The 226,496-nt window shown below is 68.8% G+C and carries 208 protein-coding genes and 1 tRNA gene (2 of these 209 running past the window's edge); 108 read left to right on the top strand and 101 right to left on the bottom strand.

What is annotated here, in order from left to right:
• A protein-coding gene (locus OL599_RS07295) for a dicarboxylate/amino acid:cation symporter (protein ID WP_264713011.1) crosses the window boundary here: on the bottom strand, positions 1-844 show its 5' portion. It extends 425 nt beyond the left edge of the window; 844 of the gene's 1,269 nt are visible here — the first part of the coding sequence; its start codon is at positions 842-844; the stop codon falls past the left edge of the window.
• 282 nt (positions 845-1,126) lie between these two features.
• Here OL599_RS07295 and OL599_RS07290 point away from each other — a divergent pair, with 282 nt between their 5' ends.
• Positions 1,127-2,728, top strand: a complete 1,602-nt coding sequence (locus tag OL599_RS07290) for a thiamine pyrophosphate-binding protein (RefSeq protein ID WP_264713010.1) — start codon at positions 1,127-1,129, stop codon at positions 2,726-2,728.
• 6 nt (positions 2,729-2,734) lie between these two features.
• On the opposite strand, the gene OL599_RS07285 is transcribed toward OL599_RS07290, so the two are convergent.
• The 6 genes from OL599_RS07285 to OL599_RS07260 all read right to left on the bottom strand — a co-directional run bounded on the left by OL599_RS07285 (position 2,735) and on the right by OL599_RS07260 (position 9,792).
• The gene (locus OL599_RS07285; RefSeq protein WP_264713009.1) at positions 2,735-3,907 is read right to left on the bottom strand and encodes a CaiB/BaiF CoA transferase family protein; all 1,173 of its coding nucleotides are present in this window, start codon (positions 3,905-3,907) and stop codon (positions 2,735-2,737) included.
• A 107-nt stretch (positions 3,908-4,014) separates the two neighbouring features.
• Complete coding sequence (locus OL599_RS07280; RefSeq protein ID WP_264713008.1) at positions 4,015-4,473, bottom strand: aminomethyltransferase family protein; 459 nt, start codon at positions 4,471-4,473, stop codon at positions 4,015-4,017.
• On the bottom strand, positions 4,466-7,414 hold the full coding sequence (locus tag OL599_RS07275; RefSeq protein ID WP_264713007.1) for a sarcosine oxidase subunit alpha family protein: 2,949 nt from the start codon (positions 7,412-7,414) through the stop codon (positions 4,466-4,468). The genes OL599_RS07280 and OL599_RS07275 overlap by 8 nt, the downstream gene beginning before the upstream one ends.
• Complete coding sequence (locus OL599_RS07270; protein ID WP_264713006.1) at positions 7,411-7,674, bottom strand: sarcosine oxidase subunit delta; 264 nt, start codon at positions 7,672-7,674, stop codon at positions 7,411-7,413. Before OL599_RS07270 ends, OL599_RS07275 begins: the two co-directional genes overlap by 4 nt.
• A 10-nt stretch (positions 7,675-7,684) precedes the next feature.
• Complete coding sequence (locus OL599_RS07265; RefSeq protein ID WP_264713005.1) at positions 7,685-8,932, bottom strand: sarcosine oxidase subunit beta family protein; 1,248 nt, start codon at positions 8,930-8,932, stop codon at positions 7,685-7,687.
• An 80-nt stretch (positions 8,933-9,012) separates the two neighbouring features.
• The gene (locus OL599_RS07260; protein WP_264713004.1) at positions 9,013-9,792 is read right to left on the bottom strand and encodes an SDR family NAD(P)-dependent oxidoreductase; all 780 of its coding nucleotides are present in this window, start codon (positions 9,790-9,792) and stop codon (positions 9,013-9,015) included.
• Positions 9,793-9,895: 103 nt separating this feature from the next.
• On the opposite strand from OL599_RS07260, the gene OL599_RS07255 reads away from it, so the two are divergent.
• A complete protein-coding gene (locus OL599_RS07255; protein ID WP_264713003.1) occupies positions 9,896-11,521 on the top strand; it encodes a benzoate-CoA ligase family protein in 1,626 nt (541 codons plus the stop codon).
• Here the strand turns inward: OL599_RS07255 and OL599_RS07250 are convergent.
• Positions 11,505-13,841: a bifunctional salicylyl-CoA 5-hydroxylase/oxidoreductase gene (locus OL599_RS07250; protein WP_264713002.1), complete on the bottom strand. Its 2,337-nt coding sequence runs from the start codon at positions 13,839-13,841 to the stop codon at positions 11,505-11,507. The two genes, OL599_RS07255 and OL599_RS07250, sit on opposite strands and share 17 nt — an antisense overlap.
• 62 nt (positions 13,842-13,903) lie before the next feature.
• Between OL599_RS07250 and OL599_RS07245 the strand changes: the two genes are divergently transcribed.
• The 5 genes from OL599_RS07245 (at position 13,904) to OL599_RS07225 (ending at position 17,371) form a co-directional block, all read left to right on the top strand.
• The gene (locus OL599_RS07245; protein ID WP_347403192.1) at positions 13,904-14,704 is read left to right on the top strand and encodes an SDR family NAD(P)-dependent oxidoreductase; all 801 of its coding nucleotides are present in this window, start codon (positions 13,904-13,906) and stop codon (positions 14,702-14,704) included.
• Positions 14,704-15,249, top strand: coding sequence for a MarR family winged helix-turn-helix transcriptional regulator (locus tag OL599_RS07240; protein ID WP_264713000.1), 546 nt, complete (start codon positions 14,704-14,706; stop codon positions 15,247-15,249). The genes OL599_RS07245 and OL599_RS07240 overlap by 1 nt, the downstream gene beginning before the upstream one ends.
• Positions 15,246-15,641, top strand: a complete 396-nt coding sequence (locus OL599_RS07235; RefSeq protein ID WP_264712999.1) for a RidA family protein — start codon at positions 15,246-15,248, stop codon at positions 15,639-15,641. Before OL599_RS07240 ends, OL599_RS07235 begins: the two co-directional genes overlap by 4 nt.
• Before the next feature lie 158 nt (positions 15,642-15,799).
• On the top strand, positions 15,800-16,432 hold the full coding sequence (locus tag OL599_RS07230) for a LysE family translocator (RefSeq protein ID WP_264712998.1): 633 nt from the start codon (positions 15,800-15,802) through the stop codon (positions 16,430-16,432).
• Between the two features lie 45 nt (positions 16,433-16,477).
• Entirely contained in the window at positions 16,478-17,371 is an 894-nt protein-coding gene (locus OL599_RS07225; RefSeq protein ID WP_264712997.1) for a dihydrodipicolinate synthase family protein, read from the top strand.
• Positions 17,372-17,427: 56 nt separating this feature from the next.
• Here the strand turns inward: OL599_RS07225 and OL599_RS07220 are convergent, their stop codons facing one another.
• From OL599_RS07220 to OL599_RS07180, 9 genes are read right to left on the bottom strand one after another with little or no spacing between them, the layout of a single operon-like run.
• The gene (locus OL599_RS07220) at positions 17,428-18,150 is read right to left on the bottom strand and encodes an SDR family NAD(P)-dependent oxidoreductase (RefSeq protein WP_264712996.1); all 723 of its coding nucleotides are present in this window, start codon (positions 18,148-18,150) and stop codon (positions 17,428-17,430) included.
• Positions 18,150-18,923 carry a cyclase family protein gene (locus tag OL599_RS07215; RefSeq protein ID WP_264712995.1) on the bottom strand — a complete coding sequence of 258 codons (774 nt, stop codon included), beginning with the start codon at positions 18,921-18,923 and terminating at the stop codon, positions 18,150-18,152. The genes OL599_RS07220 and OL599_RS07215 overlap by 1 nt, the downstream gene beginning before the upstream one ends.
• A gap of 21 nt (positions 18,924-18,944) precedes the next feature.
• A complete protein-coding gene (locus OL599_RS07210; protein WP_264712994.1) occupies positions 18,945-20,171 on the bottom strand; it encodes an SDR family NAD(P)-dependent oxidoreductase in 1,227 nt (408 codons plus the stop codon).
• Positions 20,168-21,334 carry a thiolase family protein gene (locus OL599_RS07205; RefSeq protein ID WP_264712993.1) on the bottom strand — a complete coding sequence of 389 codons (1,167 nt, stop codon included), beginning with the start codon at positions 21,332-21,334 and terminating at the stop codon, positions 20,168-20,170. The genes OL599_RS07210 and OL599_RS07205 overlap by 4 nt, the downstream gene beginning before the upstream one ends.
• On the bottom strand, positions 21,331-22,947 hold the full coding sequence (locus OL599_RS07200) for an AMP-binding protein (protein ID WP_264712992.1): 1,617 nt from the start codon (positions 22,945-22,947) through the stop codon (positions 21,331-21,333). Before OL599_RS07200 ends, OL599_RS07205 begins: the two co-directional genes overlap by 4 nt.
• 7 nt (positions 22,948-22,954) lie before the next feature.
• A complete protein-coding gene (locus tag OL599_RS07195; protein WP_264712991.1) occupies positions 22,955-23,437 on the bottom strand; it encodes an aromatic-ring-hydroxylating dioxygenase subunit beta in 483 nt (160 codons plus the stop codon).
• A complete protein-coding gene (locus OL599_RS07190; protein ID WP_264712990.1) occupies positions 23,434-24,747 on the bottom strand; it encodes an aromatic ring-hydroxylating dioxygenase subunit alpha in 1,314 nt (437 codons plus the stop codon). The genes OL599_RS07195 and OL599_RS07190 overlap by 4 nt, the downstream gene beginning before the upstream one ends.
• Positions 24,748-24,758: 11 nt before the next feature.
• A complete protein-coding gene (locus OL599_RS07185) occupies positions 24,759-26,276 on the bottom strand; it encodes an indolepyruvate oxidoreductase subunit beta family protein (protein WP_264712989.1) in 1,518 nt (505 codons plus the stop codon).
• 1 nt (position 26,277) lies between these two features.
• Positions 26,278-28,428: an indolepyruvate ferredoxin oxidoreductase subunit alpha gene (locus tag OL599_RS07180; RefSeq protein WP_264712987.1), complete on the bottom strand. Its 2,151-nt coding sequence runs from the start codon at positions 28,426-28,428 to the stop codon at positions 26,278-26,280.
• A gap of 195 nt (positions 28,429-28,623) precedes the next feature.
• Between OL599_RS07180 and OL599_RS07175 the strand changes: the two genes are divergently transcribed.
• The 8 genes from OL599_RS07175 to OL599_RS07140 all read left to right on the top strand — a co-directional run bounded on the left by OL599_RS07175 (position 28,624) and on the right by OL599_RS07140 (position 37,683).
• On the top strand, positions 28,624-30,141 hold the full coding sequence (locus OL599_RS07175; protein ID WP_264712986.1) for an ABC transporter substrate-binding protein: 1,518 nt from the start codon (positions 28,624-28,626) through the stop codon (positions 30,139-30,141).
• Between the two features lie 10 nt (positions 30,142-30,151).
• A complete protein-coding gene (locus OL599_RS07170) occupies positions 30,152-31,162 on the top strand; it encodes an ABC transporter permease (protein ID WP_264712985.1) in 1,011 nt (336 codons plus the stop codon).
• Between the two features lie 2 nt (positions 31,163-31,164).
• Positions 31,165-32,010 (top strand): ABC transporter permease, encoded by an 846-nt coding sequence (locus tag OL599_RS07165; protein WP_264712984.1) that lies wholly within the window; start codon positions 31,165-31,167, stop codon positions 32,008-32,010.
• Positions 32,007-33,803, top strand: coding sequence for a dipeptide ABC transporter ATP-binding protein (locus OL599_RS07160; protein WP_264712983.1), 1,797 nt, complete (start codon positions 32,007-32,009; stop codon positions 33,801-33,803). The genes OL599_RS07165 and OL599_RS07160 overlap by 4 nt, the downstream gene beginning before the upstream one ends.
• Positions 33,804-34,146: 343 nt before the next feature.
• Complete coding sequence (locus OL599_RS07155; protein WP_264712982.1) at positions 34,147-34,752, top strand: hypothetical protein; 606 nt, start codon at positions 34,147-34,149, stop codon at positions 34,750-34,752.
• 77 nt (positions 34,753-34,829) lie between these two features.
• A protein-coding gene (locus OL599_RS07150) for an IS5 family transposase (RefSeq protein WP_264712981.1) occupies positions 34,830-35,653 on the top strand; the annotation gives its coding sequence in 2 pieces (ribosomal slippage) (positions 34,830-35,181 and positions 35,181-35,653; 825 coding nt in all).
• A gap of 303 nt (positions 35,654-35,956) precedes the next feature.
• Positions 35,957-36,763, top strand: a complete 807-nt coding sequence (locus OL599_RS07145) for a TIGR02391 family protein (protein WP_264712980.1) — start codon at positions 35,957-35,959, stop codon at positions 36,761-36,763.
• Complete coding sequence (locus OL599_RS07140; RefSeq protein ID WP_264712979.1) at positions 36,763-37,683, top strand: abortive infection family protein; 921 nt, start codon at positions 36,763-36,765, stop codon at positions 37,681-37,683. Before OL599_RS07145 ends, OL599_RS07140 begins: the two co-directional genes overlap by 1 nt.
• A 283-nt stretch (positions 37,684-37,966) precedes the next feature.
• Here OL599_RS07140 and OL599_RS07135 read toward each other — a convergent pair whose 3' ends face one another.
• Together OL599_RS07135 and OL599_RS07130 are read right to left on the bottom strand one after the other, a co-directional pair.
• Positions 37,967-38,935, bottom strand: a complete 969-nt coding sequence (locus OL599_RS07135) for a D-2-hydroxyacid dehydrogenase (protein WP_264712978.1) — start codon at positions 38,933-38,935, stop codon at positions 37,967-37,969.
• A gap of 14 nt (positions 38,936-38,949) precedes the next feature.
• A complete protein-coding gene (locus OL599_RS07130; protein ID WP_264712977.1) occupies positions 38,950-40,041 on the bottom strand; it encodes an LLM class flavin-dependent oxidoreductase in 1,092 nt (363 codons plus the stop codon).
• A 164-nt stretch (positions 40,042-40,205) separates the two neighbouring features.
• On the opposite strand from OL599_RS07130, the gene OL599_RS07125 reads away from it, so the two are divergent.
• Positions 40,206-41,699, top strand: coding sequence for a CoA-acylating methylmalonate-semialdehyde dehydrogenase (locus OL599_RS07125; protein ID WP_264712976.1), 1,494 nt, complete (start codon positions 40,206-40,208; stop codon positions 41,697-41,699).
• Between the two features lie 30 nt (positions 41,700-41,729).
• On the opposite strand, the gene OL599_RS07120 is transcribed toward OL599_RS07125, so the two are convergent.
• The 8 genes from OL599_RS07120 to OL599_RS07085 form a co-directional block, all read right to left on the bottom strand.
• Complete coding sequence (locus OL599_RS07120; RefSeq protein ID WP_264712975.1) at positions 41,730-42,818, bottom strand: ABC transporter ATP-binding protein; 1,089 nt, start codon at positions 42,816-42,818, stop codon at positions 41,730-41,732.
• A gap of 1 nt (position 42,819) precedes the next feature.
• A complete protein-coding gene (locus OL599_RS07115; RefSeq protein WP_264712974.1) occupies positions 42,820-43,605 on the bottom strand; it encodes an ABC transporter permease in 786 nt (261 codons plus the stop codon).
• Positions 43,602-44,447, bottom strand: a complete 846-nt coding sequence (locus tag OL599_RS07110; RefSeq protein ID WP_264712973.1) for an ABC transporter permease — start codon at positions 44,445-44,447, stop codon at positions 43,602-43,604. The genes OL599_RS07115 and OL599_RS07110 overlap by 4 nt, the downstream gene beginning before the upstream one ends.
• Before the next feature lie 25 nt (positions 44,448-44,472).
• Positions 44,473-45,576 carry an ABC transporter substrate-binding protein gene (locus tag OL599_RS07105; protein WP_264712972.1) on the bottom strand — a complete coding sequence of 368 codons (1,104 nt, stop codon included), beginning with the start codon at positions 45,574-45,576 and terminating at the stop codon, positions 44,473-44,475.
• Between the two features lie 193 nt (positions 45,577-45,769).
• Positions 45,770-46,537, bottom strand: a complete 768-nt coding sequence (locus OL599_RS07100; protein WP_264712971.1) for an ABC transporter ATP-binding protein — start codon at positions 46,535-46,537, stop codon at positions 45,770-45,772.
• On the bottom strand, positions 46,534-47,223 hold the full coding sequence (locus tag OL599_RS07095) for an ABC transporter permease (RefSeq protein WP_264712970.1): 690 nt from the start codon (positions 47,221-47,223) through the stop codon (positions 46,534-46,536). Before OL599_RS07095 ends, OL599_RS07100 begins: the two co-directional genes overlap by 4 nt.
• Positions 47,224-47,226: 3 nt before the next feature.
• Positions 47,227-47,940 (bottom strand): ABC transporter permease, encoded by a 714-nt coding sequence (locus OL599_RS07090; RefSeq protein WP_264712969.1) that lies wholly within the window; start codon positions 47,938-47,940, stop codon positions 47,227-47,229.
• A gap of 23 nt (positions 47,941-47,963) precedes the next feature.
• Positions 47,964-48,809 (bottom strand): transporter substrate-binding domain-containing protein, encoded by an 846-nt coding sequence (locus OL599_RS07085; protein ID WP_456306686.1) that lies wholly within the window; start codon positions 48,807-48,809, stop codon positions 47,964-47,966.
• Between the two features lie 361 nt (positions 48,810-49,170).
• On the opposite strand from OL599_RS07085, the gene OL599_RS07080 reads away from it, so the two are divergent.
• On the top strand, positions 49,171-49,641 hold the full coding sequence (locus tag OL599_RS07080; RefSeq protein WP_264712967.1) for an aminoacyl-tRNA deacylase: 471 nt from the start codon (positions 49,171-49,173) through the stop codon (positions 49,639-49,641).
• Here the strand turns inward: OL599_RS07080 and OL599_RS07075 are convergent.
• Entirely contained in the window at positions 49,638-50,426 is a 789-nt protein-coding gene (locus OL599_RS07075) for an MOSC domain-containing protein (RefSeq protein WP_264712966.1), read from the bottom strand. The genes OL599_RS07080 and OL599_RS07075 overlap by 4 nt on opposite strands.
• 188 nt (positions 50,427-50,614) lie before the next feature.
• On the opposite strand from OL599_RS07075, the gene OL599_RS07070 reads away from it, so the two are divergent.
• From OL599_RS07070 to OL599_RS07035, 8 genes are all read left to right on the top strand, one after another.
• Positions 50,615-51,748 carry a mandelate racemase/muconate lactonizing enzyme family protein gene (locus OL599_RS07070; RefSeq protein WP_264712965.1) on the top strand — a complete coding sequence of 378 codons (1,134 nt, stop codon included), beginning with the start codon at positions 50,615-50,617 and terminating at the stop codon, positions 51,746-51,748.
• On the top strand, positions 51,735-52,790 hold the full coding sequence (locus OL599_RS07065) for an ABC transporter ATP-binding protein (protein ID WP_264712964.1): 1,056 nt from the start codon (positions 51,735-51,737) through the stop codon (positions 52,788-52,790). The genes OL599_RS07070 and OL599_RS07065 overlap by 14 nt, the downstream gene beginning before the upstream one ends.
• Before the next feature lie 125 nt (positions 52,791-52,915).
• Complete coding sequence (locus OL599_RS07060; RefSeq protein WP_347403191.1) at positions 52,916-53,794, top strand: ABC transporter ATP-binding protein; 879 nt, start codon at positions 52,916-52,918, stop codon at positions 53,792-53,794.
• Positions 53,778-54,761: an NAD-dependent epimerase/dehydratase family protein gene (locus tag OL599_RS07055; RefSeq protein WP_264712963.1), complete on the top strand. Its 984-nt coding sequence runs from the start codon at positions 53,778-53,780 to the stop codon at positions 54,759-54,761. The genes OL599_RS07060 and OL599_RS07055 overlap by 17 nt, the downstream gene beginning before the upstream one ends.
• Positions 54,758-55,216: a RidA family protein gene (locus OL599_RS07050; RefSeq protein ID WP_264712962.1), complete on the top strand. Its 459-nt coding sequence runs from the start codon at positions 54,758-54,760 to the stop codon at positions 55,214-55,216. The genes OL599_RS07055 and OL599_RS07050 overlap by 4 nt, the downstream gene beginning before the upstream one ends.
• A 96-nt stretch (positions 55,217-55,312) precedes the next feature.
• Positions 55,313-56,911 carry an ABC transporter substrate-binding protein gene (locus tag OL599_RS07045; RefSeq protein ID WP_264712961.1) on the top strand — a complete coding sequence of 533 codons (1,599 nt, stop codon included), beginning with the start codon at positions 55,313-55,315 and terminating at the stop codon, positions 56,909-56,911.
• A 65-nt stretch (positions 56,912-56,976) separates the two neighbouring features.
• A complete protein-coding gene (locus OL599_RS07040; protein ID WP_264712960.1) occupies positions 56,977-57,921 on the top strand; it encodes an ABC transporter permease in 945 nt (314 codons plus the stop codon).
• Between the two features lie 49 nt (positions 57,922-57,970).
• Positions 57,971-58,789: an ABC transporter permease gene (locus OL599_RS07035; RefSeq protein WP_264712959.1), complete on the top strand. Its 819-nt coding sequence runs from the start codon at positions 57,971-57,973 to the stop codon at positions 58,787-58,789.
• Positions 58,790-58,804: 15 nt separating this feature from the next.
• Here OL599_RS07035 and OL599_RS07030 read toward each other — a convergent pair whose 3' ends face one another.
• Entirely contained in the window at positions 58,805-59,500 is a 696-nt protein-coding gene (locus OL599_RS07030; protein ID WP_264712958.1) for a FadR/GntR family transcriptional regulator, read from the bottom strand.
• A gap of 382 nt (positions 59,501-59,882) precedes the next feature.
• Here OL599_RS07030 and OL599_RS07025 point away from each other — a divergent pair, with 382 nt between their 5' ends.
• The 4 genes from OL599_RS07025 (at position 59,883) to OL599_RS07010 (ending at position 63,877) form a co-directional block, all read left to right on the top strand.
• Positions 59,883-60,758: an alpha/beta hydrolase gene (locus tag OL599_RS07025; RefSeq protein WP_264712957.1), complete on the top strand. Its 876-nt coding sequence runs from the start codon at positions 59,883-59,885 to the stop codon at positions 60,756-60,758.
• The gene (locus OL599_RS07020) at positions 60,758-61,456 is read left to right on the top strand and encodes a hypothetical protein (protein WP_264712956.1); all 699 of its coding nucleotides are present in this window, start codon (positions 60,758-60,760) and stop codon (positions 61,454-61,456) included. The genes OL599_RS07025 and OL599_RS07020 overlap by 1 nt, the downstream gene beginning before the upstream one ends.
• 65 nt (positions 61,457-61,521) lie before the next feature.
• Positions 61,522-62,586, top strand: coding sequence for a phosphotransferase (locus OL599_RS07015; RefSeq protein ID WP_264712955.1), 1,065 nt, complete (start codon positions 61,522-61,524; stop codon positions 62,584-62,586).
• A 10-nt stretch (positions 62,587-62,596) separates the two neighbouring features.
• On the top strand, positions 62,597-63,877 hold the full coding sequence (locus OL599_RS07010) for an aspartate aminotransferase family protein (protein ID WP_264712954.1): 1,281 nt from the start codon (positions 62,597-62,599) through the stop codon (positions 63,875-63,877).
• Here the strand turns inward: OL599_RS07010 and OL599_RS07005 are convergent.
• The 8 genes from OL599_RS07005 to OL599_RS06970 form a co-directional block, all read right to left on the bottom strand.
• The gene (locus tag OL599_RS07005; RefSeq protein WP_264712952.1) at positions 63,874-64,635 is read right to left on the bottom strand and encodes an SDR family NAD(P)-dependent oxidoreductase; all 762 of its coding nucleotides are present in this window, start codon (positions 64,633-64,635) and stop codon (positions 63,874-63,876) included. The genes OL599_RS07010 and OL599_RS07005 overlap by 4 nt on opposite strands.
• On the bottom strand, positions 64,635-65,480 hold the full coding sequence (locus OL599_RS07000) for a shikimate dehydrogenase (protein WP_264712951.1): 846 nt from the start codon (positions 65,478-65,480) through the stop codon (positions 64,635-64,637). Before OL599_RS07000 ends, OL599_RS07005 begins: the two co-directional genes overlap by 1 nt.
• Before the next feature lie 10 nt (positions 65,481-65,490).
• On the bottom strand, positions 65,491-66,636 hold the full coding sequence (locus tag OL599_RS06995; protein WP_264712950.1) for an ABC transporter substrate-binding protein: 1,146 nt from the start codon (positions 66,634-66,636) through the stop codon (positions 65,491-65,493).
• A gap of 66 nt (positions 66,637-66,702) precedes the next feature.
• Positions 66,703-67,425 carry an ABC transporter ATP-binding protein gene (locus OL599_RS06990; RefSeq protein ID WP_264712949.1) on the bottom strand — a complete coding sequence of 241 codons (723 nt, stop codon included), beginning with the start codon at positions 67,423-67,425 and terminating at the stop codon, positions 66,703-66,705.
• Entirely contained in the window at positions 67,418-68,161 is a 744-nt protein-coding gene (locus OL599_RS06985; protein ID WP_264712948.1) for an ABC transporter ATP-binding protein, read from the bottom strand. Before OL599_RS06985 ends, OL599_RS06990 begins: the two co-directional genes overlap by 8 nt.
• Positions 68,158-69,078: a branched-chain amino acid ABC transporter permease gene (locus tag OL599_RS06980; RefSeq protein ID WP_264712947.1), complete on the bottom strand. Its 921-nt coding sequence runs from the start codon at positions 69,076-69,078 to the stop codon at positions 68,158-68,160. Before OL599_RS06980 ends, OL599_RS06985 begins: the two co-directional genes overlap by 4 nt.
• Positions 69,075-69,953, bottom strand: coding sequence for a branched-chain amino acid ABC transporter permease (locus OL599_RS06975; RefSeq protein WP_264712946.1), 879 nt, complete (start codon positions 69,951-69,953; stop codon positions 69,075-69,077). Before OL599_RS06975 ends, OL599_RS06980 begins: the two co-directional genes overlap by 4 nt.
• A 98-nt stretch (positions 69,954-70,051) precedes the next feature.
• Positions 70,052-71,953 carry a bifunctional sugar phosphate isomerase/epimerase/4-hydroxyphenylpyruvate dioxygenase family protein gene (locus OL599_RS06970; RefSeq protein ID WP_264712945.1) on the bottom strand — a complete coding sequence of 634 codons (1,902 nt, stop codon included), beginning with the start codon at positions 71,951-71,953 and terminating at the stop codon, positions 70,052-70,054.
• Between the two features lie 153 nt (positions 71,954-72,106).
• Here OL599_RS06970 and OL599_RS06965 point away from each other — a divergent pair, with 153 nt between their 5' ends.
• Positions 72,107-72,895 (top strand): GntR family transcriptional regulator, encoded by a 789-nt coding sequence (locus OL599_RS06965; protein ID WP_264712944.1) that lies wholly within the window; start codon positions 72,107-72,109, stop codon positions 72,893-72,895.
• 6 nt (positions 72,896-72,901) lie between these two features.
• Here OL599_RS06965 and OL599_RS06960 read toward each other — a convergent pair whose 3' ends face one another.
• The 5 genes from OL599_RS06960 to OL599_RS06940 form a co-directional block, all read right to left on the bottom strand.
• Positions 72,902-73,618, bottom strand: coding sequence for an imm11 family protein (locus OL599_RS06960; protein WP_264712943.1), 717 nt, complete (start codon positions 73,616-73,618; stop codon positions 72,902-72,904).
• Between the two features lie 208 nt (positions 73,619-73,826).
• On the bottom strand, positions 73,827-74,471 hold the full coding sequence (locus OL599_RS06955; protein WP_264712942.1) for an imm11 family protein: 645 nt from the start codon (positions 74,469-74,471) through the stop codon (positions 73,827-73,829).
• Positions 74,472-74,682: 211 nt separating this feature from the next.
• On the bottom strand, positions 74,683-75,390 hold the full coding sequence (locus tag OL599_RS06950) for an imm11 family protein (RefSeq protein ID WP_264712941.1): 708 nt from the start codon (positions 75,388-75,390) through the stop codon (positions 74,683-74,685).
• A 27-nt stretch (positions 75,391-75,417) separates the two neighbouring features.
• The gene (locus OL599_RS06945; protein ID WP_264712940.1) at positions 75,418-76,548 is read right to left on the bottom strand and encodes an AHH domain-containing protein; all 1,131 of its coding nucleotides are present in this window, start codon (positions 76,546-76,548) and stop codon (positions 75,418-75,420) included.
• Between the two features lie 127 nt (positions 76,549-76,675).
• The gene (locus tag OL599_RS06940; protein ID WP_264712939.1) at positions 76,676-77,899 is read right to left on the bottom strand and encodes an NAD(P)/FAD-dependent oxidoreductase; all 1,224 of its coding nucleotides are present in this window, start codon (positions 77,897-77,899) and stop codon (positions 76,676-76,678) included.
• A gap of 92 nt (positions 77,900-77,991) precedes the next feature.
• On the opposite strand from OL599_RS06940, the gene OL599_RS06935 reads away from it, so the two are divergent.
• Positions 77,992-78,318, top strand: a complete 327-nt coding sequence (locus OL599_RS06935) for a non-heme iron oxygenase ferredoxin subunit (RefSeq protein WP_264712938.1) — start codon at positions 77,992-77,994, stop codon at positions 78,316-78,318.
• 5 nt (positions 78,319-78,323) lie between these two features.
• Here OL599_RS06935 and OL599_RS06930 read toward each other — a convergent pair whose 3' ends face one another.
• The 3 genes from OL599_RS06930 to OL599_RS06920 all read right to left on the bottom strand — a co-directional run bounded on the left by OL599_RS06930 (position 78,324) and on the right by OL599_RS06920 (position 80,814).
• Positions 78,324-79,175, bottom strand: a complete 852-nt coding sequence (locus OL599_RS06930) for an FTR1 family iron permease (protein WP_264712937.1) — start codon at positions 79,173-79,175, stop codon at positions 78,324-78,326.
• A 36-nt stretch (positions 79,176-79,211) separates the two neighbouring features.
• Positions 79,212-79,544, bottom strand: coding sequence for a cupredoxin domain-containing protein (locus tag OL599_RS06925; RefSeq protein ID WP_264712936.1), 333 nt, complete (start codon positions 79,542-79,544; stop codon positions 79,212-79,214).
• A gap of 163 nt (positions 79,545-79,707) precedes the next feature.
• Entirely contained in the window at positions 79,708-80,814 is a 1,107-nt protein-coding gene (locus OL599_RS06920; protein WP_264712934.1) for an amidohydrolase family protein, read from the bottom strand.
• 186 nt (positions 80,815-81,000) lie between these two features.
• On the opposite strand from OL599_RS06920, the gene OL599_RS06915 reads away from it, so the two are divergent.
• The 3 genes from OL599_RS06915 (at position 81,001) to OL599_RS06905 (ending at position 85,314) form a co-directional block, all read left to right on the top strand.
• Entirely contained in the window at positions 81,001-82,626 is a 1,626-nt protein-coding gene (locus OL599_RS06915; protein ID WP_264712933.1) for a serine hydrolase domain-containing protein, read from the top strand.
• Positions 82,623-83,120, top strand: coding sequence for a DinB family protein (locus tag OL599_RS06910; protein ID WP_264712931.1), 498 nt, complete (start codon positions 82,623-82,625; stop codon positions 83,118-83,120). Before OL599_RS06915 ends, OL599_RS06910 begins: the two co-directional genes overlap by 4 nt.
• 430 nt (positions 83,121-83,550) lie before the next feature.
• On the top strand, positions 83,551-85,314 hold the full coding sequence (locus tag OL599_RS06905; RefSeq protein ID WP_264712930.1) for an NACHT domain-containing protein: 1,764 nt from the start codon (positions 83,551-83,553) through the stop codon (positions 85,312-85,314).
• Between the two features lie 241 nt (positions 85,315-85,555).
• On the opposite strand, the gene OL599_RS06900 is transcribed toward OL599_RS06905, so the two are convergent.
• The 3 genes from OL599_RS06900 to cueR all read right to left on the bottom strand — a co-directional run bounded on the left by OL599_RS06900 (position 85,556) and on the right by cueR (position 87,822).
• Positions 85,556-86,437, bottom strand: coding sequence for an alpha/beta fold hydrolase (locus tag OL599_RS06900; RefSeq protein ID WP_264712929.1), 882 nt, complete (start codon positions 86,435-86,437; stop codon positions 85,556-85,558).
• Between the two features lie 16 nt (positions 86,438-86,453).
• Positions 86,454-87,341 (bottom strand): amidohydrolase family protein, encoded by an 888-nt coding sequence (locus OL599_RS06895; RefSeq protein ID WP_264712928.1) that lies wholly within the window; start codon positions 87,339-87,341, stop codon positions 86,454-86,456.
• Positions 87,342-87,417: 76 nt separating this feature from the next.
• Positions 87,418-87,822, bottom strand: a complete 405-nt coding sequence (gene cueR / locus OL599_RS06890; RefSeq protein WP_456306685.1) for a Cu(I)-responsive transcriptional regulator — start codon at positions 87,820-87,822, stop codon at positions 87,418-87,420.
• A gap of 83 nt (positions 87,823-87,905) precedes the next feature.
• Between cueR and OL599_RS06885 the strand changes: the two genes are divergently transcribed.
• The 7 genes from OL599_RS06885 (at position 87,906) to OL599_RS06855 (ending at position 92,887) form a co-directional block, all read left to right on the top strand.
• Positions 87,906-88,109 (top strand): heavy-metal-associated domain-containing protein, encoded by a 204-nt coding sequence (locus OL599_RS06885; protein WP_264712927.1) that lies wholly within the window; start codon positions 87,906-87,908, stop codon positions 88,107-88,109.
• A gap of 23 nt (positions 88,110-88,132) precedes the next feature.
• Entirely contained in the window at positions 88,133-88,522 is a 390-nt protein-coding gene (gene copM / locus OL599_RS06880; RefSeq protein WP_264712926.1) for a CopM family metallochaperone, read from the top strand.
• Positions 88,523-88,600: 78 nt separating this feature from the next.
• Complete coding sequence (locus tag OL599_RS06875) at positions 88,601-89,398, top strand: enoyl-CoA hydratase (RefSeq protein ID WP_264712925.1); 798 nt, start codon at positions 88,601-88,603, stop codon at positions 89,396-89,398.
• 11 nt (positions 89,399-89,409) lie between these two features.
• Positions 89,410-90,306 (top strand): VOC family protein, encoded by an 897-nt coding sequence (locus OL599_RS06870; RefSeq protein ID WP_264712924.1) that lies wholly within the window; start codon positions 89,410-89,412, stop codon positions 90,304-90,306.
• A gap of 53 nt (positions 90,307-90,359) precedes the next feature.
• A complete protein-coding gene (locus tag OL599_RS06865) occupies positions 90,360-91,190 on the top strand; it encodes a VOC family protein (RefSeq protein WP_264712923.1) in 831 nt (276 codons plus the stop codon).
• Positions 91,191-91,283: 93 nt separating this feature from the next.
• Positions 91,284-92,144: a TauD/TfdA dioxygenase family protein gene (locus tag OL599_RS06860; RefSeq protein WP_264712922.1), complete on the top strand. Its 861-nt coding sequence runs from the start codon at positions 91,284-91,286 to the stop codon at positions 92,142-92,144.
• Positions 92,141-92,887 carry an SDR family oxidoreductase gene (locus tag OL599_RS06855; protein ID WP_264712921.1) on the top strand — a complete coding sequence of 249 codons (747 nt, stop codon included), beginning with the start codon at positions 92,141-92,143 and terminating at the stop codon, positions 92,885-92,887. Before OL599_RS06860 ends, OL599_RS06855 begins: the two co-directional genes overlap by 4 nt.
• Here OL599_RS06855 and OL599_RS06850 read toward each other — a convergent pair whose 3' ends face one another.
• Entirely contained in the window at positions 92,888-94,531 is a 1,644-nt protein-coding gene (locus OL599_RS06850; RefSeq protein ID WP_264712920.1) for a 3-(methylthio)propionyl-CoA ligase, read from the bottom strand.
• An 89-nt stretch (positions 94,532-94,620) separates the two neighbouring features.
• Complete coding sequence (locus tag OL599_RS06845; RefSeq protein WP_264712919.1) at positions 94,621-95,841, bottom strand: polyhydroxyalkanoate depolymerase; 1,221 nt, start codon at positions 95,839-95,841, stop codon at positions 94,621-94,623.
• Positions 95,842-96,356: 515 nt separating this feature from the next.
• Here OL599_RS06845 and bktB point away from each other — a divergent pair.
• Positions 96,357-97,535 (top strand): beta-ketothiolase BktB, encoded by a 1,179-nt coding sequence (gene bktB, locus OL599_RS06840; protein ID WP_264712918.1) that lies wholly within the window; start codon positions 96,357-96,359, stop codon positions 97,533-97,535.
• A 246-nt stretch (positions 97,536-97,781) separates the two neighbouring features.
• Here the strand turns inward: bktB and OL599_RS06835 are convergent, their stop codons facing one another.
• The 4 genes from OL599_RS06835 to OL599_RS06820 all read right to left on the bottom strand — a co-directional run bounded on the left by OL599_RS06835 (position 97,782) and on the right by OL599_RS06820 (position 102,078).
• A complete protein-coding gene (locus OL599_RS06835) occupies positions 97,782-99,098 on the bottom strand; it encodes an alpha/beta hydrolase family protein (protein ID WP_264712917.1) in 1,317 nt (438 codons plus the stop codon).
• Between the two features lie 149 nt (positions 99,099-99,247).
• On the bottom strand, positions 99,248-100,360 hold the full coding sequence (locus OL599_RS06830; protein WP_264712916.1) for an RMD1 family protein: 1,113 nt from the start codon (positions 100,358-100,360) through the stop codon (positions 99,248-99,250).
• Positions 100,357-101,589, bottom strand: a complete 1,233-nt coding sequence (locus OL599_RS06825; RefSeq protein WP_264713119.1) for a BaiN/RdsA family NAD(P)/FAD-dependent oxidoreductase — start codon at positions 101,587-101,589, stop codon at positions 100,357-100,359. The genes OL599_RS06830 and OL599_RS06825 overlap by 4 nt, the downstream gene beginning before the upstream one ends.
• Positions 101,590-101,634: 45 nt before the next feature.
• Complete coding sequence (locus OL599_RS06820; RefSeq protein ID WP_264712915.1) at positions 101,635-102,078, bottom strand: hypothetical protein; 444 nt, start codon at positions 102,076-102,078, stop codon at positions 101,635-101,637.
• A gap of 99 nt (positions 102,079-102,177) precedes the next feature.
• Here OL599_RS06820 and OL599_RS06815 point away from each other — a divergent pair, with 99 nt between their 5' ends.
• The 4 genes from OL599_RS06815 (at position 102,178) to OL599_RS06800 (ending at position 105,837) form a co-directional block, all read left to right on the top strand.
• Complete coding sequence (locus tag OL599_RS06815) at positions 102,178-102,939, top strand: DUF599 domain-containing protein (protein ID WP_264712914.1); 762 nt, start codon at positions 102,178-102,180, stop codon at positions 102,937-102,939.
• Positions 102,936-104,474, top strand: a complete 1,539-nt coding sequence (gene glpD, locus OL599_RS06810) for a glycerol-3-phosphate dehydrogenase (protein WP_264712913.1) — start codon at positions 102,936-102,938, stop codon at positions 104,472-104,474. The genes OL599_RS06815 and glpD overlap by 4 nt, the downstream gene beginning before the upstream one ends.
• Before the next feature lie 53 nt (positions 104,475-104,527).
• Complete coding sequence (locus OL599_RS06805) at positions 104,528-105,040, top strand: cupin domain-containing protein (protein ID WP_264712912.1); 513 nt, start codon at positions 104,528-104,530, stop codon at positions 105,038-105,040.
• A gap of 80 nt (positions 105,041-105,120) precedes the next feature.
• Positions 105,121-105,837: a nitroreductase gene (locus tag OL599_RS06800; protein WP_264712911.1), complete on the top strand. Its 717-nt coding sequence runs from the start codon at positions 105,121-105,123 to the stop codon at positions 105,835-105,837.
• A 166-nt stretch (positions 105,838-106,003) separates the two neighbouring features.
• Here OL599_RS06800 and OL599_RS06795 read toward each other — a convergent pair whose 3' ends face one another.
• Positions 106,004-107,782 (bottom strand): monovalent cation:proton antiporter-2 (CPA2) family protein, encoded by a 1,779-nt coding sequence (locus OL599_RS06795; RefSeq protein WP_264712910.1) that lies wholly within the window; start codon positions 107,780-107,782, stop codon positions 106,004-106,006.
• Between the two features lie 130 nt (positions 107,783-107,912).
• Between OL599_RS06795 and msrB the strand changes: the two genes are divergently transcribed.
• Positions 107,913-108,314, top strand: a complete 402-nt coding sequence (gene msrB, locus OL599_RS06790) for a peptide-methionine (R)-S-oxide reductase MsrB (protein ID WP_264712909.1) — start codon at positions 107,913-107,915, stop codon at positions 108,312-108,314.
• Between the two features lie 36 nt (positions 108,315-108,350).
• Here the strand turns inward: msrB and OL599_RS06785 are convergent, their stop codons facing one another.
• The 3 genes from OL599_RS06785 to OL599_RS06775 are packed head-to-tail and all read right to left on the bottom strand — an operon-like array spanning position 108,351 to position 110,553.
• Positions 108,351-109,163 (bottom strand): amidohydrolase family protein, encoded by an 813-nt coding sequence (locus tag OL599_RS06785; RefSeq protein ID WP_264712908.1) that lies wholly within the window; start codon positions 109,161-109,163, stop codon positions 108,351-108,353.
• Positions 109,160-110,122, bottom strand: coding sequence for an aldo/keto reductase (locus tag OL599_RS06780; RefSeq protein ID WP_264712907.1), 963 nt, complete (start codon positions 110,120-110,122; stop codon positions 109,160-109,162). The genes OL599_RS06785 and OL599_RS06780 overlap by 4 nt, the downstream gene beginning before the upstream one ends.
• The gene (locus OL599_RS06775; RefSeq protein ID WP_264712906.1) at positions 110,119-110,553 is read right to left on the bottom strand and encodes an RbsD/FucU family protein; all 435 of its coding nucleotides are present in this window, start codon (positions 110,551-110,553) and stop codon (positions 110,119-110,121) included. The genes OL599_RS06780 and OL599_RS06775 overlap by 4 nt, the downstream gene beginning before the upstream one ends.
• Before the next feature lie 108 nt (positions 110,554-110,661).
• Between OL599_RS06775 and OL599_RS06770 the strand changes: the two genes are divergently transcribed.
• The 4 genes from OL599_RS06770 (at position 110,662) to OL599_RS06755 (ending at position 114,704) form a co-directional block, all read left to right on the top strand.
• The gene (locus tag OL599_RS06770; protein ID WP_264712905.1) at positions 110,662-111,549 is read left to right on the top strand and encodes a dihydrodipicolinate synthase family protein; all 888 of its coding nucleotides are present in this window, start codon (positions 110,662-110,664) and stop codon (positions 111,547-111,549) included.
• Complete coding sequence (locus OL599_RS06765; RefSeq protein WP_264712904.1) at positions 111,546-112,193, top strand: LysE family translocator; 648 nt, start codon at positions 111,546-111,548, stop codon at positions 112,191-112,193. The genes OL599_RS06770 and OL599_RS06765 overlap by 4 nt, the downstream gene beginning before the upstream one ends.
• A gap of 227 nt (positions 112,194-112,420) precedes the next feature.
• Positions 112,421-113,047, top strand: a complete 627-nt coding sequence (locus OL599_RS06760; protein WP_264712903.1) for a hypothetical protein — start codon at positions 112,421-112,423, stop codon at positions 113,045-113,047.
• 100 nt (positions 113,048-113,147) lie between these two features.
• The gene (locus OL599_RS06755) at positions 113,148-114,704 is read left to right on the top strand and encodes an MDR family MFS transporter (protein WP_264712902.1); all 1,557 of its coding nucleotides are present in this window, start codon (positions 113,148-113,150) and stop codon (positions 114,702-114,704) included.
• 235 nt (positions 114,705-114,939) lie between these two features.
• Here the strand turns inward: OL599_RS06755 and OL599_RS06750 are convergent, their stop codons facing one another.
• Genes OL599_RS06750 through dctP form a run of 3 tightly spaced genes read right to left on the bottom strand, consistent with a single transcriptional unit; the run spans position 114,940 to position 117,856 of the window.
• Positions 114,940-116,283 carry a TRAP transporter large permease gene (locus tag OL599_RS06750; protein WP_264712901.1) on the bottom strand — a complete coding sequence of 448 codons (1,344 nt, stop codon included), beginning with the start codon at positions 116,281-116,283 and terminating at the stop codon, positions 114,940-114,942.
• Positions 116,280-116,840, bottom strand: coding sequence for a TRAP transporter small permease (locus tag OL599_RS06745; protein ID WP_264712900.1), 561 nt, complete (start codon positions 116,838-116,840; stop codon positions 116,280-116,282). Before OL599_RS06745 ends, OL599_RS06750 begins: the two co-directional genes overlap by 4 nt.
• On the bottom strand, positions 116,837-117,856 hold the full coding sequence (dctP, locus tag OL599_RS06740) for a TRAP transporter substrate-binding protein DctP (protein WP_264712899.1): 1,020 nt from the start codon (positions 117,854-117,856) through the stop codon (positions 116,837-116,839). Before dctP ends, OL599_RS06745 begins: the two co-directional genes overlap by 4 nt.
• A gap of 318 nt (positions 117,857-118,174) precedes the next feature.
• On the opposite strand from dctP, the gene OL599_RS06735 reads away from it, so the two are divergent.
• From OL599_RS06735 to OL599_RS26020, 6 genes are read left to right on the top strand one after another with little or no spacing between them, the layout of a single operon-like run.
• A complete protein-coding gene (locus OL599_RS06735; protein ID WP_264712898.1) occupies positions 118,175-119,281 on the top strand; it encodes a methionine ABC transporter ATP-binding protein in 1,107 nt (368 codons plus the stop codon).
• Between the two features lies 1 nt (position 119,282).
• Complete coding sequence (locus OL599_RS06730) at positions 119,283-119,942, top strand: methionine ABC transporter permease (protein WP_264712897.1); 660 nt, start codon at positions 119,283-119,285, stop codon at positions 119,940-119,942.
• Between the two features lie 14 nt (positions 119,943-119,956).
• Positions 119,957-120,763 (top strand): MetQ/NlpA family ABC transporter substrate-binding protein, encoded by an 807-nt coding sequence (locus OL599_RS06725; protein ID WP_264712896.1) that lies wholly within the window; start codon positions 119,957-119,959, stop codon positions 120,761-120,763.
• 60 nt (positions 120,764-120,823) lie between these two features.
• On the top strand, positions 120,824-122,254 hold the full coding sequence (locus tag OL599_RS06720) for an amidohydrolase family protein (protein WP_264712894.1): 1,431 nt from the start codon (positions 120,824-120,826) through the stop codon (positions 122,252-122,254).
• Positions 122,251-122,538, top strand: coding sequence for a hypothetical protein (locus OL599_RS06715; protein WP_264712892.1), 288 nt, complete (start codon positions 122,251-122,253; stop codon positions 122,536-122,538). The genes OL599_RS06720 and OL599_RS06715 overlap by 4 nt, the downstream gene beginning before the upstream one ends.
• Positions 122,539-122,584: 46 nt before the next feature.
• Positions 122,585-123,556, top strand: coding sequence for a CobW family GTP-binding protein (locus tag OL599_RS26020; RefSeq protein WP_264712891.1), 972 nt, complete (start codon positions 122,585-122,587; stop codon positions 123,554-123,556).
• Here OL599_RS26020 and OL599_RS26140 read toward each other — a convergent pair.
• The 4 genes from OL599_RS26140 to OL599_RS06695 form a co-directional block, all read right to left on the bottom strand.
• Positions 123,495-123,755 (bottom strand): PEP-CTERM sorting domain-containing protein, encoded by a 261-nt coding sequence (locus OL599_RS26140; RefSeq protein WP_408886917.1) that lies wholly within the window; start codon positions 123,753-123,755, stop codon positions 123,495-123,497. The two genes, OL599_RS26020 and OL599_RS26140, sit on opposite strands and share 62 nt — an antisense overlap.
• Positions 123,756-124,061: 306 nt before the next feature.
• Positions 124,062-124,919 (bottom strand): protein-L-isoaspartate O-methyltransferase family protein, encoded by an 858-nt coding sequence (locus OL599_RS06705; RefSeq protein ID WP_264712890.1) that lies wholly within the window; start codon positions 124,917-124,919, stop codon positions 124,062-124,064.
• A 77-nt stretch (positions 124,920-124,996) separates the two neighbouring features.
• Positions 124,997-127,420, bottom strand: coding sequence for a spermidine synthase family protein (locus OL599_RS06700; protein WP_264712889.1), 2,424 nt, complete (start codon positions 127,418-127,420; stop codon positions 124,997-124,999).
• Complete coding sequence (locus tag OL599_RS06695; RefSeq protein WP_264712888.1) at positions 127,411-128,262, bottom strand: alpha/beta fold hydrolase; 852 nt, start codon at positions 128,260-128,262, stop codon at positions 127,411-127,413. Before OL599_RS06695 ends, OL599_RS06700 begins: the two co-directional genes overlap by 10 nt.
• Before the next feature lie 64 nt (positions 128,263-128,326).
• On the opposite strand from OL599_RS06695, the gene OL599_RS06690 reads away from it, so the two are divergent.
• The 7 genes from OL599_RS06690 (at position 128,327) to OL599_RS06660 (ending at position 138,917) form a co-directional block, all read left to right on the top strand.
• Positions 128,327-128,494, top strand: coding sequence for a hypothetical protein (locus tag OL599_RS06690; protein ID WP_264712887.1), 168 nt, complete (start codon positions 128,327-128,329; stop codon positions 128,492-128,494).
• Positions 128,495-128,646: 152 nt separating this feature from the next.
• The gene (locus OL599_RS06685) at positions 128,647-129,135 is read left to right on the top strand and encodes a response regulator transcription factor (RefSeq protein WP_264712886.1); all 489 of its coding nucleotides are present in this window, start codon (positions 128,647-128,649) and stop codon (positions 129,133-129,135) included.
• An 83-nt stretch (positions 129,136-129,218) separates the two neighbouring features.
• Positions 129,219-130,340 (top strand): NAD(P)/FAD-dependent oxidoreductase, encoded by a 1,122-nt coding sequence (locus OL599_RS06680; protein WP_264712885.1) that lies wholly within the window; start codon positions 129,219-129,221, stop codon positions 130,338-130,340.
• A gap of 30 nt (positions 130,341-130,370) precedes the next feature.
• Positions 130,371-133,682 carry a transglutaminase family protein gene (locus tag OL599_RS06675; RefSeq protein ID WP_264712884.1) on the top strand — a complete coding sequence of 1,104 codons (3,312 nt, stop codon included), beginning with the start codon at positions 130,371-130,373 and terminating at the stop codon, positions 133,680-133,682.
• Between the two features lie 13 nt (positions 133,683-133,695).
• Positions 133,696-136,200, top strand: coding sequence for a circularly permuted type 2 ATP-grasp protein (locus tag OL599_RS06670; RefSeq protein WP_264712883.1), 2,505 nt, complete (start codon positions 133,696-133,698; stop codon positions 136,198-136,200).
• Positions 136,197-137,069 (top strand): transglutaminase family protein, encoded by an 873-nt coding sequence (locus tag OL599_RS06665; RefSeq protein ID WP_264712882.1) that lies wholly within the window; start codon positions 136,197-136,199, stop codon positions 137,067-137,069. Before OL599_RS06670 ends, OL599_RS06665 begins: the two co-directional genes overlap by 4 nt.
• A 42-nt stretch (positions 137,070-137,111) precedes the next feature.
• Positions 137,112-138,917, top strand: coding sequence for a cation:proton antiporter domain-containing protein (locus tag OL599_RS06660; protein WP_264712881.1), 1,806 nt, complete (start codon positions 137,112-137,114; stop codon positions 138,915-138,917).
• Between the two features lie 19 nt (positions 138,918-138,936).
• Here OL599_RS06660 and OL599_RS06655 read toward each other — a convergent pair whose 3' ends face one another.
• From OL599_RS06655 to OL599_RS06600, 12 genes are all read right to left on the bottom strand, one after another.
• Positions 138,937-140,052 carry a malate/lactate/ureidoglycolate dehydrogenase gene (locus OL599_RS06655; protein WP_264712880.1) on the bottom strand — a complete coding sequence of 372 codons (1,116 nt, stop codon included), beginning with the start codon at positions 140,050-140,052 and terminating at the stop codon, positions 138,937-138,939.
• Positions 140,053-140,057: 5 nt separating this feature from the next.
• A complete protein-coding gene (locus tag OL599_RS06650) occupies positions 140,058-141,155 on the bottom strand; it encodes an ABC transporter ATP-binding protein (RefSeq protein ID WP_264712879.1) in 1,098 nt (365 codons plus the stop codon).
• 7 nt (positions 141,156-141,162) lie between these two features.
• Positions 141,163-142,056: a carbohydrate ABC transporter permease gene (locus OL599_RS06645; protein WP_264712878.1), complete on the bottom strand. Its 894-nt coding sequence runs from the start codon at positions 142,054-142,056 to the stop codon at positions 141,163-141,165.
• Positions 142,053-143,003: a carbohydrate ABC transporter permease gene (locus OL599_RS06640; RefSeq protein WP_264712877.1), complete on the bottom strand. Its 951-nt coding sequence runs from the start codon at positions 143,001-143,003 to the stop codon at positions 142,053-142,055. The genes OL599_RS06645 and OL599_RS06640 overlap by 4 nt, the downstream gene beginning before the upstream one ends.
• Positions 143,004-143,184: 181 nt before the next feature.
• Positions 143,185-144,525: an ABC transporter substrate-binding protein gene (locus OL599_RS06635; protein WP_264712876.1), complete on the bottom strand. Its 1,341-nt coding sequence runs from the start codon at positions 144,523-144,525 to the stop codon at positions 143,185-143,187.
• 280 nt (positions 144,526-144,805) lie between these two features.
• Complete coding sequence (locus OL599_RS06630; protein ID WP_264712875.1) at positions 144,806-146,161, bottom strand: class-II fumarase/aspartase family protein; 1,356 nt, start codon at positions 146,159-146,161, stop codon at positions 144,806-144,808.
• Positions 146,161-146,682 carry a protocatechuate 3,4-dioxygenase subunit alpha gene (gene pcaG / locus OL599_RS06625; protein WP_264712874.1) on the bottom strand — a complete coding sequence of 174 codons (522 nt, stop codon included), beginning with the start codon at positions 146,680-146,682 and terminating at the stop codon, positions 146,161-146,163. Before pcaG ends, OL599_RS06630 begins: the two co-directional genes overlap by 1 nt.
• A 3-nt stretch (positions 146,683-146,685) precedes the next feature.
• Entirely contained in the window at positions 146,686-147,387 is a 702-nt protein-coding gene (gene pcaH / locus OL599_RS06620; protein WP_264712873.1) for a protocatechuate 3,4-dioxygenase subunit beta, read from the bottom strand.
• Positions 147,384-148,526: a bifunctional 3-oxoadipate enol-lactonase/4-carboxymuconolactone decarboxylase PcaDC gene (pcaDC, locus tag OL599_RS06615; protein WP_264712872.1), complete on the bottom strand. Its 1,143-nt coding sequence runs from the start codon at positions 148,524-148,526 to the stop codon at positions 147,384-147,386. Before pcaDC ends, pcaH begins: the two co-directional genes overlap by 4 nt.
• Before the next feature lie 93 nt (positions 148,527-148,619).
• A complete protein-coding gene (locus tag OL599_RS06610) occupies positions 148,620-149,237 on the bottom strand; it encodes a 2-dehydro-3-deoxy-6-phosphogalactonate aldolase (RefSeq protein ID WP_264712871.1) in 618 nt (205 codons plus the stop codon).
• Complete coding sequence (locus OL599_RS06605) at positions 149,228-150,106, bottom strand: 2-dehydro-3-deoxygalactonokinase (RefSeq protein WP_264712870.1); 879 nt, start codon at positions 150,104-150,106, stop codon at positions 149,228-149,230. Before OL599_RS06605 ends, OL599_RS06610 begins: the two co-directional genes overlap by 10 nt.
• 63 nt (positions 150,107-150,169) lie before the next feature.
• Positions 150,170-150,787 carry a hypothetical protein gene (locus OL599_RS06600; RefSeq protein ID WP_264712869.1) on the bottom strand — a complete coding sequence of 206 codons (618 nt, stop codon included), beginning with the start codon at positions 150,785-150,787 and terminating at the stop codon, positions 150,170-150,172.
• A gap of 191 nt (positions 150,788-150,978) precedes the next feature.
• Here OL599_RS06600 and OL599_RS06595 point away from each other — a divergent pair, with 191 nt between their 5' ends.
• Positions 150,979-151,305 carry a hypothetical protein gene (locus OL599_RS06595; protein ID WP_264712868.1) on the top strand — a complete coding sequence of 109 codons (327 nt, stop codon included), beginning with the start codon at positions 150,979-150,981 and terminating at the stop codon, positions 151,303-151,305.
• Between the two features lie 48 nt (positions 151,306-151,353).
• On the opposite strand, the gene putA is transcribed toward OL599_RS06595, so the two are convergent.
• Positions 151,354-154,434, bottom strand: coding sequence for a bifunctional proline dehydrogenase/L-glutamate gamma-semialdehyde dehydrogenase PutA (putA, locus tag OL599_RS06590; protein ID WP_264712867.1), 3,081 nt, complete (start codon positions 154,432-154,434; stop codon positions 151,354-151,356).
• A 45-nt stretch (positions 154,435-154,479) separates the two neighbouring features.
• Between putA and OL599_RS06585 the strand changes: the two genes are divergently transcribed.
• Genes OL599_RS06585 through OL599_RS06570 form a run of 4 tightly spaced genes read left to right on the top strand, consistent with a single transcriptional unit; the run spans position 154,480 to position 158,254 of the window.
• Complete coding sequence (locus tag OL599_RS06585) at positions 154,480-155,286, top strand: ABC transporter permease (protein ID WP_264712866.1); 807 nt, start codon at positions 154,480-154,482, stop codon at positions 155,284-155,286.
• Entirely contained in the window at positions 155,283-156,344 is a 1,062-nt protein-coding gene (locus OL599_RS06580) for an ABC transporter ATP-binding protein (protein WP_264712865.1), read from the top strand. Before OL599_RS06585 ends, OL599_RS06580 begins: the two co-directional genes overlap by 4 nt.
• Before the next feature lie 12 nt (positions 156,345-156,356).
• Complete coding sequence (locus OL599_RS06575) at positions 156,357-157,388, top strand: extracellular solute-binding protein (protein WP_264712864.1); 1,032 nt, start codon at positions 156,357-156,359, stop codon at positions 157,386-157,388.
• Between the two features lie 5 nt (positions 157,389-157,393).
• Positions 157,394-158,254 carry an alpha/beta fold hydrolase gene (locus OL599_RS06570; protein ID WP_264712863.1) on the top strand — a complete coding sequence of 287 codons (861 nt, stop codon included), beginning with the start codon at positions 157,394-157,396 and terminating at the stop codon, positions 158,252-158,254.
• Between the two features lie 3 nt (positions 158,255-158,257).
• Here the strand turns inward: OL599_RS06570 and OL599_RS06565 are convergent, their stop codons facing one another.
• Positions 158,258-159,424, bottom strand: a complete 1,167-nt coding sequence (locus OL599_RS06565) for a benzoate/H(+) symporter BenE family transporter (protein WP_264712862.1) — start codon at positions 159,422-159,424, stop codon at positions 158,258-158,260.
• A 227-nt stretch (positions 159,425-159,651) separates the two neighbouring features.
• Between OL599_RS06565 and OL599_RS06560 the strand changes: the two genes are divergently transcribed.
• The 7 genes from OL599_RS06560 (at position 159,652) to OL599_RS06530 (ending at position 163,786) form a co-directional block, all read left to right on the top strand.
• Complete coding sequence (locus tag OL599_RS06560; protein WP_264712861.1) at positions 159,652-160,665, top strand: ABC transporter substrate-binding protein; 1,014 nt, start codon at positions 159,652-159,654, stop codon at positions 160,663-160,665.
• Positions 160,662-161,702 carry an extracellular solute-binding protein gene (locus OL599_RS06555; protein ID WP_264712860.1) on the top strand — a complete coding sequence of 347 codons (1,041 nt, stop codon included), beginning with the start codon at positions 160,662-160,664 and terminating at the stop codon, positions 161,700-161,702. Before OL599_RS06560 ends, OL599_RS06555 begins: the two co-directional genes overlap by 4 nt.
• A 4-nt stretch (positions 161,703-161,706) precedes the next feature.
• Positions 161,707-162,534 (top strand): ABC transporter permease, encoded by an 828-nt coding sequence (locus OL599_RS06550; protein ID WP_264712859.1) that lies wholly within the window; start codon positions 161,707-161,709, stop codon positions 162,532-162,534.
• A gap of 180 nt (positions 162,535-162,714) precedes the next feature.
• Entirely contained in the window at positions 162,715-162,918 is a 204-nt protein-coding gene (locus tag OL599_RS06545; protein WP_264712858.1) for a cold-shock protein, read from the top strand.
• A 51-nt stretch (positions 162,919-162,969) separates the two neighbouring features.
• Positions 162,970-163,164, top strand: a complete 195-nt coding sequence (locus OL599_RS06540; RefSeq protein WP_264712857.1) for a hypothetical protein — start codon at positions 162,970-162,972, stop codon at positions 163,162-163,164.
• Positions 163,165-163,344: 180 nt separating this feature from the next.
• The gene (locus tag OL599_RS06535) at positions 163,345-163,554 is read left to right on the top strand and encodes a hypothetical protein (RefSeq protein WP_264712856.1); all 210 of its coding nucleotides are present in this window, start codon (positions 163,345-163,347) and stop codon (positions 163,552-163,554) included.
• Complete coding sequence (locus OL599_RS06530) at positions 163,541-163,786, top strand: hypothetical protein (protein WP_264712855.1); 246 nt, start codon at positions 163,541-163,543, stop codon at positions 163,784-163,786. The genes OL599_RS06535 and OL599_RS06530 overlap by 14 nt, the downstream gene beginning before the upstream one ends.
• A 140-nt stretch (positions 163,787-163,926) precedes the next feature.
• Here OL599_RS06530 and OL599_RS06525 read toward each other — a convergent pair whose 3' ends face one another.
• The 3 genes from OL599_RS06525 to hydA form a co-directional block, all read right to left on the bottom strand.
• Complete coding sequence (locus OL599_RS06525) at positions 163,927-165,114, bottom strand: M24 family metallopeptidase (protein ID WP_264712854.1); 1,188 nt, start codon at positions 165,112-165,114, stop codon at positions 163,927-163,929.
• A 161-nt stretch (positions 165,115-165,275) separates the two neighbouring features.
• Complete coding sequence (locus OL599_RS06520; protein ID WP_264712853.1) at positions 165,276-168,092, bottom strand: patatin-like phospholipase family protein; 2,817 nt, start codon at positions 168,090-168,092, stop codon at positions 165,276-165,278.
• Between the two features lie 96 nt (positions 168,093-168,188).
• Positions 168,189-169,634, bottom strand: coding sequence for a dihydropyrimidinase (hydA, locus tag OL599_RS06515; RefSeq protein WP_264712852.1), 1,446 nt, complete (start codon positions 169,632-169,634; stop codon positions 168,189-168,191).
• A gap of 91 nt (positions 169,635-169,725) precedes the next feature.
• Here hydA and OL599_RS06510 point away from each other — a divergent pair, with 91 nt between their 5' ends.
• Positions 169,726-172,602 (top strand): FAD-dependent oxidoreductase, encoded by a 2,877-nt coding sequence (locus OL599_RS06510; protein WP_264712851.1) that lies wholly within the window; start codon positions 169,726-169,728, stop codon positions 172,600-172,602.
• Between the two features lie 21 nt (positions 172,603-172,623).
• Entirely contained in the window at positions 172,624-174,198 is a 1,575-nt protein-coding gene (locus OL599_RS06505; protein ID WP_264712850.1) for a gamma-glutamyltransferase, read from the top strand.
• A 13-nt stretch (positions 174,199-174,211) separates the two neighbouring features.
• On the opposite strand, the gene OL599_RS06500 is transcribed toward OL599_RS06505, so the two are convergent.
• Positions 174,212-174,421, bottom strand: coding sequence for a hypothetical protein (locus tag OL599_RS06500; RefSeq protein WP_264712849.1), 210 nt, complete (start codon positions 174,419-174,421; stop codon positions 174,212-174,214).
• A gap of 198 nt (positions 174,422-174,619) precedes the next feature.
• Between OL599_RS06500 and rpsD the strand changes: the two genes are divergently transcribed.
• The 6 genes from rpsD (at position 174,620) to OL599_RS06470 (ending at position 180,637) form a co-directional block, all read left to right on the top strand.
• The gene (gene rpsD / locus OL599_RS06495) at positions 174,620-175,237 is read left to right on the top strand and encodes a 30S ribosomal protein S4 (RefSeq protein WP_264712848.1); all 618 of its coding nucleotides are present in this window, start codon (positions 174,620-174,622) and stop codon (positions 175,235-175,237) included.
• Positions 175,238-175,336: 99 nt separating this feature from the next.
• Complete coding sequence (locus tag OL599_RS06490) at positions 175,337-176,338, top strand: asparaginase (RefSeq protein WP_264712847.1); 1,002 nt, start codon at positions 175,337-175,339, stop codon at positions 176,336-176,338.
• Positions 176,339-176,473: 135 nt separating this feature from the next.
• Positions 176,474-178,030, top strand: coding sequence for an ABC transporter substrate-binding protein (locus OL599_RS06485; protein WP_264712846.1), 1,557 nt, complete (start codon positions 176,474-176,476; stop codon positions 178,028-178,030).
• 50 nt (positions 178,031-178,080) lie between these two features.
• Positions 178,081-179,622, top strand: a complete 1,542-nt coding sequence (locus tag OL599_RS06480) for a peptide chain release factor 3 (RefSeq protein WP_264712845.1) — start codon at positions 178,081-178,083, stop codon at positions 179,620-179,622.
• Between the two features lie 81 nt (positions 179,623-179,703).
• Positions 179,704-180,177, top strand: a complete 474-nt coding sequence (locus tag OL599_RS06475) for a host attachment protein (RefSeq protein ID WP_264712844.1) — start codon at positions 179,704-179,706, stop codon at positions 180,175-180,177.
• Between the two features lie 70 nt (positions 180,178-180,247).
• Positions 180,248-180,637 (top strand): cupin domain-containing protein, encoded by a 390-nt coding sequence (locus OL599_RS06470; protein WP_264712843.1) that lies wholly within the window; start codon positions 180,248-180,250, stop codon positions 180,635-180,637.
• Between the two features lie 9 nt (positions 180,638-180,646).
• On the opposite strand, the gene OL599_RS06465 is transcribed toward OL599_RS06470, so the two are convergent.
• Positions 180,647-181,720, bottom strand: coding sequence for a DmpA family aminopeptidase (locus OL599_RS06465; RefSeq protein WP_264712842.1), 1,074 nt, complete (start codon positions 181,718-181,720; stop codon positions 180,647-180,649).
• Between the two features lie 44 nt (positions 181,721-181,764).
• Positions 181,765-183,168 (bottom strand): trypsin-like peptidase domain-containing protein, encoded by a 1,404-nt coding sequence (locus tag OL599_RS06460; protein ID WP_264712841.1) that lies wholly within the window; start codon positions 183,166-183,168, stop codon positions 181,765-181,767.
• A gap of 133 nt (positions 183,169-183,301) precedes the next feature.
• Here OL599_RS06460 and OL599_RS06455 point away from each other — a divergent pair, with 133 nt between their 5' ends.
• Both OL599_RS06455 and OL599_RS06450 read left to right on the top strand, forming a co-directional pair.
• Complete coding sequence (locus tag OL599_RS06455; RefSeq protein ID WP_264712840.1) at positions 183,302-184,357, top strand: acetamidase/formamidase family protein; 1,056 nt, start codon at positions 183,302-183,304, stop codon at positions 184,355-184,357.
• 213 nt (positions 184,358-184,570) lie between these two features.
• Positions 184,571-186,169, top strand: a complete 1,599-nt coding sequence (locus OL599_RS06450; RefSeq protein WP_264712839.1) for an ABC transporter substrate-binding protein — start codon at positions 184,571-184,573, stop codon at positions 186,167-186,169.
• Positions 186,170-186,196: 27 nt separating this feature from the next.
• On the opposite strand, the gene OL599_RS06445 is transcribed toward OL599_RS06450, so the two are convergent.
• The 6 genes from OL599_RS06445 to OL599_RS06420 form a co-directional block, all read right to left on the bottom strand.
• A complete protein-coding gene (locus tag OL599_RS06445; RefSeq protein ID WP_264712838.1) occupies positions 186,197-187,180 on the bottom strand; it encodes an ABC transporter ATP-binding protein in 984 nt (327 codons plus the stop codon).
• Positions 187,177-188,202, bottom strand: coding sequence for an ABC transporter ATP-binding protein (locus OL599_RS06440; RefSeq protein WP_264712837.1), 1,026 nt, complete (start codon positions 188,200-188,202; stop codon positions 187,177-187,179). Before OL599_RS06440 ends, OL599_RS06445 begins: the two co-directional genes overlap by 4 nt.
• Positions 188,202-189,095 (bottom strand): ABC transporter permease, encoded by an 894-nt coding sequence (locus OL599_RS06435; protein ID WP_264712836.1) that lies wholly within the window; start codon positions 189,093-189,095, stop codon positions 188,202-188,204. Before OL599_RS06435 ends, OL599_RS06440 begins: the two co-directional genes overlap by 1 nt.
• Positions 189,096-189,120: 25 nt before the next feature.
• Positions 189,121-190,068 (bottom strand): ABC transporter permease, encoded by a 948-nt coding sequence (locus OL599_RS06430; RefSeq protein WP_264712835.1) that lies wholly within the window; start codon positions 190,066-190,068, stop codon positions 189,121-189,123.
• Positions 190,069-190,127: 59 nt separating this feature from the next.
• Complete coding sequence (locus OL599_RS06425; RefSeq protein WP_264712834.1) at positions 190,128-191,732, bottom strand: ABC transporter substrate-binding protein; 1,605 nt, start codon at positions 191,730-191,732, stop codon at positions 190,128-190,130.
• 388 nt (positions 191,733-192,120) lie between these two features.
• Positions 192,121-192,420 carry a hypothetical protein gene (locus OL599_RS06420; RefSeq protein WP_264712833.1) on the bottom strand — a complete coding sequence of 100 codons (300 nt, stop codon included), beginning with the start codon at positions 192,418-192,420 and terminating at the stop codon, positions 192,121-192,123.
• Between the two features lie 421 nt (positions 192,421-192,841).
• Here OL599_RS06420 and OL599_RS06415 point away from each other — a divergent pair, with 421 nt between their 5' ends.
• The 3 genes from OL599_RS06415 to OL599_RS06405 all read left to right on the top strand — a co-directional run bounded on the left by OL599_RS06415 (position 192,842) and on the right by OL599_RS06405 (position 194,347).
• Entirely contained in the window at positions 192,842-193,192 is a 351-nt protein-coding gene (locus OL599_RS06415; protein ID WP_264712832.1) for a hypothetical protein, read from the top strand.
• Positions 193,193-193,232: 40 nt separating this feature from the next.
• Complete coding sequence (locus tag OL599_RS06410) at positions 193,233-193,454, top strand: hypothetical protein (protein ID WP_264712831.1); 222 nt, start codon at positions 193,233-193,235, stop codon at positions 193,452-193,454.
• A gap of 122 nt (positions 193,455-193,576) precedes the next feature.
• Positions 193,577-194,347 carry an enoyl-CoA hydratase/isomerase family protein gene (locus tag OL599_RS06405; RefSeq protein ID WP_264712830.1) on the top strand — a complete coding sequence of 257 codons (771 nt, stop codon included), beginning with the start codon at positions 193,577-193,579 and terminating at the stop codon, positions 194,345-194,347.
• Positions 194,348-194,352: 5 nt separating this feature from the next.
• On the opposite strand, the gene OL599_RS06400 is transcribed toward OL599_RS06405, so the two are convergent.
• From OL599_RS06400 to OL599_RS06385, 4 genes are all read right to left on the bottom strand, one after another.
• Positions 194,353-194,790 carry a DUF6691 family protein gene (locus OL599_RS06400; protein WP_264712829.1) on the bottom strand — a complete coding sequence of 146 codons (438 nt, stop codon included), beginning with the start codon at positions 194,788-194,790 and terminating at the stop codon, positions 194,353-194,355.
• Between the two features lie 4 nt (positions 194,791-194,794).
• The gene (locus tag OL599_RS06395) at positions 194,795-195,208 is read right to left on the bottom strand and encodes a YeeE/YedE family protein (RefSeq protein WP_264712828.1); all 414 of its coding nucleotides are present in this window, start codon (positions 195,206-195,208) and stop codon (positions 194,795-194,797) included.
• Positions 195,209-195,217: 9 nt separating this feature from the next.
• Positions 195,218-195,553 (bottom strand): ArsR/SmtB family transcription factor, encoded by a 336-nt coding sequence (locus OL599_RS06390; protein WP_264712827.1) that lies wholly within the window; start codon positions 195,551-195,553, stop codon positions 195,218-195,220.
• A 238-nt stretch (positions 195,554-195,791) separates the two neighbouring features.
• A tRNA-Gln gene (locus tag OL599_RS06385) sits at positions 195,792-195,865 on the bottom strand.
• Between the two features lie 263 nt (positions 195,866-196,128).
• On the opposite strand from OL599_RS06385, the gene OL599_RS06380 reads away from it, so the two are divergent.
• The 8 genes from OL599_RS06380 (at position 196,129) to OL599_RS06345 (ending at position 205,940) form a co-directional block, all read left to right on the top strand.
• Entirely contained in the window at positions 196,129-197,166 is a 1,038-nt protein-coding gene (locus OL599_RS06380; protein WP_264713118.1) for a Ppx/GppA phosphatase family protein, read from the top strand.
• A gap of 10 nt (positions 197,167-197,176) precedes the next feature.
• Positions 197,177-197,857, top strand: a complete 681-nt coding sequence (locus tag OL599_RS06375) for an RlmE family RNA methyltransferase (RefSeq protein ID WP_264712826.1) — start codon at positions 197,177-197,179, stop codon at positions 197,855-197,857.
• 130 nt (positions 197,858-197,987) lie between these two features.
• On the top strand, positions 197,988-199,535 hold the full coding sequence (guaB, locus tag OL599_RS06370; RefSeq protein WP_264712825.1) for an IMP dehydrogenase: 1,548 nt from the start codon (positions 197,988-197,990) through the stop codon (positions 199,533-199,535).
• A gap of 77 nt (positions 199,536-199,612) precedes the next feature.
• Positions 199,613-200,908, top strand: coding sequence for an RsmB/NOP family class I SAM-dependent RNA methyltransferase (locus OL599_RS06365; protein ID WP_264712824.1), 1,296 nt, complete (start codon positions 199,613-199,615; stop codon positions 200,906-200,908).
• Positions 200,905-201,465, top strand: a complete 561-nt coding sequence (locus tag OL599_RS06360; RefSeq protein ID WP_264712823.1) for a GNAT family N-acetyltransferase — start codon at positions 200,905-200,907, stop codon at positions 201,463-201,465. The genes OL599_RS06365 and OL599_RS06360 overlap by 4 nt, the downstream gene beginning before the upstream one ends.
• 106 nt (positions 201,466-201,571) lie before the next feature.
• Entirely contained in the window at positions 201,572-203,155 is a 1,584-nt protein-coding gene (guaA, locus tag OL599_RS06355) for a glutamine-hydrolyzing GMP synthase (protein WP_264712822.1), read from the top strand.
• A 5-nt stretch (positions 203,156-203,160) separates the two neighbouring features.
• Positions 203,161-204,351, top strand: coding sequence for a pyridoxal-phosphate-dependent aminotransferase family protein (locus tag OL599_RS06350; protein WP_264712821.1), 1,191 nt, complete (start codon positions 203,161-203,163; stop codon positions 204,349-204,351).
• 305 nt (positions 204,352-204,656) lie between these two features.
• Positions 204,657-205,940: an ArgE/DapE family deacylase gene (locus OL599_RS06345; protein ID WP_264712820.1), complete on the top strand. Its 1,284-nt coding sequence runs from the start codon at positions 204,657-204,659 to the stop codon at positions 205,938-205,940.
• 47 nt (positions 205,941-205,987) lie between these two features.
• Here the strand turns inward: OL599_RS06345 and OL599_RS06340 are convergent, their stop codons facing one another.
• Entirely contained in the window at positions 205,988-207,001 is a 1,014-nt protein-coding gene (locus OL599_RS06340; RefSeq protein ID WP_264712819.1) for a GGDEF domain-containing protein, read from the bottom strand.
• Between the two features lie 591 nt (positions 207,002-207,592).
• On the opposite strand from OL599_RS06340, the gene OL599_RS06335 reads away from it, so the two are divergent.
• From OL599_RS06335 to OL599_RS06320, 4 genes are all read left to right on the top strand, one after another.
• The gene (locus OL599_RS06335; protein WP_264712818.1) at positions 207,593-209,494 is read left to right on the top strand and encodes a ribonucleoside-diphosphate reductase subunit alpha; all 1,902 of its coding nucleotides are present in this window, start codon (positions 207,593-207,595) and stop codon (positions 209,492-209,494) included.
• Positions 209,495-209,700: 206 nt separating this feature from the next.
• Entirely contained in the window at positions 209,701-210,753 is a 1,053-nt protein-coding gene (locus tag OL599_RS06330) for a ribonucleotide-diphosphate reductase subunit beta (protein ID WP_264712817.1), read from the top strand.
• A 110-nt stretch (positions 210,754-210,863) separates the two neighbouring features.
• Entirely contained in the window at positions 210,864-211,499 is a 636-nt protein-coding gene (locus OL599_RS06325; RefSeq protein WP_264712816.1) for an SCO family protein, read from the top strand.
• 62 nt (positions 211,500-211,561) lie between these two features.
• Positions 211,562-211,834: a hypothetical protein gene (locus tag OL599_RS06320; RefSeq protein WP_264712815.1), complete on the top strand. Its 273-nt coding sequence runs from the start codon at positions 211,562-211,564 to the stop codon at positions 211,832-211,834.
• A 32-nt stretch (positions 211,835-211,866) separates the two neighbouring features.
• Here the strand turns inward: OL599_RS06320 and OL599_RS06315 are convergent, their stop codons facing one another.
• Both OL599_RS06315 and OL599_RS06310 read right to left on the bottom strand, forming a co-directional pair.
• Positions 211,867-212,589 carry a tRNA1(Val) (adenine(37)-N6)-methyltransferase gene (locus tag OL599_RS06315; protein WP_264712814.1) on the bottom strand — a complete coding sequence of 241 codons (723 nt, stop codon included), beginning with the start codon at positions 212,587-212,589 and terminating at the stop codon, positions 211,867-211,869.
• On the bottom strand, positions 212,589-212,795 hold the full coding sequence (locus OL599_RS06310; protein ID WP_264712813.1) for a putative signal transducing protein: 207 nt from the start codon (positions 212,793-212,795) through the stop codon (positions 212,589-212,591). Before OL599_RS06310 ends, OL599_RS06315 begins: the two co-directional genes overlap by 1 nt.
• Positions 212,796-213,085: 290 nt before the next feature.
• Between OL599_RS06310 and OL599_RS06305 the strand changes: the two genes are divergently transcribed.
• Entirely contained in the window at positions 213,086-214,081 is a 996-nt protein-coding gene (locus OL599_RS06305; RefSeq protein ID WP_264713117.1) for a polyprenyl synthetase family protein, read from the top strand.
• 49 nt (positions 214,082-214,130) lie between these two features.
• Here the strand turns inward: OL599_RS06305 and OL599_RS06300 are convergent, their stop codons facing one another.
• Entirely contained in the window at positions 214,131-215,531 is a 1,401-nt protein-coding gene (locus tag OL599_RS06300) for an aspartate aminotransferase family protein (protein WP_264712812.1), read from the bottom strand.
• 172 nt (positions 215,532-215,703) lie between these two features.
• On the opposite strand from OL599_RS06300, the gene OL599_RS06295 reads away from it, so the two are divergent.
• From OL599_RS06295 to OL599_RS06270, 6 genes are all read left to right on the top strand, one after another.
• Positions 215,704-218,016, top strand: a complete 2,313-nt coding sequence (locus OL599_RS06295; RefSeq protein WP_264712811.1) for a molybdopterin-dependent oxidoreductase — start codon at positions 215,704-215,706, stop codon at positions 218,014-218,016.
• 114 nt (positions 218,017-218,130) lie between these two features.
• On the top strand, positions 218,131-218,454 hold the full coding sequence (locus tag OL599_RS06290; protein WP_264712810.1) for a trypco2 family protein: 324 nt from the start codon (positions 218,131-218,133) through the stop codon (positions 218,452-218,454).
• Between the two features lie 23 nt (positions 218,455-218,477).
• Complete coding sequence (locus OL599_RS06285; RefSeq protein WP_264712809.1) at positions 218,478-220,025, top strand: hypothetical protein; 1,548 nt, start codon at positions 218,478-218,480, stop codon at positions 220,023-220,025.
• Positions 220,022-221,080 carry a MoxR family ATPase gene (locus tag OL599_RS06280; RefSeq protein WP_264712808.1) on the top strand — a complete coding sequence of 353 codons (1,059 nt, stop codon included), beginning with the start codon at positions 220,022-220,024 and terminating at the stop codon, positions 221,078-221,080. The genes OL599_RS06285 and OL599_RS06280 overlap by 4 nt, the downstream gene beginning before the upstream one ends.
• Complete coding sequence (locus OL599_RS06275; protein WP_264712807.1) at positions 221,080-224,553, top strand: hypothetical protein; 3,474 nt, start codon at positions 221,080-221,082, stop codon at positions 224,551-224,553. The genes OL599_RS06280 and OL599_RS06275 overlap by 1 nt, the downstream gene beginning before the upstream one ends.
• The gene (locus OL599_RS06270; RefSeq protein WP_264712806.1) at positions 224,550-224,912 is read left to right on the top strand and encodes a hypothetical protein; all 363 of its coding nucleotides are present in this window, start codon (positions 224,550-224,552) and stop codon (positions 224,910-224,912) included. Before OL599_RS06275 ends, OL599_RS06270 begins: the two co-directional genes overlap by 4 nt.
• A gap of 4 nt (positions 224,913-224,916) precedes the next feature.
• Here the strand turns inward: OL599_RS06270 and OL599_RS06265 are convergent, their stop codons facing one another.
• Positions 224,917-226,116 (bottom strand): hypothetical protein, encoded by a 1,200-nt coding sequence (locus tag OL599_RS06265; protein ID WP_264712805.1) that lies wholly within the window; start codon positions 226,114-226,116, stop codon positions 224,917-224,919.
• Between the two features lie 94 nt (positions 226,117-226,210).
• Positions 226,211-226,496, bottom strand: the 3' portion of a protein-coding gene (locus OL599_RS06260; protein WP_264712804.1) for an HNH endonuclease. 275 nt of this gene lie beyond the right edge of the window; only the last 286 of its 561 coding nucleotides appear in the window; its start codon lies beyond the right edge, outside the window — the gene reads right to left on this strand; the stop codon is at positions 226,211-226,213.

The following is a 226,496-nucleotide window of genomic DNA, read 5'->3' as shown; positions in this document are numbered from 1 at the left end:
GCTGCATCATCTTCGGATAGGCCGCCTCGCTGCTGGCCGTGCTGAAGGCCAGCAGGAACGGCTCGCGCACGAGCTCCACCAGGCGGAAGACATGCGCGCCGAAGAACGCGAAGCCGACCATGATCAGCAACAGCCACAGCAGGGCGAGGCCGAGATAGAATTCGGCCACGAACTTGCCGTAGGTGACGAGGATGCCGAGCCCCTGCGTGGTGATGATCGACGCCATCGAGGCGAACACCGCGATCGGCGCGAGGGCCATCACGTAGCCGGTGATCCTGAGGATGATGTGCGACAGCTCCTCGACGCCATGCACAACCAGCCGCGCCCGCTCGCCCAGCGCCGCGCAGGCGACGCCGAAGAACAGCGAGAACACCACGATCTGCAGGATCTCGTTGTTGGCCATGGATTCGAAGATCGAACGCGGCACCAGATGGGTCACGAAGTCCTTGAGCGACAGCGACGACACCTTCAGGCTGGTCGCAGCACCCACATCGGGCAGCGGCAGGTTCAGGTTGTCGCCGGGCCGCAGCAGGTTCACGAGGACGAGGCCCAGCAGCAGCGAGACCAGCGAGGCGCTGATGAACCATATCATCGCCTTGCCGCCGATCCGGCCGACCGCCTTTGGATCGCCCATATGCGCCACGCCGACCACCAGCGTGGAGAACACCAGCGGCGCGATGATCATCTTGATCAGGCGCAGGAAGATGTCGGTGAACAGGCCGATATAGCCGGCAATGCCGGAGGCCGTAGCCGGATCGGGCCAGAATGAATGACACGCGGCGCCGACGGCGATACCGAGCAGCATGCCGATCAGGATGACGGTGGTGAGCCGCTGGGAACGCATGTGCCATTTCCCCCGCTTGCGGCCAGCGGGCCGCGCCGGTGGCCGCGGCTGCATGTCTCGCATCGGCAATAGACCAAGATGGGGGCAGGCGGCCGGTTCTCACGTGCAGTTGATCCAGGATTGCGTGAAACAGGCTTCCGGGCTCGCCGGCGCGGCTGCGGGCGTTCAACGTGGCGGTGGCGGTGCTGCTGATCGCCTCGATGCTGCCGGTCGCGCTTGAATAACGATCGCCATCGCGCCCGGGGACTTCCGGCGCCGGGCATGCCCGCATAGTTTTCCCGCATGCAAACAGCCGCCGAATCCCTCGTTGCCTTCCTCGCCGCCCATGGCGTGGATCGCTGCTTCTGCGTGCCGGGCGAAAGCTACATCGCCGTGCTGGACGCGCTGCACGACCACCCCGCCATCGACCTCGTTACCTGCCGGCATGAAGGCGGCGCCGGGTTCATGGCGTTGGCCGACGCGCGCCTGACCGGGCGGCCCGGTGTCGCGTTGGTCAGCCGTGGCCCCGGCGCCTGCAACGCCGCCATCGCCATGCACACCGCCCAGCAGGATGCGGTGCCGCTGCTGCTGGTGGTGGGCCAGGTGGAGGCGCGCGACCTGCGCGCCCGCGCGTTCCAGGAGATCGACTATGCCCGCATGTTCGCCGGTATCGCGAAGTTCGTGGGCGAGGCGGTGCGTCCCGAGCAGGTGCCGGAACTGCTGTCGCGCGCCTGGGCGGCGATGCTGACGGGTGTGCCCGGCCCGGCCGTGCTGTCAGTGCCCGAGGACGTGCTGCGCGCCGCCTGCACCGCCTCGGTGCCCGCCGCCGACACGGCCCCCTCCGCGGCCGGTGCGGATCGTCTGGCCGAATTGCTGCGCGCGGCGGAGCGGCCCATCGTCATCGCCGGCGGCGACCTGGACCGCCCCGGTGGGCGCGCGGCACTGCTGGCCTTCGCCGAGGCATGGCGCGTGCCGGTGGCGGTCAGCTTCCGCCGCCAGGATCTGTTCCCCAATGCGCACGCGCTGTATGCGGGCGACATGGGCCTGTCCAACCCGCCGGCCCAGCGCGCCGCCTTCGCGCGGGCGGACCTGGTCCTGGCGCTGGGCACGCGCCTCGGCGACATCACCACGCAGGGCTACAGCTTTCCCGAGCCTGAGCAGACTCTCGTGCATGTCTGCGCCGATCCGGACTGGCTGGGCTGGCGCTTTCCCACCTCCCTTGCAGTGGCGGCGCATGCCATCCCCACGCTGCAGGCGCTGGCCGGCCGCAACGCCGCGGCCCCGCCGTCGCGCGCGGCCTGGATCGACGCGTTGCGCGCCTTGCAGTCGAACGAGGCCGTCTGGGCGCCGCGCGTCGCCGAGGATGGCGTCGTGTTCGCCAACATCGTCGCGGCCCTCGGCCGGCGCCTGCCGGACGATGCCATCGTCACGCTGGATGCCGGCACGTTCGGCGCGCCGTTCTACCGCAAGGTCGCCTGGCGGCCGACGCAGCGCCTGCTGGCGCCGGTGTCCGGGGCCATGGGCTACGGCATGCCCGCGGCGGTGGCCGCGGCGCTGCGCCACCCCGAGCGGCCGGTGATCTGCGCGGTGGGCGATGGCGGATTCCTGATGACCGGATCGGAGCTGGCCGTGGCCGCCGCCCGCGGCGCCGCGCTGAAGGTGCTGCTGTCGGAGAACGGCAGCTACGCCTCCATCCGCATCCACCAGGAACGCGCCTATCCCGGCCGGCACAGCGGCACCGACCTGGCCAATCCCGATCTGGCGGCGATCGGCGCCGCCTATGGCTACCCGGTCATGCAGGTGCGGACGGAGGACGAGGTGCCGGCGCTGCTGGACGCATTGACGGCACCTGGCCCGCTGTTCGCGGTGGTCCGCACCTCGCTGTCGGCGGTGCTGCCGGCCTGAACGGGGTTACACCACCTTCCGCTCATGCAAGGCCGCGATCGCCGCGTCGTCGTAGCCGAGCTCGCGCAGCACCTCCTCGGTGTGCTCGCCGGCCTCGGGCGTGGGGCTGTGGATTTCCCACTTGGTGCGGCTGAGCTCGATCGGCTGGCCGATCACCTCGACCTCGCCCAGCGCCTTGTGCGGCACGCGGCGCGTCATGTTGAGGTGCCGCACCTGCGGGTCGGCGAACACCTCGTCCATGCTGTTGATCGGACCGGAGGGAACGCCGGCCTTGTTCAGCTCCGCGATCCACTCCGCCGACGTCTTCCCGCGCGTGATCGCCTCGATCTCCGCGTTCAGGGCCTTGCGGTTCTGCGAACGGCCCTTGTCGGAGGCGTAGTCCGGATTGGTGGCGAGGTGGTCGGCACTCAGCGCCGCGCAGAGCCGCCGATACATCTCGGTTCCCGCGGCGGCGATGTTGATGTGCCCGTCGGCGGTGGCGAACACGCCGGTGGGAATGCTGGTGGGGTGGTCGTTGCCCGCCTGCCCGGGCACCTCCTTGCCGATCGTCCAGCGCGCGGCCTGGAAGTCCAGCATGGAGATCTGCGCGCCCAGCAGCGAGCTTTGCACCCACTGCCCCTCGCCGGATTCCTCGCGTTCCAGCAGCGCCACCAGGATGCCCATGGCCGCGAAGATGCCGGCGGTGAGGTCGGCCACCGGAATGCCCACGCGCACCGGGCCCTGGCCGGGCAGGCCGGTGATGGACATCAGCCCGCCCAAGCCTTGCGCGATCTGGTCGAAGCCCGGGCGGTCGCGATACGGCCCGTCCTGGCCGAATCCGGAGATGCTGGCATAGACGAGGCGCGGGTTCAGCGCGCGCAGGCTTTCATAGTCGATCTTGAGCCGGAACTTCACGTCCGGCCGGTAGTTCTCCACCACCACGTCGGCCTGGCGCACCAGGCGCCGCATGATCTCCAGCCCTTCCGGCTGCTTCAGATCGAGCGTCAGGCTGCGCTTGTTGCGATGCAGGTTCTGGAAGTCCGGGCCGTGCCGCGCCCCGCCCAGCCCGGCATCGCCCGCCGGCGATTCGATCTTGATGACATCCGCACCCCAGTCGGCGAGCTGGCGCACGGCGGTGGGGCCGGCGCGCACGCGGGTGAGGTCGATGACCTTGAAGCGGGACAACGGGCGCTTGCTCATCATATGGCTTCTTTCAACCGCGCCAGGCACTGGCCGCCGGGGCTCTCGACATCGAACGCCATGTTGTCTTGCACCGATACGGCTTCGACGCAAACCGGCACCGCCGCTCAGCGCAACGATGTCGCGGCCTGCCTGAACCAGTCGAGCAGCCAGGACGCCAGCGGGCGCTCGACATGCATCCGCACGGCGGCGCCGTGCCGGTAGAGCACGACCCTGATGCCCGCGAACAGCGTCTGCGCGCAGGCGCCTTGCGGCAGCGACAACGGATCGAGCGGGCAGCCCATGGCGAGAAGGTCCATGCTGCGCGATCCGATGATCTCGATCAGCACCAGCCCGTCGGTGACGTCCGAGACGAAGGTGTCATCCGGCGCCGGCGCGGGCGTGTCGGCCACCACCAGGCGGCGGCCGGGGGCGAGCCACAGCGCATAGGGATCGGTGCCGGCGCGCGTGTTCGGTTCCATGTCCGTGCCGGTGACGAGCCATTGTCCCGCAGGCGCGCGCGTCGTCACGACGAGGCCCGGCGCCTCGATCCGCGCCGCGACGGGATGGCGCGCGAGATCAGCCATGCAGCTTCTCCCCGGCGGGATCGTGGAAGCACGGCGCCGTCACCACGGCGCGGGAGGCTTGCCCGAGATGGAACAGCTCCACCTCCGCGCCCGCATCAGCCAGCGCGCGGCCGCGCTCGATCATGCCCAGCGCGATCGACCGGCCCAGCGCCGGGCTGTGCGCCGATGTGGTGATCCAGCCGATGCTGCGGCGCGCGCCGCCTTCCTGCACGACGGCATGCGTGCCGACGGCCGGCACGAAGCCGGGATCGGCGGGCAGCAATCCCACGAACTGCCGCCGGTCCGGGCGCGTGGCATCCGGCGTCAGCAGCGAGCGCTTGCCGACGAAATCGACCTTCTTGGCGCGCAACGGTCCGGACATGCCGAGATCGTCCGGCAGCGTCATCCCGTCGCTGTCCGTGCCGATCAGGATGTATCCTTTCTCCGCCCGCAGCACCGACAGCGATTCGATGCCGTACGGCGTGATGCCGTCATCCCGCCCGAGCGTCAGTAGATGCTGCCACAGCGCGGCGCCGTACCCGGCGGGGACGGAGATCTCGTAGCTGCGTTCGCCGGTGAAGCTGACGCGGGCGATGCGGCCGGGCAGGTCCTCAATGGTGCCATGGGCCAACGACATATGCGCCAGCGCCGCGTCCGACAGGTCGATACCGGTGTGCAGGCGCCGCAGGATGTCGCGCGACCGGGGACCGCTGACCGCGAGGGTGGCCCAGGCGGCGGTGACGTCGTGGAAGGCCACGCGCAACGACGGGTACTCGGTCTGGTGCCACAGCTCCAGCATGGCCAGCACCGCGCCGGTGTGGCTGGACGAGGGCGACAGCAAATAGCGGTCGGGGGCGATGCGCGCCACCACGCCGTCGTCCAGCACCGTGCCGGTCTCGCGCAGCAGCAGGCAGTAGCGGATGCGGCCCGGCTTCAGGGTCGCGACCTCGTTGTAATAGATCAGGTTCAGGAACGCGGCGGCATCGGGCCCGTGTACCTCGATCTTGCCCAGGCTCGACCCGTCGAACAGGCCGGCCTGCGTGCGCACCGCCGCGGCCTCGCGCTGGATCGCCTGCGCCACCGTCTCGCCTGCGCGCGGATAGCAGGCCGGGCGCAGCCAGACGCCGTATTCGCGCATCTCCGCGCCATCCGCCAGGTGCTCCGCATGCGCCGGCAGGTGGCGGATCGGCGTGTGCAGCGCGCTGTGGCGCAACCCCGCCATCGCGCCCAGCGAGACCGGAACGAAAGGCGGGCGGAAGGTGGTGGTGCCGACCTGCGGGATCTCGCGTCCGGTGAACGCGGCCAGCGCGGCGAGCCCGTTGACGTTGCTGGTCTTGCCCTGGTCGGTGGCCATGCCCAGCGTGGTGTAGCGTTTCAGATGCTCGACCGAGGCATAGTTCTCGGCGGCGGCGAGGGCGACATCCTTCACCGTGACGTCGTTCTGGAAGTCGATCCATTGCCGCGTGCCCCGCAGCGGCAGATGCCACAACGCCTGGATCGGCGCCGGCGCCGGCGTGTCCGGCGCGCGCGGCGGGGCGAGATCGACGTGGCGGTCCAACGCGCGCGCGGCCGCGAGGCCGGCACGGTGCCCCCCGGCCAGGCAGGCGGCGAGGCTGGCCGCACCCGCCAGGGCGCCCGCGAGATGCTGTCCCGGCCGCGGTGTCGCCGGCAGGAACGCAGCCTCGGCTTCGTCCCAGCGCAGCTTGCCGCCGGACTGGCTGAACAGATGCACCGCGGGCGACCAGCCGCCGGACACGGCCACCAGGTCGGCGGGCAGGCGCTCGCGCGTGGACAGGCTGGCAAGCGGCGCCACCTCCGCCCAGCGTATGCCGCGGCGCCCGCCCACGCCGGCGACGACGCTGCCGGCGCGGATGCGCGCACCTGCCTCCGCTGCGCGGCGGGCGGCGGGGCCGGGATCGGTGCGGGCATCGGCGACCGTCACCGCAGCACCGGCCGCGCACAGGGCCAGCACGGTGTCGTAGGCGGTGTCGTTGTTGGTCGCCACCAGCACGCGCTCGCCGGCCAGCACGGCGTATTCGCGCAGGTATTGCAGTACCGCGGCGGCCGACATCACGCCGGGCCGGTCGTTGTCGGGGAACACCAGCGGCCGCTCGATCGCGCCGGTCGCCAGCACCACCTGGCGGGCGCGCACATGCCACAGCCGGTCTTCCGCCCAGCCCGCTGCCGCGGCGGTCCGGCGTTCCAGCAGGCCCAGCGCGTTGTGGTCGTACCAGCCGAACACCGTGGTGCGCGGCAGCAAGGTCGCCTCCGCCAGCCCGGCGATGCTGTCCGCCACCCACTCCGTCGCGGGCCGGTCGTCGATGGTGCCGCCCTGCCACAGCAGCGAGCCGCCCCAGGCGGCGCGATCGTCGACCAGCATCACCCGCAGCCCGCTTGCGGCGGCGGCGCGGGCGGCGGCGATCCCGGCGGGGCCGCCGCCGACCACCAGCACGTCGCAATGGGCATGGCGGGTCTCGTAGCGCAGCGGATCGGCGCTGTCGTGCAGCCGCCCCAGGCCGGCCATGCGGCGGATGCCCGGCTCGTAACGGTGCCAGTCCGGCGCCATGAAGGTCTTGTAGTAGAAGCCGGCCGGCAGGAAGCGATGCGCGAGGTCGATCAGGCCGTACACGTCGCGCTCCACGCTGGGCCAACCGTTGACGCCCCGCGCCGCCATGCCCGGCAACAGCTCCACCATCGTCGCGCGCGCATTCGGATCGTGCCGCGCAATGCCTGCCCGATCCTGCCAGGATAGATCCAGGATGGCGTTCGGCTCCTCGGCCCAGGCGCCGAAGATGCCGCGCGGGCGGTGATACTTGAAGCTGCGGCCGACCACGCGCACGCCATTGGCCAGCAGGGCGGAGGCCAGCGTGTCGCCGGCCAAGCCCTGCATGGGCCGGCCTTCCCAGGTGAAGGCGACCGGCGCGGCGCGGGCGATGCGGCTGCCGTCGGGCAGGCGCCTCATGCCGCCGCTCCCGGCTTGTGCGTGCGCAGCACCGCGTGGGTCACGGTGTCGCGCTCCATCAGGAACCATTGGCCGCAGCCGCCGGCATGGCACCACAATTCCCGATGTGGCCCTTTCTCGTTGCTGCGGACATAGAGATACGCGCCCCACGCCGCGTCGCTGACCTCGGCGGCAGGAACGGGGCGGGTGGCCGGTTCGCCTCCGAACTGGAATTCCGGTTCGCTGCGCGGGCCGCACCAGGGGCAGGGGATCAGGAGCATGCGTGTCCCCTCAATGCGCGATCGCCGCACCGGCGGCTTCGTCGATGAGCCGTCCGGTGGTGAAGCGGGACAGGTCGAACGGGGCGGAGATGTCGTGGTGTCGGCCGGTCGCCAGCAGATGCGCCATCAGCCAGCCACCGGCGGGAATGGCCTTGAAGCCGCCGGTGCCCCAGCCGCAGTTCAGGTACATGCCGTCCACCGGCGCGGGCCCGATGATCGGGCTGTAGTCCCAGCACACATCGACGATGCCCGCCCATTGCCGCAGCAGCTTCAGCCGGCGGAAGGCGGGGAACATCTCCAGCAGCCCCGCCACCACCGTCTGCTCCACCGGCAGGTTGCCGCGCTGGGCATAGGACGGATACAGGTCGAGCCCGCCACCGAACACCAGCTCGCCCTTGTCGGACTGGCTGACATACATGCCGGTGGCGGGCGACATCACCACCGTGTTCAGCATCGGCTTCAGCGGCTCGCTGACCATCGCCTGCAGCGCGTAGCTCTGGATCGGCAGCCTGAAGCCGGCGAGCCCCGCCAGCACGCCGGAATGGCCCGCGACCGACAGCCCGACCGCGCCGGCGGCGATGGCGCCACGGCTGGTCTCGATGCCCTGCACGCGGCCGCCTTCGATGCGAAAGCCGGTGACCTCGCAATTCTGGATGATGTCGACGCCCAGCGAGTCGGCACCGCGGGCATAGCCCCAGGCCACCGCGTCGTGCCGCGCGATGCCGCCGCGCCGCTGCACGAAGCCGCCATGGATGGGATAGCGCGCGCCAGGGCCGAAATTCAGCAGCGGCACTTCCGCGCGCACCTGTTTCGCGTCGAGCAGCTCCACGGCGATGCCGTTGACCAGCATCGCGTTCACGCTGCGCGCCATCAGCTCCATGTCATGCTCGGAATGCGCGAGGTTCAGCACGCCGCGCTGGCTCAGCATGATGTTGAAGTTCAGCTCCTTCGACAGGCCCTCGTACAGCCGCAGCGCGAAGTCGTAGATGCGGGCGCTCTCGGGGAAGAAGTAGTTGGAGCGCACGATGGTGGTGTTGCGCCCGGTGTTGCCGCCGCCCAGCCAGCCCCGCTCCAGCACCGCGACGCGGCGCATACCATGCACGCGGGCGAGGTAGTAGGCCGCCGCCAGCCCGTGCCCGCCGCCGCCGACGATCACGGCGTCGTAGGACCGCTTCGGCTCCGGGGACCGCCAGGCCGGGGGCCAGCCGGTCTGCCCGGACAGGCCCTGCTTCAGCAGTTGCAGGAAGGAATAGCGCATCGGCGCATCATGCCGCGCCGGCGCGCCCTTGGCCTAGTGCAAGAATGGCACATCCGGGCATCCCTGTGCGGCCGCCGGCATCAGTCCGCGAATTCCATCTGCAGCGCCGCCCGAGCCCGCAGCGCCGCATCGCGGATGCTGTGCTCGCCGCTGGGGAAGTCGGCCGCGTCCGGCGTGCACAACCAGGCGATGATCTGCGCCGGCGCCGCCGCTGGGATCAGGCTTTCCGGGTCGAGTCGGCTGACCGGATTGATGCCCGACGCACGGATCGCCACCTGCATCGCCGTGCGCACCGTGCCCGGCGCGAACCCGTAAACCCGCAGCCCCTCTGCGCCATATTCCAGCATCAACGCCCGCGTCAGCATCGCCACGCCGGCCTTCGAGGAGCAGTAGGCGCTCCATCCCTCCAGCGGCCGGTGCGCCGCGCCGGAGCTGACGTTCACGATGGTGCCGCCGCGCGCCAGCAGATGCGGCAGGGCGGCATGGCAGGCATTGAACACGCCGGTCAGGTTGATCTGCACGGCCTGCGCCCATTGCGCGGGGTCCGTCTCGTGCAGCCGGCCGATCGGCTGGATGACGCCGGCATTGTTGATGAGGTGATCCAGCCGGCCGAAATGGTCCACGGCGGCCTGCACCGTGGCCGCCACCGCCGCGTGGTCGGCGACGTCGCATACCAGCGGCACCGCTTGCGCCCCGCCTGCCCGCAGGCGCGCCGCCAGTGCCTCGATCGGCTTGCGCCGGCGCGCCACCAAGCCGATCGCCGCGCCCCGTGCTGCCAGCGCCTCGGCCACCGCCGCGCCGATGCCGGCGCTCGCGCCCATCACCAAAGCGGTCGTTCCAGCCAGATCCTGTGTGCTCATCCGTCGTTTCCACATTGCTTCGGCTGCGACACTAGCCGTTGACCCGCCGCGCGCATATATTTTAGGTTTGAAAGATCAAGGCCGTCGTTTCCAGGGGGAACTGATGAGCGTCGCATCCGTCATGGACAGTTTCGCGCGGGACAACCTGCCGCCGCGCGAGCTGTGGCCCGCCCTCGTATTCACCCGGCCGGAGCTGCAATATCCGCCACGACTCAACTGCGTGACCGAGCTGCTGGACCGCTGGGTGGCGGAAGGGCATGGCGATGCGCCCTGCCTGGTGTCGCCAACCGAACGACTGACCTATGCGCAGTTGCAGGCACGCGTGAACCGCATCTGCAACGTGCTCGTGGACCGGCTGGGCATGCAGCCGGGCCACCGGGTGCTGCTGCGCTCGGCCAACAATCCGATGATGGTGGCGTGCTACCTCGCGGTGCAGAAGGCCGGCGGCGTGGTGGTGGCGACGATGCCGATGCTGCGCGCGAAGGAAATTGCCTATCCCATCGAGAAGGCCCGCATCCATCTGGCCCTCTGCGACCGCCGCCTGTCCGCGGACATGGAGGCGGCGCGGCCGTTGGCGCCGTCGCTGCGGCAGATCGTGTATTTCAATTCCGACGCGCCGGACGGTCTGGAGGCGATGATCGCCGCTGCGCCGGCGACATTCGCGGCCTTCGACACCGCCTGCGACGACGTGTGCCTGATCGGCTTCACCTCCGGCACCACCGGCGAGCCGAAGGGCACCATGCATTTCCATCGCGACATCCTCGCGGTGTGCGACGCCTATGGCGGCAACGTGCTGCGGCCGCGCGCGAGCGACCGTTTCATCGGCTCGCCGCCGCTCGCTTTCACCTTCGGGCTCGGCGGCCTGGTGCTGTTCCCGCTGCGCGCCGGCGCTTCCACGGTGCTGCTGGAGCGGGCGGGGCCGGACGACCTGCTGCAGGCGATTCCCCGCTTCCGGCCGACCATCTGCTTCACCGCGCCTACGGCCTATCGCGCCATGCTCGGCAAGCTCGCGGACACCGACATCTCCAGCCTGCGCGCCTGCGTGTCCGCCGGCGAGACATTGCCGCGCGCGACCTTCGAGGCCTGGCTGGCGGCGACCGGCATCCGGCTGATGGACGGCATCGGTTCCACGGAAATGCTGCACATCTTCATCGCCGCGCGCCCCGAGGAGATCCGCCCCGGCGCCACCGGCAGGCCGGTGCCGGGCTACGAGGCCAAGGTGATCGACGATGCCGGCCACGAAGTGCCGGACGGCACCATCGGACGGCTCGCGGTGCGCGGCCCCACGGGCTGCCGCTACATCGCCGACAAGCGCCAGACCGTCTATGTGCAGGACGGCTGGAACGTCACCGGCGACACCTATCTGCGCGATGCCGACGGGTATTTCTGGTACCAGGCCCGCAACGACGACATGATCGTCTCCTCCGGCTACAACATCGCCGGCCCCGAGGTGGAGAGCGCGCTGCTGCTGCATCCGGCGGTCGCGGAATGCGCGGTGATCGGCGTGCCCGACGCGGATCGCGGCGCCATCGTGAAGGCCTATGTCGTGCTGGCGCCGGGCCATGAAGGTGACGCGGCGATGACCGAGACGCTGCAGAATTTCGTCAAGGCCACTGTCGCGCCCTACAAATATCCGCGCGCCATCGAATACCGCACGGAACTGCCGAAAACCGCGACCGGCAAGCTGCAGCGCTTCCGGCTGCGGACGGAGGCTACTCCGCAGCCCTGAGCAGCGCCGGGTCGTGCGTCTTCGGCCTGGCCTTCAGCTTCAGCTCCGTCAGCTCCGCCTGCGCCTGTTCGGCGGTGCGGAACAGCTGCGACTGGCCGGGCTCGTACTGCACCGGGCAAGCCAGCGCCGAGACGCCGTACTGGGCCGCGGCGTGCAGCGTGAAATACGGATTGACCAGATGCGGCCGGGCCAGTGCCACAAGGTCGGCGCGGCCGGCGGCGAGGATGGTGTTCACCTGGTCGGCGGTGGTGATGTTGCCCACGCACATCGTCGCCAGCGGGCCGTCGTTGCGGATCTGGTCGCTGAACGGCGTCTGGAACATGCGGCCATAGACCGGCCGCGCCTCCGGCGTCGTCTGCCCGGTCGAGACGTCGATCAGGTCGCAGCCATGGCGGGAGAACGCGCGCGCGATCTCCACCGCGTCGTCGCCGGTGATGCCGCCGTCTTCCCAGTCGGTGGCGGAGATGCGCACCGACATCGGCTTGTGGTTGGGCCAGACGGCGCGCATGGCGTCGAACACTTCCAGCGGGAAGCGCAGGCGATTCTCCAGCGCGCCGCCGTACTCGTCGGTGCGGTGGTTGGTCAGCGGCGAGATGAAGCTCGCCAGCAGGTAGCCATGGGCGCAATGCAGCTCGACCATGTCGAAGCCGGCCCGCAGCGCACGGCGCGTCGCCGCCACGAAATCGTCGCGCACCTGGTCCATGTCGGCCCGCGTCATTTCGCGCGGCACCTGGCTGTCTGGGTAGTAGGGCACGGGCGAGGGGGCGACGATCGGCCAGGCCCCCGCCGCCAGCGGCCGGTCGATCCCTTCCCACATCAGCTTCGTCGCACCTTTGCGCCCGGCATGCCCGAGTTGCATCGCGAACTTAGTCTCGCCGTGCGCGTGCACGAAATCGACGATGCGCTTCCAGGCGGCTTCGTGCGCGTCGGTGTACATCCCCGCGCAGCCCGGCGTGATGCGCGCCTCGCTCGCCACGCAGGTCATCTCCGTGAACATCAGGCCGGCGCCGCCGATGCCACGCGCGCCGTAATGCACGACGTGCCAGTCGCCCGGCATGCCGTCGGTCGCGGAATACATGCACATCGGCGACACGACGACACGGTTCGCCACCACCATGTCGCGCAACGCGAACGGCTGGAACATCGGCGGCAGCGGCGTCTCGACATCCACCTTGAAGCCGGACGCGGCCACGCCGCGCGCGAACATCCGGTCGGTATCGGCCACGAATTCCGGGGCGCGCAGCTTCAGGTTGTCATAGGTGATGGATTTGGAGCGGGTCATGAGCCCGAACGCGAACTGCGTGGGGTCCATGCCCCAGAAGCGCCGCACATGCTCGAACCACACCAGCGACACGTCGGCGGCGTGCTGGATGCGCTCCACATCCTCGCGGCGCCCGGTCTCGAACGCGTGCAGCGCGGCATTCACGCTGCCATTGGCCTTGAATGCCTCGAACAGCGCGATCGCATCCTCCATCGCCAGCTTGGTGCCGGAGCCGATGGAGAAATGCGCGGTGGCCTTGGCGTCGCCCAGCAGCACCACGTTGTCCATCACGCAGCGCGCATTGCGGATCATCGGGAAGCGTCGCCACAGCGAGCGGTTGATCTGCAGCTTATGCCCGTCGAGGTCCTCGGCGAAGACGCGCTGCAGAAACGCCGCGGATTGCTGCTCGTCCATCGCGCCGAGGCCGGCGCGCTCGAAGGTGCCGGCGTCGGTTTCCATCACCCAGGTCGAGTGGCCGGGCTCGTACTGGTAGGCATGGGCGATGAACACGCCGTGTTCGGTCTCACGGAACGAAAAAGTGAAGGCGTCGAGCGGCTTCGTCGAACCCATCCAGGCGAACCGGTTCGGCCGCAGGTCCATCTCGGGCCGGAAATGCGCCTTGAAGGTCTCGCGCACGAAAGAGTTGATGCCGTCCGCGGCGATGATCAGGTCGGCATCGGCGACCTCGTCGATGCTTTTGATCTCGGTCTGGAAATGCAGCTTCACGCCCAGCGCGCTGGCCCGGTCCTGCAGCAGCATCAGCAGCGTGCGCCGCGCGCAGCCGCAGAAGCCGTTGCCGCCGATGCGGTGCAGCGTATCCTTGAAGCGGATCTCGATGTCATCCCAATAGGCGAAATTGCGCGTGATCGCCTGGTAGCTTTCGTAATCGTATTTCTCGAACGTCTCCAGCGTGGCGTCCGAGAACACGACGCCGAAGCCGAACGTGTCGTCGGACCGGTTGCGCTCGTAGACCGTCACATCGGACTGCGACCACGTCTTCTTCATCAGGATGGCGAAATAAAGCCCAGCCGGGCCGCCGCCGAGAATCGCAATCCGCATTGCCGCTGCTCCCAAGGGACCATCGCCTGAAAACATTTTAGGCTTGAAAGATCGGCGGTGCAATGTTGGGATGCGCCCGGACGACGCAAGCGGGAGGGAAGATGGATCCGGCCGGGCGCCATGCGCTGGTTACCGGAGGGGGACGCGGAATCGGGGCCGCCATTGCGCGCGCATTGACCGCGGCTGGCGCCGTCGTGACTGTGCTCGGCCGCAACCCCGCGCCACTGGCGGCAATGTTGGCCGAAGGCGACGCGGCGGGCTTCGCGCAGGCCGACGTCACCGATGCCGCGGCCCTCGCCGCCGCCGTGGCGCGGGCCGAGGCGGCGCGTGGGCCGTTGTCCATCCTGGTGAACAATGCCGGTGCGGTGGAAACGGCCCCGTTCGGAAAGCTGCAGCGCGACGCCTGGGACCGCATGATCGCGGTGAACCTGACCGCGGTGTACCAGGCCACGCAGGCGGTGCTGCCGGGCCTGCTCGCGGGCGGCTGGGGCAGGATCGTCAATGTCGCCTCGACCGCGGGGCTGACGGGATATCCCTATGTCGCCGCCTATGTCGCTGCCAAGCACGGGGTGGTCGGGCTGACCCGCGCGCTGGCGCTTGAGACGGCGAAATCCGGCGTGACCGTGAACGCGGTCTGCCCGGGCTATACCGAGACGGACCTGCTGGCCGACAGCATGGCGAAGGTCGTGGCCAAGACCGGCAAGACCGAGCAGGAAGTGCGCGCCACCTTTGCGCGCAGCAATCCCCAGGGGCGCCTGGTGGCGCCCGAGGAAGTGGCGGCCGCGGTGCTGTTCCTGTGCGGCCCGGCATCGGGCGCGATGACCGGCCAGGCGATCGCGGTCGCCGGTGGCGAGGTGATGTGATGGAACTGGACCACGAAGAGGAGCCCTCGGCGAACCTGGTGCTGGACGCCGAGACCCGGGCCCAGGAACGCCCCAGCGACCACCAGGACGAATTGCGCCTGTGGCTGCGGCTGCTGACCTGTACCACGATGATCGAAGGCGAGATCCGCACCCGCCTGCGCGAACGCTTCGACGTGACCTTGCCGCGCTTCGACCTGCTGGCCCAGCTGGAGAAGGCGCCGGACGGCATGACCCTGGGCGAACTGTCGCGCCGCATGATGGTGTCCAACGGCAACATCACCGGGCTCGTCGAGCGGCTGGCGGAACTGGGGCTGGTGGAGCGCGTGCCGCACCCCGCCGACCGCCGCGCCGCTTTCGTGCGGCTGACGCCGGCGGGGCACAGCGCCTTCGCGGAAATGGCCAGCCAGCACGCCGACTGGATCGCCGCGTTGTTCGACGGCTTGTCGGACGCCGATATTCGCCTTCTGATGCGCCTGCTGAGCCGGATGAAGCAATCGGTCCGGGATGGCATCGACGTACGCAAGAGCCAGGATAAGGGTGAATGATGCTGACCGTACTGCAACCGCCGTCCTGGCCGCGCCCGAAAGGCTATGCCAACGCCATGATGGGCACCGGCACTTTCGTCCTGGTCAGCGGCCAGATCGGCTGGGACGCCGAGGGTATCTTCGCCGAGGGCCTGGTCGGGCAGACCGCGCAGGCGCTGCGCAACGTCCTGACGATCCTCGCGGAAGCCAAGGCGGGGCCGGAGCATATCGCGCGCGTGGTCTGGTATGTGACGGACATGGAAGCCTACCGCGCCAGCGGCAAGGCGATCGGCGCCGCATGGCGCGAGATCATGGGCCGGAACTTCCCGGCCATGGCGGTGATCGGCGTGTCGGCGCTGGTGGAAGCGCAGGCCTGCGTGGAGATCGAGGCGGTGGCGATCCTGCCGGCGTAATGGATGGGATCGGGCGCCCGGTGCCCGAGGATCACGTCATTCTTGACCCGGGCGGGAAATTCGCTGGCGGTCCGAATTGGTCTGTCCTGATGATGTAAAATCGGTCATTCCCATTAGACCGCATTGACCCTATCTCGTCCGCAGCAAAGGAGCACCCTGTGGCTTCACCTGAGTTGCTGCTGACCTTCCTGGCGACCGCAGCCATCTTCGCGTTCATCCCAGGGCCTGCCATGCTCTACGCTGCGGCGCAGACCATGGCGGGCGGGCGCTGGTCTGGCCTGATGGCCTCGCTGGGTATTCACCTCGGCGGCTATGTCCACGTCATTGCGGCTGCGGCCGGGCTGTCCGCCATCTTCCACGCCGTCCCCGTGCTCTACATGGCAGTGAAGCTCTTCGGCGCAGGATACCTCGTCTGGCTCGGCGTTTCTTTCCTTCGCGCCAGGAGTTCGGGCGACGATACCGCGACCGGCAGCAGACCCAGGTCCGGGTGGCGGGCGTTCGTCGAGAGCGTTACGGTCGAAGTTCTTAACCCCAAGGCCGCCATCTTCTATCTCGCGTTCCTGCCCCAGTTTGCTGATTCATCGGCGCGCCTCCCATTATCGGTCCAACTCGTCGTGCTTGGGGCCATCGTCAACATGATGTTCTCGATGGCGGATCTGGTCGCGGTCATGTTGGCAGATATGGTGACCTCAAGAGTGCGGCGATCGAGCCGGACGCAACGCCTCGTGCAGCGCACGGGCGGGGCGGTCCTCATTGGGCTGGGCACGCACCTCGCCCTGCAAAAGAGCTGATCGGGCAAAGCCGGTGGTTTCCATTCCCCCACGAGAAGTACGACCATGACGTTCATGACAGGTGTTTCCGCCTTTCCCATCACGCCAGCCAGTGCGGACGGAAAGGTCGATACTGCTGCCCTGCGTACTCTCCTGGGGCGTCTGCTCGCAGCGAAGGTGGATTCCATCGGTCTGCTCGGCAGCACTGGCTCTTACCCTTATCTCACGCGGGAAGAGCGTCGTCGCGCGATCGAGGTCGCCGTTGATGCGACGGGGGGAACAACACCGCTCCTGGTAGGTGTCGGCGCCCTTCGAACGGACGATGCCGTGCGGCTCGCCCAGGATGCGAAAGCCGCTGGCGCGACGGCCGGATTGCTGGCCCCCGTATCCTACACGCCACTGAACGATGACGAGGTGTTTGAGCACTTCGCCGCCGTGGCGCGCGCGAGCCAGCTGCCCCTGTGCATCTACGACAATCCGGGCACGACCCACTTTACATTCGGCCCGGCACTCGTGGGTCGCATCAGTCATCTTGCCGGCGTCGTGGCCGTGAAAAGCCCGGCCCCGGATGCGGGCGCTGTGGCCACTCATCTTGCCGAGCTGCGCTGCGCCGTCCCGGCCGGCTTCTCCGTTGGCTTCAGCGTGGACCTGAACGCCGTCGAGGCGCTGCTGGCTGGGGGCGACGCCTGGTACAGCGTTGCAGCCGGGCTCTTTCCGCAAATCTGCATGCAGATTGTTCAAGCCGTCCGCGACAAGGATGCCACGGAGGCCAGGCGGCTGAACGCGCGGCTTCAGCCGCTGTGGGAACTTTTCAGGGAGTTTTCCAGCTTGCGCGTCGTCTATGCAGCGGCTGACCTGCTCGACATCTGCCGCGCTGTGCCGCCCAGGCCCATTCTGCCCCTGGCAGAACCGGCTCGAAAGAAGGTCGCCACCACGATCAGAAACCTGGGCCTGAGTTGATGGCAGCGGGCTTCAAAGCCCGGCCTGATCCGGCCCGTGACTTGGGCGCCTATCGACTAGATCGTTATGCTGCCCACGCTGGCGCCGCCGCAGACGAACAGCGTTTGGCCGGTGATGAAGCCGCTTTCCGGTGCGGCGAAGAACAGAACCGCACGGGCCACGTCGGCCGGGCGGCCGAGGCGCCGCACCGGGATGCTCGCCGCCAGTTTCGCCTCGCGCTCGCTGCCGGCGGGGATCACGTCGTGGAACATCTGCGTCTGTGCGATCGGGCCGGGTGCGACCACGTTGACGGTGATGCCCGACGGCGCCAGCTCCAGCGCCCAGGTGCGCGCCAGCCCGATCATGCCGGCCTTGGTGGCGGAATAGGCGGTCCGCGTCTCCAGCCCCAGCGCGGCGCGCGACGACAGCAGCACGATGCGGCCGAACCCGGCCTCCTGCATCGACGGCAATGCCGCCTGCACCAGCAGCAGCGGCGCCGCCAGATGCAACTGCACGAGGTCGTGCAGATCCTTCTGCTGCACTGCCGGAAGCAAAGCGGGGCGGATCACGCCGGCATTGTGGATCATGTGGCTGATCTCGAAGCGGCCGGCCAGCTCCTCGGCCACCTCGCGCGTCGCTTCCGCATCCATCAGGTCCACGCGCACCGCGTGCAGACGCTCATGGGTGAAGTCCGGCGCGTTGCGCGCGAGCGACACCACCTGATAGCCGCTGTCGATCAGCTGCCGGCAGATCTCCGCACCGATGCCCGAGGATCCGCCGGTGACCAGTGCGGTGTGCATCAGCTGGCCACGAGCGCCAGCACCCGCAGCGGACTGCCCGAGCCACCCTTGATCTTCAGCGGCGGGCTCACGATCAGCGCGCCGGTGGGCGGCAGCCGGTCCAGGTTGGCGAGGCATTGCAGCCCGTAGCGGCCCTTACCGTGCATGTAGAAATGCGCGGGATAGGGCGGCGTGAAATGATGCGCCTGGCCGGCATCGGTGCCGATGGTCTCCACGCCGAAGCCCAGCACGTCGCGCTGCTCGACCAGGAAGCGCACCGCTTCGGGGTCCGGGCCGGGCGTATGCGCGCCGTCCGCCTGCAGGTTGGCATAGGCAGCGCCGGATTTCTTCGACCAGTCGGTGCGCAGGAACACCCAGTTGCCCGCGGGAATGCGGCCGTGCTTCGCCTCCCATGCCTCGATCACCGCCACGGTCAGCACGAAATCCGCGTTCGCCGCCGCCTCGCGCGCGCAGTCGATCACGCAGGCCGGGGCGATGAAGTTCTGCGCGGGAATGGTGTCGGTGGTGTTGTTCGCCAGGTCCTTGCCGGACACCCAATGGATCGGCGCGTCGAAATGCGTGCCGGTGTGCTCGCCGCAGGAGAAGTTGTTCCAGTACCAGGCCGGGCCGCGGCTGTCGTAGCGGGAGATCTCTTCCAGCCGGAACGGCGCGCACTGGCCGAACTCGGGCGGCAGGGCGATCGTCGGGAACTCCGGCGACAGCGTCTGCGTCAGGTCGATCACCTTGATCCGGCCGGCCAGCAGCTCGGCGGCAAAGGCGGCGAGTTGGGTCATCGGGTCGTTCTCCCTGTTCGTTCAGCCGGCCGCGAGCTCGCGCGCCAGCGTGGTGGGGTTGTCCTTCCAGCGGGCCAGCAGGTCCTGGGCGATGTCGCCCACCGCCAGATCCTCGATGCCGTCGCGCAGCGCGCGCAGCACCGAAGCGGCCAGTGCCGCCGGCGCCACTTTCGGCGGCGGCACGGCCTGGTGCCATTCGTCGTCCAGCGGCCCGACCAGCGCGTTGACGACCCGCAACGGCCGCAGCTCGGCGCGCAGGCTGTGCGCCAGCGACAGCGCCGCCGCCTGCGTTGCCGCGAAGGCGCCGAAGGTGGGCGTCGGCGCCAGCGCGTAGGCGGACAGGATGTTCACCCAGGCGCAGGCGGGATGGGTGCCATCCGCGCCGCGTGAGCGCAGCACCGGGCCGAACGCCTGCGCCAGCCGCATCGGGCCGAAATACGTGGCTTCCATCTCCTCGCGCGCCGTCACCGTGTCGCGCCGGTCGAGGATGCCGCCCGGCCGGACATGCAAGGCAGTGTTCACCAGGATCTCCACCCGCCCGCCGAGCGATGCCGCCAGCCGGTGCACGCTGTCGGTGTCGGTGATGTCGAGCGGCACCACCTCGCCGGCCAGCTTATCCTGGCCGGGAAACGGCTTCCAGGCGTCGGCAACGCCCACGAACACGCCTGCCGCGCCCACATCGATGAAGGCGCGCGCCATGGCTTGGCCGAAGGCATTGCGCCCGTCGGTGACCAGCACGCGGCGGCCCTTGGGGTCGCAGGTCATTTCCCGCATCTGCCTGTCGTCCTGCATGTCCGGCGTGTCCTGGCCGGGCAGCGCCAGCATGACGCCCTGGCCGGACTTGTCGAGCCGCAACGTCATCCGCACCCGCCCGTCCGGCACGACATCGCCGTGCAGATGGGCGACGACGCTGGGGCCGCAATCCAGCGCCACGATGCCGGTGCGCCAGGGCGTGCGCTGGCGGAAATACGGATCGGCGGTGATCCGCACTGTGGTTTCGGCGATCAGTGCGCCGCCGGCGGGCACCTCCCGCCAGGGCAGGTTCGCACCCAGGCAGGCATGGCAGGCTTCGCGCGGCGGATACTGCACCGCGCCGCAATCGGCGCAGACCTGCAGCGCGAACCGGCCCTCCGCGGCCGCGGCGGTCAGCCCGAGCGCGGTGCGGCTGCGGGAGGATGGCGGCAGCAACGGCTGCCTTGTCGGCAGCAGCGGGTTCTTGCGCTGCGGCGGCGGCAGCTTCGCGGTCATGCGGCCGCCAGGATCGCGGCGCCCGAGCACAGGCCGCGATCGTAGTTGATCATGCCGAACCCCGCCGCCAAGGCCGTTTTCGCGCCCGCCACCTGCGCGCCGAGCGCCTGCCCGGTGATCTGCCGCATCGCCTCCACCAGGCCGAGATAGCCGCCAGCCGCACCCGCCTGGCCCACCGAGAGCTGCCCGCCGGAGGTGTTGTGCGGGAACGTGCCGCCGCAGGTCAGGTCGTGATGGCGCACGAACGCGGGCGCCTCGCCCTTGGCGCAGAAGCCGAGATCCTCGAACTGCAGCATGATGATCACGGGATAGTCGTCATAGGTCTGCACCACGTCGATGCCGTCGGGCGTGAGGCCGGCCATGGCGTAAAGCTCGCCGCAATCCATCGCCCAGCCGCCGCGCAACTGGATGGGGTCTTCGGGGAAGGCGTTGTGCCGCTCGATGGTCGCGAGCACGCGCACGCCGGGAAGGCCCATGGCGCGGGCGGTGTCCTCGCGCATCACCAGGAATGCCTCGGCCCCGGCGCACGGCATGACGCAATCGAACAGCGCCACCGGGTCGGCGATCGGGCGCGCGGCCAAATATTGCTCCATGGTCAGCGGCCGCTTCATCAGCGCATGCGGGAACGACAGCGCGTTCTGCCGCTGTGCCACGCAGATGCGGCCGAAATCCTCCCGCGTGGCGCCGTAGCGGCGCATATAGGCGTCTGTCAGCAAAGCGAAGCTCGCATTCGGGCCACCGGCGCCGTAGGGGTAGCTGGCGTCCGCGGCGAAGCGGCTGAAGCCCGCGAGCATGCGGCGGAACGAGTCCGGCGCATTGGTGTCGCCGGCCACGCAGGCGACGATGTCCGCGTCACCCATCTGCACCGCCCGCGCCGCCCGCCGCAGCCCGACCACGCCGGCCGCGCCGCCCATGGGGATGTGATCGAGCCAGCGCGGCGACAGGCCGAAATGCTGGGTCAGCCCCACCGCCGTGTCGTTGCCCAGCGAAAAGCTGGAAACGCAGAGCCCGTCGATGTCGCGCGGGCGCAGGCCCGCCACGCGGACGGCCTCGTGCAGCGCCCGGCCGATCCACCAATGCGCGCCATGGATGGAATAGCGTTCATACGGCACGGTGACCGGCACCGCCGCCACCACGCCGTCATAGGCGGCGCGGAGGCTCACGCCGTGCGCTTCTTCATTGCGCGCGTGTCCACGCTGGCGGGATCGGCGACGAGGCGCTGCGCCAGCTCCTTCAGGTTGCCGCGCTGCACCTTGTTGGTGGAGGTCAGCGGTAGCGCGTCGACGAAGGCGACGTAGCCGGGCGCCTTGTAGTAGGCGAGGCGGGAGAGGCACCACGACACGATCTCCCGCGCCGCGTGGTCGCTGTCCGCGGGCTTCGCGTGCGCCACGATGCAGGCCAGCACTTCGTCGCCCCGCACCGGGTCGGGCACCGCGGCCACGGCGGCGGCGCGCACCAGAGCGTGCTGCTGCAGCACGCCTTCCACCTCGATGGCTGAGATGTTCTCGCCGCTGCGGCGGATGACGTTCTTCTTGCGGTCGATGAAATACATGTCGCCGCCGGCGTCGCGGCGCACGATGTCGCCGGTGTGGAACCAGCCATCGGCCCATGCGGCGGCGGTCGCTTCCGGGTCCTTCAGGTATTCCGTGAAGAAACCGAACCGCTTGTCCGGCCCGGCATGGCGCACCAGCAGCTCGCCCGGTTCGTCGCTGGCAGCATCGCTGCCGTCGTCGCGCAGGATGCGGGCTTCCATGAAGTCTTCCGTCCGGCCGAAGCAGCTTTCGCCGATGCGGCGCGGTTCGTGGTTCGCGGTGACGACGGCGCCGGCGCCGGTTTCGGTCATGGCCCAGGCGTCGATCAGCGGGATGCCGAAGCGCGCCTCGGCGGCGGCGTGCAGGCGGCGATCGGGGCCCGGACAGAAAGCGAAGCGCACGCCATGCGCGCGTTCCTGCGGCGACGGCGGCAGGGACATCAGCATGGCCGGCATCACGCCCAGGCAGTGCACGATGGTGGCGCGCGCGCGGGCCACGCTGTCCCACCATGTGGTGGGATGGAACCGGTCCAGCGGGATCAGGCAGCCGCCGGACATCACCATCGCCATGGTCGAGCAGGCCATGGCGTTCATGTGGAAGAACGGCAGCGGCGTCAGCATCCGGTCGCTGCCCGGCTGCAGCGTGCACAACCCGCCCAGGCGGCCATACCAGCGCCCGCATTCCAGGAACCAGGTCTGCGACACCACGCAGCCTTTGGGCAGGCCGGTGGTGCCGGAAGTGTAGAGCAGTGCCGCCTCGGCCGCGGGATCGGTGGGCGGCGCCGCGCCAGGGAAGGGGGCAGCGGCGGGCGCATCGTCGGGCCCGATCACGGGAATGTCGCGCCCGATCGCCGCAGCGGCACGGCGCAGATCGGCCTGGCGCGACGCAATGGCGATGGCCAGCACCATGTCCGAATGGCCCACGAGATATTCCAGCTCGGCCGCGCGCAGATCGGGATTGATCGGCACCACGGGGACGCCCAGCCCGTTCAGCGCGAACCAGTGGAGGAAGAAGGCCGGCCGATTCTCCAGCAGCAGGCCGACGCGGTGCCCGCTGCCATAGCCCGCTTCACGATATGCGCCCGCCAGCGCGGCAACGCGCGCCGCCGCCCGGGCATAGGTGATTTCGCCGGCCTCGATCCCGTAGGCGGCGGCGGTTTCCGGCAGGATGTCGAGGAACGGCCGATCGGCCCAGCGCGCGGCGGCAGCCAGGAAGGCGGCATGGACAGTGACGGGTTCGGACACGCGGCGCCTACATGAACAGCTGGATATTGCCGAAAGCGCTGTCGCAGTTCACGAGATCCACGCGCTTCAGCTTCATCTTCAGCGTGCCGTCAACCTGCAGCAGGTGATGGCGGCTCCAGCCCGCGAACAGTGTCTGCTCGTCCTGCCGCGTCTCGAGGTAATGGAACGGCGTCCAGGTCAGATAGCGGTTGCCGTCGGGGTCCATCGCATCGACCACCGGCGTCTGCAGCACGTGATGGCAGCGGCTTTTCGGCTTCTGGCTGTAGGTCTTCGCCCCCTTCAGCCGTTCCACGCGAATGCGCAGCAGCAGCTTGTCGTCGTAGAACAGCGAGTTGTGCAGCACCGGGTCGGTCTGGCCGTATTCCAGCGGCATCCAGTAGCGGCCGTCGTCGGTGAACAGATCGAGCCATTCGTCGAAGCGCTGCTCGTCGATCAGCCGGGCCTCGTGGAGGACGAAGCCGATCAGGTCCTGTTCGCTCGGTGCGTTCACGGGGTGGCGCTCATGAAATGCCGCCAGGCGCGGAACTGGTTGCGCATCTGCCACTCCGTCGTGCCGTTTGCCACCGCCGTCGGCTGGTCCAGCTCGGCCGGATCGTAGAGCCGCTGCATGTTCACCCACGGATTGGCGTCGCTGTGCAGGCTGTCCTGCGCGCGCTCGTACATCTCCAGGTCGTCGTGGCCCACCGGCGATGTCGGCGCATTGATCAGGCGGCTGTACATCAGCGTGCGCTCCAGCAGCTTGTCCGGGGCGCCCACCAGGCGGAAGGTCCAGGATTCCACCATGGTCTTGTCCACGGCCACGGGCTTGAAGATGCGCAGCGCCTGGATCGGGCCCTTCATCGTCATGTTCGGGAAATACACGGTGTTGTGGCGGTTCGTGTCCAGGATCGCCTTCGCCCGCGCCGCGCCATAGGCCGCTTCCATCTGCTCGAAATAGCCGGGGATCGCGGAGTAGTCGGAATGGATGGAATGCGACACGCCGGTATGGCCATGCCCGTTCGGCCAGATGCGGATGCCCATGCCCTCGTAGAACTGATAGGGCGAGACGAAAGGCGCATAGATCTCCACCGCCGGATGCTTCGGCGTGCCCTCCGGCTGCTGCTTCCACACCGCCACCGCCGTGCCGGCCGAGCTCTCGTGTGCCACCATCGGGTGGCAGGTGTCGGTCAGGTTCTCGACCAGCATCTTCCAGTTGCAGCGATGGAAGTAGCGCAGCACGCCGCCGGCGACTTCCAGCTCCCCCACGGGCGAGCGGTCGATCATGTTGTCGAGGCTGGACAGGCTTTCGCCGAAATAATCCTCGAACGAGATTCCGGTCTCGGCGAGCCGGGAGAACACGAAGTCGCGATAGACCTGCGTGTTGCGGACCGGCGCCATGCCCTGGGCTGCCGCGCTGTCCTTGAAGTCGGTGTTCTCGTAGCCGTTCGGCAGCGGAATGGCCGCGATGCTCCCGTCGGTACGGAAGCTCCAGGCGTGATAGGGGCAGCGGAAGAACCGCCCGGTATTGCCGCATATCTCGTTGGCGACGCGCGTGCCCTTGTGCGGGCAGCGGTTGTGCAGCACGCGCACGCTGCCGTCGGAATGGCGCACCATCACCACTGGCTTGATGCCGATCGTGGTGGTGAAGAAATCACCGACATTCGGGATCTGGCTGGCATGGCCGACATAGACCCAGGTGTTGGCGAAGACGTGCTCCATCTCCAGCGCGAACACCTCGGGGTCGGTGTAGACGTCGCGATGCACCTCGGTCTCGCGGACCAGGGCGCGCACCGCGTCGAGGTTGCCGTTGTACCCCGGCATGGCCGTCCTCCCTATAATGTCGCGACGGTGGCGAGCGCACCGTCCAGCATCTTGCCGTCCTCGTCGGCCAGGGCCGCGTCGCGCAGGCGGCGGATCCAGTCGGCCGCATCGGCGCGCCCCGCCAGCATCGTGGTGGCGCCCATCACCTTGTCGAACTTGCTGTGCCCGCGGGCGTGCGTGTCGCTGTAGCCCTTCACCAGGCGCCGGCATTTCAGCAGCTCGACGGCCAGCCGGTAGTCCTGCGGGACCTGCGCGGCCACCAGGTCGAGCCAGGCGCGGATATGCGCCTCCTCGCGCTGATGGCGCAGCAGCGACCGACGCCAGCGACGCAGCCCGGCGATGACATAAAGCGGCAGGAAGCCGCTGACATGCGTGGTGCGCACGCGCCGCCCATGCTCAAACAGGCGCCGCAACAGGCCGGTGAGGAACGCCGAGCCCTCCACCGCACGCCCCAGCCGCGCCGGCAAAGTCGCGCAGATTTCCTGCACGCGCGGATGCATGAACTCGGTGGTGTCCACGATCTGGTCGGCACGGGCCACCACCTCGGTGCGCACGCGATCGAAGCGGCTGCCGCGGGTCTTGAGGTCGGCGACACGGATGACGTCGTCATAGGCCATGGCCACGGCGACCTGCTTCGCCGCTTCCACCGTCAGCGTGTGATCGGCGCCAACGTCCAGCGCCGTGAGCGGCGCCAGGCGGTCGAGATATTCATGCGCATAGGCAACGTCCTGGTAGTCCACCAGCCGCCGCAGGCCCACGCGCAGCATGTCGTGCGCGTCCGCGGGGAACTCCGTCTCGATCCGCCGCAGCGCCCGCGCCAGTTCCGCGCGGTCGCGCGGGTTGCCGCCGGTCGCTTGCGCGGGCGCCGGAGCGGGCGGCTCGGCGGGGCGATCCGGCACCTGCACCGCGCCGAAACCGGCGCCGAATGCCTTCAGGCTGGCCTCGACGCCGACGCCGCTGGCCTCGATCGTCGCCTCGAACGCCGCGCGCGCGAAGGGCAGGGCGCCGCTGCCGGCCAGCGCGCCGAACAGCGAAGACGAGATCACGCTGCCGCTCTGCTCGGCGAGACGCTGCATGTCGGCACAGACGAAACGCTGCGACACCGCCTGCGCGGTTTCCAGCACCTGCGTGGGATCGGCGGTGCCGTCGCCCGGCTTGGCCTTCTCCGTCACCGCATAGGAACGGTGCGAGGAGGCGATCAGCGTGGTGCGGTCCGGCGAGACCAGTCCGCGCTGGATGGCGCGCCCGGCCTCCATCAATTCGGCGGCGATCACTACGTCCACGTCGCCGGGCACGGGCATCAGCGACAGCACCGGCGCATGGTTGCGCTGCGGCCGGATCAGCTCGACGTAATAGATCGTGGCCCCGGTGCGCTGCGCCACGCCGGGCACCGAGGTGGACTGCGCCACCCAGCCCTGCGCCTCCGCCATCGCCACGATCCAGTCGGCCAGAACGCCGCCGCCCTGGCCGCCCATCGCCATGATGGCGATGCAGATCGGCCGGTCGTTGGCGAGCGAGACGAGATCCATGTCAGGCCAGCGCCAGCCGGCGGGAGTCGCGCCGGCGCTGCAGGAAGCCGATCACGGCGCCGCGCAGCCGTGCGGCGAAACGGTCCCAGCCCGTGGGATTGTGCACGATGTCCGCACGGTAGAAGGATGGGCACAGCACGGCCGCTTCCGCCACTTCGCCGCAATTGCCGCAGCCCACGCAGGTGTTGTCGATGGCGGCAACCGGGTCCTCCTTCAGCGGATCGTCGGATTGCTTCACCGACAGCGACGGGCAGCCGGACAGGCGGATGCAGGCGTGGTCGCCGGTGCACACATCCTCGTCCACGCCGAAGCGCGGCCGCACCATCCGCGCGCCGCGCTTGACCGCGGCGTTGAACAGCGGCCGCTCGCGCCGCTGCCGATTCAGCATGCACTCGGAAGAGGCGATGATGATCTTCGGCCCCTCGGCGTTCGTGGTCAGCGCTTCTTTCAGCGTGTCGCGCATCTTCGCCACCGAATAGGTGTTGTCGATGCGCCGCACCCAGGTGGCGCCGACGCCGCGCACCGCATCCTCGATCGGGTGCTTGGTGCTGCGCGATGCGTTGTCGGCGCGCGAGGACAGGATGTCCTGTCCGCCGGTGGCGGCCGAGTAGTGGTTGTCCACCACCACCACCACCCCGTCATGCTTGTTGAACACGGCGTTGCCCACGCCGCTCAACAGGCCGTTGTGCCAGAACCCGCCGTCGCCCATCACCGCGATCGGCCGCTTCTCCGCCTTCACCTGGAACGCGGCGGCCGACGACGGGCCGAGCCCGTAGCCCATGGTGGTGGAGCCGAGATTGAACGGCGGGTTGATCGAGAACAGATGGCAACCGATGTCGCAGGCGATGTGGTGCGACCCCAGTTCCTTCTCCACCAGCGACATGGCGGAGAAGATCGGCCGTTCCGGGCATCCTGTGCAGAAACTGGGCGGGCGCGGCGGCACCACGCCGGCCAGCGCCTGCACTTTCGCGTCGGCCAGGACCGGGCGCGGATCGGGCGGCGTGCGGACCTCGGCCAGCAGCGACGGCATCTGCGCGGCGACGAAGGCGCGGATGCCGTCCAGCAGCACCAGCGCGGTGTATTCGCCGGCCATCGGCAGCACGTCCTTGCCGGACAGCACCGTTGATACGCCGGCCTTGCGCAGGATGGCGTGCAGCGCCTGCTCGATGAATTCGGGCTGGCCTTCCTCCACCATCAGCACGGCCTGCTTGCCGCGGCAGAACGCCGCCAGGTCGTCGTCCACCAGCGGATAAGTGACGTTCAGCACATGCAGGGGAATGCGCGTGCTGCCCCACACATCGGCGAGGCCCAGCAGCTGCAGCGCGCGGATCACGCCGTTGTACATGCCGCCCTGCAGGATGATGCCGAGTTCCTCGACATCGCCCGGCATCGTCTCGTTCAGCCCGCGCTCCTTGATGAACTTCACCGCCGCGGGCCAGCGGCGCTTGACCTTGTCCTGCTCGTGCATGAACGACGCGGGCGGCAGCACGATGCGGTTCACGTCGCGCGCCGGGTTCTCCAGCGCCTGCTGCACCGTGAACGGCGGCGGGCGGTTGTCCTTGGCGATAAAGCTGCCATGCACATGGCAGGCGCGGATGCGCATCTCCAGCATCACCGGGGTGTTGCTGACCTCCGAGAGCTGGAACCCGTCTTCCACCGCGCGGACAATGCTCTCCAGGTTGGGGCGGGGGTCCAGCAGCCACATCTGCGACTTCATGGCGAAGGCGTGCGTGCGCTCCTGCATGATCGAGGAGCCTTCGCCGTAATCCTCGCCGATGATGATCAGAGCGCCGCCGGTCACCCCGCCGGAAGCGAGGTTGGACAGCGCGTCGCAGGCGACGTTGGTGCCGGCGGTGGACTTCCACGTCACCGCGCCACGGATCGGGTACATCACCGATGCCGCCAGCGTGGAGGCGGCCGCGGCCTCGCTGGCGCTGGTCTCGAAATGCACGCCGAGCTCGCCCAGGATGCCTTGCGCGTCCGACAGCACGTCCATCAGATGCGAGATCGGCGCGCCCTGGTATCCCGCGACATAGCCGACGCCGGATTGCAGCAGCGCCTTGGTGACGGCCAGGATCCCCTCGCCGCGAAACTCCTCGCCGGCGCCAAGGCGGAGGTCCTGAACCTCACGCGCGAAAGACCGCTCGGCCATGGCAGCAACCTCCTGTGCGGTTCGGCTGGAATATTTGAAGCCTGAAAGGTTTTCGTGTCAACGAACCGCCGCGCCCGCCCGCGCAGTGTCTGCCGAACTGGCGGCCGGTCGCAAGCGGGGCGCATTTTTCCGGTTCCCCGGTCAATTTTTTAACCATAAAGTATCTGCCGAGGATGGACGAAACCGGGGGTGGCTATGGTCGATCTGTCGCGCAGGACATTGCTGCAAACCGCCGCCGTTGGCGCCTTGGCCGGTGCGATGCCGGCGCAGGCGGCGGAAGCCGACGGCGTGACCATCGGCTGGCCCAGCGATGTCACTTCGTGGGACCCCAACCAGCGATTCACCCCGGATGCCCAGGCCATCTTCAAGATGGTGTTCGACCAGCCGCTGGACCAGGACCCGAAGCTGAAGCTGGTCGCGAACCTGGTCAGCAAATGGGAGATGGCCGCCGACGCGCGCAGCCTCAAGCTCGAATTCCGCGACGACGTGCTGTTCCACAACGGCGATCGCATGACCAGCGCCGATTTCCGCTGGACCTTCTTCGAGCGCATCAAGGCCGGGCACAAGGTCGACATCGCGCAATCCTTCCGCAAGGTGACGGATATCGAGACGCCGACGCCCACGACCGCGATCATGCGCTTCGACAGCCCGGCCCCGACCGTGCCGGTGTGGCTCGCCTTTCTCGGCAGCTTCATGGTGCCCAAGGCCTATATGGAGAAGGTCGGCGTCGAGGGCTTCAGCGCCAAACCGGTCGGCACAGGCCCCTACAAGCTGGCCGAATACCAGCTGAACGCGCGCATCGTGCTCGAGCGCAACGACGCCTATTGGGGCCCCAAGCCGAAGCTGCGGCGGGTGACCATCGAGATCATCAAGGACCCTTCGGCGCGCGTCGCCGCGGTGCAGTCCGGCCAGGTGGACATCACCGTCGGCGTGCCGGTGCGCGAGGTGGCGCGGCTGAAGGCCATGCCGAACCTCGCCGCCGAGCTGAACCCGATCACCCGCGTGATCCTGCTGCAGGTGCGCAACGACGAAGGCTTCGCCGACCAGAACATCCGTCTCGCCGCCCACCACGCCATCGACAAGAAGGCGCTGAGCCAGGCCTTCTACGCCGGTGCCGCGGTGCCGCTGTCGGTGCCCGCGACGCCCGGCAGCCCCGGCTATCTCGACGACTACAGCTTCGCCTATGACCCCGAGTTGGCGAAGCAGCTGCTCGCCAAGTCCGGCTTCGGCCCGGACAAGCCGGCGAAGATCCGCATGGCCAGCACCAACGGCCAGTTCCCCAGCGACTACGACATGGCCCGCGCCATCGTGCAGATGTGGAAGAAGGTGGGCATCGAGGCGACGCTGGAAGTGATCGAATACGCCAAGTATTTCGAGCTGAACCGCGGCAACAAGCTGCCCGAGGCCACGCTGTACTCGTTCGACAACGCCACCGGCGATCCGGAGATCTATACCGGCTATCTGCTGAACCCGAAGCTGCCGTTCTCGCCGTGGAAGGACATGGGCCTCGGCCAGAAGGTCATCGACCAGTTCAACGTGGCCGACGAGACCGCGCGCATCGCCGGCTGGCGCGCGCTGAACCGCGAGGCGGCCGAGATGGGCGCCACCCTGCCGCTGCTGCAGAGCGTGCAGACGCTGGTGCGCAAGAAGTCCCTGAACTACACGCCCTATGGCAACGGCTGGCTGCTGGGCCAGACGATGAGCTGGTCCTGACCGCGCGCCCATGATCCTGCTGGCCACACTCGGCCGGCGTCTGCTGGTGGCGGTGCCGATCCTGCTGGTCGTCTCCGTCCTGCTGTTCGTCGCGCTGCGCGTGCTGCCCGTCGATCCCGCGGCGATGTCGATGCCGCCCAACGCGACGCGCGACGAGATCGAGGGCGCGCGCCGGCAGATGGGCCTCGACCGTCCGCTGCCCGAGCAATACGCGATCTGGCTGGGCCACGCCGTGCACGGCGATTTCGGCCGCTCCATCCATCTGCGCCGCGATGTGCTGCCGCTGATCGGCCAGACGCTGCCGGGCACGATCGAGCTTGCCGTCTGCGCCATGGTCGTCGCCTCGGTCCTGGGCCTCGCCGGCGGGTTGCTGCTGTTCAGCCTGCGCGGCCGCGCCGCCGAGGCGGTGGCGGAGACCGGCACCACGCTGCTGATGTCGATCCCCGAGTTCCTGTGGGCGCTGCTGTTCATCTTCGTCTTCGGCGTGCTGCTGCAGGCCATGCCCTTTACCGGGCGGCTGGACCCCGGGCTGGAGCGGCCGGTGGTCACCGGCTTCCTGCTACTCGACGCGCTGCTGGTGGGCCGGGTCGACGTGTTCCGGAGTGCCGCGGTGCATCTGCTGCTGCCGGCGGTGGCGCTGGGCCTGGCCTTCGCGCCACCCATCATGCGCGTGCTGCGGTCCTCGCTGCTGGATGTGTACCATGAGGACTATATCCGTCAGGCCCGGCTGCGCGGCGTGTCGGAAACCCGCATCCTGCTGCGCCACGCCCTGAAGAACGCGATCCTGCCCACGCTGACGCTGATGGGCGTGCAGTTCGGCTTCCTGTTCGGCGGCTCGCTGCTGGTCGAGGTGATCTATTCCTACCCCGGCATGGGCAACCTGATGGTCGATGCCGTGCGCAATGCCGACCTGCCGATCATCCAGCTGGTCGGGCTCACCTATTGCGTCGTGGTGCTGCTGATCAATTCTTTGGTCGACGGCCTGTACCTCGTGCTGAACCCGCGGTTGAGGAAGCGCTGAGCATGCCGCGCTGGTTGCGCTCGGGCCGGGTGATCGTTGGCCTGCTGATCGTGCTCGCGGTGTTGAGTTGCGCGCTGTTCGCGCCGCTGCTGGCCCCGCACGATCCCGACGAGCAGGACCTGCTGGCCACCTTGCTGCCGGCGGCCTGGCAGGCCGGCGGCGATCCCGCCCATCTGCTGGGCACGGACGGGCTGGGGCGCGATGTGCTGTCGCGCCTGATGTTCGGCGCGCGGGTGGCGATGACGGTGGCGCTGGTGGCGTCGTTCGGCGCCATGGCCGTGGGCAGCGTGCTGGCCTATGTCGCCGGCTATCTCGGCGGCTGGGCGGATTGGCTGATCGGCCGCGCCGTCGACGTGTGGATGTCGTTTCCGCCGGTCATCCTGTCGCTGATCCTGATGACCGGGCTGGGCACCGGCGCCAGCAACGTGATCCTCGCCATCGTGCTGGTGGACTGGACGCGGTTCTGCCGCGTGCTGCGCAGCGAGGTGCTGGTGGTGGCGCGGCGCGACTACGTGGCGGCGGCGCGCCTGGTCGGGTTCTCGCACTGGCGGACGGTGACGCGGGAGATCGTGCCCGCGACCATCCCCTTGCTGGTGACGCTGCTGACGCTGGAGATGGGCATCGCCGTGGTGGTGGAGGCGATCCTGTCCTTCGTCGGCCTGGGCGTGAAGTCCAGCCAGATCGCCTGGGGCCAGATGATCGCCGACGGGCGCGAGGCGATCTATCAGGCGCCGTGGAACCTGCTGGCCCCGGTGGCCGCCATCTTCATCACCGTGGCCGGGTTCAACATGCTCGGCGACGGGCTGCGGCGCAGCCTCGATGTGCGCATGGTCGAGGGCCGGGAATGAGCCTGCTGGAAGCGCGCGACCTGTCGGTGTCGGTGTCGCTGGACGGGCAGGCGGTGCCGGTGCTGCGCAGGCTGAACCTGGCGCTGGAACCCGGCAAGGTGCTGGGGCTGGTGGGCGAGTCCGGCGCCGGCAAGTCGATGATCGGCCGCACCGTGGCGCAGCTGCTGCCGCCCGGCTTCTCCGTCACCTCCGGCAGCCTGATGTTCGACGGCCGCGACCTGGTGCGCATGGCGCCGGCGCGCAGGCGGGGGCTGTTGGGCCGCGACATCGCTTTCATTCCGCAGGAGCCGCTGACCGCGCTGAACCCGGTGCTGACCATCGGCGCGCAGATGGACGAGCATTTCGTGCATCTCGGCATGACCGGCCGGCAGGAGCGTCATGCCCGCGCGGTCACGGCCCTGGAAGCGGTGCACCTGCCGGAGGCTGGGGACCTGTTGCGCCGCTATCCGCACCAGTTGTCGGGCGGCATGTGCCAGCGCGTGCTGATCGCCATGGCCTTCGCCAGCCATCCCCGCCTGGTCGTGGCCGACGAGCCCACCACGGCACTGGACGTCACCATCCAGGCCCACATCATGGAACTGATGGCCGAACTGCAGCGTCGCGACGGCACCGCCGTGCTGTTCATCACCCACGACCTGCGCCTGGCCGCCCGGATCTGCGACGACATCTGCGTGCTGTACGCGGGCGCCGTGGTGGAGCAGGGGCCCGCGCGCAAGGTGTTCGGCCTGCCGTCGCATCCCTACACGCGCTGCCTGCAACTGGCCAATCCCAGCATGCGCGGGGCGCGGCGCGCGCTGTACGCGCTGCCGGAGCAGATGCCGGGACTGCGCGCGCTGACCGGGATCGCCGGCTGCCGCTTCGCGCCGCGCTGCCCGGTGGCGGCAGACGAATGCCGCAGCCTCGATCCGCCGCTGGCCGGCGACGGCCACAAGGCCGCGTGCCTGCGCAGCGAGCTGACCGCGAGCATCGATGTCGGCGACGCGCGGCGTCCGCCGGCGCCACACCGCGGCCAGAAGCCGCTGCTGGAAGTCGCCGGCCTGTCCAAGCGCTTCACCTCCGGCAGCCTGTTCCGCCGGTCCGCCACCCTGGCGGTGCGCGACGTGAGCTTCCGCATCGGTGCCGGCGAGTTCGTGGCCGTGGTCGGCGAGAGCGGCAGCGGCAAGAGCACGCTCGGCCGCCTGCTGATGGGGCTGGAGAGTCCGTCCGCCGGACGCATCATGCTGGCCGGCCAGGACGTCACCATCGGAACCGAGGCGGCGCGCCAGCATCGCATCCGCATGGCGCAGATGGTGTTCCAGGACCCGCAATCCGCACTGAACCCGCGCCGCCGCGTGGGCGCCATCGTGACCCAGGCGCTGGAGGCGGGGGGCCAGCGTGTCAGCCGCGATGCGCGCGAGCGGCGGGCGGGCGAATTGCTGGCGGAGATGGGCCTGTCGCCGGAAATGGCCACGCGCACGCCGTCGCAACTCTCCGGCGGCCAGCGCCAGCGCGTGAACATCGCCCGCGCGCTGTGCACCGTGCCGAAGCTGCTGGTGGCCGACGAGATCGTCTCGGGCCTCGACGTGTCCGTGCAGGCGCAGATGCTGACTTTGCTGCAACGCCTGCGGCAGGAGCTGGATTTCGCCATGCTGTTCATCTCGCACGACCTGTCGGTGGTGCGGCATCTGTGCGACCGCGTGCTGGTGATGTATCGCGGCGAGATCGTGGAGCAGGGCGCGACGGAAGCGGTGTTCGCCGCGCCGCAGCACGATTACACGCGGACCTTGCTGGCTGCGGTTCCGGCGGAACTCTGACGGAAGGGGACCCGAGGGCCCCACCTCGCGGCCGCGGGTGCGTTCAGGTCAGCGACCCTTTCCGGTGACCGCTTTGCGCCCATGGCGGTCATTCCCGCTTCCGTCTTCTCGTCTGGGACCGGCCGTTCGCGATTCCGCTGCTCTTATTCGGAAAGCTGTTCGAATCATCCAAGCTTCGGAACGAGCAGTGGCCAAGTAGTTTGAGCCAGGCCCCATATGGCAGTAGCCGAGGTCATTCAGCTCGAGCCGGGCGTAGAGCGGTATTCGACCATCGCAGTACGCTAGACCTGACCTCATCCGGGCGATACGCTGTTGAACAGAGGAATGAGGTGGTGAAAGAGCTATGTTCGGCCCTGACTTAGATAGGTATGAAAGCAAACTTAGAGCACAGCGGAGAAGCCTTAAAATTGGTCTATGGGCCTTTCTTTTCACTGGACGTAAACAGGATGACCGACAATTCTTCGATTTATATGCGGACTATATCGACAGAACCGCTGGGGAGGATTGGCACTGTATCGGATTTGCAAAGTCAATTCCGCCAACAGCGGTCGACGGTCGAGGCTGGCGGGATGATGACAGAAGCCATGCACTATCACAAGAGATACGACAACACATTCGCACCGACCTGATTACTCCGCACGCAACAGCAATAGTATTCTTCAATCCATTCAATATTGTACAAGAAGGTCGCGGAATTTACATACCGCTGGACGGGGCTAGATTATCGAACGAGAACATCATGAGACGAGACCTTGATATCATAACTGAAGCCGTTCGCCGAAGTCGAGGCACCGATATCGATGATGTACGGACGGAATTCGGAATCGACAATAGGCTTTCCTCACTTCAGCGGTCCCTCACCGCGCAGCAGTTTCGAGGTGTCGTAAAAGCCGTTATTGATCGCGCTATCGGCCCTGCTTTGGGCCGGCTTTTTTCCCTCGAAACCTGAGTGTCTGACTGGAAAAGGGTTGAGTGATTTCAGTTGGTTGTGATTCCGTTGGTTTGCGAGACACGACGGAGCCACGGATGCCCTGGACTGAAATCACCCGCCCGCAGTATCGGCGGGACGGTCTGCGCTACGCAAGCGACCTGAAGGACGCGGAATGGGTATTGATCGCGCCCTTCATGCCTGCTGAACACCGTCTTGGCCGGCCGCGTTCGGTTGATCTGCGAAGCGTCGTCAACGCGATGTTCTACATCGCCTCGACCGGCTGCCAATGGCGGCAACTGCCGAAGGAGTTTCCGCCTTATTCGACCGTTCAAGGCTACTTCTATCAGTGGGTGCGCGAGGGGAGGTGGAACGCTATCAATCATGCCCTGGTCATGGCATCGCGCGAGAAGGCCGGGCGCGAGCCGAGCCCGACGGCCGGGATGATCGAAGCCAGTCGGTGAAGACCACGGAGAGCGGCGGCCCTCATGGATACGACGCCGGCAAGAAGGTCAAAGGCCGCAAGCGCCATATCGTCGCCGACACTGCGGGGCTTCTGGTCGGACTGATCATGCATATCGCCAGCATCCAGGATCGTGATGGTGCGGTTGCCGTGTTGGCGTCCATTCGCCGGCTCTATCCCTGGCTGCAACATATCTTCGCTGACGCTGGCTATGCCGGCGACAAGCTGCGCAACGCCCTGGCCGCGCTGGGACGCTGGACGGTGCAGATCATCAAACGCTCCGACACCGCGCAGGGCTTTGAGGTTTTGCCTCGACGCTGGGTCGTGGAGCGAACCTTCGCCTGGCTCGGCAGATGCCGCAGGCTCGCAAAAGACTTCGAGACGACAATCGAAAGCTCAACGGCATGGACGCTCGTCGCCCACGTCCGACGGCTCACGCGCGCACTCGCAAGAGCTTGATACTCAATGCGCCATTCTGGGTCAGACACTGAGCGTCCTCTCTCACGTTTGCCAAGGCGTTCGTAAAAAGGGAAACAATCTTCTTTGGGTCCGTAACCGCAACAGACGATGTCCGGGTTAGCGACTTTTTGGCCATTGTTTTCCAGCTCTGGTCCAGGCTGCGATTACGGCACGGTGGGCCGCAGTCGTGCAAGGCTTATGGCGCGTGCTGATCCAGTTTGCCTTTGGCTATGCCGCGCCGCCTCCTACACCCACATCCACGGCGACATTCACCGCCAGGCGGCAGCATGATAAGAAGGCACTATGTTATTCGAGCAGTCTCATCTCGATTCCATCGCCCGCGCGTTGGCCGATGAAGGTCTAACCGGGAGTGAAATCGGCCATCTCTTGCGTATCTGTAAGATGGGCGACTTCGATCCCGTATCCCCCGGCATGAACATAACGAAGTGGAAGCGACTTCAGATAGCTTTCGTCGGCAAGCAAAACGCGACGCAGGAGCGGAGGGCCATCCTGCAATTCATCCGGGAGGCGATGGCACCGGCCAACCATCTTTCTAACCCCGGCCGTCACGAGGCGATGCGCTACCGGCTGAACCAAGCCCTCCTCCTGGCCGGTCTCCAATGCACGGAAGAGGGCAAGGTGGAGACGGCCGAGGCCGCGACGACCCTGAGCCAGGCCGAGAATCGGGCACGGTCCATGCGGGCCGGCCTGGAGCGCCGGAATGTCCACCCAGAGGTGCTTCGGTTTTGTGCAGCCGAGTGGTTGGTGGACGACTACTTCCATGCCGTCCAGGAAGCAGTGAAGAGCGTGATGGACAGGCTCCGCAAGAGCACGGGCCTCACGACGGACGGAGGGGAGCTTGTGAGCTTCGTCCTGGGAGGCGAGACCCCCATGCTTGCCATCAACCCAAGGCAGACCAAGAGCCAGAGGGATGAGCAAAAGGGATTCGTGAACCTCTTGACTGGCGCGGTAGGGATGTTCCGGAACCCAACTGCTCACGAGGCCCGCATCCATTGGCCCATGAGCCAGCAGGATGCCGAGGACATCATGTCGATGGTGTCGCTATTCCATCGTCGCCTTGATGGCGCGACCATGCCGCCGAGGGTGTGATGAAGCAGCGTCAGCGAAATTATATCACAGAGGCGACACGCCGGACCATCTTCGACTCTCTGCGAGTGGGGAAATGGTTTTGGGCTGGCAGGCTGGACGACGCCGAATTCCTATCTCGCATCTTCGACCTGGCGAGTCTCCCATCCAGCGACTCCCGGCACGCGGATATGAGTGGTGATGTTTGGCGGCACCGGCTCATCAATCCCGAGGATTGGCCAGACGATTGGGTGTTCTCGGACGATCGGCTCGACCTAATGCACGGTCCCGACGAGACGTTTCTCAAGTTCCTCTGTGAGATGGTTCACCCCGTTGTGCGTGACGAGGCGGACGTTGACGACATGGTAGCCAGCTTCAACCGGTATCTCGCATCGGACGGTTATCGTCTGGCCGTGGGGGAAACGATGTCCGGCCGCCGGATATTCATTGCGGAGCTTGCGCTAGCGGGTGCCGATGGCGCGCTTGCAGATGCCCGGCGGATTGCCGACGCGCTCTCTTCCAGCCACGTGGCCGCCCAGATAACCCGGATGCGGGCCAACATTGTGCCGGATGCCTCTTTGGCTATCGGTAGCAGCAAGGAGTTCGTGGAGTCCCTGTGCAAGGGCATCCTCGACGCACGCCGGGTGCCGCGCACCGGCAAGGAGGACTTCCCCGGTCTGGTGTCCCTGACGAGAGAGGCACTGTCTCTCAAGGTAAACCCTAAAAGCGACGCCACCCTGAGGTCCATGTTGGGTGCCCTGGGGACTATCACCAACTCGATCGCGGAGCTTCGGGGCCAGGTCGGAACGGGACATGGCGGTGCGCCCGAGACGTCTGCGCCACCGGCCGGGGTTGCCCGCCTGGCGGTGAATGTCGCCGTGGCACTTGGCGTGTTTCTCTGGGAGACACACGAGGCGTCCGCCGACAATCACGACAGCGCTTAAGCCAAGGCGGCCGCAATATTGGCAACCTGCTTACGTTGCAAATATTAAGAATTGGCCCCGAGGCCTCCGACCCGTTGGATCAGCGGCTTACGCGGTGCAGAAGTCCGGTGCGAATGCCCGATTTGGGCCGGGCTGGGCCTGTCTCAAAAAGCGAACGTCTGTAATTCCGGCTTCGACTCCCGAAAGCTGCTTATCTGCTTTCGGCCAACAACTGCCGCTCGGTCGCTTGGCTTTAATGTTCCGCTAAGGGTCGAAGCGTGATCATCCAACTGGACCGCTGGTATCACACGACTTGATTGCGCAACACGGCCTCGCCGCGCCAGAGCCGGTCGAGGTTATCCATGAGGATGTCGAGCACGTTGTCCTCATACCGCCGCGTCTCACCGGCCGTGTGCGGCGTGATCAGCGCGTTCTCCAGCGCCCAGAGCAGTGAGTCCTGCGGCAGCGGTTCCTCATGCGTGACATCGATCCCGGCGCCGGCGATGCGCCTGTCCGTCAGTGCCCGGATCAGCGCGGCCTCGTCCACGCACCGGCCGCGCGCGACATTCACCAGATACGAGGACGGCTTCATCGCGGCGAGCGCGGCGGTGCCGATCAGCCCCTCGGTCTCAGGCGTCAGCGGGCACGTCAGTGCCACGAAATCGGCCTGCGGCAGCAGGTCATGCAGCTTGCCCAGGCCGTGCACCTCGTCGGCGCCATTGCTGCCGGCAGCGGGATCGCGGCGCAGGCCGATCACGCGCATGTCGAACGCCTTGACAAGCTGCGCCAGACGCCCGCCGATGCGGCCGAGGCCGACGATCAGCAGTGTCTTGCCGCCAAGCTCGTCCTCGCGCCGGCAGAGGTCGCCGATCATGCCGCGCCAGAACCGCTTGGCCTGGTTGTCGCGCGCTTCCGGCAATAGCCGGCTGAGGGCCAGGATCAGCGCCATCGCGTGCTCCGACACCGCGCGCGCGTTCACGCCCGAAGCACTGGCGAGCCGGATGCCGCGGGCGGCCAGCAGATCGCGATCGAACTGGTCGGTGCCGGCGCCGATCGACTGGATGAAGCGCAGCCGCCTTGCGCGCTCCACCAGCTCGTTGCGCCACAGGCCGGACACCACCAGCACGTCGGCGTCGCCGATGCGCGCGTCCAGCTCGTCGCGGGTGCGCAGCTCGAAGCTGTCGATCCCGGCCTGCCGCAGCGCGAAACGGTCCTGCATCCGATAGGCGACATGGGCGAAGCAGATGTTCAGACGATCCTTGGACGGAAACATGATTTCTCCTGCCGTTACTGCACCCGCAATCCCGCGTCCCGCAGCAGCGGCAGCACGGATTCGATGAAGTATGGCAGCTCGTCCTTGAAATTCACAAAACTGACGGTCGTGCCGGCGAACCCGGCCGCGGCCATGCGCACCATCTCCTCGGCGATGTGGCGCGGCGTGCCGACCAGCGGATAGGTGCCGGCGCCACCGGCGAAGCGCTTGCGATGCAGGCGGTACGCCTCGGCATCGTGCGAGCCGGAGAATTTCTCCTTGGCGCCCATGTAGTGGTCGACGCTCGCGCCGTCCTGCATGGTCACGGCGTAATGTTCGTAATAATCCTCGGCCTCGGCCTGGGTTGGGCGGCAGACCACATGGGTGGTGGTGTAGACGCCGACCTCGCGGCCTTCCTTCGCCACCCGCGCGGCGATGTCGTCGATCTGGGCGCGGCCCTTGTCGATGTCGGTGAAGGTGGTGAACAGGAAGTCGGCGGCCTTCGCCGCGAAATCCCGGCCGGGGGGCGAGAACGCGGCATTCAGCGTCACCGGCCGCGGCCGCTGCACCGGCGCCGGCCGGCCGGAGACGTTCTTCAGCTTGTAGTACTTGCCGTCGAAGTCGAACGGGCCGGTATCGGCCAGGATGCGGCTCATGATCTCGAACCATTCCAGGCCCTGGGCGTAGCGGTCCTCGATCATGGTCAGGCCGAAGGCGTCGAACTCCTCGGGGTTCCAGCCGCAGACGATGTTGAGCCCGGCGCGGCCGTTGGAGGCATGGTCGATCGTGGCCAGCGCCTTGGCGGCATACACCGGATGCACCATGGGCACGTGCACGGTGGAGAACAGGGCGATCCGCTCGGTGACGCCGGCGAGGGCGGCGGCGAAGGTGAGCGTCTCGAAGCTCCACTCGCGTGAATTCATCTCGCCGCCGAACCCCTTCCAGCGGGCGATCGGCAGGAAGAACTCGATGCCGGCACGGTCGGCCATCTGCGCGACCTCGACGATGCCCTGCCATGTCGCCGGCCAGCGCTCCTTCACCCGGGTCAGCGTCAGCCCGCCATCGGCGTTGGCGGAGAACACGCCCAGCTTGAAACGGTTGGGGCCGTGCATGGGGTGCAAAGGCATTGTCGAGCGTCCTTCCCTTATACGGTCATTCCAACATCTGCGGGAAAATACTTCAAGCTTGAAACGTCTGCCCGGCGGCAACGGCGCACATCGCGCTTCCTCTGCGGCCTTCGCGGCTCCTATTCTCGGTCCAACGACAAGACCTGGCGGTGGGGAGAGGGACCATGCAGCAGATCGGGCACTATCTCGGCGGACGCATCGTCGCCGGCAACGGCGCGGCGGGCGACGTGTTCAATCCGGCCACCGGCGAGGTCTCGGGCCGGGTCGCCATGGGCGGCGTGGAGGAGGTGAACGCCGCTGCCGCCGCCGCCACCGCGGCTTGGCCCGCCTGGGCCGCCACGCCGCCGCTGCGGCGCGCGCGCGTGCTGTTCAAGTTCAGGGAGGCGCTGGAGCGCGACACCAGGCGCATCGCCGCCATCATCACGTCCGAGCACGGCAAGATCCTGTCGGACGCCGAGGGCGAGGTTCAGCGCGGCCTCGAGGTCGTGGAATTCGCCTGCGGCATCCCGCATCTGCTGAAGGGCGAGTACACCGAGGCCGTCGCCGGCGGCATCGATGCCTGGTCCATGCGCCAACCCTTGGGTGTGGTCGCCGGCATCACGCCGTTCAACTTCCCCGCCATGGTGCCGCTGTGGATGATCCCGGTGGCGCTCGCCGCCGGCAACTGCTTCGTGCTCAAGCCCTCGGAGAAGGACCCGTCCGCCAGCCTGGTGATGGCCGAGCTGCTGGCCGAGGCCGGGTTGCCGCCCGGGGTGTTCCAGGTGGTGCAGGGCGGGCGCGCGGCGGTGGAAGCGATCCTGGCGCATCCGGACATCCAGGCGATCAGTTTCGTCGGCTCCACCCCGGTCGCCGAGGCCGTCTATCGTGGCGGCACGCACAGCGGCAAGCGGGTGCAGGCGCTGGGCGGGGCCAAGAACCATCTGGTGGTGATGCCCGATGCCGATCTGGACCTGGCCGTCGATGCGCTGATGGGCTCGGCCTATGGCAGCGCCGGCGAGCGCTGCATGGCCGTCTCGGTGGCCGTCGCCGTGGGCGACGTGGGCGACCGGCTGGTCGAGCGCATCGCCCCGCGCGTGCGTGCCCTGAAAGTCGGCCCCGGCATCGACAAGGAAGCCGAGATGGGGCCGCTGGTGACCGCCGAGCACCGCAACAAGGTGATCGGCTATATCGACACCGGGGTGAAGGAAGGCGCCGAACTGGTCGTCGATGGCCGCGGCCTGTCGCTGCAGGGATACGAGAACGGCTTCTTCCTCGGCGGCAGCCTGTTCGACCACGTGACGTCGGACATGCGCATCTACCAGGAGGAGATCTTCGGCCCGGTGCTGTCGGTGGTGCGCACCCCGGATCTCGGGCACGCGGTGGACATGATCAACGCGCACCGCTTCGGCAACGGCACCGCGCTGTTCACCAGCGACGGTGGCGCCGCCCGCGGCTTCGCCAGTGCCATCAAGGTCGGCATGGTCGGCATCAACGTGCCCATCCCCGTGCCGGCCGCGTTCCACAGCTTCGGCGGCTGGAAACAGTCCTTGTTCGGCGACCACCACGTCCATGGCGCCGAAGGCGTGCGCTTCTACACCCGCTACAAGGCCATCACGCAACGCTGGCCCGCCAGCATCCGCGCCGGGGCGGAATTCGCCATGCCGCAGATCGGCCGGTGAAGGGGCCGTTGGCCGGCCGGCGTCGCCGCCTCAGCCGTTGCGGAGGCCCGCATCGGCATCCGGCATGACCCGCGGGGCCGCCTCGTCCCATTGGGCGACCACGCGGCTGCCCGGGATGAAGGCTTCGGCCTGCTCGCTTGCCAGGTCGGCCCAGAGGCTGAACTGATCGTCGGTGCCGGGCAGCGTCAGGCGTATGCGGGTCAGCGATCCGAGGAAGGTCCGCTCGCGTACCTCCACTCCCACGGCGCCGGGCGGCAGCTGGCCGTTCATCGGCTGCAGCCGCACGTTCTCCGGACGGATGAACATCTCCACCGCAGCACCATGCACATGCGCCGCGGCGGCGCTGGCCGGCAAAGCGAGGTTGGCGACACGCACGCTGTGTCCCTCGGCGACACCGCGTAGCACCGCGCCGGAGCCGATGAAGCGGGCCACGAACCCGCAGGAGGGCTCGCGGTAGATCGTGGACGGGCTGGCGACCTGCAGCAGCCGGCCTTCGTTCATCACCGCGACCCGGTCGGAGATCGACAGCGCCTCTTCCTGGTCGTGGGTGACCAGGACGGTGGTCACGCCGGTCTCGCGCTGGATGCGGCGGATCTCCTCGCGCAGCTGCACGCGCACCTTGGCGTCCAGGGCCGACAGCGGTTCGTCCAGCAGCAGCACCTGCGGCTGCACCGCCAGCGCCCGGGCCAGCGCCACGCGCTGCTGCTGACCGCCGGAGAGCTGGTGCGGATACTTGTCGGCATGCTCGGACAGGCCGACGAGATCGAGCAGCTGGCCGGCGCGGGCGATCTGCTCGGATTTCGGCCGGCCGGCGACGCGCGGCCCGAAACGCACGTTGTCGAGCGCGGTCATGTTGGGGAACAGGCTGTAGGCCTGGAACACCATGCCCATGCGGCGCGCGCTGGGCGACAGCGCTGTCACGTCTTTGCCGGCGACGAGCACGCGCCCGGATTCCGGCGGGATGAAGCCGGCGATGATGCGCAACAGCGTGGTCTTGCCGCAGCCGCTGGGGCCGAGCAGGCACACCAGCTCACCCTCGCCCATGGTGAGGCTGAGGTCCGCGAGCACCTGGCGCCCGGCGAAGGATTTGGACACCCGGTTCACCTCGACGGTCGCCATCTCAGTGTCCTCCGGGGATCGAGGTCTGGCCGCGGCCGGCGATCAGCACGCCGAGCATCGCGGCCCAGGTGATGAGGAAGCTGACCACAGCAAGGGCCGCCGCCGCCGTCGCTTCGTGCTGGCCCATCTGGTTCATGTAGACCGCGAAGGTGCGGAACAACAGCACATTGGCAAAGGTGAATTCCCCCATCACCACCGCCAGCGTCAGCAGGGTGCTGCCGACCAGCGCGGCGCGCAGGCTGGGCAGGATCACCATGCGGATGATCTGCCCCATGCCCGCGCCAAGCGACTGTCCGGCCTCGGTCAGCGTGGTCAGGTCGATCGCCCGCAGACCCACGTCCAGCGAGCGGTAGGCAAAAGGCAATGCGAGGAAGAAATAGGGGATCACCAGATAGAACGGCGTGCCGATCAGCCATTCCGGTCCGGTGAACAGCGCCGTCAGCCCCGCTACCAGGGCGATCGCCGGCACCACGAAGGGCAGGGTCGCGATGAACTCGAACAGCGGCCGCAGGCCGGGCGCATACAGGTTCATGAAGATCATCGCAGGCACCAGCAGCAGCAGCAGCGCCGCCACCGTGGCCAGAGCGAGCTCCATCGACAGCAGCAGCGCGTCCGGCAGGTCGGCCGAGGCCAACAGCAGCCGATAGGCTTCGAACCCGTAGGTGCTGCCGCCCTCCCAAAGGCTGAACGCCGCGGTCATCGCCAGCGGAACAACGAAGTACACCCCGGCCAGGATCAGGGTGGTCCAGCCGCCAGGCCCCATCCGGTTGGCGCCGGCCCCGCTCATGATCGCGCCGTCCACCGGCTGGCGCGGCGCGTCATCGCGGTGCTGATCGCCAGCACGGTCACCATCACCACGATCATGCCCACCGACAGCGCCGCCCCGATCTGCGGGTCTGCGGCGACATTGCCGGACAGCACGGCGCTGATCTCCGTGGTGACCAGGCCGATATTGCCGGAGGTGAGCGCGTAGGCGGTGGCGTAGGCGGAGAAGGCGTTGCCGAACAGCAGGATCCAGGCGGCGATCAGCGAGGGCGCCAGGACGGGCAGGCCGACATGGCGCCAGTACTGCCCGGGTGTCGCGCCGAGGATCTCCGCCGCCTCCCGCCAGGACGGGCGCAGCGCCGCGATCGCCGGCGTGATGATGATCACCATCAGCGGGATCTGGAAATACGAATAGGTCAGCGTCAGCCCGGTGATCGAGAACAGGCTGAAGCCCATGTCGTAGAGGTCGAGGCCGATCCGCTTGAGCAGCATCGTCAGCAGGCCCAGCGTGCCGAGCGTGGAGATGAATGCGAACGCCAGCGGCACGCCGGCGAAGTTCGCCGCCACCGCCGAGAAGCTGGTGACCAGGGAGCGCAGCCAAGCCGGAGCGCCAGGCTTGAGCACCGCGAACGCGACCAGCCCGCCGGCGACGACGCCGGCGGTGGCCGAGGCGAGCGACAGATACAGCGAATGCTCGAACGCGACCCGGTAGCGGTACTGGCCAAGGGTCTCGATATACGCGAGCGTGAAGCCGTCCTCGCCGGTGACCGCCTGGATCGCCAGCATCGCGGTGGGCGCCACCAGGAAGGTGGCGCACACCGCGAGAAACGCCCCGATGAACAGCCAGGCTACCGGCGCCTTCATGTGCCGGCCGGGCCTGCGCGCAGGGTCAGATTTTCACCACCCGCGGCCAGTTGTCGGTCAATGCCTTCTTGGCCTTGTCCGCCTGGTCCGGGGTGGCGAACTTGATGTTCTTGTACGCCTCGGCCGGGGGCAGCGTCTTCAGCACGGCGTCCGGCACCTTGCCGGCCGCGACCAGGCTGTTGAAGCGGATCGGGTGGGCGAAACCGCCGAGGAACGCCAGCTGGCCCTCATCGGAATACACATACTCCATCCACAGCTTCGCGGTGTTCGGGTGGGGGGCATAGGCGCTGATGGCCATGCAGTAGTAGTTGCCGAAAGGCGGCGCGTCGCGCGGCACCAGCACGTCGATGTCGACCTTGCCCTCGTTGGCCTTCTTGTAGCCGAGGCTGAGGTAATCCCAGTTGAGGGCGATCGGCGTCTGCCCGGCGACGAGGCTTGCCGGGGTGGCGGCGGCCGGGTTCAGGTTGCCGAGCTTGGCCAGTTCGCCGAAGAACTCGATGCCGGGGTTGATGTTGTCGAAGCTGCCGCCATTGGCCAGGGCGGCCGCATACACGGCGCCGATGGCCGCACCCGCGGCGAGCGGGTTGCCGTTCAGGGCAATCATGCCCTTGTATTCCGGCTTCTTCAGGTCCGCCCAGGTCTGCGGCACGTTCTTGACCACGGACTTGTTCACCGCGAACGATGTGACGCCATAGTAGTCGCCGTACCAGAAGCCGTCCTTGTGCTTCACGTCGTCCGGGATCTCGTTCCAGGTCGCGACCTTGTAAGGCGCGTACAGCTTCTCCTTGGTGCCGGAGATGGCGAAGGCCGGACCCACGTCGACCACGTCGGGCGCCCGCTGCTGGTTCTTGAGGCTGCGGATCGCCTGCAGCTCCTCGGCCGAGCTGCCATCGGGGTTGGCGGAGTCGAGCTTCACGCCATACAGCGCCTGGAAGCGGTCCATCGTCACGCCCCAGTTCGCCCAGTCGCGCGGCAGGGCGATGACGTTGATCTGGCCCTCTTTCTTGGCGGCCGCGGCCAGCGCGGCGGGGACGTTGGGGCCGGCGGCGAAGGCCCGGCCGGTTCCGAACAGGCTGGTGCTGGCGACTGCCAGACCCGACTTGAGGATGAAACGGCGATCAAACGTCATGGCTCTTGCTCTCACTTCATATTGCGAGGAAGCCGGCTGTAACGCCGATACACGGCAGTATCATAATGACATATCCATGAAGGCTCTGACGACATTTCTTCGCCGTGCCGGGGGGCGGACGGGACGGGCCGGGTCCGCAGACGGCGGAGAGGGGTGGCCGGCAGGGCAGGCGCCACCCGCCCGGTAGCGCGCGTCAGCGGTTGAGGTGGCGCGTGACGAAGGCGCGGCAGCGGTCGGTCCGGGGGTTGATGAAGACCTGGGCGGGCGGGCCTTCTTCTTCGATGCGGCCGGCATGCAGGAAGATCGTGCGGGTGGAGACGTCGGCGGCGAAGGCCATTTCATGGGTCACGATCAGCATGGTGCGCCCTTCCTCGGCCAGGCCGCGGATCACGCGCAGCACTTCGCCGACCAGCTCGGGGTCGAGTGCCGATGTCGGCTCGTCGAACAGCAGCGCGCGGGGGCGCATGGCCAGCGCGCGGGCGATGGCGGCGCGTTGCTGCTGTCCGCCGGAGAGGTGGGCGGGGTAGGCGTCGCGCTTCTCGGCCATGCCGACCTTTTCCAGGATCGCCTCGGCCTCGGCGATACACTCGCCGCGCGGGCGTTTCTGCACGTGAACCGGCGCTTCGATGACGTTCTGCAGCACCGTCATGTGCGCCCACAGGTTGAAGCTCTGGAACACGAAGCCCAGGGAGCTGCGGATGCGGTTGACCTGGTGGATGTCCGCCGGCTCCGGGTGGCCGCGGCGCGAGCGCATGCGGATGGTCTCGCCGCCGATGGCGACCTCGCCGGCGTCCGGCACTTCCAGCATCGGGATGCAGCGCAGCAGCGTACTCTTGCCGGAGCCGCTGGCGCCGATGATCGAGATCACCTCGCCTTCGCGGGCGTCGACGGAGACGCCTTTCAGGACCTCGTTCTGGCCGAAGCTCTTGCGCAGGTCGCGGACGGTGATGGCAGAGGTCATGATGTGGCCGGTCGCAGATGCGGGTTCAGCCAGGCTTCCGCCTGGGCGATCGCGCGGGTCAGCAGGAAGTTGATCACGAGGTAGATGCTTCCGGCGCACAGGAAGACCTCGAGCGCGCGGTAGGTCTCGGAGATGATGGCGTAGGAGATGCCGCTGACTTCCATCAGTGTCACGATGCTGGCCAGCGAGGTGGATTTCACCATGATCACCAGCTCATTGCCGTAGGCCGGCAGCGCCTGGCGGATCGCCAGCGGCAGGATGATCCGGCGGTACAGCAGGAAGCCCGACATGCCGGACACCCGGGCGGCCTCGGCCGCGCCCTGGGGCACGGCGAGCAGGCCGCCGCGGATGATCTCGGCGCCATAGGCCGCGGTGTTCAGCGACAGCGCCAGGATGGCGCACCAATAAGGCTGGCGCAGGAACGGCCATAGGAAGCTGTTGCGGACCTCCGCGAACTGGCCGATGCCGTAATAGATGAGGAAGATCTGCAGCAGCAGCGGCGTGCCGCGCAGCACGAACACATAGGCGCGCACGAGCCATTCGCACGGCAGGAAGGAGGCGCGCAGCACCGCCAGCAGGACCGCGAGCGCGGCGCCGATGGCCACCGACACGAACGTGAGCTCCAGGGTCAGCGGCACGCCGGCCAGCAGCTTCTGCATCGTGTCGATGAGGAAGGCGAAATCCATGCGTCAGGCACGCCGCTCGCTGCGCAGCGTCCAGCCCTCGGCGCCGCGAAAGGCGAAGCCGGAAACCGTGGTCAGCATCAGGTACAGCATGAAGCCCGTGATGTAGAAGTCGAAGGGCAGGCGGGTGGAGCCGGCGCCCACATGGATCTGGCGCATGATCTCGGCGAGGCCGGTCACCGAGATCAGGGCCGACTCCTTCAGCACCTGCTGCCAGACATTGCCGATGCCCGGCATGGCGTAGCGCAGTGCGCGGGGGGCGATGATGCGGCGCAGCATCAGCAGCCGCCCCATGCCCACGGCGCGTGCCGCCTCGATCTCGCCGCGCGGGATCGCCAGGTAGCCGCCGCGGATCACCTCGGTCTGATAGGCGCCGGAGACGATGCCCACGGCCAGCGTGCCGACCATGAAGCCGTTCAGGCCCCAGAAGCCCTGCTGCCCGAGCATGCGGGCAACCGCGGTCATCACCTGGCTGCCGCCGAAATAGAACAGGTAGACCACCAGCAGGTCGGGGATGCCGCGCACGACGGTGGTGTAGACGTCGCCGGCCCGGCCTGCCACGGCCGAACCCGACAGCTTGGCCCAGGCACCCAGGGTGCCGAAGCCGAGCCCGGTGGCGAACGCGCAGGCCGAGACGGAGAGGGTCAGAAAGGTCGCGTAGGCAAGCTGCCACCCCCAGCCGTTCGGCCCGAAGCCGATCAGCGTGAAATAGGTCGCCATGCCCACGCGCCTCGGGGGTCAGCCTAGGACGGCGGGCTGATGTCGACCTTGAACCACTTGAGTGAGAGCGTCTTGATGGTGCCGTCGGCCAGGGCTTCGTTCAGCCCCTTGTCCAGCAGCGCCTTCAGGTCGGCGTCGCTCTTGCGCAAGCCGATGCCCGTGCCCTTGCCGAGCAGGCCGCCGGTGAACAGCGGTCCGGACAGCTTCATCTGGTCCCCGCCCGGCTTGCTGAGGGTGGACGCGAAATAGGAGGTGGACGCCAGTGCCGCGTCGACGCGGCCGGCCTGCAGATCGAGGTCGTGCTCCTCGGTGGTCGGGTAGGTGCGGATCTCCGTCACGCCCTTGAAGTAGGTGTTCAGCAGATCGGCCTGGATGGTCGAGACCTGCACGCCGATGACCTTGCCCTTCAGCGCGGGGGCGAGGTCCTTGATCGCCTTGTCCATCGCCGCCTTGTCGTCCAGCGACACGCGCACGCCGCTGTCGGGCATGGCCGCGAGCGGGCTTTCTTTCATCACCGCGAAGGTGGTGGGCGAGTTGGAGTAGGGGCGCGTGAAGTCGATCACTTCCAGCCGCTTCGCGGTGATGCTCATGCCGGACATGATGGCGTCATACTTGCCGGCGTTCAGGCCGGGGATGATGCCGTTCCAGTCCTGGGCCACGAATTCGCAGGTCAGGTTGACGCGCTTGCACACATCCAGGGCGAGGTCGATCTCGAAGCCGATCAGCTTCCCGTCCGGCGCGTGCATGTTGTACGGCGCATAGGCGCCTTCGGTGGCGATCACCACCTTCTTCCAGTCCTTGGCCTGCGCCGCCGGCACGGCCAATGCGACCGCGACGGCCAACGCCGGCAGAAGACGCGATATCTTCACCATGAAGCCTCCCCATTATTATGCACGCACACGACCGCGCACGGACTGCGTGGGCCCGGCATGAAGCGGCGGAAGCTAAGGCTCCCGATGGCGTTTGCAAAGTGGGAAATCAGGCGGCGCCCCGGGGGCCGGAGGGGCGGACCGCCCCGTCGGACGGCTTGAAGCCGGGTGAGGCCTGGGCCTCGACGTGCTAGCCTGGGTGCCCCACGTCCCGCTCCTCGACGCGGCGGAGACGATGTCCGGCCACACGCCACCGCCTGGGACCGGAGCCCGGCCGGGGCCGGCGATGACCACACCCGCCAGGGATCGATCTAGCGACCCGTGCCGTGCCGACCCGGTCGTCACCGCAAGGAGGTTGACCATGACAATCGCGAACCGGCTTCGGCAGTACCTGGATAACCAGGGTGTTGCCTACGACGTCGTCGCGCATCCGCGCACGCTGACGACCAGCGGGTCGGCCCACTCGGCGCATGTCGCCGGGAGCAAGGTGGCCAAGCCCGTGGTCGTCCATCACGAACTTGGCTACGTGCTCGCCGTTGTTCCCAGCACCCATCGCGTGGAGCTGGGCACCTTGCAGTCGCTTCTGGACCGGCGGCTCGGCCTGGCGACAGAGGCGGAGGTCACCGGGCTGTTCAACGACTGCGAAATCGGCGCCATCCCGCCCGTGGGCGCGGCCTACGGCGTGCCGGTGGTGGTGGACGAGAGTCTGAGCGATGCGCCGGACGTGTATTTCGAGGCCGGCGACCACGCCACGCTGGTGCATGTGAGCGGCGCCGCCTTCAGGGCGTTGACGAAGGAGGCGCGCTGGGCCCGCTTCAGCCATCCTGCCTAGTTCAGCGCGATCTCGTCGCCTGGACGGACGGTTCCTTCCACCAGCACGGCGCCATAGACGCCGGCCTTTCCGTCATGCGCCTGGGCGACATTGCGCAATACCTCAGGGCGTGCCTGCGCTGTGTCCGGGTCGAGGGTGATCATCTTGCAGCGCGGATCGCGCTCCAGCAGCGCAACCACCGCCTTGGCGCCGATCCGCAGCGAGCGCCCGACGAACCCGTCCTCCGTGAACCCGGAGGCGGCGCCGAGATCAGCGTAGATGTTGGCGCGGAACCGGCGCTGGTCCAGCGCCATGCCGACTTCCTGCCCGAGGCCGCGCACCGTCTGCAGTGAAATGAAGGATACCGGCCGGCAATCCGTCATCGCCCGGTCGGACCGCAGCAGAGCGAGCCCGTGCGCGGCGCCGCTTGCCGTGCGCAGCCGATCGCGCAACGTGGGATCATCGATCGCCAGCACGTCGCCCGCCGGCGTTTCGACATCCACGGCGAGATCGCCGATGGCGGGATAGACGGGCGTGAGACCGGGCGCGAGGCTTTCGGCTTCCGCCAGGTTCGGGGGGCGCGCCGCCAGCGCCGGGTCGCGGAATCTCGGCCGGTACAGCAGCATCTCCGCGAGCTCGCGCCCGGTGAGGTAGGGAAATCCCGCGGGGGCGTCGGGGTTGCGGAACGCATAAAGGCGATCGCCGTAGACGCCCGAGAAGGCAATGTATGCCTCCTGCAGCTTTTCGCCGCGCATGCTCTTCACGGGATAACGCCACAGGCTTTCGACGTGCCCGATGACACTCATGCTGGCAACTCCATGGTTGGATCGGCATTGCCGCGCTGGGCAACCACGACGACGGCGCGCGGAGGGTAATGCCGGCGTCCGGCTGCCGGCAACGGCGGTCGAGGACTTGTCACGCTCCGAGCATTGGTTCACATTCTGGTCGGAATTGATCCAAGATTGGCGTCGGATGATACGCCACAGGAGGGGTGGTGAAGGTCACGGAAGTCGCATTCATTGCGCTGAACGCACCCCTGCCCGAGGGGGCGGCCTATGGGATGTCCAAGTCCCTCGCCACGGCGCGGCAAAGTACGCTGGTCAAGCTGGTGCTGGAGGACGGCACCGAGGGATACGGCGAGGCATGGGGAATACCGGCGGTCAACCTGGCCTACCTGCCGTTCCTGCAAGGATATGTCGTCGGTGCGACGGTTTTCGACATCGAGCACGTGTTCAGTCGCATCCTGGCGCGCCATTATCATTTCGGCGTGCAGGGGCCGTTCATGGCGTGCCTGTCGGGCATCGACATCGCGGCCAAGGATGCGACCGGCAAGCTCCTGGGGCTTCCCGTTCACCGGCTGATCGGCGGCAAGCGCTGGGATCGCGTCAGCGTCTACGCCTCCGGCGGATATATCACCGAGGACCCGGATCGCGACTTCGAGCCACAGATCGCCCGGATGGCGAAGGATGGCCACCGGGCCATCAAGATCAAGATCGGCCTTTCGCCCGCATCGGATGCGGCGCGCGTGGCGCTTGCCCGCAGGATCATGGGCGACGACGCCGACATCATGGTCGATATCAACTCCAACTATACGGTCGATCTTGCGCGGGAGAGCATTTCCCGCATCGCGCAGCATCGGATCGGCTGGGTGGAGGAGCCGCTCGCGCCGCAGGACATCTCGGGATATGAGCAGCTGCAGCGCTGGAGCCCGATCCCGATCGCGACCGGCGAGGCGCTGTATACGGCGCATGACTTCAAGCTGCTCGTGGATCGCCGCGGGGTCGATGTGATGCAGCCGGATTTGTCGCTGTGCGGCGGGTTCTGGCAGGGGCGGGCAATCGCATCGATGGCCGTGCTCAACCATGTGCGGATCTCGCCGCATGTGTGGGGCACTGGAATCGGTCTGGCGGCGGGCGTTCATTATGTCGCGGCCATGCCGAGCAACCCGCATGCCGACAACATTCCGAAGCCACCGCTCGTCGAATACGATGTCGGCGTCAATCCGCTGCGGGAATCCCTGCTGAGGGCGCCGCTCCGGCCGGTGGACGGCATGATTGCCGTGCCGGACGCGCCGGGCCTCGGAATCGAGATCGATTGGGATGCCGTCGGCCGCTATGCCGTTCGCTGACTCGCCCGGCGCGGCGCGGGGGGAGGATGACGTCCCTGCAGGGACGGTGCTGGATATCGCCGATCTCAAGACGTATTTCGACACCGATGCCGGCATCGTGCGCGCCGTCAACGGGGTGACGCTGCGTGTTGCCGACGGCCAGACCCTGGCCATTGTCGGCGAGTCGGGCTCCGGCAAATCCGTCACCGGCCTGACCGTGATGCGGCTGCTCGCCCGTACGCCCGGCCGTGTCGCGGGCGGCAGCATTCTCTTCCGCGGCCGCAATGGGCTGGTGATCGATCTGCTGGCCTTGTCCGAGGCCGAAATGGCCAAGCTGCGCGGCCGCGAGATCGCCATGATCTTCCAGGACCCGATGTCCAGCCTCAATCCGGTGTTTCCCGTAGGCGAGCAGATCGCCGAGCCCATTCGCATCCACAAGGGCGCCTCTCGCCACGAGGCGCGGGCCCAGGCCATCGAACTGCTGCGTCAGGTTGGCATCAACGATCCGGACACCCGTGTCGACGCCTATCCGCACCAGCTCTCCGGCGGGATGCGCCAGCGGGTGATGATCGCGATCGCGCTGGCCTGCGATCCCCGGCTGCTGATTGCCGACGAGCCGACCACGGCGCTGGACGTCACGATCCAGGCGCAGATCATCACGTTGCTGCGGCGTCTGCAGCGCGAACGGAACATGGCGATGATCTTCGTCACGCATGATCTGAAGCTGGTCGAGGAGATCGCCGACCAGGTGGCGGTGATGTATGCCAGCCAGATCGTCGAGCAGGGCACGACAGCGGACGTGCTCGAGCACCCGCGGCATCCGTACACGCGGGCGCTGCTTGATTGCACGCCGCATGGAGGGGCGCACGCGGGCGGAACGCGCCGCCGCCTGCAATCGATCCCCGGCGGCCTGCCGAGCCCGCTCGCACCGCCGGCAGGGTGCCGGTTTCACCCGCGCTGTGGCTTCGCGACCGCGGCCTGCATGGCGGCGGAGCCGGTGCTTGAGCCGGTGACGGCGCAGCACGTCACGCGCTGCCGCCGCTGGCGCGAGATCACGCTGTGAGCGCACACGCGAACGCGGCGGGTCCGCAGGCGAGTGCCGTGCCGCTGGTGCGCGCCCGCGGGTTGTCGAAGGCGTTCGGGGCAAGCGGCGGTCTGTTTGCGAAAGCCCCAAAGCCGGTTCGCGCCGTGGATGACGTCTCGCTCGATATCGAGCAGGGCGAAGTGCTGGGCGTGGTGGGCGAGTCCGGGTCGGGCAAATCCACGCTCGGCCGCCTGCTTCTGCGTCTGATCGAGCCGACCGCCGGCACGCTCGAATTCGCCGGCGAGAACCTGTCGGCGATGCCCGACGGGGCGTTGCGTCACTTCCGGCGCAACATGCAGATGATATTCCAGGACCCGTTCGCCAGCCTTAATCCACGGATGACCATCGGCGACGCGCTGGTCGAGCCGCTGCGCCTGCATCGCGGCCTGCACGGGACGGCGGCGCGGGACGCCGCCGCCGCTCTGCTCACGCAGGTCGGCCTGACGGCTGAGCATCTTCATCGCTATCCGCGCGCGTTTTCCGGCGGCCAGCGGCAACGCATCGCCATCGCGCGGGCGCTGGCGTCGCAACCGAAATTCATCGTGGCCGACGAGCCGGTCTCGGCGCTGGACGTGTCCGTGCAGGCGGACGTGATCAACCTGCTGCAGGATCTCCAGCAGTCGTTCGGCCTGTCGCTGCTGTTCATCAGCCATGATCTCTCGGTGGTGGAGGTCATCGCCGACCGGGTCCTGGTGCTGTATCTCGGCCGGGTGATGGAAATGGCGCCGACGGCGACGCTGTATGCGCATCCGGCCCATCCGTACACCGTTGCGCTGATGCAGGCCGCACCCGGGCGGCATCGCGGCGGCACCCGGCTGGAACTGGCCGGAGAGATTCCCAGCCCGAGCAATCCGCCATCGGGCTGCGTGTTCCGCACGCGCTGCCCGTTCGCCATCGGCGCCTGCGCGGAGACGAGACCCGCCCTGCGGGAGAAGGCACCTGGACATTTCAAGGCATGCATCCGCGATGACCTCGCTTTCTGACTCACCTCCCACGCGCCTTGCGGGCAAGCGGGTCTTCGTTGTCGGTGGCCGCGGCTTCGTCGGATCGCATGTGGTGCGCGCGCTGATCGCGGCCGGCGCACGGCCGCAACTGTTCGGCCCGCCGATGGCCGAGGACCGCCTGGCCGATGTCGCCGGCGCGTTCGACGAGTTCACCGGCACGGTGGAATCACGCGCTGCGCTGCGCGCGGCGCTGCACGGCGCGCGGGCGGACGCCGTCGTCTCCTGCGCGGCGCATGGTGTCGGCCGCGTCGGCTTGATGCGCTCCGGAGAGGCCGAGGCCGACGCCGCGATGGGCGTCAATGTGCTGGGTTTCGGAAAGCTGCTCGACGCCGCGCGCGAGGCCGGCATCGGCCGGGTCGTCTGGACCAGCTCGACCGTCGTCTACGGTCCCGCGGAAAGCTATGCGGCGCAGCCGGTGGACGAGGATGCGCCGGTGGCGCCGACGACGATGTACGGCCTGACGAAGACTCTGGCGGAGGAACTCGCGCGCTACCACGTTCGCCGGTACGGCATGTCCGTCGTCGGCCTGCGCCTGCCGCTTATTCTCGGCCCCGGTCTTTGGTATCAGGGTGCCGCGGCCGCGCTCGCGGGTCTGTTTCGGGCCGCCGGGGCGGATGCGCCGTACCGCCTGGAATTTCACGATCACCCGATCGACCTGATGTATGCCGGCGATGTCGGCGACGCCGTCGTTGCCGTTCTGCGGCATGCGGGGCCGCTGCAAGCGGTCTACAACCTCGAGGGCTTCAGCGCGGCGGCGAGCCAGATCGTGCGCGCGGCACGGGAATGCCGGCCCGGCCTGGCCGTCGAGATGGTCCCGACCGTGCCTGCGATCCTGTTCCCGCTCATTTCCGGCGCGCGCCTGCGTGCCGACGTGTCCTTCACGGCGAAGCACGATCTTTCCGCGCTCGTCCGCGCATTGCTGCAACAGGATGATGCATCACCATGATCAATCAACGTCTGGCCCGGCTTGGGCTCGTTCTTCCGCAAGCGGCCGCACCGTCCTTCAAATATACGCCGGTCACGTTGCATCGCGGGGTTGCCTATGTCGCGGGGCAGCTTCCGAAAGTCGATGGCGAGGTGCGGGTTTTCGGCAAGGTGGGCGCGGACGTCGATCTCGAAACCGCCAGGTCGCAGGCGCAGGTATGCGTGCTGCAAGGGCTTGCCTGCCTGCGTGACGCGATCGGCACGCTGGATCAGGTCGAGCAGGTCTTGCGGGTGAACGGCTATGTCGCATCGGCCTCCGGCTTCAACGATCAGCCGAAGGTGCTTGACGCCGCTTCGGAGCTGCTGCTGCAGATTTTCGAGGAGCGCGGGCGGCACGCGCGGTCGGCTGTGGGTGTGGCCGAACTTCCGCGCAATGCTGCCGTCGAGATCGAATTCACGTTTGCCTATCGCGAATAGGCCGTCTGTTCATGCGCGACCGCCGGGTCATCTGCTGCAAACGCGCGTTCAAGCCAAGTCGGTGCCTCGGCGGCCGACGGATGGGAGGATACGTTGATGCATGATCATGAACTGCCCGCCGGTCTGACCCGGCGCACGGCGCTGTCACTGTTCGGCCTTGCCGCACTGGGTGGCATCGGTGTTGCGCCGGCCCATGCCAGCGAGCTGTACGGTCCGGCGGCGGCTGACGCGCGCAAGGGCGGAACCCTGACCATGGGCCTGCTGCTGGAGCCGCCGGGGCTCGACCCGTTCCACCAGGCCGCGGATGCGCGCATCCGCGTGACCGTGCTGCTGTATCAGGGCCTGTTCTACGAAGGCTCGGACGGGCAAGCGGTCCCGCTGCTGGCCGAGTCCTACGACCTGTCGCCGGACAAGCTGGCCTACACGGTGAAGCTGCGCAAAGGCGTGAAGTTCCACACCGGCCAGACGATGACGGCGAAGGACGTCGCCTACAGCTACAACTACATCCGCGATCCGAAGAACGGCTCGCCCGGCGCCGGCGATTTCGCGGTGATCCAGTCGGTGGAAGCCACCGACGACGCGACCGTGACGATCAAGCTGAGCCAACCCAATGCCGCCCTGCCGATGACGCTCGGCAACAAGTACGGCGGCGTGGTGCCGGCGGGATATTTCGACGCGGCCGATGCCGGCACCAAGCTGAACCAGATCAGCGTCGGCACCGGGCCGTTCAAGCTCGCGGAGTTCAAGCCGAACAGCAACCTGGTGCTGGCGCGCAACCCGGACTACTGGGAACCGGGGCTGCCATATCTCGATCAGGTCAACTTCATCTTCCTGCCCAACAGCTCCGGCATGCTCGTGGGCCTGCGCAACCGGCGCATCGACCTCGCGGTAGTGGCGCGGCCGCAGGACGTGCAGCAGGTGGAAGGGCAGCGCGGCCTGTTCGTCGAACGGTGGCCTTCGCTGAACCAGAAGGCCCTCGATCTCGGCCTCGAATACGGGCCGCTGTCGGACGAGCGGGTTCGCCAGGCGATCTCGCTGGCCGTCGACAAGGCCGAAATCATGCGCGCCTCGGTCGGCGGCCTGGGCAAAGTCATCGGCACCATGGTTGCGGGCATGCAGGACCTTTGGGGCGTACCCATCGATCAATTGCCGAACCAGAAGCAGGACCTGGACAAGGCACGCAAGCTGCTGGCCGATGCCGGCCACCCGAACGGGCTGGACCTGAACCTGACCACGATCATCGGCTATGACTGGATGGACCCGGCGGCGCTGGCGCTGCGCGAGCAGCTCGGCAAGATCGGGATCAAGCTCAACATCCAGCGCATCGAGCTCGGCGTGTGGGTGAAGAACTTCCAGTCCAAACAGATGGGCCTGACCTTCAACGACTGGTCGACGCAGCCAGACCCGAACCTGCTGTTCTACCGGCATTTCCACATGGCGCCGGAAGGTGCGGATTTCCGCAACTGGAAGGACGAGCTCGCCAGCAAGCTGCTGGACGAGGGGCGGGCGGAAAGCGAGCTGGCGAAGCGCAAGGCGATCTATGCGCGGTTCCAGCAGGAGATGGCGCGATCGGTGCCCACGGTCATGTTGTTCAGCGCGGACCACATCACGGTCCGCGGCGAGCGGGTGAAGAACTACGTCCAGCATCCCACCGGCTGGTATTACGGCCTGGCGCGCACCTACCTGGCGTCGTAGCCGCGGGTTGGGGGCGGTGACCGCCCCCAACCTTCTTGCTTGCAATACCCGGAGCGCCAGAGCTGATGGTTGGCTATCTCGTGCGGCGATTTGCGGCATCCATATTCACGGCCCTGCTGGCGTCCGGCGTCATCTTCGTGCTGACGCGCAGCGTGCCGGGGGACGTCGTCGCCCAGATGCTGGGCCAGACGAGCGATCCCACGGCGGCGCAGGCATTGCGGGCGTTCTTCGGCCTCGACCAGCCGATGTACTCCCAGTATCTCGGATGGCTCGGGCGGATGTTGTCGGGCGATCTGGGCACGAGCTGGACGCGTGGGCAGCCGGTGGCGCAGATGCTCGGCGATGCGGTGCTGGTGACGCTGCAGCTCAGCCTGATGACGGTTGCCATCGCGACCGCGGTCGGCGTTCCGCTGGGCGTTCTGGCCGGGATCTACGAGGGGCGTTGGCCGAGCAGCCTCATCCAGGTCTTCAACCTGCTCGGCCTGGCCGCTCCGGTCTTCTGGGTCGGGCTCATGCTGCTGGTGGGCGTCTCCACCGTGTTCGATTGGTCACCGCCGTTGCTGTACACGTCGCCGAGACAGTCGATCGTGGACAATCTCAGCATCCTGGCCCTGCCCATCGTGAGCCTGGGCATTCTGCAGGCCGCCGCCTACAGCCAGTTCGTGCATCAGAGCGTGGTGTCCGCCTTCCACCAGGAATATGTGCGCACGGCGATCGCCAAAGGCGTACCGCTGCGCATGGTGTTCTTCAAGCATGTGCTGCGCAACGTGGCGATCCCGCTGGTCACGTTCATGGGCCTGATCCTGATTCAGATTCTGGGCGGGGCGGTGATCATCGAAAGTCTGTTCGCGCTGCCGGGGCTTGGGCGGCTGTTGCTGTCTTCCATCGAAACCCGCGACTACCCGGTGTTGCAGGCCGCGTTGATGATCGTCGTGGTTGTGGCGATGGTGGTGAATCTCATCGTCGATCTGCTGTATCGGGTGATCGACCCGCGTGTTCGGCTGACGTGAGGGCCCGATGACCAGCGCCGGTTCAACCGTGACCTCCCACGCCGCATCCATGGCCGCACTTCGCCGATTGCGGCGGCAGCCCGGGCTTGCCTTCGGCGTGCTGCTGCTGGCGTTCGTGGCGCTCGTGGCATTGATCCCGGCGCTCTTCGCGGGGCAATCGCCGCTCACGGTCAATGTGGAGCAGGCGCTTTCGCCGCCCTCGATGGCGCATCTGTTTGGAACCGATGATGTCGGGCGCGACGTGTTTGCGCGCGTCGTCCACGGCACGCGGGTCACGCTGTCGATCTGCGCCGGGGCGCTGCTGCTCTCGGCGCTCGTGGGGGCTTCGCTCGGACTGATCTCCGGGTTCGTCGCCGGCCGGGCGGACATGGCGTTGGGCCGGCTGGTGGATGTCGTGCTGAGCTTTCCGCCCGTTGTCCTGGGCATCATGGTCACCGGCATACTGGGGCCGAAGACGATCAACCTGGTGCTGGCGCTTGGTGTCGTCTACATGCCGGTGTTCTTCCGTATCGCGCGGGCCGGCGCCCTGGCCGAAGCCGGGCAGACCTATGTGGAGGCCGCGCGCAGCATCGGGCTGTCCGGCCCGACCATCCTGTTCCGCCATATCCTGCGCAATGTCCTGCCGCTGGTTCTCGTTCAGTACGTGATCCTGTTCCCGCTGGTGCTGCAGATCCAGGCGGCGCTTGGCTTCCTCGGGTTGGGCGTGCAGCCGCCGACGCCGGATTGGGGGGCGATCCTGCAGCAGGGGAAGGACTACATCATCCTGGCGCCCTGGGTGTCGGCGTTCCCGGGTCTGGCGATCCTGACGACGGCGCTGGGGCTGATGCTGATCGGACGGGCGCTGCAGCAGAAGCTGGACCGGCGCTAGATCCAGCCGCGTGAATCAACTGCCGCCGACTGACAACAGGGTGCGCAACAGGTAGGTGCGGATGAGTTCGCGCGCCGCGGTGCGGTCGCGCTGGCGAAGCGCGTCGATGATCGCGGCGTTGTCGCGCACCGCCGTCTCCCGCACCGCACTCACCGCAATGGGGCGGCCGCCGGGGCGTCCCCAGCCGGAACGCCGCCGGGAGAGGATGATGCTTTCGAACACGCCTTCGAGGAAACGGTTCTTCGCTGCACGGACGATGGCGAGATGCAGCGCGTATTTCGCTTCCTTGAACTCCGTCCAGGTCTCGGCGGCACGAAGCGTGTGGAGGTGGTGCGACAACCCTGCGAGATCCGACTCCGTTGCACGCTCGACGACGAGGTCCACGAGTGCGGGCTCGAACAGGAGGCGGGCTTCCAGCAACTCGTCCAGGCTGTAGTCCGGGCCCGAACGCGGCGCCGCCGCTTCAGCCACGAAGGTGCCGCGACCGACATGGCGAATGACGAGCCCTTCGTCCGCCAATTGGTTCATCGTCTTGCGAACCGTATTGCGCGCTGCCCGGAATTGCGTCGCCAATGCACGCTCGGTCGGCAGCCGGGCGCCTGCGGGCATCCGGCCGCCCGCGATCAACTCCTTGAGGCTGCGGTAGATGGCCTGGCCATCCGCGTCCGACTTGCTACGCGAACCCCCGGTTTCGATCGCCTGACCTGACATTCCCAACATTATCGCTCTGCCGCTGAGCTCAAGTGGAGAGACTTACAGAATCGACAAGACTTCGCAACAGAGTTGGCCGCCCTGGGTCAGGCCCGATCCGCCGCCGAGCCCGACGAGCCAGACCGCAGGAACCGGGGGGCGGCAGGTGAACGGGCGATTGCCGGCGCGATGGTTCTGGGCGCTGCCGGCTAGAAATTGCTTCGCGAATGATTGTCATTGGATGATATTGGTTGGCGCTATCTGGCCCCGCGAGGGACCGCGCCAGACTGACCAGACCGGGAATTGTGCTGCACGCTGCCGGATCGGATTCCCGCACACGGTTTCTTGAAGAGACGCGGGCGCCATGCAAGCTGGCCAGGATATCGAGTGTGAAGGGACGACAATGAGCGAACGGACGCCGATCTGGTCAGGCCTGACCGAGGAGGAGCACGAGTTTCAGTACAACCCGCAACGCGCCTTCCCGAATTTCGCGGAATACCGGGTGCTGCGGGAGCCGGCCAACCAAGCGGCCCGGACCAGTCTGCGGATGGCGGCAGACATCGCCTATGGCGATCATCCGCTGCGCAAGGTGGACATCTTTCCCGCTGAACGAACGGGCGATGCGCTGTCGCCCGTCCACATGTTCTTCCATGGCGGCTATTGGCGTGCGCAGGACAAGGAGGCTTTCTCCTTCATCGCCGGCGCGCTGGTCGCGCATGGAATCACCACCGTGATCGTGAACTACGAGCTATGCCCGCAGTCGACTCTCGACGCGGGGGCGGACTCGGCGATCTGCGCGGTGGAATGGACGCATCGGCATATCGGCGAATATGGCGGCGATCCGAACCGGGTGAGCCTTTCCGGCCATTCGGCCGGCGCGCATCTGGGTGCCGAGATCCTGGCGGTGGACTGGCGTGCACGGGGCATCGATCCGTCGTTCATTCGCGGCGCCGTGCTCATCAGCGGCATCTACGATCCGGAGCCGGCGATGCGCACGACGGTGAATCAGCAACTGCGTCTCACGCCGGAGATCGTTCGCCGGCGTGACGTGGAGCGCAGGACGCCGTTGGTGCAGTGCCCGGTCACGATCTATGTCGGCGGGCTGGAGCCGTGGCAGTGGATTGACCAGTCGTTCCGCTATTCGCATCACCTGCACCGGCATGGCTGGGACCCGGAGGTGCATGTGCTGCCGAACTACAACCACTTCGATATTCTGCAGACATATCTGCGACCGCAGGACCCCGTCCTGGCCGCCACGATCACGAAGGCCACGGCGTGATGCGTGCCGGCGAGACACCGGACCAGGAGCCCGCGACGCGGCGGTGGCGGATTTCCGTGTATGACGTCGTGCTCGATGGCAGCGCGCCTGCTCTGTCGGACGGCCCGCATCGCTTCTTCTATGTGCGGCAAGGGGGCCTGACCCTCCGCTCGGCGGACGCCGCGACGGTGGTGGGCGAGAATGACGGCGCGTTCTCGAGCGAGGCGGTGTCGTTGGAAGGTGCCGGCCTCGTCTGGATCTATGAAGTCATGCCGGACGATGTGCCGCTGATCGGCTCGTCCCTCGCATCGCTCGTGCTGTCGCATCGCACCGCGCTCGGTGCGGATGCGCCGCAGCTGATGCGGGCCGACCGTATCGAGTCGCAATCCGGAAGCGCCACGCCGCGCCACGGGCATCGCGGCCCCGGACTCCGCCGCCTGCTGTATGGGCGCCTGATGGCGGAGGTCGGCGACCATCTGCAACGCATCGACGAGGGACAGGCTTGGTTCGAGACCGGTCGCGACCCGGTCATCGGCACGAACATCCATTCCGGGCCGAGCGCGTTCGTGCGCGTCACGGTCCTGCCCCTTGAGCTGGAAGGGGGCAAGAGCTCCTTCATCCCGGCGGATGCGGCCGAGGCTGCCAAGCCGCGGTCGGTCAGTCAGAGGCTGTTCGGCGAACGCCGCATCCAGGGCGCGTCTCGACAGCAGGCCTCGTAACCCCCGTCGCTCGTCCGAGCGCAAGTACTAGCCAGCCGGCGGTCATGCGCGGCACACTGCCGCGCATGACCAGCTTCGCGCCCGTTGCCCACGACATCTTCTCCGTCATGACGGTGCCGGCCGAACAGGTGGCGCCCGCGACGGCCGAGGCGGTGGCGCTCGCCGGGTGGGGCCTTCGCGCCTCTGCCACCCTCCTGACCGGCGAGCGCGACCGCAATTTTCGTCTCGTCGCGGCGGACGGCGCCGAATATGTGCTGAAATTCGCCAACCCCGCCGAGGACCCGGCGGTGACCGACCTGCAGATCCAGGCATTGCTGCATATCGCGGCCAGCGATCCCGGCTTTCCCGTGCCGCGCATCGTGAAGCGGCCGGACGGCGCCGCCGAGGCGCTGCTGCCGCGCGACGACGGCAGCGTGCAGCGGGTGCGGCTGCTGAGCTGGCTGCCCGGCGTGCCACTGCGGCAGGCGCGGCGCAGCGCCGCCCAGCGTGCCGCTTGCGGCCGGGCGCTGGCACGGCTCGGCCTGGCGCTGCGCGGCTTCACGCATCCCGCCGGGCGGCACGCGTTGATCTGGGACGTGACCCATGTGCCCCGCCTGCGCGAGGTCATGGATACGCTGGACCATGCCGCGGCCCAGGACGCCGTCGCCTCGGTGCTGGACGATTTCGACGCGCGCGCCCGTCCGGTGCTGCCGACGCTGCGCCATCAGGTGCTGCACAACGACATGAACACCGGCAACACCCTGGTGGACGCAGCCGATCCCGATCGCCTCGTCGGGATGATCGATTTCGGCGACATGGTGGAGACCGCGCTCGCCATCGACGTGGCCGTCGGCGCTACCAGCCAGATCGGTGCGGACATGGGAGCCGCCGAGGCGATGGCCGTGTTCGTCGCGGGCTTCCACGCGGTGCGCCCATTGACGCCGGATGAGCTCGCGGTGCTGCCGGTGCTGATCGCGGCGCGGCTATGCATGAGCCTGGTGCTGCCGGCCTGGCACCGGCGCGTGCATCCCGGCAACCCGCATTACCCGCCGATGACCGCAACGGAGATCACGCGCCGGCTCGGCCTCATCGCCGCCGCACGATCGGCGGACACTGCACACGCCCTGCGCCGCGCCTGCGGCCTTTCATGAGGAACCCATCATGACCACTCTTGCAGAACCGGCCGAAGACCTGCTTGCGCGCCGTGCCCGGCTGCTCGGGCCGAGCTACCGGCTGTTCTACGACGCGCCCGTGCACCTCGTGCGCGGGGAGCGGGTGTGGCTGTGGGATGCGGACGGAAACCGCTACCTCGACATGTACAACAATGTTCCTTGCGTCGGGCACTGCCATCCCCGTGTCGTCGAGGCGCTGTCCCGCGCTGCGGCGACGCTGAACACCCATACCCGCTATCTGCACGAAGGGGTGCTGGCGCTGGCGGAGACGCTGCTGGCCACCATGCCGCGCGAGATCGGCAACGTGATGTTCACCTGCACCGGCAGCGAGGCCAACGACCTCGCCATCCGGGTCGCCAAGAGCGCCACCGGCGGCACGGGGGTGATCGTCACCAGCAACGCCTATCACGGCGTGACCGAGACCATCGCTGGCATGTCGCCGTCGCTTGGGGCCGGGGTGCCGTTGGGCGCCGGGGTCTACACCGTGCCGGCGCCGCCGGCCGACCGGGACGGCGTGGATGTGGCGGAAACATTCGCGGACGGCGTGCGCGCGGCGCTGGCCCGCATGGCGCAGGACGGGGTGCGGCCGGCGGCGCTGCTGGTCGACGACATCTTCTCCAGCGACGGCGTGTTCTTCGACCCGCCGGGCTTCCTGGCCCCGGCGGTCGAGGCGGTGCGCGCCGCGGGCGGCATCTATATCGCCGACGAGGTGCAGCCCGGTTTCGGCCGCACCGGCGTGATGTGGGGGTTCACGCAGCACGGGCTGGTGCCGGATCTCATCACCATGGGCAAGCCGATGGGCAACGGCCATCCGATCGCGGCGATGGCCGCGCGGCCGGCGCTGCTGGAGGCGTTCGGGCGGCAGGCCCGCTATTTCAACACGTTCGGCGGCAATACGGTGTCCACCGCGGTTGCCAAGACGGTGCTGGACGTGATCGCGGACGAGCGGCTTGCGGAGAACGCCGCCGTCCAGGGCGCCTATCTGCGGCAGGGGCTCAAGCGGCTGGCGCAGCGCCACGCCCTGCTGGGCGATATCCGCGGCGCCGGGCTGTTCCTGGGCCTGGAGATCGTCAGCGACCGCGCCACCCATGCGCCGGCGGCGGCGGAGACCAAGCTGATCGTCAACGGGCTGCGCAACCGCGGCGTGCTGATCGGCAGCGCCGGTCCGCAGGCCAATGTGCTGAAGGTGCGGCCGCCGCTGCCGCTGCGCCAGGAAGAGGCCGATTTCTTCCTGTCGGCGCTGGACGAGACGCTGGCGGCGGTCAGTTAGAGCGCCGTCCCCAGGCCGCCGTCCACATAGAGTTCCTGGCCGGTGACATAGGACCCGGCCTCGGAGGCCAGGAACACGGCAATCCCCGCGAGGTCACGTGGCGTGCCCCAGCGGCGCAGCGGGATGCGTGTTGTCATGCGCTCCACGAACGCCGTGTCTGCGCGCAGCCCGGCGCTGAGCTCGGTCTCGAAATAGCCGGGGGCGAGCGTGTTGACGGTGATGCCGTGCGGGCCCAGCTCGGCGGCCAGGGTGCGCGCGATGGCCGCCAGCGCGCTTTTGGAGGCGGCATAGCCGTGGATCGTCGGCCGGCCGCGGCTGCCGGTCAGCGAGCCGGTGAAGATGATGCGGCCGTGGCGCTGGCGGATCATGTGCGCGGCCGCCTGTTGGGCGGCAAAGAAGCAGGCGGTGAGGTTGGTGCGCAGCACGCGGTCCCAGTCCTCCACCCGCCACTCCGCCAGCGGTTTCGCGCCATGGGTACCGGCATTGGCGAGCAGGATGTCCAGCCGGCCATGCCGTGCAGCCACCGCTTCCACGCCGGCGCGGACAGCGGCCTCGTCGGATACGTCGAAGGCCTCGGTATCCACGCGGTGCCCGGCCGCCCGCAGGTCGGCCGCGACCGGCGCGAGCGTCGCGGGGTCGCGGCCGTTCAGCACCACCGTGGCGCCGGCCTCGGCCAGTCCCTGCGCCATGCCAAGGCCCAGCCCGCGCGACGAGCCGGTGACCAGGGCGACCCGCCCCGCCAGCGAGAACAACGACATCACCTCACCGTCGCTTCCATCTCGGCGCGCAGCTCCGGCGTGATCTCAGGCATCACGCCGAACCAGGCCTTGAAGGCCGGTCGCGCTTGGTGCAGCAGCATGCCCAGGCCGTTCACCACCGGATTGCCGCGGGCGCGCGCCGCCTGCAGCAACGGCGGCTCCAGCGGATTATAGATGATGTCGCAGACCAGCGCGGCCTTCGGCAGCGCGTCCAGCCGCAGGTCCAGCGGCTGCTGCCCGACCATGCCCTGGTTGGTGGTGTTCACCAGCAGCGCCGCGCCGGCCAGGGCGGTGTGGCGCTGGTCCCAGTCCAGCACGGTGATCGGGCCGCCGAATTCCTGCGCCAGCCGCTCGGCGCGCGCGCGGGTGCGGTTGACCAGCTGGACTTCCGGCGCGCCTTCGTTCAGCAGGCTGACGACGACGCTGCGCGCGCCGCCGCCGCCGCCCAGCACCACGGCCGGGCCGGCATCACCGCGCCAGTCTGCCTTGCCGTCGCGCAGGTTCTCGATGAAGCCGTAGCCGTCGGTGTTGGAGCCGCTGAGCGACCCGTCGGCTTCCACGATCACCAGGTTGACCGCCCCCATCCGCTTCGCCGCGGGATCGAGGCGGTCGACCAGCCGCGCCACTTCCTCCTTGTGCGGGATGGTGACGTTGCAGCCGGCGAAGCCCAGCGCCACCAGGCCGCGCAACGCCGCTTCCACACGCCCGGGCTGCACGGGCAGCGGCAGATAGGTGCCGGGAATGCCGTAATGCGCCAGCCAATAGCCGTGCAGCTTCGGCGAGCGGGACTGGAACACCGGCCAGCCGATCAGGCCGGCCGCCTTGAACTGCTTCGTGTCGGTCATCGAATACGGATCACTTCTTTCCCACCGGCGGCAGCACCTCGGTAATCACCTGCTTGCCGTCCTTGATTTCCACCAGATAACTCTCGCGGTCCAGGTCACCCTTGTCGTCGTAGGACTCGTCCATCAGCAGGCCCGGATACTGCGCGGCCGAGAAGCTGCCGCCATGGATGGCAGCGGCCATCGCCTTGCGGTCGAATTTCCCCAGTTTCTCCGTCGCGGCCTTCACCAGATACACGGCGGTGTAGCCCTTGATGCCGTTGTGGTCGCTGCTGGTGTTGTAGGCCTGCATGAACTTGCGGCCGAATTCCTGCACCTTCGGGTTCGGCGCATCGACGCTGAGCCCGACATGGCCCTTGGCGCCGTTGGCGGCCGGGCCGGCCAGCTCGATCACCTTCTGGCTGACCAGCACGGTCTCGCCGTACACGGGCTTGTCGTAGCCGAGCTTCTTCAGCGCGATCAGGAAGCGCGCGCTCTCCTCCTCGTTCATGTAGGAGAACAGCGCGTCGGCATTGGCCTTGGACGCGTTCACCACTACCGGGGAGAAGTCCATCTGCCCCGGTTCGGTGGAGATGTCGGCGGCGAGCTTGATGTTGCGCGCGGCCATTTCCTTGACCATGGCGTCGCGGCCGCCCTTGCCGAAATCGTTGGCGCCCCACACCACGACCATCGACTTCACGCCGTTCTTGGCGAGGTAGTTGGCCAGCTTCGGCATGGCGGACGCCTGGTTCAGCGAGGTGCGGAACAGGTATTTCATGCCCTGCTGCGTCAGGTTCGCGGCCTCGCCGCCCATGATCATCGGGATCTCGGCGTTCTCCGCCACCGCCATGCTGACATTGACGTCGCCCGAGAAGATCGGGCCGAGCATCACATAGGGTTCGGCGTCCGCGGCCTTGGTGGCGACGGCCTTCGCGATCTGCGGCTGGGACTGGTTGTCCTGGTGGGTGATGGCGATCTTGCGGCCGAGGATTCCGCCGGCGGCATTGATCTCCTTCACCGCGAGGTCGACGCCCATCTTCCACATGCTGCCGGAGGTCACACCGGTGCCGGACAGCTCGACATTGTTATGGATGGCGACTTCGGATTCGGCCGCGCCGGCCGGCAGGCCGATCGTGGCCAGGGCGGCGCCCAGCTTCAGGGCGGTGCGGCGGTGCATCATGTTTCTCTCCCTTGGATGGTTTCCCGTTGTGCCGTGTCGTCGGTTCCTCCTGGGGCTGCGCAACCCTCACGCATTGGCGGGGCGCCCCAGGAAGACGCGGTTGAGGTCGGGGTCGTCCAGCAGCTTCGCCGCCGGACTGTCCAGCATCAGCCGGCCGCTTTCCAGCAGCAGCACGCGGTCGGACACGGTCAGCGCGCTGCGCACGTTCTGTTCCACCATCAGCACGCTGGTGCCAGTATCGGCCAGCCCGCGCAGCAGGCGGAAGACGGTCTGGTTGATGATCGGCGACAACCCGATCGAGGGCTCGTCGATCAGGATCACCGACGGGCGCAGCAGCAGCGCGCGGGCGATCTCCAGCTGTTTCTGCTCGCCGCCGGACAGGCTGGACGCCATCGAGGTGAGGCGCTCGCGCAGATGCGGGAAGCGGTCGAGCACTTCCTCCATCCGCCCGGCGCGTTCGGCGCGCGGCACGGTAACGGCGCCGAGCTCCAGATTGTGCAGCAGCGACAGCGAGCCGAACAGGTTGCGCCCCTGCGGCACGAAAGCCACACCCTGGCGCAGCAGATCGGCGGGGCGCAGGCCGGTCACGTCCTGGTCGCGGAAGGTGATGCGCCCGGCGCTGGGGCGCAGCAGTCCGAAGAACGTCTTCAGCACCGTGGACTTGCCCGCGCCGTTGGGGCCGATGAGCAAAGTGATCTCGCCGGCCCGCGCATCGAGGGAAAGCTCGTTGAGGATGGTCAGGCTGCCATAGCCCGCGACCACGCGCTCGAAGGTGATGAGGCTAGACACCGAGATAGGCCTCCAGCACCGCGCGGTTGGACTGCACCGCCTCCGGCGGGCCTTCGGCCAGCACCTTGCCCTGCGCCATGCAGATCACGCGGGTGCACAGGCGCATGACGAAATCCATGTTGTGCTCGATGACCACGAAGGTGCCGCCATGCTCGCGGTTCAGCCGCAGCAGCAACTCGGTCAGCTCGTCGATCAGGGCCGGGTTCACGCCGGCGCAGGGTTCGTCCAGCAGCACGAGGCGCGGCGAGGCCATGAACGCCATGGCGATGTCCACCAGCTTCTGCTGGCCATAGGACAGGCTGCCCGCCGGCAGATGGGCGACGTGGCCGATCCGGAACAGGGCGATGATCTCCTCGGCGCGGCCGCCCAGTCCGGCGTCCGGGCGGGCGAACAGGCGGCCGGCGGCGCTGCCGCTGAATTCCTGGCCGGCGGCGATCAGGTTGTCGCGCACGGACAGGCGGCCGAACACCTGCAGGCTCTGGAAGGTGCGGCCGATGCCGCGCCGGCTCAGCGGCAGCGCGCCCATGCCGGTGACGTCGGCGCCCTCGAAATACACCTGCCCTGCGCTGGGCTTCACCTGGCCGAGAATGGAATTGAACAGCGTGGTCTTGCCGCTGCCGTTGGGGCCGATCACGCCGAGGATCTCGCCCGCTGTCACGCTGAAGCTCACGCCGTCCACGGCGCGGATGGCGCCATAGGCCTTGTGCACGTCGCGCACTTCCAGCAGCGCGGTCATCGGCGGACGCGCTCCGGCAATGACAGCAGACCGCCGGGAAGCCAGATCATCATCGCCACGATCAGGAAGCCGAACACCGCCAAGTACCAGTCGGCGGCGAAGCGCAGCCATTCCGGCAGCAGCACCACCACGACCGATCCGAGCGCCGGCCCGAAGAACCGCCCGGAGCCGCCGGCGATGACCATCAGCAGCATGGACAGCGACGTGGCGAAGCCGAACGGCGCCGGCTCCACGAACTGCACCAGCGGCGCGAACAACGCGCCGGCGATGCCGGCATAGGCGGCGCCGATGGCAAAGGCCATCAGCGTGTAGAACGTGGTGTTGATGCCGACGCTCTCGGCGCGGATCGGGTTGTCGCGCAGGGCGGCGAAGGCGCGCCCCCAGGGCGAGCGCAGCAGGAACGCCATCAGCACTCCCGTCAGCACCAGCACCGCGAAGGTGAGGTGGTAGAAGTCCAGCGGGCGGTTGAAGCGCCAGCCGAACAGCGTGGGGCGCGGGATGTTGTTGATGCCGAACGTGCCGCCGGTCAGCCACTCCTCGTTGCGCAACACCAGGAACACCAGCATGTTGAAGCCGAGTGTCGCGAACGCGAGGTAATGGTGCTGCACCCGCAGCGCAGGAAAGCCGAGCAGCAGCCCGACCACGAAGCACAAGGCCGCCGCCGCCGGGAAGATCGCGAGATACGGCACGCCGGCCTTGGACATGATCGCCGCCGTATAGGCGCCGATGCCCAGGAACGCCGCCTGTCCGAGCGAGATCTGCCCGGCATAGCCGACCGTCAGGTTCAGCCCCATGCCGGCGATCAGGTACACGCACCACAGCGTCGTCAGGTACACGCCGTAGTTCTTCATCTGCGTCGGCGCCAGCGCCACGAAGGCCAGCCCGGCAAGGAGGATGATCCAGCGCAGCGGGCTCACACCTTGCGCTCCTCGACCGTGCCCAGCAGGCCCTGCGGCCGGAACACGATCACGACCATGAACAGCACCAGGGCCACGCCTTCCTTGTAGCCCGGCGAGATATAGGTGCCGACGAGGTTCTCCAGCACGCCCACCAGCACGCCGCCGAGCAGCGCGCCGCGGCTGTTGTTGAAGCCGCCGATGATGGCGGCATAGAACGCCTTCAGGCCCAGCGTGTCGCCCATGTCGAATTTGGCCAGATAGACGGGCGTGATCAGCAGCGCGCTGACGGCGGCCAGGGCCGCGTTGATCAGGAACGCATACAGCACCATCCGCTCGACCTTGATGCCCAGCACGGTGGCTGCATCGCGGTTCTGTGCCACCGCCTGCATGGCCCGCCCGGTGACGGTGCGGTTCAGGAATGCCTGCAGCGCCAGCACGATGGTGCAGGCGACCACAACGGTGCCGATGTCGCCGGCCGAGACCCGCACGCCGCCAATGGTCAGCAGCGTGTCGGAGAACACCGAGGGAAAGGTGAAGACCTGCGCGCTGGCAACGCCCTTCACGGCCTGCCGCACGCCGATGGACAGGCCCAGCGTCGCGATCACCAGGGTGATGACGTCGTGGCGGATCAGCGGGTCCACCACCACGCGCTTGAACCCGTACCCCATCACCAGCAGTGACAGCGCCAGGGTGGCCAGGAAGGCCAGCGGCAACGGCAGGCCCAGCACCGACATGAAGAACAGCATCATGAAGGCCGGCAGCATGACCATCTCGCCGAGGGCGAAGTTGATCGTCCCTGACGCCTGCCACAGCAGGGTGAAGCCGAGGGCCGCAAGCGCGTAGCAGCCGCCTGTGGCGGTTCCGGCAATCACAAGCTGCAGGAAGTCGGTCACCGGCGTCGCGCCACGTTTTCGGCCACTTGTTCGTTCCCTCAGGCGACCGTTCGTTTACGGGGGGTCGCCCCCTTGGTCAATTCGCAATCGAGCCATCGCTACATGGCGGCGAACCGGGCCGCGGCGCGGGCGGCCTCCCGGCGCTGTGCCTGCACGGCAAGGCGCACCGCGGCGTTCGGGGCGCCGAACAGGCGGTAGCCACGCCGCTGCGCGATCTCGAAGAAGAAGCGGTCGTCGAAGCTTTCGGTGTAGGCGTGGATGAAGTCGCCGGCGTCGTCGCGGTCGTACAGCAGGTTCAGCCGCCGCAGTTCTGTCAGGAACGCGTCGTCGAGCCCGTGCCGGGCGGCGAGGTCGTCGTAGTAGTTCTCGGGGATCGGCAGGATGGTCCCGCCATGCGCGGCCACCGCCGCCACGGCGGCCATGATGTCTTCGGTGGCGAAGGCGATGTGGTGCACGCCCGCGCCGGCGTAGGCGGAAACGAAGCGCCCGGTCGCGGTCTCGCGGCTTTCGGAGATGTTCAGCGGCAGGCGCACCGTGCCGTCGGCGCTGATCATGGCGCGGCTGCGGATCAGGCCGTAGGGATCGGGGATCTCCCAGACCGGCTCGGGCAGCAGGCCGAACACGGCGCGGTAGAACAGCACGAAGCTGTCCATCCGCCCGGTCGGCAGCGCCTGGGCGACATGGTCGATGGCATCCAGCCGCGAATCGTCGCCGGCATCCATCTCCAGCTCGAAATCGTCCTGGTAGATGGTGCGGCCGGACGGGTCGGGCTGCACCAGATAGATCAGCGTGCCGTCGGGCGCGCGCACCGCGGGGATGGAACGTTCGCCTTCGCCGATCCGCTCCTGCCAGACCGGGCAGAGCAGGGCGCGGGCGCGGGCCAAGGCGCGTTCGCCGTCGTCCACGCGCAACGCCATGGCGCAGACCGAGGGGCCATGAAGCTGGAAATGCTCGGCCGCGGCGCTGTCCTGCTCGGCGTTCAGCACCACGTTGATGCGGCCCTGCCGGTACAGCGCGACATCCTTCGAGCGGTGCCGCCCGGCATGGTGGAAGCCGAGCTTGACCAGGAAGGCCGCCAGGCTTTCCCGCGCCTTCTCGTCCACCGCGAATTCCAGGAATTCGAACCCGTCGAACACCGGCGGCGCCGGCAGCATCGGGGGCGCATCGGACGGCTGGGCCTCGGCCTGGGCCAGAATCAGCGAGCGCAACCCGTCGCGAGCGGTCAGGCGGGCAGGGGCGGCGCGGAAATCGTCGTTGAAGATCTCCAGCGACAGCGGGCCACGATAGCCGCAGGCCAGCACGGCGCGCAGGAAGCCGGTGACGTCCAGCTGCCCCTGGCCGGGGAAATTGCGGAAATGCCGGCTCCAGCTCAGCACATCCAGCGCCATGCGCGGCGCGTCGGCGAGCTGCACGAAGAACAGCCGGTCGGCCGGCACTTCGGCGATGCCCGCCGGATCGTCGTCCACCGCCAGGGTGTGGAAGCTGTCGACGATCAGGCCCAGCGCGGGATGGGCGGCCCGCTGCACGATGCGCCAGGCATGGCGCCAGCGGTTCACGTGCCGGCCCCAGGCCAGCGCCTCGTATCCCACGCGCAGCCCGCGGCGGGCGGCGCGCCCGGCCATCTCCACCAGATCGGCCGCGGCGCGCGCGTCGTCGTCGATGGCCGAGGGGCTCACGTTGCTGCAGACCAGGACAAGGTCGGTCCCGAGCGCCTGCATGACGTCGAACTTCCGCTCGGCGCGGTCGAGATTGCGGGCCCGCTGCGGGTCCGGCATCGCCTCGAAGTCGCGGAACGGCTGGAAGATGGTGATGGCGAGGCCAAGGTCCTCGGCGATCCGCCGCACGTCGGCGGGCGAGCCGTCGAAGGTCAGCAGGTCGTTCTCGAAGATCTCCACCCCGTCGAAGCCGATGCTCGCCGCCGCCTCCAGCTTCTCCGGCAGGGTTCCGCTGAGGGAGACCGTGGCGATGGAGGTCGGGAGCCGGACCAGGGATGATGACATGACAAAAATCATAGGAGATTGTTTGGTATCGTCAATGGGAAAGAATAAAGTGGGGTAATCCGTTCCTGAAGGACGAAGCCGGCTCCGGTTGCCGAGGATCGGCGCAGCGTGCGATGACCGCACACGGAGAGGCGAGCAGGGAAGCTGACGACGATGGATGACGTGCAGGATGACCGCGACCTGCCGCCGGCAGCCACCGGCGGACCGGTCATGGAGGCGACCTACAGCCGGCTGCGGGCGGACATCCTGTCCGGCGCGCTGCCGCCGGGCGGCAAGCTGAAGCTCGACGTGCTGCGCGATCGCTACGACGCCAGCATCAACACCCTGCGCGAAACCCTCTCGCGCCTGGTCGCCGACGGCCTGGTCCAGAGCGAGGGCCAGCGCGGCTTCACCGTGGTGCCGGCGTCGCTGGCCGATCTGCGCGATATCACCGAGATGCGGCGGATGCTGGAATGCGAGGCCGCGCGCCGATCACTGCAGCGCGCCGACCTGGAGTGGGAGGCCCGCGTGGTCGCCGCCTACCACAAGCTGTCGCGCATCGAGGCGGTCGTGGACGAGAACCACGAGCGCTGGGGCGGCAAGCTGGAGGAATACAACCGCGAATTCCACGCCGCCCTGATCTCGGCCTGCGGCTCGCGCTGGCTGCTGCATCTGTTCGGCGTGATGTACGACCAGAGCCTGCGCTATCGCATGCTGGCGCTGCAGACCAAGGATTTCCCCCGCGCGCAGTCCCGCCGCGAGCACCGCGAACTGCTCGACGCCGCCCTGGCGCGCGACGCCGACCGGGTGACGGAGGTGCTGGGTGTGCACATCACCAAGGGGCTGGAGCTGTATCTGCCGCTGGAGACCGATGCCGTTGCACCGGCGCCGAAACCGGCCAGGTTGAAACCGGCCGGGCCGAAGCCAGCCAGACCACGCCGCAAGAACGCCGAGACGCCCTGATCGCCGTCACCACAGCCGGAGCGCCAGGCGTGGTCGAGTGTGAAGGCGCGTTTTCCGGGCATATTGTCCAGGATGGGGCTCAGTCGAGGTAACCGACGCGCCGTTCGGCGATGCCGTCGGCGGTGCGATGGCGTTCCACGCGCGTGCCGGACTGCATGTTGTCGACCGCATTGAACTCCCCCCCGTGCACCCGGCACGCAGGACGCGTTCGGCAAAGGCATCGACTCCCAGGATGCGGCTGCAAATCTCCTCGATGCAGAATACCTCGGTGCGGGGCTGCAATCCATCCAGCAGAACAAAGCGAACGACATTCTTCATGATCTTGAACGGCTGTCCTGTGACCAGACTGATCCGCTCCTCGATCTCGCACTCCGAACGGTCCAGATCCACCGCCGGTTGCATAGCAACAACGCGCAGGAGGCGATAATCCTGATCGCGCACCGCCTCGCCACCGCTGATCAGCTCGATCGGGACATGTTGGACAACATTCTCGGGCAGCGCCATCACATCCCGCAGGCGGCGGGAGCCGAAAGAATAGCTGCCAAACCTGAAATAGTCCGGGGCGAACCCCTTGTTCGGCAGTCCAAGCCGTGGAACCGGATAGCCATCCGGCCAGGGAAGTGCGACGCTGTTGAGGCGGTGTGTCGTGTCCCGAAGCAGCGTTTCAGCAAGCAGCATTTCGCGCGTGTTCTGCACGCCCAGCTTGGCGTCGCGCGGCAGCATTTTCCCGAACCGGTAAGCGATATGCGCGTCAGTTCTCCAAAACCAGAGACGTGGGGTCGTCATCCTCAGGCTCCAGGTGTTTGTGGCATGTCACTCTGGCCGCGTACATCAGGGATAGGCCGCCGATGCAGGACTTCGATGTTGGCGCGCCGATCGCACGTGCATGCCGGTCTGATCGAGGCCATGTCGTGCTGCCTGGATCGGCGACTCACCTGAGGTAGCCAATCCGTCGCTCGGCGATGCCGTCGGCGGTGCGATAGCGTTCCACGCGCTTGCCGGACTGCATGTTGTCGGCCGCTTTGAACTCCATCCCCGTGCAGCCTGCCCGCAGGACGCGTTCGGCAAAGGCATCCACGACCAGGATACTGGTGCAGATCTCCTCGATGCGAAAAACCTCCGTGCGGGGCGCCAATCCATCCAACAGGGCGAAGCGATCGATCGAGCGCAGGACCTTGAACGGCTGTCCCGTGACCTGGTTGATAAGTTCCACGACCTTGCACTCGGAACGGTCCAGATCCAATGCCGGCTGCATCGCAACAACACGCAGTAGGCGATAATCCTGGACACGCACCGCTTCGCCACCGCTCGTCAGCTCGATCGGGATATATTGAACCACGTCATCGGGCAGCGCCATCGCATCACGCAGGCGACAGGAGCAGAAATGATAACTACCAAATTCGAAATAATCCGGTGCGAACCCCTTGCTCGGCAGTCCTAGCCGGGCGAGTGGATAGCCGTCCGGCCACGGAAGTACTATGCTGTTAAGGCTGCCCGTTGTGTCCCGAAGCAAATCTTCAGCATGCATCATTTCTGGATCGTTCTGCACGCCCAGCTTGGCGTCACGAAGCAGCATCTTTCCGAACCGGTATGCGATGTGGGCGTCAGCATCCCATAACCACAGAGGCGGGGTCGTCATCCTTAGGCCCCAGATGTTGGCGGTACGTCAGGCCGGCCGCTTACATCAAGGATGGGCCGCCGATGCAGAACTTCGATGTCGGCGTCCTGATCGCCCCGCGCGCGTGCCGGTCTGGTCGAAGCCATGTCGTGCTGCCTTGACCGATGATTCAATCGAGGTAACCGACGCGCCGTTCGGCGATGCCGTCGGCGGTGCGATAGCGTTCCACGCGCTTGCCGGACTGCATGTTGTCGACCGCATCGAACTCCATCCCCGTGCAGCCGGCGCGCAGGACGCGTTCGGCAAAGGCATCCACCACCAGGATGCTGGTGCAGATCTCCTCGATGCGGAAAACCTCCGTGCGGGGCTGCAATCCATCCAGCAGGGCGAAGCGATCGATCGAGCGCAGGACCTTGAACGGCTGTCCCGTCACATGGCTGAACAACTCCTCGACCTTGCACTCGGAACGGTCCAGATCCAGTGCCGGCTGCATCGCAACAATGCGCAGCAGCCGGTAATCCTGGGCACGCACTGCGTCGCCACCGCTGATCAGCTCAATCGGGATATGCTGAACCACGTCATTGGGCAGCGCCATCGCATCCCGAAGGCGACGAGAGCCGAAATGATGGCTGCCAAACTTGAAATAGTCCGGTGCGAACCCCTTGTTCGGCAGTCCAAGCCGTGCGACCGGATAACCGTCCGGCCACGGAAGCGCAATGCTGTGGAGGCTGCCCGTTGTGTCCCGTAACAATTCTTCGGCACGCAGCATTTCGCGAGTGTTCTGAACGCCCAGTTTGGCGTCGCGCAGCAACAAGTTTCCGAACCGATAAGAAATACTGGCGTCAGCGTCCCATAACCAGAAAGGCGGGGTCGTCATCCTCGGGCTCCAGATGTTTGTGGCACGTCAGGCTGGCATGGATGCAGCAGGAAGATCGTTTTGCATAAGTCTGTCGAGACCGAGCATCTTTTGGCGCAGATCGTTTTGTAATTGTTCCAATTTCTCTCTCGCCCGACGAGCATATGCATCGGTCCCGGACGGCAGACCTTCGCTTGATAGTTCGCTCTCAATCCTATCCAACCTGTTAACGACATCTTTATTCCACTGTTCATGCCCATTGTCATGCACAGGCCGATCCTCACCCGCTTCCCTGAGCTTTTGTTGAGCCTCGGATGTCGCCGGCAGCGGAACTACGTTACGTTCGTCGTCAGTCCGCCAGCCGGCCCGGACAGCTTCTTGGATCAGCCCTGGATTGCGGCGAATCCCCGCGAGGTTGATGAGATGGTGCGCGCGCCACTCCGCCTCACGCAAGGCCTCGACGACCGCCGGGTCCGCCGCTCTCGCCGCCTTGCGGGCGCGCTCGGACCGAGTACGTGCACCTCCCTCAAGCCCCTCATTGCGGTCTCGATCAAGGATCGTGCCTGTTTGCTCCTCGGCAGGGCGTCCTGGCAATGCGCTGCGTTGAGGTGCCAGCGGTGTGAATCCCGGAGGTGGCGGTGTTGGTGGCGTCGGTGTGAAACCGCCTTCCGCAGGCTTCAAATCACCGCCGGATGGCGGCACGAGGCCAGGTGGGGCCGGCAGCTCCGAGGGCGGGACAAATCCTTCTGGGCGCGGCAAGGCGCGCAGTTGCCGCAATTCAGGCGAATTCTCATCCTGATCCGGTGACTGCAGCCGCCTTGGATAAAACACGATTCCGAGGGTAACGAGAGAAGCCGCCGCTGCAGCTGCCACGGCCGCTGCAGCCAAGTCGGCGATGCTCGTCGCTGCTATCCCCACGGCTGCGGTCGCGCCGCCCTCCACGAGGCCGGACGACTCCGCGACGACGGCGGCGGCGCCGAGCGACGTGGTCAGGATCGGAGAAGGGGCGGCGGGCGAGTCGGGGCGCGATCCGCGCGGCACCATCACGGCGGGGAATTTCACCCAACCCGGATGCCGGGCCATCCATTCGATCGGCTCCGGGGCGCCGTGCGGCACGAACAGGAATGGTGTGTCCAGGCTATCTGGGTTGGATATCCTTCTGGAGGGATCGTCAGTCATATACGCTCCTAACCGGAATGGTTAGAATATATAACTAACGTGGTTAGTCATTGCAAGGCCGCGCCGGCTTCCGGATCTCGCACCGGGTTCCCTCCGCAACTGCGGATGCCGGCACCGGTATCGAAGATTACGACGCGACCTTCTTCACATCGGCGACCAGGCGCTGCAGTTGCATCTTCGGATCGGCCAGCGCGGCCGCATCGACCGGCCTCCCCGCCGCGATCAGCGCCATCGCGGCGCGCACCTCGCGCGGCGCGTTCACACCGGTCGCGGCCACCACGCAGCCGCCTTCGTCCAGGTGGAAGGCCGCGAAGGAGGGCGCCGTTTCGTCACCACGCAGCACCGTGCGCGCCGCCATGGCGGGCAGCCCGGCCACCTGCAGGTTCACGCCGTGCTGGTCGCTCCAGAACCACGGCACGTCGTCATAGGGCGCGGCGCCTCCGGCCATGACGCGACCGACGGCGATGCCATGGTTCTGTGCGTGGCGCCACGCTTCCAGCCGCAGGCGCCGGCCGAAGCGCGGGTGCCAGAACGCCGTCACGTCGCCGGCGGCGTAGACGTTCGCGGCGCTGGTGCGGCCGAACGCGTCGACGACGATGCCGCCGTCCACGGCGAGGCCGGCCTCAGCCGCAAGCTCGGTGTTGCGCTCGATGCCGACGCCGGCGATGACGCAATCGGCCTCGGTCGCGTGGTCGGCGCAGATCACCCGCATGCCCGCGATGGCCGTGATCGCCGTTCCGAAATGCAGCGCTACGCCGGCCCGGGCATGCAGGTCCGCCATGTATCGCGCAAAGTCCGGCGTCAGCGACCGCCCCATGGCGGCGGGGGCGGCTTCCAGCACGGTCACGGCACAGCCCCGTGTGCGCGCGGAGGAGGCGATCTCCAGCCCGATCACCCCGGCGCCGATGCAGACGATGCGCGCGCCCGGCACCAGGCGCGGGCGGATCGCCCGGGCGTCGTCCAGCGTGCGCAGATACAGGATGCCCTCGCCGCCGGGGATCGACAGGCGCCGCGCGCGGCCGCCGGTGGTCAGCAGCAGCCGGTCATAGGGCAGGGTGCTGCCGTCCTGCAGCGCCACACGCTGTGCCGCCGCGTCGATCGCCACCGCCGGCATGCCCGCCACCAGTTCGATGGCGCGCTCGGCCATGCGGGCGGGATCGTGGAAATAGGGGACCGGCGGCTCCGGGTCGGCGGTCAGCATCGCCTTGGACAAAGGCGGGCGCTCATAGGGGCGGTGCGGCTCCGCGCCCACCAGCACGATGCGGCCGGCGAACCCGGCCTCGCGCATCGCCATGGCGGCATTGGCGCCGGCCTGGCCCGCGCCGATGATCAGATGAATGGCGGTGGCCATGGCGTGTCTCCCCCGGGCCGCGCAACGCCCCGCGACAGGAGGCGAGGCTTGCGGCATCATGCCCGTCTCGATTCGTCAATGCAGGTGCAGGCATGAGTGAAGCAGGAAACTGGGTGCGCGTCGCCTCGGTGGACGATGTGGAGGAGGGGGCGGCCATCCCCGTGGAGACGATGGGCTTGCAGCTCGCCGTCTACCGCCTGCAGGGCGGCCAGATCTGCGTCACCGACAACATCTGCACCCACGCCTTCGCGCTGCTCACCGACGGCTGGTTCGAGAACGGCGTGATCGAGTGCGCACTGCATGCCGGCCAGTTCGACGTGCGCACCGGCAAGGGCCTGTGCGCGCCCATCGAGGAGGATCTCAGGACCTACAAGGTCCGCGTCGAGGACGGCGAGATCCTGATCGAACTGCCGGACTGAGCGGCCTACCGCGCTGCTGCCGGGCGGGCCGTGTGCCGCCCGGCCGAGCCGCCGCTGATGCTTCCGACACTGCGCATCAGCAGGCCGATCACCGCCAGCGTCACCGCGAAGGACACGAGCTGCACGCCGGCAGGCCGCGCGTCGTAGCCGACCAGCGTGTGCAGGATGCGCCCGGGCACGCTGTTCTGGGCCAGCACTGCCGAGGTATCCCAGAGCTGCTGGCCCAGCGACGGCAGCATGTCCGCCTGCACCAGGAACGCGGCTGCCTGCGAAGCCATGCCGGCCGCCATCAACAGCACCATCGCGCTGGTCACGGTGAACAGGTGGCGCGTGGGAATGCGCAGCAGCCCGAGATACAGGCCGGCCCCCAGCGCCACGCCGCATGCCAGGCCCAGCAGCCCGCCTATCAGCATGTCCGTCATCGGGCCGGTCGAGGCGGCGGCAATGCCGTACAGGAATAGCACCGTCTCCGAGCCCTCGCGCAGCACGGCAACGCCGACGACAACCGCGAGGACATAGATCGGCCGCCCGCCCGCGCGCACGGCATCGCCGACTTCGGCCATGTGCTGGGCGAGCTCGCGGCCGTGCCGCTTCATCCATACGTTGTGCCAGCCCAGCATCACCACGGCCAGCAGCAGCACCGCGGCGTTGAACAGCTCCTGCCCGACGCCTTCCACGGCGTCCGCGATCTGCCCGGCGAAGGCCGCCACCAGGGCCGCCCCGACCACGCCGCCGGCGATGCCGCTGCCCACCCAGAAGCCGCGCCCGACGGCGCCGCGGCTGGCCGCCAGGACCACGCCCACGATCAGGGCGGCCTCCAGGATTTCACGAAAGACGATGATGGCAGTGGCAAGCATGAACGGCACTCCGGCGCATGGCGCCCTGGCGGTTTGCTACTTTACGACGATCTCGCCCTTCGCGGTCGCGCTGTGGTACTCGCCGATATAGCGATACGTGCCCGGCTTCAGCGGCCCGATCAGGATGGTGATCTCCTTGCCGCCGGCCACGACCTTTTCGCGGTGCAGGTCCGCGCTCTCGAATTCCTCGGCCGTCGGGTCCTGGTTCTTCACCACCAGCTTCACCTTGCGTCCGGCCGGGATCTCCAGCGTCGCCGGATCGAACCGATGGTCCTTGATGGTCAGGGTATAGGTATCGTCATCTGCCCGCGCCGGCGTCGCCGCCGGCAGCCATGCCGTCGCCGCCAGGATCCCTGCCAGGCATGCCATCGTCCGCATCCGCATGAAGCTGTCCTTCCGACTTTCGCTGTTCGTCCGCGCAAATGCGAATGAGTTGCATTTGGCCGGCCGGACCCTAATGCGGGACCGAGCGGGCTTCAAGCCCGAATCCCCGCAAACAAAGCGAAAAGCCGGCGGCTAGGCCAGGAAACGATCAGCCCGGGCCGTACACCGCCTGCGCATTGGCCAGGAAGAACTGGCGCCGCTGCGGCTCGCTCAGCTTCAACGGCAGACAGGTCGTGGGGTCGTCGAAATCCCAGTGCGGATAGTCGGTGGCGAACAGCAGCCGGTCCCAGCCGATCCAGCCGATCGTGTCGAGCAGATGCTCGCGCGGCTCCGGCTCCTCCATGGGCTGCGTGGTCCACCAGACATGGTCACGGATATACTCCGAGGGCAGGCGTGTCAGATGCGGCGTTTCCGCCCGCAGGCGCTTCCACGTCTTGTCCAGCCGCCAGGCCAGCGCCGGCGCCCAGGCGAACCCGGCCTCGACCAGGATCACCTTCAGCTTCGGGTGGCGGGCGAACACGCCCTCGGTCACCAGGCTGGTCAGCACCGCTTGGCAGGTCTGGGCGTGGCCGGTCATCTCTTCGATGTAGAAGCTCGGCCAGCCGCTGCCGGTGATCGGCTGCCCGCCATAGCCGAAGGCATGGATGCCCACCGGCAGCCCGGCCTCGGCCGCCGCTTCGTAGATCGGCCAGTAGCGTCGCGCGCCCAGCGGCTCGGCGGTGCGGGTCAGCAGCAGCACCTGCACGAAGTTGCGGTCGCCGGCGCGCTTGCGGATCTCCGCTGCCGCCGCCGGTCCGTCCTCGTAGTTCACCACCACCGATGCCTTCAGCCGCGCGTCCTTGCCGGTCCATTCCGCGAGCTGCCAGTCGTTGGTGGCGCTGCACAGCGCGGTGGACAGGTCCGGATTCTGCACGCCCTGGCCGCTGCCCAGTGGATTGAGGATGCCGTGCTGCACGTTGTTGGGGTCGAGGTGCTGTGCCTGCATGAACGCCAGGCTGCTGCCCTGGCGCCCGCCTTCGGGCGGCCAGGCGTCGCGGCGCGAGGCGTTCGGCTGGCTTTTCGGATAGGCGGGCCCGCTCTGCCAGCCATGCCGTGCCGGCCGGCCGAACGTGGCCATGTGCTCGATCCAGCGCCGCTCCAGCCAGGGATGCAGGTCGCTGGGCTGCCGCGTCGCCGGATGAATGTCGCAGTCCGCGATCGCAAGGCGGCTCGCAGCGGTTGCAACGGCGGACGTTTCGCGGATCTGGACGTTCATCGGACGGACTCCTGGGGGCGGGTCGGCCTCGCGGATGTCGGACAGCATAGATCTCTCTGCCTCCTACGCCGCCCATGCGTTTGGCACAATGATGTCATGCCCGACATGCGCAACGGTTGTGCCGCCGGGGCTTACGGTGCCGCACCGCTTCGCTACCCTGCCGCTGGATCGATAGGGGGGAACGACGTGGCCGATCTGGACCTGATGCTGCTGGACCGCCGTGTGGCACGCCTGCTGGCGCCATGGGACCGCACGGACCTGCCCGGCATGACCGTGGGCGTGGTGCGCGACGGGGAACTGGTGGTGCACCGGCAGGCCGGCATGGCCAGCCTGGAATTGGGCGTGAAGCTGGGGCCGGATTCGGCGTTCCGCATCGCCTCCGTCAGCAAGCAATTCACCTGCGCCGCCATCCTGATGCTGGCCGCCGAGGGACGGCTGGGCGTCGCGGACGACGTGCACGCGCACCTGCCGGAACTGCCGGATTTCGGCGCCCGCATCACCATTGCCCATCTCATGCATAACACCAGCGGCCTGCGCGACATGCTGGAGATCATGCGCCTGGGCGGCGTCGACCTGTCCGTGCCCTGCAGCCGCGCCGACCTTCTGGCCGGCATCTGTCGCCAGCGCGGCCTCAATTTCGCGCCGGGCAGCCGTTACATGTATAGCAACAGCAACTTCCTGCTGCTGGGCCTGATCGTCGAGCGTCTGACCGGCGAAACCCTGCCGGATTTCCTGGACACGCGCATCTTCGCGCCGCTGGGCATGCTCCGCACGCGCATGGTCGAAAGCACCACCGACGTCGTGCCCCACCTCGCCACCGGCTATCTGCCGCGGAACGGGGACGGCGGCGGCTGGATGCGCGCCGCGCACGGCTTCCCGCTCGGCGGCGAAGGCGGGCTGGTGTCCAGCGTCGAGGACCTGGCGTTGTGGGTGCGCAACATGTCCACCGGCCGCGTCGGCGGCGCCGCCCTGGTGCAGGCGCTGGAGACGCAGGCGCCATTCACCAACGGGCGCAGCAACAACTACGCCCGCGGCCTGCAGGTGCGCAGCTACCGCGGCGTGCGCGCGGTGGACCATGGCGGACTGTGGCCCGGCTACAAAACCGAGTTCCTGCGCGTGCCGGAAACGGGGTTCGCGGTGATCTGCATTTCCAACAACGGCGCCTCGGACCCGTATCACCTCGCCCACGCCGTGCTGGACGCGGCCATCGAGGCACGGCCGGGCGTGCATCCCGTCCGCGCCTTGCCGCCCGCGGAGGCTCTCGCCGGTCTGCCCGGACGCTATCTTGACCCCGCCAGCGGTGCCACGCTCGACATGACCCTGAATGGCGGCACGCCGATGGGGTGCGCCAACGGCGTGCCGTTCCAGCTGCGCCCCACCGCCGACGGGCGCCTGGCCGCCAGCCGCTCGGCGGAGGATTTCACCGCCGCCCTGTCCGCCGACGGCGACACGCTGGAGGTGGAGGCCGATGCCGGGTTCACCAGCAGCTACCGGCGCGTCGCCCCGGGCGCGGCGCTGCCCGCCGGCCTGGAGGGCGCCTATGAAAGCCCGGACATCGGCGCGGTCTGGACGCTGGCGGAGAAGGATGGCGCCCTGACCGTGCAGGTGGCGGGGCCGCTGATGAAGAACGGCCCCTGGGAGATCGAGCCGATCGAGGGCGACGTCATCCGCATCTACCCGCCCAGCAACCTGTATCGCGCCTGGCTCGACGTGCGGGTGCTGCGCGGCGCCGATGGTGCGGTGACCGGCCTGAACGTGAACGGCGGGCGGGCGCGCCACCTGGTGTTCACGCGGATGGGCGCGCGGCCGTGATCACGCCCGGCTACGTGCAGACGATGGCCGCGTACAACGCCGAGGCGAACCGGCGCTGGTACGCCGCCGCCGGCGGGCTGACCGACGCGCAGCGCCGCGCGCCGTGCGGCGCGTTCTGGGACTCGATCCACGGCACGCTGAACCATCTGCTCTGGGCGGACGGCCAATGGATGTCCCGCTTCGCCGGTTGGCCGAAGCCCGTGCAGGGGATCAGGCAGAGTGATGCGCTGTTCGCGGATTTCGCCGAGCTCGCGGCAGCGCGCGTGCGCATCGATGCGGACATCTCCGCCTGGGCGGCCGGCCTGGACCAGGCCTGGCTGGATCAGGACCTCGTCTATTTCAGCGGTGCGGCGCAACGCGAAATGCGCCGGCCACGGGCGTTGCTGGTGATGCATATGTTCAACCACCAGACCCATCATCGCGGCCAGGCGCATGCGCTGCTGACCCGCTTTGACGCCGATACCGGGGACACCGATCTGCCGCTGGTGTTGTAGTACCAGCGGTCCGCGGCGATGACTCTAGTCCGTCGTCAAAGACCGCTGGCATAGCGCGCCGATCCGCTTGCGGCACGCAATCCCGCGCCTGTCGCGGGTCCGGTGGGCGGCGGCGCGCGAAATGAAGAGTCGAACCAGAGGTCCGAGTGGGTGACGGCCTCTCGACCCGGGCTGTGTGAAAACGCCGTGCCGTAACGGCAACGAGCAATTCTGTTGCATGACATTCTGCGCCTTTGAACTCTTCGTTCTTGCACGCAGGCCGCGATGATTGAACATTTTGCGACGATGGCCGGGGAATGTGTTTTCACACGGTCTGGACCCGAAGCGCACCCAGGGACTGACGGTTGTTTGCGTCGGAGCCGTGCGTTGTGTCCCCCGCGCACACGTCTTATAGTTCTTTGCAATAAAATACCTGTGCCGGGGTCACGAAATGGCTGAGGAATTTATTGATCGTCGGAGAATTCTGACAGATCTCAGTGAAAAAGCCATCGATCGCGTATTTCGCGCAAGCGAAAGAGTGATCAGAGAGTATTGGGCGCGATACAAGAATCGAGATGCTGCCACATATGGTGATTATCTTGACCGAAAAGGTGCGCTGCTGAGTTCGGTGAGGAACATCATATATACTAATAAGAGTACTGCTCTATATGACATATACGTACCCAGTAGGTTCCTGCCGAACGATCGCACGGCGGACCAGATTATTAATATGCTCTGCGAAAATATTGATGACCCAAAGAAAAGGCCGACGCACGCGCTCACGATTGTAGGTGGGGCCGGAGCAGGAAAGTCATTTTTTATGCGGCATGCTTTCTTCCACATTCAAAATATTGGCTCAGGGCGAATCCCGATATTTCTGGAACCACGTTCCTTTAATAGAATGATTTTAGCAAATCTGGAAACCAGGATATTTGATGATTTCACGTCGCTCGGTACATCAATTACCCGCGAACAGATTACGGTTGGGCTGCGGAGTGGATTGTTCGTCCTCCTACTTGATGGAATTGACGAGTTAAAGATCGGGATACAATCTCACTACTTAAACGAGATCTCGGATTTCATAAAGAAATTCCCTTTGTGTCCAATTCTGATATCGAGTCGGCCGAGTCAGAAATTTCATTCTCTTCCCACCAACGAAATCGTTCGCATTGGCCGCATGACAGAAATTGCAGCCACTGATTTAATTGGGCGCTTGGAATATGCGGATAATACAAAGAACGCTTTTATAAAATTATTGAGGGGTGGCTTGTATAATACGCATTACGATTATGTTTCTATCCCGCTGCTTTGCACGATAATGCTGCTAACATTTTCAGATAGCGGGCGAATATCTAGTAAACGGCACGAGTTCTATGAAGATGCATTCCTGGCCTTGTGGTCTAAGCACGACATCCGGAAGGAAGGCTTTGAGCGGGAGAAGTTTTCTGGCTTGCAGAAAAAAGACTTCCTGAGACTGGTAGCCGCGTTTGCAGTATCCTCGTATGGCCGCGGGGATTACGAAATGCGAGATTCGGATCTCCGTAGACATTTCGAACAAGCTATTAGCCTGAGTGGCATAACTTGCCAGGAAGACGAATTTATACAGGACCTCACTATTTCGACTTGCCTTGCGATTGAAGATGGTCCATATATTAGATTTTGCCACAGATCGTTTCAGGAATACTTTGCCGCCTTATTTCTGTCGGAGACGGACGATGCCATGGTTGGAGATCTGATCGAAGAATTCTCCGATCGTATCGAAATGGACAACGTGCTTCAGTTAGCGCTTTCGTTGAATCCTGAAAAAGTTGAGAAGAATTGGGTTCTTAATAAAGTAGATTCAGTAGCATCCTCGATTCGGGTCATGGGTGATGATATCGGAAACTACGTAAATATGGCCGTCGGTCAACAATCGTCAAATAATGAACTTGCAATTGTCATGCAAAAAATTAGAATTTTATACCAGTTTAGCCCAAATTTATCAGCTTTGCTTGCAGCATACGATGCGGCCAAACATATGGGTGTTAGAGTCGGGCAAATTACGAACCGATCGCCTAGGGGGCGGTTGTTTGAGAAAGATCGTAGCAATTTCAGGAACTTATCGGCACATCTTGCTAAGAAGTATCGAAATCAATCATCCGCACTGCAAACACTTTTGAGATGGTCTGCTGAAGCATCCAAAGAAGACAGACGCAATCAAGAGGAGATATCCTGACAATAAAGCTTGCGTCTTCGTTCGTCCGGTAGACGTCCGCTTCCCACCGAGGCTGTGTGGAAGCGACATACCGCAACGTCAATGAGCAATTATGCGGCTCTGTCATGCGCCACTTTGAATCTTTCCGCCTGCCAAGCTGGTCGCCCTTGATAGATCATTGCGTGATTGCCGCCGACAATTGTGTTTTCTCACCGCCTCCACCCGAAACGGTCATCGGACAGAGCCGCCGGTATGACTCCGTTCACCCGAAGAAATCCGCAAATCTCTGAAGCACTTCCTCCGGCGCTTCCTCGGCCAGATAGTGGCCGGAGCCGACCGGGAAGCCGGTGACGTCCTTGTCGCAATAGCCGCCCCAGATCTTCAGCGGCGAGTACCAGCGGCCGATCTTCCCCTTCTCCCCCCACAGCACCAGCAGCGGGCATTGCACGCGCGTGCCGGCGGCGCGGCTCTCGCGGTCGTGCACCAGGTCGATCGTGGCGGCGGCGCGGTAGTCCTCGCACATGCCGCGGATCATCTCGGGCGAGCGCACGGCGGCGAGATAGTCGGCGAGCGCCTCGGGGGCGAAGAAATCGGGACCCTTCGGTTCCCGGCCGGTATGGGCGCGGAACCACAATTCCGGAGCGGCATCGATCAGGTTCTCGGGGAATGGGTGCGGCTGCGCGAACCAGAACCAGTGGTAGTAGCCGAGCGCGAACTCCATGTTGGCGCGTTCGAAATGCTCGATGGTCGGCACGATGTCCAGCACCGCAAGGCGCTCGACGCGGTCGGGGAAATCCAGCGCCAGCCGGTGCGCAACCCGGGCACCGCGGTCGTGGCTGGCGACCCGGAAGCGCGTGTGGCCGAGCGCCTCCATCACGCGGACCATGTCGCGCGCCATGGCGCGCTTGGCATAGGGCGCATGATCGGGCGTGGCCGGCGGCTTCAGGCTGCCGCCGTAGCCGCGCAGGTCGGGGCAGACCACGGTGAACCGCCGCGCCAGAATCGGCGCCACCTTGTGCCACATCGCATGCGTCTGCGGATTGCCGTGCAGCAGCAGCAGCGGCGGGCCGGAGCCGCCATGGCGCAGGCGGATCGCGCCGCCATCCACGTCCACATGCGTCAATGTGAAGCCGTCGAAGAACATCGTCCCCTCCGGTCTGTCAGGCGTCGAATCCGTAGAGCCGTTGCGGATTGTCCACCAGGATACGCCGGCGCAGCTGTGCATCCGGGGCGGCCTCGCCCAGCAGGCGCAGCAGGCCGGCATTGTCGTGCGGCATATAGATCACGGTCTTCGGCGCGCCGACGTCGTGCGGGCCGATATGCGGCCAGTCTGTGCCCCACACCACGCGCTCGGGATTGGCGGCGATCAGCGCCCGCATGATCGGCCGCGCATCGGCGAACCCCGCCGGCTGGCGCGACACGCGGTTGGCGCCGGACACTTTCACCCAGCAGCCGCCTTCCGCCAGCAGCGCGACCAGTTCGTCGAGGCCCGGCTGGCTGGCGCCCAACCGGGCGTCGGCGCCGCCCATGTGGTCGATCACGACGGGCACCGGTAGGGCGCGGATGGCGGGGACCAGCGCCTGCAGCAGGGTAGGGGGGACGAAGATCTGCACGTGCCAGCCGCGCGGCGCCACCCGTGCCGCCGCGGCGCGCAGGGCTGCCGTTGCTTCGGCCGCGTCGGGGATGCCGTTGCTGACCAGGTTCAGGCGGATGCCGCGCACGCCCAGGCGCTGCATCTCGTCGAGCGCTGCCTCCGGCGTCGCGTCATCGATCACCGCGACGCCGCGCGTGGCCCCGGGCAGCGTGCGCAAGGCGTCGAGCATGCAGGCATTGTCGGTGCCGTAGGCGCTGGGCTGCACCAGCACCACGCGCTGCAGGCCGAGCGCCGTCGCCAGGGCGCGATACCGGGCCAGCGGCGCCTCGGTCGGCGTGTAGGCGCGGGTGGCCGCGGGCGGATAGCGGTCGGGCGCGCCGAACACGTGCATGTGGCAGTCGCAGGCGAGGGGCGGAACGTCGAAGCCGATGGCGCCGGTCATGATGTCGGTCACATCCGTCTCTCCCCGTTGCTGGCCGCGGTGCGGCGGAGCAGCGTGCCGTGCCGGGGGGCGGTGCTCAAGCCCGCCGTCAGGACCCCGCCAATTCGTCGAGGATCGGGCAGTCGGGGCGGCTGTCGCCATGGCAATGCTCGGCCAGCGCCTGCAGCGTACGGCTCATCGCCCGCAGCGCCTCGGCCTTGGCTTCCAGCGCGGCGACGTGCCGCAGCGCCACCGCCTTCACGTCCGCGCTCGGCCGCTGCCGGTCGCGCCACAGCGCCAGGAGCTGGCGGATCTCCTCGAGCGGGAAGCCGAGGTCCCGCGCGCGGCGGATGAAAGTGAGCGTGTGGATGCCGGCCGCATCGTAATGCCGATATCCGACCGCCGACCGCGTGGCGGGCGGGATCAGCCCGATCTGCTCGTAGTGCCGGATCATCTTCGCGGAGACGCCGGATGCCGCCGCGGCCGCGCCGATATTCATGTCGTCCTTGCCCATGCTGCCCTTGCGGCGCGACGCCGCTTGACCTTCCTATCATGGGAAGGTGAAGCCTGCAGCGCATCAGACGCAGAGGAGAATCGATGCCCACCTTCGACGTTCCCGACATGACCTGCGAGGGATGCATTCGCGCGATCACCGTCGCCGTGCAGGCGGTGGCGCCGTCGGCTACGGTGCAGGCTGACCTGCCGGCGCGCCAGGTGCGTATCGCCGGTCCCGCCGAGCCCGAACGCCTTGCCGAGGCGATGCGCGCGGCCGGCTTCACGCCGGCGCTGCGCGCCACCTGATAACCCAGCCAGGGAATCCAGACATGGCCCGCGCCAGGTATCCGCACATTCTTGTCATCGCCGTTGCCATCGCGGTCGCCGCCGGAGCGGCGGTGGCCCAGGCGCCGCAGCCGTCGTCGCAGATGCCCATGCGTCACGGCATGGGCGCGCCGCCAGCAGAGTCGCCCGCCACCCAGGCGTATATGCAGGGGATGGCGAAAATGCACCACGACATGGACATCCACTACAGCGGCGACGCCGACAAGGATTTCGTGGCCGGCATGATCGCGCATCACCAGGGCGCCATCGACATGGCCAAGGTCGTGCTGCAATACGGCTCGGACCCGGAGATCCGCAAGCTCGCCCAGGACATCGTCGCCGCCCAGGAGCAGGAGATCGCCTTCATGCGCGCCTGGCAGGCGAAGCACCCCTGATCCGCGCCGCCGCCCGCAAGCCTCTTGGAAGCCGCGGCCGAAAGGCGGAACATGCGGCGGCTTGCGGGAGGGCGCGCCATGACTGTCCAGACGCCGATCAATGAGCCGTTGCTGCTGCGCGCCGACCGCGACGGGGTGGCGTGGCTGACCCTGAACCGCCCGCAGGCGCGCAATGCGCTGTCCGTGGGCCTGATGGCGGCGCTGGACGACGCCCTCGCGGCCCTCGCGGATGACCCGTCGGTGCGCGTGGTGGTGATCGCCGGCGCCGGCCCGGCCTTCTGCGCCGGGCACGACCTGCGGGAGCTGCGCGCCAATCCCGGCGCCGAAGCCTATGCGGCATTGTTCGCCCAGTGCTCGGCGCTGATGCTGCGCATCGTCCGCCTGCCCAAGCCGGTGATCGCCCGGGTGCACGGCGTCGCCACCGCCGCCGGCTGCCAGCTGGTGGCAAGCTGCGACCTCGCGGTGGCCGCCGACACCGCGCGCTTCGCCACCCCCGGCGTCAATATCGGCCTGTTCTGCTCCACCCCGATGGTGGCGCTGTCGCGCGCCGTCGGGCGCAAGCCGGCCATGGAGATGCTGCTGACCGGCGAGCTGATCGACGCCGCGCGGGCACGCGAGATCGGCCTGGTCAACCGCGTCGTGCCCGAGGCCGGGCTGGACGGCGCCGTGGCCGAGCTGGCCGGGCGGATCGCGGCGAAAAGCCCGCTGACGCTTGCGATCGGCAAGGAGGCGTTCTACCGCCAGGCCGAGATGGAACTGGCCGCGGCCTATCGCTACGCATCCGAGGTCATGACCCGCAACATGCTGACGCGCGACGCCGGCGAGGGCATCGACGCCTTCCTGGCGAAACGCGCGCCCAGCTGGACGGGCACATAGGGAGACACCGCATGAACGACGTGCAGCCGGCCCGCCCCGTCTATGACCGCACCGCCGAGGACATCGGCAACATCGTCGAGCTCGGGCACGTGAATGTGCGCGTGCCCGACCAGCGCCTGGCCACGCTGTTCTACGTGATGGGCCTGGGCTTGACCCGCGATCCCTATCTGGTGGTCGGCGTCGACAACATGTGGATCAACGTGGGCACCTGCCAGTTCCATCTGCCGCTCGGCGAGCCGCAGGTGCTGCGCGGCACCACCGGGCTGGTGGTGCCGGATCTGGCGGCGCTGGCGCAGCGGCTGGAGGTGGTGCGGCCGCGGCTGGCCGGCACGAAATTCAGCTACACCGCGCAGCGCGACGTGATCGAGGTCGCCTGCCCCTGGGGCAACCGCATCCGCTGCCATGCGCCGGACGCCGCGCGGTTCGGCCGGATGGTCCAGGGCATGCCCTATGTGGAAATCGACACGGCGCCGGGCACCAGCGAAGCGATCGCGCGGTTCTACACGCAGGTCCTGGGCAGCCCGGCCACCGCCGGCGCCGACGCGCAGGGCGCTTTCGCCCGCGTCCCCGTGGGGCTGGGCGAGAGCCTGCTGTTCCGCGAAACCGGACGCGCGCTGCCGCCGTTCGACGGCCACCACATCCAGATCGCGCTGGCCGATTTCTCCGGCCCGCATCGCCGCCTGCAGGAGCGGGGGCTGATCACCGAGGAGAGCAACCAGCACCAGTATCGGTTCGAGAACATCGTGGACATCGACACCGGGGCGACGCTGGCGACGATCGAGCACGAGGTGCGCAGCATGCGGCACCCGATGTATGCCCGCGTCCTCGTGAACCGGAATCCCGAGCAGACCAACAATCGCTACGCCCCCGGCCATGAGGCCCTGGTCTGGTCGATGCCGGCCGAATAGGCTCTGATCCGGTCCGGGGACTATCCGCGCGCGACCGTGAACGAAGGACTGTCATGACGCTGCCGGTGCCAACCCTCGATCACGTCGTGGTCAACGTCCATGACGGCATGGACGCAGCCGTCGAGACCTACCGGCGCCTCGGCTTCGCCATGACGCCGCGCGGCCATCACACGCTCGGCTCGATCAACCATCTCGCGATCTTCGCCACCAACTACCTGGAACTGATCGGCGTGCCGCCGGGCACGGCCGGGCGCACGGACATCCTGGGCTGGCCGATCGGGCTGAACGGCCTGGTATGGGGCACCGAGGACTCCGCGGCATTGCACGCGGCCCTCGGCGGGGCAGGAGTCTCGTGTCCGCCGCCCGGAGAATTCTCCCGTCCCGTCGAACTGCCGGACGGCACGCGCGATGCGGTGTTCCGCACCGTGCGCCTGCCCAACGACACGACGCCTGCCGGGCGGCTGTATTTCTGCCACCACCTCACCCGCGACCTGGTCTGGCGCGACGAATGGCGCCATCACCCCAATGGCGTGGTCGACGTGGCCCAGGCGGTGATCGCGGCGGCGGCGCCGCAGCGCCTGGGCGCGCTGTTCCGCCGCATGTTCGGCGATGGCGCGGTGCAGCCGATCGCCGGAGGTCTGCGCCTGGTCGCCGGCCTGACCAGCATGGACGTGGTGACTCCGGCCGAGCTGGCCCGCCGCTTCGGCGATGCCGCACCCCAGGGCGACACGCGCGACGAATACATGGCCGCCCTGGTCCTGCGTACCCGCTCCCTCGCGCAGGCGGCCGGTGCCGTGCAGGCCGAGGGCGTGCGCCGCGAGGCCACGCGGCTGCTGGTGCCCGCCACGCAAACCATGGGCGTGGTCCTGCAGTTCCAGGAGTAACCCGCGTCTCGACGGCACCGCGGAAGCTGATAGCATTCAGCAGCCGTGCGAGCGGCCGCGCAAGCCGCGCGGCGCATGCGGGAGGGAATTGCCATGCAGGTCAACGCGCTGCATCCGGTGCTGGGTGCGGAGATCATCGGCCTCGATCTGTCGGGCCCGTTGCCGGACGAGGTGTTCGCCGCCGTGCGCGCCACGTTCAACCGTTATTCCGTCGTGGTGTTCCGCGGCCAGCAAGCGCTGACCCCCGCCCAGCACGTGGCGTTCAGCCGCCGCTTCGGCGCGCTCGAATACCATGTGATGCGCCAGTTCCTGCACCCCGAATTCCCGGAGATCCTTCTCGTCTCCAACGAAAAACGCGACGGCCGGAATATCGGTCTGGCCGACGCCGGCCGCTACTGGCATTCCGACCTGTCCTACAAGGCCGAGCCGAGCCTGGGCTCGCTGCTGCATGCCAAGGTGCTGCCGGCCGAAGGCGGCGACACGCTGTTCGCCAGCATGGTCGCCGCCTATGCCAATCTGCCGGCGCCGTTGCGGGCCAGGCTCGACGGATTGCAGGCCGAGCACGACTACGCCGCCCGCGTGGTCAGGCAGCGCGACACCATGGGCGTGCGGCCGGACCTGTCGGCGGCGCAGCGCGCCGAGGTGCCGCCGGTCGTGCATCCCGTCGTGCGCGTGCACCCGGAAACCGGCAAGCGCGCGCTGTTCGTCAGCGAGGGCTTCACCACCCGCATCCTCGGCATTCCCGAGGACGAAAGCCGCGCCATCCTCGACCAGCTTTTCGCCGCTTCCATCGCGCCTGACATCATCTATCGCCATCGCTGGCAGGACGGCGACATGGTGATGTGGGACAACCGCGCGGTGATCCACCTCGCGGCCGGCTGCCCGCCGGACATGGCGCGCACGATGTACCGCACCACCGTCAAAGGCGACCGTCCCAGCGGAGTCGCGGCATGAAGCAGGTTCTCGTGGTCACCGGCGGCAGCCAGGGCATCGGCGCCGCGGTCGCCCGCCTGGCGGCCGCGCGCGGCTACGCAGTGGCGCTGTCCTATCGCCGCGGCAAGGCGCAGGCTGATGCCGTGGTGGCCGATATCGTCAAATCCGGCGGCCAGGCCATCGCCGTGCAGGCCGACGCCGCCGACGAGCAGGCGACGGAGGCGCTGTTCGCCGCGGTGGACCGCGCGCTCGGCCCGGTGACCGCACTCGTCAACAACGCCGGCATCACCGGCCCGGCGCGCACCCTGGAGGACGTTACCGGCGAGATGCTCACCGACGTGATGGGCATCAACGTCAATGGCTGCTTTCTGGCACTGCGCGAGGCGGCGCGCCGCATGGCCACCGACCGCGGCGGCGCCGGCGGCGCCATCGTGAACGTCTCCTCGCGCGCGTCCGAGCTGGGCGGCCCCAACGAATGGGTGCACTACGCCGCGTCGAAAGGCGCCGTGGACAGCTTCACCATCGGCGCGGCGAAGGAGCTGGCGCCGCGCGGCATTCGCGTGAACGCCGTGAACCCCGGCCTGATCGACACCGAGATCCACGCCAAGGCCGGCATGCCCGACCGGACCGAGCGCTTCAAGGCCGTCATCCCCATGGGCCGCGCCGGCTCGGCCGAGGAAGTGGCGAAAGTCATCCTGTGGCTGCTGTCGGACGAGGCGTCCTACGTCACCGGCGCGCTGGTGCCGGTCGGCGGCGGGCGCTGACTACCCCGCCTTCGACACCAGGTAATCGCGGAACCGGTCGCGCAACGTCAGCTTGTGGACCTTGCCCGTCGCGGTGTGCGGCAATTCCTCCACCACGACGACGTCGTCCGGCCTCCACCAGTCCGCGACCTTGCCGCGATAGATTGCCAGCAGCTCGTCCTTGTCGATCGTCTGGTCCTGCTTTGCCACCACGATCAGCAGCGGCCGCTCGTCCCATTTCGGATGCCGCGCCGCCACGATCGCAGCCTCCGCCACGGCCGGGTGCGACACCGCGATGTTCTCCAGCTGGATGGAGCTGATCCACTCGCCGCCGGACTTGATCACGTCCTTGGAGCGGTCGGTGATCTCCATGTAGCCGTCGGCGTCGATGGTGGCGACGTCGCCGGTGGTGAACCAGCCTTCGGCGTCCAGCGCATCGCCGGGCGTGCCGCCGTAATAGGCGCTGCACACCCACGGCCCCTTCACCTGCAGATGGCCTGAGGCGCTGCCGTCCCACGGAAGTTCGTGGCCCGCATCGTCGACGATGCGCATGTCCACGCCGAACAGCGCGCGGCCCTGCTTCTCGTGCAGCCGGAACATGTCCGCGCGGCCAAGATCGGCGTTGCCGGCCTTCGGCCGGTTGAAGGTGCCGACGGGGCTCAGCTCGGTCATGCCCCAGGCATGGTCGACGCGCACGCCGTACTCGTCGTGGAACGCTTCCATCAGCATGCGCGGGCAGGCGGAGCCGCCGATCACCAGCCGCTCCACCGTCTCCAGCCGGGTGCCGCTGGCGCGCAGATGCTGCAGCAGCCCCAGCCACACGGTGGGCACGCCGGCCGAAATGGTCACGCGCTCGGCGTTCATCAGCTCGCGGAGGCTGGCCCCGTCCAGGTGGCGCCCGGGCATCACCAGGCTGGCGCCCGCCATGGGTGCTGCATAGGGCGTGCCCCAGGCGTTCACATGGAACATCGGCACCACCGGCAGCATCCGGTCGACCGCGCGCATGGCCAGCACATCCGGCATGTTCACGGCAAGCGCGTGCAGCAACGTTGAGCGGTGGCTGTACAGCACGCCTTTCGGCTTGCCCGTGGTGCCGGAGGTGTAGCACAGCGAGGCGGCCACACGCTCGTCGAACACCGGCCAGGCATAGTCCTCGTCGGCCGCCGCCATCAGGTCCTCGTAGCACAGCAGGTCCATTCCCTCGGGCAGGGCGATGTCCGGCATGTGCGCGGGCTCGGTCATGAACACCACGGCGCGCACGCTGGCGCGCACCCGCGGCGCCACGCCCGCGAGCAGGCCGGCGAAGCTGGTGTCGGCAAAGATGACGACATCCTGGGCATCGTTGACGATATAGGCGATGTCGTCCGGCGACAGCCGCGGGTTGATGGTGTGGCAGATCGCCTGCATGCCGGAGACGGCGTAGTACAGCTCCAGGTGCCGGAACCCGTTCCAGGCCAGCGTCGCCACGCGCTCGCCCGTGGCCACACCCAGGCGCTGCAGCACCCGCACCAGCCGGCGCGACCGCCGCTCCACCTCGGCGTAGGTGGTGCGGTGGATCGCCCCTTCGACAGTCTTCGAGACCACTTCCGCGCCGCCGTGGTGCCGCGCCGCGTGCCTGATGATCGACGTGATCATCAGGGGCTGATCCTGCATCAATCCAAGCATGCCCGTCTCCTCCCGCTCCGCGACGAATTGCGCCGCATTTGCGAGAAGACTACGGCCCAACCCGCCCGGAAGTCACTGGTATGCGGACGTTACCGATGCGTCTGGATGAACCGCTTGATGCGCGGCGCCACCTCGGCGCGGAAGCGCTGGCCGTTGAACAGGCCGTAATGACCCACGCCCACCTGCTCCAGATGGTCGCGCATGTCGGCGGGCAGGCGATGGGCCAGCGCGTGCGTGGCGCGCGTCTGGCCGAGGCCGGAGATGTCGTCGCGCTCGCCTTCCACCGTCAGCACGGCGGTGCGCTCGATCGCCCCCGGATCCACGCGGTGGCCGCGATGCATGAACAGCCCGCGCGGCAGCAGATGTTCCTTGAACACCGCATTGATGGTCTGCAGGTAGAATTCCGCCGACAGGTCCATCACCGAGCGGTATTCCTCATAGAAGCCCCGCTTGGCGCCCAGCGTCTCGCCGTCGCCGTCCACCAGATGCTGGAACATCTGCCAGTGCGCTTCCACGTGGCGGTCGAGGTTCATCGCCATGAATCCGGCGAGCTGCAGGAACCCCGGATAGACACGGCGCATGAAGCCGGCATGTCCGAACGGCACCGGATGGATCACGTTGCGACGGAACCACCCCATGCTGTGCCGCTCGGCGAAGTCGTTGACGGCGGTCGGTCCCTCGCGGGTGTCGATCGGGCCGCCGATCAGGGTCATGCTGCGCGGGCAGGAAGCCGGCTCGCTCTCGTTCATCAGCGCCACCGCCGCCAGCACCGGCACCGCCGGCTGGCAGACCGCGATGACATGCGTCTCCGGTCCGAGATGGCGCAGGAAGGCCATGACGTATTCGATATAGTCGTCGAGGTCGAAATCCGGGCCCAGCAGCGGCATGTCGCGGGCGTCGCGCCAGTCGGTGACGTAGACGTCGTGGTCCGGCAGGAACGCCTTCACCGTGCCGCGCAGCAGGGTGGCGTAGTGGCCGGACATCGGCGCCACCATCAGCACCTTCGGGTCGCCGGGCCGTTCCGTCAGGCGGTGGAACCGCTTCAGGTCGCACCACGGGCGCGAGACGACAACCTCTTCCACCACATCGACGGCCTCGCCGTCGATGGTGGTGTGCTTGTGGCCGAACACGGGCTTACCGAACTGGCGGGTGGTGTGCTCGAAGCTGTCCAGCGCCGCGACGGCCAGCCGGCCCATGGGGGTGGGCCGAATCGGGTTGAAAGGGTGATCCAATAATTGCAGTGCGCCGGTCGCAAAAACACGCATGGGGGCAAGAGTAGCCCGGTGCATTTCGTAAACGTGGTAAAGCATACGTTCCCTTTTCAACCTAATACATGGCCGGGTGTTGGTTCACCCTTTTTGCAGAAAGCCCTCCGCACGGAGGGCCCTCTTGCTGGTTGGGCGTGGACGCCATAAGCAACATTGATCAACAACAAGGCAGGGGCAAGGCAGGCTGACACGCGGCCGCAGGATAGCTGCAATGCAGTTGTAATGTGATAGCGAGTGAAATGACAGTTTTAGCCAAAAAGAGCGGCTGCGCCGACCGGCGGCGGCGCCGGAATGTCTCCGTCTGCGTGATGAAGTTGCGCGTGAAAACAAAGAAGTAGAGAAATGCTCCCGGCATCGCGCCGGGATGGGTTCCACGTCCGGCCGGCGGCCCGGTTCGTCTTGCGCCCGGGAGGCTGGATGTGCTCCGGCCGAGTCGCCCTGCGGGACTCGGTGCAGGCTTGATCCCCCGCGCCGGTGCGCGTCATGTGCTAGCCTCGATGGACGGCGAGGGCCTGCCCGCCCAGCCGGGTTGGTTCCGAGGCACAGGGAAATACGCGATGACCGAAATATTCATCGCCGCGGGCGTCCGCACCGCGGTGGGCACGTTCGGCGGCATGCTCAAGGACACGACGCCCAGCCAGCTCGTCGCCGCGGTCACCGCCGAAGCGGTGCGGCGCAGCGGCGTGGCGCCGTCGCAGATCGGCCTGTCCGTGTTCGGCCAGGTGCTGCACACCGAGCCGCGCGACATGTACATTTCCCGCATCGCCGTCATCGAAGGCGGCCTGCCGCAGGAAACCCCGGCGCTGACCGTCAACCGCCTGTGCGGCAGCGGCCTGCAGGCGATCCTGACCGCTGCCAACGCCATCAAGGCCGGCGACGCCGACATCGCCGTCGCCGGCGGCGTCGAGAACATGAGCCGCGCGCCCTACCAGATTCCCGCCGCCCGCTGGGGCCAGAAGATGGGCGACACCCCGGTGCTCGACACGTTGAACGGCGCGTTGAACGACCCGTTCAACCGCATCCTCATGGGCGTGACTGCCGAGAACCTGGCGGAGAGCCACCAGATCAGCCGTGCGCAGCAGGATGCGCTGGCGCTGGAAAGCCATCGCCGCGCCAGCCGCGCCACGCATGAGGGCCGCTTCAAGGACCAGATCCTCGGCATCGAGGTGAAAACCCGCAAGGGCACTGTGCTATTCGACACCGACGAGCATATCCGCCACGACGCAAGGCCCGAGGACTTCGCCGCGCTGCGCACGGTGTTCAAGAAGGACGGCACCGTCACCGCCGGCAACGCCTCCGGCATCAATGACGGCGCGGCCGCGGTGGTGGTGGCGAGCGGCGAGGCGGTGCGCCGGCTGAACCTGAAGCCGATGGTGCGCATCGTCGCCGCCGGCCATTCCGGCGTCGATCCGGCCCATATGGGCATCGGCCCGGTGCCGGCCACGCGCCAGGCGCTGCAACGGGCCGGCATGAAGGTCTCCGACCTCGACGTGATCGAGGCCAACGAGGCCTTTGCCGCCCAGGCCTGTGCGGTGGCCAAGGATCTCGGCTTCGACCCCGAGAAGGTGAATCCGAACGGCAGCGGCATTTCGCTCGGCCACCCCGTCGGCGCCACCGGCGCGATCGTCACGGTGAAGGCGATGTACGAACTCGCCCGTACCGGCGGCCGCACCGCCCTGGTCACCATGTGCATCGGCGGCGGGCAGGGGATCGCCGCGATTCTCGAGCGCGTCTGAACACGCACATGCAGTCCCTGCCGGCGGGAGGGGCCCTAACCGGTTTTATTCACGGCACGGCTGGGATTCGGCTGGCGGATGTCGCGTAAGCTGCTGATTTTGTTTATGGATTGGGTGTCGAAGCCACCCTGTTCGCGGGATCATGCTGAGCCACACCCGCCATCCTCGACGATACGATTGAGCCGTTCGGCTTTCCGACCATCTGCCGCAAGAAATGGATAGCGGCAACGCTGTGAAGAGGACGGGCTAGAGGCCGTCGAACCAGATCTTCCATTGCGGTACGGCAGTGGCGTAGGTGCCGCGATGGCTGGTGGAACCGGTGGAGATCGCCTCCACTTGACCGTTCCCGCTGCCGATCGCGTGCTGGTAGGTCATGGCAAGCTGGCCGAGGCCGGTGCTGATGGCCTCGTCTGCCTCGCCATAATAGTTTCGGACCGGACTCTTGATGATCCAGCGATAGGCCTGCGCCTTCTCGGCCACCAGCCGGCCGTAGGCCGAGGCGGCAAAGAATTGCGGGTCGAAATATTCATGGCGGACCAGCTTGTGCAGGTCCGTCGGGATCTGCGAGGCGTCGAATGGCTGCTTCTCATAAGCCTTGCGGGAGACGTCGTAATAGGCGTCGTTGATCACCGATCGGGCCAGGCCGGGCACGCCGTAATAATTCTCGAAGGCGAAGGACGAGAGGATGAACAGGGTCGGCACCCAGTCCGCGTCGTTCTTTCGGGGGAAGTCGAGGAAGCCGCTCAGCGCGACAAAGACATCGACCGGCGCACTTGCGGTCGCCGCCGCCGCGACAGGCACGCCCGCGCGCTCCAGCTTCTCGAGGAAGGCCATGGTCACGAAGCCGCCCTGCGACCAGCCGCCGAGGAATAGCTTAGGCGCCGCGAGACTCATGTGGTCGAGCACTGCGCGGCCAGCCATAAGCATATCATATGTCGCCTGCTGGTGGCTGCCCTTCACCATGTAGCCTTCCGGTTCCTTCGATAGACCCATGCCGAAATAATCGGCGCCGATGACCACGTAGCCCTGCCCGGCGAACTGGGCGATCGCGAGCTGGGTCTCGGGCGACTGGTCGGGGAAGGATGGTACCTGCTCTTTCCCATACACCGTGCCGTGCTGGTAAGAGAGCATCGGGAAGCTGGTGTCCTTCGTATCGGGAATTGCGAGAAGGCCGGTCGCGACCGTTGGCTTGTTGCCGCGTTCGGGCACCACCGAGGCATAGACGACGCGGTAGAGCCGCACCGCATTGCGGGCGGGCGTGTAGGTCACGGAGACCCCAAGGAATTTCGGCGTATCGACCTGAAGGATTTGGTTCAGCTTGTCCACGTCCCACCGGCCGATAAGTTCGTAGTTCACGCCGGAGGAGACCTGCACCGGGCTGCTCGAATCGGCTAGGGCGAATTGGGCCGGCGCCGCGACGCCGAGAAGGAGCGCGATGGTTGTAAATGTTTGAATGAGACGGGACACCGACTGCTCCAATGGGGCTTTAATTACGATATACGTGCAGCCGGGATACGGTAGCGGGAATGCGGGGTCAATCGACCCGCTCTTGATCTTGCTCATTCCAAATAAGAATTCGGTCTCTCTCAGATATGTCGCCAGGCGCCCGCTGAACCGCGCCGGGTTCGCCGGATGCTCCAAGCCTTGAGAGGATGGAGCGATGGAAAAGCAGAAGACACCAGCCGATTCCTGGCCCTAATTGGGTGTGGACCCTAGCGCAGCAGCGCCAGCACCAGTTCCACCGCGATCAGCAGGATGATCGCCGCCTCCATCAGTTCCGAGCGGCTGCTCGACGCTTCGTCGTACAGCGCCGTATAGGTGTCGCGGATGATCGCGAGCTTGCGGTCCACCGCCGCACTCACCAGCCGTACGCGGAACAGTTCGAGCGCGGCGGCGTAGATGCGCGCGAGGTAGACGTCCTCGGTGACCTGCAGCGCGTTGTCCACTTTCTCGGTCAGCTCGGTGACGTCGGCAACCATGGCGTAGAGCCGCCGCGCCAGCCCCGCATAACGGCGTGCCGCCAGCACGTTCATGCCGCGGCGCGCGGATTCCACCAGGTCGTACATGCGCGGCAGCTCGTCATCCAGCAGCTCGTCGTAATAGCGCATCTCCAGCAGCTGGACATTGGCCACTTCCAGGACGTCGGCCACGTCGGAATCGCCGAGCGGCTCGTAGATGAAGGCGCGGTCCCAGGTCAGCACCACCAGGTCGTCCTCGTAGTAGGAGAACCGGCTGCGCAACAGCTCGGCCCGCGCCCCGTCCGACAACCGGCGCTGCTCGCCTGACAGCAGCGGCACCAGGTCCACCAGCGCCAGCAGGTCGGCGGCGGCCGGCTGCGTGTCGAGGCGGTGCACCACGCCGATCAGGTAGTCCTCGGTCAGCTCCGAGGTCATCGGCCGGACCAGCGCGTCCGCCAGCGTGCCGCGCAAGGCTGCCAGCAGGTCGTCCCAGATCGCGCTGCCGCTGGCGGGGCCGACGTCGCGGTCCACCGCGTTCAGCCGCCGCGTATAGTCCGCCCAGTCCAGGCGATCGGCGGGCACGCGCAGCGCCAGGGTCACCGCGCCGAAATCGTACAGCCGCGCCGTGACCGTCACCGGCAAGGGCTCGGCGTCCAGCGTCAGCGTCAGCGGGTCCAGCGCCAGGACCAGTGGCGGCACGCCGAACGCCATCGCCTTGGGCGGGGTCGCGGTCAGGCGGCTGCGTTCGGCCCGCCCGGCCGCGTGGCGGGTCCACAGCGCCTCGGCGCGGGCCAGGTCGATGGCGAAGGCAATATCGAACAGGCGCAGCGCCAGGACATGGCCGCTGACCACCCGCGGGGCCGTCATCCCCCGCGCTCCGCCAGCCAGGCGAGCACGCCGTGCCCGGCCGCCACCGCGGTGCTGAAGCTCGCCTGCAGCAGATAGCCGCCGGTCGGCGCTTCCCAATCCAGCATCTCGCCGGCCGCGAACACGCCGGGCCGGTCGCGGAGCATGAACCGCCCGTCCAGAGCGTCGAACGCGATCCCGCCGGCGGTGGAGATCGCCCGCGCCAGCGGCCTGGGCGCTTGCAGCCGCAGCGGCACGGCCTTGACCAGCCCGGCCAGGTCTTGCGCACCGGCGCCCGCGTGCAGCGCTTCCTGCACCAGCCCCACCGCCAGCGACGGAAGCCCGGCCGCCTTGCGCAGGAAGGTCGACAGCGACTGGCTCCGCCGCGGCGCATCCAGCCGCTGGCGCAACGTCGCCTCGGTCAGGTCTGGCCGCAGATCCACATGCACTGTCGCGGGCCCCGCCACCGCGATGGCATCGCGCAGCGCGGCCGACAGGGCATAGATCGCCCCGCCCTCGATCCCGTCCGCGGTGATCACCGCCTCGCCGCGCACCACCCGGCCGGCGAAGCGGAAGGCCACGCGCTTCAGCGGCTGGCCCTCGAACCGGGCACGGAAGATGTCCGACCATGCGACCGTGAAACCGCAATTGGCCGGGCGCAGCGGCGTGACCCCCACGCTCGCGAGCGCCGCTGTCCAGGCCCCGTCCGATCCCAGCCGCGGCCAGGACGCCCCGCCCAGCGCCAGCACCGTGGCCGCCGGGGTCAGCCTCCGTTCGCCCTCCGGGGCGGCGAAACGCAGCGCCCCGCCGGCGTCCCAGCCGAGCCAGCGGTGCCGCGTCTCGATCCGCACCCCCATTGCCGCCAGCCGCGCGATCCAGGCGCGCAGCAACGGCGAGGCCTTGAACGCCTTGGGAAACACCCGGCCGCTGGAGCCCACGAAGGTCTCCTGGCCCAACCCTTCGCACCAGGCGATCAGCGAGTCCGGCGGAAACGCGGTGATGGCCGCTTCCAGCCGGGGGCGGGCAGGACCGTAGCGGTCCAGGAACGCCTCCAGGTTCTCGCCATGCGTCAGGTTTAACCCGCCGCGGCCGGCCATCAGCAGCTTGCGCCCCACCGAGGGCATGCGCTCCAGCACCGTGACGGCCACGCCATCGCCCGCCTGCGCGCCGGCGCGGGCGATCACTTCGGCGGCCATCAACCCCGCGGGGCCGCCGCCGATGACGGCGACAGGCTCCCGGGGCCGGTTCAGGGTTCCGGTCTGCGACACACCGTTCTTATGGCGTGTCCCCGCGGATTATGCAGCCCGCCTCATGTCACGCCCGCTCAGCAGCCGGATCAGGGCCCGCAACTCCGCGCGATAGGCGACCAGGATGAAGGCGGCGGCCACCCAGGTGACGCAGGCGCGGGTGAACAGCTGGCCGCCATCGCCATACGGGTCGATGCCCAGCGGGCTCACCACATGAAAGAAGATCGCCCCGGACATGATGCACAGCGCCAGCGCCGCGCCATACATCCGCGTGTACGGCACCAGCACCAGCACCGAGGCGATGATCTCCGCCGTCGCCACCGACAGCCGGAACGGCTTCTCGTAGCCGTGCAGGAACAGCCAGTCCGACAGCACGGTGAACAGCCAGACGGATCCCTCGTTGCCGGTCAGCTTGTACTGCTCGTACCACAACAGCACATAGGCGATGTAGAGCGCGGCAACCCAGGTCAGCGGCTTGAGAAACCGGTCCATGTTGCGCCTCCTTGCGCATATGCGTTCTGTGCGGAAGACGCGGGAGCGCAAGCCACGTTACGCTCCGGTCGCGACAGGCGGCGAAGGGGGGCGGCGGCGATGGACCAGGCCACGGGTATATTTCACCTCTTTCCCCCGGGCGACCTCACGGCGCTGGCGGTGTTCTGCCTGATCTGGCTGGGCTATGGCCACATGGTGCGCTGGTTCGGCCAGGGCAGCATCAACGCCGGCCTGCATACCGTGCGCGTGCTGTGGATGCGCAGCATGCTGATGCGCGATAACCGCATCACCGACTCCTCGCTGATCGGCCATGTCGTGCACAGCGCCAGCTTCTTCGCCTCCACCAGCCTGATCGCCATCGGCGCGCTGCTGGGCGTGCTGACCGGGCTCGACCGGCTGCAGCCGACCGTCGAGGGACTCGCGCTCTCCGTGCCGGCTTCGCGCCAGTTGCTGGAGATCAAGGTGCTGCTGCCGCTGGCCGTGCTCGTGCACGGGATGTTCAAGCTCACCTGGGCGCTGCGCCAGCTCAACTACACCGTGGCGCTGATCGGCGCGATGCCGCCCGCGCCCATCCCCGAGCCGCTGTGCACCGAGCTCGCCGACCATGTCGGCGGGGTGCTCAGCAGCGCGCTCGCCACGTTCAACGACGGCATCCGCGCCTACTACTTCGCGCTGGTCGGCCTGAGCTGGCTGGCCGGCCCCTGGGTCCTGGTGGTGGCGGTGCTGTGGCTGATGGCGGTGCTGCTGTTCCGCCAATTCGGTTCCACGGTCGCCGCCCGGTTCGGCGCGGCCAGGCGCCTGGTCGAAGCCGCCCACGGCCGCCCTCCGGTGCCGGGGCCCGGCGATGGCGCGCCACGATGACCAGCGGACACGGCACCCTCTTCGACCTCGCCATCATCGGCGGCGGCATCAACGGCGCGGGCATCGCCCGCGACGCCGCCGGCCGCGGCTGGTCCGTGTTCCTGTGCGAACAGGGCGACCTCGGCGGCGCCACGTCGTCCGCCTCCACCAAGCTGATCCATGGCGGGCTGCGCTACCTTGAATATTACGAGTTCCGGCTGGTGCGCGAGGCGCTGATGGAGCGCGAGGTGCTGTGGGGCATCGCGCCGCATATCATCTGGCCGCTGCGCTTCGTGCTGCCGCACCACAAGGGGCTGCGGCCGCGCTGGCTGCTGCGCCTCGGCCTGTTCCTGTACGACCATCTCGGCGGCCGTCGGCGGCTGCCGCCCACGCGCTCGCTGGACCTGCGCCGCGACCCCGCCGGGGCGCCGCTGAAGCCGGACTTCACCCGCGGCTTCGAATACTCGGATTGCTGGGTCGAGGATTCGCGCCTGGTCGTGCTGAACGCCCGCGACGCCGCCGACCGTGGCGCCGAGATCGCCACCCGCACGCGCTGCGTCGCCGCCGAGCGCGCCGGCGACGCATGGAGGGTGACGGTGCGCGACGAGACCACCGGTGCCCAGCGCAGCCTGCGCGCCCGCGCGCTGGTGAATGCCGCCGGCCCCTGGGTTGCCGGCGCCCTGGCCGGCGTCATCCATGCCGACGCCCCCGCCCATGTACGGCTGGTCAAGGGCAGCCACGTCGTGGTGCCGCGCCTGTTCGACCATGACCGCTGCTACATCTTCCAGAATGCCGACCGGCGGATCTTCTTCGCCATCCCCTACGAGCGCGACTTCACCCTGATCGGCACCACCGACCAGGACTACACGGGCGATCCCGCCCAGGTGCGCATTTCCGAGGCCGAGATCGCCTATCTCTGCCAGGGCGCCAGCGCCTATTTCCGCACGCCGGTCACGCCCGCCCAGGTGGTCTGGACCTATTCCGGCGTCCGCCCGCTTTACGACGACGGCGCCAGCGCCGCCCAGGCCGCCACCCGCGACTACGTCCTCGCGCTTGATGCCCCGGCAGGCCAGCCCGCCCTGCTGACCGTGTTCGGCGGCAAGATCACCACGTTTCGCCGGCTGGCCGAGGCGGCGCTGGCCCGGCTCGCCCCGCATCTGCCGGCCGCCCAGGGCAATCCGGCGGGATGGACCGCGGCCACCCCGCTCCCGGGCGGCGACTTCCCGGTGGACGGCTTCGGCGCGCTGGTCGCCGATCTGCGCCGGCGCTGGCCGTTCCTGTCGCCGGAGCTGGCGCGCCGCCTGGCCCGCGCCTACGGCACCCGCGCGGCGACGCTGCTGGGCGGCGCGGCGTCCGCCGCCGATCTCGGCCGCGATTTCGGCGCCGGCCTCACCGAGGCCGAACTGCGCTACCTTGCCCGCGCCGAATGGGCCATGTGTGCCGCCGACGTCGTCTGGCGCCGCAGCAAGCTCGGCCTGCGGATGCGTGCCGCCGAGATCGAGGCCGTGGACCAGGCGCTGCAGCGCATGCTGGCGCCCAGCGAAACCGCCCAGTAGACGCCCGACCGGTCCCGGCCTTATTCCGCCAATCCGTAACGGGAGGAACGACAATGGACACCGATCGTGGAGACCTCGTGGTCGTGCAGCCCGGCCAAAGCGAGAGCTACTGGCAGCCGGTGCCCGCCAACGGCTATGTCGAGCTGCGGGTGGCCCCGCGCAACGCGCGCATGGAAACGCCCTTCGGCTTCGGCACCCAGACCGTCGCCCCCGGCTGCTACGTGCGCGAGCATTCGCATGACCGCAACGAGGAACTGATCCACTGCATCGCCGGCAGCGGCCACGCCGTGCTGGACGGCGAGACGCATCCGATGGTCGCGGGCACCACCATCTTCCTCGGCCGCAACCGGGTGCACATGTTCGTCAACGACGGCGCCGAGGACATGACCTTCACCTGGCTGCTGCTGCCGAACGGGCTCGAGGATTTCTTCCAGGCCATCGGCCGCCCGCGCGCGCCCGGCGAACCGGCGCCCGCGCCGTTCCCGCGCCCGGCCGACGTGCTGGAGATCGAGCGCCGCACCGTCTTCGCGCCGCCGCCGCCCGGCGGCGGGCGCAAGCCCGCCTGAGGCGCCGCACCGCCCGGCAGCGGCGGGCTTGCCCGCGCGACCCTTCATGGCATGGTGCGCCCGCAAACCGGGAGCAGCGCATGGCGGACGTGACGGCGATGAACGAGACCGAGGCGGCGATCCTGTCGCGCCGCTCCGTGCGCGGCTACCTGCCGAGGCCGGTGCCGCAGGACACCGTCGAGCACCTGCTGGACGTCGCCGCCCGCGCGCCCAGCGGCACCAACATGCAGCCCTGGCGGGTGATCGCGCTGGCCGGCGACGCGCTGGCCCGGTTCTGCGCGGGCGTGTCCGACGCCTTCCTGTCCGGCGCCGAGACCGACGCGATCGAGCGCGCCTACTACCCCAGGCCGCTGCACGAGCCCTATCTGTCGCGGCGGCGCAAGATCGGCTGGGACCTGTACGGGCTGCTGGGCATCGCCCGCGGCGAGAAGGAGAAGATGCGCGCGCATGTCGTGCGCAACCTGCAGTATTTCGGCGCGCCGGTGGGCCTGATCTGCACCATCGACCGGCGCATGGAGATCGGCAGCTGGATCGACTACGGCATGTTCCTGGAGAACATCAGCATCGCCGCCCGCGCCCGCGGCCTGGATAGCTGCGCCATGGCCGTCTTCGCCGAATTCCCCGGCACCGTGCGCGCCTTGCTGGACATTCCCGAGGACGAGACGATCGTCTGCGGCATGGCCATCGGCTACGAGGACAAGACCGCGCCGGCCAACGCGCTCGAGACCGAGCGTGTGCGGGCAGCGGCGTTCACGCGTTTTCTCGGGTTCGGAGGGATGGAAGAGAAGGGAAGGTGACACGGAGGGCACAGAGGGCCACAGAGATCACGGAGAAGGGCCTGCCGGTCGCGGCGTCACCGCGTCCACAACCGAAATGAATGCGCGCGAAGCGCGCCTCAATTCTTTCTTCTCCGTGACCTCTGTGGCCCTCCGTGCCCTCCGTGTCCACTTCCCTTGCTTCGCTTCAGCCCGGCCCAGCCTCCTTCTCCCGCCGCTGGTCCGCCTCGAACAGCCCGGACAGTTCCTCCGCCGCCTGCTGCACGCTTTGGATCAGCTGCTTCTCGTCGCGATAGAACCCGTGCGTTTCGATCAGATTGCGCTCGTCATGTTCGGCGAACAGCGCCACCGCCCGTTGCGCCTGCTTGCCCGGTATGCCCGACGCCCGCAGCACCAGCTCGGACAGCTTCAGGCTGGAATAGAAGGTGTCGCGCACCACCTGGGTGATGCCGCGATCCAGCAGCAGGTGCACGTGCCGGCGGTTGCGGGCGCGTGAGATGATGGTCAGGTTCGGGAAATTGCGCTGGGCGGTATCCACCACCCGCAGCGCCGCCTCCATGTCGTCGATCGCCACCACCAGCAGCTTCGCCTTGTCGGCGCCGGCCGCGCGCAGCAGGTCCGGGCGCGTCGGGTCGCCGAAATAGACGTCGCTGCCGAAGCGGCGCACCACCTCCAATTGCGCGGGATCGCCCTCCAGCGCGGTGAACGGCAGGCCCTGCATGCGCAGGATGCGCCCGATGATCTGGCCGACACGGCCGAACCCGCACACGATCACCGGCGTCGGCGCGGTAACGATCGTGTCGTACCGCACGTCCTTGCGCGGCCGCAGGGGCGGGATCAGCAGGCGTTCGGAGGCGGCGAACAGCAGCGGGGTCGCCATCATCGACAGCGCCACCACCAGCGTCGCCGCTTCTGCCTGGTCGCGGCCCAGCGCGCCCACGGCAATGGCCGCGGCGAACAGCACGAAGCTGAACTCGCTGCCCTGCGGCAGCGCCAGGGCGAACCGCACCGCGTCCACCCGGTCGTGACGGGCGATGCGCGCCAGCGCGTAGGCCACCGCGGCCTTGGCCACCAGCAGCACCGCCACCCCCAGCACGATCGCCACGGGCTGGTGCGCCAGCAGCCCGACCTGCGCGGACATGCCCACGGAGACGAAGAAGAAGCCCAGCAGCAACCCTTCGAACGGCTCGATATCGGCCTGCAGCTCGTGCCGGTACTCGGATTCCGACAGCAGCACCCCGGCCATGAACGCCCCCAGCGAGGGCGACAGCCCGGCGGCGCCGGCCAGCGCGGCGGAGCCCGCCACGATCAGCAGCGCCAGCGTGGTGAACACTTCGGGCGTGCGGGCGCCGCCGATGGCGCGGAACGCCGGCCCCATCAGGAACCGGCCGCCGAGCAGGATCACCGCGATCGCGCCCGCGCCCTTGGCCACGGCGAGCAGCGGTAGCTGATCGGGCATGGCCGCCCCGCCCAGCAGCGGCACCAGCGCCACCAGCGGGATGAAGGCCAGGTCCTGGAACAGCAGCACGGCGAACCCGTCGCGCCCGGCGCGCGTCGCCAGCAGGGCCCGCTCGCCCAGCATGGGCAACACGATCGCGGTGGACGACATCGCCATCCCCACGCCCAGCACCACCGCCCCCGCCCAGGGGGCGCCGCCCAGATGCGCGATCCACGCCAATGCCGCCGCGGTCGCCGCCACCTGCGCCGACCCCAGCCCGAACACCGCGCGCCGCATCACCCATAGCCGCGCCGGGCGCACCTCCAGCCCGATCAGGAACAGCAGCATGATCACGCCGAGCTCGGAGACACGCGTGATCTGGTCCACGTCGGTCACCAGCCGCAGCCCGGACGGCCCGATCGCCACGCCGGCCACCAGATAGCCCAGCACGCTGCCGAACCCGGCGCGGCGGGACAGCGGAACGGCGATCGCGGCCGCGGCCAGCAGGATGACAAGCGCTTCCAGCATGCCCGAGCAGTAAACAGGATCGGGGCGCCATTGTCTTGCGCCGCACCGTGACCGCCCGGCGCGGCATGTGCCAGGCGGCCGGTTGAACACCCCAGCGCCGACGCCACATCATCGCTCATCGGAGGAACCCATGCAGTCAGACGAGACCACCCGCACCGATGAGGAATGGCGCAAGATCCTGTCGCCCGAGGCGTACAAGGTGCTGCGCCAGCACGCCACCGAACGCGCCGGCACCAGCCCGCTGAACGCCGAGAAGCGACGCGGCACCTTCGTGTGCGCGGGCTGCGGCCAGCCGCTCTACAACTCCGAGACGAAATTCGAGAGCGGCTGCGGCTGGCCCAGCTTCTGGGCGCCGTTGGACGGTGCGGTAGGCACCAGCAGCGACAACAGCTGGTTCATGGTCCGCACCGAGGTGCATTGCGCTCGTTGCCAGGGCCATCTGGGCCATGTCTTCGACGACGGCCCGCAACCCACCGGCCAGCGCTACTGCATGAACGGCGTCGCCATGAAGTTCGAGCCGGAAGGCGAATAGGCGCCCCGGCTTGAGGCTGCAGGACCGGCCTTTCGTTCACTCCAGCCCGTAAAACGCCGCCGCCGTCCCGCCCAGGACGGCCCGGCGCGCCTCTGTCGGCAGCAGCGCCAGCGCGGCGTCGCGCCAGCGCGCGTAGCCGCCGGCCAGGTTCACCACCGGCCAATCGCTGCCCCACATCAGCCGGTCCGGCCCGAAGCAGGCCAGCAGGTGATCGACGTAGCGGCGCAACTCGCCGGCCTGCCAGCCGGGCCGGGCTTCCGTCACCAGCCCCGAGAGCTTGCAGCACCACCGCGTCGCGCGGGCGATCCCGGCGATGTCGTCCGCCCAGGGCCGGAACGCGTCCGCGGCGATCGCCGGTTTGGCGCCGTGGTCGATCACCATCTCCAGGCCGGGGTGACGCGCCGCCAGCTCGGGCAGGATCGGCAGATGCCGCGGCGCCACCAGCAGGTCGAGCCGCAGCCCGGCCTGCGTCATCGCCGCCAGCCCCGGTTGCATCTCGGGACGCAGAATCCAGCCGGTATCCGCGATGTCCTGCAGCATCGGGCGCAAGCCCTTCAGCAGCGGATCGGCGGCGAGCGCCGCGACACGCGCGGCGGCGTCCGGGGCCGCAAGGTCGGTCCAGCCGACCACGCCCCGCACCAGCCCGCCGGAGCCGCGCGCCACCTCCAGCATGAACGCGGTTTCCGCTTCGGTCGGCGCCGCCTGCACCAGCACGGTGGCGGTCACGTCGCCCAGCAGCGGCCGCAGGTCAGCCAGCCCGTAATCGCGATGGATCGGCAAATCGGGCGTCAGCCAGGCATAGTCGCCGCGATCCAGCCGCCAGACATGATGATGGGCGTCGACGATCATGGCGTGGGCGCGTGCCCGGGCAGCAGCCCCTCCCGCTTCAGCTCGGCCCACAGCGCATCGGGGATCGGCGCCTGCATCATCGCCGCGTTCTCGCGCATCTCGGCCGGTGTGCGCGCGCCGGGGATGACCGTGGCGACCACCGGGTGGGCGGCGCAGAATTGCAGGGCGGCCGCCTTCAGGTCGACGCCGTGGCGGGCGCAGACGGCGGCGATGGCGCGGGCGCGGGCCACCATCTCCGGCGGCGCCGTCTCGTAGTTGAACGTGGTGCCGCCGGCCAGCAGCCCGGAGTTGTACGGCCCGCCGAGCACCACCTTCGCGCCGCGCGCGGCGCAGGCCGGGAACAGCTGGTCCAGCGCTCCGTGGTCCAGCAGGGTGTAGCGCCCGGCCACCAGGAAGACGTCGGGCTCCGCCTGTTCCAGCGCCGCCAGGCACGGCGCCACCAGGTTGACCCCCAGCCCCCAGGCGCGGATCACCCCCTGCCGCCGCAGATCGGTCAGCGCCTTCGCCGCCCCCGCCATCGCCTCGGCGAAGCGGTCCTTCCAGGCGGGACCGTGCCAGTCTTCGGACACGTCGTGGATGTAGACGATGTCCAGCCGCGCCAGCCCCAGCCGCTGCAGGCTGTCCTCGATCGAGCGGATCGTGCCGGCCGCCGAGTAGTCCACCCGCCGGCGGAAGGGCAGGGCGCCGACGAAGCCCTGGTCGAGCTCCGGCACGTCCTGCGCCGGCTCCAGGATGCGGCCGACCTTGCTCGACAGCGTGTAGGCGTCACGCGGATGCAGCCGCAGCGCGGCACCCATGCGGTGCTCGGACAGGCCGGCGCCGTAATGCGGGGCGGTGTCGAAATGCCGGATGCCGGCGTCCCAGGCCGCCTGCATCGTGGCGGCCGCGACATCCTCGGGGATGCGGGCGAACAAATTGCCGAGCGGCGCCCCGCCCATGCCCAGCGGGCCCGGGATCATTGCATGTCCTCCGGCGGGATCACGCCTTTCGTCAGGATGATGTTGCCGTAGAACCGCCGTTCGCCGGTGGCGACGATGGCGTAGGCGGCCTCGGCCGCGGCATAGAACGCGTGCCGCTCCAGTGCCACGGCCGGCGCATTGCCGTATTCGCCCAGCACCGCGTTCATCTCCACGACCACGTCCGGCACCTCCTGCGGACTGCCCACCACCTGCATCACCAGCACGGGGTCCGGAATGAAGCTGTCGATGGGCAGCACCGACAGCACCGCGCGCAGCGCGTGCGGCGCATCCGCGCCGGGCAGCGCGATGCTGCGGCGGCCGCGCGTGGCCGGATAATTGGCGTCCACCAGCGCGATCCGGTCGCCATGCCCCATGGCGGCCAGCGCGTGCAGCAGGTCGGGCGTCAGCAGCGGGTCGAGGCCGATCAGCATGTTCCCTCCGGTCTTTGCGCAAACCTATCGGCTGTCCCGCCGCCGGAACACCCTTCACTTGTTCGCCCGGTGATGCGACCCTGGGGCCAGTTCCGGGAGAGACACAACATGAGCGATGTGATCCGCGGCCTCTGGGCTGCCATGGCCACCCCATTGGATGCGGAGGGGCATATCGACCATGCGGCCCTGGCGCGCCACGGATTGGCGTTGCTCGACCAGGGCTGCGACGGCCTGGTGCCGTTCGGAACCACGGGCGAGGGCCCGTCCTTCTCCGCCGCCGAGCGCCTGGCCGCCACCGAGGCGCTGCTGAAGGCCGGCGTACAGGCCGACCGGATCGCACTGGGCACCGGCTGTCCGGCCATTCCGGATACGGTGGCGCTTAGCCGCCAGGCCATGGCGCTGGGCCTGACGCATATGCTGATCCTGCCGCCGTATTTCTTCCGCGACGCGCCGGACGAAGGCATGGAGGACGCTTTCGCCGCCATCGTCGACGGCGTCGGCTCCGACCGGTTGCGCGCGACGCTGTACCACATTCCGCAGGTCTCCGGCGTGTCGGTCCCGGCCGCCGTGCTGGGCCGGCTGCGCAAGCGCTTCGGCGCCGTCATTGCCGGGGTGAAGGACAGCACCGGCGACTTCGACAGCTTCCTCGCGTTCCGGCGGGAGGCGCCGGATTGCGGCGCGCTGGTGGGGGCGGAGGTGCACATCAACCGCGCGCTGGCCGCGGGCGGCACCGGCACGATCTGCGGCATGGCCAATCTGGTGCCGGATCTGGTGCGGGCCATGTTCACCGATCCCGCCGCGGAGGCCAACATGAAGGCGGCCTGCGACCTGATCACCGGCGGCCACTTCCTGCCGCTGGTGAAGGCCGCCATCGCCGCTGCCACCGGCGATGCCGCCTGGCGCACGGTGCGTCCGCCGCTGCGCGCGGCCGATCCGGCGCGGGGTGCCCGCATCGCCGCCGGGCTGGCCGCGTTGCAGGCGCGGCGCGCCGCATGATCTCGCCGTCCCTGCTCGCCGCCTCCGCGGTGGCGGGGGCGATCTATACGCTGACCCCCGGGCCCGGCTTCCTGATGCTGCTGGGCATCGGGGCGGCACAGGGCCGGCGGGCCGGCGCCGGCTTCATCTTCGGCCATTTCGCCGGCGACCTGCTGTGGTCGTCGCTGGCCTTGCTGGCCATCGTGGGCGCGCACGCCATCGGGCCGCTGGTGTTCGACGTGCTCGGGCTGGTCTGCGGCTTCTATCTTGGCTGGCTCGGCCTGCGGGCGGTGAGGGTGCACCGCCGCACCGACGGCGCCGCCGCGCAGGTGGTGCGCCGGCCGCTGCTGCGCGGCATGGCGTTCGGGCTGACCAACCCGAAGGGCTACCCGGTCGCCGTCGCCACCTTCACGGCGTTGCTGGCCGGCCATTCCACCGAGCTCACCTGGGACTCGCTGCCGGTGCTGGTGCTGGCGGCCTCGGTCGGGTTCCTCACCGGCGACTGCGTGCTGGTATTGATCGCCGGTGCGGCGCGCGTGCGTCATCTGTACCGCCGCCACGAGGTCTGGATCGTCCGCGCGTCCGGCCTGCTGTTCCTGGGCTTCGCCGCTGCCGCGGTGCTGAATGCGGCGCCGGGATTGCGGCGTGGCTTCCGGTCCTCCTAGGGTCTGGCCAAGACCAACGGCCTGGCTGGTGTGTATCTGGCGTTGTCGTTGGGTAATGACCACCAGGCGACATAAACGATCGGTAATCATACCAGGGCATGTATCCTGAAAGGGTTCGTGGTAGATGCCCGCGTGTCTGTCAGGACCGCCTGAGTTCCACGACGGGATGGCAACGATGCTGCGGTTGAGGTGCCAGACAATCAGAACCAGACTGCCCAGGGAGTTTCATGTCTCCGATCCGCCTGATCGCCTCGTGGGGCCTGATCGCCATTCTTGCCGCCTGCCAGCAACAACCGTCCGCCGCACCGCCGGTGGCGGCAGACCCGCCGGTGCTGGAAAGCCTCGCGCAGCCGCCATCCTGCGCCGCCGGCGTGAGCGCCGCGCTGGAGGATGGCGCGGTCGTGCAGTTCCGCGGTGGCGACCCCCGCGATCCCGATGTCTGCCTGATCGCCTGGAGCGGGCGCAGCTACCGCTATTTTCTCGGCTTCTGGGGCGACGGGCGTTTCGGCGAGGGCACGGCGGAGGAGCGCGACGCCATCCGCCGGGTGCTCACCGGCCCGCCAGGGACCGAGGCCTCGTTCGCGCTGACCCGCGCCAAGCTCTGGGGCAAGGTCACGGTCACGCATGTGGCCAACCCGATCCTGACCGTCGGCAGCCGGCGTGTCGCCACGATGGAGATCCGGGCTGTCTGGCACGATTCGCAGGGCCGGGAAGACGTGCGCAACGAGAAGCGGATCTGGATCGATCAGGCCACCGGCATCGTCGTCCAGCGGCAAACGGTGACGCCGATGGCCAATGGCGGGGTGGTGACCAACACCACCTGGCGGGTCGTCTCGATGCAGCCGGCAGGCTAGGGCGCCCCCTGGTGGGGTGCCGCGGCGTGACCCGGTTGGCGCGTCTTGCATGGATTTCCGGCGTGGCCGCGCCACGCCCATAGATTGAGTGCAGATTCCGATGGATGCCCCGCCCCCCACGCTCCCCGCCCAGTCCGCCACGATCGAGCCGGCGGATGCCGACGCGCTGCCCGCCTTCAGCCACCAGCAGATCGTGCAGGTGCTGACGGGCATCCTGCTGTGCATCCTGCTGGCCGCGATCGACCAGACGGTGGTGGTGCCTGCCGTGCCCGCCATCGCCGCCGATCTCAACGGCTTCGGGCACCTGTCCTGGATCGTTTCGGCCTATCTGCTGACCTCCACCTCGTCGGCGCCGGTCTACGGCAAGCTGTCGGACATCTATGGCCGCCGCGCCCTGCTGCTGCCGGCGATCGTGGTGTTCGTGATTGCCTCCATCCTGTGCGCCCTGTCGCAGTCGCTGTTCCAGCTGATCGTCTTTCGCGCATTGCAGGGCCTGGGCGGCGGCGGCCTCATGGCGATGGCGCAGGCGGCGATCGCCGACGTGGTGGCGCCGCGGGAGCGCGGCAAATACCAGGGCTACATGGCCGGCACCTGGGGGGTCGCCAGCATCTTCGGCCCCATCCTCGGCGGCTGGATGACGGACTACCTGTCGTGGCACTGGATCTTCTGGATCAACGTGCCCATCGGCATCGCCGCCTTCTTCCTCAGCAGCCGGGCGCTGAAGCTGCTGAAGGTGCGCCGGACCACCGCGCGCGTCGACTATCTCGGCGCCGCGCTGCTGACCGGGTTCATCACCACCTGCCTGCTGATGATGAGCTGGGGCGGCGTCGAATATTCCTGGGTCTCGCCGGAGATCACGGGCATGGGCGGCCTCGCGCTCGCCCTGCTGGCAGCGCTGATCTGGCAGGAGCGGCGCTATATCGACCCGCTGCTGCCGCCGCGGCTGTTCACCAATTCGGTGTTCTCGCTGGGTGTCATGATCGCCTTCCTGGCCACCGCCGGCATGCTCGGCGGCACCTTCCTGCTGCCGCTGTTCTTCCAGCTCATCGGTGGCGTCGACGCATCGGCCTCCGGCACCATGATCGTGCCGTTCCTGGGCTTCAACGTGGTCGGCGCCTATGTGTCGGGCCAGCTCGCGCGCCGGCTGGGCCGCGCCAAGGGGATCGTCCTCGGTGGCCTCGCGGCCTCCTGCGTCGGCTTCCTGCTGCTGGCCACGGCCACAGGGCACACCCCGGGGCCGGTGCTGGTACTCTATATGGCCGTGGTCGGCCTGGGCATCGGCCTGTGCATGCCGTCCAGCCTGGTGATCGTGCAGAACGCCGCCGAGCGGCGCGACGTGGGGGCCGCCACCGGCGCCCTGCTGTTCCTGCGCTCGATGGGCGGCGCCTTCGGCAGCACCCTCGCCGGCGCCCTGCTGACCGGCCACTTCACCCAGCGCCTGGCCGAGCTGGGCGTGACCCAGTCGATCGACCTCGGGGCGCTGCGCGGGGCGGAGGGGGCAACGCTGGTGCTGGACGAGGCCACGCGGACGCTCGCGCGAACGGCGCTGTCCGGCGGATTCCACCTCACATTCCTGGTCTGCGCCGGCCTTTCGGCGATCGCGGTCCTGGCCTGCCTTTTCATGCGCGACCTGCCGTTGCAGTCCGGGGCGAAGTGAGGGCAGGGGACGAAGTCAGGACAGGGACGAAGTCAGGACAGGGGACACAGAGAACACAGAGGTCCACGGAGGTCACGGAGAAGGAAGGTTCGGGGCGCGCTGCGCGCGCATTCCTTGTCATGCGGCTGGCATGCGTGCGGCGCTGCACCACACGATGACTCTTCTCCGTGACCTCCGTGGACCTCTGTGTTCTCTGTGTCCACTTCCACCTTTTCGGCCGGCAGCCGCTTTCAGCTCACCCGTAGATGAGGTTCGGCAGCCACATCGCGATTTCCGGGAACGCCGAGAGGATCACGACGCCCACCGCCATCAGCACCACGAAGGGCAGGGTGCCCCAGATCACCGCGCCCAGCCCGATATCCGGCGCGATGCGGTTGATGACGAAGATGTTCAGTCCGACCGGCGGATGGATCAGCCCCATTTCCATCACCACCGCCATCACCACGCCGAACCAGACAAGATCGAACCCGGCCATGCGCAGCGGCGGCAGGATGATCGGGGCGGTCATGAGGATGATGGAGACCGGCGGCAGGAAGAAGCCCAGCATCACCACCAGCACCAGGACGGCCGCCAGCAGCAGCCATTTCGACGGATGCAGCGCCACGATCCAGGCCGCCGCGCCCTGGCTGATGTGCAGATAGCTCATCACATAGCTGTACAGCAGGCTCATGCCGATGATCATCAGCAGCATGCCGCTCTCGCCCAGCGTGCCCTGGAAGATCGGCTTCAGGTCGGACAGGTGCCAGGCGCCGTAGATGACCGCGATCAGCAGCAGCGCCAGCACGGCGCCCAGGCCGGCGGTTTCGCTCGGCGTGGCGATGCCGCCGTACAGTGCCACCATGACGCCGAGCAGCAGCAGCAGGAACGGCAACACACGCGGCAAAGCGGCGAGCCTCTGCCTCAGGGTGTAGCTGTCGATGCGCAGGATCTCGCCACGCTCCCCGCCCGCGACCGCGGTGGCCATGGCGGCGGCGTACTCGGACCGCCAGCGCAACATGGCATAGCCGGAGAACAGCACCACCAGCAGCACGCCCGGGCCCAGCCCGGCCAGGAACAGCCGTCCCAGCGACTGCTCGGCGGCGACGGCGTACAGGATCAGCACGATCGAGGGCGGCAGCAGGATGCCCAGGGTGCCGCCCGCCGCCACCAGCCCGGCGGCGAAGCCGGGCGAATAGCCGCGCCGGCGCATTTCCGGGATGCCGGAGCTGCCGATCGCCGAGCACGTGGCCGGGCTCGACCCCGCCATGGCCGCGAACAGCCCGCAGGCCAGCACCACCGCCACGCCCAGCCCGCCGGGAATGCGGTGCAGCCAGGTGTGCAGGGCGTCATACAAATCCTTGCCGGCCCGCGACTTGCCGATCGCGGCCCCTTTCAGGATGAACAGCGGAATGGTCAGCAGGGTGATGCTGGCCAGTTCCTCGTAGACGTTCTGGGCGATGGTATCGACCGACGCCGCGGGCATGAACACCATCATGAACACCGTGGCGACCCCGCCGAGCGCGAACGCGATGGGGATGCCGGAGAACAGCGCCACCAGGGTCGCGCCGCCGTACAGCAAGCCGATCTGCAGCGTGTTCATGCGCGAAACCGCTGCGGCGCAGCCAGGACCTGCAGCAACAGCTGCAGCGTCAGCAACGCCATCCCGGCCGCCATGCAGCCATAGGGAATCCACAGCGGCGGCCCCCAGGCCGAGGGCGTGGTCTGCCCATCGGCCACCGCTTCCAGCAGCAGCCCGAAGCATTTCCAGCCGAAATAGCCGCAGAACAGCAGCGCTCCCACATCCGCCACCACGCGGCGCACCCCTTCCAGTGCCGGCGGCAGCACATGCGCCAACGCGTCGATCGCCACATGCCCGCGCCGCGCCTGCGTCCAGGCGGCCGAGGCGAAGGTCGCGCCGATCAGCAGGAAGGTGGACAACTCGTCCTGCCAGTCGCTCGGGATGTCGAGGAAGTAGCGTCCGATCACCTCCCAGGTCAGCACGCCGCCGGCGGCGCCGAGGGCGATGGACGAGGCCACCGCCATCACGCCGTTCAGCGTGGTCAGCACCGTTTGCACCGCGCCCAGCGCACCCCCCGACGGCACGTCCGCCGCCGGCGTGGTGACGGACGCGGCATCGAAGCCGGCATGCGCGCTCAAGCGACGGCTTCCGCCAGCTTCAGCAGCGAGGCGCAGGCGGCGTTGCGGGCGGCGAAGTCCTTCCACGCCGTCGCCTCGGCGATCGCCTTCCATTTGCCCAGCGCGGCCGCGTCGAAATCGGACACCTTCACGCCGGCCTTGCCGTAGATCTCGGCCAGCGCGTCGTCGTCGGCGCGGGCGGCCTGCAGCGCGAAATCCTCGAGCCCGGTGCCGACCTCGCTGATCGCCTTCTGCTGGTCGGGCGTCAGGCCGTCATGGATGGATTTGGACATCAGCAGCGGCTCGAGCATGAACCAGAAGCTGCCGTGCCGGCCGCCGGTGACGTTCTTGGCGATTTCCTGCAGGCGGAAGCTGATCAGGCTGGTGGACGACGTGACCGCGGCGTCCAGCGTGCCGGTCTGCATGGCCGCATAGATCTCGTTCGACGGCACGGAGGAGATGATGCCGCCGGCCGCCTTCAGCATCAGGTCCATCTCGCGCGAGCCGCCGCGGACTTTCATGCCTTTGGTGTCATCCGGCGAAATCACCGCCCCGGCGCGGCTGGCGCAGCCGCCGGCCTGCCAGATCCAGGTGACGATCTTCACGCCGCGCTTGTCCAGCACCGAGATAAGTTCGCGGCCGATCTCGTTGTTTTTCCAGGCCATGCCCTGCTCGTAGGTGCTGACCAGGCACGGCATCAGGCCGATATTGACCTCCTGCACCTCGCCGCCGGCATAGGCCAGGGGGTACAGGCTGAGATCCAGCGCGCCGCGGCGCAGGGCCGAGAACTGCGCCACCGTCTTCATCAACGAGGATCCCGGATAGATCTCGAAGGCCAACTCGCCGCCGGTCTTCTTCTCCACCTCGGCGGCGAACCGGCGTACCAGGCGGTCGCGGAAATCGCCCTCGTCGGCGGTGCCGCCCGGAAACTGGTGGCTGATCTTCAAGGTCTTCGCGGCGGCGCGGGCGCGGCCTGCCCGCAGGATGGCGGGCGCGGCGAGAAGCCCGCCGAAAGCGGCGCGGCGAGACAGCATCATTGGTGTTTCCCCCTGGAAAAGCATCGTGGATATGGCATCGCAAGTGACGCGGACGTGGCATGCGTTCCGGTCTCGTCCCCCCGACATCCGCGGCATCGCGCCGCGGGCGCAGGGGGCAGCAGGCCACTGAAAACAAACGCCGGCATCCCGACTCTACAGTTCGTCATCTTTGGCGACATGCAGAGACAAAATACTAATGCACCGAGTCGGCCCCGCAAGGCCATCCCGCGGCATTGACATTCACGCGAAATGTTCGCATATTAATAAAATACTACGTTGTTATATCGTTAATATTGGCCTGGCCCAGGAGCGCCTTCGTTGAACGCCTTGACACCCCACGTCGCCGCCCACGTCGCCGCCCAGGACGCCGGCCGAGCGCTGGTCAGCCTGCGCGACCTCCGCAAGTCCTATGCCAGTGCCGCGGCGCTCGACGGCGTATCGCTCGCCGTTGCGCGCGGCCGGATCTTCGGCATCGTCGGGCGCTCCGGTGCCGGCAAATCGACCTTGCTGCGCTGCGTCAACCTGCTGGAGCGGCCGGACTCCGGCCAGGTGCATCTGGACGGCCAGGATCTGCTCACACTGGACCGCGCGGCGCTGAATACGGTGCGCCGGCGGATCGGCATGGTGTTCCAGCACTTCAACCTGCTGGCGCGCCGCAGCGTGGCCGACAATGTCGCTTTGCCGCTCGAACTCGCCGGCGTCCCTGCCGCCGCACGCAGCGCCCGTGTGGCCGAATTGCTGTCCCTGGTGGGGCTGGCCGACCGCGCCGGCGCCTATCCCGCACAGCTCTCCGGCGGCCAGAAGCAGCGCGTCGGCATCGCCCGCGCGCTGGCCGGACGCCCGAGCCTGCTGCTGTGCGACGAGGCCACCAGCGCGCTCGACCCCGAGACCACCACGGAGATTCTGCTCCTGATCCGCGACCTGCGCGACCGGCTCAGCCTGACCGTGCTGCTGATCACCCATGAGATGGCCGTGGTGAAGGCGATCTGCGACGAGGTCGCGGTGCTGGAGCGCGGACGCGTGATCGAGCAGGGCCGCGTGTTCGACGTGTTCACCCGCCCGCAGCATCCGACCACCGCCAATTTCGTCGCCGAAGTCATCGGCACCACGCTGCCCGACGGCGCCCTGGGCCGGCTCCCCGCGCCGCAACCGGGCACGCAGCGGCGCATCCTGCGCATCCTGTTCGCGGGACCGCATGCCAGCCGCGCGGTGATCAGCGAGGCCTCGCGCGAATTCGGCATCGACCTCAACATCATCGCCGGCCGCGTGGACGCGATCGGCGGCGCGCCGTTCGGCGTGCTGGCGGTGGCCGCCGACGGCCCACCGGGGCGCCTGATGCAGGCGACTGCCTGGATGCGCGGGCTCGGCCTCGCCATCGACGCCATCGACGCCATCGCGGCCGAGCCCGCAGCGCTGGCCGCCTGACATGTGGCTCACCCCCGCGATGCAGGACCTGCTGCTGGATGCCGCCAACGAGACCGCGCTGATGGTGCTGGCCGCCGCCGGCATCGCCATCGCCGCCGGCCTGCCGCTGGCGCTGCTGCTGCAGGCGACCGCCCCCGACGGCATCGCCCGCCATGCGGCGGTGAACCGCGTCCTCGGCGTTGTCGTCAACGCCATCCGGTCGGTGCCGTTCATCATCCTGATGGTCGCGATCGTGCCCTTCACCCGCGCCGTCGCGGGCAGTTCCATCGGCACGACGGCCGCCATCGTGCCGCTTGCCATCGCCGCCACCGCCTTCATCGTGCGCCTGTTCGAGACGGCGCTGCGCGACGTCGATCGCGGCCTGGTCGAAGCGGCGCAGGCAATGGGCGCCACACGGCTGCAGATCGTCACCCATGTTCTGGTGCCCGAGGCGGCGCCCGGCCTGGTTGCCGCGATCACGGTCACCCTGGTCTCGCTGGTCGGCTACTCCGCCATGGCCGGCGCCGTGGGTGGCGGCGGCCTGGGCGACCTCGGCATCCGCTTCGGCTACCAGCGCTTCATGCCAGAAGTGATGGCCATCGTCGTGGTGCTGCTGGTCCTGGTGGTGCAGGGGATGCAGACGCTGGGCGATGCGCTGGTGCGCCGGATCTCACGAAAATAGCAAGGAGCCTGACCATGCTTATCACCCGACGCGCCGCCCTCGGGGCAGCGCTGCTGCTGCCGGTCGCCGCGCGGGCGCAAGGCGGCGACATCGGCACCGCCGCGCGGCCGCTGCGCGTGGGCGTCACCAGCGGCGTGCACGGCCAGGTGCTGGAACGCGTGCGCGACGCCGTCGGCCAACAGGGCCTGGTGCTGAAGATCACCGAGTTCGGCGACTTCATCCAGCCGAACGCGGCCCTGGCCGCCGGCGACCTCGACGTGAACGTCTATCAGCACCGGCCGTTCCTGGATCAGCAGATCCACGACCGCGGCTACCAGTTCGCCGTGGCCGGCCGCACCGTGCTGACGGCGATGGCCGTGTACAGCCGCAAGGTGACGTCGCTCGCCGATCTGGCCAAAGGCGCGCGCATCGCCATTCCCAACGACCCCACCAATGGCGGGCGGGCGCTGCTGCTGCTGGCCGAGAGCGGGGTGTTCAAGCTGACGCCGGGCGTGGATTTCCGCGCCAGCGTCGCCGACATCATCGAGAACCCGAAGCGCGTGCGCATTGTCGAGCTGGAGGCGGCCCAGATCGCCCGCGCCCTTGACGACGTCGATGCCGCGGCCGTCACCGGCAACTATGCCGTGCCGGCCGGGCTCGATCCGCTGCATGCGAGCCTCGCGGTGGAGAAGGGCGACAGCATCTATTGCTGCCTGGTGGTCGTGCGCGCCGGCGACGAGGCGCGGCCCTGGGCCCACGCCCTGGCGGCCGGGTACGCCGATCCCGGCGTGAAGCAATGGGTGGCCGAGACCTTCAAGGGCGCCGTCGTCCCTGGCGCCTGAGGGGTTGTGCGGCACGCCGCACCGGCCGACCATGCCCGCAACGAACGGCGGGAGGCAGGCATGGTCGATCTGGTGCTGCGCGGCGACACGGTGGTGACGCCAGGCGGCGTCGAGGCTTGCGACATCGTGATATCCGATGGCCGGATCGCCGCCGTCGAACCGCATGGCAGCGTCGCCGTGCCGGCCGGCGCGCGCCTTGTCGACCTGCCGGGCAGCATCGTCATGCCCGGCGGCATCGACCCGCATGTGCATTGCGCCTGGCCGATGCCGGTGCCCGATGGCCCGACGGCGTTCACCCAGCCCGCCTCGGTGGTCAGCCGCGCCGCCATCCACGGCGGCACCACGACGCTGATCGATTTCGTGCGCTGCATCGAGGGCGCGGATGTGCAGGACGCCATCGCCCGCCGAGATGCCGGCTGGAAGGGCGCCTGCCACACCGACTATGCGTTCCACCTGATGGTCGAGGGCGACATCGCGCCGGCGATGCTGGAGCAGCTCGGGGCGGCGATCCGCGGCGGCCATCCCACGGTGAAGATCTTCACCACCGACCTCACGCCCAGCCGCAAGGGCCGCATGGTCGATTTCGGCGACATCTGGGAGGTGTTCCAGGTGCTGGCGGCGAACCAGGGCCTTGGCGTCATCCATGCCGAGGACAACGACATCGTCATGCACATGTACGCGAAACTGTTCCGCGAGGGCCGGACCAGCTTCGTGAACATGGCCGAGGTGCACAACACCCTCTCCGAGGACCTGTCCTTCCGCCGCGTCATCCGGCTGGCGGAGAGCGTGCCGGGCACCGCGCTCTACATGATGCACACCAGTGCGGCGACCGGCGTTGCCGCCATCCGCGAGGCGCGCGGCAAGGGCGTTCCGATCTACGGCGAAAGCCTGCACCAGTACATGCTCTACACCAGCGACGACTACCGCAAGGCCAACGGCCAGATCTTCCACACCTACCCGTCGTTGAAATCCGCGCAGGACCAGGCCGCGCTGTGGGGCGGCACGCTGGACGGCGCCATCAACTGTGTGGCCACCGACGAGATCTGCTGCACGCTGGCGCAGAAGACCCAGGGCCTGCGCATCGACGACACCACCGGCGGCAATGCCGGCGTGGAGCCGCGGGTGGCGCTGATGTACACGGAAATGGTCGGGCGGCGCGGCTATTCGCTGCGCAAGTTCGTCGATCTCGTCTCGACCAATGCCGCGAAGATCATGGGCCTGTATCCGCGCAAGGGCGTCATCGCCGTGGGCGCGGACGCCGATATCTGCGTGCTCGACACCTCGCGCCGGCGCATCATCACCGCCGCCGACCTGCACGAGACCGACTACACGCCGTGGGACGGATGGGAGGCCCATGCCTGGCCGAGCATGACGCTGCTGCGCGGCAAGATCGTGATGGAGGGCGGCCGGCTGACCGGGACGCTCAGCGATGGCCGGTTCGTCGCGCGCCGGATCGACCCCGCCATCATCGCGGCACCGGTCGCGCTGTGACCACCGACGCCGAACTGCGCGGCCTGCTGCTGGATTGCCTGCGCCTGTGGGACATCGCCGGCGCCGTCACCGCCACGGCGGACGGGCTGCGGGTCGAAACCGCCACCGCCGCCTGCACCATCCGGCGCGGCCCGGCACCGACGCGCTGGTTCCTGGCCACGCCCACGCGCACCCGGCCGTCGCCCTCAATCGTCGCCTTGCTGTCGGCGCTGCGCCGGGCGCTCGGGGCCGATCCCGGCATCCGCGCCCGCATCGGGGCAGGGGCCGGCATCGGGCTGCGGTAGCGTGCGGCCATCACCCGCGCCTGCCGCCCCGATCCCCGTCGCCGTCGTGACCGGCTTCCTGGGCAGCGGCAAGACCACCTTGATCGGCCGCGTGCTGCGCGATCCCCGTTATGCCCGCACCGCCGTCATCGTCAACGAATTCGGCGAGATCGGCCTCGACCATGACCTCATCGCCACCGGCACCGAGACCTTGCTGCAGCTCACCACCGGCTGCCTGTGCTGCGCTGTCCGCACCGATCTGGTGGACACGCTGCTGACCCTCGACCGCCAGCGCCGGGACGGCGCCATCGCCTTCGACCGCGTGCTGATCGAAACCTCGGGCCTTGCCGATCCCGCGCCCATCCTGCATGCGCTGATGACCGACCCCGCGATGGCCGGGGCCTTCGCCATCGCCTCGGTCGTCACACTGGTCGACGCGCTGCTAGGCGCCGCGACGCTGCGGCGCCACCCGGAAGCCCGCCGCCAGGTGGCGCTGGCCGACCGCATCGTGCTGACCAAGACCGACCTCGCACCGGTCCCGCCGGAGCTGCGCGCCGTCATCGCCGGCCTGAACGCCACCGCGCCGGTCGAGGCGGGAGCGCCGCCGCCTGCCGCCCTGTTCGCGGCCGTGCCGCGCCTGCCAGCGGACCCGGTCACGCCGGCCGCGCGGCACAGCGCCGGCATCACGACCGCCCTGGTGCTGCGCACCACCCCGGTCCCGGCACTGGCGCTTACGCTGCTGCTGGAGGCACTGGCCGAGCATTGCGGTCCGCGCCTGCTGCGCCTCAAGGGGCTGGTCGACATCGTCGAAATGCCCGGCCGCCCTGCCGTCGTGCATGGCGTGCAGCACGTCTTCGCCCCCGTGGCGTTCCTTGACCGCTGGCCATCGGATGACCGGCGCACGCGCATCGTGGTCATCGGCGAGCGCCTGCCCCGCCATTTTCCCGCCCGCCTGCTCGACGCCATCGCCGCCGAGGTCAGCGAGGCGGTGGCGGCAGCCGGCGCGGACGGGGCCGGTGCAGAACCCCAAGGACAATGAAGCCGGCTCCGAGAAGGGCCAGCAGAGCGAGCGAGCCTGGCTCGGGCGCCGGTGTCGCAGCGGCGTCGGTGCCGGCAGTGATGTCGGCCGCGAAGCCGCGTGTGGCGAGGTGCGTGCCGTCAACCGGCGCCACGGGCCGCCCGCCCGCATCCACGCCCGTCGGGACGGCATGCGCGCGCGCGGCCGGGATCAGCGACATCGCGATTGCCGCCGCCAATGACACGTGCTTCGGCATCATCCACGCCCCTCTCCGGGTCGCTTCGCGAATGGCGTACAAACGAGCGCTACATCAGCAATGACCGGCTCAGGTCAGTGCGGTCGGCACCCTATAAAACAACCGGACACTGAAAGAACTGCACGAGAGCGTTCGGTGCCATCGATGTGATCGGAGAGCTCACACGCGATTTCCCGAGAAATCGCTCAAATCTTGCTGAATATACGAACTGGTGAAAGCAGATTATTTCGATATTGCATCTGCACCGGGGTTCGCCGGAGGCGGCATCCGTCAGCCCTCGGTCTTGGCCGGCTCTCCTGCCTTCGGCGTGCCTGCGGGCGCAGGCGGCTTGGGGGCCGGCGTCTTCATCATCGCCCCGGTCATCGGAATGAAGAACACGCCCACATCCTTGCGGGAGTGGACCTTGCCTTCCTCGTCCTTGGTGTAGACGTACAGGAACTGCCCGCGCTTGAACGGCTGCCCGATGGGAATCAGCATCCGCCCGCCCGGCTTGAGCTGCTTGAACAGCTCCGGCGGCGCGTATTGCGCGGCGCAGGTCACGATGATGATGTCGAACCCGCCATGCACCTCGGGCCAGCCGTAATAGCCGTCGCCCACGCGCGTCTCGACATTGTCGTAGCCGAGCGGCGCGAAGATCTTCCCCACGGCCTTGCCCAGCGGCTCGATGATCTCGATCGAGTAGCTGCGCTTGACGATGCGCGACAGCAGCGCGCTCTGGAAGCCGCTGCCGGTGCCGATCTCCAGCGTGACGTCGCCCGCGGTCGGCTTGCAGACCTGGGTCATGTAGGCCTGGCCGAGATAGTCGGACAGCGCCGAGCCGTAGCCCAGTGCCCAGGGCTTCGGCGTCTCCTCGTAGGCGTCGCCCGGCGTCGCCCGGCGGCCGTCGTACATGTAGTGGAAATACTCGCGCGGCAGCGCCTGGAACGCGGCCATGACAGCCGGGTCGGCGCCGCCGAGACGCTCCTTGAGGTAGCTCTCGATGCGCTTCATGGCGGCCGGCTTGCGCGCCTGGATCGCCTGGAACTGCGCCTCCGTCAGGTCCACGGGGCGGCCCGATTTCGCCATCGCCTCCATGTATGCTTGGCGGGTCCACGCGCCGGCCGCGCGGGCCGCGGAACTGATGACCACGGGCGCCGCAAGGCCGGCCGCGAGCAGGCCACGACGGGTCAGGACAGAGCGGGTCGGGATGAGACTGTTTCCGGCCACTAGGTACTCTTTCGCAATCTGGGAAAGGCGAGAATGCAGGTCACATACAGCAGCATCGCCGCCAACAGAACCCTGTCATATCCAAGTTGCAGCGCCATGAGGTTGGCCAGTGGCGTGGAAACCACAGAAAACGCCCCGTTGAGCCCCCACGCCCAGGGCAGGAACCCCCCGGACCCCATCCGTCCGAGGCCCAGCGGAAACGGCAGGCCCAGCGCTAGCGAGGCCGGCGCCACCAGCGCCACCACGATCGCGGCCCGTGCCAGCCATGGCAGGCCCAGCGTCGCCAGCATGAAATCCTGCAATCCCACCAGCAGCAGCACGCCCCAAGCCAGGATTACCGCCACGGCAATCACGATGCCGCGGCGTGGATCCGCCTTGAAGCGGGGCTCCATCATACTGCCGAGGCCGGAGAAGATCAGCATTCCCGTCAGCACCAGCGAGAAGCCGCTGGTGCGGTCGTTGAGATAGAAGCTGGCCCGCTCGATCAGGAAGATTTCCAGGAACAGGAAGCCCAGGCCGAGTGCCGAGAAATACAGGATCGCCCGCAGCACCCCCGGCCCGCCCGCGCGCATCCTTCGCCCGCCGAGCAGCGGCACCGCCAGCACCAGCAGCGCCACCATCGCCGCCTGCGCCAGCACCGCGAGGTTCACCAGCGGCCCGATCTCGGCCTGCGGCAGCAACTCCAGCCGCTGCAGGATGGTGCCGAGCTGCGACAGCCGCAGCACGGCATAGAAAGACGGCCGGTCATAGGTGATCGGCGACAGGTCGAAAGCCCGGGCGGATTCGGTGCTCTGGCCGAGCAGCACGGGCTTGGCCTCGTCGGCGATGGCATCATGCGCCCCTTCGCCTGAGGTGACCTCGCCTTCCTCGAAAGAAACGGCCGGCAAGTCGTTGTAGATATTGGCGCGCGCCGCCGCCACGTCGATGCCGGCGAAATAGCTTATGTCAAAGGATCGTTCGTCACAGAACGATTTGGCGGCGGCGATCCGGGCCGCGTCGAACGGCGTGTTCGACAGCAGGATGCGCACGTTCCAGGCCGAGCGGTACACCAGCACATGCGCCGCCGGGTCGGTGATGCCGGCCTGCAGCAACGCCGCCCGGGCGGTGGCCAGCACGCGGATGGCATAGGCCGGGAATTCCCGGATCGACGCCGGCAGGGAGACGATCCCGCCCGGGGTCAGCGCCTTCATATAGGATGCGATGGCCTCGGTGGCGAAGGCGCTGGTGTTGGCCTCGGCGGCATCGAGGAAATCGGCGGAGATGTCGATCAGGTCGTAGGGGCCGCTTGCCCGCACCGCCGCGATCGGGCTTTCCGCGAGGATCCGCACCGTGCCGCCGGCCGTGACCGGGGGAGATTCGCCGAGGCCCTGGCGCAGGGCGCCGCGCAGGACCGGCTCCGGTTCCAGCGCATCCACCGACGCTGCTCCCAGCGCCTGCGCTTCCGCGATGCGGAATCCGCCGGACGCGCCGGCCAGCAGCACCCGCGGGTGCGGCCGCAGCGTGTAGGGCAGGGCGGCCAGCGTAGCTGCGGCATAGCCCGCATCGACGGGTCCGGGGCGCGGCAGCGACGCCAGCCGGTTGCCGTCGCGATACAGGCCGAACGAGGTCGGCGGCCCCGGCAGCCCGAGCAGCCCGGCATTGTTGGACACGTCCGTGTCCACGCGCTCGGTGAAGTCGTCCAGCAGCATGTAGAGCCCGCGCGGCGAGCGGATCTCCGCCACCGTGCGGCTGTCCGGCACGTGCAGCGGCGCGTAGATGGCCTTGTAGTCGTTGAACGATGCCGCGTCGCCCAGCAGCAGCAACGCCTGGCCGCCGGCGAGCGCGACCAGGGCGGCGAGCCCGACCGCCAGCCGCCGCCGTCGCGCGAACAGGGCGGCGGCGAACAGCGGCACCAGCAGGCAGGGCAGAAGCTGGAACGGGTGCACCACCGTCATCAGGCCGAGCGCCAGCAATGCGCCGAGCCCCGCGCCGGTGAGGTCGAAGCCGTAGACACGCCCGATCTGGGTGTCGTTCAGCACGAAGCACAGGCTGATATACAGGCCGCTGAGGAAGAAGAACGGCAGCAGGCAGATGTAATAGCCCGCGATGTTGTAAAGCTGCGGCCCGAACGTCGCCTGGTTCTGCAACTGCAGTGGATTGAAAGGATTGGTGGTGACGAAGTGGTATCCCACCGCGGCGGCGGCGATCAGCAGCACCGGCAGCACTGTCAGCAGCGCCGTGCCGTGCCGGGCGAACCAGTCCCGCGCCAGCGCCATCACCACGCCGGACAGCGCGAAGCCGGCCAGCACGATGGAGATCACCCAGTAGCCGTATTCCGACCACTTCGCGACGGCGAAGTAGCGGGTCAGCGCGATCTCAAATCCCACCGTCGCCATGGACACCAGGAACAGCGGCGCCATTCCCGGCCGTTCGGTCAGCGCCATATGCGTCGCCGGATGAAGTCCAGCAGGATGGCGTTGAAATGCGCCGGCTCGTCCACGAACAAGGCGTGGCCGGGCTCTTTCATCACCACAGCCTCGGCGGCCGGGTGGTGGGCGGCGAGGTTGTCGGCCTGGCCCGCGAATTTCGGCCGTACCACGTACAGCACCGGCTTGTCGGTGGAATAGACGGCTTCCTTCCAGTAGCTCCGCGGCACCGGATAGGACAGCAACGCGCTGGCGGCCGGCTGCGGGGTGCGCAGGCAGGCTTCGGTGAGCCGGTCCAGATAGGCCTGCGGCTGCGGGCGCTTGAACATGCCGCGCACGAAATTGCGCATCATCGCCTCGCGCGGCAGGCGCGGCCCCGGCTTCGTGGGATGCCGCGAGGGCTGCGGCGGCGGGTCCTCGCCCACCGAGTTGTCCACCAGCACCAGCCCCGCGATCCGCGTGTCGCCGTTGGCATGGACATAGGCCAGCGCGTCCAGCACGCCGAGCGACCAGCCGACCAGCAGCACCGGCTCGGGTCCGAGCCGGGCGATGAGATCGGCGATGTCCTGGCCGCGGCGCCCGGGTTCGTAGCCGCTGGGGGCGACGGCGCTGTCCCCCTGGCCGCGCGGGTCGAAGGCGATGACGCGGTACTGGCGCGAGAACTCGTCGATCTGCCGCTGCCAGATCCAGGCCGGCATGGTCCAGCCGGGCACGAAGACCAGCGTGCGTCCCCGCCCGGCCTCCAGGTAGTGCAGCCGAACCCCGTCGCCGGTCACGAAATAGCGATCCTCCGCCGCCGCGGCGGGCCGCAGCAAGCCGAGAATGACGAGAATCGCGGCGATTGCAGAACCTACCCGCATGCTGTCAACTGACCGACGCGGCCCCGCGCTGTCAATCGATCCGAACCGGGAATCGCCCCCAATAATGAGTGACGAAGAAGAACCTCCCTCGCGCCGCGGCGCGCTGATCGCCATGCTGGTCATCCTGGTGATCATCGCCTGCGGGTTGTGGCTGAGCGGGATGCTGGGATCGGTTTCGCGCATCCAGGACTGCGTCATGTCCGGCCGCACCAACTGCGTCAGCTTCCATTAGGCCGGTTTGCGCGCGTCCGGGGAATAATAACGATTCCGTGAGGACCGCTTAACATACGTCTACAAAACGTGCGCCGGCGTCAGAATAACGATTTAATGATGTCGTCGTGACTGCGCAATGTCAGGACAGATTCATCGTCCGGATTCAAAGGGATGCGGGGCATCTACTCGATGGACGGGCAGTTTCGGTCGGACGCCCTTTTCTGTGCCTTACCTCAACCCTGCCTGGAGGTCCAGGCCGCGCTGATCGCAGCGCCGGTGTCGCACCGGCGCCAGATCCTGGTGGTCGAGGACCATGTGCAGGTTCGGAAAATGCTGGTGCGCGCGCTGCGCCAGGCCGGCATGGACGCGTTCGAGGCCAGCACGGCCGCCGAGGCGCGGGCGCGACTCGGGGTGACCGCCGTGCATGCCGTCGTCACCGAAATCGCGCTGCCCGGCGGCATGGACGGCTTCGACCTGGGCGACTGGATCCGCTACCGTTCCGCCCACATGCCGCTGGTGTTCATGACCGGCCTGACCGACTGGCAGTTGCGCCCGGCACCGCCCCGCGACCCGTTCATGCGCTTCGTGCGCAAGCCGTTCGGCGCCCGCGTGATCGTGGACTTCGTCATGAGCCTGCTGTCGCCGGCATTGCTGATCTAGGCGGGCCGCTGGAAACAAAAGGCTGGTGCGGCGTGTTCGCGGCATGCTTGCCCGCCGCATGGCGGCATAGGATGTTCGTGCACATGGACACGTACAAATTCGACATCGTCGTCATCGGCGCCGGCATCGCCGGGGCCACCGCCGCCGCGCATCTGGCCGAAAACCATCGGGTCGCGCTGATCGAGGCCGAAGAGGCCGCCGGCTATCACACCACCGGCCGCTCGGCGGCGTTGTGGATCCAGAATTACGGCCCGCCGGACGTGCGCGCCATGTCGGCGCTGTCACGGTCGTTCTTCGAGACGCCGCCGCCCGGCTTCACCGACACGCCGCTGATGAGCCGCCGCCCCGTCGTCACCCTGGCCCCGGCCGACCAGGAGCCGGCGCTGCGGCAGATGCTCGCGGAAGGGCAGGGCATGCGGGAAATTCCGCTGGCGGAGTTGCGCGCCATGGTCCCCGCGCTGCGGCCGGATTATGCCGTCGCCGCCACCATCGAGGACGACGCGTTCGACATGGACGTGGCCGCCTTGCTGCAGGGCTTCCTGCGCCAGTTGCGCGCGCGCGACGGCGTGCTGGCGCTGCGCAGCCGCGCCGGACGGATCGAGCGGCGCGGCGGCATGTGGCATGTCGAAGTGACCGGCGGCGCCGCGTTTACCGCACCGGTGGTGGTCGACGCCGCCGGCGCCTGGGGCGACGAGGTGGCGGCGCTGGCCGGCGCCCGGCCGCTGGGCCTGGTGCCGAAGCGGCGCACCGCCGTGATCGTCGATCCGGCGCCGTGGCAGGTCGCCGACTGGCCGATGCTGAGCGATGCCGGCTCCACCTGGTACGCCCGCGCGGAGGCACGCACCAAGCTGCTGGTGTCGCCCGCCGACGAAACCGACACCTATCCGCACGACGCCCGGCCGGACGAGCTCGACGTCGCCATCGCGGTGGACCGCATGCAGCAGGCGCTGGACATCGAGGTCCGCCGCATCGAGCACAGCTGGGCCGGGCTGCGGACCTTCACCCCGGACCGCAGCCTGGCGATCGGCTGGGACCGCGAGGTGGAGGGGTTCTTCTGGAGCGTGGGGCAGGGCGGCTATGGCATCCAGACTTCGCCGGCGCAGGGCCGACTGGTGGCCGATCTGGTCGGCGGCCGCGATCCCGGCGCGGCTCGTTCGTTCCTGAATCTGGTCGATCCAAAACGTTTCCATGCCGTAAGCGCCTGAGCAACCCCCAACACCCCTGGGCGGCCGCCAATGTCGATCCATGTCGCGCTCACCCATCGCACGACCTATCGCTACGACAAGGCGGTCGCCCTGGGCCCGCAGACCATTCGCCTGCGGCCGGCGCCGCATTCGCGCACGCCGGTGCTGTCCTATTCCCTGAGCGTCGCGCCGAAGCCGCATTTCCTGAACTGGCAGCAGGACCCGCAGGGCAATTTCCTGGCCCGCGTGGTGTTCTCCGGGAAGGTGACGCATTTCGAGGTGAGCGTGGATGTCGTCGCCGACATGGCCACGATCAACCCGTTCGACTTCTTCCTGGAGCCGGAGGCCGAAACCTGGCCGTTCGCCTATGACCCCGTGCTGGAGCAGGAACTTGCACCCTTCCGCCGGCTGGACCCCCCCGGACCGCTGCTGACGGCGCTGCTGGCGGAGATTCCGCGCGGCGCGCAGCGCACGGTGGACATGCTGGTGGCGCTGAACCGGGCGGTGCAGAGCCGCGTCGGCTACATCGTGCGCCTGGAGCCGGGCGTGTGGACGCCCGAGGAAACCCTGGAAGCGGCCAAGGGATCGTGCCGCGACTCCGCCTGGCTGCTGGTGCAGTTGCTGCGAAGCCTGGGCTTTGCCGCGCGCTTCGTCTCCGGCTACCTGATCCAGCTCGTGGCTGACATCAAGCCGCTGGAAGGGCCGGAGGGACCGGCCGCCGACTTCACCGACCTGCATGCCTGGGCCGAAGTCTACCTGCCGGGCGCCGGCTGGATCGGGCTCGATGCCACCTCCGGGCTGATGACCGGGGAGGGGCATATCCCGCTGGCCGCCAGCCCCGATCCGCAATCGGCCGCCCCGATCTCGGGCGCCGTGGAAGAATGCGACGTCACTTTCGCGTTCGCCATGGGCGTGACGCGCGTGCTGGAGACGCCGCGCGTCACCAGGCCTTATACCGAGCGGCAGTGGCAGGACATCCTGGCCGCGGGCGCCAAGGTGGACCAGGCGCTGGTGGCCGGCGACGTGCGCCTGACCCTGGGCGGCGAGCCCACCTTCGTCGCTGCCAGCGACTTCGAGGCGCCGGAGTGGAACACCGACGCGCTGGGGCCGACGAAACGTGGCTTTGCCGGCCGCCTGATCCGCCGGCTGGCGAAGCTGTGGTCGCCGGGCGCGGCGCTGCAATACGGCATGGGCAAGCTCTATCCCGGCGAGCCGCTGCCGCGCTGGACGTTGTCCGCGCACTGGCGCGCGGACGGCGAGGCGGTGTGGCAGGACCCTGGCCTGCTGGCGGACCCCGACCGCGACCGCGGCACCGCCACCGCCGAGGACGCGGCGGCGTTTGCCGCCGCCTTGGCCGAGCGGCTGCAGGTGGACCCGGCGATGGCCCTGCCGGCGCACGAGGACGTGCACTACTATTTATGGAAGGAGCACCGGCTGCCCGCCAACGTGGTGGCGCAGGACAGCAAGTTGCGCGACCCGCTGGAGCGGGCGCGAATGGTGCGCATCTTCGACCAGGGCCTGGCCTCGCCGGTCGGCAGCGTGTTGCCGCTGCGCCGCGTGATCGATGGCGGCGCGCGCCGCTGGCAGACCGACAAGTGGTTCTTCCGCAGCAACACGCTGTTCCTGATCCCCGGCGACAGCCCGATCGGCCTGCGCCTGCCGCTGGACAGCCTGCCCTGGGCCGACCCCGACACGGTCGAGCCGCAGTTCGAGGCCGATCCTTTCGCCGTGCCCGCACCACTGCCGCCGCAGGCCGTGCTGCGCCGGCTGCGCGAGGCGCGTCCGCCCGAGAGCAGCATCGAGGGCTTCCGCCCGGTGACGCAGGACATCCCGGTGGTGGGACAGGACGAGCCGGATCTGGTGCGCACCGCGCTGACGGTGGAGAGCCGCGGCGGCGTGATCCACGTGTTCTTCCCGCCGCTGTTCGCCGCCGAGGACTGGCTCGACCTGGTGGCTGCGGTGGAGGCGACGGCCAGGGAGGCGGGCCAGCCCATCGTGCTGGAAGGCTATCTGCCGCCCGGCGACCCGCGCCTGCTGCATTTCTCCGTCACCCCCGATCCCGGCGTGATCGAGGTGAACGTGCATCCGGCTTCCACCTGGGCCGAGCATATGGCGCGCACCGAGCAGCTCTACGAGGAGGCGCGGCAGGTCGGGCTGGCGTCGGAAAAGTTCATGATGGACGGCCGCCATGTCGGCACCGGTGGCGGCAACCATGTGGTGATGGGCGGCGCCACGCCCGCGGATTCCCCGTTCCTGCGCCGCCCGGACCTGCTGAAGAGCCTGCTGGGGTTCTGGCACAACCACCCAAGTCTTTCTTTTCTTTTCAGTGGCTTGTTCATCGGTCCTACCAGCCAGCATCCACGCATCGACGAGGCGCGCGACGATGCCACCGCCGAGCTGGAGATCGCGTTCAGCCAGATCACGCCGTCCAGGCCGACCCCGCCCTGGCTGACCGACCGGATCTTCCGCAACATCCTGGCGGACATGACCGGCAACACCCACCGGACGGAGTTCTGCATCGACAAGATGTACGACCCGAACGGCGTTGCCGGCCGGCGCGGGCTGGTGGAATTCCGCGCCTTCGAGATGCCGCCGCATGCCCGCATGTCCGCCGCCCAGATGCTGCTGATGCGCGCCGCCGTGGCCGCGTTCTGGCAGCATCCGTACGAGCGGCGGATGGTGCGCTGGGGCACCCGGCTGCACGATGCGTACATGCTGCCGCATTACTGCGAGCAGGATTTCCGCGACGTGCTGGAGGAACTGGCCGGCTGGGGCTTCAGGCTCGATCCCGACTGGTTCGCGCCGCATCTGGAATTCCGCTTCCCCAAGATGGGCGAGAGCGCCGTGCGCGGCATGGAACTGGAGATCCGCCACGCACTGGAGCCGTGGCACGTGCTGGGCGAGGATGCGTCGCCCAGCGGCATGGTGCGCTATGTGGACAGTTCCGCCGAACGGCTGCAGGCCCGTGTGACCGGCTGGGTGGAGGAGCGCTACGTGCTTGCCTGCAACGGCGTGGCGGTGCCGCTCACCCGCACCGGGCAGGCTGGCGAATACGTGGCCGGCGTGCGCTTCAAGGCCTGGGCGCCGCCGAACGCGCTGCACCCCACCATCGCCGCGCAGACCCCGCTGGTGTTCGACATCTACGACCGCTGGAGCGGCCGCAGCCTGGGCGGCCTGAGTCACCATGTGGCGCATCCCGGTGGGCGCAGCTACGACACCTTCCCGGTGAACGCGGGCGAGGCCGAGGCCCGCCGCCGCGCCCGCTTCTTCCCGATCGGCCACACCCCAGGCCCGATGCCGGAGCCGCGCGGGACGATCGGCCGCGAGCATCCGCGCACACTGGACCTGCGCCGATTCGCCTGAGAAAATCCCGCCGGTGACACGCCCGGCTGCGCTCGATGAGATGGTGGATGGACGCGGCGGGCTGCGTCCGCATTGGCGCGGCCTGCTCGGCGCCCTCACGGCCTTCGGTGACGAGGGGTTGCAGGCGCGCGCGCGCCGCCTGGACCGCGCCTTCGAGGAGGAGGGTGTCACCAGCGTGCTGCCGGGCGCGCAGGCCGATATGCATGCCTGGCGCTGCGATCCGATCCCGCTGCTGATCCCGCAAGACGAGTTCACCGCGCTGGAGGCCGGGCTGGCCCAGCGTGCGCGGCTGCTGGAAGCGATCCTGCAGGACATCTACGGCAAGCAGACCCTGCTGGCGGACGGCACGCTGCCGCCAGCGCTGGTGTTCCCCAATCCGGGCTTCCTGCGCCCCTGCTGCGGCCTGCCGCCCCGGCACCTGCTGCAGCTCTATGCCGCCGACCTTGTGCGCGGCCCGGACGGCGCGTGGCGGGTGCTGGCCGACCGCACCGCGGCCGCCGGCGGGCTCGGCTATGCGCGGGAGAACCGCCGGCTGCTCGGCCGCGTGCTGCCGGAGGCGTTCCGCACCATGCAGGTGCGCCTGCTGCGGCCGTTCTTCGACGTATGGCAGGACGCGCTGCAGCGGCTCGCTCCGCCCGACCCGTCCGGCCGGCCGAAAGCCAATCCGGCGGTGGCGCTGCTGACCCCGGGAACCGCCAATCCGCAGTGGTTCGAGCACATGTATCTGTCGCGCGAGCTGTCCTGCGCGCTGGTCGAGGGCGGCGACCTGACGGTGCGCGGCGGCGCGGTGTTCCTGAAGACGCTGAAGGGCCTGCAGCAGGTGGACGTGCTGCTGCGCCGGATGGACGGGCGGATGATCGACCCGCTGGAGCTGGAGGCGGGCAGCCTGATCGGCGTGCCCGGCCTCATCGATGCCGCCCGCGGCGGCACCGTGCGCATCGCCAACGACCCCGGCTCGGGCGTGGTGGAAGCCCCGGCGCTGGCGGCCTTCCTGCCGGCGCTGTGCCTGCGCCTGCTGGGCGAGAGGCTGCTGACCGACAGCGTGCCGACGCTATGGCTGGGCGAGGAGCGGGCGCGCGTGATGGTGCAGCAGGACCCCGCTCGCTGGCTGGTGCGCCCGGCGCTGGACGGCACCGTGCACGCGCTCGCGCCCGCGGTGATGGAGCCGTCCGCGCGCCAGGCGCTGATGGCCAGGGTCGCCGCGCGTCCGTGGGAATGGGCGGCCTCGGCGGCCGTTCCACCCTCGGTCGCGCCTTGTCTGACCGCCGGCGGGCTGGAGCCGAAGCCGGTGGTGCTGCGCTTGTTCCTGGTGTGGGACGGCGCCGGCTGGCGCGCCATGCCCGGCGGGCTCGCGCGTGTCATGGAGCCCAGCGGAAGCACGGCCGGGCGGCCGTCGCAGGCCGCCATCTCCAAGGACGTGTGGGTGCTGACGGAGGACCGCAGCGACATCGTCGGCCCGGCGGCGCTGATCGTGCCGCCGGTGCGCCTGCGCCGCGCCACCGGCGACCTGCCGAGCCGGGTGGCCGACAATCTGTTCTGGCTGGGCCGCTATGTGGAGCGGCTGGAGCGGGCGGCCCGGCTGGTGCGCGCGGCGGTGGCGCGGTTGGGCCGCGGCACTGCGGTGATGCCGCACGAGGTGACCGAGCTGCAGGCGCTCGGCCGCTGTCTGGCCGAGGCCGGCGTGATCCCGCCCGAGGCCGCCGGCACCGCGGCCACCACCACCATGGCCGAGGCGCTGCTGTCGGCGGGGCGCGACGCCGGCTCGATCGGCGTCATGTTCGCCCAGGTGGCACGCCTGACCGAAAGCGTGCGCGACCGGCTGACCGGCGACATGTACGCCACCTTCACCCAGACCCTGCGCGCCGCGCGCGCCGATGCTGCCGCCGTGGACCGCAGCCTGGACGGGCTGTCGCATGCGATGGTCGGCATCATGCGCTTCTCCGCCGCCGTCGCCGGGGTCGCGGCGGAGAACATGGTGCGCGGTGGCGGCTGGATGTTCCTGGATCTGGGCCGGCGCATCGAGCGCGGGCAGGCGGTGGCGTGCGAAGTGGCCTTCGCGCTGGACCAGCCGCCGCAGCGCATCGACGGCGGGCTGCGGCTGGTGCTGGAGCTGTGCGATTCCGCCATCACCTATCGCAGCCGCTACCTCAACGTGCTGCAGCCCGCCCCGGTGCTGGATCTGGTTCTGGCCGACCAGGGCAATCCGCGCGGCCTCGCCTTCCAGTTGGCGCAGACGCATGCGCTGCTGGATGAGCTGAACGGCGAGAGTGGCGCACGCGCGTTGCTGGCGGGCGCCGCCGCGGGCCTGCTGGCGGAGGTGGAGGCGCTGGTGGCGGGGGTGCTGGCGGCAGCGGACCAGGCCGAAGCCGCCGCTGCGCTGCCGCAGCGTCTGCCGGCCATCGCCGCCGGGATCGCGGCGCTGTCGGACCGGATCACCCGGCGCTATTTCGCCCTGCTGCCCGCCGTGCAGACGCTGGGATTGAGCGGCGACTCCGGCGAGCTGCGGGGGGCGGCGTGAAGTACCGCGTCGGCCACACGACCGGCTATGCCTACGACGAGCCGGTGGACCTCGCCAGCCACATGCTGCACCTGTCGCCGCGCACGCTGCCCTGGCAGGTGGTGACCGCCGCCCAGGTTGCGGTCCAGCCGCCGCCCAGCCGCGTGACCGAGGGCGAGGACCATTTCGGCAACCATGTCTGCTGGGTGTTCCTGGACCTGCCGCATGATCGCTTCGAGGTGACGGTGCAGGCGCAGGTGGAGGTGCTGTTCCCGCTGCCGCCGCCAGCCGAGGCGACGCCGCCGTGGGAGCAGGTAGCGGCGGCGGCCCGCGCCGGCGGGCCGGCGGCCTGGCAGGCGGCGGAATTCGTCTTCGACAGCCCGATGGCACTGGCCGATGCTGGCGTCGGCGCCTATGCGGCCGCGAGCTTCCCGCCCGGGCGGCCGGTGCTGCAAGGGCTGTTGGAGCTGAACGCGCGCATCCGCCGCGACTTCCGCTTCAAGCCCGGCGCCACCACCGTGCACACCGCGGCCGCGCGCGTGCTGGCGCAGCGCGAAGGCGTCTGCCAGGACTTCACCCATCTGATGATCGCCGGGCTGCGTGCGCTGGGGCTGCCGGCCCGCTACGTCTCCGGCTATCTGCGCACCAGGCCGCCGCCGGGCGCGCCGCCGCGGCGCGGGGCCGACCAGTCGCATGCCTGGGTGGGAGCCTGGCTGGGGCCGGAGCATGGCTGGGTGGACCTGGACCCCACCAACGACCTGGTGGTGCGCGACGAGCACGTGGTGTTGGCCTGGGGGCGCGATTATGGCGACATCAGCCCGGTGCGCGGCGTTATTCTGGGCGGCGGACATCACACGGTAACAGTAAGTGTGGATCTTGAACCACGTTGATTGGCGTCGGATTGGCGGTGCCGCGCAAGCATGGAGGGTTGAATGGCACCAGCGCCGGAGTTGGCCATCTTTCGTCAGGGTCTGATTTTCCTGGGCGCCGCCGGGGTGGTGATCCCGATCTTCCACCGCATCAAGGTCAGCCCCGTCCTGGGGTTCATCCTGGTCGGCATCGTCGTCGGCCCGTTCGGCGTGGCGGCCTGGGTGCCGCAACTGCCCTGGCTGGCGGCGGTCACCATGTCCGATCCCGAGGCGATCGCACCCGCGGCCGAGCTGGGCGTGGTCATGCTGATGTTCATGATCGGGCTGGAGCTGTCCTTCGACCGGCTGAAGGTCATGCGCCGCCTGGTGTTCGGGCTGGGAACATTGCAGGTCGTCTGCTCGGCGGCGGCGATCGGGTGGGTGGCGTCGTGGCTGGGGCAGCCGCCGCTGGCCGCGGCGGTGATCGGGCTGGCGCTGGCCATGTCGTCCACGGCGATCGTGCTGCAGGTGCTGGCGGCGAAGCAGGGGCTGGGCGCGCCGGCGGGGCGCACCTCGTTCGCGGTGCTGCTGTTCCAGGACCTCGCGGTGGTGCCGGCGCTGTTCGCCATCAGCCTGCTCGGCCACGGCCCGGAGGGGGACGGGATGGCCGCGCTCGGCATCGCGGTCGCGCAGGCCGTGGTCGCCATCCTCGCCGTGATCGGGTTTGGCCGGCTGGGGCTGCGCCGGCTGTTCCGCAGCGTGGCGCGCACCGACAGCCCCGAGCTGTTCATGGCCGCCTGCCTGCTGGTGATTCTTGCCACCGGCCTCGCCACCGCCGCGGCCGGGCTGTCGATGGCCATGGGCGCGCTGATCGCGGGGCTGCTGCTGGCCGAGACCGAGTATCGCCGCCAGGTTGAGGTGACGATCGAGCCGTTCAAGGGCCTGCTGGTGGGCGTGTTCCTGATCTCCGTCGGCATGGGGCTTGATCTGCGCCGTATCCTCGCCGATCCGGTGCCGCTGCTGGGCGCCGTGGTGGCGCTGGTGCTGGGCAAGGCGCTGGTGGTGGCGTTGCTCGCGCGCTGCTTCGGCGTGCGCTGGAGCGCCGCGGTGAAATCGGGCCTGCTGCTCGGCCCGGGCGGCGAGTTCGGCTTCGTGATTCTGGGCGTGGCCGCGCCGCTCGGCCTGGTCGGCAATGACGCGGCCGGCACGGTGCTGATCCTGGCCACGGTGACCATGACCTGCATTCCGTTGCTGTCCTATGCCGGCGACCGCCTGGCCGAACGCTTCGCGCCGCCCGCGCCGGTCGACCCGGCGCTGCAGGTGCCGGACCTGGATGGTGGGGAGCAGCGCGTCATCATCGCCGGCTTCGGCCGGGTGGGCGAGACCGTGGCGATCATGCTGGAGCAGCACGGCGTGGCCTATGTCGCCATCGACAACGATGCCGACCGGGTGGCCGAGCAGCGGCGCCTGGGGAGGCCGGTCTACTGGGGCGACATCAGCCGGACGGAGATGCTGCGCCGCCTGCACGTTGACAGCGCCCGCGCCCTGGTGGTGACGATGAGCGACCACCGCGCCGCCGAGAACCTGGTGGAGACCGCGCGGGCCGAACGGGAGGACCTGCTGATCGTCGTGCGCGCGCGCGACGCCGCCCATGCCGCCCTGCTGTACGGCCTGGGTGCGTCGGACGTGGTGCCCGAGACCATCGAGGCCAGCCTGCAACTGTCCGAGGCGGTGCTGGTCGATGTCGGCATCCCCATGGGGCCGGTCATCGCCTCCATCCACGAGCAGCGCGCCCTGTTCCAGGCCGAGATCAAGCAAAGGGCGCCGAATGCCCATGTCCGTGCGTTCGGACGCCGCCGCCTGCGCGACGCCCGGCCGGGCGCCGCGTGAGGCCCGGCCGCGCATCGGTTTAGCCCTGGGGTTCGGCAATCCCCAGGTTGCGTGCGGTGGTGACGAGGTTGGCCCAGGTGTCGGCCTGCAGCGGGATGCCATCCTGCAGCCGGGTGGCCCGGGTGCGCGCCTCGGGTTCGCCGGGGACCAGAACGTCGCCGTCCGTGGCGGCGGGGCGCGAGGACTTCACGTAATCGGCGAACGCGCGGGCCTGGGCGACGAAGCCCTGGGCGCCGAAATGCGCGGGGTCCAGGTAGATCGAGAACATGCCGTTGCTGATCAGCCCGCGCTTGCCGCCGGGCACCGGGCCCGAGGTGCCGCCGCCAGTCAGCACGCCCGCGAGGATGTCGCACATGAACGCCAGGCCGGAGCCCTTGTGCTCGCCGAAGGCGCGGATGGCGCCTTCGCCATTGGCCGGGTCGCGCGGGCCGCCTTGGGTGAGCGGGCCGTACAGCGTGGCGGGGTCGGTGGAGAGTTCGCCGTCCGCCTTGATCAGTGCGCCCTCCGGCAGCTTCTTGCCGCCGTTGGAGGCGACCAGCACCTTGCCCTCGGCCACCAGCGAGGTGGCGAAGTCCAGCAGCAGCGGCGGCTGGCCGTCGGGCGAGGGGATGGCGACGCAGAACGGATTGGTGGAGAAGCGGCGGCTTACGCCTCCGAAGGGCGCCACCAGCTCGCCGTTCTCGACATTGACGAAATGGATCGACACCAGCCCGGCCTCGGCGGCGCGTTCGCCCCAATCGCCGATGCGGCCGATATGGCCGGACTTGCGCAGGGCGACGATGCACATGCCGGCCGCCTTCGCCTTGGCGATGCCGAGATCGACCGCCTGCGGGCCCACGGTCTGGCCGAAGCCATAGCCGCCATCGACGACCGCATGGGTCGGGCTCTCGGCGACGACCTTGATGGTCTGGCCTTTGACCACCTTGCCTTCGCGCAGGTACTGCACGTAGCGCGGCGTGCGGATCACCCCGTGGCTGTCATGCCCGGTGAGGTTGGCCGAGACGAGGTGGAAGCCGATGCGCTCCGCCTCCGCCTGATCGCAGCCGGCGGCGCGGAAGATGTCGGCGACGAGAGCCCGCAGGGCGTCGGCGCCGATGGTGTGGGTGGCCGCTTGCCGGCCGGTCGGCGTATCCATCGTGGCTAAACTACTTTTCCGCTCTCGTTGTCGATGAGGTGCATGTTGTTCAGGTCGGCCGCCAGCGGCAAGACCTCGTTCGGGGCGGAATGGGTGACGGGGTCGATGCGGGCGCAGACGGGCTCGCCGTCGATGAAGAAATGCACCAGCGTCTCCATACCCATCGGCTCGACCACGTCCACCATGCAGTCGATGCGCACGACGTTGGGCTTCTCGGTATCCCGGATTTCCGTCAGGTGCTCCGGGCGCAGGCCCAGGGTCATCTGCCGGCCCTTGTACGGGCCGTAGCGGTCGACCCGCTGCGGCGGCACTGCCAGCTTCACGCCGTTGGCGAGCTCGACCTTCAGTCCGCCGTCATCCAGCACGCGCACGGGCAGGAAGTTCATCGCCGGGCTGCCGATGAAGCCGGCGACGAAGCGGGTGGCGGGGTTGTGGTACAGCTCCTGCGGCGGGCCCACCTGCTCGATCACGCCGTGGTTCATCACCACCACGCGGTCGGCCAGAGTCATCGCCTCCACCTGGTCGTGGGTCACGTAGACGGTGGTGGTGGGGATGGTCTGGTGCACCTTCTTGATCTCGGTGCGCATTTGCACGCGCAGCTTGGCGTCGAGGTTGGAGAGCGGCTCGTCGAACAGGAACACCTTGGGGTTGCGCACGATGGCGCGGCCCATGGCCACGCGCTGGCGCTGGCCGCCGGACAGGGCCTTCGGCTTGCGCTCCAGCAGCGCCTGGATGTCGAGGATGCGGGCTGCCTCGTCCACCCGGCGCTTGATCTCGTCCTTCGGGAACTTCCGCAGCTTCAGGCCGAAGGCCATGTTGTCGAACACCGACATGTGCGGATAGAGCGCGTAGTTCTGGAACACCATGGCGATGTCGCGGTCGCGCGGCGGCACGTCGTTGACCACGTCGCCGCCGATCCAGATCTCGCCGGAGGTGATCTCCTCGAGCCCCGCGACCATGCGCAGCGTGGTGGACTTGCCGCAGCCGGAGGGACCGACCAGCACGACGAACTCCTCGTCGGCGATTTCCAGATCGATGCCTTTGACGGCCTGGACGTTGCCCTCGTAAGCCTTGACGACCTTGCGGATCGAAACCTGCGCCATACCTGGTCTATCCCTTGGTTGCACCGGCGGTCAGGCCGGCGATGTAGTAGTCCATCAGGAAAGCATAGATCAGCACTGGCGGTACGGCCGCCAGCACGCAGCCGGCCATGATCTTGCCCCACTGGAACACGTCGCCGCGAATCAGGTCACTCACGATCCCGACGGTCAAGACCATCTGGTCCGTCGTGTACAGATAGGCCAGCGGATACAGGAACGCGCCCCAGCTTGCGGTGAACGCGAAGATCGTCGCCGCGATGATGCCGGGCATCGCCACCGGAATGAAGATGCGCAGCAGCATCTGCATGTATCCGGCCCCGTCGATCAGCGCGGCCTCGTCGAGCTCACGCGGGATCGAGCTGAAATAGCCGATCATGATCCAGGTGCAGAACGGCACCGCAAGCGTGGGATAGAGCAGCACCAGGCACCAGAAGCTGTTGATCAGGCCAAGCTTGCCGATGATCTGGAATAGCGGAATGAACAGCAGCGAGGCCGGAATCAGGTAGGTGAGGAACACGCCGGTGGCGAGTGTCTGGCTGCCCCAGAATCCCATGCGCGTCAGGCTGAAGGCGGCCAGCACCGAGATGCTCATGCTGATGACCACCACCAGGACGGTGACGATGACCGAGTTCACGAAGAAGGTCTGGAAATTGGAATTGGCGATCAGCTCGGCGAAATTCGCCAGTGTCGGGTGCTGGACGATCCAGGGATTGCCCTGCTGTGCGGAGATCTCGGCCGAGGACTTCAGGCTGGTCATCACCATGTAGAACGGCGGCACCAGGAAGAATACCACCATCAGCGTCAGCACGGCGTAGCTGGCCTTCAGCGTCCAGGCCCTTTGCCGGTGCAGGCTGGTGCGCCGGGCTTGCGCGACGGCGCCGGCGGTGGCTGTCGTGCTGCTCATGCCGCGATCTCCTGGGTGCGACGGGTGACGCCGCGCAGCACGAAGAACGCCGCGACGGCCAGGATCGGCAACATGAACAGGCTGACCGAGGCGCCGAGCGGGATGTCGCCTGACTGGATGCCGACCGAGAAGGCGTAGGTGGCGAACAGATGCGTCATGTCCTGCGGCCCGCCGGCGGTCAGGATCCGCACGATATCGAAATCGGCGAAGGTGACGATCAGGCTGAACAGCACGGTGATGGCGATGATGTTGCGCATCATCGGCAGGGTGACGTGCAGCAGCTTCTGCACCGGCCCGGCACCGTCGATCGCGGCCGCCTCATACAACTGCTCGGGCACGGATTTGAGGGCGGCCAGATACATGATCATGAAGAACGGCGTGCCGAACCACACGTTCACCGCGATCACGGCGAAGCGCGCGTTCCAGCCGACGCCGAGCCACGGCACGGATTGGAAGCCCAATGAATTCAGGATCCAGTTGAACGCCGAATAGGACGGGTCGAACAGCCACCACCAGCTCAGCGTGGACAGCGCCAGCGGGATCACCCAGGGCACCAGCAGCAGGCCGCGCCAGATGCGCTGATTCTTGCCGGGGATGTTGTGCATCAGATGCGCGACGATGAAGCCGAGCAGGGCCTTGAGGATGACGGCGGTGACCGCGAACAGGCAGCTTTGGAAGATCACCAGCTGGAACGTGTTGCGCTTCAGCAGGAACGCGTAGTTGCCCAGGCCGACGAACTGGGTCATCCGCTTGTTCAGCATGCTCAGCCAGATCGCGTAGATGGCCGGCCAGATCACCAGGCCCGCGATCAGCAGGATCAGCGGCATGGCCATCAGCACCGCGATGGTCGAACGTCGTCGCATGAACTTGCGCATGCCGCTCGGCGGCGCCATGGCGGCGCGCGCCGGCGCGGCCAGATTGGCTGAAATGCTTGTGCCGTCCGCCATGCCTTTCCTCCCGTAGCGTTGCATCCCGGACATGAACGCGGCGGACGCCCGAGACGGCACGCTCGATCATGATCCTGGCGGCCCACCGGCCCCGGACATCGCAACTGCGATCAGGGGGGGCAGGCCGCGAGCCTGAAGATGTGGCGCGGGCCACGCCGAAGCGCGGCCCGCGCCGGTCGGATCAGCGAGTGAAGCCTTCGAGTTCGTCGGCGGCCCAGGCGACCACCTGCGGTATCGACTGCCCGCTCTGCAGCTTGGCGAACATCGTCGGCATGGTGCCACGGTTGTAGATCTGCACGGCGACGTCGGGCGGCGCGGGCAGGGCCGCGATATGCGCCATCGAGTTGTGGTGCTTGCGCAGCGGGTAGTTGTAGACGGTGCCCTTGGGCGGCTGGACCTCCTCCCACACCTTGAAGTCGAGCATGCCGTCGAACGGCGGCAGGTCGTAGCCCTCCACCACGGTGCACCGGGCCTCGACATTGTCGCGCTGCATCAGGAACTCGATCAGTTCCTTCCCGGCCGTCTTGTTCTGGCTGAACTTCCACATGCCCCAGAAATACGGCAGGTACGGCACGAACCGTCCCTTCGGGCCGGTCGGCGGCGGGAAAGTCCAGCAATCCGAGGCCACCTGCAGCGCGTCGCGCTTGGCAACCGCCCATGCCGATGGCGGATTCCAGATCAGCGCGCTCTGGCCGGAGATCAAGGCGCGGTTGTTCGACGCGTCGTCGTAGCTGACCGCGTCGGCCGGCAGGAACTTCACCAGCCTCTGGCCGTATTCCAGGACCTGACGCACCGCGTCCGACTTCACGGTGATCTCGCCCTTCGCGTTCACCAGCTCGGCGCCGAAGGCGGCGAAGATGGAGCCGATCGCGTCCACCGAGTCGGACGTCTGGCCCAGGCCCATGCCGAACTGCTTGCCGATCTTGGCACAGGCCTCGGCGGCCTTGAGCATGGCATCATAGGTCCAGGCGTCGGCCAGCGCGGTATGCTCGGGCCGGGCCGGATACATCGCCTGCACGTCGAGGCCGGCGGCGTCCTTGAGGATGCTGATGCGTCCGCACGGGCCCTTGTTCTGGGTGCCGGAACTGCTGGGAACCGCGAGCCAGTGACCCTTGATTTTCGCGAGGTACTCGACCACGCGGTTGACCGCGCCATACTTCTCGCCGAGCCGGCCCATCACGTCGTCCATCGGCTCGAGGTCGTTGACGTGGTTCAGGACTTCCCAGCTCGGGAAGGCCTGAACGTCGTGCCCGGTCTTGGCCTGGGCCTCGGCGGCCAGGGTCAGCAGGTTCTTGTTGCCGACCGAGGTGATGAAGTCGGCCTGGACCTCGACCTTGTTCTTCTCGGCGAAAGCAGCGACCTGCTTGCGCATCACATCATTGCCGGCCGGCACCCAATGGTCCCAGAACCCGATCGACAGCTTGCCGGCGGCGCCGGCGGTGCGGATATGCACCAGCGGCAGCGCCGCGGCGGCCACCCCGAGCTTGAGCGCCTTGCGGCGCGAAACGCGCGTCTTCAGCATCGTATTTGAATCCTTCCCTACCGCGGCGCTCTGGTGGGCGCCGCGTCTCATCTCGCGTTGCGCGGGTTGGTCCCGCTGTTGAGCATCAACAACTTATGCATATGGTGTGGACAGAAGCAACGTCATGCTGCGGCTTATCCTGCCGATACGCGGCATCGTCTTGCGACATGCCGCCGATGCTTACAGGCGCGTCGCCTCACGCGCAGCTGAGCCGGGTATTGCTGCTCCTGCTCGCACGTCTTCGATCCGGGCTTCGGCCCGCGGCCGCATCCTATACCAATTAAGCCCGGATCGCCCGGGCGATTTCAAGCACACGATCGAGAAACGCGTCGGCGCTGCCGAGATAGGCGGCGGGATCGGTCAGCCGCCCGATCGCCGCGCGGTCCAGCCGCGCCGCCACCTCCGGCTCGCGCGTCAGCGCATCGGCGAGCGACAGGCCCTCGGCCAGGGCCAGGTCGCAGGCGTGCTTCACCGCATGGTGCGCGGCCTCGCGGCCAAGCTGCGGCGCCAGGCCCATCATCACCGCCTCGGCCACGATCAGCCCGCCGGTGGCATCGAGGTTGCGGCGCATGCGGGCGGCGTCCACCACCATGCCCTCGGCAATGGTGCGGGCATGTTGCAACGCACCGTGGGTCAGCACGAAGGCCTGCGGCAGCGCCAGCAGCTCGGCCTGCCAGGGGCCGGTGGCGCGTTCGTGGTCCTGGGCCATCGCGCCCTGCATCAGCGGCACCAGCGCCTGCACCGCCCGGGCGCTGGCGAGCACGTATTCGCTGGCGATCGGGTTGCGCTTCTGCGGCATGGTCGAGGACTGGCCGCGCCCGGCGACATAGGGCTCGCAGACCTCGCCGATCTCGGTCTGCGCCAGCAGGATGATGTCGGTGGCGATCTTGGCCAGGCTGCCGCATAGCAGGCCCAGGGAGCCCACGGCCTCGGCGAAGCCGTCGCGGGCGACGTGCCAGGGCGCCGCCGGGGCGGCGAGGCCGAGTTCAGCGGCCAGCCCGTCGATCACCTTCAGCCCGTCCGGGCCGAGCGATGCCAGCGTGCCCGCGGCGCCGCCGAACTGCACCATCTCCACGCGCGGGCGCAGCTGATCGAGCCGCGCGACATGGGTGACCAGCGGCTGCAGCCAGACCGCGCATTTCAGGCCGAAGGTGACGGGCAAAGCGTGCTGCAGATGCGTTCGCCCGGCCATGACGGTGTGGCGGTGGGCGTCGGCCTGGGTGGCCAGGGCGCGGATGATGGCAACCAGTTCGCCGCGGATCAGCGCCAGGCCGTCGCGCACTTGCAGCGCCGTGGCGCTGTCCATGATGTCCTGGGTGGTCGCACCCCAATGCGTCCAGGCGCCGGCCGCTCCGGCCGCGCGCGACAGGCCCTTGACCACGCCGACCACGGGATAGCCGACATTGCGCACGCTCGCGGCCAGCTCGGCGGTGTCGAGGTTGTCCACCCGCGCCGCCGCGGTGATGGCCGCGCCTGCATCCGGCGGGATCAGGCCCAGGCGCGCCTGCACGCGCGCCAGCGCCGCCTCCACGTCCAGCATGCGCTGGAACCAGCTGCGTTCGTCGAAGACGGCGCGCATGGCGTCCGAGCCATAGAGCGTGCCGAGGACCGGGCTGTCGGCGGGATTGACGGGCATCAGACTTCGATGAACACGGTTTCGCCGTCGCCTTGCAGGCGGATATCCATGCGCCAGATGCCGGGGCCATCGGGCCGGGCGAGCAGGGTCGCGCGCCGCGCCGGATCGTCGATGGCGGTCAGCAGCGGGTCGGTCCCGTTCAGCTTCTCGTCTTCGAAATAGGCGCGGGTGTAGAGCCGGGTCAGGATGCCGCGCGCCAGGATGTTGATGGCGAAATGCGGCGCCTGCAGCGTGTTGCCGCGGCCCGGTACCGGGCCCGGCTTCACCGTGGTGAAGCGGAAGCGCCCGTCGGCGTCGGTGGCGCTGCGGCCATAGCCCGGGAAGCGCGCGCCGGCGGCGGGGCTGGCCTGCCACAGCTCGATGCAGCCATCCGTGACCGGCGCCCCGTCGCCGTCGATGACGAGGCCGGTCAGCACGACCTTCTCGCCCTCGGCGCCGAACCGGGTCAGGTCGGCGAATTCGGGGTATTCGATCAGGTGCCAGTAAGGGCCGATGGTCTGGGCGGCGGTCGCGATCGGCATGTCCTATTCCTCCATCGGCGTGGCTTCGCGGCCGCGCAGGACCACGTCGAAACGGTAGCCCAGCGCCCATTCCGGCCTGGTGACGTCGAGGTCGAACTTCGCCACCAGCCGCTTGCGGGCGTGCTCGTCCGGCACGGTGTTGAACACCGGGTCCAGTTCCAGCAGCGGGTCGCCCGGGAAATACATCTGGGTGATCAGCCGCGTCGCGAAGCCGGAGCCGAACAGGGAATAGTGGATGTGGTTGGGCCGCCAGGCATTGAAGTGGTTGCGCCAGGGATAGGCGCCCGGCTTGATCGAGGTGAACTGGTACCAGCCGTCGGCGTCGGTGAACACGCGGCCGGCACCCTGGAAATGCGCGTCCAGCGGGGCGTCGTGCTGGTCACGCGGATGGTGGTAGCGGCCGGCCGCGTTGGCCTGCCAGATCTCGATCATGGTGTCCGGCACCGGGCGCCCGTCCTCGTCGGTCACGCGGCCGCGCACGATGATGCGCTCGCCCATGGCGGCATGGCCGTCGACCGTGGAGATGTCGATGATCGCGGGGAACTGCGCCGGCGAGAAGCGCGGCCCGGTCGCTTCCGTGACGGTGTGGGCGAACGCCACCAGCGCCTGCTTCGGGTGGCGCTTGTGCGTGCTGCCGTATTCCGGGCTGTCGTTCGGCGGCTGGCTTCCCGCCACCGCGGGGCGGAAGGGCGTGACGTCGGTCATGCATCCATCTCCTTGAAAGTTTCCTTGGCGATGCGCACGGCGCTGTTGGCGGCGGGAATGCCGGCATAGGCGGCCACCTGGATCAGCACCTCGGAGATGTCGGCTGGAGTGGCGCCGGTGTTGCGGCTGGCCCGGACATGCAGCTTGAACTCCTCATGGTGGCCGAGTGCCGCCATCAGCGCCAGGGTCAGCAGGCTGCGGGTGCGGCGGTCCAGACCGGGGCGGGTCCACACGCCGCCCCAGGCGGTGCGGGTGATGAACTGCTGGAACGGCCGGTCGAACTCGGTGATGGCGGCGCCGGCGCGGGCGACATGCGCCTCGCCCAGCACCTGCCGGCGCACGGCCATGCCGGCCTCGTAGAAATCCGCGACCGACGGTTCGAGGAAGGCGCGCATCGCCGCGGTGACGGCGTCCGGCTGCTCCGCCGTGGGCAGATGGGCGGCATGGGCGATCACCTGCAACCGCGCGCCGGGAATGGCCCGGGCCAGCGCCTCGGCGGTGCCGAGCGGGGTCGCCGCATCCTGGTCGCCGACCAGCACCAAGGCGGGGACGCACAGGGCGGCGGAGCTCAGATCGGCGGCGGCAATGGCCTCGGCGGCGCCGGCATAGCCCTCGGGATCGGTGCGCAGCAGCATCGCCCGCAAGCCCTGGGCGGGGGGCGCGCCGAGAAAGCCCGGCGTCACCCAGCGGGCCATCACGGTGTCGGCGACCGCGCCCATGCCACCCGCCCGCACCGCGGCGGCGCGCTGGTGCCAGGTTTCCGCCGGCGGAATCGCCATGGCGGTGTCGCACAGGACCAGCGACAGCACGCGCTCCGGCGCCTGGACCGCGATCGCCTGCGCCAGCATGCCGCCGATCGACAGGCCGCCGACATGGGCCTGGGCCACCCCCAGCGCGTCCAGCACCGCCAGTGCGTCGCGCGCCATGCCGTCGATGGAATAGGGGCCCGATGTGACCGTGGTCAGGCCGTGGCCGCGCAGGTCGGGGCGGATGACGCGGAAGCTGCGGGACAGCGCCTTGGCCTGCCCGTCCCAGACATGCAGGCTGGTGCCCAGGGAATGCAGCAGCAGCAGCGCCGGGGCACCCGGCGGCCCGTCGATCTGCACATGCACATTGAGGTCGCCGGCGCTTACGAACATTGGCCCCTCTGCTCCCATTGCCCGGGCAGCGATATCGGCCGCCGGAGTGCCCGCAAATGCCCGGACGCGTGTAAATCTTGTGCTATTCGCCGATCAGGCCGCCAGTGCGGCCACCAGCTTGCGCGCCTTGACGCCCACCGTCTCGGCGCTGTCCCCGGGCTTGTAGATGGACGAACCGATGCCGAAGCCGGCGGCGCCTGCGTCGCGCCAGGGCCGCATGTTGCCGGCGTCGATCCCGCCCACCGGCAGCACCGGCACGCCGGCCGGCAGCACCGCGCGGATGCCGCGCAGCACGGCGGGCGAGGCGGCCTCGGCCGGGAACAGCTTGAGCGCGTCGGCACCGGCTTCCAGCATGGCGAACGCCTCGGTGGGGGTGAAGAAGCCGGGGCTGGCGAGCATGCCCCGCGCCTTGGCCGTGCGCACCACGGCGCCGGCGGCATGCGGGGTGACGATCAGCCGCCCGCCGGCATCGGCGATCTCTTCCACCTGGGCGGCCGTCATCACCGTGCCGGCGCCGATCAGCATATGCGCGCCGAAGCGGGCGGCGAGGCGGCTGATGCTCTCCACCGGATCGGGCGAGTTCAGCGGCACCTCGACGATGGCGATGCCGGCCGCGTCCAGGGCGGCGCCGATCGCTTCCACCTCGTCCGGCTTCACCCCGCGCAGGATGGCGACCAGGGGACAGCGTTGCAGCCAGGCTTTCAGTTCCATTGGGCGCTCCGTGCGATCAGCGACAGGCCGCGGGCGGCGGCATCCTCGTCCTGCAGTACGGCCTCGCCGCCACACGCGGCGATGGCGCGGGCATACAGGGCGCAGAGCGGCGCCGCGCCGATCAGGTGCACCGTGAGCCCTTGCGGCCGCGCCGCCCGCACCTCGTGGCCGATGAGCAGGCCGGACAGGTACGAGGCGCTCTCATGCTCGCTCAGCCGGCCGAACAGGCCCAAAGTGCGTACGCCGAACAAATGGTGCAGCAGATGCCCGTAATCGCCCGAGCGGGCGACGCCGCGGTCGAATGCCGCCGGGTCGGTCGGCCCGTCCTGCATCATGCGCCCGAGGATGGTGCCGCTGCGCAAGGCCGCGAATGCCTCGCCGCTGAGATAGGTCCGGAAAGCGGCAATGCGCCCGGCGGCGATGCGCGCCCATTTGGAATGGCTGCCGGGCAGGCAGGCCAGGCCGTCGCCGTCGAGCGCCTGCATCGCGCCGACGATCTGGGTCTCCTCGCCGCGCATCACCTCGGGCGTGCCGGAATCGTCCGCGTCCGACAGGCCGGCCACCAGCAGCACCTGGGCGGCGTCGAACGGCACCGGCGCCAGGGCGGCGGCGAGCTCGGCGGCGCCGGCGGGGCAGGGGAGGTAGGGCGCCTCGACCCAGCCCTGGCGGCTGCCGATCATGCCAGAGAGCAGCACCCGCCGCTCGCCCTCGGCCAGCCAGGGGCCGATCTCGGCCAGCAGCGCGTCGGCGAAGCGGCCGCCCTCGACATGCAGGATGCCGCGCGGGGTGGAGCGGCGGCCAAGGATGCGGCCGTCCGCGGCGAGCCGGAACGCGCGGAAACTGCTGGTTCCCCAATCCACACCGATCATGCCGCCCCTCCGTTGCGTGGTCGCACGCTACCCCGGAAGGGCGAAGCCACGGAAGGCGGCGCACTACATCGGCGGATTGACGCCGTTCTTGCCCACCGTGACCCCCGCGGTGGTGTAGGTGCCGTCGGGCATCTTCGTGGCCGACAGGAACACCGCGGCACCAGGCTTCAGGTCCGTCCGCTCCGCCGGGATCGGCGTCACGATGGGCACGCCGGGCGGCACCGTGACGACCACGCTGCCGCCCTTGTAGGTGAGCGTGAGGTCACGGCCGGACTTGCCCTGCACCTGCGATGCGACCGTGGCATTGGTCATGGTGCCGCCGGGGGCGAGGTCCCAGGCGTAATGCCCTTCGCCGCTGCCGCGCGCCGCCTCGGGGAACAGCAGCACTTCCTGCGCCTGCAGCCCACCATCCGGCCCTGGGATGGCGGCGGTGCCGATGAACGTGCCCGGGGCGATCTCCGACAGCTCGACGTTCTTCAGCGCCGAGACCCGCAGATTGTCGTCCAGCGCCACCATCACATGCGGCCCCTCCCGCGTGGCGATCGTCAGGAGCGGGCCGTCGAGAGAGACGATGGTGCCGCGAATGCGCGTGGATGGCGGGCTTTGCGCCTGGGCGGGCAGCACGGCGCCGAACAGGCAGGCTGCGGACATGGCGAGAAGCGGCCGCCGATGCATGGACATGGTTTCCTCCGGTTCTGCGACGCCGAGAATCTGGTGCGCCTGTCAACCGGCGGGAGTCCCTCCGACCAGGCATCCCGCTCAAGACATGAACACGATTTCCGGTATTGGCGATCCCGCCGCAATCTTGCCTGCCGCAGACTGTCGCGGTTCGGGGACACGAACCCCGTGACCGGACTCAGAGGCATTGCGATATGGCCAACCGTCTCGTTGCTTCCGTATTCGCCGGCGCGCTGGTTGCCGGCACGGCATTTGCCGCATCCGCCCAGACGCCGGCCCCGGCACCGATGCCGGCGCCAGCTGCGCCCGCCACGACCGCCAAGCCTGCGGCCGCGCCCAAGGCGATGAAACAGTCCGACGCGGCGCACCCCATGCATCGGCAGATGGGTGCGAGCCGGACCACTGCCGGCGACGCCGAGGTCGAACGGCTGAACCAGCTCAGCCTCGACATGGCGAAGAAGAACATCAACACCGGGGACCAGCCGCTGACATTGCCCAAGGAGGGCACCACGCACAGCTGATTCAGGGTAACGGCTGCGGTCTGCGTCCGTCTCCTGCTCGGGCCCCACTCAGCCGTCGTCGGATGCCAGCAGCGCGGCATTGCCGCCCGCCGCGGCAGTGTTGACCGACACCACGCGCTCCTCGGCGAAACGGAACAGCGTGATGGGGCCGCCGGCTTTCGGCCCGGTGCCGGACAGGCCGCGACCGCCGAAAGGCTGCACGCCGACCACGGCGCCGATCTGGTTGCGGTTCACATAGGCGTTGCCCACCCGCATGCGCGCGACGATGCGGCGCTGGGTGGATTCGATGCGCGAGTGCACGCCCAGCGTCAGGCCGTAGCCGTTGGCGTCGATCTCGTCCAGCAGCACGTCCAGCCGGTCGGCGGCGTAGCGCACGACGTGCAGCACCGGCCCGAACACCTCGCGGTCGAGTGCGGTGGCCGAGGGCAGCGCGTAGGCGCGCGGGGCGAAGAACGTGCCGTGCCCGCTGCCCGGCGGCAGCGCCAGCTCGAACAGCGGCGTGCCCATGGCGGCGGCGTAGGCCTGCAGGCCCGTCAGCGCGTCGGCGTCGATCACCGGGCCGATATCGGTGGCGGGGTCCAGCGGATCGCCGATCGCCAGCGTCTCCGCCGCCCCCTTCAGCATGTCCAGCACCCGGTCGGCCACGTCCTCCTGCACGCAGAGCAGCCGCAATGCCGAGCAGCGCTGGCCGGCGGAGCCGAAGGCCGAGGCCAGCACGTCCGCCACCACCTGCTCGGGCAGGGCGGAGCTGTCCACGATCATCGCGTTGATGCCGCCGGTCTCGGCGATGAACGGCACGAGCGGGCCGGGGCGCGCGGCCAGCGCGCGGGCGATGGCCTGCGCGGTGTCGGTGCTGCCGGTGAAGGCGACGCCGGCGATGCGCTTGTCGCTCACCAGGGCGGCGCCGACGCGGCCGTCGCCGGTCAGCAGCCGCAGCGCGTCGGTGGGCACGCCGGCCATGTGCAGCAGTTCCACGGCGCGCGCGGCGATCAGCGGCGTCTGCTCGGCGGGCTTCGCGGCGACGGCGTTGCCCGCGGCGAGCGCGGCCGCGACCTGGCCGGTGAAGATGGCCAGGGGGAAATTCCACGGCGAGATCGCGGTGAACACGCCGCGCCCGCCCAGCGCCCAGGTGTTGCGCTCGCCGGTCGGGCCCGCCAGCTCGCGCGGCTCGGCGAAATGCTCGCGGGCGCGCGCGGCGTACCAGCGGCAGAAATCGGCGGCCTCGCGCACTTCGCTGATGCCGTCGGGCAGGGTACGGCCGGCCTCGCGCGCCAGCAGGAACAGGAACTCGTCGCGCGCCGCCTCGATCAGGTCGGCGGCCCGGTCCAGCGCGGCGGCGCGCACGGCGCCGCCGGCCGCGTCCCAGGCCAGCCAGCCGCGCGACAAGGCGGCCAGCGCCGTGTCGATCTCGGCCGGCGTGGCGTCGGGCGCGGTGCCGATCAGACGGCGGCGGTCGGCGGGGTCGCGGATTTCGCGCGCGGCGCCGCTGCCGGGCAGGGTGCGGGGCATGGCCGTGGTGCCGACCCTGGCCAGCACAGCAGGGGCCACGGCCCGGTCGGCGAGATCGAGCCCGGCCGAGTTCTTCCGGTCCGGATACAGGGCGGCGGGCCGGGGGATCCGTGGATTGGACCCCAGCCCGGCCTGCTGCAACTGCCGTGCGGGATCGGCGACGATGGCCTCCTCTGGCACCGCGGGATCGACGAGGCGGTGCACGAAGCTGGTGTTCGCCCCGTTTTCCAACAGCCGGCGCACGAGATAGGCCAGCAGGTCCTCGTGCGAACCCACCGGCGCATACACGCGCACTGGGCAGGCCGGCCCGACCACGCCGTCGTACAGCGCCTCGCCCATGCCGTGCAGCCGTTGCATCTCGAAGTCGCCGTCGCCCGCCAGCTCCAGGATGGTGGCGAGGCTGTGCGCGTTATGGGTGGCGAAGGCCGGGCGCAGCGCGTCGCGCCGGTCCAGCATGCGCCGCGCGCAGGCGATCCACGACACGTCGGTGGACAGCTTGCGGGTGAACACGGGGTAGTCGTCGTGGCCCTGCACCTGGGCAAGCTTGATCTCGGTGTCCCAGTAGGCGCCTTTCACCAGGCGCGCGGGAATGCGGTGGCCGGTGCGGCGGCCAAGCTCCGCCACCCAGTCCACCACCGGGAGCGCGCGCTTCTGGTAGGCCTGGATAGCGAGCCCCAGCCCGTCCCACCCGGCCAGCCGCGGATCGGCCATCACGGCGGCGAAGATGTCCAGGCTGATCTCCAGCCGCTCGGCCTCCTCGGCGTCCATGGTCAGGCCGATATCCTGGGCGCGGGCGGCCAGCGCGAGCTCGGTCAGGGCGGCGGTGAGCGCGGGCACGCAGCGCCGCTCCTGCAACGGCTCGTAGCGCGGGTGCAGGGCGGACAGCTTCACCGACACGCCGGGCCCGTCCACCGGCCCGCCGCCGGCGCGGCCGATCGCGCCGATGGCGTCGCGATAGGCCCGCATGTAGCGGTCGGCATCGGCCCGGGTGCGCGCCGCCTCGCCGAGCATGTCGAAGCTGTAGCGCCAGCGCCGTCCCTCGGCGCTGCCGGCGCGCGCGAGGGCTTCGGCGATGGTGCGGCCCATGACGAACTGGCGGGCCAGCACCCGCATGCCCTGGCGCAGGGCGGTGCGGATCACCGGCTCGCCCATGCGCTGCACCACGCGGCGGATCACGCCGGCGATGCCGCCCGACTCCCCGTCTTCCAGCGTCAGCACGCGGCCGGTCAGCATGAACGCCCAGGCCGAGGCGTTCACCGTCATGCTGTCGGCCTGGCCCAGATGCGCCTGCCAGTCGGCGGTGGCGATGCGGTCCTCGATCAGCGCGTCGGCGGTGGCCGAGTCCGGGATGCGCAGCAGCGCCTCGGCGAGGCACAGCAGGGCGATGCCTTCCTTCGTGCCCAGGCCGTACTGCTTGAGGAAATCGGTCACGTCCGCCCCGGGCTTGTGGGCGGCGCGGGCGGCGCGCACCAGCGCCCGGGCGCGCGCATCCACCGCGCCGGCAAGCGGCGCCGGCAGGGTGGCGGCGTGCAGCAGGGGCGCCAGGCACTGGGCCTCCGGCGCGCGGTGCAGGGCGCGGATCGTGGGGCGGTCGTCAGTGGCGGTGGAGATGTCCGGCATGGGGGTACCTTGTGCGGGAGCGCGGCTGCCCGCACGATACCGGATATGAGAACGTGGCGAACATTCCTTTGGCGGGGTGGGGTTGGCGCGATATTCGCGGCGGTGCTGCTGCCGATGCTCGCGGTGATATGGCTGAGCTTCTTCGACCAGGAGGTGGTGTCGTTCCCGCCCGACGGCTACACGCTGCGCTGGTACGTGAACGCGTGGGAGAAGCGGCAATTCGCCCGCGGCTTCGTCAATTCGCTGGAGGTGGCGCTGATCGCCTCCGGCATCGGCGTGACCCTGGGCACCGCGGCCGCCTACGCGCTGGTGCGCGCGGAATTTCCGGGCAAGACGGCGCTGAGCGCGCTGCTGCTGGGGCCGCTGGCGGTTCCGGGCGTGGTGCTGGGCACCGGGCTGTACGTGTTCTTCGTGCAGATCGACAATGCCATCGACTTCCAGATCGTCGCCACGCTGCCGGGCCTCATCGCCGCCCATGTGCTGCTGACCATCCCCTGGACGGTGCGGCTGGTCGCCGCCAGCCTGCAGGGCCTGCAGCCCGCCGCGGAGGAGGCGGCGGCCAATCTCGGCGCGCGGCCCTGGACCGTGTTCCGGCGCATCACGCTGCCGATGATGCGCGCGGGCGTCGTGGCCGGCGCGCTGTTCAGCTTCATCCAGAGCTTCGAGAACCTTGAACTGACCCTGCTGCTGACCGGCCCCGGCCGCTCCACTTTGCCGGTGGAGATGCTGAACTACCTGGAGTTTCGTGTGGATCCTACGCTCGCCGCCGTCGCCACCGTTCAGATCCTGCTGATCGGCGCGCTGATGCTGATCACCGACCGCTTCGTGAGCCTGTCCCGGGTCGTGTCGTGACCAGCCTCATCCTGGAGAATCTCCGCCGCACCTACGGCGCCACGGTCGCGGTCGACCGCGTGAACCTGGAAGTCGCGCAGGGCGAGCTGGTGGCGCTGCTGGGCCCGTCCGGCTGCGGCAAGACCACCACGCTGCGCATGGTCGCGGGCTTCGTGCTGCCCACCGACGGCCGGGTGCTGATCGGCGGCGCGGACGTGACCCGCGCGCCGCCCTATGGGCGTGACACCGGCATGGTGTTCCAGGGCTATGCCCTGTTCCCGCACATGACCGTCGCCGACAATGTCGGCTTCGGGCTGGAGATGCGCCGCGTGCCGCGCGCCGAGCGCGAGCGCAAGGTGGCCGAGGCGCTGCGGCTGGTGCAGCTGGATGGCCTGGCCGAGCGCCGTCCGATGCAGCTGTCCGGCGGCCAGCAGCAGCGTGTGGCGCTGGCCCGCGCCTTGGTGGTGAACCCCACCGTCTTCCTGCTGGACGAGCCGCTGTCCAACCTGGACGCGCGCCTGCGCGCCGAGGTGCGGGTGGAGATCCGCGCCCTGCAGCAGCGCCTGGGCCTGACCACCCTGTTCGTGACCCACGACCAGGAGGAGGCGCTGACCATGGCCGACCGCCTCGTGGTGATGGATCGCGGCCGCGTGCGCCAGACCGGCACGCCCGAGGAACTCTATGAGCGTCCCGCCGATCTTTTCGTCGCGGGGTTCCTGGGACGCTGCAGCATCCTGCGCGGCGCCGTGGAGACACCCGGCGTGTTCCGCGCCGGCGGGCTCGCGCTGCCCTGCGCCGGTGGCACGCCGGGGGAGCACAGCGCCCTGGTGGTCCGGCCCGAGCGCGTCGGCATCGCGGCGAACGGCGGCACGCCCCCCGACGGCGCAATTCCCGGGCGTGTCGCCATGGTCACCTATCTCGGCGGGCTGACCGACTGGCACGTGCAGACCGATGCCGGCGAGATCCTGGTGACCCGGCCGACGCCCGACGGGGACGATCCGCTGCGCCGTCTCGCGCCCGGCGACGCCGTGACGCTGGACTGGAACGCAAGCGCCGGCAGGCTGCTGCCGGACGAATAAAATGACAGGGGGATGGACATGATGGGAAAGATCGGGCGGCGCACGCTTCTGACCGGCGCCGCGGCACTGGCGGCGGCGCCGCGGGCGCATGCGGCGGGGCAGGTGGTCGTGGGCACCTGGGGCGGCGACTACGCGGCCCTGTTGGCGGAGAACATCGACAAGCCGCTGCTGGCGCCGAAGGGCATCGAGGTGGTGCAGGACGTCGCACCCCAGGACCCGCGCAAGGCCAAGCTGACCGCCGAGCGCGCGTCGCGCCGCGGCACCATGGATGTCGCCTGCCTGTCCGACGTGGATTCGGCCAGCATGTCGTTGCTCAATGTGTGGGAGCCGGTGACGGCGGAGGCGGTGCCGAACCTGCCGCATGTGCTGCCGGCGCTGCGCACCCCATACTCGATCCCGCACATCTATTCGGGGCTGGTGATCCTGTACAACCCTGACAAGATCAAGACGCCGCCGAAATCGTATACGGATTTCTGGGACCCGAAATACAAAGGCCGCGTCGGTTTCGTTGACATCCTGTATCTGTACAACATCGCCGCCGCGGCGCTCGCGCATGGCGGCAGCATGAACAATTTCGAGCCGGGCAAGCCCGCGCTGCGCGACCTCAAGCGGCTGGAGCCGAAGATCTATCCGTCGAACGAGGCGATGGCGACGGCATTGAAGGCCGAGGAGGTGTGGATGACGCCGATGTGGCTCGCCCGCGGCGTGTTCTGGCGCAAGGGCGGCGTGAACGTGGCGCACGCGGTGCCATCCGAAGGTGCGACACCGTATATCTCGGCCGCCGCGGTGCCGAAGAACGCGCAGAACAAGGCCAACGGCATGGCGTATCTGAACGCGATGCTGGACCCGCGCGCGCAGGTGGCCTTCGCCGAGCGGATGTCCTACGCGCCGACCGTGGACAACGCGCCGGTGCCGGCGGAGCTGATGCAGCAGATCGGCTTCACGCCGGAGCAGCAGGCCAACTTCAAGAATCCGGACTACGACTACATGGCGAAGAACACCTCGCAGTTGAACGATTTCTGGAACCGCGACTTCAAGAGCTGACAGCGATGGGCGACGGCGGCTTCGCGACACCTTTCGTGCCGGTGACGGAACCGGTGCCGCACCTCGCCAGCGCCGCGCGGCGGATGGAAACGCCGTGCGGCGAGGGGCAGTTGGTCTGGCGCAGCTGGGGCGCGGGCCCGGTGCTGGTGCTGCTGCATGGCGGCACCGGCTCGTGGCGGCACTGGGCCGGGAACATCGCCGCGCTGTCGCGGACCCGGCGGGTGCTGGCGCCGGACCTGCCCGGGCTCGGCGACTCCGCCCTGCCGCCGATGCCGGCGACGCCGGGGTCCATCGGCGCGATCGTCGCCGACGGTTTGGCCGGGTTGCTGCCGGCCGATATGCGTTACGACATCGCTGGGTTTTCCTACGGCGCGCTGATCTCCAGCCAGGTGGCGGCGCTGCATGGCGCGCGCGTGCGCTCGCTCACGGTGGTCGGCCCGTCATCGCTCGGGCTGCCGCGCACCGGCATCGTGCTGGAGAAAGTGCGCAGCAAGACGGGGGCGGAGCGGACCGCGGCGAACCGCGTCAATCTCGGCCGGTTCATGATCGCGGACGCGACGCAGATCGACGCGCGGGCGCTGGCGATCCAGGACTGGAACACCGTGCATGCCCGATTCAAGAGCAAGGGCTTCGCGGAATCCACCGCGCTGCGCGATGCCGTCGCGCGGGCGCCGGCGAAGCTGAACGCGATCTGGGGCAGCTGCGACGTGACCGCCGCGCCCGACCTCGCAACCCGCGCGGCGGCCCTGCGCGGCGCCCGGCCCGATGTCGATTTCCGGGTGATCGAGGGCGCCGGGCACTGGGTGGCCTATGAGGCGGCGGACGCCTTCAACGCCATGCTGGCGGACATGCTCGGGGCCGGCTGATCGTTACGGCTTGCTGCGCCATTGGGTGAGGGCGTGCATGCCGCCGCCGGCGAGCAGGCCCCAGAAGGCGCCGCTGATGCCGAGGAATGTCAGGCCGGATGCCGTCACCAGGAAGGTGATGACGGCGGCCTCACGCTCGCGCGGCTCGGCCACGGCGCCCATCAGCGCCCCGCCGAACGCGCCGAGCAGCGCCAGCCCCGCCACCGCCTCGATCAGGATCGGCGGCGAGGCGCTGATGAAGGCGGTGGCAGCACCCGCCAGCAACCCGAAGACGATGTAGCCGGCGCCCGCGACCACGGCAGCCCAGTAGCGGCGGCGCGGATCGGGATGCGCGTCGGGCCCGGCGCACAGCGCCGCCGTGATCGCCGCCAGATTCACGGCATGCGCGCCGAACGGCGCCCCGGCGATGCTGAACAGGCCGGTGGTGGTGAACAGCGGTCCGGGGGAAGGGCGGTAGCCGTTGACGTTGAGCACGGCCATGCCGGGGATGTTCTGCGAGGCCATGGTGACAATGAACAGCGGCAGCGCGATGCCGATGACGGCGCCGAACGAGAATGTCGGCACCACCAGCACCGGCTGTGGCCACAGCGGCCCCATGGCCTCCGGCGCCACATGCGTCGTCGCGGCGATCAGCCCCATGGCGACGAGCACGGCCGCCGGCACCGCGTAGAGGCGGCGGAATTTCCCCACAGCCGCCCAGGCAACGATGATCGGCAGCGCCAGGGCGGGCGTCTCTGCCACCGCGCGCACCGGCGCCAGGCAGAGCCCCAGCAGCACCCCCGCCAGCATCGCGCTGGCAAGCGGCGCCGGGATGGCGGCGACCCAGCGCCCCAGCGGCTTCCACAGCCCGGCCACGACGATCAGCACCCCGGTCACCAGGAAGGCGCCGACGGCGGCCGTGAATCCGCCTGCCGCCGGGCCGGACGTGGCCAGCAGCGCCGCGCCCGGCGTGGACCAGGCGACGCTGATCGGCAGCTTCGTCTTCAGGCTGAGATAGATGCCGCACACGCCCATGGCGATCGACAGCGCCATCAGCCCCGACGCCGCCTCGGCCTGGGTGGCGCCGACCGCAGTCAGGCCGCTGACGACCACGGCGAAGGAGCTGGCGAAACCGACGAAGGCGGCGAGCAGGCCGGCGGCCAGCGCCGGCACTGAGAAGGATCCTGACATGTGCAGCGCTCCCGGCCTGGCCCCGGGTCGGGGCTGCACGGTTCGAGAATGGGTCCGCCCGTGTGGCACGCGGCGCCGGACGCGGCAAGACCGGCCCCGGCCTGGACGCGGTGGCCACGGCTGGGTGAAGATGTGCCGGCGACGCCCGAAAGGCGCCTGGACCCATCGACTTGCCAACGTTGCCGGCAGACCCGATACGCCGGCGTCTCGAACCCGGAGAGCACGTCATGATCACACGCCGAACCCTGCTCGGCGCCGCCGCCGCAGCCTCACTTGCAACCCGCGCGTCCGCCGCCGGCCAGGTGGTGGTGGCGACCTGGGGCGGCGACTACGGCGAGCTGCTGACCCGCAATGTCGAGAAGCCGCTGCTGACGCCGGTGGGCATCGAGGCAGTCCAGGATCTCGGCAGCCAGGACGCCCGCAAGACCAAGCTGATCGCCGAGAAGGTCAGCCGCCGGGGCTCGCTGGATGTGGTGCATCTGTCGGATACCGACATGTACCAGATGGCCCAGGCGGGCGTGTTCGAGGATGTTGACCTGCCGGCGGTGCCGAACGCCGCGAACATCATCAAGGGGCTGCGGCGGCCCTATTCCATCCCGCACATCCTCTCCGCCCAGGTGATCCTGTACAACCCCGACAAGATCGAGGCGCCGAAGGGCTTCGCCGATCTGTGGAACCCGAAATACAAGGGCCGCGTCGCCATCCCGGACCTGAACTATCCGGCGGTCACTTTCGGCAGCGCCATCGCCGGCGGCGGCGGCATGTCCAACTGGCAGCCGGCGAAGAAGATGCTGCTCGATCTGAAGAAGAACGAGCCGAAGATCTATCCGTCGCACGAGCAGCTGGCGCAGGCCCTGAAGGCCGAGGAAGTCTGGATCACCCCGATGTGGCTCGCGCGCGGCTTCATGTGGCGCAAGGCCGGCATCAAGCTGGCCCATGCGGTGCCGGAGGAGGGCGCGATCCCCGTGGTGTTCGAGGCCGCGGTGCCGAAGAACGCGCGCAACAAGGCCCATGCCTGGGCCTATCTGAACGCCATGCTGGACCCGCAGGCGCAGCTCGGTTTCGCTGACCGCATGGGCTATGTGCCGACCGTGACCAACGCGACTTTGCCGGCAGAGATCGCCGGCCAGATCGGCTTCACGCCGGCGGAGCAGGAGAAGTTCCGCGTTCCCGATTACAGCTATCAGGCCAAGGTGCTGCCGGAGATCCTCGATTTCTGGAACAAGGAGTTCAAGGCGTGAGCGACACCGGCTCGATGCGGCGGCGGACATTCCTGGGTGCGGCGGGCCTCGGCGCCGCCGCGCTCGCCTCCCGCCGTGCCGTCGCGGCGGAGCGCGTGGTGGTGGGCACCTGGGGCGGCGACTACGGCGACCTGCTGGCGAAGAACGTGGACGAGCCGATCGCCGGGAAGCTGGGGCTGGAAGTGCTGCACCAGACCGCCGACGCGTCGCCGCGCAAGGCCAAGCTGATCGCCGAGCGCGCGGCCCGTCGCGGCACGCTCGATGTGGCGCTGCTGTCGGACGTGGACATGTACGAGGTGTCCCGCCACGGCCTGCTCGACACGCTGGACATGGGGCGCATCGCCAACGCGCCGCATATCGTCGCATCGCTGGCCAGGCCCTATGCCATTCCGCAGATCTATTCGGGCCAGGTCATCCTGTACAATCCCGACAAGGTGAATCCGGCGCCACGCTCCTACGCCGATCTGTGGGATCCGAAATATCGCGGCCGCGTGGGCTTCTCCGACCTGCTCTATTCCCAGATCACATCGGTGGCAGCCTTGGTGGGCGGCGGCTCGATGAGCGATTACGGGCCGGCGAAGAAGGCGCTGCTGGACCTCAAGGCGCTGGGGGCGAAGGTCTATCCCAGCAACGAGACGCTGGCCGTGGCGCTGAAGGGCGAGGAGGTGTGGCTGACCGTGATGTGGCTCGCCCGCGGCTACCAGTGGCGCCGCTCCGGCATCAACCTGCGCCATGCCGAGCCGGCGGAGGGGGTGACGCCGATCCTCTACCAGGGTGCGATCCCGAAGAACGCGCAGAACAAGGCCCAGGCCTATGCCTATCTGAACGCGATGCTGGACCCGCGGGCGCAGGCGGGCTTCGCCGCGCGCATGGGCTATGTGCCGACCGTCACCAACGCGACGCTGCCCGACGACCTGGCCGCCCAGATCGCCCTCACGCCGGAGCAGCAGGCGCGCTTCCGGCTGCCCGACTACGAATACGTGGCCCAGCACGCGGCGGAGATCTTCGATTTCTGGAACCGGCAGTTCAAGGCCTGACCCGATGCCCGCGCTGATCCTGCCGGCGACGCTGTTGGTGCTGCTGATGATGGTGGCGCCGATGGTGCTGCTGTTCCGCTATTCGCTGAACCTCTACAGCCCGACCGAGCTGATGATCGAGGCGTTCACGGCGCGCAACTACCTGTCCGCCGTGACCGACTCCTATTACCGCGAGGTGATGGGCACCACGCTGCAGGTGGCGTTCTTCTCCACGCTGATCGCGCTGACGGCGGGCTTTCCCGCCGCCTATGCGCTGGCGCGGATGCGCGGGCGGTGGAAAGCCTGGCTGACCCTGCTGACGGTGTTCCCGCTGATGGTCGGCAATGTCGTGCGCGCCGCCGGCTGGATGACGCTGCTGGGCAACACCGGCGTGGTGAACGCCGGGCTGCGCGCCACCGGCCTCCTGTCCGGCCCGGTGCAGCTGATGTATACGCCGGGCGCGGTGGTGGCGGGCATCGTGACGGTGGTGCTGCCCTACATGATCCTGACGCTGTCCAGCGTGATCGAGGGCATTCCCCGCAATGTCGAGGAAGCGGCGCAGAACATGGGGGCCCGGCCGTTCACCGTGTTCCGTCGCATCATATTCCCGCTGGCGCTGCCCGGCGTCGTGGCGGGATCGGCGTTGGTATTCATCCTGTGCATGAACGCCTACGCGACACCGGTGCTGTTGGGCGGCGCCCAGTTCAAGATGATGGCGCCCGCGGTGTACGACCAGTTCGTGCGCACCACCAACTGGCCGTTCGGGGCGGCTTTGGCGTTCATCCTGCTGGCGGTGACGCTGGGCCTGACCGTGGCCGGAAGCGCGCTGCTGCAGCGGCGGTATCGGCGCTAGAAAAGAATATTCGGGCCGGGGCTCGCTTTTTGCCCGAAAAAGCACCATATTCGCATTTCGGCAGTTTTCGGCCTGGGCCTGACCGCAGCAATTTGCGGTGCTTTCGCATCCGGTTCCCCCCACTTCGAAAAACATCCTGGCCCGCATGTCGCGGGTCGCCGGCGCGCGGAGACACGCATCATGACTATCGGTACCGTCAAGTGGTTCAACACAACCAAGGGCTTCGGCTTCATCCAGCCCGACGACGGCAGCAAGGACGTTTTCGTTCATATTTCGGCCGTTGAGCGGGCGGGCATGCAACTCAAGGAAGGCCAGAAGGTCAGCTTCGAGTTGGAGCGCGGCCAGCAGGGCAAGACCTCCGCGGTCAACCTGAAGGACGCCTGATCGCTACGGAAGCTGCCGCATTCGTGCGGCAGCTTTTGGCAAGGAGTGACAATGACTCTTCACAAGTTCGCGGTTGGCGAGCGGGTGGAATTTTCCCCCGGCCGTTTCGATGGCAATGTGCCGCGCGGCACTTATACGATTGCGCGGCAGCTTCCGAGCGAGACGCCCGACCTGCAGTACCGCGTGAAGAATGTTCGCGACAGTCACGAGCGCGTGGTGCGCGAGAGCCAGTTGCGTCGCGGCTAGCCGCGCGGAATAACTCCTGGCTAGCCACGCGGAATAGCGTTCGGCTAGCCGCGCGGAATAACATTTGGCTAGTCGCACGGGATAGAAACCCGGCCAGCCGCGCAGGTTCGCCGGGTTCGATGGCGCGTGGTATACGGCATCTGAAACCAGAAGAGCGCGCGGCGCCCACGGAAGGACACCATGGCGTTCAAGGTCAACTACAACCAGCAACGGGCTGAGCGCAACCGCGCCAAGCAGGCGAAGAAAGAAGCAAAGCTGCGCGAACGGGAGGAGGAGGCCGCCCGCCGCAAGGCCGAGCGCGAACAGGTCCACGGCGCATCGCCAGATGCGCCTGTCGCGGAGACGCCTGACCCCGAAACGCCGGCAGGAGGGACCGATGGCACACCCTAAGCGCCGGATCGAGACCAGCTTCGTCTTCTTCGACGTGCTCTATGTCGACGGCACCCGCACCTCCAATCGCCGCGTTCCTGCGACCGCCCTTACCGGCCTCGACGGCGACGCGCCGGCCAAGGAGATCATCGAGGCCCAGGACCAGGAGATCGGCCGGGCTTCGGGCCGTCCGCGCCCGGCCATCAAGTCGGTGGCCCGCTCGCCGGTGAAGGTGACGGTAGACAAAGCCTAGTGCCCTGCCCCCGAAGTTCGCCACCTATGCGAACTTCAGGTTCAGGACACCGGCCTTTATTCTCAGTGGCCTGCTGGCCCCTGCGTCCGCCGCAAGATGCGACGGACTTCGGGGGCAGGACACTAGCGCCATCGCGCGCCTTACAGGATCGTCTGGCTGCGAAGATCCTTCGGCGCCTTGGTCAGCACCTCCGGTACCTGGCCGACCACGACCGTATCGTCGTGGCGGAAGCCGCCGAGGCCGAACACATACAGGCCCGGCTCGGCGGAATAGACCTCACGCTCCAGCAGCTTCCGGGTGTTGAAGGCCATATCCTCCGGGAACTCATGGCCGAGCACGCCGATGCCGTGACCGGTCCGGTGCAGGATGTATTCGCCGCAGCCGGCGCGCTCGATCACGGCCTGCGCCGCCGCGTCGATGGACAGCACCGGGTTGCCTGTCACCGCGGCGGCGGCGGCAGCCTCGTTGGCGGCCGTGACGGTCTCGTACAGCCGCTTCTGCTCGGCCGATGGTTCGCCGCAGAACCAGGTCCGCTCGTTCTCCACCACAAGCCCGTTCACGCGCGGGATGACGATGTTGACGAGGCCGTGCCCCTTCTCGATGCGCGCGCCGGCCTGCCGCCCGTCCCCATGCGGCGCCGCCGAGGCCGGGCCCGACAGCGTCCAGCAGCGCATGATCTCCAGATGCTCGCCCGGGAATCGCCGCCCGCCTTCCTCGGCCATCAGCGCGGCCATGGCCATGTCCAACTCCTGCACCATGCGGCCCGGCCGGATGTTCTCGCGATAGCGGTCCTGCACCCAGTCCGACAGGGCGGCGATCTCGCGCATCAGAGCGATCTCCTCGGGGTGCTTCTGCCAGCGCAGGGCGCGCAGGTCGGCCACGATCAGCTCCAGCCTGGCCTTGGGCAGCAATGCAACCGCCTTCGCGAGCGGCCCCCCGCCATCGGCCCCGATGCGCGCGCCGCCCAGGCCTGCCTGCTTCAGCTTCGCCGCCACCATGTCGGGCCACTGGCTGACCAGCGCCGTGCGGGCGCCGACGCGGGGATGCTCGGCATAGAATTCGGCATCCGACAGCCACAGCCGCTGGTCCTCGGCGGCGTAGCGCCAATGGTTGGTGGACAGCTCGTTGAGAATGGCGAAGGGCTCGCCGTTGCGCGGCACGACGCAAACGATCGGCCGTTCCCAGGGCTGCACGTCGGTGCTGAAATTGGTGGCGAACTGGAAGAAATCCGCCGTGGTCAGCGCGATCGCATCGAGCCCTTCGCGATCCATCAGATCACGCATCAGGCCGAGGCGGTATTCGCGGACGGCGGTGCCGAGAAAGGCCATTCTGGTCTCCTGTTGGACTCTGCAATCGTTGGACTCTGCAATCGAAGGCAGCACCGGGACGCCGCGCGCCACCGGACCGCAGGCGTGCGCTGCTCCCCGGGGCATGCACGGCAATGGGCGCACACCGCAATGATAGCCGCTCGCCGCGGCAGGAACAGGCCCTACGCGCCCTCCGCCGCGGGGCGCCGGCGGAGCAGCCGGTGTCCCGCCAGGAACAGCCCGTCCAGGTCCCCCGGCGTCACCCGTTCCAGGATCTGCTCCATCTGGAATTCGCCCAGCCGGCGATAGCTTTCGAACTGGCTCTCGGTGAACCACTGGTCCAGCGTGCTCTCATGCGGGAACTCCGGGTTCAGCGCGCCATAGGCGCGCACGTCCGCCGGCAGGTTGGGCAGCCAGCATGGCTTCACGTACAGCAGCAAACCCGAGGCGTTCTCGGGATACTGGATCGTGCCCAGCGCGAAACCCAGCATCTCATTGCCCGCGGCATCGCGCGCGGCGACGCGCGCGTGGCGAAGGGTCACCGCCACCTGCAGATCGATGAAGGCCTTGCGGATGGCGTTGCCGAGATCGGTGAACGTGCAGCCCGGATCCTGCCCGGCATCCACCACCACGACCAGCCGGCAGCGCCGGCGCAGCACTTCATAGAGGCCAAGATTCTCGAAATGCCCGCCATCCGACAGGTAGATTGCCGGGTTCTGGCCGGTGGTGATGCCCAGCAGGTCGCCCAGCATCGAGTACAGGGCGTTGCGCGGCATGGCGAGGTTCAGGTCGGCGGGAGCGGTGACCACAGCCGGGTTCGGCAGCCACGCCCCCAGCCTTACGTTGAACAGCGTCATCAGGAACGCGGTCAGCGGCGAGGAGTGGTAGCCCCAGTTCGGGCTGACCGCGGCGCCGGAAATGGTCATGGCGGTGGCCAGCGTCATGCCCCCGTCGCCATTGGCGCCGCGTTTGACCGTCGGATACTCGTTGCCCGCGTAGCGTTCCGTGCAGACATAGCGGCCGTCATCGCCAAGCACGGCCGAGCCGCAGGCCAGCGGCGTCGCCGTGAAGGACGCGGCCTTGCGTTCGGCCCAGTCGCTGCGCCGGTCCGACGTCAGGTTCAACGCCATGTTGATCACCGGGAACAGCTTGCGCATTGCTCCCGCAACGATGCCCAGCCGCGCCAGGCGCGGGTTGTCGGCCGGGTCGAAGCCGGTGAACGGGTCCGGGTGCCGCTCGGGGCGGGCCGAACCCAGGAAGGCGCGGGTCAGCCGGTTGCGGTAGACGCCGTGCATCGAGAACCGGTTGACGTTGATCCGCTTCGACTGCCGCACGATCAGCCACCACAGCACGGCGCAGAGCAGCGCCTGCAACGGCAGTGGGTCGGCGGCATACCACATGTGCCAGCGCACGACGTCCGGCCAGCCGGAAATATGCGTCCACACGATCGGCCGCAGGATCAGCTCGCCCAGAGCAAGCTGCAGCTGCCCCAGCAACTCTCCGATCCAATAGCCCAGCAGCGCCAGCAGCCCGACCGCGAACAGCGCCGACAACGCGTTCAGCACCCATACCAGAGGGACCCTGGATGTGCCGGATTCGCTGGCGGCCGCCTCGACCCGGGACATCACCTGCTTGCCCAGCCATGCGGCGGCGGGACCGGAGAGCATGGTGGCGAATCCCACGACCCAGATCGGCAACGAATTCTCGGGAACATGGAACACGGTCCCCGGCAGCCACAGGCAGCAGATTCCGAACAGCGCCCAGAGCAGGGCTGCACGAAGCTTCAGCGCGCTGAGCCGCGCCAGCCACTCGCGGTCGAGATCGCCGAGCCTGGCGTCGCGGCGGATGCCCACGAACACCATTGCCTGCAACATGCTGGACAGCACCAGCCAGAACGGCCCCAGCACCGCGAGCGTGGCCGCGAGGTCGTCGGGCGACATCCTGCGCAGCAGCAGCAGGCCGATGCAGATGAAGGCGGTGGCGGCGACCGTCGACCACAGCCACGCGGGGAAGTTCTCGGCATACAGCTTTACGCCGGGATCGCGGCTGCGCCGCCAGAAGGCGGCGGCGAGGTAGCCCATGGTCATCGTCGCGAAATAGACGAAGGGCAGGCTGGTCACGGCGAAATACCAGCGCGGCAGCCAGGCCAGGCAGCCATGCGGCAGCCATACGAAGCAGTCTTGCGCCTCTCCTAGCCGCGCCCAGATCTGCCCGGAATTCTCGGCGTCCAGGGGCTGCCCCGTCGCCTGCAGCCATTGCGCCAGCGAGGCCGGCGCCAGGAACGCCCAGGCCAGCAACGGCTGCAGAACCCACCGGCGCACGGAATCTGTGGACACATAGTCGGCGGCCTGCGCGCCGGCGTTGCGTCGCGGGCGATGGCTCGGCAGGTCCTTGCAGGCCCGGACCGCAGCGACCACGAGACATGCGGCCGCGACGGCGAGGAACAGCGGCGCCAACGCGAACTGGGCGGCCTTCCACAGGACGGTCCGGTAGAAGATCGCGGCCAGCACAGCGAGCAGGAAAAGCGGCCCGAACGCCACCCAGTTCAGCAGGACGTTGCGCAGATAAAGAACGACTCCGGTCCATGTATCGGCCGACAGCAACCCCATCTGCGGCGTGAGGTAGTTGGTATAGCCACGCAGCCGGCGCAACTCGGGGGCTGGCTCGTGGTTGCCCAGCAATGCCTCCGCCGCGACCGCGCCGCCATGATTCAGGATCAGGCTTTGCAGCCATGCCCCGGTGAAGCCGCCGCCAGACACGGTGGACAGGTAATCGAACGCCGACAGCAGCCGCTTGCGCGCCAGCGCCTGGATGACGCCGAGGCAGAACGCCGCGCTGCGCACGCCTCCGCCGGACAGGCACAGGGCGGATTGCCGCATCCTGATGGTGCGCTGGCGGTATTCCGCCTCGTCCGGGGGCATCGGGTCGGCTGGCGCGTGGATCGCGCCGAATTCCTCGGCCAGCACTTCTCCAAGGCGTTTGACGGGATTCGTGTCCACGACCACGGGCCTCGAAATTGAGGCGGAATAATTGCGGACCTCTCATCGGGCACGCAAGGCACGTGCGTGTGACCGCGTGCGCGAAGGGCGGCGCGGTCAGGCGAAGCGCGACGCGTCGAACCCGTCGGGCAGCACCCCGCGCGGCTTGATCATGTCGTAGCCGCCGCGCGCCAGGAACGTCCCGCTGCCCGGCTCCGCCTGCACATGGCCATCGCGCATCACCACCGCGCCGCGGCGGATGGTGGCGACCGGCCAGCCCGTCACCTCGATGCCTTCGTACGGCGTGTAGTCGATGACATGCTGCATCAGCGCGTTGGTCAGCGTCGTCTTCCGCGCCGGGTCCCACAGCACCAGGTCGGCGTCGAAGCCCGGGGCGATGCTGCCCTTGCGCGGATATAGGCCGAACAGCCTCGCCGGGTTGGTCGCGGTGATGCGCACGAACTGGTTGACGTCGATCCGGCCCTTCGCCACGCCTTCGCTGAACAGGATGGGCAGGCGCGCGGCGAGGCCGGGCACGCCGTTGGGGATGTCGCGGAAATTCGCGTCCGCGCCGTTCACCTTCTTGCCGCGCGCGCCGTCATAGGACCAGCCGCTATGGTCCGACGAGACGATGTCCAATGTACCCGCACGGATGTCGTTCCATAACGCTTCGGAATCCGCAGCCGTGCGCGGCGCCGGGCTGCACATGAACTTGGCACCCTCGAAGCCAGGCCGGTCCATGTCGGAGGCGGACAGCACGAAATATTGCGGGCAGGTCTCGCCCCATACCTTCAGGCCGCGGGCCCGGGCGCGCGCGATCTCGTCGGCGACTTCGCTGCAGGAGACATGGAAGATCTGGATCGGCTGGTCCACCAGCTCGGCCAGCGCGATGGCGCGGTGGGTGGCCTCGCGCTCGATCATGCGTGGGCGCGCCCAGGCATGGTATTTCGGCGCCGTGCGGCCGTCCTTCAGCAACGCCTCGGTGCGCCAGTTGATGGCTTCGTAGTTCTCGCAATGCACGGTCACGAAGGCGCCGCTGCGCCGGGCCGCCGCCAGCACGCGCAGGAAGCCGCGGTCGTCCAGGTGCAGCGGGTCGTAGGTGAGGAACACCTTCAGGCTGCGCACACCGGAGGCGACGACGTCCGGGATCTGCCGCCACACGACTTCGTCGCTGGCATCGGTGATGATCTGGTGGAAGCTGTAATCCACCATGGCCTGCTGCGCGCGCCGGCGATATTCGGCCAGCGGCTCCAGGATGCCGTGGCCCTTGAACTGGGTGGAGAAGGTGATCACCGAGGTGGTGCCGCCGGCGAAGCAGGCCGTGCTGCCGGTGGTCCAGCTTTCCTCGTCGGCGCCGCCGCCTTCCTGCAGCTGCTCGATATGGCAATGCGTGTCCACCCCGCCGGGCAGCACCAGCAGGCCGCCGGCGTCGATGGTCTCGGCACCTTCCAGCCGCCCCGCCAGTGCGACGATCCGGCCGTCCCTGATGCCGATATCGGCGCGCATCGTGTCCGCCGCGGTCACCACGGTGCCGCCGCGCACCACCAGATCGTAGTCCGCCATGCCCGCCCGCCTCTTGTCTTGTCGCGCTGCTGTGTCAGCCTTGCCGCGTCGGGGCGACCGATGCGCCCTGATACCGCAAGGATGACGCCTCATGCGCCTGAGCCACAAGACAATCCGTCCGGTCGCCCGCCAGGTCACCATCCATTTCGAAGGGCGACCGGTTCCGGCGCTGGAAGGCGAGACCGTCGCCGCCGCCCTGTCCGCCGCGGGGATCGTCGCCTTCCGCCACACGCCCACCGGCGCCCCGCGTGGCCTGTTCTGCGGCATGGGCGCCTGCTTCGACTGCGTGGTGACGGTGGACGGCCAGATCGGCCGGCGCGCCTGCCTGGAGAAGGTGGCGGACGGGATGGCGGTGACCGGCGCCATGCCGGCCGAACCCGCGCCGCTGGCGCCGGACCCGCAGGGCGACGAGGCCGAGACACGCGCCTGCGACGTACTGGTGGTCGGCGCCGGCCCCGCCGGCCTGTCCGCCGCCATCGCCGCCTGCGAGGCCGGTGCATCGGTGGTGGTGCTGGACGAGCGCGACGCGCCCGGCGGCCAGTACCACAAGCCGCTCGCCGCCAGCCACGCGGACCCGGCGCCCGATGCCCAGTTCGCCGAGGGCCAGGCCTTGCGCCGCCGCGCCGAGGAAGCGGGCGTCGCCATCACCACTGGCGCCACGGTGTGGGGCGCGTTCGGCGCGCAGGACGTGGCGGCCGTCGTCGCCGGTGCCGCCGTCACCTTCCAGCCGCGCCGCCTGATCCTGGCCCCCGGCGCGCATGAGCGCCCGGTGCCGGTTCCCGGCTGGACGCTGCCGGGGGTCATGACCACCGGCGCGCTGCAGACCTTGGCGCGGGCCCAGCGCGTATCGCCCGGCCACCGGGTCCTGATCGCCGGCAACGGCCCGCTCAATCTGCAACTTGCGTGCGAGCTGCTGGCCGGCGGCGTGCGGGTGGAAGCCGTCGTCGAAGCGGCACCCCGGCCCGGCTTCGCCACCATGCGCCATGCGCTGACGATGCTGCGCAAATCGCCCGGGCTGGCGCGGCAGGGGCTGTCCTACCTCGCCACATTGCGTCGTGCCGGCGTGCCGATCCTGTGGGGCAGCCGCATCGCCGCGCTGGACGGCGAGGGCAGGGTGGAGACCGCCCGCATTGCGACCCCGGCCGGCGAGCGGGTGATCGCCGCGGAGGTCGTGGCGCTGAATCTCGGCTTCCAGCCGGAGACCGGCCTCGCCCGCGCGCTCGATATCCCGCATTGCTTCGTCGATACCGGGCTTGGCCACCTCGCCACCGAGGCCGATGCCGATGGCCGCACCGCGCTCGACGGCGTATTCGCCGTGGGGGACGGCGCCAGCCTCGGCGGCTCGCGGGTAGCGCTGGCGCGGGGCCGGCTGGCGGGGCTCGCGGTGGCGCGCGACCTCGGCCTCACTGCGCCGGACGATCCGGCGGCCCGCGCGGCGCTGGCCGATGCGCAGGCATTCCAGGACGCGCTATGGGCGCTGTTCCGCCCGCCGCCGCCGGAGGCGCTGGCCGACGACACCATCGTCTGCCGCTGCGAGGAGGTCACCGCCGGCCGGCTGCGCCAGGAGATCACCGGCGGGCTGGTGTCGGTCGCCGCCCTCAAGAAGGCCACCCGCGCCGGCATGGGGCGTTGCCAGGGCCGCTTCTGTGCGGCCTCGGTCGCCCGGCTGTGCCCGCACGCCCCCAGCGCCGACGCCTTCGCCGCGCCGCGCGTGCCGGTGAAGCCGGTGCCCGCCGCCGCCCTGATGTTCGAGGCGCCGGAGTTCGAGGCGCCGCTGCTGATCTCGCCTACGCCCAACATGCGCCGCGTCCCGGTGCCGGATCTGCCCGCGGAGACGCGGCGTGCCGACATCCTGGTGATCGGCGGTGGAGCGGTCGGCCTGTCCACCGCCTATTTCCTCGCCCGTGACGGGGCCGACGTGCTGGTGGCCGACCGCGACGAGGCCGGGTTCGCCGCCAGCACCGCCAATGCCGGCAGCCTGCACGCGCAGCTTCTGTCCTACGATTTCGGCTATCCCGGCATGCCCGAGGACGGTGGCCCCGCGGCGTATTCCCTGCCGCTGGGGCCGCGCAGCATCGATCTGTGGAAGCAGATTGCCGCCGCGGCCGGCGAGACGCTGGGCCTGTCCACCGAGGGCGGCCTGATGCTGGCGGACAGCGAGGCCGGCATGGCCTGGCTGCGCGCCAAGGTGGAGATGGAGAAGCGCTGGGGTACCGAGACCCATCTGATCGGCGCCAACGAGCTGCGCCGGATCGCCCCCTGGCTGTCGCACGGCATGACCGGCGCGGTGTTCTGCCCCGCCGAGGGCCGCATCGATCCGCTGCGCGGCACCATGGCGCTGTCCCGCCTGGCCCAGCGGCACGGCGCGCGGCTGCTGAAAGGCGCGGAAGTGACGGGCATTGCCCGCGACGGCGCCGCCTGGCACGTGCTGACCACCAAGGGCAGCGTAATCGCCGGCCGCGTGGTCAACTGCGCGGGACCCTGGGGCGGGCGCATCGGCGCCATGGTCGGCCTCGACCTGCCGGTGACCGGCACGGTGCAGCAGGTGATCGTCACCGAGCCGGCGCCGCGCATGGTGGAGCATCTGGTGGCGCTGGCGCACCGGCATCTGTCGCTGAAGCAGCAGGACAGCGGCGGCCTGCTGATCGGCGGCGGCTGGTTCGGCAGCTTCGACCCGAAGGATGGGCGCAGCCGCAATCTGCGCCAGAACATCCAGGGCAATCTGTGGGTCGCCGCGAAGGTGCTGCCGGCGCTGCGGGGCCTGTCGATCATCCGCAGCTGGACCGGCATCAACGTCGCCGTCGATCGCGCGCCGATCCTGGGCGAGGCGCCGGGCCTGCCGGGATTCTTCAACGCCATCACCGCCAACGGCTATACGCTCGGCCCCATCACCGGGCGCCTCACCGCCGATACGGTGCTTCACGGCGCTGCCATCGACCCGCATTATCGCGTCGAACGATTCAACTGACAGACCTGTCCAGGACATGCCATGACCGACACGCCGCCACCGCACACCACGCAGCACTGGCACGTCACCAAGCCCTCGGCGAGCGGCAAGCGCGGCATCGTCGTCGCCCAGGCGCGCGGGGCGGCCGAGGCCGGGATCGCGGTGCTGGAAGCCGGCGGCAATGCCATCGACGCCGCGGTGGCGACGGCGCTGGCGCTGGCCACCGTGGAGCCCTGGAACTCCGGCCTGGGCGGCATCGGTTTCGCGCTGGTGCATCGCGCCGGGCAGAAGAACGCCGAGGTCGTGGATTTCGGGCCGATGGCGCCGCACCGGCTCAGCCCGGCCAATTTCAAGCTCACGGGTCGGATGACCACGGACCTGTTCGCCTGGCCGGAAGTGGAGGGCGACGCCAACATCCATGGCCCGCTGTCATTCGCCATTCCCAGCTCGGTCGCCGGCTACCACAAGCTGCACGCGACCTGGGGCAGGCTGCCGCTGGCCGACGTCATCGCCCCGGCCGTGGCGCTGGCCAAGCGTGGCCTGCCGCAGGACTGGTTCACCACGCTGAAGATCGCGCTCTCGGCCGGCGCGCTGCGGCTGTATCCGGAAAGTGCCCGCATCTACCTGCCGAATGGGCTGCCGCCGGTGCCGCCCTATCAGGGCTCGCCCGGCTTCTTCCGCCAGGGCAACCTGCCGGCGACGCTGGAGCGCCTGCAGCATGCCGGCCTGCGCGATTTCTACGAGGGCGACGTCGCCGCCGCCATTGCCGCCGATGCCGTGACCGTGGGCAGCGTGCTCGATGCCGACGACCTCCGGAACTGCCAGGCGCGCATCCTGCCGGCCACCGAAGTGCCCTGGCGCAATGGCCGCACCCTGCAGCTTGCCACCGGCCTGACCGCGGCGCCCACGCTGACCCGCGTGCTCGCGCAGATGCGCGATGCCCCCTGGGATGCGGCGCCGGATGCGCCCTGGTATCGCGCGCTCGCCCGCATCATGAAGGCCGCCTATGTCGAACGGCTGACCAGCCTGGGCGAGACCGAACCGCTGGCCGCCGCAAGCTGCACCACCCACCTGACCGTCTGCGACCAGGACGGCACCATGGTGGCGGTGACCACCACCCTGATGTCCTCCATGGGCAGCCGCGTGGTGCTGCCGCAATCCGGGGTGCTCATGAACAACGGCATCATGTGGTTCGACCCGCGGCCGGACACGCCAAATTCGATCGCGCCGGGCAAGCGGCCGCTGACCAATATGTGCCCGATCATTATGAAACATAACGATCAGCCGATCCTGGCCGCCGGCGCCTCCGGCGGGCGGCGCATCATGGCCGCGGTGTTCCAGCTGATGTCCTACGTGTCCGATTTCGGCATGGACCCCGAAACCGCCGCGCATTATCCGCGCATCGACGTGTCCGGCACCGAGGGCGTGACCGCCGACCGCCGGCTGGCCGCCGACATCCTCTCCGGGCTGCAACAGGACGGACCGACGGAGATGGTGGAGCACGGGGTGGTACCGGTGAACTTCGCCTGTCCGAACATCATCGTCCAACATCCGGACGGAACGCGAACCGGCGTCAGCGACGCCCAGTCGCCCTGGTCGGCCGCGCTGGCGCAGTAGCGGCGCCCCGACCCTACTTCTCGTCCAGCTGCCGCGCCAGGCGCCGGGCCATGATCCAGCCGACCAGGGCGCTGGCCGGGGCGGCGGGGAGCAGCAGGAGCCAGCCGATATTGGCGCCGGCCACGATCAGGTTCATGCCGATGCCCAGCATGATCCCGCCGATCAGGCCGCCGGAGACGCCGGCGGACAGGCCGAGCATGATGAGTTCGCCGCGTGTGATCATGGTTGGCTTGCTACGAGTGCAGGCTGGGTTTGACAAGCCGGGGGGTGGCGCCTAGAAGCCCCGGCATTGCCGGGAACGTGGACGGTCCTTCGGGGGCCGCGCCCGCCTTTTCCTGTTCGGGGAGGGCCTACCGGTGCAACAAGCGGCATCATGATCGCCTGAAGGCGGCTCGGTGCACGAGTAGAAAGGGCTACGCGCATGACCAAGCGCGCCGAAAGCAAGTACAAGATCAATCGCCGCCTGGGCGTGAACCTGTGGGGTCGCCCCAAGTCGCCGCTGAGCAAGCGCGAGTATGGCCCCGGCCAGCATGGCCAGCGCCGCAAGCAGAAGCCGACCGATTTCGGCGTCCAGCTGATGGCCAAGCAGAAGCTGAAGGGGTACTACGGCAATATCGGCGAGAAGCAGTTCCGCAAGTATTATGACGAGGCCGTGCGCCGCAAGGGCGACACCTCCGAGAACCTGATCGAGCTGCTGGAGCGCCGGCTGGACGCGGTGGTCTACCGCCTCAAGTTCGCCATCACCCCGTTCGCCTCGCGCCAGTTCATCAACCACGGCCATGTGACCGTGAACGGCAAGCGCGTGAACATCCCGAGCTTCCAGGTCCGCGACAACGACGTGATCGAGGTCAAGGACAAGTCCAAGCAGCTGGCCATGGTGCTGGATGCGGCGCAGAGCGGCGAGCGCGACGTTCCCGAGTATCTGGAAGTCGACCACCGCGCCATGAAGGGCCGCTTCACGCGCGCGCCGAAGCTCTCGGACGTGCCGTATCCGGTGCAGATGGAGCCGAATCTGGTGGTCGAGTTCTACTCGCGCTGATCGCATCTGCCCACTGCCGATTGCAGCCCGCCGCACCTCGTGCGGCGGGCTTTTTCGTCCCATAACAGGGGCCTAACCACGAAACCTCCGAGGTCGTCCATGGATCCCGTTCTCGTCGAAGTCACCCGCGGTGCGCGGGTCGAATCCAGCCATCGTGGCGCAGCGGTCGTGGTCGATCCGGCCGGTGGCGTGGCCTTCCAGGCCGGCGATATCGACGCCGCCGTGTATCCGCGTTCGGCGGTGAAGGCGTTGCTGGCGTTGCCGCTGGTGGAGTCCGGGGCGGCCGATCGGCTGGGCCTGACCGACGATGAGATCGCCCTGGCCTGCTCGTCGCATTCGGGCGAGGAGGTGCATGTGGCCGGCGCCACGTCGATGCTGCGCAAGGCCGGGCGCGACGGCGCGTGCCTGGAATGCGGCGTGCAGTGGCCGATCAACGAGGCGGCATCGCGGCGGCTGGCGGCCCATGGCGGGGCTGCGTCGGCGCTGCACAACAACTGTTCCGGCAAGCATTCCGGCTTCATCTGCCTGGCCTGCGACCGTGGCGAGGACCCGGCCGGCTATGTGCGCCCGGCGCATCCGACCATGCGCGAGGTGACGGCGGCGCTGGCGGACATGACCGGAGCGGCGCTGGACGAGGGCAACCGCGCTGTCGATGGCTGCTCGATTCCGACCTATGCGATTCCGTTGCGGGCGCTGGCGCTGTCCTTCGCCCGGTTCGGCAGTGCGCAGGGCCTGGCGCCGGCGCGGGCGGCAGCGACCCGGCGGATTCGCGCCGCGGTGGCGGCGAATCCGATGATGGTGGCCGGGACCGGCCGGTTCGACACGCGGCTGATGACGGCACTGGGCGCGCGGGTGTTCAGCAAGAGCGGGGCAGAAGGCGTGTTCTGCGCGGCCATCCCCGAGCTGGGCCTGGGGCTGGCGGTGAAATGCGACGATGGCGCGGGCCGTGCTGCCGAGGTCGCGACCGCTGCGCTGATCGGGCGCTTCCTGCACCCGGACGGGGCGCAGGGGGAGGCGCTGGCCGGACTCACGCAGCCGGTGTTGAGAAACTGGAACGGAATCGCGGTAGGGGCGGTGCGTCCGGCCGGCCCGCTCGCCTGAAACGATCCGGGCGAGTTTCGTTATGTGACTTGTGCAGACCAGGGTTGCGGGTATCCTCGCGGTCCCGTGATACCCTGGAGGCACCTGATGACCACACGTTTGATGCGGTTGGGCCCCATTCTGCTCGGGGCTACCATGGCTGCGAGTGCTTTGCCCGCCCTTTCGACCCCGGCGCAGGCCGCCGTGTTCAAGTGGGCCAATGACGGCGATGTGCGGGCAATGGACCCGTACACGCTCGACGAGACCGTGCAGAACTCGTTTCTGAACAATATCTATGAGCGGCTGGTTCAGCGCGACAAGCAGCTGAACACCGAGCCCGGCCTGGCGGTGAGCTGGGAGCAGACCAGCCCCACGGTGTGGCGGTTCAAGCTGCGCCCGGACGTGAAGTGGCAGGACGGCAGCAAGTTCACGGCCGATGACGTGGTGTTCTCCTATCAGCGCATCACGGCGAAGACGTCGTCCACCTCGTCCAACGTCGCCTCGGTCAAGGCGGTGACGAAGATCGACGAGCTCACCGTGGATATGACCACGGACGGGCCCGACCCGATCCTGCCGGCCGAGCTGACCAACGTGCCGATCATGCCGAAGGCGTGGAGCGAGAAGAACAATTCCGCCGAGCCGGTGATCATCGGCCAGGGCGAGAACTACGCCTTGCGCAACGCCATGGGCACCGGCCCGTTCCGGCTGGTGCTGCGCGAGCCGGACCGCCGCAGCGTGCTGGAGCGCAATCCGGACTGGTGGAACAAGAAGCCCGAGCACAACCTCGATCGCGTCGAGTTCAACGTGATCGGTAGCGCCGCGACCCGCGTCGCCGCCCTGCTGTCGGGCGAGATGGACATGATCTATTCGGTGCCCGCGCAGGACATCGACAAGGTCGCCAAGGCGCCAGGCATCCATCTGATCCAGGGGCCGGAGCTGCGCACGATCTATCTGGGCATGGACCAGACGCGCGACGAGCTGCTGTTCTCCAACGTGAAGGGCAAGAACCCGCTCAAGGACGTTCGGGTGCGCAAGGCCTTCGCGCTGGCGATCGACGAGAAGCCGATCGCCGAACGGGTCATGCGCGGGCAGGGAAGGCCGACCTGGGAGATGTGGGGCCCGGGCGTGAACGGCTTCAACCCGGCATTGGACCAGCGGCCGGCGGTCGATCTCAACAAGGCCAAGGCGCTGCTGGCGGAGGCCGGCTATCCCAACGGCTTCGAGCTGACGCTCGATTGCCCGAACGACCGTTACATCGCCGACGAGGCGATTTGCACCTCGATCGCCTCGATGCTGGCGCGCATCAACGTCAAGGTGAACGTGTTCGCACGCACCAAGGTGAAGTTCTTCGCCGACACCGGGTACCCGAGATACAACACCAGCTTCTACCTGCTGGGCTGGACCCCCAGCACCTATGACGCGCACAACGTGATCCGCGCGATCCTGGTCACCCGCGGCCGGCCCGGCAAGGGCATGACCAACAGCGGCGGCTACTCCAACAAGCGGGTGGACCAGCTTGAGGAGCTGATCGGAGTCGAGCTCGACAAGACCAAGCGTCAGGCGATGATCGACGAGGTGGCGAAGATCGTGCAGGACGAGGTGGGCTTCATTCCGCTGCATCAGCAGCGCATCACCTGGGCCGCCCGTGACAATATCGAGTTGACCCAGCCGGCCGACAATACGTTCCCGATGCGCTGGGTGCGGGTGAAGTAGAACTTTCCGGCACTGTGAGTGGCGGGGGCTGACCTGTATAAGCCCCCGCCATGAGCACCGATCCCGCCTTCGAGATCGCGCGTCGCCGCACGTTCGCGATCATTTCCCATCCCGACGCCGGCAAGACCACGCTCACCGAACGGCTGTTGCGCGCCGGCGGCGCCATCCAGCTGGCCGGCAACGTGCGCGCCAAGGGCGAGCGCCGGCGCACCCGGTCCGACTGGATGGGCATCGAGCGCGAGCGCGGCATTTCCGTCGTCACCTCGGTGATGACGTTCGAGTACGGCGATTGCGTGTTCAACCTGCTGGACACGCCGGGCCATGAGGATTTCTCCGAGGACACCTATCGCACGCTGACGGCGGTGGATGCCGCGGTGATGGTGATCGACGCGGCCAAGGGCATCGAGGCGCGCACCCGCAAGCTGTTCGAGATCTGCCGCCTGCGCGACATCCCCATCCTGACCTTCATCAACAAGATGGACCGGGAGTCGCAGGACCCGTTCGCGCTGCTGGACGAGGTGTCGTCGTCGCTGGCGCTGGACACCGCACCCGTCACCTGGCCGGTGGGCCGGGCCGCCGATTTCGTGGGCACCTATGACCTGCGCAAGCGCGCATACCACCTGACCGGCGAGCTGGCGCAGTCCGACCCGCGGCTGGTGGCGGTGGCCGAGGAAGTGGACCTGGTGCGCGCGGCGCTGCCGGAATTCGACATCGAGGCCTTCGCCGCCGGCCACCTGACGCCGGTGTTCTTCGGCAGCGCCATCCGCGACATCGGTGTCGCCGATCTGTTGGATGGGCTGGTGGAGTACGGCCCGAAGCCGCGCGCCCAGCCGGCGGATACGCGGGTGGTGGAGGCAACGGAGTCCGGCCTGACCGCGCTGGTGTTCAAGATCCAGGCGAACATGGATCCGAACCATCGCGACCGCATCGCCTTCGCGCGTGTGTGCTCCGGGCGGCTGGTGCGGGGCATGCGGCTGAAGCAGGTGCGTACCGGCAAGCTGATTCCGCTGCACGCGCCGCAATTCTTCTTCGCCCGCGACCGCGCGCTGGCCGAGGAGGCGTTCGCCGGCGATGTGGTGGGCATTCCCAACCACGGCACGCTGCGCATCGGCGACACGCTGAGCGAGATCGAGGATCTGAACTTCGTGGGCGTGCCGTATTTCGCCCCGGAGATCCTGCGCCGGGTGCGGCTGGACGACGCGATGAAGGCCAAGAAGCTGCGCCAGGCGCTGCAGGAGCTGGCCGAGGAGGGGGTGGTGCAGCTGTTCCGCCCGCAGGACGGCAGCCCGCCGATGGTGGGGGTGGTCGGCACCCTGCAGCTGGATGTGCTGCAGGCGCGGCTGGCCGGGGAATATGGCGTTGCCATCGGCTTCGAGACGACGCCGTTCCAGCTCGCCCGCTGGGTGTTCGGGGAGAAGGCGACGCTGGACCGGTTCGTGTCCGACCAGCGCAGCGCCATGGCCGACGACGTCGATGGCGACCCGGTGTTCCTGGCGACCAGCGCCTTCATGATGCGCCGCACGGCGGAACTGAACCACGGCCTCGCTTTCCGCGACATCAAGGATTTCAGGGCCGAGAAGACGGCTGCCTGAGTCCGGCTTCTGAATCGTGATCGAGGGGGGACCCCGTGTCGGCCTAGTCTTGGCGGCAGCAGGGCAGGCACAGAGGGTCCCATGCCGAAGAAGCGTCCGGTCGTATGGGTGGCGATCGCCGACGGCGAGCATGCACGCGTGGTCGCGCCGACGGCCGTACGCCACCAGTTCGCCACCCGGATCGCCATTGATTCCGTGACGGCCCACAAGAGGGCGGCCGAGCTCGGCGGCGATCGTCCGGGCCGGGTGTTCGAGAGCGCCACGACCGCCCGCCACGCAGTGGTTCCGAAGAACGATCCGCACGAGCTGGCCAAACGCAAATTCGTGAGCGAGGTGGCGCGCACCCTCAATGAACATGCGCAGCAGAACGCGTTCGACCGGCTGGTGCTGGTCGCACCCAGCCGCACGCTGCATGACCTGCGCGAAGAGCTGGGTCCGCAAGCCGCCGCGAAGGTGGTGGGAATGGTCGCCAAGGACCTGACAGGCGTGAAAGACAACGAGCTGCCGCCGCATCTGGCGGAGTGGTGGGTGCCGCCGCCCGGGGAGTTCCCATGATGCCGGATTCCCCGCTGACGAGCGTGCTGGCGGCGCGATAGGCTTCGTGCGGGCGCATCAGGGGGAAACCATGGGCAAGACCGTCGTGCACCACGTCGCCGGCGACCCGTTCCAGCAGGGACTGCGGGCGTTCTTCGAATATCGCGATCTTGGCATCGCCGGGGCCAGTGGCGGGCGGATCGGCGCGCACGTCATCCGCGCCGTGCCGGGCGAGGGTGCGAAGCCGGAGTGGCACACCCACGACCTCGATTTCCAGATGGTCTATGTGCTGCGCGGCTGGGTGGAGTTCGAATACGAGGATATCGGCTTCGTCCGGCTGGAGGCGGGGTCCAGCGTCTACCAGCCGCCGCGGGTGAAGCATCGGGAGGTGCGCCACAGCGACGACGTGGAGATGCTGGAGATCACCGCGCCGGCCGAGTTCAGGACCGCGCTGGCGGACGCGCCGGCCAGCGCCGCCTGAGCACCGGTCCTAGCCGCGCGGCCGGTAGCGCCGCATCACCTCCTGCAGCCGGTCGAGCGGCAGGGCGTGGGCGGTGCGGCCGTGCAGGCCGACCGTGGTCTCGGCCGCGGTCATGGCGTTCAGGATTGCCTCCTCCGTCGCTTCGGCGGCGGCCTGGAACAGGCCGGTCATGCCGTCCGGGGCCAGCATGCGCACGGAGCTGATCCGGTCGTTGGCGCTTGGCCGGTTGGCGGTGGAGAAGGCCAGGAAGATGTCGCCGCTGCTGTTGGCGCCGATGCCGCCGACCCAGGCGAGGCCGGTGGTGGCGCGCCGGGCCAGCCGCTGGCACTGGATGGGCAGCAACGGCGCGTCGGTGGCGAGGACGACGATGATGGAGCCGGCGTCGGTGGGCATGTCGCGATGCGAGGGTACGACATCCGCGCCGATCTCGCGCCCCACCGGCACGCCGTCGACGCGCAGCAGCGCGCGGGCGCCGTAGTTCGCCTGCACCAGCGCGCCGACCGTATAGGCGGCGCCGTCCACCTGGACCACGCGCGAGGCGGTGCCGGTGCCGCCCTTGAACTCGTGGCAGATCATGCCGGTGCCGCCGCCCACATTGCCCTCGGCGACCGGACCGGTGGCGGCCGCGTCCATCGCCTGCAGCGCCAGTTCGGTGGTGACCGGGAAGCTGGCGCTGTCGCTGAGCCAGCCGTCATAGGTCTCGGCGGCCACCGGCAGGTGCCAGGGCTGCGGCGCGTCGTCGCGCACCGCCAGCGCGCAGATGGCGTCGCGCACCAGGCCCACGGAGTACGTGTTGGTGATGCAGATGGGGGCGCTGATCAGGCCCTGTTCGGCGACCCAGGCGAGGCCGGTCATCTCGCCGTTGCCGTTGAAGGAATGGCTGCCGGCGAACACCCAGTCGGTCCAGATCTCCGGCCCGCGCGGCCAGATGGCGGTGACGCCCGTGCGCACGGGGGCCGGCGTGTCGCGCACCAGGGTGGCAAAGCCCACGCGCACGCCGGCGACATCGGTGATGGCGTTCCAGGGGCCGGGCGGCAGTTGCCCGGTGACGATGCCCAGATCCCGCAGGCGTGCGCGTGCCATCAAGCTCTCCCGTGCCGTTGCGACGACGATTCCAACAGGCACATCTATGCCGCGGGTTTCAGCGGCACGGCAACCCAGCGCGGGCCACTCTCGTCGGAGAACATCACCAGCAGGTGCCGGCGGCCCTCGGCGCGGGCGGCATGGACGGCGGCTTCGAGGTCGGCCGGGGTGCCGATCGGTTTCAGCGACGCCTTCACCACGACGTCGCCGGCGGTGATGCCCATGTCGGCCGCGATGCTGTTCGGCGCGACGCGGGTGACGACCACGCCCTTCTGCCTTGGCGGGATCTTGTATTTGGCGCGTATGGCGTCGGTGATGGGAGCGAGCGTCAGGCCCAGGTCGGAGCGTTCCTGGCGCGGCAGGGGCGGCGGCATGATGACCTCGGCCGTGCTCGTGGCGCGCGGATTCTCGGCCCACGGGACCTGGATGGTCACCTCCTGGCCGTCGCGCCAGTAGACCAGCGCCGCGACCTCGTCGAACGGCGTGCCGCCGACGGCGCGGTTGTAGTGGCGCACATTGGGGATGGGCCGCTCGCCGATCTTCAGGATCACGTCGCCGTCGCGCAGTTGCGCCTGGGCGGCCGGGCTGGCGTCATCGACGGCCGTCACCAGCACGCCGGTGGCGGCCTGCAGGCCCAGGGCATCGGCGATTGCCGGCGTCACCGGTTGCACATGCGCGCCCAGATAGCCTGCGCGGACGCGCCCGTATTGCTTGAAATGGTTGAGCACGAACTGGGCGTCGTTGCCGGGCAGCGCGAAGGCGAGGCCGATCGATCCGCTGTCGCTGCTGCTGCTGCTGGGGGTGAAGATGGAGTTGCTGACGCCGATCACTTCGCCGTCGACGTTGAACAGGGGGCCGCCGGAATTGCCGGGGTTGGTGGCGGCATCGGTCTGCAGGAAGGCGTCGAACGGGGTTTCCTGGATGTCGCGGTCCAGCGCGCTGACGATGCCGGAGGTGACGGTGCTGCCGAGGCCGAGCGGGTTGCCGATGGCGATCACCAGATCGCCCACGCGCACGCTTTCGCTGTCACCCCATTTTATCGTCGGCAGCGGATGGCCGGCATCGATCTTCAGCAGGGCCAGGTCGATCGGCGCCTTGTACAGCACCTGCGCGCGATACTGGTTGCCGTCGAACAGGGTGACGGTGATCTCGACAGCCGTGTCGATCACGTGCCGAGCGGTCATGATGATGCCCGAGGGCTCGATGACGAAGCCCGAGCCCAGGCTCTTCCTGCGGCTCGCGGCGGCGGCCGCACCGGGCTTGCCCGGGGTAGGCGGGGCTTGCACGACCTTGATGGTGGATATGTTCACCACCGCGGGCAGCAGGCCCGGGATCAGTTCGGCGAGGCCCGAAACCGGCTCGGCCGCCGTGGCGGGCCAGGGCGCGAGCGGGGCGGAGAGGGCGAGAGCGGCGGCGCAGACGAGGGCCCGAAGGGTCAAGCAGCGCATGGCGGTGATTCCTTGCGGCTGGGGCGGAACTGGGCAGTGCCGTGAGGATCACTATAGCGGCGGCGGGCAGGCACATTTCAAGCGGGCGCGCACAGGCAGCCCGGGTTCGCGAAGTGCTGGCAGGCGCCGGTTTATGCGCTATCGTTCGCCCAGCGAGATCATGATCGGCGGGAGCGGACGGATGGCGCGGGCGGCGACGAAATGGCTGGACGGATCCATCGTGGCGACGCGCGGCGTCGGGTGGGCACGCAAGCCCAGGCTGCACGCGCTCTCCGAGGCGGTGCAGGGGAAATACCACTACACGATCGGCCCCTATTCGGACCCGGTGCTGTACGTGCAGCCCGGCGATCGCATCCGCATCGAGACGCGCGATGCCTTCGAGGGGGCGATCCGCACGGAGCGCGACAAGCCGACGAAGCGGCTGCGGATGCCTTTCGTCAATCCGCAGAACGGTCCGATCATGATCGAGGGCGCCGAGCCAGGCGATGCGCTGGCGGTGCATATCGAGAGCATGCTGCCGCGCGGCGAGAACCCGCGCGGCACGTGCTGCATGATCCCGCATTTCGGGGCGCTGACCGGCACCACGCTGACGGCCACGCTGAACCCGCCGCTGCCGGAACTGACGCGCAAGGTGCATGTGGACGAGAAGCAGGTGCGCTGGAGCGAGCGGGTGACGCTGCCGTACAACCCGCATATCGGCACGCTGAGCACGTCGCCGGAGATCGATTCCATCAGCACGCTCACCCCCGACAGCCATGGCGGCAACATGGACCTGCCGGACATGGGGCCGGGCAGCATCACCTATCTGCCGGTGCGCGCCGAGGGGGCCCGGCTGTTCATCGGCGACGCCCATGCCTGCCAGGGCGACGGCGAGGTGTGCGGCACCGCAGTGGAGTATGCGTCGACCACCACCATCCGCGTCGATGTGATCAAGGGATGGACGCTCGATTGGCCGCGGCTGGAGCGCGAGGACTTCATCATGACGATCGGCAGCGCCCGGCCGCTGGAGGACGCGGCGCGGATCGCCTATCGCGAGCTGGTGCTGTGGATGGAGGCCGAGTACGGTTTCGACCGCTGGGACGCCTACATGATGCTGAGCCAGTGCGGGCGGGTGCGGCTTGGGAATTTCGTCGATCCGAAATACACGGTGGGCGCCGGCATCCTGAAGAAATACCTGGCGCCGGCCTGAACGAGACGGGGGGCGACAATGGATCTGGGACTGGCGAGCCCGGCCGCGAGCTTCATCACCGGCACCAATCTGCTGGTGGATGGCGCTCGGACCCGCGGGGTGCAGTTCTGACCGGCTGACCGCGTGCGCCGCTGCCGGCGAGAGGCCTCGCGCTTGCGCCAGCCAGTGGATTATGGTGGCCCTTAGAATCGATTCTGGGAGGGAACCATAACCATGAAAAGACGGGATTTTCTTGCCGGCGGCGCGGCGGCGCTGGGGGCAGCGTCGGCCGGCCTGCCATGTCCGGCGGTGGCCCAGCCGGTCGGGGCGCGGACCTTGGCGTTCATCCCGCAGGCCAACCTCACCAGCCTCGACCCGATCTGGACCACGGCCACCGTCACCCGCAATTACGGGTTCATGGTGTTCGATACGCTCTACGGCCTGGACGCCAAGCTGAACCCGCTGCCGCAGATGGCCGAGGGCCATGTCATCGAGGACGACGGCAAGCGCTGGACGATCAAGCTGCGGCCGGGGCTGATGTTCCACGACAACACGCCGGTGCTGGCCAGCGACTGCGTGGCCTCGCTGCAGCGCTGGATGAAGCGTGACGGCGTCGGCCAGACCATCGCCGGGCGGATGGACGCGCTGGAGGCGCCGGACGACCGCACGCTGGTGTTCCGGCTGAAGAAGCCGTTTCCGGCGATGCCGTTCGCACTGGCCAAGACCCAGCCCAGCCCGCCGTTCATCATGCCGGCACGGATCGCCGCGGGCGATGCCTTCAAGCAGATCACCGAGGTGATGGGCAGCGGCCCGTTCCAGTTCGTGCAGAAGGAATATGTCTCGGGCAGCCTGGCGGTGTTTTCCAAATTCGCCGGCTACAAGCCGCGCGAAGATACGCCGAGCTTCACCGCGGGCGCCAAGCGCGCCTTGGTCGATCGGGTGGAATGGCGGGTGATCCCGGACGCCGCGACCGCGAACAACGCGCTGCGCACGGGCGAGGCGGACTGGATCGAGATCCCGCTGCCGGACCTCATTCCGCAGTTGAAGGCCGACCGCGGCGTGGTGGTGGACCGGCTGGACCCGTACGGCCTGTATCCGGTGCTGCGCCCCAATCATGCCATCGCGCCCACCAGCAACCGCGCCCTGCGCCAGGCGATGCTGGCGGCGGTCAACCCGGTGGAGGTGATGCAGTCCTTCATGGGCGACGACGCCAGCACCTATCACGCGCCGATCGGCTGCTTCCTGCCGGGAACGCCGTACGAGAACACGGCGGGCATGGATCGCCTGGGCGGCAAGAAGAGCGTGGCGGAAATCCAGGCCATGCTGAAGAGCGGCGGCTACAACAACGAGCGCGTGCTGCTGATGCACCCGACCGACCAGCCGTTCTACGACGCGATGTCGCAGGTGGTGTCGGCGCAGTTGAAGCGCGTCGGCATCAACATCGACGACGTGCCGATGGACTGGGGCACGGTGGTGCAGCGGCGCGCCAAGCGCGACCCGCTGGAGAGCGGCGGCTGGTCGTTGTTCTGCACGTCGTTCCCGGCGGTGGACTACCTCGATCCGCTCTCCGCGCCGGGCCTGCGGGCGAACGGCGTGAAGGGCTGGTATGGCGCGCCGGAGATCCCGAAGCTGGAGGCGCTGCGCGAGGCCTGGATCGACTCGCCGGACCTGGCCGAGCGCAAGCGGCTGGCGACCGAGATCCAGGCCCTGGCGTTCGAGGAAGTGATGTTCATCCCGCTGGGCAACTACCTGCAGTCGGCGGCGTGGCGGAAGAACATCACCGGCCATCTGAAGGGGCCGGTGCCGGTGTTCTGGAACGTCGAGAAGGCCTGATGAGCGGCGCGGCGTGGGGCAGGGCCCCTACGCCGCGACGTGAAGGTGGCAGGAGACGAAGTGGCCCGGCGCCGCTTCCTGCAGCACCGGCGCCTCGACGCGGCAGCGCGCCTCGGCATAGGGGCAGCGCGTGTGGAAGGCGCAGCCGGGCGGCGGCTTCATCGGGCTCGGGACGTCGCCTTCCAGCACCCGGCGGCGGCGCTTCAGGCGCGGGTCCGGCACCGGCACGGCGGACAGCAGCGCTTCCGTGTACGGGTGCAGCGGGTTGAGGAACAGCGAGGTCTTGTCGGTGTATTCGACGATCTTGCCGAGATACATCACGGCGACCCGGTGGCTGATATGCTCGACCACTGCGAGGTCGTGGGCGATGAACAGGTAGGACAGCCGCTTCTGGCGCTGCAGGTCCATCAGCAGGTTGATCACCTGCGCCTGGATGGACACGTCGAGGGCCGAGACCGGCTCGTCGCCGATGATGAGCCGCGGATCGAGCGCGATCGCGCGGGCGATGGACACGCGCTGGCGCTGCCCGCCGGAGAACTGGTGCGGGAAGCTGCGCATCTGCGCGGGGCGCAGGCCGACCTGCTCGAACAGGGCGGCGGTGCGCTCCTCGGCGGCGCGGCCGCGGGCGACGCCGTGCACCAGCAGCGGCTCGCGCACGATGTCGCCGGCGGTCATGCGCGGATTGAGCGAGGAAAACGGGTCCTGGAAGATCATCTGCATCTGTCGGCGGAACGGCCGCAGCTCCGCCTTGCCCAGATGCGTGATGTCCTGGCCTTCGAGCGTGATGGTGCCGTCGGTCGGCTCGATCAGGCGCATCACCGCGCGCGCGACGGTGGACTTGCCGCAGCCGCTTTCGCCCACCAGCCCCAGCGTCTCGCCTTCGCCGATCGAGAAGCTGACGCCGTCGACGGCGAAGACCTGGCCGACGGTGCGGCGCAGCAGGCCCTTGCGCACGGGGTAATGCTTCTTCAGGCCGGTGACGGCGATGATCGGCTTGCCGGCGTCGCTCATGCGCCGGCTCCGTACAGCCGCTCGGAGTGCCAGCACGCCACCCAGTGCCCGCGGCGCGGCTGCGTGTAAGGCGGGAAGGCGGCCCGGCACTGCGCGTCGGCGAAGCGGCAGCGGGGGGCGAAGGCGCAGCCGGTCGGAAGGTTGGTGAGCGGCGGCACCATGCCCGGGATCTCCTGCAGGCGTTCCTGCGCCGCTTGCACCTGGCCGCTCATGATCGCGAGGCGCGGGACCGATGCCAGCAGGCCGTGGGTGTAGGGATGCAGCGGCTCGGCGAACAAGGCGCCGACATCGGCCTCCTCGATCTTCCGGCCGGCATACATCACGATCACGCGCTGGGCGGTTTCCGCGACCACGCCCAGGTCGTGCGTGATCAGGATGACCGCCGTGCCGAGATCCTGCTGCAGCCGCAGGATCAGCTCCAGGATCTGCGCCTGGATGGTGACGTCCAGCGCCGTGGTCGGCTCGTCGGCGATCAGCACCTTCGGGTTGCAGGCCAGCGCCATCGCGATCATGGCGCGCTGGCGCATGCCGCCGGAAAGCTGGTGCGGAAATTCGCGCGCCCGCTGGGCGGGTTCGGGGATCTTCACCCGGCGCAGCATCTCCACCGCCTTGTCGGCCGCGGCGGCGCGCGAAAGATCCTGGTGCAGCCGGATGGCTTCGCTGATCTGGCTGCCGACGGTCAGCACCGGGTTCAGCGAGGTCATCGGCTCCTGGAAGATCATCGACATCTCGTTGCCGCGCACGCCGCGCATCTGCGCCTCGTCCAGCTTCAGCAGGTCGCGGCCGTCAAGCGTCACGCTGCCGCCGACGATGCGGCCGGGCGGCGAGGGGACCAGGCGCATGATCGAGAGCGCCGTGATGCTCTTGCCGCAGCCGGATTCGCCCACCACCGCCAGCACTTCGCCACGCGCCACCGAGAACGACACGTCGTCCACGGCGCGCAGCAGGCCCTGGCGAGTGAAGAACATCGTGCGCAGGCCGGCAACGTCCAGCACCGGGGGCATCGGGTCGTGCGTGTCCATCAGCCGCGTTCCCGCGGGTCGAGGATGTCGCGCAAGGCGTCGCCCAGGAGATTGGTGCCGAACACCACCAGGCTGATGGCGAGGCCGGGGAAGATGACGAGCCAGGGCGCGGTGCGGATGTATTCCGCGGCGGATTCCGACAGCATCCGGCCCCAGGAGGGATGCGGCTCGGGGATGCCGAGGCCGAGGAAGGAGAGCGAGGCTTCGGTCAGGATCGCGGCACCCAGCTGCGCGGTCGCCAGCACGATCAGCGGGGCCACGGTGTTGGGCAGGATGTGCCGGGCGGCGATGCGCAGCTCGCTCATGCCGATCGCCTGTGCCGCCTCGACGAAGGCGAGCTCGCGCAGTGCCAGCGTGTTGGAGCGGATGACGCGGGCGATCGCCGGGATCAGCGGAATGGAAATGGCGAAGATCGTGTTCCACAAGGACGGGCCGAGTGCGGCCGCCATCACCAGGGCCAGCACCAGCAGCGGCAGCGCCTGCAGGATGTCCATGACGCGCTGGGCGATGAGATCGACCCAGCCGCCGAGATAGCCGGAGACGAGGCCGACCACGACGCCAAGCGCGCAGCCAAGGCCGGTGGAGCCGAGGCCGACAGCGAGCGAGATGCGTGCGCCATAGACGATGCGGCTGTAGATGTCCCGGCCCATGTAGTCTGCACCCAGCCAATGCGCGCGGCTCGGCGCCGCCAGCGACAATGCCGCGTCCGTGCTGAGCGGGCTGTAGGCGGTGATGAAGTCGGCGAAGAGGGCGGCGAGCACGAACAGCGCCATGATGACGGCGCCGATGGCGCCCAGCGGATAGCGCCGCAGGAAATACGCGGTCTGTCCGAAGGCGCCCTGTGCGCTCGCCCCCGCCTTCACCAGCTCTGAATCATACTCGGTGCTGTGCATCCGATCTGGGTCCGTTATGGAGGGTCTAGCCGGAATAGCGGATGCGCGGGTCGAGCACGGCGTAGAGCATGTCGACGATGAAATTCACCACGACCACGACGACGGCGATGAACATCACCAGGTTCTGCACGATCGGATAGTCGCGCGTGCGGATGGCCTCCACCAGGAAGCGGGCGACGCCGGGAATGTTGAAGACCGTCTCGGTCACGATCAGGCCGCCGATCAGGAAAGCCGCTTCCAGTCCGATGACCGTGACCACCGGCAGCATCGCGTTGCGCAGCGCGTGGTGGTAGTTCACGCTCGATGCCGATGCACCCTTGGAGCGTGCCGTGCGGATATAGTCCTGGCGCAGGACTTCGAGCATCGACGAGCGGGTGAGCCGCATCACCAGCGCCGAGCTGCGGAACCCCACCGCGGCCGCCGGCGCGGCATACAGCAGCAGTTCGTCCCACAAGGTGGCCGGGGGTTCGGTATAGATCGGCATGTCGCCGAACCAGGCGACGAATCCCATCAGCATCAGCAGGCCGAGCCAGAACGACGGCAGCGACAACCCGCTGAGACTCAGCACGCGCAGCACATAGTCGGCGGCGGAGTTCTGCCGCACCGCGCTGATCACGCCGAACGGCACGCCGATCAGCACCGAGAACGCCAGCGCCATCGCCGCCAGCTTGGCGGTGACGGGAATGCGCGGCGCGATCTCGGCAATGGCCGGTTTCTCGGAGACGTAGGAATAGCCGAGATCGCCGTGCACCAGCCCGCCGATCCAGGCTGCGTATTGCTGGGGTATCGGCAGGTCGAGGCCCAGCTCCTTCTCGATCTTCACTTTCTCCGCCGGATTGACCATGCCGGCGGAGTCGAAAAGGATGTCCACGATGTTGCCGGGCACCACCCGCAGCAGCACGAAGATGATCACGGATATGCCGAACAGCGTCAGCAGCATCAGGCCGAAGCGTCTGACCAGATAGGCGCCCAAAAGCTCTCTCCCTCACCTGGCCGGCCCCGGATGGAGCCGGCCCTGCCCGCCGGTAGCGGCTATCGGTCGAGCCAGAGGTCTTCGAAGCGGTAGCCGTTGTAGGAGCTGTTCACCATCGGCGTGAAGCCATGCACGTCCGGCTGCCAGCAGACACCGGCTTGGATGTGCAGGATGATCGGCCGCGCCACATCGTCCTGCAGCTTGCGGTCGATCTCCCACACCAGCTTCTTGCGCGCCTCAAGGTTGGTCTCCGCGGATTGCTTGTCGAACAGCTTTTCCAGTTCTGGGTTGCAGTACTGGGTGTAGTTGCGCTCCGACTTGCAGGCGTAGTTCTCGTAGAAGGTCTGGTCCGGATCGTCGACGGCGTTGCCGGTCAGGTTGAGGCCGACCGAATAATCCTTGCGCGCCACCTTGGCGAACCAGGTGCTGGTTTCCACCACGTCCAGCTCGGCGTCGATGTAGATCTCCTTGAGCTGATCGATCAGGATCACGGCGGGATCGCGATAGGAGGGGATGTTGCGGGTGGAGACCTTCATCTTCAGCCGCTTGTTGGGGCCGTAGCCGAGCCGCTCCATGATGGCGCGGGCCTCAGCGCGGTTCTTCTGCACGTCGGGATCGTAGCCGACCATCGTCTTGATCATGTCAGGCGGCATGCCCCAGACGCCGGCGGGCTGCGGCAGCATCGAGCCGCCGATGTCGGACTTGCCTTCGGAGAGGATGTCGATGAAGGCCTGGCGGTCCAGCGTCAGCGCCATCGCGCGGCGGATGTCGGCATTGTCGAAGGGCGGCATTTCGCGATTGACGATCAGGTTGGTACTGACATTCGTCGGCCCGAACGAGCAGATGGCCTTGGGCGCCTGGGCGCGGATGTCCTTCAGGATCGGGGCAGTGACCTCGGTGGGGAAGGTCATGTCGATCTTGCCGGCGATGAAGGCCAGCATCGCCGTGGAGCGGTTGGTGATGATCGGGAACTCGAGGCCGTCGAGATAGGGCCGCCCGGGCTTCCAGTAGTTCGGATTGCGTACGAGCTTGATCGACTCGTTCTGCTTGAACTCGACGAACTTGAACGGCCCGGTGCCGATCGGATGCACGCGCATGTCGCGCGCCGAGACATGGCAGGGATAGATCGGCGTGTAGCCGGAGGCGAGCAGGGCCAGCAGCGAGGGCTGCGGCCGGTTGACGCGGAACGTGGCCTCGAAATCGCCGTTCGTGGTCACGTCGGCGACGTTCTGGTACCAGGTCTGGCGCGGGTTCTTGCGGAACTTGTCGGTGGCCTTGTCCATCAGCAGGTCGAAGGTGCACTTCACGTCCTTGCTGGTGAACGGCTTGCCGTCATGCCACTTCACCCCTTCGCGCAGCTTGAAGGTCAGGCGCAGGTTGTCCGGACTCCAGGCCCAGCTCGTGGCGAGTTCGGGCACGATGGAGTCCAGGCTGTTCTGCGGCACGTCCTGCTTGTAGATGACCAGGTTGTTGAACACGGCCATGAACGGCACGTTGGTGGAGTAGGTCGCTTCCTCATGGATGGAGGCGCTGGCCGGGCTGTCGCGCTGGTAGATCTTCAATATGCCGCCGCGCTTCGGCTCCTGCGCATGCAGGGTGGTCGCGGCCAGCAGCCCCGCGACCATCGTCGCGGCGGCCAAGAGGCGTGTCGGTGTTCCCAGCATCGAAATCGAATCCCCCCCTTTTTATTTTCGTTGGCCGGCTGTTGTTTGCGCCGGTCGCTTGCTTGACTGGCCTCGTGGTCCCCGCGATCCGTCCGCCGCTCCTGGCCCGGGCAATAGGCCCGTCGATCATCCCGGCAACTGCGTTCGTTTCCGCAGCAATGCCGGCATCAGGGCATCGGACGCGGCTCCTGCGGGGCACGCGCCGTGGTCACGATATCACAGCCGCGTCAATCAGCCAATTCGGTCGGGTCGGTACGGACGCACGGTTGCTGCCGGTGCCGCATGCCACGCCATGTGGTTACGGCTTCGTGGCCTTCGATCCGCGCTGATTGTGGAGGCACCGCGTGAAATACTATGGAATTCGAGACACGCACTGTCGCGCCCGCGTTCATTGCGGGAAGTGCATACTCATTGCGTGGCGCGCTTCGGCCAGCCCGACCATCGGGATGCAGGCAGAAGAAACGACCTGCGCTGATCCTGCTCGCGATACGATCCGCAGGCCGGGCGCCGGCAACGTGATCGTCGACGAACCGATATGGGATAGGCGCCGGGACATCCCGACCACGCCCGGCGTGACGCCGATCGCCAGCGAGAACGCCTGTTGCGTTCTGTCGCGGCCATCGTCCGGGTGCAGATCCGCCACCGCGACGGCACGCGGTCGGACCTCGCACCCCGCGGCAATGCGCAAGTGGTGGGCACCGACACGCTGGCGATCTCGAGTTGCAGGTGCATTACGACGTGAACCTGCCCCGCGACCTGCCCGCCCGGGGCACGCTCGCGCCTGGCGGGCTGGCGGTAGCGGGGATACCGGGGGCCGCGCAGGTTGGGCCCCACGACGGCCTGGTGTTGCTGCAGGGCGCTGCGTCGCCCAGCCGGAAAGCGGGGTGCTGCACCTGGCCGTGCCGGCGACCGGGCTGGATGGCGCGCTCCTTTATACCTGCTGCGGCTGAATGCCTACAAACGGACCATCGTCAACTGCTACTATGGCCGTGACGGTCACGCGAACGACAGCGAGACGAGCTTCACCGTCATCGTGTGAGGCGGCCTGCCAACGCCGCCGTCCGCGCGGACGGCGGCGTTGGGGCGGGGGGGGCGGGACGATCGGGCCGATGAGCCTTGCATGGTTGCTGGTGGGTGTGCTGTGCGTCTGGCGGCTGACGCATCTGCTGGTGGTCGAGCACGGTCCGTGGCGCGTCATGGCGCGCTTGCGGGCGCGGCTCGGGGGCGGGTTCTGGGCCGGCCTGTTCGACTGCTTCTACTGCCTCAGCCTGTGGATCGCCGCCCCGGTTGCCTGGCTCGTGGGCGACGGCGCGCTGGCGCGGCTGCTGCTGTGGCCGGCGCTGTCGGGCGGGGCGATCCTGCTGGAGCGCGCGATGGCCGGGCGCACGGAGAGCGGCACGGCAATCTATGCCGAGGACGCCGGCGCAGAGAGGGAGGGGAGCGATGGGGTGCTGCGGTAGACGCGTTCTGTCCGAAACGGCCGCGGCTCCGCCGCGGCCGGTGCCTGCGTCGCCGGCAGGGGCGTTGCGCGCGGCCGTGCCGCAGCGGCTCGCCTATCTGGTGTTCGAATATGTCGGCCGCACCGGCATGACCGTCATCGGCGGCGCCAGCGGCCGGCGCTACCGGTTCGATCGGCCCGGTGCGAAGGTGGCGGTGGAGCCGGCCGACAAGGCCTCGCTCGCCGGCGTGCCGAATCTGCGGCTGAGCGCCGGCCCGCTCTGAGCCGCCGGACGCGTTGCGGCGCTGCAGCCCGGGGGTTACCTTCCCGGCCATTCGTTCGTGGGAAACCGGTGCAGATACGCCATGCCCAGGCAGCGTGGCGCGCACGGGATCAGGGAGTATGCATGTCCAACGGTTCCGGCCTGCCAGTCCTCGCGGTGGAAGGGCACCGCGCCACCATCCGGCTCAATCGCCCGGAGGTGCACAATCGGATCGAGCCCGAGGACATCGGCGAACTGATGGCGCTGCTGGATCGCGTCGAGGCCGATCGCGGGCTGCGCGTGCTGGTGCTGACCGGAACCGGAAAATCATTCAGCTCCGGCTTCAACATCGGCGAGATCGGCGCCGCCCCCGGCCCGAATTCGACGCCGGGATTCGAGGTGCTGACCGACCGGATGGAGCGCTGCCGGCTGCCGACCATCTGCGCGCTGAACGGCGGCGTGTATGGCGGTTCCACCGACCTGGCACTGGCCTGCGACTTCCGCGTGGGTGTCACCGGGATGTCGATGTTCATGCCGGCCGCGCGGCTCGGGCTGCACTACTATCCCGGCGGCATGCGGCGCTATGTCAGCCGGCTGGGCGTGGACACGGCGAAGCGGTTGTTCCTGCTGGGCCAGAAGGTCGATGCGCAGGAGCTGCTGCGCATCGGCTTCCTTACCGATCTGGTGGCCCCGGCGGCGCTGGAGGCGGCGGTGGGGGCGCTGGCGGACACACTGGCGGCGAATGCGCCGTTGGCGGTGCAGGGGATGAAGAAGGCGCTGAACAGCCTGGCCCGCGGTGACGCCGACCTCGCGGAGATCGAAGCGGCGGCACAGGCGAACCGGCGTTCCGCGGACCTGGCCGAAGGGCAGCGCGCCTGGATGGAGAAGCGCACGCCCCGTTTCATCGGGGCCTGATCGGCTCACGCCGCCCGGGGCCGCGGTGTCGTCGCCCGGTCGAGGACCCGGAAGGCGCCCATGCCCGCCAGCATCGCGGCGACGAAAACTGCCGCCTGCCAACCGCCGAAGGCGAGCGACGCCACCGCGGGCCCAGGGCAGTAGCCGACCAGCCCCCAGCCGATGCCGAACAGCATTGCGCCGATGACAAGCCGGGAATCCACCCCGGTCCTGGCCGGTCCGGAAAACGCGGGCGCACAGAGTGGCGCCGGGCGGTGCCGTGCGACGGCGAACCCGGCGGCGGCCACCGGGATCGCGGCTGCCATGACGAAGGCGAGGCTCGGGTCCCAGGCGCCGGCAAGGTCGAGGAAGCCGAGCACCTTGGCCGGGTTGATCATGCCCGAGACGGTCAGGCCGAGCCCGAACAGCAGGCCGGATGCGAGGGCGGCCAGGAAACGAGGCATGGTGTCAGCCTCCAGCCACGTGGCGGGTGAGGAAGACGGTCGCTGCGGCGGCAGCCATGAACAGGCTGGTTGCCACCACCGAGCGCCGGGACAGGCGGGCGAGGCCGCACACGCCATGGCCGCTGGTGCAGCCGCCGCCGAGTCGCGTGCCGAAGCCGACAAGCAGGCCCGCCACGACCAGGGTGGCGGGCCCGGCCTGGATGGCGACGGCCGGGGCACCGGCCGCAACTGCGTAGAGCAACGGTGCCGCGACCAGCCCGGCCAGGAAGGTGAGCCGCCAGCCCAGATCGTTGCCTGACGCGCCGCCGAGGATGCCGCTGATGCCCGCGATGCGCCCGTTGGTGATCCAGAGCAGCGCCGCCGACAGGCCGATGAGCGCGCCGCCTATGGCGGCCGGGACGGGCGTGAAGTTCTCCATGGGTACCTCTCAGGAGGGCGCCGTGCCCGGCGCGCAGAACAGGCGGTAGAGTTCGGCCAGGATCGGCCGCACGCGCGCCGAAGCGATGCGGTAATGGATGACGACGCCTTCGCGCCGGGTCGCCACCAGACCCTCCTCGCGCAGCGTGGCGAGGTGGCGCGAAAGGTTCGACTGGGTCAGGCCGAGCCGCCGGACCAGATCGCCCACCGATGTCTCGCCTTCCAGCAGGGCGCACAGGATCATCAGGCGATGGCGGCTGGCGAGGGAGCGGAGGAACGCTTCCGCTTCGGTCGCGCGGGCCTCCAGGGTCGCTGGGCCCAGGCTCTTCAGGTCTGGCTGGTCCATATTCATGACCAATCAATCATTGATAATTGACGCATATAGGATTGATGCATGGCTCGGCAAGAACAGCGGTTCAGCAGCGAGCGTTCGCGGCCATGCGTAGCGCCCGGAATGCGGCGCTGGGCGGCGGCGCCACGCGTGATCGGCCGCGGCCGGGCAGAGGGGGCAGTGCAAGGGGGTGTTGCTCCGCGCCCTTCGTGCAATCTCTTGACAACAAAGAGGATTAAGGGCGCCGGAAGCGTGGCTGGGGGACCTGGATTCGAACCAAGGCTGCCCGGGTCAGAGCCGGGAGTTCTACCGCTAAACTATCCCCCAATCCGCGGGAGCGGCGAATTAGCACGCACCCTGCGTCCATGCAACACCGCTCTCGGTCGCCCGCGGCGCGCGCATTCCTGACATCCCTCTGAATTGACGCTTGCCGCCACCACATAGGGTGAGAACAATGACAAATGCCTTCGCGTTAGGCCCACAGCATGGTCGAATCCGCCGCCAAACCCGTCGATGCCCGGCCCGCAGATGCACCGTCTGCGGAACCCGCAGCGGCGTGCGTGAGCGGTGCCGAGGGCAAGGCGGCCGATATGCGCTGCCGACCGGCGCCGCCCGCCTTCGCGGCGCTCGACCTTGGCACCAATAATTGCCGGCTGCTGGTCGGGGCCCCGTCCGGCGACGGGTTTCGCGTGCTCGACAGCTTCAGCCGTATCGTCCGCCTGGGCGAGGGGCTCCATCATACCGGCCGGCTGAGTCCCTGCGCCATGGACCGGGCCATCGTGGCGCTGCATGGCTGCGCCGCCCGGCTGGCGCGCCGTCCGGTCCGCGCCGTGCGCGCCATCGCCACCGAGGCCTGTCGCCGTGCGGCCAACGGCGCCGAGTTCCTGGCTCGCGCCCAGTCCGAGACCGGCCTGCATATCGACGTCATCTCCACCCGCGAGGAAGCCGAGCTGGCGCTGGAAAGCTGCGCCCCGCTGCTGCGCGACGGCGGCCGGCGGGCCCTGCTGTTCGATATCGGCGGCGGCTCGACCGAGCTTGCCTGGGTGCGCCTGCCGGACGGCGACGAGGCGCCGCAGCTGATCGGCTATGTCTCCCTGCCCGTGGGCGTCGTCACCGTGGCCGAGCGCTTCGGCGCCGCCGGGCATACGCCGCAAGGATTCCGCGCCATGGTCGAGGACGTGGCCAGCCGGCTGCGGCCGTTCGAGCAGGTGCATTGCATCGGCCAGGAGATCCGCCACGGCGGGGTTCGCCTGCTCGGCACCTCCGGCACCGTCACCACTTTGGCCGGCATCGTGCTGGACCTGCCGCGCTACAGCCGCCCGGCGGTGGACGGCGCGGTGCTGTCGCGCGCTGACGCCGATGCGGCGCTGGCCTGCCTGCGGGCGCTGGGGCGCGAGGGCCTGGCGCAGCACCCCTGCATCGGCCCCGAGCGCGCCGAGTTCGTGCTGCCGGGATGCGCCATCTTTGCCGCCATCCACCGCACCTGGCCGGCCCCGGAAGTGGTGGTGGCCGACCGCGGCCTGCGCGAGGGCATGTTGCTGCGGATGATCCGCGCCGAGCGCGCCCGCGCCCAGCGTCCGCGCCGCCCGACCGCCGCACCCCTGGCGGGGATGCCGCGGCCGGCGTAGGAACCCGCGCATGACCAAGCCACCCGCCAAGGGGCCCGGGGCAGCCCGCGGGCTGACCGTGACTCTCCGCACCGCGCGCAAGCGCAGCACCGCGTCGCAGCTCTGGCTCAAGCGCCAGCTGAACGACCCGTATGTCGCGGCCGCGAAGGCGCAGGGCTGGCGGTCGCGGGCCGCCTTCAAGCTGATCGAGCTGGACGATAAGTTCCACCTGCTGCGCCCCGGCCAGCGCGTCGTCGATCTGGGCGCGGCCCCTGGCGGCTGGAGCCAGGTGGCGGTGCGCAAGGGCGCCGCCCGGGTGCTGGGGCTCGACCTGCTGGCGATCGACCCGGTCCCTGGCGCCGAATTCATCCAGGGCGACTTCAACGATGCGGACATGCCAGGTCGGCTGACCGCGCTGCTGGGCGGCAAGGCCGACCTCGTGCTGTCGGACATGGCGCCCAACACCACCGGGCACGCCGCCACCGACCATCTGCGCATCATCGCACTGGCGGAACTGGCGTTGGATTTCGCCACCCGGATCCTCGCCCCCGGCGGCGCTTTCGTGGCCAAGGTGTTCCAGGGCGGCACCGAGAAGCAGATGCTGGCGCCGATGAAGCAGCTGTTCGTGACTGTCCGCCACGCCAAGCCGCCCGCCAGCCGCAAGGAAAGCAGCGAGCTGTACGTCGTCGCCACGGGCTTTCGCGGCGCATAGCTGCCGCGCGAACCCGCGAATCATCACGGGTCTTTGCTTGCGCCCCATGCCGGGGGCGATTATGTGGAGCCGCCAAGGCGCGGTTCCCGACCCGTTTTCACGTCGGGCGCCCCAGCGGAAAGGTCCGGCCATGGCACCCCCCGATACATCCTCCGGCACGACGTCCCTGCCGCACGGCACGTCGGTGCCGCCAGCGCCGCGGCCCGAAGTCGCATCGCGCATCTCCGAAGCGCTGGCCTTCGACGATGTGCTGGTGGTGCCGGCCTATTCGCAGGTGCTGCCCAGCAGCACGGACACGCGCACCCGGCTGACGCGCACCATCTCGCTGCACATTCCGCTGGTCTCCTCGGCGATGGACACGGTGACGGAAGCGCCCATGGCCATCGCGCTGGCGCAGCACGGCGGCATGGGCGTGATCCACAAGAACCTCGGCATCGACGAGCAGGCCGCCAATGTGCGCCGCGTCAAGAAGTTCGAATCGGGCATGGTGGTGAACCCGGTCACCATCCATCCCGACCAGACCCTGGCCGAAGCCCACGCGCTGATGGCGGCCCACCACATCAGCGGCATTCCCGTGGTGGAGCGCGGCACCGGCCGCCTGGTAGGCATTCTCACCAACCGCGACGTGCGCTTCGCCACCGACCCCGCGCTCAAGGTCTACGAGCTGATGACGCGCGAGAACCTTATCACCGTCGAACCTGGCGTGGGTCCGGACGAGGCGCGCCGCCTGCTGCACCGCCACCGCATCGAGAAGCTGCTGGTGGTGGACGACGCCTATCGCTGCGTCGGCCTGATCACCGTCAAGGACATGGACAAGGCGCAGGCCCACCCGCTGGCCAACAAGGACGAGCTCGGCCGTCTGCGCGTGGCGGCCGCCACCGGCGTGGGCGAGGACGGCCATGCCCGCGCCAGGGCCCTGATCGACGCCGGCGTGGACGTGATCGTGGTCGATACCGCGCATGGCCACTCGGCCGGCGTGCTGGCCGCGGTGGAACGGATCAAGGCGGTCTCCAACGCCGTGCAGGTCATCGCCGGCAACGTCGCCACCCCCGACGGCGCCGCGTCGCTGATCGCGGCCGGCGCCGATGCGGTGAAGATCGGGATCGGGCCGGGCAGCATCTGCACCACCCGCGTGATCGCCGGCGTCGGCGTGCCGCAGTTCTCCGCCGTTCTGGAAACCGCCGCCGTGTGCCACGAGCATGGCGTGCCGGCGATCGCCGATGGCGGCATCCGCACCTCCGGCGACATCGTCAAGGCGATCGGCGCGGGTGCGGACTGCGTCATGATCGGCAGCCTGCTCGCCGGCACCGACGAAGCGCCGGGCGAGGTGTTTCTCTACCAGGGCCGCTCCTACAAATCCTATCGCGGCATGGGCAGCATCGGCGCCATGGCGCGCGGCTCGGCCGACCGCTACTTCCAGCAGGAAATCAAGGATACGCTGAAGCTGGTGCCCGAAGGCATCGAAGGCCGGGTCGGCTACAAGGGCCCGGTTTCCACCGTGCTTCACCAGCTCGTCGGCGGCCTGCGCGCCGGCATGGGATACACCGGCAGCGCCACCATCGACGAACTGCAGCGCAACGCCCTGTTCCGCCGCATCACCGGCGCCGGCCTGCGCGAAAGCCACGTCCACGACGTCGCCATCACCCGCGAAGCGCCGAACTACCGGCAGGAAGGGTAACGGTTGCAGCAGCATGAAGGCCGGGGGCCTTGCCCCCAGTCCAGAATCCGGGCGCGAAGCCCCCGACGGTCCCGCTCATGACCCCCTCTGCCCGTCTTTCGGCCGCCATCGAGCTGGTGGCCGCGGTGGACGCTGCGCCGCGCAAGCCGGCCGATGCGGTGGCCAACGACTTCTTTCGCGATCGCCGCTATATCGGCTCGGGTGACCGGCGCGCCGTATCCGAGCGCGCGTGGGCGGTGCTGCGGGGGCGTCGTCGGCTGGCGTGGTGGCTGGAGCGGGTCGGCGCGCGAGTCAATCCGCGGCTGCTGGTGGCGGCGTCGTTGATCCTGGACGGCTGGACGCTGTCCGGCGTGGCGCAGAGCTTTTCCGGTGGCCGGTTCGGCCCGACTCCGCTGAATCCGGACGAGCAGGCGCAGCTGGCCGAGCTGGAAGGCCACACGCTCGAACATCCGAAGATGCCGCAGGCGGTGAAGCTTGAGGTTCCGGACTGGATCCTGCCGCTGCTGCGGGCGCGTTTCGGCCATGAGTTGAATGCCGAGATGGCGGCGATGGCGCTGCCTGCGCCGCTGGACCTGCGGGTGAACCTGCTGAAGGCGACACTGCCCGAGGTGCAGGCGGCGCTGGCGGGGGAGGGGATCGAGGCGGTGCCGACGGCGCTGTCGCCCTGGGGGCTGCGAGTCGAGGGGCGGCGTCCCGTGAGTACCGGCAAGGCGTTCCGCGACGGGCTGGTGGAGATCCAGGACGAGGGCAGCCAGATCCTGGCCGCGCTGGTGGGCGCAGCACCCGACATGCGGGTGGTGGATTTCTGTGCGGGCGCCGGCGGCAAGACTCTGGCGCTGGCCATGGTGATGGCCAACCGCGGCCATATCGTGGCGTGCGACGTGTCGGCCCCGCGGCTGGACGCGGCAGTGAAGCGGTTGCGGCGGGCCGGCATCCACAATGTGGAGCGGCATCTGGTGGCGCCCGGCGACAAATGGGCCAAGCGCCGTGCCGGCGGATTCGACCGCGTGCTGGTGGACGCGCCGTGCACGGGCACCGGCACCTGGCGGCGCAATCCCGATGCCCGGCTGCGCCTGGTCGAGCAGGACCTGCGGGAACTCGTTCCCAAGCAGGCCGGAATTCTCGAACAGGCATCAAGACTCGTGCGCAAGGGCGGCCGGCTGGTCTACGCTACGTGCTCGGTCCTCCAGGAGGAGAACGAGGCGCAAGTGCAGGCTTTCCTTTCCGCCCATCCCGAGTTTTCGATCGTTCCGCTGGCCGATGCGTGGGCGCTGCCAGGCCAGGCGCCGTGTTCCGGCCCGTTCCTGGCGCTGACGCCGCGGCGGCATGGCACGGACGCATTCTTCGGGGCCGTGCTGGAGCGGGCGACGTGATCACGGTGCGCCGGGCGCGTGCGGCTGATGCGGCGGCGATCGGCGCCGTGCATGTCGCGGCCTGGCGCAGCGCCTATCCCGGCATCCTGCCGGACGATTTCCTGGCCGGCCTGTCCATGCCCCGGCAGGCCGCGCACTACGATGCCGCGATCCGGGCCGGCGTGGGGGTCCACGTGGCGACTGTGTCGGGGCTGGATCTCGGGCGCTCCGGCGGCCCGGCCCGCATCGTCGGCTTTGTCACCGGCGCGCCCGCGCGCATGCCGGGCGGGTTGGCCGAGGGCGAGATCGAGACCCTGTACGTGCTGGACGACTGGCGGGAGCGGGGCCTGGGCCGGCGGCTGATGCGCGCCGCGGCCGCGCATCTGGCGGCTGCGGGCTGCGGCTCGGCCTTCGTATGGGTGCTGCGCGACAACCCCAGCCGCTGGTTCTACCAACGCCTTGGCGGCAAGCCGGCGGCCGAGTCGGTCATTCGGGTCGGCGGCCAGGAGGTGGTGCAGACCGCCTATATCTGGTCGCCCATCGAGAAGCTGGTGCAAGCCACCTCCGCGGCGCCTTGACCGGCGGTTCCATGCCTGGCCACAGCCTTGCGTTTTTAGCGCCTTGCGGCGGCGGCCGAGCCGTGCTGCAAGAGCCTGCACCGTGACCGATAGGGTGCCCCCGCATATGACCGACGCCGCTGCCGACGCCCCCGACGAACCCGGCTCGGACCGCGTCCTGATCCTCGATTTCGGCAGCCAGGTGACCCAGCTGATCGCGCGCCGCCTGCGCGAGAACGGGGTCTACTGCGAGATCTGGCCGTACAATGCCGATCCCGACCGCATCCGCGCCTTTGCCGCAAGCGCGTTCATCCTGTCCGGCGGCCCGGCCAGCGTGCCCGAGGGCGACTCGCCCCGCGCGCCGGACTTGGTGTTCGAGGCCGGCGTGCCCGTCCTGGGGATCTGCTATGGCCAGATGGCCATGTGCGCCCAGCTCGGCGGCGAGGTCGAACAGTCCGACCACCGCGAGTTCGGCCGTGCCTTCGTCGATGTGGCGGAGCCTTGCGCGCTGTTCCGCGGCGTATGGGCGCCGGGGGCGCGCGAGCAGGTCTGGATGAGCCATGGCGACCGGGTGACCAGGCTTCCTCCGGGCTTTCGCGCGGTCGCGACCAGCGAGGGCGCGCCCTACGCCGCCTTCGCCGACGACAAACGCCGCTTCTATGGCCTGATGTTCCACCCCGAAGTGATGCACACGCCGCACGGGGCACAGTTGCTGCGCAATTTCACCCACGAGGTCGCGGGTTGCCGTGGCGACTGGACCATGGGCGGCTTCCGCGAGACCCAGATCGCCCGCATCCGCGAGCAGGTGGGCAGCGGGCGGGTGATCTGCGGCCTGTCCGGCGGCGTCGATTCGTCGGTGGCCGCGGTGCTGATCCACGAGGCGATCGGCGACCAGCTCACCTGCATCTTCGTCGATCACGGCCTGCTGCGCGCCGGCGAGGCGGCGGAGGTGGTCAAGACGTTCCGGGACCGCTTCAACATCCGCCTGGTGCACCGCGACGCGTCCCGCTTGTTCCTGGATGCGCTGGACGGCGTGACCGACCCCGAGGAAAAGCGCAAGACCATCGGCCGGCTGTTCGTCGAGGTGTTCGAGGAGGAGGCGACGAAGCTCGGCGGCGCCGATTTCCTCGCCCAGGGCACCTTGTACCCGGACGTGATCGAGAGCGTCAGCTTCACCGGCGGGCCCAGCGTCACCATCAAGTCGCACCACAATGTCGGCGGGCTGCCGGAGCGCATGCGCATGCGCCTGGTCGAGCCGCTGCGCGAACTGTTCAAGGACGAGGTCCGGGCACTCGGCCGCGAGCTGGACATTCCCGAGAGCATCGTCGGCCGCCATCCGTTCCCCGGCCCGGGGCTGGCCATCCGCATTCCGGGCGCCATCACGCGCGAGAAGCTGGATCTGCTGCGCCGCGCCGACACGATCTTCCTGGAGGAAATCCGCGCCGCCGGCCTGTACGACGCGATCTGGCAGGCCTTCGCGGTGTTGTTGCCGGTGCGCACCGTCGGCGTGATGGGCGACGGACGCACCTACGACATGGCCTGCGCCTTGCGGGCCGTCACCAGCACGGACGGGATGACGGCGGATGTGTATCCGTTCGACATGGCGTTCCTGACCCGTGTCTCCAACCGCATCGTCAATGAAGTGCGGGGCATCAACCGGGTGACATACGACGTCACGAGCAAGCCACCCGGCACAATCGAATGGGAATGAGAAAGATGAGCAGACTTCCGCGTGGCCGCCAGTTCTTCGCCAATCCGGGGCCGACCAACATCCCCGACAGCATCCTGCATGCGGTCGCGCATGTCACCGTCGACTTCAACGACCCCGCCTTCCTGAAAGTCTACGACGCCTGCATCGAAGGCCTGAAGCGGGTGCTGAAGACCAGGCAGCATCTGCTGATGTACACGGCCTCCGGCCACGGCGCATGGGAAGCGAGCCTGGTCAACCTGATGTCGCCCGGCGACCTCGTGCTGATCCTGGAGACCGGCAACTTCTCCGAGAGCTGGGCCCGGATGGCTGAGGGTCTGGGCGTGCGCGTGCAGACCGTGCCGGCCGATTGGCGCCGCGGCATCGACATCGCCGCGGTGCGCGCGGCCCTCGATGCCGACACGGCGCGCGAGATCAAGGCCGTATGCGTGGTGCACAACGAGACCGCCACGGGCATGTCGCTGCCGGTGGGCGAGGTGCGCGCGGCGATGGATGCGGCGTCGCACCCGGCCTTGCTGCTGGTCGATACCATCTCCTCGCTGGGCTCGATCGATTTCCGCATGGATGAGTGGGGCGTGGATTGCGCCGTGGGCGGCAGCCAGAAGGGGCTGATGCTGCCCACCGGCATGAGCTTCACCGGCGTCTCCGACAAGGCGCTGGAGGCGCATAAATCGGCGAAGCTCGCCAAGCACTACTTCAACTGGACGGTGATGCTGGGCCGCCGGCACAAGGGCTTCGTCGGCACCGTGCCGACCACCCTGTTCTACGGCCTGCAGGAATCGCTGCGCCGGATCGAGGAGGAGGGGCTGGAGCAGGTGTTCGCGCGCCACACCCGGCTGGCCGAGGCTGTGCGCCGCTGCGTGCGCCACTGGTCTGGCAATAACGGGCCGCAACTGTTCTGCCTGACGCCCTCCCGCGTTTCCGACTCGGTCACCGCCGTGCTGATGCCCGAGGGGCATGACGCCGAGGCGATCCGCCGGACCTGCATGGGCATGTTCAACGTGTCGCTGGGCGGCGGGCTGTCGCGGCTCAATGGCCAGGTGTTCCGCATCGGCCATCTCGGCGACCTCAACGAGCCGATGGTGCTGGGCACGCTGGCCAGCGTGGAGATGGCGCTGCAGCTCAACGGCGTGCCGCATGCCTCGGGTGGCGTGGCGGCGGCGATGGCGTTTCTGGCCGAGGCGGCGAAGTCCGCCTGACGGTCCGCTTCATACCAGCGGCCATGAAGAATGACCGCTGGTATGAGTCGTTATTTTGCGCGCCGCCGCCCACCAACCCGGCGCGCGATACCAACGGCCGTTGACGATGGAAGGGTCATCGTCAACGGCCGTTGGTATCATTCGGCGTGACTGATGTCAGGGCCGGCCCCCGTGCGGGGGCCGGCCCTGACTGCTTGCGGCCGATGTGTCGGCCCTATCGTCCGCCGGTTCGGTATGGTCATCTGGTGCCGCGGCGCGCCGGCCGCACGTCCGTCGTCCCGAAACGTTCCGGAGAAAATTCAGCCATGCCCGACGCCGCCACGCTTGCCGCCCTCGAGAAAGCCGTCGATGCCAACTGGGACAAGCAGGTGGCCTGGCTGCAGGATCTGGTGCGCTTCCCGAGTCTGCGCGGCAAGGAAGGGCCGTGCCAGGACTGGATCGCGCGCGCGTTCGCCCAGCGCGGTTGGAGCGTGGACCGCTACACGCTCGACCAGGTGGCGATGGACCACCTGCCGGGTTTCTCGCCGGTGATGGACACCGATTACGCGCAGGCCGTGCAGGTGGTGGCCACCGTGCGCGCGCCGGAGCAGAAAGGCCGCAGCCTGATCCTGCAAGGGCACGTCGACGTGGTGCCGGAGGGGCCGGCGGATATGTGGACGCATCCGCCCTATGACCCGGTGATCAAGGATGGCTGGATGAATGGCCGCGGGGCGCACGACATGAAGCAGGGCGTCTCCGCCATGGTGTTCGCCATGGACGCGCTGCGCAGCGCCGGGCTCGCGCCGGCCGCCGATGTGTATGTGCAGACCGTCACCGAGGAGGAGTGCACCGGCAACGGCGCGCTGTCCACGCTGGCGCGCGGCTATCGTGCCGACGCCTGCCTGATCCCGGAGCCGACGGCCAACACCATCACCCGCAGCCATGTCGGCGTGATGTGGTTCCGCCTGCGGGTGCGCGGCGTGCCCGTGCACGTGGCGCACGCGCAGACCGGCACCAACGCCATCCTGGCCGCCTATGGGCTGATCCAGGCGGTGCAGAAGCTGACCGCCGAGATCAACCAGCGGGCCAGGGCGCATCCCTGGTTCAAGGACATCGCCGACCCCGTGAAGTTCAACCCGGGCGTGATCCGTGGCGGCGACTGGGGCAGCTCGACGCCGGCGTGGTGCGAAGTGGATTGCCGCATCGGCCTGCTGCCCGGCACGCCGCTGGAGCAGGCGCGTCAGGAGGTGCTGGACGCGGTCGCCGGTGCGGCGCGCGGCGATTCGTTCATGGCCAACAACCCGCCGGAGGTGATCTGGAACGGCTTCCAGGCCGACGGCTACACCCTCGATCCCGGCAGCGAGGCGGAGCAGGTGCTGGCCGGGGCGCACCAGGCGGTGTTCGGCACGAAGATGCAGGCGCGGCTGGGCACCGGCGTGAACGACACGCGGTTCTACGGGTTGTATTACGGCATCACCGGCCTGTGCTACGGCCCGGCGGGGGAGGGGGCACATGCCTTCGACGAGCGCGCCCACCTGCCCAGCCTGAAGCGGACCACCCTGGCGATTGCCGCCTTCATCGCGGATTGGTGCGGCACGCGGCCGGCATGAAGCGAGGCGTCGGCGCGCGGCCGCCTGCAACGGCCACGCGCCCGCCTCTACTGTTGCAGCCTTTTGTTCCCAGGGACTTGCTGCCCCCATGCATCCGCCACCCGGTTTCGTCCGGTGGCCTTGGCTTCGTACAGCGCCGCGTCCGCCGCGGCGAGCAGGGTGTCCGCGGTCTCGTCAATCGGCGCCATGGTGGCCACGCCGAAGCTCGCCGTGACCATCACCGGGCCGGGTCCGGTGGGAATCGTGGTGGCCTCGATCAGCCCGCGCAGCCGTTCCGCCGTGGCCAGAGCGGCCTCCGGCGGCGTTTCCGGTAGCAGGATCGCGAACTCCTCGCCGCCCAGCCGGCCAAGGCAGTCGCCGGAGCGCAGCACCGATCGGCACGCGGACACGATGACGCGCAACACCAGATCGCCGGTGGCGTGGCCGTGGCGGTCGTTGACGGCCTTGAAATGGTCCACATCGAGCATGATGCAGCTCAGTTCACGTCGATAGCGCTGCGCCTGCGCCAGCGCCTGCTGCGCGTGGTGCATGAAGGAGCGGCGGGTCTCCGCCCCGGTCAGGCTGTCCGTGGTCGCGAGCTGGCGCAGCTCCAGCTCGTCCATGACCAGGCGCGCCAGATCCTGCATGACCATGACCTGCCCGGGGCTGGGCTTGCGCGGCCGCTGGTCGATGGCGCAGAGCGTGCCGATATTGTGCCCGTCATGAGTCCGCAGCGGGACGCCCATGTAGAAGCGGACCCCGGGTGCGCCCAGCACCAGCGGGTTGTCGCGGAAGCGGGGATCCGCAAGGGCGTCCCGGACGATGAGCGGCTCGTCGCGCTGGACGGCATGGGCGCAGAATGAGATATCCCGGGGCGTCTCGGGGACGCTTAGTCCTTGCCGGGACTTGAACCACTGGCGATCGCGGTCGACCAGCGACACCAGCGCGATCGGCGTCTGCAGCGCCGTTCTGGCAAGGCGTGTGATCCGGTCGAACGACTCCTCCGGCGGCGTGTCGAGCACGTCATAGCGACACAGCGCGTCCAGGCGGCCGGCTTCGGCATGGGTATCGGCGATGTCCACGATCTGCTGGTTTCCTTGGGTGGCCGTCCGGATCGGGGCGCCGCTCCGGTGCAATGCATTCACTGTGGCGATGGAGTCCGGTGACGCGAGCGTCCGCGCCGCGATCGTCCGAGTCCGGCGGCCACGAGGCCGCCCGGCGCGCGGGTGGCGGGAGGGCTGGCACCGCGCGCCTGCACGGCACGGACCGGACACGCCGATTCGAGTCGCCGGCTCATAGTCGCAGGTGCGGATTCGCGATCATGTGGCTCGTCACGGCGCATGGTCCGACTCGCTGGCAACGGAGGGGGGCGGGGGCCGGGCGGCCCGGATACACGGTCCCGGCAAGCCTGATCTATCCAGGGCGATCTTAACGACGCATTAAGAACTCGCTGCCGGCAGGCAATGACGGCGGCGTGCCTGGAAGGCATCCTTCCGGTTCGCCCGGGCCGCGGTTGCGGCCCGGGTGGGCGCTGCCTATGTTCATTTTCTGTTCGCGGCCATGGCTGTTGCGGAATTGCACCGCTGCTCCATATTGTGTGTGGAAAGGTCACGCCGGCCTACATCTAGTGTATTTTGAATTGACGGCGCCAAGCCATTGGGCAGGATAGGGATATGCAATCAGTCGTGACACCGTCCGAGACCTTGGGGGAAATAGCCGTGCTCGATGCCGTCCAGATGCAAGGTCGCCACCAGGTCCGAATTGACCGCTCGCGCGACGCGGCGCTGACCGATTTCGGCCGCGCCACCCTGGACGACCGCTATCTGCTGCCCGGCGAGGGCTATCAGGACCTGTTCGCCCGCGTCGCCAGCTATTACGGCGAGGACGCGGCGCACGCGCAGCGCATCTACGACTACATCAGCCGCATGTGGTTCATGCCGGCCACCCCGGTGCTGTCCAACGGCGGCACCCAGCGCGGCCTGCCGATCTCCTGCTTCCTCAACGAGGCCTCGGACAGCCTCGACGGCATCGTGGGTCTCTGGAACGAGAATGTCTGGCTCGCTTCCAAGGGCGGCGGCATCGGCAGCTACTGGGGCAACCTGCGCTCGATCGGCGAGAAAGTCGGCCAGAACGGCAAGACCTCCGGCGTCATCCCCTTCATCCGCGTCATGGACAGCCTGACGCTGGCGATCAGCCAGGGCAGCCTGCGCCGCGGCTCGGCTGCGACCTACCTGCCGGTGTGGCATCCGGAGATCGAGGAATTCGTGGAAATGCGCCGCCCCACCGGCGGCGATCCGAATCGCAAGGCGCTGAACCTGCACCACGGCATCCTGGTGCCGGACGCCTTCATGCGCGCGGTCGAGGCCGACGAGGAATGGGCGCTGGTCTCGCCCAAGGACGGCAGCGTGGTGCGCAAGATCGGCGCTCGCTCGCTGTGGATCCGCGTCCTGACGGCGCGCATCGAGACCGGCGAGCCGTACCTGGTGTTCAGCGACCACGTGAACCGCGCGCGGCCCGAGCATCACAAGCTCGCCGGGCTTGAGGTGAAGACCTCGAATCTGTGCAGCGAGATCACCCTACCCACCGGCATCGACCAGCACGGCCGCCAGCGCACCGCGGTCTGCTGCCTGTCGTCGCTGAACCTGGAAACGTGGTTCGAGTGGAAGGACCACCCGCTGTTCATCGAGGACGTGATGCGCTTCCTCGACAACGTGTTGGAGGATTTCATCCAGCGCGCGCCGGACGGGATGGAGCGCGCCAGGTACTCGGCCATGCGCGAGCGTTCGGTCGGCCTCGGCGTGATGGGCTTCCACTCGTTCCTGCAGTCGCAGAACGTGCCGTTCGAAAGCGTGATCGCCAAGGTCTGGAACATGCGGATGTTCAAGCACATCCGCGCCCAGGCCGATCAGGCCAGCCGGATGCTGGCCGAGGAACGCGGGCCGTGCCCGGATGCCGCCGAATACGGCATCATGGAGCGGTTCTCGAACAAGATGGCGATCGCGCCGACCGCCTCGATCTCCATCATCGCCGGCAACGTGAGCCCCGGCATCGAGCCGATCGCGGCCAACGTGTTCCTGCAGAAGACACTGTCGGGCAGCTTCACGGTGCGCAACCGGCATCTGCAGAAGCTGCTGGCGGAGAAGGGCCAGGACAACGAGGAAGTCTGGTCGTCGATCACGCTGAACAAGGGCAGCGTGCAGCACCTCGCCTTCCTCACCGAGCAGGAGAAGGCGGTCTACAAGACCGCGTTCGAGCTGGACCAGCGCTGGGTCATCGAGCATGCCGCCGACCGCACGCCGTATATCTGCCAGAGCCAGTCGGTGAACGTTTTCCTGCCCGCCAACGTGCACAAGCGGGACCTGCACCAGATCCACATGCTGGCGTGGAAGAAGGGCGTGAAGTCGCTGTACTACTGCCGCAGCCTGTCGATCCAACGGGCGGACAATGTCAGCGAGAAGGCGGTTCGTCCGGCCGAATTCACCGGCATTCCCGTCGCCAACGACCAGGGCTTGCTGCCGCTGGCGGTGGCAGCAAGCAACCCCACCGATTACGAGGAATGCCTCGCCTGCCAGTAGGCGACGCCGTCCGTCCGTGCCGTCGTGAGGCTGACCGACCCCGCCGCCGCGCCGACCGCGGCGACGGGGCTTCGCGTATATGGTTCGATCTTTCACCGCGACCACAAGATTTGGTGGTCAATTCGCTCTCTCCCCATGTCCCTTGTGGTCGGCCGGTGCTAGCCTAAATGCGTTGGCAGCAACGATTCGCAGGCAGGTGAAATCTTATGACATCCACGACGAACTCCCCCGACGAACGGCCTGTGCGCTTCGACCTGTTGACCGAGAACCCGGTCTACAAGCCGTTCCGCTACCCCTGGGCCTACGAGGCCTGGTTGACCCAGCAGCGCGTGCACTGGCTGCCTGAGGAAGTGCCGCTTGCCGACGACGTGAAGGACTGGCACCGCAACCTCACCGCCGCCGAGCGAAACCTGCTGTCGCAGATCTTCCGCTTCTTCACCCAGGCGGATGTCGAGGTGAACAACTGCTACATGAAGCATTACAGCCAGGTGTTCAAACCCACCGAAGTGCTGATGATGCTGTCGGCGTTCTCGAACATCGAGACGGTGCACGTGGCGGCCTACAGCCACCTGCTCGACACCGTCGGCATGCCCGAACTCGAGTACACTGCCTTCCTCAAATACAAGGAGATGAAGGACAAGTACGATTACATGCAGTCCTTCCGGGTGGACAGCAAGCACGAGATCGCCAAGACGCTGGCGGCCTTCGGCGCGTTCACCGAAGGGCTACAGCTGTTCGCGTCCTTCGCGATCCTGCTGAATTTTCCCCGCTTCGGGAAAATGAAGGGCATGGGCCAGATCATCTCGTGGTCGGTGCGCGACGAGACGCTGCACTGCCTGTCGATCATCCGCCTATTCCGCACCTTCGTGCAGGAAAACCCAGAGATCTGGACCGACGAATTGCGGCGCGAGATCTACATTACGTGCGCCACCATCGTCGACCACGAGGACGCCTTCATCGACCTCGCCTTCGAGCTCGGTTCCGTCGAAGGACTCACGGCCACGGAGGTGAAGCAGTATATCCGCTACATCGCCGACCGCCGCCTGACCCAGCTCGGGCTGAACCCGCTGTTCCGTGTCGACCGCAACCCGTTGCCGTGGCTGGACGAGATGCTGAACGCGGTGGAGCACGCTAACTTCTTCGAGAACCGTTCGACCGAATACAGCAAGGCTTCGACGGTCGGCACCTGGGAGGAGGCGTTCTCGGGCAGCGTGTTCGAGACGGCGCAGCCAACCGGAGCAGTCCTTCCGGGCGAGTAGCCGGCGGCATCCCGCGCCGCCACACCGGGCCATCCGCCCGCGCGCCGCTTGGCCGGCATGCGTGGGCGGGTGGCTTTACCGTTCAGCCGCCCTGCACCAAGTTAGCTGCCATGTTGCGATATATCCGCTGGTCCGCTTACACGCTCATCGTCGTCATCCTGGTCGCCTGGGCGGCGATATGGCGGTACCCGAATCTTCTCGGCGGCACGGTGCAAACCGCGATCTCCGGCGTCGCGGGCCTGGCCGTGCCTGCCGGTGTTTCCGTGGGCGGCCCGTTCGCGCTGACCGACACCAACGGCCACGCGGTCACGGACGCCAGCTATCGCGGCCGCTGGATGCTGGTCTATTTCGGCTATACGTTCTGCCCAGACGTCTGCCCGACCGAACTGCAGGCTGTGGCCGCAGCGCTCGACAAGCTGGGGCCGGACGCGGCGAAGATCGCGCCGCTGTTCATCACGGTCGATCCCGAGCGTGATACGGTGGCGGCCCTGGCCGACTACGTGAAATTGTTCGACGAACGATTGATCGGCCTGACCGGCACGCCCGACCAGATATCGGCGGCAGCACGTGCGTATCGTGTCTACTATGCCAAGGCGACTCCAAAGGACTCGAGCAGCTACCTGATGGACCATTCGTCGTTTCTGTATCTCATGGGCCCCGATGGCACGTTCCGTGCCCTGTTTCGCCAGGGAACCAGCCCGCAGGACCTGGCGGATGGGATTCGTGCCCGCATGGCCGCTTCGTGAAGCAGACCCGCCCTCGGAAGACCCCCCGGCTCGGAAGGGATCCAGGATGAAGGGAACGCGCCGTGAGTGACCTGGAAGATCCCGCGAAGGACGTGGTCGCAACCGGGGCGCCGCGCTACAGCCGGCGCCTGTCCGACAAGATCCTGATCGCCTTCCACCAGGCCTGCGACCAGTCCGATTTCGAGATCGCCGAGCAGCTTCTGCACATTCTCGAGATGATGCTGAAGCGTCGCCCGCTCACCGCCGACAGCAACCGCCGCCGCACCATGGAGAGCCTGGTCGCCGCGCATGAGCGGCTGTGGTACCTGCGCCACCCCGGCGACGACCAGCACTGACCGGCCGCGCACGCCGGCGCCTCGGGCCCGGATCACAGCGGCAGCGGCGCATCGCCGCCCAGGATCGCGGCGGCCGGATCGGTATAGCCGCCGTCATCGCGGTGCAGCACCAGCCCGGACAGCATCCGGCATGGCCCGCGGCCGCCCTTCACGCCCCGCAGCAGCACGAGCTTGGCCGTACGCCCGGCCTTCGGCCACAGCGGCAGCACCGCCGGGCTGCCGCACCCCGCGGCCGCCAGCGCCGCCAGGCAGGCCGGCATGACCGCAGCCGCCACCACCAGCGTCAGCGTGCCCCGATGGCGCAGCGGTGCGGCCAGACGCTGCGTCCACAGTGCGAACAATCCGACCTCGGCCCGCTTCGCATGCTCTCGTCCCGGATCGGGCGAGGCCGTCCCGGCCGGCGCATGCCAGGGGGGATTGGCGAAGGCATGGTCGAACACCCCGTCCGGACGCCATGCCGCGAGGTCCTCCGGCACGAACGCGAGGCCGGAAAACCCGTTGGCCGCCGCATTTGCGCCCGCCAGCGCCGCCAGTGCCGGATCACGCTCCACCCCGACGCCCGACACACCGGGCACCCGGCGCGCGAGGCAAAGCAGCGCCGCGCCGGCGCCGCTTCCACCCTCCAGCACGCGTTGCCCCGGCTGCGCCGGCACGCTGGCGGCCAGCAGCACCGGCTCGATCCCCGTGCGGTGCCCGTTGGCCGGCTGGTCGTGGCGCAGCTGCCCGCCCAGCAGGAACCCGCGCGTCACCTGCATCAGGCCTCGCCGGCCTCGCGCAGCACGCGGCGCGCCTGCCGCTCGTCCGCCTCGGCCACGGCCAGGCGCCGAGGGATTGCCCCGATGCTGCCCTCCACGGCGCTGGCATGGCCGTCCAGCAGCACGCAATCGATGCCGGCATCCCGCAGCAATGCCATCAGGAAGCTCAGCCGGACCGGGTCGTTCGATACTGCGATGGTGCGCATGCGTCCTGTCAGCTACCTTGTCCCGGCCAGCATCGGCCAGACCGCCGGTTCGGCAAAGCCCTGATTGCGCTCGCCCGATTCGCCGGCAGTCCATTTGGCAACGTCTTGAAACGGCTCGCCTTGACCCTGCTTCTACCCCGCCGATATGGTGCCGCCGGCTTCGCACGAGGCCAATCCATCCATCCGCCTGCCGGGAGAGCCACTTGGGCGTCGTGACCAGCCTGCCCCAGACCGCTGCCGCCCCGGCCACACAAGCCGGTGTGCCGGCGCATGGGGTGACCCAAGCCGACATGAAGCACATCGACCCCGAGGACGCCCTGAACGCCCTGGTCGAGTTGGTCGCCGACGACCTGCTCGCCTGCAACCGCGCCATTGTCGCCCGCATGGACAGCCCGGTGGAGCTGATCCCCCAGCTCGCCGCCCATATCGTGGCCGCCGGCGGCAAGCGCCTGCGCCCGCTGCTGACCCTCGCTGCGGCACGCATGTGCGGCTATAGCGGCCTGCGCCACGTCAACCTGGCGGCCTGCGTCGAGTTCATCCACACCGCGACCCTGCTGCACGACGACGTGGTGGACGAAAGCCTGCTCCGCCGCGGCCTCGCCAGCGCCAACGCGGTGTTCGGCAACAAGGCCTCGGTACTGGTCGGCGACTTCCTGTTTGCCCGTGCCTTCCAGCTCATGGTGGAAGACGGCTCGCTGCGGGTGCTGGAAATCCTCTCCCGCGCCGCCGCCACCATCGCCGAGGGCGAGGTGCTGCAGCTGGTCACCCAGAACGACCTGTCGACCACCGAGGAACGCTACCTCGACGTCATCAAAGGCAAGACCGCCGCCCTGTTCGCTGCCGCCTGCCAGGTCGGCGCGGTCGTCGCCGCCCGCCCGGACGCCGAGGAGGTGGCATTGGCCGAATACGGGATGAATCTCGGCATCGCCTTCCAGCTCGTCGACGACGCGCTGGACTACTCGGCCGACCAGGCCACCCTGGGCAAGACCGTCGGCGACGACTTCCGCGAAGGCAAGATCACGCTGCCCGTTCTGGCCGCTTATGCCGCCGGTGACGAGGACGAGCGCAGCTTCTGGCGCCGCACCGTCGAAACCAGCGAGCAGGTAGCCGACGACCTCGATCACGCCATGCTCCTGATCGTCCGCCGCAACGCCATCCAGGCCACGCTCGACCGTGCCGCGACCTTCGCCGCCGCCGCCAAGGCCAGCCTCGAAGTCTTCCCGGACTCCGCGTATCGTCGTGCCCTGCGGTCGGTAGCCGACTACACGGTGTGCAGGGCGCGTTAACGAGAAGAACGAAGGCAAGGCCAGGGCAGAGCCCTGGCCTTTTTTCCCTTCAGCTCACCACCGAGATCTGCTCACGGCGCAGCTGCACGGCCAGTTCGTCGAGCGACTTGCCGACGGCGTCGAGCATTTCGTCGATTTCGGCCCGGGTGATGATCAGCGGCGGGCTGAAGGCCAGCGCGTCTCCCGGCAAGGCCCGGCCGATCACGCCATTGGCTTCGGTGAGCTTCACCAGACGGGCGCCGACCTTGTGTGCGGGGTCGAAGTTCTTGTGCGTTGCCTTGTCGGCCACAAGTTCGACGGCGCCGATCAGGCCGACGCCGCGCACTTCGCCCACCAGCGGGTGGTTGGCGAAGCGGCGGCGCAGTTCCGCCTGCATGTAAGGGCCGACATCGCCGACGTGATCGCCGATCCTGGTTTCGTCATAGATCTTCAGCGTCTCGACCGCGACGGCGGCCGGCACGGGGTGGCCGGAATAGGTGTAGCCGTGGCCGAACGTGCCGATCTTGTGGCTCTCGTCGGCAAGGCCCTGGAACACCCGCTCGTTCACCAGCACCGCGCTGATCGGCAGGAACGACGACGACAGCGCCTTGGCGCAGGTCAGGATGTCCGGCTGCACGTTCAGCGTGGTGCTGCCCCAGTAGTTGCCGGTGCGCCAGAAGCCGCAGATCACCTCGTCGGCGACCAGCAGCACGTCGTATTTGCGCAGCACCGCCTGGATCTTCTCGAAATAGCCCTTGGGCGGCAGGATCACGCCGCCGGCGCCCATGATCGGCTCGGCCCACATCGCAGCCACCGTATCGGGGTCCTCGGCGAGGATCAGCTTCTCCAGCTCATCGGCGCAGCGGGTGGCGAATTCCTCCTCGCTCTCGCCCGGCAGGCCCGCATGGTAGTAGTGCGGCGCCATGGTGTGCAGGAAGCCGGGCAGGGGCACGTCGAAGCTGCGGTGGTTGGCGGGCAGCCCGGTCAGGCTCGCGGCGGCCAGCGTGATGCCGTGATAGCCCTTGATGCGGCCGATGATCTTCTTCTTCTTCGGCCGGCCGACGGCGTTGTTGAAGTACCAGACCATCTTGATCGCGGTGTCGTTGGCCTCGCTGCCGGAATTGGCGAAGAACGCCTTGCTCATCGGCACCGGCGCGCGCTGGATCAGCATCTCCGCCAGGTCGATCATCGGCTCGTGCGACTTGGCCGTGAACGCGTGGTAGAAGGGCAGCTTGCGCATCTGGTTCGTCGCCGCCTGCACCAGCCGCTCGTTGGAGAAGCCGAGTGCGGCGCACCACAGGCCGGCCACGCTCTCGATGTAGCCCTTGCCGTTCTCGTCCCACACCCGCACGCCTTCGCCGCGGCTGATCACCATCGGCCCCACCTCCTGGTGGAGCTTCAGGTCGGTGTACGGGTGCAACGTATTGGCGATGTCGCGGGCGGCAGCGGAATTGACGAGCGGGGGGGTCATGATGTGCCTCTCGGGCCTGGGGCTTGGGACACGACACTCTAGAGCCGGTTGACGGCATCGGGGAACCCCGCATGGGTCCGTGTCATGGCCGCCCGATCCTTCCCGAAGCCGGGCGAAGGCCGTATGAATCCCGGGTGACGCAGCCCCGGAGCCGGGCGCGGAGAGGAATTCGATGACCGAGTTGAAGCCGCATGCCGCCCATTGGGGCGCCTTCACTGCCGTGGTCGACAACGGCCGCCTGACCACGGTGCAGCCGTTCCCGGGCGACCCCAATCCGCCGGCGCTGCTGGCCTCCATCCCTGATGCCGTGCATTCGCCGGTGCGCATCGACCGCCCCTATGTCCGCAAGGGCTGGCTGGCAGGCGACCGTGCCGGCGGCACGCCCCGCGGCGGCGAGCCTTTCGTGCCGGTCGATTGGGACACCACGATCCGGCTCGTCGCCGGCGAGGTGGCCCGCGTGCGCGACCGGTTCGGCCCGGCCAGCATCTTCGGCGGCAGCTATGGCTGGTCCTCGGCCGGGCGGTTCCATCATGCCCGCAGCCAGCTGCACCGGCTGCTCGCCACCGCGGGCGGCTTCACCGCCCAGCTCACCAACTACTCCTACGCCGCCGGCATGACGCTGATGCCGCACATCGTGGGCACCAACGCGGTGATCGAGGGGCCGGTGGTGGAGTGGCGCGACATCGTCGTCCACGCGAAGCAGCTCGTCTGCTTCGGCGGCATCACCCTGCGCAACGGCCAGATCACCTCGGGCGGCGCCGGCCGGCACGAAATGGCGTATTGGCTCCGCCGCGCCGCCGAGGCGGGGGTGAAGCTGGTCAACATCTCGCCGATCCGCACCGACATGCCCGATTTCGCGCAGGCCGAATGGATCCCCATCCGCCCGGGCACCGACACCGCGCTGATGCTCGGCATGGCGCATGTGCTGATCGCCGAGGGCCGCCACGACGCGGTGTTCCTGGACCGCTGCACCACCGGCTTCGGGCGGCTGCGCGCCTATGTGCTGGGCGAGGCCGACGGCACCGCCAGGACACCGGCCTGGGCCGCCGCCATCACCGGCGTGCCGGAGGCCACCATCATCCGCCTCGCGCGCGACTGCGCGGCCCTGCCGACGATGCTGAGTGCCGCCTGGTCGGTGCAGCGTGCCGAGCACGGCGAGCAGCCGTTCTGGATGCTGGCGGCGCTGGCCGCCATGCTCGGCCATATCGGTCAGCCGGGTCAGGGCTTCGCCTATGGCATGGGCAGCATGAACGGCATGGGCACGCCTCGGCTGGAGATCCCGTCGATCGGCCTGCCGGCGCTGCCGAACCCCGCCAACAGCTTCATCCCCGTCGCCCGCGTCACCGAGATGCTGGAGCGGCCGGGCCAGGACTACGACTATAACGGCCGCCGCCTGACCTATCCGGACGCGCGCATGATCTGGTGGGCGGGCGGCAACCCGTTCCATCACCACCAGGATCTCAACCGCCTGCTGCGCGCCTGGGCGCGGGTGGAGACCATCGTGGTCAGCGAGCCCTGGTGGACCGCGCCCGCCCGCCACGCCGACATCGTGTTGCCGGCCACCACCACGCTGGAGCGCGACGACATCGGATCGAGCGCGCGCGACCGGCACATCCTGGCGATGAAGCAGGCGATCCAGCCGTTCGCCCAGGCGCGCAACGAGTTCGACTATCTCGCCGACGTAGCCGACGCGCTGGGCGTGCGCGACCGCTACACCATGCAGCGCGACGTGCCGGCCTGGCTGCGCGTGCTCTACCAGCGCGGCCGTGACGCCGGCGCACGGATGGGCGCCGAGCTGCCGGATTTCGACACGTTCTGGGCGGCCGGCGCGGTCGAGGTCGCGGCCCCCGCGCAAGCCAGCGTGCCGTTCGCGGATTTCGTGCGCAATCCGGCCGCAGCCCCGCTGAACACGCCGTCCGGGCGCATCGAGATCTTCTCCGAGCGCATCGCCGGCTTCGGCTACGACGACTGCCCCGGCCATCCCGTCTGGCTCGCCCCGCGCGAATATCTGGGCGGGGAGCGGGCAGGGACGTATCCGCTGCATCTGCTGTCGGTGCAGCCGGCCACGCGCCTGCACGGCCAGCTCGACCAGGCGCGCGTCAGCCTGGCGAGCAAGATCGAGGACCGCGAGCCGATCCTGATGCAGGCCGCCGACGCCGCCGCGCGCGGCCTGGCCGAAGGCGACATCGTGCGCGTGTTCAACGACCGCGGCGCCTGCCTCGCCGGCCTGCGCGTCACCGACGGCCTGCTGCCGGGTGTCGCCGTGATGGCCACCGGTGCGTGGTTCGATCCGCTGGAACCGGGCGTGCCCGGCAGCCTGTGCGTGCACGGCAACCCCAACGTGCTGACTCAGGATGTCGGCACGTCGCGGCTGGGACAGGGGCCGTCGGCGCAGTCCTGCCTGGTGCAGGTGGAGGCGTGGCGCGGCGCGCTACCGCCGGTGAAGGTGCACGCGCCGCCGCCGATCGAGCCGGCGGGCGCGTAGGCTTCGCAACCGGACTGTTCCGTTCAGATGAATGTGACTCACGCCGACGTGACGGAGTAGGCGACACTCGCAATCCGGGACTGCAATGTCAGCAACCTGACCTGCGAGGTCGCCATGGCCAACAAGCCGATTCTCCTGGGTGAAGCCATCGAGGCGCTGCGGACCGAGATCGAGGCGGCGGTCGCCGCCGCCGCCGGCAAGGACATCCAGTTCGAGCTGGGACCGATCGAGATGGAGTTCCAGACCGTCGCGACGCGCGAGGGCGGCGTCAATGCCAAGGTCTCCTTCCGGATCCTTGGCGTGGGCGCCGAGCTTGGCGGCGACGGCAAGTTGACCAGCGCGCACACGCAGCGGGTCAAGTTCCTGCTGAATCCGATGCAGGAGCCGGCGGAGGGCGGGAGCGAGAAGCTCAAGGTCAAACGGGTCCCCGGCAGGTAGGCGGCAAACCCGGGCCAGCCGCGATGCAGTCCGACCGGGTCGTAGAAATCACGTTCGGCAAGCTGAGCGCCGGCAGCGGCTACCTGATCACGCCGCGTCACGCGCTGACCGCCCGCCATGTCTGCGAGCCCGAGCAGGTGGGCGCGGCCTGCCAAGTCCGCCCGCTCGCGAGCGCCGACGACGCGCTGAAGCCGGTGAGCGAGCGCGTGCGGCCGGACGCCGTCGGCGGGCGTGTCGGCTGGCTCTCGGCCGCGCAGGATGTCGCTGTCATCGACCTCGACGCCCCGGTCATGGTGGGCAGCTTCCCCGGCCAGGCCGGGCCCGGCCAGCCGATCCCGTTCGGCATCGTCCCATACGACCAGACCTCCCATGTCTGCGACGGCACCGGATTTCCCGAGGCTTCCGGCACCGAAGACCGCACGCTGGACGCGACGCTGGTCTGGGTCATGGCGAGCCGGCGCTTCGACGTGAATGTCCGCAACGGGCCGCCACGCAGCTACAAGCTGTGGGCCGGGTTCTCCGGGACCTTGCTGTTCGCCGGCGGCGTTCCGGTGGGCGTGATCTGCACCGTGGACGGAAAATGGGACGGCGGGGTGCTGGAGGCGACGCCGTTGGAGGTTCTGCTCGACGATCCCGGTTTCATCGCCCATCTCGCCGCCGCCCAGGTTGCCGCCCCCGAGCGCCGGGTGATCGGCCGCCTTGCCAGTACCTTGCTCGCGCGCATCTCCGCCCGGGTCTACCGCATCGACCGCAACGAGCAGGCGGAGGCGATCATCGGCCATGTGCGCAGGCTGCCCGAGCGTGCGCCGCCGCAGGTCTTCGTCATTCCCGGGCTCGACGAGGACGAGCACCGCCTGCTCATCGACCGGCTGTCGCGCGAGCCGGTGATCGGCCGCCGTCTGGGGCGCGAAGCCGACGGCGAGAACGTCATCCGCTCCCTGCCCTGGCCGAAGGAGCGCAGCATCAATCCCGACGCGCGCTTCCACGATACGCTGCTCGACCGCTTCCATGCCGCGCTCGGCTTGCCGCCGCCTACCCCGGGCGCGCCGCCGGACCTAGCCGGCCTGCGCCGGCGGCTGAACGACGGCGTGGCCCCGCGCGGCTTCTGGGTGCTGGTCAACCGGGCCGACGCCTTTGCCGGCCATGCTGCGCTGCTGCGGCAATGGCTGGGGCTGTGGGATTCGCTCGCGAAGCTCGAACCGGGGCCACCGGTGCTGCTGTTCCTGTGCCTGGCCTGGGACGACCCGCCGCCGGAAAAGCCGTCGCTGATCCCGTTCCTGCGCCGGCCGCAGCCCAAGCCCGATCCGGACCTGGAGGCGGCGCTCGCCGAGGCATTCGAGCGCGGCCAGCTCACCCCGCTCGACGACCTGCGCAAGATCACGGCCGCCGACGTGCATCCCTGGATCGACGAGCTGCGCCATGTCTGCCAGCCGGCGCCGGCCGAGCATTTCGAGGTGCTGCGCTTCAGCCTGCTCAACCGCATCGGCGATGGCAAGCGCATGCGGGGCCTGTCCACCGACATTTCCGCGCTGCTGGAGCGGCTGGACCCCCTGCCCGGAGCGCCGCGATGACCGACATCGTGTCCGACACCGTGTGGACCACCGTCCCGCGCAGCGACCTCGCAGCGCCGCTGCGCCTGCCGGATCCGGTCAGCGAGCGCTACAAGGACCCGGCCGGCTATGATCCGGGGCCGGAACTGGTGGCCGCCGTCAATGTCTCTCTGCTGCTCGGCCAGGCGCTGCTGCTGACGGGCGAGCCCGGCTGCGGCAAGACCAGCGTCGGCGCCTGGCTGTCGCGCCAGCTCGGCCTGGGCGATCCGCTGGTGCACAACGTGAAGTCGACCAGCGTCGGGCGCGAGCTGCTGTACGAGTTCGACGAGCTGGCGCGCTTCCGCGATGCCCAGCCCGGCGGCACGCCGCGCCCGCAGCATTACTATCTGCGGCTGAACGCGCTCGGCCTCGCCATCGTGCTGACGCGCGGACAGGACACTATGCTGCCGGGCGTGGACAAGCGCTGCCATCGCGACCTGACCTGGCAGACCTTGCCGGCGCTGCCGGCGCCGCAGCCGGGCCCGGACCCGCGCTTCGCGCGCCGCCACGTGGTGCTGATCGACGAGCTAGACAAGGCGCCGCGCGATACCCCGAACGACCTGCTGTTCGAGATCGAGCGGATGGAGTTCCGCATCCCCGAGCTGGGCACCGCCGTGACCGGCGACCCCGCCTTGCGGCCGATCGTGGTGATCACCAGCAACTCGGAGAAGAGCCTGCCCGAGCCGTTCCTGCGGCGCTGCGTATTCCACCATATCCGCGCCCCCGACGAGGCGCGCCGCCGCCAGATCGTGCAGCGGCGCCGGCACCCGTTCGCCGAACGCACGCACCTGTTCGAACAGGCCATGACCTTCTACGACCGCCTGCCCGAGAGCCTGGGGCGGGCGCCCGGCACGGCCGAGCTGCTGGCCTGGCTCGAAGCGCTCGACGAGGCGGTGCGGCAGCACGAGAACGGGGCGGGGGGCGGCCCGGTGCAGACGCTGAAGGGCCTGATCGGGCCCACGCTCGGCACGCTCGCCAAGACGCGCGAGGACCTCGGGCGCGCCGCCGACGAGCTGGGCCGGGCCGGATTGGACTGATGGCGGGCCTCGACTGGTTCGCGCAGGTGCCGGTCTGGACCGGATTCCTGCGCGTCCAGGGGTTCCGCTATGGCGTCGGCGACGAGCTGCGCGTCACCGCGCTCATTGCCCGGCTGCACGAGGCTGGAATCGCCGTGTCCGACGCGGCGGCCGCATCGCGCTGGTTCGGGCCGGTGCTGTGCCGCAACGCGGACGACCAGCAGCGGCTGGCGAGTCTGCTGGCCGACTGGGCGGCGCAGCAGCAAGGCGTGCCGCCGCCGGCTGCGGCGTCGGCGCCGGCGGCGGCGGGCATCCTGCGCAACCGCGCCCGCCTGCCGTGGCTGGTCGCCGCGGCATTCGTGGCGCTGCTGGCGCTCGGTGCCGCGGTGGTCCGGTGGGGGCCCGACCTGATGCCGGCGCCGCCCGTACCCGTGGCCCCCGCGGCGCCGGCGCCGGCGCCGGCCCCCTCCGCCGCCGCAGCCGCGTGGCTGGTCGACTTCCTGCCCTGGCATCGCCTCGGCGCCGCGGCTGCCGTGCTCGCCATCTTCGCCGGTATCCTGATCACGCGCGGCCGGCAAAGGGCGGCGCTGCTGCGCACCCTGGTGCCGCGCGACGCGAAGGCGGCGACCATGCCCATCTCCGTGACCGGGCTGCAGCTGTTCCGCCCCGGCGCATTGAAGGCCGCGCTCGCCGATCTGCGGCGCCACCGGCCGGAGCCGGCGGAATGGCTGGACGGCCGCGCCAGCGTCCGCGCCACTGTGGCCGCCGCGGGGTTCGTGCGCCTGGTGCCCGGCCAGCGTCCCGCGCTGCCGGAGCATCTGCTGCTGGTGGACATGGCCGGAACCGACGACCTGCTGGGGGCACTGGCCGACCTGATCCTGGCGCGTCTGCGCGAAGGCAACGTCGCGGTCGAACGGTTCGACTACCACGGCGACCCGCGGCGGCTGCGGCGCATCGACGAGCAGGGCAAGCCGGCCGGCACCGTCGACCTGGAGACATTGCGCGCCGAATATCCCCGCCATCGCCTGCTGGTGCTGTCCGACCTCGCCAGCTTCAGCGACGCCGAGACCGGGCGGATGCGCGACTGGGTGGACGATCTGCGCGGCTGGCCCGAGATCGCGGCGCTGACGCCGCTGCCGGCGAACCAATGGGGTCCGCGCGAGCGCGATCTGGTGCGCCTCGGCTTCGGCGTGGTCGAGGCGACGCCGTCGGGCGTGGCCGAACTGGCGCGGCTGTTCCGGATCGACCTGCCGCAGGAACGGGCGACGCCAGGTGGCGCGCATGGCGCGCGGCTCGATTTGCGGCTGGCCGTCGATCCCTATCTGTGGCTGGGTGACATGCCGCCGCGCCCCGCGCAGGTGGCCGGGCTGCTGGGCGACCTCCGCGATGCGCTGGGCGCGCGGGCCTTCACCTATTTCTGCGCGATTGCGGTGTTTCCGGCGATGCATCCCAGGCTCACGCTGGCGCTGGGCTGCCTGCTGGCCGACGCGCAAGGCCAGGCTTTGCTGACCGAGGCGACGCTGGCGCGGCTGTGCCGCCTGCCATGGCTGCGCCGTGGCCGGCTGCCGGATTGGCTGCGGCTGGCGCTGGTGCGCGACCTGGCAGCGCGGCCCGCAGAAGCCGCGCGGGTGCGTGCGGCCTGGACCGTGATGCTGGACCCCCAGCGCAAGGGCGAGGCCGCACCGCTGCCGCTGGACGTGGTGCACCAGGTGCCGCGCGGCATGGCGGCGCTGATCGGCGAACTGCTGCGCCGCCCCGGCAGCTATCGCGAGGCGATCCTGGTCGCGTTCCTCGACGGCAAGGCGCTGCCGGAGCTTGCGGTCGAGTTGCCGTCCCGGATGAAGCGGCTGCTGCGCCAGGGCATCCCGCGCCGCGAATGGGCGATCGCCGTGGCGGCGCTCGTCCTCGCCGTGCTGGCCGCCGTCTTCACCGACACGCTGGACGCCGCCGCCGTCTATCTCGATGGGTTGCAGACGGCGGCGGCGCAGTACCTTCAGGCGACCGCTGCCTATGCCGCGTTCCAGTCGGTCGACGCCGCCCTGACACTCTACCTTCCTTATCTGTTGTCCGCGGGGGCGTTGGGGTTCTGGTATCTCGGGCTGCCGCTGTTCGGCCGTTGGTCGCTGCCGGAACTCACCCTCTCTGCCGCGGACATCCCGCTGGTGCGCGTGCAACTCTGGCTCATCGGCCGCGGGTGGTTCTCGCTATCGCTGCACACCAACGGCTGGTGCGCGCTCATGGCATTGGGCGGCGTGGCGACCGCGGCGCTGGCACTGGTTGCCGCCCCGCTTGCCGCCGAGCGCTGGGGCGCGCTGGTTGCCACCGCGACCGTGATGCTGTGGTGCACCCGCCCGGTGGCGAAGGGGGCGTATCGCTGGAGCCCGGCGCTGGCGCTGTTGAGCCTGGCGATCACCATCGACCCGCTCTGGGTGCCGCAATTGGACCTTTGCCTGTTCCCCGTGGTGGGCTGGCTCGCTGCCCGGTGCGTGCGGTACGGGCAGCATGACGGCGAGATCGCGGAGCCTCTGCCTGCCGGCCGATATCGTGCACATCACCTGCTCGACGCGTTGCGCTGTGCGGCGCCGGCGATGTTGTTGGGATTGCCGCTGTTCCCCGGTGTTCTGGCCATGCAGTCCCTGCCGGGCACGCTGGCCGCGCTGGTGTTGCTGATCCGGCTTCTCACGGACGAGCACTATGTCAACGAATGCCGTGCTGCCAACCGGCTCGGCTGGGATCAGGTCGGTGTGCTGCTGTTGCCGCTGGCGACGTATGGGTCCGTCGGCGGTGGCGCGTTCGTCTGGGACCCGACGCCGTTGCTGTTGCTGGTGTGCTGCCTGATCGGGATGTCGCAGGCCGGGTGGGGCCGCGTGCTTGGCACAGGGGCGCTGCTGGCGATCCTGTTCACTGCTTTGAGGCTGTTGTCTCCCGGTCCCTTCGGCGTGGCGTGGATCTCCCTCCAGCACGATTTCGAGCTGTTCGGCACATGCGGCAGCGCCTGCGTGATGCTGGGCCTCGGCCGGCTGCTGCGCGGCGAGAGCCTTGCGAACTGGCTGGGTGCGCCGGAGGCGACGCGCCGCAGGGTGGAAATCCTGGCTCCGGTTGTATTGCTGGCCGCATTCCTTCTCCAGGACATGCTTCTCGGAGCCGATGGTGATGCCGGATACATGGGCGTCGGCTCGCCATTCGAGCCGGTGACGCAACCCGCCATCGTCGCCGTCGCCGCCCTTTATGCGCCGCGCCGCGTTCTGTGGTGGCTGGTTGCGGCGATCGGCTTCACCTTCGGCTTCGAATATCTCGCCTACGCGAACTTTGCAGGCGGACCCTGGTTCATTGGTCCGAGGGTGTTCGGCCAGATGCTGACGCTACGCTTCCGGGAGTTCGCCTTGCTCCGGATATTCGTGGAGGTGCTGGTGTCGCTGCTCACGCTTGCAGCGATGCGGAACGTCCGCATCGTCCGGCTGAAAGGCCCACTCGAATACGCGGCGCCGACATGACGGAAACGCCGGAATACCCGCAGATGTCCGAGGCCGATCCGGTACCGCAGCCGCCGCCAATGGCGCCCGGGATGCCGTCGCCGCCGCGTGGGCTGCCGCCGCTGTCCTGGGGCCGGCTGGCATGGCCTGCCGTCGTCGTAACGGCGGTTGCACTGGCATTCTGGTATGGCCCGCGCGCCGCCATTGGCATTGCCACGCTCACTGCGTCGCCGCCCAGCACGACTCCGTCCGTCCCCTTCGGACAGCAACAACAACAGCAACAACAGCAACAACAACAGCAGCAGCAGCAGCAGCAGCAGCAGCAACAGGTGCCGCCGGCGCCGAATGCCGCGCCCCAGCAGACCAAATCGGCGAAGTGACGGTTCAGCGCGTCAACGCCACCGCCACTTGCGCGAACGCAGCCGCACTGCGGGCGACCACGCCGACATCCACCGCATCCGGCCAGCGGTCCTGCGGCAGGTGGAACAGCAGGTTGCTGCCCGCCAGCGTAATGTAGCGCCCGCCGGCGCGGTGGATGTCGGCCAACGCGCCATTCGGCACCGTGTCCTTCGCCAACAGCCCGTCCGGGGGCTGGCCGGCATCGGCCATCGCGCGGCTGGCGAGAGCGCGCAGATCGTCCCACGGCGACTGCAGCGTCTGCCGGCCGCCGGCGGCACCGATATTGGCGCCGAAATGCAGCCAGGTTGCCGTCCTCTCCCAGCCCGGCCGCCGCGCCATGAAGGCGTCGAGCCCGATATGGCCGAGCTCGTGCCCGCTGGAGGCGACGAAAACCACGTCGCCGACCGGCGGCTCGGCGGCCAGCGCGCGCAGCGCCTCCAGCCAGCAGACCAGCCCGCCGCCGCGCTCGGATGTCGACTGCCACCAGCTGCTGCGCGGGGTCATGACCACCACCGGCGGCCGCGCGGGGTCGCGGCCCGTCAGCGTCACCACCACGTTGCGCGCCCGCGCCGGAGTGCGCCGGCTTTCGCACACCACGCGCAGAGCGGTGCCGCGCGCGACCGCGCCGAACAGCCGTTCCCGCGCCTCGCTGGAGACCTGGAGGATCGCCGGGCCGTATGGCGTGCGGAAGGCCTCCGCGTTCAGCAGCGCGAGGCCCGGGCGCTCGCCCTTGGTGACCGCCACCAGGGCGTGCTGCCGGGTGGTCCGGCGCATCTGGATGAAGCCCGGGCTGTAGACCGCCGGCGGCGACAGCTCCACCAGGCCGACTGCGCCGTCGCCGGGGACCGGTCCGGCAGCGCCGGCGACGCCGCCACGCGGGGTGTCCGGCGAGTCGAACAGCTTCTCGCCGGCGATCCGTTCGCCGTTGAACTCCGCGAATGCCTCGGTCTGGTCGATGCGGTCGAGCGCGAATTCCTCGCTGCTGACGCCATTGGCGATGGAGGCGGCCTCGCCCGCCAGCCAGGCCGCCCCGGCCTCGTCGCCCGGGGTGGCCGTGCGGTGGAAGCCCTGCGCGTCCCAGGCCACGATCCATCTGCTGGCGCGGGCCTGCGCATCCGCTGGGGCAGCGCCGGCGATCGCGGCGGTTACCGAAGCCAGCAGCAGGTCGCGCCGGCGCAGTGCCATGGCAGCCTCCCGGTCCGGCCGCTTCTGCGACGGCCGGCACGGAATCTCAGCACAGGCGTCCGTCCGATTCCAGTTCGGCGTATGGCGGCAGCGCTCAGCTTTCCAGTTCGCTGTCCCAGTACAGGTAGTCGCGCCAGCTCAGGTGCAGGTAGTTGGGCGGGAAAGCCCGCCCGTTCTCTTGCAGCTCCCAGGTCGAGGGCTGGCGCGGCGCGATGCGCGGGAACATGTGGCATTCCCGCGGCAGCCGGCTGCCCTTGTGCAGGTTGCAGACGCCGCAGGCGGCCACGACGTTCTCCCACGTCGTCCGCCCGCCGCGACAACGCGGAATCACATGATCGAATGTCAGGTCGGGCGCTGGTCGCCGATCGCCGCAATACTGG

It is taken from the genome of Limobrevibacterium gyesilva (assembly GCF_025989185.1).
In the GTDB taxonomy this organism is placed as follows: domain Bacteria; phylum Pseudomonadota; class Alphaproteobacteria; order Acetobacterales; family Acetobacteraceae; genus Limobrevibacterium; species Limobrevibacterium gyesilva.
This window is presented reverse-complemented; position numbering and strand designations above follow the sequence as displayed.

Excerpts from the sequence above, each read along its gene's own strand:
- OL599_RS07290 (WP_264713010.1), top strand. The coding sequence starts at position 1,127 with ATGCAAACAGCCGCCGAATCCCTCGTTGCCTTCCTCGCCGCCCATGGC.
- OL599_RS07285 (WP_264713009.1), bottom strand. The coding sequence starts at position 3,907 with ATGAGCAAGCGCCCGTTGTCCCGCTTCAAGGTCATCGACCTCACCCGC.
- OL599_RS07280 (WP_264713008.1), bottom strand. The coding sequence starts at position 4,473 with ATGGCTGATCTCGCGCGCCATCCCGTCGCGGCGCGGATCGAGGCGCCG.
- OL599_RS07275 (WP_264713007.1), bottom strand. The coding sequence starts at position 7,414 with ATGAGGCGCCTGCCCGACGGCAGCCGCATCGCCCGCGCCGCGCCGGTC.
- OL599_RS07270 (WP_264713006.1), bottom strand. The coding sequence starts at position 7,674 with ATGCTCCTGATCCCCTGCCCCTGGTGCGGCCCGCGCAGCGAACCGGAA.
- OL599_RS07265 (WP_264713005.1), bottom strand. The coding sequence starts at position 8,932 with ATGCGCTATTCCTTCCTGCAACTGCTGAAGCAGGGCCTGTCCGGGCAG.
- OL599_RS07260 (WP_264713004.1), bottom strand. The coding sequence starts at position 9,792 with ATGAGCACACAGGATCTGGCTGGAACGACCGCTTTGGTGATGGGCGCG.
- OL599_RS07255 (WP_264713003.1), top strand. The coding sequence starts at position 9,896 with ATGAGCGTCGCATCCGTCATGGACAGTTTCGCGCGGGACAACCTGCCG.
- OL599_RS07250 (WP_264713002.1), bottom strand. The coding sequence starts at position 13,841 with ATGCGGATTGCGATTCTCGGCGGCGGCCCGGCTGGGCTTTATTTCGCC.
- OL599_RS07245 (WP_347403192.1), top strand. The coding sequence starts at position 13,904 with ATGTTGGGATGCGCCCGGACGACGCAAGCGGGAGGGAAGATGGATCCG.
- OL599_RS07240 (WP_264713000.1), top strand. The coding sequence starts at position 14,704 with ATGGAACTGGACCACGAAGAGGAGCCCTCGGCGAACCTGGTGCTGGAC.
- OL599_RS07235 (WP_264712999.1), top strand. The coding sequence starts at position 15,246 with ATGATGCTGACCGTACTGCAACCGCCGTCCTGGCCGCGCCCGAAAGGC.
- OL599_RS07225 (WP_264712997.1), top strand. The coding sequence starts at position 16,478 with ATGACGTTCATGACAGGTGTTTCCGCCTTTCCCATCACGCCAGCCAGT.
- OL599_RS07220 (WP_264712996.1), bottom strand. The coding sequence starts at position 18,150 with ATGCACACCGCACTGGTCACCGGCGGATCCTCGGGCATCGGTGCGGAG.
- OL599_RS07215 (WP_264712995.1), bottom strand. The coding sequence starts at position 18,923 with ATGACCCAACTCGCCGCCTTTGCCGCCGAGCTGCTGGCCGGCCGGATC.
- OL599_RS07210 (WP_264712994.1), bottom strand. The coding sequence starts at position 20,171 with ATGACCGCGAAGCTGCCGCCGCCGCAGCGCAAGAACCCGCTGCTGCCG.
- OL599_RS07190 (WP_264712990.1), bottom strand. The coding sequence starts at position 24,747 with ATGCCGGGGTACAACGGCAACCTCGACGCGGTGCGCGCCCTGGTCCGC.
- OL599_RS07185 (WP_264712989.1), bottom strand. The coding sequence starts at position 26,276 with ATGGATCTCGTCTCGCTCGCCAACGACCGGCCGATCTGCATCGCCATC.
- OL599_RS07180 (WP_264712987.1), bottom strand. The coding sequence starts at position 28,428 with ATGGCCGAGCGGTCTTTCGCGCGTGAGGTTCAGGACCTCCGCCTTGGC.
- OL599_RS07175 (WP_264712986.1), top strand. The coding sequence starts at position 28,624 with ATGGTCGATCTGTCGCGCAGGACATTGCTGCAAACCGCCGCCGTTGGC.
- OL599_RS07170 (WP_264712985.1), top strand. The coding sequence starts at position 30,152 with ATGATCCTGCTGGCCACACTCGGCCGGCGTCTGCTGGTGGCGGTGCCG.
- OL599_RS07165 (WP_264712984.1), top strand. The coding sequence starts at position 31,165 with ATGCCGCGCTGGTTGCGCTCGGGCCGGGTGATCGTTGGCCTGCTGATC.
- OL599_RS07160 (WP_264712983.1), top strand. The coding sequence starts at position 32,007 with ATGAGCCTGCTGGAAGCGCGCGACCTGTCGGTGTCGGTGTCGCTGGAC.
- OL599_RS07155 (WP_264712982.1), top strand. The coding sequence starts at position 34,147 with ATGTTCGGCCCTGACTTAGATAGGTATGAAAGCAAACTTAGAGCACAG.
- OL599_RS07145 (WP_264712980.1), top strand. The coding sequence starts at position 35,957 with ATGTTATTCGAGCAGTCTCATCTCGATTCCATCGCCCGCGCGTTGGCC.
- OL599_RS07140 (WP_264712979.1), top strand. The coding sequence starts at position 36,763 with ATGAAGCAGCGTCAGCGAAATTATATCACAGAGGCGACACGCCGGACC.
- OL599_RS07135 (WP_264712978.1), bottom strand. The coding sequence starts at position 38,935 with ATGTTTCCGTCCAAGGATCGTCTGAACATCTGCTTCGCCCATGTCGCC.
- OL599_RS07130 (WP_264712977.1), bottom strand. The coding sequence starts at position 40,041 with ATGCCTTTGCACCCCATGCACGGCCCCAACCGTTTCAAGCTGGGCGTG.
- OL599_RS07125 (WP_264712976.1), top strand. The coding sequence starts at position 40,206 with ATGCAGCAGATCGGGCACTATCTCGGCGGACGCATCGTCGCCGGCAAC.
- OL599_RS07120 (WP_264712975.1), bottom strand. The coding sequence starts at position 42,818 with ATGGCGACCGTCGAGGTGAACCGGGTGTCCAAATCCTTCGCCGGGCGC.
- OL599_RS07115 (WP_264712974.1), bottom strand. The coding sequence starts at position 43,605 with ATGAGCGGGGCCGGCGCCAACCGGATGGGGCCTGGCGGCTGGACCACC.
- OL599_RS07110 (WP_264712973.1), bottom strand. The coding sequence starts at position 44,447 with ATGAAGGCGCCGGTAGCCTGGCTGTTCATCGGGGCGTTTCTCGCGGTG.
- OL599_RS07105 (WP_264712972.1), bottom strand. The coding sequence starts at position 45,576 with ATGACGTTTGATCGCCGTTTCATCCTCAAGTCGGGTCTGGCAGTCGCC.
- OL599_RS07100 (WP_264712971.1), bottom strand. The coding sequence starts at position 46,537 with ATGACCTCTGCCATCACCGTCCGCGACCTGCGCAAGAGCTTCGGCCAG.
- OL599_RS07095 (WP_264712970.1), bottom strand. The coding sequence starts at position 47,223 with ATGGATTTCGCCTTCCTCATCGACACGATGCAGAAGCTGCTGGCCGGC.
- OL599_RS07090 (WP_264712969.1), bottom strand. The coding sequence starts at position 47,940 with ATGGCGACCTATTTCACGCTGATCGGCTTCGGGCCGAACGGCTGGGGG.
- OL599_RS07080 (WP_264712967.1), top strand. The coding sequence starts at position 49,171 with ATGACAATCGCGAACCGGCTTCGGCAGTACCTGGATAACCAGGGTGTT.
- OL599_RS07075 (WP_264712966.1), bottom strand. The coding sequence starts at position 50,426 with ATGAGTGTCATCGGGCACGTCGAAAGCCTGTGGCGTTATCCCGTGAAG.
- OL599_RS07065 (WP_264712964.1), top strand. The coding sequence starts at position 51,735 with ATGCCGTTCGCTGACTCGCCCGGCGCGGCGCGGGGGGAGGATGACGTC.
- OL599_RS07055 (WP_264712963.1), top strand. The coding sequence starts at position 53,778 with ATGACCTCGCTTTCTGACTCACCTCCCACGCGCCTTGCGGGCAAGCGG.
- OL599_RS07050 (WP_264712962.1), top strand. The coding sequence starts at position 54,758 with ATGATCAATCAACGTCTGGCCCGGCTTGGGCTCGTTCTTCCGCAAGCG.
- OL599_RS07045 (WP_264712961.1), top strand. The coding sequence starts at position 55,313 with ATGCATGATCATGAACTGCCCGCCGGTCTGACCCGGCGCACGGCGCTG.
- OL599_RS07040 (WP_264712960.1), top strand. The coding sequence starts at position 56,977 with ATGGTTGGCTATCTCGTGCGGCGATTTGCGGCATCCATATTCACGGCC.
- OL599_RS07035 (WP_264712959.1), top strand. The coding sequence starts at position 57,971 with ATGGCCGCACTTCGCCGATTGCGGCGGCAGCCCGGGCTTGCCTTCGGC.
- OL599_RS07030 (WP_264712958.1), bottom strand. The coding sequence starts at position 59,500 with ATGTCAGGTCAGGCGATCGAAACCGGGGGTTCGCGTAGCAAGTCGGAC.
- OL599_RS07025 (WP_264712957.1), top strand. The coding sequence starts at position 59,883 with ATGAGCGAACGGACGCCGATCTGGTCAGGCCTGACCGAGGAGGAGCAC.
- OL599_RS07020 (WP_264712956.1), top strand. The coding sequence starts at position 60,758 with ATGCGTGCCGGCGAGACACCGGACCAGGAGCCCGCGACGCGGCGGTGG.
- OL599_RS07015 (WP_264712955.1), top strand. The coding sequence starts at position 61,522 with ATGACCAGCTTCGCGCCCGTTGCCCACGACATCTTCTCCGTCATGACG.
- OL599_RS07010 (WP_264712954.1), top strand. The coding sequence starts at position 62,597 with ATGACCACTCTTGCAGAACCGGCCGAAGACCTGCTTGCGCGCCGTGCC.
- OL599_RS07005 (WP_264712952.1), bottom strand. The coding sequence starts at position 64,635 with ATGTCGTTGTTCTCGCTGGCGGGGCGGGTCGCCCTGGTCACCGGCTCG.
- OL599_RS07000 (WP_264712951.1), bottom strand. The coding sequence starts at position 65,480 with ATGACCGACACGAAGCAGTTCAAGGCGGCCGGCCTGATCGGCTGGCCG.
- OL599_RS06995 (WP_264712950.1), bottom strand. The coding sequence starts at position 66,636 with ATGATGCACCGCCGCACCGCCCTGAAGCTGGGCGCCGCCCTGGCCACG.
- OL599_RS06985 (WP_264712948.1), bottom strand. The coding sequence starts at position 68,161 with ATGACCGCGCTGCTGGAAGTGCGCGACGTGCACAAGGCCTATGGCGCC.
- OL599_RS06970 (WP_264712945.1), bottom strand. The coding sequence starts at position 71,953 with ATGTCATCATCCCTGGTCCGGCTCCCGACCTCCATCGCCACGGTCTCC.
- OL599_RS06965 (WP_264712944.1), top strand. The coding sequence starts at position 72,107 with ATGGATGACGTGCAGGATGACCGCGACCTGCCGCCGGCAGCCACCGGC.
- OL599_RS06960 (WP_264712943.1), bottom strand. The coding sequence starts at position 73,618 with ATGCTGCCGCGCGACGCCAAGCTGGGCGTGCAGAACACGCGCGAAATG.
- OL599_RS06955 (WP_264712942.1), bottom strand. The coding sequence starts at position 74,471 with ATGCTGCTTCGTGACGCCAAGCTGGGCGTGCAGAACGATCCAGAAATG.
- OL599_RS06950 (WP_264712941.1), bottom strand. The coding sequence starts at position 75,390 with ATGACGACCCCGCCTTTCTGGTTATGGGACGCTGACGCCAGTATTTCT.
- OL599_RS06945 (WP_264712940.1), bottom strand. The coding sequence starts at position 76,548 with ATGACTGACGATCCCTCCAGAAGGATATCCAACCCAGATAGCCTGGAC.
- OL599_RS06940 (WP_264712939.1), bottom strand. The coding sequence starts at position 77,899 with ATGGCCACCGCCATTCATCTGATCATCGGCGCGGGCCAGGCCGGCGCC.
- OL599_RS06935 (WP_264712938.1), top strand. The coding sequence starts at position 77,992 with ATGAGTGAAGCAGGAAACTGGGTGCGCGTCGCCTCGGTGGACGATGTG.
- OL599_RS06930 (WP_264712937.1), bottom strand. The coding sequence starts at position 79,175 with ATGCTTGCCACTGCCATCATCGTCTTTCGTGAAATCCTGGAGGCCGCC.
- OL599_RS06925 (WP_264712936.1), bottom strand. The coding sequence starts at position 79,544 with ATGGCATGCCTGGCAGGGATCCTGGCGGCGACGGCATGGCTGCCGGCG.
- OL599_RS06920 (WP_264712934.1), bottom strand. The coding sequence starts at position 80,814 with ATGAACGTCCAGATCCGCGAAACGTCCGCCGTTGCAACCGCTGCGAGC.
- OL599_RS06905 (WP_264712930.1), top strand. The coding sequence starts at position 83,551 with ATGGCTGAGGAATTTATTGATCGTCGGAGAATTCTGACAGATCTCAGT.
- OL599_RS06900 (WP_264712929.1), bottom strand. The coding sequence starts at position 86,437 with ATGTTCTTCGACGGCTTCACATTGACGCATGTGGACGTGGATGGCGGC.
- cueR (WP_456306685.1), bottom strand. The coding sequence starts at position 87,822 with ATGGGCAAGGACGACATGAATATCGGCGCGGCCGCGGCGGCATCCGGC.
- OL599_RS06885 (WP_264712927.1), top strand. The coding sequence starts at position 87,906 with ATGCCCACCTTCGACGTTCCCGACATGACCTGCGAGGGATGCATTCGC.
- copM (WP_264712926.1), top strand. The coding sequence starts at position 88,133 with ATGGCCCGCGCCAGGTATCCGCACATTCTTGTCATCGCCGTTGCCATC.
- OL599_RS06875 (WP_264712925.1), top strand. The coding sequence starts at position 88,601 with ATGACTGTCCAGACGCCGATCAATGAGCCGTTGCTGCTGCGCGCCGAC.
- OL599_RS06870 (WP_264712924.1), top strand. The coding sequence starts at position 89,410 with ATGAACGACGTGCAGCCGGCCCGCCCCGTCTATGACCGCACCGCCGAG.
- OL599_RS06865 (WP_264712923.1), top strand. The coding sequence starts at position 90,360 with ATGACGCTGCCGGTGCCAACCCTCGATCACGTCGTGGTCAACGTCCAT.
- OL599_RS06860 (WP_264712922.1), top strand. The coding sequence starts at position 91,284 with ATGCAGGTCAACGCGCTGCATCCGGTGCTGGGTGCGGAGATCATCGGC.
- OL599_RS06855 (WP_264712921.1), top strand. The coding sequence starts at position 92,141 with ATGAAGCAGGTTCTCGTGGTCACCGGCGGCAGCCAGGGCATCGGCGCC.
- OL599_RS06850 (WP_264712920.1), bottom strand. The coding sequence starts at position 94,531 with ATGCTTGGATTGATGCAGGATCAGCCCCTGATGATCACGTCGATCATC.
- OL599_RS06845 (WP_264712919.1), bottom strand. The coding sequence starts at position 95,841 with ATGCTTTACCACGTTTACGAAATGCACCGGGCTACTCTTGCCCCCATG.
- bktB (WP_264712918.1), top strand. The coding sequence starts at position 96,357 with ATGACCGAAATATTCATCGCCGCGGGCGTCCGCACCGCGGTGGGCACG.
- OL599_RS06835 (WP_264712917.1), bottom strand. The coding sequence starts at position 99,098 with ATGAGCAAGATCAAGAGCGGGTCGATTGACCCCGCATTCCCGCTACCG.
- OL599_RS06830 (WP_264712916.1), bottom strand. The coding sequence starts at position 100,360 with ATGACGGCCCCGCGGGTGGTCAGCGGCCATGTCCTGGCGCTGCGCCTG.
- OL599_RS06820 (WP_264712915.1), bottom strand. The coding sequence starts at position 102,078 with ATGGACCGGTTTCTCAAGCCGCTGACCTGGGTTGCCGCGCTCTACATC.
- OL599_RS06815 (WP_264712914.1), top strand. The coding sequence starts at position 102,178 with ATGGACCAGGCCACGGGTATATTTCACCTCTTTCCCCCGGGCGACCTC.
- glpD (WP_264712913.1), top strand. The coding sequence starts at position 102,936 with ATGACCAGCGGACACGGCACCCTCTTCGACCTCGCCATCATCGGCGGC.
- OL599_RS06805 (WP_264712912.1), top strand. The coding sequence starts at position 104,528 with ATGGACACCGATCGTGGAGACCTCGTGGTCGTGCAGCCCGGCCAAAGC.
- OL599_RS06800 (WP_264712911.1), top strand. The coding sequence starts at position 105,121 with ATGGCGGACGTGACGGCGATGAACGAGACCGAGGCGGCGATCCTGTCG.
- OL599_RS06795 (WP_264712910.1), bottom strand. The coding sequence starts at position 107,782 with ATGCTGGAAGCGCTTGTCATCCTGCTGGCCGCGGCCGCGATCGCCGTT.
- msrB (WP_264712909.1), top strand. The coding sequence starts at position 107,913 with ATGCAGTCAGACGAGACCACCCGCACCGATGAGGAATGGCGCAAGATC.
- OL599_RS06785 (WP_264712908.1), bottom strand. The coding sequence starts at position 109,163 with ATGATCGTCGACGCCCATCATCATGTCTGGCGGCTGGATCGCGGCGAC.
- OL599_RS06780 (WP_264712907.1), bottom strand. The coding sequence starts at position 110,122 with ATGATCCCGGGCCCGCTGGGCATGGGCGGGGCGCCGCTCGGCAATTTG.
- OL599_RS06775 (WP_264712906.1), bottom strand. The coding sequence starts at position 110,553 with ATGCTGATCGGCCTCGACCCGCTGCTGACGCCCGACCTGCTGCACGCG.
- OL599_RS06770 (WP_264712905.1), top strand. The coding sequence starts at position 110,662 with ATGAGCGATGTGATCCGCGGCCTCTGGGCTGCCATGGCCACCCCATTG.
- OL599_RS06765 (WP_264712904.1), top strand. The coding sequence starts at position 111,546 with ATGATCTCGCCGTCCCTGCTCGCCGCCTCCGCGGTGGCGGGGGCGATC.
- OL599_RS06760 (WP_264712903.1), top strand. The coding sequence starts at position 112,421 with ATGTCTCCGATCCGCCTGATCGCCTCGTGGGGCCTGATCGCCATTCTT.
- OL599_RS06755 (WP_264712902.1), top strand. The coding sequence starts at position 113,148 with ATGGATGCCCCGCCCCCCACGCTCCCCGCCCAGTCCGCCACGATCGAG.
- OL599_RS06750 (WP_264712901.1), bottom strand. The coding sequence starts at position 116,283 with ATGAACACGCTGCAGATCGGCTTGCTGTACGGCGGCGCGACCCTGGTG.
- dctP (WP_264712899.1), bottom strand. The coding sequence starts at position 117,856 with ATGATGCTGTCTCGCCGCGCCGCTTTCGGCGGGCTTCTCGCCGCGCCC.
- OL599_RS06730 (WP_264712897.1), top strand. The coding sequence starts at position 119,283 with ATGTGGCTCACCCCCGCGATGCAGGACCTGCTGCTGGATGCCGCCAAC.
- OL599_RS06725 (WP_264712896.1), top strand. The coding sequence starts at position 119,957 with ATGCTTATCACCCGACGCGCCGCCCTCGGGGCAGCGCTGCTGCTGCCG.
- OL599_RS06720 (WP_264712894.1), top strand. The coding sequence starts at position 120,824 with ATGGTCGATCTGGTGCTGCGCGGCGACACGGTGGTGACGCCAGGCGGC.
- OL599_RS26140 (WP_408886917.1), bottom strand. The coding sequence starts at position 123,755 with ATGTCGCTGATCCCGGCCGCGCGCGCGCATGCCGTCCCGACGGGCGTG.
- OL599_RS06700 (WP_264712889.1), bottom strand. The coding sequence starts at position 127,420 with ATGGCGCTGACCGAACGGCCGGGAATGGCGCCGCTGTTCCTGGTGTCC.
- OL599_RS06695 (WP_264712888.1), bottom strand. The coding sequence starts at position 128,262 with ATGCGGGTAGGTTCTGCAATCGCCGCGATTCTCGTCATTCTCGGCTTG.
- OL599_RS06690 (WP_264712887.1), top strand. The coding sequence starts at position 128,327 with ATGAGTGACGAAGAAGAACCTCCCTCGCGCCGCGGCGCGCTGATCGCC.
- OL599_RS06685 (WP_264712886.1), top strand. The coding sequence starts at position 128,647 with ATGCGGGGCATCTACTCGATGGACGGGCAGTTTCGGTCGGACGCCCTT.
- OL599_RS06680 (WP_264712885.1), top strand. The coding sequence starts at position 129,219 with ATGGACACGTACAAATTCGACATCGTCGTCATCGGCGCCGGCATCGCC.
- OL599_RS06675 (WP_264712884.1), top strand. The coding sequence starts at position 130,371 with ATGTCGATCCATGTCGCGCTCACCCATCGCACGACCTATCGCTACGAC.
- OL599_RS06660 (WP_264712881.1), top strand. The coding sequence starts at position 137,112 with ATGGCACCAGCGCCGGAGTTGGCCATCTTTCGTCAGGGTCTGATTTTC.
- OL599_RS06655 (WP_264712880.1), bottom strand. The coding sequence starts at position 140,052 with ATGGATACGCCGACCGGCCGGCAAGCGGCCACCCACACCATCGGCGCC.
- OL599_RS06650 (WP_264712879.1), bottom strand. The coding sequence starts at position 141,155 with ATGGCGCAGGTTTCGATCCGCAAGGTCGTCAAGGCTTACGAGGGCAAC.
- OL599_RS06645 (WP_264712878.1), bottom strand. The coding sequence starts at position 142,056 with ATGAGCAGCACGACAGCCACCGCCGGCGCCGTCGCGCAAGCCCGGCGC.
- OL599_RS06640 (WP_264712877.1), bottom strand. The coding sequence starts at position 143,003 with ATGGCGGACGGCACAAGCATTTCAGCCAATCTGGCCGCGCCGGCGCGC.
- OL599_RS06635 (WP_264712876.1), bottom strand. The coding sequence starts at position 144,525 with ATGCTGAAGACGCGCGTTTCGCGCCGCAAGGCGCTCAAGCTCGGGGTG.
- OL599_RS06630 (WP_264712875.1), bottom strand. The coding sequence starts at position 146,161 with ATGCCCGTCAATCCCGCCGACAGCCCGGTCCTCGGCACGCTCTATGGC.
- pcaG (WP_264712874.1), bottom strand. The coding sequence starts at position 146,682 with ATGCCGATCGCGACCGCCGCCCAGACCATCGGCCCTTACTGGCACCTG.
- pcaH (WP_264712873.1), bottom strand. The coding sequence starts at position 147,387 with ATGACCGACGTCACGCCCTTCCGCCCCGCGGTGGCGGGAAGCCAGCCG.
- pcaDC (WP_264712872.1), bottom strand. The coding sequence starts at position 148,526 with ATGTTCGTAAGCGCCGGCGACCTCAATGTGCATGTGCAGATCGACGGG.
- OL599_RS06610 (WP_264712871.1), bottom strand. The coding sequence starts at position 149,237 with ATGGAACTGAAAGCCTGGCTGCAACGCTGTCCCCTGGTCGCCATCCTG.
- OL599_RS06605 (WP_264712870.1), bottom strand. The coding sequence starts at position 150,106 with ATGATCGGTGTGGATTGGGGAACCAGCAGTTTCCGCGCGTTCCGGCTC.
- OL599_RS06600 (WP_264712869.1), bottom strand. The coding sequence starts at position 150,787 with ATGTCCATGCATCGGCGGCCGCTTCTCGCCATGTCCGCAGCCTGCCTG.
- OL599_RS06595 (WP_264712868.1), top strand. The coding sequence starts at position 150,979 with ATGGCCAACCGTCTCGTTGCTTCCGTATTCGCCGGCGCGCTGGTTGCC.
- putA (WP_264712867.1), bottom strand. The coding sequence starts at position 154,434 with ATGCCGGACATCTCCACCGCCACTGACGACCGCCCCACGATCCGCGCC.
- OL599_RS06585 (WP_264712866.1), top strand. The coding sequence starts at position 154,480 with ATGAGAACGTGGCGAACATTCCTTTGGCGGGGTGGGGTTGGCGCGATA.
- OL599_RS06575 (WP_264712864.1), top strand. The coding sequence starts at position 156,357 with ATGGACATGATGGGAAAGATCGGGCGGCGCACGCTTCTGACCGGCGCC.
- OL599_RS06570 (WP_264712863.1), top strand. The coding sequence starts at position 157,394 with ATGGGCGACGGCGGCTTCGCGACACCTTTCGTGCCGGTGACGGAACCG.
- OL599_RS06565 (WP_264712862.1), bottom strand. The coding sequence starts at position 159,424 with ATGTCAGGATCCTTCTCAGTGCCGGCGCTGGCCGCCGGCCTGCTCGCC.
- OL599_RS06560 (WP_264712861.1), top strand. The coding sequence starts at position 159,652 with ATGATCACACGCCGAACCCTGCTCGGCGCCGCCGCCGCAGCCTCACTT.
- OL599_RS06550 (WP_264712859.1), top strand. The coding sequence starts at position 161,707 with ATGCCCGCGCTGATCCTGCCGGCGACGCTGTTGGTGCTGCTGATGATG.
- OL599_RS06545 (WP_264712858.1), top strand. The coding sequence starts at position 162,715 with ATGACTATCGGTACCGTCAAGTGGTTCAACACAACCAAGGGCTTCGGC.
- OL599_RS06540 (WP_264712857.1), top strand. The coding sequence starts at position 162,970 with ATGACTCTTCACAAGTTCGCGGTTGGCGAGCGGGTGGAATTTTCCCCC.
- OL599_RS06535 (WP_264712856.1), top strand. The coding sequence starts at position 163,345 with ATGGCGTTCAAGGTCAACTACAACCAGCAACGGGCTGAGCGCAACCGC.
- OL599_RS06530 (WP_264712855.1), top strand. The coding sequence starts at position 163,541 with ATGGCACACCCTAAGCGCCGGATCGAGACCAGCTTCGTCTTCTTCGAC.
- OL599_RS06525 (WP_264712854.1), bottom strand. The coding sequence starts at position 165,114 with ATGGCCTTTCTCGGCACCGCCGTCCGCGAATACCGCCTCGGCCTGATG.
- hydA (WP_264712852.1), bottom strand. The coding sequence starts at position 169,634 with ATGGCGGACTACGATCTGGTGGTGCGCGGCGGCACCGTGGTGACCGCG.
- OL599_RS06510 (WP_264712851.1), top strand. The coding sequence starts at position 169,726 with ATGCGCCTGAGCCACAAGACAATCCGTCCGGTCGCCCGCCAGGTCACC.
- OL599_RS06505 (WP_264712850.1), top strand. The coding sequence starts at position 172,624 with ATGACCGACACGCCGCCACCGCACACCACGCAGCACTGGCACGTCACC.
- OL599_RS06500 (WP_264712849.1), bottom strand. The coding sequence starts at position 174,421 with ATGATCACACGCGGCGAACTCATCATGCTCGGCCTGTCCGCCGGCGTC.
- rpsD (WP_264712848.1), top strand. The coding sequence starts at position 174,620 with ATGACCAAGCGCGCCGAAAGCAAGTACAAGATCAATCGCCGCCTGGGC.
- OL599_RS06490 (WP_264712847.1), top strand. The coding sequence starts at position 175,337 with ATGGATCCCGTTCTCGTCGAAGTCACCCGCGGTGCGCGGGTCGAATCC.
- OL599_RS06485 (WP_264712846.1), top strand. The coding sequence starts at position 176,474 with ATGGCTGCGAGTGCTTTGCCCGCCCTTTCGACCCCGGCGCAGGCCGCC.
- OL599_RS06480 (WP_264712845.1), top strand. The coding sequence starts at position 178,081 with ATGAGCACCGATCCCGCCTTCGAGATCGCGCGTCGCCGCACGTTCGCG.
- OL599_RS06475 (WP_264712844.1), top strand. The coding sequence starts at position 179,704 with ATGCCGAAGAAGCGTCCGGTCGTATGGGTGGCGATCGCCGACGGCGAG.
- OL599_RS06470 (WP_264712843.1), top strand. The coding sequence starts at position 180,248 with ATGGGCAAGACCGTCGTGCACCACGTCGCCGGCGACCCGTTCCAGCAG.
- OL599_RS06465 (WP_264712842.1), bottom strand. The coding sequence starts at position 181,720 with ATGGCACGCGCACGCCTGCGGGATCTGGGCATCGTCACCGGGCAACTG.
- OL599_RS06460 (WP_264712841.1), bottom strand. The coding sequence starts at position 183,168 with ATGCGCTGCTTGACCCTTCGGGCCCTCGTCTGCGCCGCCGCTCTCGCC.
- OL599_RS06455 (WP_264712840.1), top strand. The coding sequence starts at position 183,302 with ATGCGCTATCGTTCGCCCAGCGAGATCATGATCGGCGGGAGCGGACGG.
- OL599_RS06450 (WP_264712839.1), top strand. The coding sequence starts at position 184,571 with ATGAAAAGACGGGATTTTCTTGCCGGCGGCGCGGCGGCGCTGGGGGCA.
- OL599_RS06445 (WP_264712838.1), bottom strand. The coding sequence starts at position 187,180 with ATGAGCGACGCCGGCAAGCCGATCATCGCCGTCACCGGCCTGAAGAAG.
- OL599_RS06440 (WP_264712837.1), bottom strand. The coding sequence starts at position 188,202 with ATGGACACGCACGACCCGATGCCCCCGGTGCTGGACGTTGCCGGCCTG.
- OL599_RS06435 (WP_264712836.1), bottom strand. The coding sequence starts at position 189,095 with ATGCACAGCACCGAGTATGATTCAGAGCTGGTGAAGGCGGGGGCGAGC.
- OL599_RS06425 (WP_264712834.1), bottom strand. The coding sequence starts at position 191,732 with ATGCTGGGAACACCGACACGCCTCTTGGCCGCCGCGACGATGGTCGCG.
- OL599_RS06415 (WP_264712832.1), top strand. The coding sequence starts at position 192,842 with ATGAGCCTTGCATGGTTGCTGGTGGGTGTGCTGTGCGTCTGGCGGCTG.
- OL599_RS06405 (WP_264712830.1), top strand. The coding sequence starts at position 193,577 with ATGTCCAACGGTTCCGGCCTGCCAGTCCTCGCGGTGGAAGGGCACCGC.
- OL599_RS06400 (WP_264712829.1), bottom strand. The coding sequence starts at position 194,790 with ATGCCTCGTTTCCTGGCCGCCCTCGCATCCGGCCTGCTGTTCGGGCTC.
- OL599_RS06395 (WP_264712828.1), bottom strand. The coding sequence starts at position 195,208 with ATGGAGAACTTCACGCCCGTCCCGGCCGCCATAGGCGGCGCGCTCATC.
- OL599_RS06390 (WP_264712827.1), bottom strand. The coding sequence starts at position 195,553 with ATGGACCAGCCAGACCTGAAGAGCCTGGGCCCAGCGACCCTGGAGGCC.
- OL599_RS06380 (WP_264713118.1), top strand. The coding sequence starts at position 196,129 with ATGCGCTGCCGACCGGCGCCGCCCGCCTTCGCGGCGCTCGACCTTGGC.
- OL599_RS06375 (WP_264712826.1), top strand. The coding sequence starts at position 197,177 with ATGACCAAGCCACCCGCCAAGGGGCCCGGGGCAGCCCGCGGGCTGACC.
- guaB (WP_264712825.1), top strand. The coding sequence starts at position 197,988 with ATGGCACCCCCCGATACATCCTCCGGCACGACGTCCCTGCCGCACGGC.
- OL599_RS06365 (WP_264712824.1), top strand. The coding sequence starts at position 199,613 with ATGACCCCCTCTGCCCGTCTTTCGGCCGCCATCGAGCTGGTGGCCGCG.
- guaA (WP_264712822.1), top strand. The coding sequence starts at position 201,572 with ATGACCGACGCCGCTGCCGACGCCCCCGACGAACCCGGCTCGGACCGC.
- OL599_RS06350 (WP_264712821.1), top strand. The coding sequence starts at position 203,161 with ATGAGCAGACTTCCGCGTGGCCGCCAGTTCTTCGCCAATCCGGGGCCG.
- OL599_RS06345 (WP_264712820.1), top strand. The coding sequence starts at position 204,657 with ATGCCCGACGCCGCCACGCTTGCCGCCCTCGAGAAAGCCGTCGATGCC.
- OL599_RS06335 (WP_264712818.1), top strand. The coding sequence starts at position 207,593 with ATGCAATCAGTCGTGACACCGTCCGAGACCTTGGGGGAAATAGCCGTG.
- OL599_RS06330 (WP_264712817.1), top strand. The coding sequence starts at position 209,701 with ATGACATCCACGACGAACTCCCCCGACGAACGGCCTGTGCGCTTCGAC.
- OL599_RS06325 (WP_264712816.1), top strand. The coding sequence starts at position 210,864 with ATGTTGCGATATATCCGCTGGTCCGCTTACACGCTCATCGTCGTCATC.
- OL599_RS06315 (WP_264712814.1), bottom strand. The coding sequence starts at position 212,589 with ATGCAGGTGACGCGCGGGTTCCTGCTGGGCGGGCAGCTGCGCCACGAC.
- OL599_RS06310 (WP_264712813.1), bottom strand. The coding sequence starts at position 212,795 with ATGCGCACCATCGCAGTATCGAACGACCCGGTCCGGCTGAGCTTCCTG.
- OL599_RS06305 (WP_264713117.1), top strand. The coding sequence starts at position 213,086 with ATGAAGCACATCGACCCCGAGGACGCCCTGAACGCCCTGGTCGAGTTG.
- OL599_RS06300 (WP_264712812.1), bottom strand. The coding sequence starts at position 215,531 with ATGACCCCCCCGCTCGTCAATTCCGCTGCCGCCCGCGACATCGCCAAT.
- OL599_RS06295 (WP_264712811.1), top strand. The coding sequence starts at position 215,704 with ATGACCGAGTTGAAGCCGCATGCCGCCCATTGGGGCGCCTTCACTGCC.
- OL599_RS06290 (WP_264712810.1), top strand. The coding sequence starts at position 218,131 with ATGGCCAACAAGCCGATTCTCCTGGGTGAAGCCATCGAGGCGCTGCGG.
- OL599_RS06285 (WP_264712809.1), top strand. The coding sequence starts at position 218,478 with ATGCAGTCCGACCGGGTCGTAGAAATCACGTTCGGCAAGCTGAGCGCC.
- OL599_RS06280 (WP_264712808.1), top strand. The coding sequence starts at position 220,022 with ATGACCGACATCGTGTCCGACACCGTGTGGACCACCGTCCCGCGCAGC.
- OL599_RS06275 (WP_264712807.1), top strand. The coding sequence starts at position 221,080 with ATGGCGGGCCTCGACTGGTTCGCGCAGGTGCCGGTCTGGACCGGATTC.
- OL599_RS06270 (WP_264712806.1), top strand. The coding sequence starts at position 224,550 with ATGACGGAAACGCCGGAATACCCGCAGATGTCCGAGGCCGATCCGGTA.
- OL599_RS06265 (WP_264712805.1), bottom strand. The coding sequence starts at position 226,116 with ATGGCACTGCGCCGGCGCGACCTGCTGCTGGCTTCGGTAACCGCCGCG.